Annotated in this window: 203 protein-coding genes, 9 tRNA genes and 6 pseudogenes (2 of these 218 cut by a window edge); 86 read left to right on the forward strand and 132 right to left on the reverse strand. The window is 56.4% G+C overall.

What is annotated here, in order from left to right; genetic code table 11:
• The 5 genes from G0034_RS17625 to nudI form a co-directional block, all read left to right on the forward strand.
• Positions 1–8,688, forward strand: partial view of a BapA/Bap/LapF family large adhesin gene (locus tag G0034_RS17625; protein ID WP_502706668.1) — the 3' portion only. 1,584 nt of this gene lie to the left of the window's left edge; the window shows 8,688 of its 10,272 coding nt (coding positions 1,585–10,272); its start codon lies beyond the left edge, outside the window; the stop codon is at positions 8,686–8,688.
• 77 nt (positions 8,689–8,765) lie between these two features.
• Positions 8,766–10,169 carry a TolC family outer membrane protein gene (locus G0034_RS17630; RefSeq protein WP_023331126.1) on the forward strand — a complete coding sequence of 468 codons (1,404 nt, stop codon included), beginning with the start codon at positions 8,766–8,768 and terminating at the stop codon, positions 10,167–10,169.
• The gene (locus G0034_RS17635) at positions 10,166–12,364 is read left to right on the forward strand and encodes a type I secretion system permease/ATPase (protein WP_014884935.1); all 2,199 of its coding nucleotides are present in this window, start codon (positions 10,166–10,168) and stop codon (positions 12,362–12,364) included. Before G0034_RS17630 ends, G0034_RS17635 begins: the two co-directional genes overlap by 4 nt.
• A gap of 10 nt (positions 12,365–12,374) precedes the next feature.
• Entirely contained in the window at positions 12,375–13,544 is a 1,170-nt protein-coding gene (locus tag G0034_RS17640) for an HlyD family type I secretion periplasmic adaptor subunit (protein ID WP_121528328.1), read from the forward strand.
• A 279-nt stretch (positions 13,545–13,823) separates the two neighbouring features.
• The gene (gene nudI / locus G0034_RS17645) at positions 13,824–14,249 is read left to right on the forward strand and encodes a nucleoside triphosphatase NudI (protein WP_045269196.1); all 426 of its coding nucleotides are present in this window, start codon (positions 13,824–13,826) and stop codon (positions 14,247–14,249) included.
• Here nudI and G0034_RS17650 read toward each other — a convergent pair.
• From G0034_RS17650 to G0034_RS17665, 4 genes are all read right to left on the reverse strand, one after another.
• Positions 14,212–14,418 carry a helix-turn-helix domain-containing protein gene (locus G0034_RS17650; protein ID WP_226856244.1) on the reverse strand — a complete coding sequence of 69 codons (207 nt, stop codon included), beginning with the start codon at positions 14,416–14,418 and terminating at the stop codon, positions 14,212–14,214. The two genes, nudI and G0034_RS17650, sit on opposite strands and share 38 nt — an antisense overlap.
• The gene (locus tag G0034_RS17655; RefSeq protein ID WP_032629446.1) at positions 14,415–14,933 is read right to left on the reverse strand and encodes a DUF6622 family protein; all 519 of its coding nucleotides are present in this window, start codon (positions 14,931–14,933) and stop codon (positions 14,415–14,417) included. The genes G0034_RS17650 and G0034_RS17655 overlap by 4 nt, the downstream gene beginning before the upstream one ends.
• Before the next feature lie 85 nt (positions 14,934–15,018).
• The gene (locus G0034_RS17660; RefSeq protein ID WP_032635745.1) at positions 15,019–16,200 is read right to left on the reverse strand and encodes an aminotransferase-like domain-containing protein; all 1,182 of its coding nucleotides are present in this window, start codon (positions 16,198–16,200) and stop codon (positions 15,019–15,021) included.
• 20 nt (positions 16,201–16,220) lie between these two features.
• Complete coding sequence (locus tag G0034_RS17665) at positions 16,221–17,108, reverse strand: LysR substrate-binding domain-containing protein (RefSeq protein WP_063943649.1); 888 nt, start codon at positions 17,106–17,108, stop codon at positions 16,221–16,223.
• 96 nt (positions 17,109–17,204) lie between these two features.
• Between G0034_RS17665 and G0034_RS17670 the strand changes: the two genes are divergently transcribed.
• Positions 17,205–17,807, forward strand: coding sequence for a short chain dehydrogenase (locus tag G0034_RS17670; RefSeq protein ID WP_117580959.1), 603 nt, complete (start codon positions 17,205–17,207; stop codon positions 17,805–17,807).
• On the opposite strand, the gene G0034_RS17675 is transcribed toward G0034_RS17670, so the two are convergent.
• The 7 genes from G0034_RS17675 to G0034_RS17705 all read right to left on the reverse strand — a co-directional run bounded on the left by G0034_RS17675 (position 17,801) and on the right by G0034_RS17705 (position 26,230).
• Positions 17,801–18,535 (reverse strand): class I SAM-dependent methyltransferase, encoded by a 735-nt coding sequence (locus G0034_RS17675; protein WP_014884944.1) that lies wholly within the window; start codon positions 18,533–18,535, stop codon positions 17,801–17,803. The genes G0034_RS17670 and G0034_RS17675 overlap by 7 nt on opposite strands.
• A gap of 126 nt (positions 18,536–18,661) precedes the next feature.
• Complete coding sequence (locus G0034_RS17680; protein WP_179121145.1) at positions 18,662–20,041, reverse strand: amidohydrolase family protein; 1,380 nt, start codon at positions 20,039–20,041, stop codon at positions 18,662–18,664.
• A gap of 1 nt (position 20,042) precedes the next feature.
• Positions 20,043–20,999, reverse strand: a complete 957-nt coding sequence (locus G0034_RS17685; protein ID WP_023331135.1) for a carbamate kinase family protein — start codon at positions 20,997–20,999, stop codon at positions 20,043–20,045.
• Complete coding sequence (locus tag G0034_RS17690) at positions 20,996–22,549, reverse strand: xanthine permease (RefSeq protein ID WP_179121146.1); 1,554 nt, start codon at positions 22,547–22,549, stop codon at positions 20,996–20,998. Before G0034_RS17690 ends, G0034_RS17685 begins: the two co-directional genes overlap by 4 nt.
• A gap of 11 nt (positions 22,550–22,560) precedes the next feature.
• Positions 22,561–23,976 carry a YlbE family protein gene (locus G0034_RS17695; protein WP_232952296.1) on the reverse strand — a complete coding sequence of 472 codons (1,416 nt, stop codon included), beginning with the start codon at positions 23,974–23,976 and terminating at the stop codon, positions 22,561–22,563.
• The gene (gene fdrA / locus G0034_RS17700) at positions 23,976–25,517 is read right to left on the reverse strand and encodes an acyl-CoA synthetase FdrA (RefSeq protein ID WP_045134070.1); all 1,542 of its coding nucleotides are present in this window, start codon (positions 25,515–25,517) and stop codon (positions 23,976–23,978) included. Before fdrA ends, G0034_RS17695 begins: the two co-directional genes overlap by 1 nt.
• 107 nt (positions 25,518–25,624) lie before the next feature.
• A complete protein-coding gene (locus tag G0034_RS17705) occupies positions 25,625–26,230 on the reverse strand; it encodes an ankyrin repeat domain-containing protein (RefSeq protein WP_014884950.1) in 606 nt (201 codons plus the stop codon).
• A gap of 320 nt (positions 26,231–26,550) precedes the next feature.
• On the opposite strand from G0034_RS17705, the gene G0034_RS17710 reads away from it, so the two are divergent.
• The gene (locus tag G0034_RS17710) at positions 26,551–27,480 is read left to right on the forward strand and encodes a LysR substrate-binding domain-containing protein (protein ID WP_023331139.1); all 930 of its coding nucleotides are present in this window, start codon (positions 26,551–26,553) and stop codon (positions 27,478–27,480) included.
• Here G0034_RS17710 and G0034_RS17715 read toward each other — a convergent pair.
• The gene (locus G0034_RS17715) at positions 27,477–27,635 is read right to left on the reverse strand and encodes a YqaE/Pmp3 family membrane protein (RefSeq protein WP_014884952.1); all 159 of its coding nucleotides are present in this window, start codon (positions 27,633–27,635) and stop codon (positions 27,477–27,479) included. The genes G0034_RS17710 and G0034_RS17715 overlap by 4 nt on opposite strands.
• A gap of 178 nt (positions 27,636–27,813) precedes the next feature.
• Between G0034_RS17715 and G0034_RS17720 the strand changes: the two genes are divergently transcribed.
• From G0034_RS17720 to G0034_RS17730, 3 genes are all read left to right on the forward strand, one after another.
• Entirely contained in the window at positions 27,814–28,113 is a 300-nt protein-coding gene (locus tag G0034_RS17720; protein WP_014884953.1) for an ArsR/SmtB family transcription factor, read from the forward strand.
• 9 nt (positions 28,114–28,122) lie between these two features.
• The gene (locus tag G0034_RS17725; RefSeq protein WP_014884954.1) at positions 28,123–28,644 is read left to right on the forward strand and encodes a rhodanese family protein; all 522 of its coding nucleotides are present in this window, start codon (positions 28,123–28,125) and stop codon (positions 28,642–28,644) included.
• 79 nt (positions 28,645–28,723) lie between these two features.
• On the forward strand, positions 28,724–28,903 hold the full coding sequence (locus tag G0034_RS17730) for a GDFGVC terminal motif YodC-like protein (protein ID WP_014884955.1): 180 nt from the start codon (positions 28,724–28,726) through the stop codon (positions 28,901–28,903).
• A gap of 38 nt (positions 28,904–28,941) precedes the next feature.
• On the opposite strand, the gene stpA is transcribed toward G0034_RS17730, so the two are convergent.
• Positions 28,942–29,346, reverse strand: a complete 405-nt coding sequence (gene stpA / locus G0034_RS17735) for a DNA-binding protein StpA (protein WP_014884956.1) — start codon at positions 29,344–29,346, stop codon at positions 28,942–28,944.
• 495 nt (positions 29,347–29,841) lie between these two features.
• Here stpA and alaE point away from each other — a divergent pair, with 495 nt between their 5' ends.
• On the forward strand, positions 29,842–30,291 hold the full coding sequence (gene alaE, locus G0034_RS17740) for an L-alanine exporter AlaE (protein WP_023331140.1): 450 nt from the start codon (positions 29,842–29,844) through the stop codon (positions 30,289–30,291).
• A 32-nt stretch (positions 30,292–30,323) separates the two neighbouring features.
• Here alaE and G0034_RS17745 read toward each other — a convergent pair whose 3' ends face one another.
• A complete protein-coding gene (locus G0034_RS17745; RefSeq protein WP_006811693.1) occupies positions 30,324–30,668 on the reverse strand; it encodes a DUF2002 family protein in 345 nt (114 codons plus the stop codon).
• A gap of 160 nt (positions 30,669–30,828) precedes the next feature.
• Here G0034_RS17745 and G0034_RS17750 point away from each other — a divergent pair, with 160 nt between their 5' ends.
• From G0034_RS17750 to leuA, 13 genes are all read left to right on the forward strand, one after another.
• Complete coding sequence (locus G0034_RS17750) at positions 30,829–31,155, forward strand: ElaB/YgaM/YqjD family protein (RefSeq protein ID WP_023308924.1); 327 nt, start codon at positions 30,829–30,831, stop codon at positions 31,153–31,155.
• A 244-nt stretch (positions 31,156–31,399) separates the two neighbouring features.
• Positions 31,400–31,639 carry a glutaredoxin-like protein NrdH gene (nrdH, locus tag G0034_RS17755; RefSeq protein ID WP_014884959.1) on the forward strand — a complete coding sequence of 80 codons (240 nt, stop codon included), beginning with the start codon at positions 31,400–31,402 and terminating at the stop codon, positions 31,637–31,639.
• Positions 31,636–32,046 carry a class Ib ribonucleoside-diphosphate reductase assembly flavoprotein NrdI gene (gene nrdI / locus G0034_RS17760; protein WP_179121147.1) on the forward strand — a complete coding sequence of 137 codons (411 nt, stop codon included), beginning with the start codon at positions 31,636–31,638 and terminating at the stop codon, positions 32,044–32,046. Before nrdH ends, nrdI begins: the two co-directional genes overlap by 4 nt.
• Positions 32,019–34,163, forward strand: a complete 2,145-nt coding sequence (nrdE, locus tag G0034_RS17765; protein WP_179121148.1) for a class 1b ribonucleoside-diphosphate reductase subunit alpha — start codon at positions 32,019–32,021, stop codon at positions 34,161–34,163. Before nrdI ends, nrdE begins: the two co-directional genes overlap by 28 nt.
• A 9-nt stretch (positions 34,164–34,172) precedes the next feature.
• Positions 34,173–35,132: a class 1b ribonucleoside-diphosphate reductase subunit beta gene (gene nrdF, locus G0034_RS17770; RefSeq protein WP_014884962.1), complete on the forward strand. Its 960-nt coding sequence runs from the start codon at positions 34,173–34,175 to the stop codon at positions 35,130–35,132.
• Positions 35,133–35,465: 333 nt separating this feature from the next.
• A complete protein-coding gene (gene proV, locus G0034_RS17775) occupies positions 35,466–36,677 on the forward strand; it encodes a glycine betaine/L-proline ABC transporter ATP-binding protein ProV (protein WP_045134074.1) in 1,212 nt (403 codons plus the stop codon).
• Complete coding sequence (gene proW / locus G0034_RS17780; RefSeq protein ID WP_047625798.1) at positions 36,661–37,731, forward strand: glycine betaine/L-proline ABC transporter permease ProW; 1,071 nt, start codon at positions 36,661–36,663, stop codon at positions 37,729–37,731. The genes proV and proW overlap by 17 nt, the downstream gene beginning before the upstream one ends.
• 9 nt (positions 37,732–37,740) lie before the next feature.
• Complete coding sequence (gene proX, locus G0034_RS17785) at positions 37,741–38,736, forward strand: glycine betaine/L-proline ABC transporter substrate-binding protein ProX (protein WP_023331143.1); 996 nt, start codon at positions 37,741–37,743, stop codon at positions 38,734–38,736.
• Between the two features lie 187 nt (positions 38,737–38,923).
• Positions 38,924–40,108, forward strand: a complete 1,185-nt coding sequence (locus G0034_RS17790) for an MFS transporter (protein ID WP_014884966.1) — start codon at positions 38,924–38,926, stop codon at positions 40,106–40,108.
• A 314-nt stretch (positions 40,109–40,422) separates the two neighbouring features.
• On the forward strand, positions 40,423–40,953 hold the full coding sequence (gene mprA / locus G0034_RS17795) for a transcriptional repressor MprA (protein WP_014884967.1): 531 nt from the start codon (positions 40,423–40,425) through the stop codon (positions 40,951–40,953).
• A 126-nt stretch (positions 40,954–41,079) separates the two neighbouring features.
• A complete protein-coding gene (gene emrA / locus G0034_RS17800) occupies positions 41,080–42,252 on the forward strand; it encodes a multidrug efflux MFS transporter periplasmic adaptor subunit EmrA (RefSeq protein WP_014884968.1) in 1,173 nt (390 codons plus the stop codon).
• Between the two features lie 16 nt (positions 42,253–42,268).
• Entirely contained in the window at positions 42,269–43,816 is a 1,548-nt protein-coding gene (gene emrB, locus G0034_RS17805) for a multidrug efflux MFS transporter permease subunit EmrB (protein ID WP_014884969.1), read from the forward strand.
• A gap of 166 nt (positions 43,817–43,982) precedes the next feature.
• Positions 43,983–45,638, forward strand: coding sequence for a 2-isopropylmalate synthase (leuA, locus tag G0034_RS17810; protein ID WP_179121149.1), 1,656 nt, complete (start codon positions 43,983–43,985; stop codon positions 45,636–45,638).
• Here the strand turns inward: leuA and G0034_RS17815 are convergent.
• From G0034_RS17815 to mltB, 19 genes are all read right to left on the reverse strand, one after another.
• Positions 45,625–46,389 (reverse strand): AraC family transcriptional regulator, encoded by a 765-nt coding sequence (locus G0034_RS17815; protein ID WP_014884971.1) that lies wholly within the window; start codon positions 46,387–46,389, stop codon positions 45,625–45,627. The two genes, leuA and G0034_RS17815, sit on opposite strands and share 14 nt — an antisense overlap.
• A 53-nt stretch (positions 46,390–46,442) precedes the next feature.
• Positions 46,443–46,958, reverse strand: a complete 516-nt coding sequence (luxS, locus tag G0034_RS17820) for an S-ribosylhomocysteine lyase (RefSeq protein ID WP_014884972.1) — start codon at positions 46,956–46,958, stop codon at positions 46,443–46,445.
• A gap of 152 nt (positions 46,959–47,110) precedes the next feature.
• The gene (gene gshA / locus G0034_RS17825) at positions 47,111–48,655 is read right to left on the reverse strand and encodes a glutamate--cysteine ligase (RefSeq protein ID WP_063666951.1); all 1,545 of its coding nucleotides are present in this window, start codon (positions 48,653–48,655) and stop codon (positions 47,111–47,113) included.
• 83 nt (positions 48,656–48,738) lie between these two features.
• On the reverse strand, positions 48,739–49,167 hold the full coding sequence (locus G0034_RS17830; protein ID WP_014884974.1) for a YqaA family protein: 429 nt from the start codon (positions 49,165–49,167) through the stop codon (positions 48,739–48,741).
• The gene (gene yqaB, locus G0034_RS17835; protein WP_014884975.1) at positions 49,164–49,730 is read right to left on the reverse strand and encodes a fructose-1-phosphate/6-phosphogluconate phosphatase; all 567 of its coding nucleotides are present in this window, start codon (positions 49,728–49,730) and stop codon (positions 49,164–49,166) included. The genes G0034_RS17830 and yqaB overlap by 4 nt, the downstream gene beginning before the upstream one ends.
• A gap of 258 nt (positions 49,731–49,988) precedes the next feature.
• Positions 49,989–50,065, reverse strand: a tRNA-Arg gene (locus G0034_RS17840).
• A 29-nt stretch (positions 50,066–50,094) separates the two neighbouring features.
• Positions 50,095–50,171 (reverse strand) — tRNA-Arg (locus G0034_RS17845).
• 29 nt (positions 50,172–50,200) lie between these two features.
• Positions 50,201–50,277, reverse strand: a tRNA-Arg gene (locus tag G0034_RS17850).
• A gap of 64 nt (positions 50,278–50,341) precedes the next feature.
• A tRNA-Arg gene (locus G0034_RS17855) sits at positions 50,342–50,418 on the reverse strand.
• Positions 50,419–50,422: 4 nt separating this feature from the next.
• Positions 50,423–50,515: transfer RNA gene (locus tag G0034_RS17860), tRNA-Ser, on the reverse strand.
• Between the two features lie 342 nt (positions 50,516–50,857).
• On the reverse strand, positions 50,858–51,043 hold the full coding sequence (csrA, locus tag G0034_RS17865; RefSeq protein ID WP_000906486.1) for a carbon storage regulator CsrA: 186 nt from the start codon (positions 51,041–51,043) through the stop codon (positions 50,858–50,860).
• Positions 51,044–51,284: 241 nt separating this feature from the next.
• Complete coding sequence (alaS, locus tag G0034_RS17870) at positions 51,285–53,912, reverse strand: alanine--tRNA ligase (RefSeq protein WP_179121150.1); 2,628 nt, start codon at positions 53,910–53,912, stop codon at positions 51,285–51,287.
• Positions 53,913–54,043: 131 nt separating this feature from the next.
• Complete coding sequence (gene recX / locus G0034_RS17875) at positions 54,044–54,544, reverse strand: recombination regulator RecX (protein ID WP_014884977.1); 501 nt, start codon at positions 54,542–54,544, stop codon at positions 54,044–54,046.
• Positions 54,545–54,612: 68 nt separating this feature from the next.
• Positions 54,613–55,671 (reverse strand): recombinase RecA, encoded by a 1,059-nt coding sequence (recA, locus tag G0034_RS17880; RefSeq protein ID WP_050862082.1) that lies wholly within the window; start codon positions 55,669–55,671, stop codon positions 54,613–54,615.
• 89 nt (positions 55,672–55,760) lie between these two features.
• Complete coding sequence (pncC, locus tag G0034_RS17885) at positions 55,761–56,258, reverse strand: nicotinamide-nucleotide amidase (protein ID WP_023331148.1); 498 nt, start codon at positions 56,256–56,258, stop codon at positions 55,761–55,763.
• A gap of 130 nt (positions 56,259–56,388) precedes the next feature.
• Positions 56,389–57,267 (reverse strand): metal ABC transporter substrate-binding protein, encoded by an 879-nt coding sequence (locus tag G0034_RS17890; protein ID WP_032635721.1) that lies wholly within the window; start codon positions 57,265–57,267, stop codon positions 56,389–56,391.
• Positions 57,268–57,281: 14 nt separating this feature from the next.
• Entirely contained in the window at positions 57,282–58,142 is an 861-nt protein-coding gene (locus G0034_RS17895; protein WP_179121151.1) for a metal ABC transporter permease, read from the reverse strand.
• Positions 58,139–58,792 carry a metal ABC transporter ATP-binding protein gene (locus tag G0034_RS17900; RefSeq protein WP_023331152.1) on the reverse strand — a complete coding sequence of 218 codons (654 nt, stop codon included), beginning with the start codon at positions 58,790–58,792 and terminating at the stop codon, positions 58,139–58,141. The genes G0034_RS17895 and G0034_RS17900 overlap by 4 nt, the downstream gene beginning before the upstream one ends.
• Before the next feature lie 265 nt (positions 58,793–59,057).
• A complete protein-coding gene (gene mltB, locus G0034_RS17905) occupies positions 59,058–60,158 on the reverse strand; it encodes a lytic murein transglycosylase B (protein WP_023331153.1) in 1,101 nt (366 codons plus the stop codon).
• A 252-nt stretch (positions 60,159–60,410) separates the two neighbouring features.
• Between mltB and srlA the strand changes: the two genes are divergently transcribed.
• From srlA to gutQ, 7 genes are all read left to right on the forward strand, one after another.
• The gene (srlA, locus tag G0034_RS17910) at positions 60,411–60,974 is read left to right on the forward strand and encodes a PTS glucitol/sorbitol transporter subunit IIC (RefSeq protein ID WP_023331154.1); all 564 of its coding nucleotides are present in this window, start codon (positions 60,411–60,413) and stop codon (positions 60,972–60,974) included.
• Positions 60,971–61,930, forward strand: a complete 960-nt coding sequence (srlE, locus tag G0034_RS17915) for a PTS glucitol/sorbitol transporter subunit IIB (RefSeq protein WP_014884986.1) — start codon at positions 60,971–60,973, stop codon at positions 61,928–61,930. Before srlA ends, srlE begins: the two co-directional genes overlap by 4 nt.
• Positions 61,931–61,942: 12 nt before the next feature.
• Complete coding sequence (srlB, locus tag G0034_RS17920; protein ID WP_014884987.1) at positions 61,943–62,305, forward strand: PTS glucitol/sorbitol transporter subunit IIA; 363 nt, start codon at positions 61,943–61,945, stop codon at positions 62,303–62,305.
• 14 nt (positions 62,306–62,319) lie between these two features.
• A complete protein-coding gene (gene srlD / locus G0034_RS17925) occupies positions 62,320–63,099 on the forward strand; it encodes a sorbitol-6-phosphate dehydrogenase (RefSeq protein ID WP_014884988.1) in 780 nt (259 codons plus the stop codon).
• 106 nt (positions 63,100–63,205) lie between these two features.
• Positions 63,206–63,565 (forward strand): transcriptional regulator GutM, encoded by a 360-nt coding sequence (gene gutM, locus G0034_RS17930; protein WP_179121152.1) that lies wholly within the window; start codon positions 63,206–63,208, stop codon positions 63,563–63,565.
• Between the two features lie 63 nt (positions 63,566–63,628).
• Positions 63,629–64,402: a glucitol operon DNA-binding transcriptional repressor SrlR gene (srlR, locus tag G0034_RS17935; RefSeq protein ID WP_014884990.1), complete on the forward strand. Its 774-nt coding sequence runs from the start codon at positions 63,629–63,631 to the stop codon at positions 64,400–64,402.
• Positions 64,395–65,360 carry an arabinose-5-phosphate isomerase GutQ gene (gutQ, locus tag G0034_RS17940; protein WP_014884991.1) on the forward strand — a complete coding sequence of 322 codons (966 nt, stop codon included), beginning with the start codon at positions 64,395–64,397 and terminating at the stop codon, positions 65,358–65,360. Before srlR ends, gutQ begins: the two co-directional genes overlap by 8 nt.
• On the opposite strand, the gene norR is transcribed toward gutQ, so the two are convergent.
• Complete coding sequence (norR, locus tag G0034_RS17945; protein ID WP_045134081.1) at positions 65,357–66,871, reverse strand: nitric oxide reductase transcriptional regulator NorR; 1,515 nt, start codon at positions 66,869–66,871, stop codon at positions 65,357–65,359. The genes gutQ and norR overlap by 4 nt on opposite strands.
• A gap of 186 nt (positions 66,872–67,057) precedes the next feature.
• Here norR and norV point away from each other — a divergent pair, with 186 nt between their 5' ends.
• The gene (gene norV, locus G0034_RS17950) at positions 67,058–68,506 is read left to right on the forward strand and encodes an anaerobic nitric oxide reductase flavorubredoxin (RefSeq protein ID WP_179121154.1); all 1,449 of its coding nucleotides are present in this window, start codon (positions 67,058–67,060) and stop codon (positions 68,504–68,506) included.
• Positions 68,503–69,636: an NADH:flavorubredoxin reductase NorW gene (norW, locus tag G0034_RS17955; RefSeq protein WP_179121155.1), complete on the forward strand. Its 1,134-nt coding sequence runs from the start codon at positions 68,503–68,505 to the stop codon at positions 69,634–69,636. The genes norV and norW overlap by 4 nt, the downstream gene beginning before the upstream one ends.
• Before the next feature lie 71 nt (positions 69,637–69,707).
• Here norW and G0034_RS17960 read toward each other — a convergent pair whose 3' ends face one another.
• The 4 genes from G0034_RS17960 to G0034_RS17975 form a co-directional block, all read right to left on the reverse strand.
• Positions 69,708–70,730, reverse strand: coding sequence for a HoxN/HupN/NixA family nickel/cobalt transporter (locus G0034_RS17960; RefSeq protein ID WP_048997132.1), 1,023 nt, complete (start codon positions 70,728–70,730; stop codon positions 69,708–69,710).
• Position 70,731: 1 nt separating this feature from the next.
• Positions 70,732–72,948, reverse strand: coding sequence for a carbamoyltransferase HypF (gene hypF, locus G0034_RS17965; RefSeq protein ID WP_179121156.1), 2,217 nt, complete (start codon positions 72,946–72,948; stop codon positions 70,732–70,734).
• 6 nt (positions 72,949–72,954) lie between these two features.
• Positions 72,955–73,500 (reverse strand): electron transport protein HydN, encoded by a 546-nt coding sequence (hydN, locus tag G0034_RS17970; RefSeq protein ID WP_008499565.1) that lies wholly within the window; start codon positions 73,498–73,500, stop codon positions 72,955–72,957.
• 134 nt (positions 73,501–73,634) lie between these two features.
• Entirely contained in the window at positions 73,635–74,648 is a 1,014-nt protein-coding gene (locus tag G0034_RS17975; RefSeq protein ID WP_179121157.1) for a LacI family DNA-binding transcriptional regulator, read from the reverse strand.
• A 214-nt stretch (positions 74,649–74,862) separates the two neighbouring features.
• Here G0034_RS17975 and ascF point away from each other — a divergent pair, with 214 nt between their 5' ends.
• Both ascF and G0034_RS17985 read left to right on the forward strand, forming a co-directional pair.
• Positions 74,863–76,314: a PTS cellobiose/arbutin/salicin transporter subunit IIBC gene (ascF, locus tag G0034_RS17980; protein WP_014884997.1), complete on the forward strand. Its 1,452-nt coding sequence runs from the start codon at positions 74,863–74,865 to the stop codon at positions 76,312–76,314.
• Between the two features lie 18 nt (positions 76,315–76,332).
• The gene (locus tag G0034_RS17985; protein WP_023331164.1) at positions 76,333–77,757 is read left to right on the forward strand and encodes a 6-phospho-beta-glucosidase; all 1,425 of its coding nucleotides are present in this window, start codon (positions 76,333–76,335) and stop codon (positions 77,755–77,757) included.
• A gap of 87 nt (positions 77,758–77,844) precedes the next feature.
• On the opposite strand, the gene hycI is transcribed toward G0034_RS17985, so the two are convergent.
• From hycI to hycA, 9 genes are all read right to left on the reverse strand, one after another.
• Entirely contained in the window at positions 77,845–78,300 is a 456-nt protein-coding gene (gene hycI / locus G0034_RS17990) for a hydrogenase maturation peptidase HycI (RefSeq protein ID WP_014884999.1), read from the reverse strand.
• Positions 78,293–78,703, reverse strand: a complete 411-nt coding sequence (locus tag G0034_RS17995) for a formate hydrogenlyase maturation HycH family protein (RefSeq protein ID WP_014885000.1) — start codon at positions 78,701–78,703, stop codon at positions 78,293–78,295. The genes hycI and G0034_RS17995 overlap by 8 nt, the downstream gene beginning before the upstream one ends.
• Positions 78,700–79,467, reverse strand: a complete 768-nt coding sequence (locus G0034_RS18000; RefSeq protein ID WP_014885001.1) for an NADH-quinone oxidoreductase subunit B family protein — start codon at positions 79,465–79,467, stop codon at positions 78,700–78,702. Before G0034_RS18000 ends, G0034_RS17995 begins: the two co-directional genes overlap by 4 nt.
• Complete coding sequence (locus tag G0034_RS18005) at positions 79,467–80,009, reverse strand: formate hydrogenlyase complex iron-sulfur subunit (RefSeq protein ID WP_179121158.1); 543 nt, start codon at positions 80,007–80,009, stop codon at positions 79,467–79,469. The genes G0034_RS18000 and G0034_RS18005 overlap by 1 nt, the downstream gene beginning before the upstream one ends.
• A gap of 9 nt (positions 80,010–80,018) precedes the next feature.
• Positions 80,019–81,728, reverse strand: coding sequence for a formate hydrogenlyase subunit HycE (hycE, locus tag G0034_RS18010; protein WP_014885003.1), 1,710 nt, complete (start codon positions 81,726–81,728; stop codon positions 80,019–80,021).
• A 15-nt stretch (positions 81,729–81,743) separates the two neighbouring features.
• Positions 81,744–82,667, reverse strand: coding sequence for a respiratory chain complex I subunit 1 family protein (locus tag G0034_RS18015; protein ID WP_023331167.1), 924 nt, complete (start codon positions 82,665–82,667; stop codon positions 81,744–81,746).
• A gap of 1 nt (position 82,668) precedes the next feature.
• On the reverse strand, positions 82,669–84,483 hold the full coding sequence (hycC, locus tag G0034_RS18020) for a formate hydrogenlyase subunit 3 (RefSeq protein ID WP_179121159.1): 1,815 nt from the start codon (positions 84,481–84,483) through the stop codon (positions 82,669–82,671).
• Positions 84,480–85,088, reverse strand: a complete 609-nt coding sequence (locus G0034_RS18025; RefSeq protein WP_023331169.1) for a 4Fe-4S dicluster domain-containing protein — start codon at positions 85,086–85,088, stop codon at positions 84,480–84,482. Before G0034_RS18025 ends, hycC begins: the two co-directional genes overlap by 4 nt.
• A gap of 73 nt (positions 85,089–85,161) precedes the next feature.
• Positions 85,162–85,626 (reverse strand): formate hydrogenlyase regulator HycA, encoded by a 465-nt coding sequence (hycA, locus tag G0034_RS18030; protein ID WP_179121160.1) that lies wholly within the window; start codon positions 85,624–85,626, stop codon positions 85,162–85,164.
• Positions 85,627–85,836: 210 nt separating this feature from the next.
• Here hycA and hypA point away from each other — a divergent pair, with 210 nt between their 5' ends.
• The 10 genes from hypA (at position 85,837) to G0034_RS18080 (ending at position 95,774) form a co-directional block, all read left to right on the forward strand.
• Positions 85,837–86,187 carry a hydrogenase maturation nickel metallochaperone HypA gene (hypA, locus tag G0034_RS18035; RefSeq protein WP_179121161.1) on the forward strand — a complete coding sequence of 117 codons (351 nt, stop codon included), beginning with the start codon at positions 85,837–85,839 and terminating at the stop codon, positions 86,185–86,187.
• A 3-nt stretch (positions 86,188–86,190) separates the two neighbouring features.
• A complete protein-coding gene (hypB, locus tag G0034_RS18040; protein WP_023331171.1) occupies positions 86,191–87,054 on the forward strand; it encodes a hydrogenase nickel incorporation protein HypB in 864 nt (287 codons plus the stop codon).
• Positions 87,045–87,317, forward strand: a complete 273-nt coding sequence (locus G0034_RS18045; RefSeq protein ID WP_014885010.1) for a HypC/HybG/HupF family hydrogenase formation chaperone — start codon at positions 87,045–87,047, stop codon at positions 87,315–87,317. The genes hypB and G0034_RS18045 overlap by 10 nt, the downstream gene beginning before the upstream one ends.
• Before the next feature lie 3 nt (positions 87,318–87,320).
• Entirely contained in the window at positions 87,321–88,442 is a 1,122-nt protein-coding gene (hypD, locus tag G0034_RS18050; protein WP_179121162.1) for a hydrogenase formation protein HypD, read from the forward strand.
• Positions 88,439–89,449, forward strand: a complete 1,011-nt coding sequence (gene hypE, locus G0034_RS18055) for a hydrogenase expression/formation protein HypE (RefSeq protein ID WP_179121163.1) — start codon at positions 88,439–88,441, stop codon at positions 89,447–89,449. The genes hypD and hypE overlap by 4 nt, the downstream gene beginning before the upstream one ends.
• Positions 89,450–89,513: 64 nt before the next feature.
• Complete coding sequence (gene flhA / locus G0034_RS18060) at positions 89,514–91,586, forward strand: formate hydrogenlyase transcriptional activator FlhA (protein ID WP_179121164.1); 2,073 nt, start codon at positions 89,514–89,516, stop codon at positions 91,584–91,586.
• A gap of 154 nt (positions 91,587–91,740) precedes the next feature.
• The gene (gene eitA / locus G0034_RS18065) at positions 91,741–92,739 is read left to right on the forward strand and encodes a siderophore ABC transporter substrate-binding protein EitA (RefSeq protein ID WP_023331175.1); all 999 of its coding nucleotides are present in this window, start codon (positions 91,741–91,743) and stop codon (positions 92,737–92,739) included.
• Positions 92,739–93,776: a FecCD family ABC transporter permease gene (locus tag G0034_RS18070; RefSeq protein ID WP_045282199.1), complete on the forward strand. Its 1,038-nt coding sequence runs from the start codon at positions 92,739–92,741 to the stop codon at positions 93,774–93,776. The genes eitA and G0034_RS18070 overlap by 1 nt, the downstream gene beginning before the upstream one ends.
• Entirely contained in the window at positions 93,776–94,537 is a 762-nt protein-coding gene (gene eitC, locus G0034_RS18075; protein WP_014885015.1) for a siderophore ABC transporter ATP-binding protein EitC, read from the forward strand. Before G0034_RS18070 ends, eitC begins: the two co-directional genes overlap by 1 nt.
• Before the next feature lie 16 nt (positions 94,538–94,553).
• Positions 94,554–95,774: an MDR family MFS transporter gene (locus tag G0034_RS18080; protein WP_179121165.1), complete on the forward strand. Its 1,221-nt coding sequence runs from the start codon at positions 94,554–94,556 to the stop codon at positions 95,772–95,774.
• A 5-nt stretch (positions 95,775–95,779) separates the two neighbouring features.
• Here the strand turns inward: G0034_RS18080 and G0034_RS18085 are convergent, their stop codons facing one another.
• Positions 95,780–96,124 (reverse strand): nitrous oxide-stimulated promoter family protein, encoded by a 345-nt coding sequence (locus G0034_RS18085; RefSeq protein WP_014885017.1) that lies wholly within the window; start codon positions 96,122–96,124, stop codon positions 95,780–95,782.
• A 175-nt stretch (positions 96,125–96,299) separates the two neighbouring features.
• Between G0034_RS18085 and G0034_RS18090 the strand changes: the two genes are divergently transcribed.
• Both G0034_RS18090 and mutS read left to right on the forward strand, forming a co-directional pair.
• Complete coding sequence (locus G0034_RS18090; protein WP_014885018.1) at positions 96,300–96,530, forward strand: SymE family type I addiction module toxin; 231 nt, start codon at positions 96,300–96,302, stop codon at positions 96,528–96,530.
• A gap of 113 nt (positions 96,531–96,643) precedes the next feature.
• Positions 96,644–99,205: a DNA mismatch repair protein MutS gene (gene mutS, locus G0034_RS18095; RefSeq protein WP_179121166.1), complete on the forward strand. Its 2,562-nt coding sequence runs from the start codon at positions 96,644–96,646 to the stop codon at positions 99,203–99,205.
• 92 nt (positions 99,206–99,297) lie between these two features.
• Here mutS and G0034_RS18100 read toward each other — a convergent pair whose 3' ends face one another.
• The 3 genes from G0034_RS18100 to G0034_RS18110 are packed head-to-tail and all read right to left on the reverse strand — an operon-like array spanning position 99,298 to position 101,549.
• Positions 99,298–99,519, reverse strand: a complete 222-nt coding sequence (locus G0034_RS18100) for a non-oxidative hydroxyarylic acid decarboxylases subunit D (protein ID WP_003862116.1) — start codon at positions 99,517–99,519, stop codon at positions 99,298–99,300.
• Positions 99,520–99,529: 10 nt separating this feature from the next.
• Positions 99,530–100,957 (reverse strand): non-oxidative hydroxyarylic acid decarboxylases subunit C, encoded by a 1,428-nt coding sequence (locus tag G0034_RS18105; protein WP_032635686.1) that lies wholly within the window; start codon positions 100,955–100,957, stop codon positions 99,530–99,532.
• Positions 100,947–101,549, reverse strand: a complete 603-nt coding sequence (locus G0034_RS18110; RefSeq protein ID WP_014885021.1) for a non-oxidative hydroxyarylic acid decarboxylases subunit B — start codon at positions 101,547–101,549, stop codon at positions 100,947–100,949. Before G0034_RS18110 ends, G0034_RS18105 begins: the two co-directional genes overlap by 11 nt.
• A gap of 172 nt (positions 101,550–101,721) precedes the next feature.
• Between G0034_RS18110 and G0034_RS18115 the strand changes: the two genes are divergently transcribed.
• On the forward strand, positions 101,722–102,129 hold the full coding sequence (locus tag G0034_RS18115; RefSeq protein ID WP_179121167.1) for a MarR family winged helix-turn-helix transcriptional regulator: 408 nt from the start codon (positions 101,722–101,724) through the stop codon (positions 102,127–102,129).
• On the opposite strand, the pseudogene G0034_RS18120 reads toward G0034_RS18115, so the two are convergent.
• A pseudogene (locus G0034_RS18120) lies at positions 102,126–103,012 on the reverse strand (LysR family transcriptional regulator). The gene G0034_RS18115 and the pseudogene G0034_RS18120 overlap by 4 nt on opposite strands.
• A gap of 108 nt (positions 103,013–103,120) precedes the next feature.
• On the opposite strand from G0034_RS18120, the gene G0034_RS18125 reads away from it, so the two are divergent.
• Positions 103,121–104,329 (forward strand): MFS transporter, encoded by a 1,209-nt coding sequence (locus G0034_RS18125; protein ID WP_179121168.1) that lies wholly within the window; start codon positions 103,121–103,123, stop codon positions 104,327–104,329.
• A complete protein-coding gene (locus G0034_RS18130) occupies positions 104,326–104,703 on the forward strand; it encodes a DUF4440 domain-containing protein (RefSeq protein ID WP_023338753.1) in 378 nt (125 codons plus the stop codon). The genes G0034_RS18125 and G0034_RS18130 overlap by 4 nt, the downstream gene beginning before the upstream one ends.
• A 52-nt stretch (positions 104,704–104,755) precedes the next feature.
• Here G0034_RS18130 and rpoS read toward each other — a convergent pair whose 3' ends face one another.
• From rpoS to cysG, 13 genes are all read right to left on the reverse strand, one after another.
• Positions 104,756–105,748: an RNA polymerase sigma factor RpoS gene (rpoS, locus tag G0034_RS18135; RefSeq protein WP_008499600.1), complete on the reverse strand. Its 993-nt coding sequence runs from the start codon at positions 105,746–105,748 to the stop codon at positions 104,756–104,758.
• Positions 105,749–105,807: 59 nt separating this feature from the next.
• Positions 105,808–106,932: a murein hydrolase activator NlpD gene (gene nlpD / locus G0034_RS18140; protein ID WP_023338754.1), complete on the reverse strand. Its 1,125-nt coding sequence runs from the start codon at positions 106,930–106,932 to the stop codon at positions 105,808–105,810.
• 116 nt (positions 106,933–107,048) lie between these two features.
• Positions 107,049–107,675 (reverse strand): protein-L-isoaspartate(D-aspartate) O-methyltransferase, encoded by a 627-nt coding sequence (locus tag G0034_RS18145; protein WP_014885027.1) that lies wholly within the window; start codon positions 107,673–107,675, stop codon positions 107,049–107,051.
• Positions 107,669–108,430, reverse strand: coding sequence for a 5'/3'-nucleotidase SurE (gene surE, locus G0034_RS18150; RefSeq protein WP_048997122.1), 762 nt, complete (start codon positions 108,428–108,430; stop codon positions 107,669–107,671). The genes G0034_RS18145 and surE overlap by 7 nt, the downstream gene beginning before the upstream one ends.
• Positions 108,411–109,460, reverse strand: coding sequence for a tRNA pseudouridine(13) synthase TruD (truD, locus tag G0034_RS18155; RefSeq protein ID WP_023331186.1), 1,050 nt, complete (start codon positions 109,458–109,460; stop codon positions 108,411–108,413). The genes surE and truD overlap by 20 nt, the downstream gene beginning before the upstream one ends.
• Positions 109,457–109,936 carry a 2-C-methyl-D-erythritol 2,4-cyclodiphosphate synthase gene (gene ispF, locus G0034_RS18160; protein ID WP_006811766.1) on the reverse strand — a complete coding sequence of 160 codons (480 nt, stop codon included), beginning with the start codon at positions 109,934–109,936 and terminating at the stop codon, positions 109,457–109,459. The genes truD and ispF overlap by 4 nt, the downstream gene beginning before the upstream one ends.
• Positions 109,936–110,646, reverse strand: coding sequence for a 2-C-methyl-D-erythritol 4-phosphate cytidylyltransferase (gene ispD / locus G0034_RS18165; protein ID WP_023338756.1), 711 nt, complete (start codon positions 110,644–110,646; stop codon positions 109,936–109,938). The genes ispF and ispD overlap by 1 nt, the downstream gene beginning before the upstream one ends.
• 19 nt (positions 110,647–110,665) lie before the next feature.
• Complete coding sequence (gene ftsB / locus G0034_RS18170; protein WP_008499609.1) at positions 110,666–110,977, reverse strand: cell division protein FtsB; 312 nt, start codon at positions 110,975–110,977, stop codon at positions 110,666–110,668.
• A gap of 79 nt (positions 110,978–111,056) precedes the next feature.
• On the reverse strand, positions 111,057–111,383 hold the full coding sequence (locus tag G0034_RS18175; RefSeq protein WP_014885031.1) for a DUF3561 family protein: 327 nt from the start codon (positions 111,381–111,383) through the stop codon (positions 111,057–111,059).
• A gap of 58 nt (positions 111,384–111,441) precedes the next feature.
• A complete protein-coding gene (gene cysC / locus G0034_RS18180) occupies positions 111,442–112,047 on the reverse strand; it encodes an adenylyl-sulfate kinase (protein ID WP_088127238.1) in 606 nt (201 codons plus the stop codon).
• Positions 112,047–113,471 (reverse strand): sulfate adenylyltransferase subunit CysN, encoded by a 1,425-nt coding sequence (gene cysN / locus G0034_RS18185; protein ID WP_014885033.1) that lies wholly within the window; start codon positions 113,469–113,471, stop codon positions 112,047–112,049. The genes cysC and cysN overlap by 1 nt, the downstream gene beginning before the upstream one ends.
• Positions 113,472–113,480: 9 nt before the next feature.
• Entirely contained in the window at positions 113,481–114,389 is a 909-nt protein-coding gene (gene cysD, locus G0034_RS18190) for a sulfate adenylyltransferase subunit CysD (protein WP_008499613.1), read from the reverse strand.
• A 9-nt stretch (positions 114,390–114,398) separates the two neighbouring features.
• Complete coding sequence (gene cysG / locus G0034_RS18195) at positions 114,399–115,757, reverse strand: siroheme synthase CysG (RefSeq protein ID WP_372585063.1); 1,359 nt, start codon at positions 115,755–115,757, stop codon at positions 114,399–114,401.
• A gap of 237 nt (positions 115,758–115,994) precedes the next feature.
• Between cysG and G0034_RS18200 the strand changes: the two genes are divergently transcribed.
• The gene (locus G0034_RS18200; protein WP_014885035.1) at positions 115,995–117,038 is read left to right on the forward strand and encodes an aminopeptidase; all 1,044 of its coding nucleotides are present in this window, start codon (positions 115,995–115,997) and stop codon (positions 117,036–117,038) included.
• 71 nt (positions 117,039–117,109) lie between these two features.
• Here G0034_RS18200 and cysH read toward each other — a convergent pair whose 3' ends face one another.
• From cysH to cysJ, 3 genes are read right to left on the reverse strand one after another with little or no spacing between them, the layout of a single operon-like run.
• Positions 117,110–117,844 carry a phosphoadenosine phosphosulfate reductase gene (gene cysH, locus G0034_RS18205; protein ID WP_023337698.1) on the reverse strand — a complete coding sequence of 245 codons (735 nt, stop codon included), beginning with the start codon at positions 117,842–117,844 and terminating at the stop codon, positions 117,110–117,112.
• A gap of 15 nt (positions 117,845–117,859) precedes the next feature.
• The gene (gene cysI, locus G0034_RS18210; RefSeq protein ID WP_014885037.1) at positions 117,860–119,572 is read right to left on the reverse strand and encodes an assimilatory sulfite reductase (NADPH) hemoprotein subunit; all 1,713 of its coding nucleotides are present in this window, start codon (positions 119,570–119,572) and stop codon (positions 117,860–117,862) included.
• Positions 119,572–121,377 (reverse strand): NADPH-dependent assimilatory sulfite reductase flavoprotein subunit, encoded by a 1,806-nt coding sequence (cysJ, locus tag G0034_RS18215; protein WP_179121169.1) that lies wholly within the window; start codon positions 121,375–121,377, stop codon positions 119,572–119,574. The genes cysI and cysJ overlap by 1 nt, the downstream gene beginning before the upstream one ends.
• 307 nt (positions 121,378–121,684) lie before the next feature.
• Between cysJ and queD the strand changes: the two genes are divergently transcribed.
• Positions 121,685–122,047, forward strand: a complete 363-nt coding sequence (gene queD / locus G0034_RS18220; RefSeq protein WP_014885039.1) for a 6-carboxytetrahydropterin synthase QueD — start codon at positions 121,685–121,687, stop codon at positions 122,045–122,047.
• Positions 122,048–122,077: 30 nt separating this feature from the next.
• On the opposite strand, the gene queE is transcribed toward queD, so the two are convergent.
• Genes queE through G0034_RS18235 form a run of 3 tightly spaced genes read right to left on the reverse strand, consistent with a single transcriptional unit; the run spans position 122,078 to position 125,070 of the window.
• Positions 122,078–122,749 (reverse strand): 7-carboxy-7-deazaguanine synthase QueE, encoded by a 672-nt coding sequence (gene queE / locus G0034_RS18225; RefSeq protein ID WP_014885040.1) that lies wholly within the window; start codon positions 122,747–122,749, stop codon positions 122,078–122,080.
• Between the two features lie 54 nt (positions 122,750–122,803).
• Entirely contained in the window at positions 122,804–123,511 is a 708-nt protein-coding gene (locus G0034_RS18230; RefSeq protein ID WP_023331196.1) for an N-acetylmannosamine-6-phosphate 2-epimerase, read from the reverse strand.
• A complete protein-coding gene (locus G0034_RS18235; RefSeq protein WP_179121170.1) occupies positions 123,511–125,070 on the reverse strand; it encodes a maltose/glucose-specific PTS transporter subunit IIC in 1,560 nt (519 codons plus the stop codon). The genes G0034_RS18230 and G0034_RS18235 overlap by 1 nt, the downstream gene beginning before the upstream one ends.
• A 164-nt stretch (positions 125,071–125,234) precedes the next feature.
• Here G0034_RS18235 and G0034_RS18240 point away from each other — a divergent pair, with 164 nt between their 5' ends.
• Both G0034_RS18240 and G0034_RS18245 read left to right on the forward strand, forming a co-directional pair.
• Positions 125,235–126,059: a MurR/RpiR family transcriptional regulator gene (locus tag G0034_RS18240; RefSeq protein ID WP_014885043.1), complete on the forward strand. Its 825-nt coding sequence runs from the start codon at positions 125,235–125,237 to the stop codon at positions 126,057–126,059.
• Positions 126,060–126,417: 358 nt separating this feature from the next.
• Positions 126,418–127,527 (forward strand): SDR family oxidoreductase, encoded by a 1,110-nt coding sequence (locus G0034_RS18245; RefSeq protein ID WP_179121171.1) that lies wholly within the window; start codon positions 126,418–126,420, stop codon positions 127,525–127,527.
• A 51-nt stretch (positions 127,528–127,578) separates the two neighbouring features.
• Here G0034_RS18245 and eno read toward each other — a convergent pair whose 3' ends face one another.
• The 5 genes from eno to rlmD all read right to left on the reverse strand — a co-directional run bounded on the left by eno (position 127,579) and on the right by rlmD (position 135,260).
• On the reverse strand, positions 127,579–128,877 hold the full coding sequence (gene eno / locus G0034_RS18250) for a phosphopyruvate hydratase (protein ID WP_014885045.1): 1,299 nt from the start codon (positions 128,875–128,877) through the stop codon (positions 127,579–127,581).
• 82 nt (positions 128,878–128,959) lie between these two features.
• Positions 128,960–130,597 carry a glutamine hydrolyzing CTP synthase gene (gene pyrG / locus G0034_RS18255; RefSeq protein ID WP_014885046.1) on the reverse strand — a complete coding sequence of 546 codons (1,638 nt, stop codon included), beginning with the start codon at positions 130,595–130,597 and terminating at the stop codon, positions 128,960–128,962.
• Between the two features lie 223 nt (positions 130,598–130,820).
• Complete coding sequence (gene mazG / locus G0034_RS18260; protein ID WP_014885047.1) at positions 130,821–131,612, reverse strand: nucleoside triphosphate pyrophosphohydrolase; 792 nt, start codon at positions 131,610–131,612, stop codon at positions 130,821–130,823.
• A gap of 66 nt (positions 131,613–131,678) precedes the next feature.
• On the reverse strand, positions 131,679–133,910 hold the full coding sequence (relA, locus tag G0034_RS18265) for a GTP diphosphokinase (protein ID WP_014885048.1): 2,232 nt from the start codon (positions 133,908–133,910) through the stop codon (positions 131,679–131,681).
• 51 nt (positions 133,911–133,961) lie between these two features.
• Positions 133,962–135,260, reverse strand: a complete 1,299-nt coding sequence (rlmD, locus tag G0034_RS18270; RefSeq protein WP_179121172.1) for a 23S rRNA (uracil(1939)-C(5))-methyltransferase RlmD — start codon at positions 135,258–135,260, stop codon at positions 133,962–133,964.
• A gap of 57 nt (positions 135,261–135,317) precedes the next feature.
• Here rlmD and barA point away from each other — a divergent pair, with 57 nt between their 5' ends.
• Positions 135,318–138,077, forward strand: a complete 2,760-nt coding sequence (gene barA / locus G0034_RS18275) for a two-component sensor histidine kinase BarA (protein ID WP_179121173.1) — start codon at positions 135,318–135,320, stop codon at positions 138,075–138,077.
• 97 nt (positions 138,078–138,174) lie between these two features.
• On the opposite strand, the gene G0034_RS18280 is transcribed toward barA, so the two are convergent.
• The 8 genes from G0034_RS18280 to syd form a co-directional block, all read right to left on the reverse strand.
• On the reverse strand, positions 138,175–139,314 hold the full coding sequence (locus G0034_RS18280) for a glycerate kinase (protein WP_014885051.1): 1,140 nt from the start codon (positions 139,312–139,314) through the stop codon (positions 138,175–138,177).
• 77 nt (positions 139,315–139,391) lie between these two features.
• On the reverse strand, positions 139,392–140,729 hold the full coding sequence (gene gudD / locus G0034_RS18285; RefSeq protein ID WP_179121174.1) for a glucarate dehydratase: 1,338 nt from the start codon (positions 140,727–140,729) through the stop codon (positions 139,392–139,394).
• Positions 140,730–140,744: 15 nt separating this feature from the next.
• A complete protein-coding gene (locus G0034_RS18290) occupies positions 140,745–142,085 on the reverse strand; it encodes an enolase C-terminal domain-like protein (RefSeq protein ID WP_179121175.1) in 1,341 nt (446 codons plus the stop codon).
• Positions 142,085–143,440 carry an MFS transporter gene (locus G0034_RS18295; RefSeq protein ID WP_014885054.1) on the reverse strand — a complete coding sequence of 452 codons (1,356 nt, stop codon included), beginning with the start codon at positions 143,438–143,440 and terminating at the stop codon, positions 142,085–142,087. The genes G0034_RS18290 and G0034_RS18295 overlap by 1 nt, the downstream gene beginning before the upstream one ends.
• 294 nt (positions 143,441–143,734) lie before the next feature.
• Positions 143,735–144,184 carry a flavodoxin gene (locus G0034_RS18300; protein ID WP_023337703.1) on the reverse strand — a complete coding sequence of 150 codons (450 nt, stop codon included), beginning with the start codon at positions 144,182–144,184 and terminating at the stop codon, positions 143,735–143,737.
• A gap of 23 nt (positions 144,185–144,207) precedes the next feature.
• Positions 144,208–144,984 (reverse strand): tRNA pseudouridine(65) synthase TruC, encoded by a 777-nt coding sequence (gene truC, locus G0034_RS18305; RefSeq protein WP_023331205.1) that lies wholly within the window; start codon positions 144,982–144,984, stop codon positions 144,208–144,210.
• Positions 144,981–145,310 (reverse strand): YqcC family protein, encoded by a 330-nt coding sequence (locus G0034_RS18310; RefSeq protein WP_023337705.1) that lies wholly within the window; start codon positions 145,308–145,310, stop codon positions 144,981–144,983. The genes truC and G0034_RS18310 overlap by 4 nt, the downstream gene beginning before the upstream one ends.
• A 631-nt stretch (positions 145,311–145,941) precedes the next feature.
• Entirely contained in the window at positions 145,942–146,487 is a 546-nt protein-coding gene (gene syd, locus G0034_RS18315) for a SecY-interacting protein (RefSeq protein ID WP_047343432.1), read from the reverse strand.
• A gap of 69 nt (positions 146,488–146,556) precedes the next feature.
• Here syd and queF point away from each other — a divergent pair, with 69 nt between their 5' ends.
• The 5 genes from queF (at position 146,557) to xni (ending at position 152,990) form a co-directional block, all read left to right on the forward strand.
• Positions 146,557–147,399: an NADPH-dependent 7-cyano-7-deazaguanine reductase QueF gene (queF, locus tag G0034_RS18320; protein ID WP_014885059.1), complete on the forward strand. Its 843-nt coding sequence runs from the start codon at positions 146,557–146,559 to the stop codon at positions 147,397–147,399.
• 115 nt (positions 147,400–147,514) lie between these two features.
• On the forward strand, positions 147,515–148,879 hold the full coding sequence (ppnN, locus tag G0034_RS18325) for a nucleotide 5'-monophosphate nucleosidase PpnN (RefSeq protein WP_014885060.1): 1,365 nt from the start codon (positions 147,515–147,517) through the stop codon (positions 148,877–148,879).
• Positions 148,880–149,393: 514 nt separating this feature from the next.
• Positions 149,394–150,689, forward strand: coding sequence for an HAAAP family serine/threonine permease (locus G0034_RS18330; protein WP_014885061.1), 1,296 nt, complete (start codon positions 149,394–149,396; stop codon positions 150,687–150,689).
• A 65-nt stretch (positions 150,690–150,754) separates the two neighbouring features.
• Positions 150,755–152,122: an L-serine ammonia-lyase II gene (sdaB, locus tag G0034_RS18335; RefSeq protein WP_014885062.1), complete on the forward strand. Its 1,368-nt coding sequence runs from the start codon at positions 150,755–150,757 to the stop codon at positions 152,120–152,122.
• A 112-nt stretch (positions 152,123–152,234) separates the two neighbouring features.
• Positions 152,235–152,990 (forward strand): flap endonuclease Xni, encoded by a 756-nt coding sequence (xni, locus tag G0034_RS18340; protein ID WP_179121176.1) that lies wholly within the window; start codon positions 152,235–152,237, stop codon positions 152,988–152,990.
• A 60-nt stretch (positions 152,991–153,050) separates the two neighbouring features.
• On the opposite strand, the gene rlmM is transcribed toward xni, so the two are convergent.
• From rlmM to G0034_RS18360, 4 genes are all read right to left on the reverse strand, one after another.
• On the reverse strand, positions 153,051–154,151 hold the full coding sequence (gene rlmM / locus G0034_RS18345; protein WP_014885064.1) for a 23S rRNA (cytidine(2498)-2'-O)-methyltransferase RlmM: 1,101 nt from the start codon (positions 154,149–154,151) through the stop codon (positions 153,051–153,053).
• Entirely contained in the window at positions 154,144–154,539 is a 396-nt protein-coding gene (locus tag G0034_RS18350; RefSeq protein ID WP_014885065.1) for a DUF423 domain-containing protein, read from the reverse strand. The genes rlmM and G0034_RS18350 overlap by 8 nt, the downstream gene beginning before the upstream one ends.
• 39 nt (positions 154,540–154,578) lie before the next feature.
• Positions 154,579–155,496 carry a glycine cleavage system transcriptional regulator GcvA gene (gene gcvA, locus G0034_RS18355; RefSeq protein WP_014885066.1) on the reverse strand — a complete coding sequence of 306 codons (918 nt, stop codon included), beginning with the start codon at positions 155,494–155,496 and terminating at the stop codon, positions 154,579–154,581.
• A gap of 349 nt (positions 155,497–155,845) precedes the next feature.
• Positions 155,846–156,073 (reverse strand): YgdI/YgdR family lipoprotein, encoded by a 228-nt coding sequence (locus tag G0034_RS18360; RefSeq protein WP_008499648.1) that lies wholly within the window; start codon positions 156,071–156,073, stop codon positions 155,846–155,848.
• 192 nt (positions 156,074–156,265) lie between these two features.
• Between G0034_RS18360 and csdA the strand changes: the two genes are divergently transcribed.
• Both csdA and csdE read left to right on the forward strand, forming a co-directional pair.
• A complete protein-coding gene (gene csdA / locus G0034_RS18365; RefSeq protein WP_045134125.1) occupies positions 156,266–157,471 on the forward strand; it encodes a cysteine desulfurase CsdA in 1,206 nt (401 codons plus the stop codon).
• On the forward strand, positions 157,471–157,917 hold the full coding sequence (csdE, locus tag G0034_RS18370) for a cysteine desulfurase sulfur acceptor subunit CsdE (protein ID WP_014885068.1): 447 nt from the start codon (positions 157,471–157,473) through the stop codon (positions 157,915–157,917). The genes csdA and csdE overlap by 1 nt, the downstream gene beginning before the upstream one ends.
• Here the strand turns inward: csdE and tcdA are convergent.
• Both tcdA and mltA read right to left on the reverse strand, forming a co-directional pair.
• Positions 157,908–158,714: a tRNA cyclic N6-threonylcarbamoyladenosine(37) synthase TcdA gene (gene tcdA, locus G0034_RS18375; RefSeq protein WP_006811804.1), complete on the reverse strand. Its 807-nt coding sequence runs from the start codon at positions 158,712–158,714 to the stop codon at positions 157,908–157,910. The two genes, csdE and tcdA, sit on opposite strands and share 10 nt — an antisense overlap.
• Before the next feature lie 77 nt (positions 158,715–158,791).
• Positions 158,792–159,889 carry a murein transglycosylase A gene (mltA, locus tag G0034_RS18380; RefSeq protein WP_014885070.1) on the reverse strand — a complete coding sequence of 366 codons (1,098 nt, stop codon included), beginning with the start codon at positions 159,887–159,889 and terminating at the stop codon, positions 158,792–158,794.
• Positions 159,890–160,097: 208 nt separating this feature from the next.
• Here mltA and G0034_RS18385 point away from each other — a divergent pair.
• The 3 genes from G0034_RS18385 to G0034_RS18395 all read left to right on the forward strand — a co-directional run bounded on the left by G0034_RS18385 (position 160,098) and on the right by G0034_RS18395 (position 160,416).
• Positions 160,098–160,174, forward strand: a tRNA-Met gene (locus G0034_RS18385).
• Positions 160,175–160,218: 44 nt separating this feature from the next.
• Positions 160,219–160,295: transfer RNA gene (locus G0034_RS18390), tRNA-Met, on the forward strand.
• A 44-nt stretch (positions 160,296–160,339) separates the two neighbouring features.
• Positions 160,340–160,416, forward strand: a tRNA-Met gene (locus tag G0034_RS18395).
• 89 nt (positions 160,417–160,505) lie between these two features.
• Here the strand turns inward: G0034_RS18395 and amiC are convergent.
• On the reverse strand, positions 160,506–161,759 hold the full coding sequence (amiC, locus tag G0034_RS18400) for an N-acetylmuramoyl-L-alanine amidase AmiC (RefSeq protein WP_014885071.1): 1,254 nt from the start codon (positions 161,757–161,759) through the stop codon (positions 160,506–160,508).
• A 226-nt stretch (positions 161,760–161,985) separates the two neighbouring features.
• Between amiC and argA the strand changes: the two genes are divergently transcribed.
• On the forward strand, positions 161,986–163,317 hold the full coding sequence (argA, locus tag G0034_RS18405; protein WP_014885072.1) for an amino-acid N-acetyltransferase: 1,332 nt from the start codon (positions 161,986–161,988) through the stop codon (positions 163,315–163,317).
• Positions 163,318–163,371: 54 nt separating this feature from the next.
• Here argA and recD read toward each other — a convergent pair whose 3' ends face one another.
• The 12 genes and pseudogenes from recD to rppH form a co-directional block, all read right to left on the reverse strand.
• Positions 163,372–165,192, reverse strand: a complete 1,821-nt coding sequence (gene recD, locus G0034_RS18410; protein ID WP_014885073.1) for an exodeoxyribonuclease V subunit alpha — start codon at positions 165,190–165,192, stop codon at positions 163,372–163,374.
• The gene (recB, locus tag G0034_RS18415) at positions 165,189–168,731 is read right to left on the reverse strand and encodes an exodeoxyribonuclease V subunit beta (protein ID WP_014885074.1); all 3,543 of its coding nucleotides are present in this window, start codon (positions 168,729–168,731) and stop codon (positions 165,189–165,191) included. The genes recD and recB overlap by 4 nt, the downstream gene beginning before the upstream one ends.
• Positions 168,728–171,610, reverse strand: a complete 2,883-nt coding sequence (ptrA, locus tag G0034_RS18420) for a pitrilysin (RefSeq protein WP_088127248.1) — start codon at positions 171,608–171,610, stop codon at positions 168,728–168,730. Before ptrA ends, recB begins: the two co-directional genes overlap by 4 nt.
• 265 nt (positions 171,611–171,875) lie before the next feature.
• Positions 171,876–175,250: an exodeoxyribonuclease V subunit gamma gene (gene recC, locus G0034_RS18425; protein ID WP_179121177.1), complete on the reverse strand. Its 3,375-nt coding sequence runs from the start codon at positions 175,248–175,250 to the stop codon at positions 171,876–171,878.
• A gap of 12 nt (positions 175,251–175,262) precedes the next feature.
• Positions 175,263–175,586 (reverse strand): prepilin-type N-terminal cleavage/methylation domain-containing protein, encoded by a 324-nt coding sequence (locus G0034_RS18430; RefSeq protein ID WP_023331216.1) that lies wholly within the window; start codon positions 175,584–175,586, stop codon positions 175,263–175,265.
• The gene (locus G0034_RS18435) at positions 175,571–175,972 is read right to left on the reverse strand and encodes a DUF2509 family protein (protein WP_179121178.1); all 402 of its coding nucleotides are present in this window, start codon (positions 175,970–175,972) and stop codon (positions 175,571–175,573) included. Before G0034_RS18435 ends, G0034_RS18430 begins: the two co-directional genes overlap by 16 nt.
• A complete protein-coding gene (locus tag G0034_RS18440; RefSeq protein ID WP_050862145.1) occupies positions 175,969–176,529 on the reverse strand; it encodes a prepilin peptidase-dependent protein in 561 nt (186 codons plus the stop codon). The genes G0034_RS18435 and G0034_RS18440 overlap by 4 nt, the downstream gene beginning before the upstream one ends.
• Positions 176,523–176,984, reverse strand: coding sequence for a prepilin peptidase-dependent protein (locus G0034_RS18445; RefSeq protein WP_179121179.1), 462 nt, complete (start codon positions 176,982–176,984; stop codon positions 176,523–176,525). Before G0034_RS18445 ends, G0034_RS18440 begins: the two co-directional genes overlap by 7 nt.
• A 185-nt stretch (positions 176,985–177,169) precedes the next feature.
• Positions 177,170–177,966: pseudogene (gene thyA / locus G0034_RS18450) on the reverse strand (thymidylate synthase).
• A gap of 120 nt (positions 177,967–178,086) precedes the next feature.
• Positions 178,087–178,765, reverse strand: a pseudogene (gene lgt / locus G0034_RS18455) (prolipoprotein diacylglyceryl transferase).
• A 278-nt stretch (positions 178,766–179,043) separates the two neighbouring features.
• Positions 179,044–181,291 (reverse strand): annotated as a pseudogene (gene ptsP / locus G0034_RS18460) (phosphoenolpyruvate--protein phosphotransferase).
• Between the two features lie 12 nt (positions 181,292–181,303).
• Positions 181,304–181,833: pseudogene (gene rppH, locus G0034_RS18465) on the reverse strand (RNA pyrophosphohydrolase).
• 463 nt (positions 181,834–182,296) lie between these two features.
• Between rppH and G0034_RS23470 the strand changes: the two are divergent.
• From G0034_RS23470 to G0034_RS18480, 4 genes and pseudogenes are all read left to right on the forward strand, one after another.
• Positions 182,297–182,362: pseudogene (locus G0034_RS23470) on the forward strand (hypothetical protein); the annotation flags it as partial.
• 155 nt (positions 182,363–182,517) lie between these two features.
• On the forward strand, positions 182,518–183,210 hold the full coding sequence (gene mutH / locus G0034_RS18470) for a DNA mismatch repair endonuclease MutH (RefSeq protein ID WP_014885084.1): 693 nt from the start codon (positions 182,518–182,520) through the stop codon (positions 183,208–183,210).
• 128 nt (positions 183,211–183,338) lie between these two features.
• Positions 183,339–183,557 (forward strand): YgdI/YgdR family lipoprotein, encoded by a 219-nt coding sequence (locus G0034_RS18475; RefSeq protein ID WP_014885085.1) that lies wholly within the window; start codon positions 183,339–183,341, stop codon positions 183,555–183,557.
• A gap of 131 nt (positions 183,558–183,688) precedes the next feature.
• Entirely contained in the window at positions 183,689–184,729 is a 1,041-nt protein-coding gene (locus tag G0034_RS18480) for an NADP(H)-dependent aldo-keto reductase (protein ID WP_014885086.1), read from the forward strand.
• A 92-nt stretch (positions 184,730–184,821) separates the two neighbouring features.
• Here G0034_RS18480 and lplT read toward each other — a convergent pair whose 3' ends face one another.
• Positions 184,822–186,015, reverse strand: coding sequence for a lysophospholipid transporter LplT (gene lplT, locus G0034_RS18485; RefSeq protein WP_087530229.1), 1,194 nt, complete (start codon positions 186,013–186,015; stop codon positions 184,822–184,824).
• Complete coding sequence (gene aas, locus G0034_RS18490; RefSeq protein ID WP_179121180.1) at positions 186,008–188,167, reverse strand: bifunctional acyl-ACP--phospholipid O-acyltransferase/long-chain-fatty-acid--ACP ligase; 2,160 nt, start codon at positions 188,165–188,167, stop codon at positions 186,008–186,010. Before aas ends, lplT begins: the two co-directional genes overlap by 8 nt.
• A gap of 624 nt (positions 188,168–188,791) precedes the next feature.
• Between aas and galR the strand changes: the two genes are divergently transcribed.
• Positions 188,792–189,808, forward strand: coding sequence for an HTH-type transcriptional regulator GalR (gene galR, locus G0034_RS18495; RefSeq protein WP_014885089.1), 1,017 nt, complete (start codon positions 188,792–188,794; stop codon positions 189,806–189,808).
• Here galR and G0034_RS18500 read toward each other — a convergent pair.
• Positions 189,769–190,254, reverse strand: coding sequence for a GNAT family N-acetyltransferase (locus tag G0034_RS18500; protein ID WP_014885090.1), 486 nt, complete (start codon positions 190,252–190,254; stop codon positions 189,769–189,771). The genes galR and G0034_RS18500 overlap by 40 nt on opposite strands.
• Positions 190,255–190,475: 221 nt before the next feature.
• Between G0034_RS18500 and G0034_RS18505 the strand changes: the two genes are divergently transcribed.
• Positions 190,476–191,513, forward strand: coding sequence for a LacI family DNA-binding transcriptional regulator (locus tag G0034_RS18505; RefSeq protein WP_014885091.1), 1,038 nt, complete (start codon positions 190,476–190,478; stop codon positions 191,511–191,513).
• On the opposite strand, the gene lysA is transcribed toward G0034_RS18505, so the two are convergent.
• Positions 191,483–192,745, reverse strand: a complete 1,263-nt coding sequence (gene lysA / locus G0034_RS18510; RefSeq protein WP_179121181.1) for a diaminopimelate decarboxylase — start codon at positions 192,743–192,745, stop codon at positions 191,483–191,485. The two genes, G0034_RS18505 and lysA, sit on opposite strands and share 31 nt — an antisense overlap.
• A gap of 122 nt (positions 192,746–192,867) precedes the next feature.
• On the opposite strand from lysA, the gene G0034_RS18515 reads away from it, so the two are divergent.
• Positions 192,868–193,794: a LysR family transcriptional regulator gene (locus G0034_RS18515; protein ID WP_179121182.1), complete on the forward strand. Its 927-nt coding sequence runs from the start codon at positions 192,868–192,870 to the stop codon at positions 193,792–193,794.
• Here the strand turns inward: G0034_RS18515 and G0034_RS18520 are convergent.
• From G0034_RS18520 to G0034_RS18550, 7 genes are all read right to left on the reverse strand, one after another.
• Complete coding sequence (locus G0034_RS18520; RefSeq protein WP_014885094.1) at positions 193,789–194,481, reverse strand: aspartate/glutamate racemase; 693 nt, start codon at positions 194,479–194,481, stop codon at positions 193,789–193,791. The genes G0034_RS18515 and G0034_RS18520 overlap by 6 nt on opposite strands.
• Before the next feature lie 88 nt (positions 194,482–194,569).
• Positions 194,570–195,694: an LPS O-antigen length regulator Wzz(fepE) gene (gene wzz(fepE) / locus G0034_RS18525; RefSeq protein WP_023331226.1), complete on the reverse strand. Its 1,125-nt coding sequence runs from the start codon at positions 195,692–195,694 to the stop codon at positions 194,570–194,572.
• A 249-nt stretch (positions 195,695–195,943) separates the two neighbouring features.
• Positions 195,944–197,359, reverse strand: coding sequence for an arabinose-proton symporter AraE (gene araE, locus G0034_RS18530; protein WP_045134117.1), 1,416 nt, complete (start codon positions 197,357–197,359; stop codon positions 195,944–195,946).
• A 314-nt stretch (positions 197,360–197,673) separates the two neighbouring features.
• Positions 197,674–198,435 (reverse strand): 2-dehydro-3-deoxy-D-gluconate 5-dehydrogenase KduD, encoded by a 762-nt coding sequence (kduD, locus tag G0034_RS18535; protein ID WP_088127254.1) that lies wholly within the window; start codon positions 198,433–198,435, stop codon positions 197,674–197,676.
• Between the two features lie 62 nt (positions 198,436–198,497).
• Positions 198,498–199,334 carry a 5-dehydro-4-deoxy-D-glucuronate isomerase gene (gene kduI / locus G0034_RS18540; protein WP_014885098.1) on the reverse strand — a complete coding sequence of 279 codons (837 nt, stop codon included), beginning with the start codon at positions 199,332–199,334 and terminating at the stop codon, positions 198,498–198,500.
• Positions 199,335–199,569: 235 nt separating this feature from the next.
• Positions 199,570–200,748, reverse strand: a complete 1,179-nt coding sequence (locus tag G0034_RS18545; protein ID WP_088127255.1) for an acetyl-CoA C-acetyltransferase — start codon at positions 200,746–200,748, stop codon at positions 199,570–199,572.
• A 93-nt stretch (positions 200,749–200,841) separates the two neighbouring features.
• Entirely contained in the window at positions 200,842–201,708 is an 867-nt protein-coding gene (locus G0034_RS18550; protein WP_023331228.1) for a LysR family transcriptional regulator, read from the reverse strand.
• Positions 201,709–201,811: 103 nt separating this feature from the next.
• Here G0034_RS18550 and G0034_RS18555 point away from each other — a divergent pair, with 103 nt between their 5' ends.
• A complete protein-coding gene (locus G0034_RS18555; RefSeq protein ID WP_023331229.1) occupies positions 201,812–202,273 on the forward strand; it encodes a multidrug/biocide efflux PACE transporter in 462 nt (153 codons plus the stop codon).
• 119 nt (positions 202,274–202,392) lie between these two features.
• On the forward strand, positions 202,393–203,622 hold the full coding sequence (locus G0034_RS18560; protein WP_032635639.1) for an amino acid permease: 1,230 nt from the start codon (positions 202,393–202,395) through the stop codon (positions 203,620–203,622).
• Positions 203,623–203,685: 63 nt separating this feature from the next.
• Here G0034_RS18560 and G0034_RS18565 read toward each other — a convergent pair whose 3' ends face one another.
• Together G0034_RS18565 and yjdI are read right to left on the reverse strand one after the other, a co-directional pair.
• Positions 203,686–203,958, reverse strand: coding sequence for a GNAT family N-acetyltransferase (locus G0034_RS18565; protein ID WP_088127257.1), 273 nt, complete (start codon positions 203,956–203,958; stop codon positions 203,686–203,688).
• 10 nt (positions 203,959–203,968) lie between these two features.
• A complete protein-coding gene (yjdI, locus tag G0034_RS18570; RefSeq protein WP_008499689.1) occupies positions 203,969–204,199 on the reverse strand; it encodes a 4Fe-4S mono-cluster protein YjdI in 231 nt (76 codons plus the stop codon).
• 177 nt (positions 204,200–204,376) lie between these two features.
• Between yjdI and G0034_RS18575 the strand changes: the two genes are divergently transcribed.
• The 5 genes from G0034_RS18575 (at position 204,377) to G0034_RS18595 (ending at position 210,872) form a co-directional block, all read left to right on the forward strand.
• Positions 204,377–206,017, forward strand: coding sequence for an ATP-binding protein (locus G0034_RS18575; protein ID WP_014885103.1), 1,641 nt, complete (start codon positions 204,377–204,379; stop codon positions 206,015–206,017).
• A complete protein-coding gene (locus G0034_RS18580) occupies positions 206,001–206,696 on the forward strand; it encodes a response regulator (protein WP_179121183.1) in 696 nt (231 codons plus the stop codon). Before G0034_RS18575 ends, G0034_RS18580 begins: the two co-directional genes overlap by 17 nt.
• A 168-nt stretch (positions 206,697–206,864) precedes the next feature.
• Complete coding sequence (locus tag G0034_RS18585; protein WP_045134116.1) at positions 206,865–207,953, forward strand: ABC transporter substrate-binding protein; 1,089 nt, start codon at positions 206,865–206,867, stop codon at positions 207,951–207,953.
• A gap of 86 nt (positions 207,954–208,039) precedes the next feature.
• Entirely contained in the window at positions 208,040–209,809 is a 1,770-nt protein-coding gene (locus G0034_RS18590; RefSeq protein ID WP_023331232.1) for an ABC transporter permease, read from the forward strand.
• Positions 209,802–210,872 (forward strand): ABC transporter ATP-binding protein, encoded by a 1,071-nt coding sequence (locus G0034_RS18595; protein WP_045134115.1) that lies wholly within the window; start codon positions 209,802–209,804, stop codon positions 210,870–210,872. The genes G0034_RS18590 and G0034_RS18595 overlap by 8 nt, the downstream gene beginning before the upstream one ends.
• A gap of 75 nt (positions 210,873–210,947) precedes the next feature.
• On the opposite strand, the gene arsC is transcribed toward G0034_RS18595, so the two are convergent.
• From arsC to arsR, 5 genes are read right to left on the reverse strand one after another with little or no spacing between them, the layout of a single operon-like run.
• Positions 210,948–211,373, reverse strand: coding sequence for a glutaredoxin-dependent arsenate reductase (gene arsC, locus G0034_RS18600; RefSeq protein WP_014885108.1), 426 nt, complete (start codon positions 211,371–211,373; stop codon positions 210,948–210,950).
• A 12-nt stretch (positions 211,374–211,385) separates the two neighbouring features.
• Positions 211,386–212,675, reverse strand: coding sequence for an arsenite efflux transporter membrane subunit ArsB (gene arsB / locus G0034_RS18605; protein WP_048996807.1), 1,290 nt, complete (start codon positions 212,673–212,675; stop codon positions 211,386–211,388).
• 47 nt (positions 212,676–212,722) lie between these two features.
• A complete protein-coding gene (arsA, locus tag G0034_RS18610; RefSeq protein ID WP_179121184.1) occupies positions 212,723–214,474 on the reverse strand; it encodes an arsenite efflux transporter ATPase subunit ArsA in 1,752 nt (583 codons plus the stop codon).
• A 17-nt stretch (positions 214,475–214,491) separates the two neighbouring features.
• A complete protein-coding gene (gene arsD, locus G0034_RS18615; protein ID WP_014885111.1) occupies positions 214,492–214,854 on the reverse strand; it encodes an arsenite efflux transporter metallochaperone ArsD in 363 nt (120 codons plus the stop codon).
• A 49-nt stretch (positions 214,855–214,903) separates the two neighbouring features.
• Positions 214,904–215,254, reverse strand: coding sequence for an As(III)-sensing metalloregulatory transcriptional repressor ArsR (gene arsR / locus G0034_RS18620; protein WP_014885112.1), 351 nt, complete (start codon positions 215,252–215,254; stop codon positions 214,904–214,906).
• 828 nt (positions 215,255–216,082) lie between these two features.
• On the opposite strand from arsR, the gene yecR reads away from it, so the two are divergent.
• Positions 216,083–216,403, forward strand: coding sequence for a YecR family lipoprotein (gene yecR / locus G0034_RS18625; RefSeq protein ID WP_228037291.1), 321 nt, complete (start codon positions 216,083–216,085; stop codon positions 216,401–216,403).
• Between the two features lie 563 nt (positions 216,404–216,966).
• On the opposite strand, the gene G0034_RS18630 is transcribed toward yecR, so the two are convergent.
• Together G0034_RS18630 and actS are read right to left on the reverse strand one after the other, a co-directional pair.
• Positions 216,967–217,040: transfer RNA gene (locus G0034_RS18630), tRNA-Gly, on the reverse strand.
• Between the two features lie 80 nt (positions 217,041–217,120).
• Positions 217,121–217,864, reverse strand: a complete 744-nt coding sequence (gene actS, locus G0034_RS18635; protein ID WP_023338764.1) for an amidase activator ActS — start codon at positions 217,862–217,864, stop codon at positions 217,121–217,123.
• Positions 217,865–218,028: 164 nt separating this feature from the next.
• Between actS and idi the strand changes: the two genes are divergently transcribed.
• Entirely contained in the window at positions 218,029–218,571 is a 543-nt protein-coding gene (gene idi / locus G0034_RS18640) for an isopentenyl-diphosphate Delta-isomerase (protein WP_014885129.1), read from the forward strand.
• A 38-nt stretch (positions 218,572–218,609) separates the two neighbouring features.
• Here the strand turns inward: idi and lysS are convergent, their stop codons facing one another.
• The 5 genes from lysS to xerD form a co-directional block, all read right to left on the reverse strand.
• Entirely contained in the window at positions 218,610–220,127 is a 1,518-nt protein-coding gene (gene lysS, locus G0034_RS18645) for a lysine--tRNA ligase (protein WP_014885130.1), read from the reverse strand.
• Between the two features lie 9 nt (positions 220,128–220,136).
• A protein-coding gene (gene prfB, locus G0034_RS18650) for a peptide chain release factor 2 (RefSeq protein ID WP_096059326.1) occupies positions 220,137–221,235 on the reverse strand; the annotation gives its coding sequence in 2 pieces (ribosomal slippage) (positions 220,137–221,159 and positions 221,161–221,235; 1,098 coding nt in all).
• 90 nt (positions 221,236–221,325) lie between these two features.
• Positions 221,326–223,059, reverse strand: coding sequence for a single-stranded-DNA-specific exonuclease RecJ (gene recJ / locus G0034_RS18655; RefSeq protein ID WP_032635612.1), 1,734 nt, complete (start codon positions 223,057–223,059; stop codon positions 221,326–221,328).
• A 5-nt stretch (positions 223,060–223,064) separates the two neighbouring features.
• Entirely contained in the window at positions 223,065–223,778 is a 714-nt protein-coding gene (gene dsbC, locus G0034_RS18660) for a bifunctional protein-disulfide isomerase/oxidoreductase DsbC (RefSeq protein ID WP_014885133.1), read from the reverse strand.
• Positions 223,779–223,806: 28 nt separating this feature from the next.
• Positions 223,807–224,703 (reverse strand): site-specific tyrosine recombinase XerD, encoded by an 897-nt coding sequence (gene xerD / locus G0034_RS18665; protein ID WP_014885134.1) that lies wholly within the window; start codon positions 224,701–224,703, stop codon positions 223,807–223,809.
• A gap of 101 nt (positions 224,704–224,804) precedes the next feature.
• On the opposite strand from xerD, the gene fldB reads away from it, so the two are divergent.
• The gene (gene fldB / locus G0034_RS18670) at positions 224,805–225,326 is read left to right on the forward strand and encodes a flavodoxin FldB (RefSeq protein ID WP_071922917.1); all 522 of its coding nucleotides are present in this window, start codon (positions 224,805–224,807) and stop codon (positions 225,324–225,326) included.
• Positions 225,327–225,331: 5 nt separating this feature from the next.
• Here the strand turns inward: fldB and G0034_RS18675 are convergent, their stop codons facing one another.
• Positions 225,332–225,742, reverse strand: a complete 411-nt coding sequence (locus G0034_RS18675) for a protein YgfX (RefSeq protein WP_014885136.1) — start codon at positions 225,740–225,742, stop codon at positions 225,332–225,334.
• Positions 225,723–225,989: an FAD assembly factor SdhE gene (gene sdhE / locus G0034_RS18680; RefSeq protein WP_010435322.1), complete on the reverse strand. Its 267-nt coding sequence runs from the start codon at positions 225,987–225,989 to the stop codon at positions 225,723–225,725. The genes G0034_RS18675 and sdhE overlap by 20 nt, the downstream gene beginning before the upstream one ends.
• Positions 225,990–226,283: 294 nt before the next feature.
• On the opposite strand from sdhE, the gene ygfZ reads away from it, so the two are divergent.
• Positions 226,284–227,264 (forward strand): tRNA-modifying protein YgfZ, encoded by a 981-nt coding sequence (gene ygfZ, locus G0034_RS18685; protein ID WP_014885137.1) that lies wholly within the window; start codon positions 226,284–226,286, stop codon positions 227,262–227,264.
• A gap of 84 nt (positions 227,265–227,348) precedes the next feature.
• Here ygfZ and trhA read toward each other — a convergent pair whose 3' ends face one another.
• The gene (trhA, locus tag G0034_RS18690; protein ID WP_023331242.1) at positions 227,349–228,008 is read right to left on the reverse strand and encodes a PAQR family membrane homeostasis protein TrhA; all 660 of its coding nucleotides are present in this window, start codon (positions 228,006–228,008) and stop codon (positions 227,349–227,351) included.
• A 265-nt stretch (positions 228,009–228,273) separates the two neighbouring features.
• Here trhA and G0034_RS18695 point away from each other — a divergent pair, with 265 nt between their 5' ends.
• Both G0034_RS18695 and bglA read left to right on the forward strand, forming a co-directional pair.
• A complete protein-coding gene (locus G0034_RS18695; protein ID WP_179121345.1) occupies positions 228,274–229,005 on the forward strand; it encodes a MurR/RpiR family transcriptional regulator in 732 nt (243 codons plus the stop codon).
• A 116-nt stretch (positions 229,006–229,121) separates the two neighbouring features.
• Positions 229,122–230,555: a 6-phospho-beta-glucosidase BglA gene (gene bglA / locus G0034_RS18700; protein ID WP_014885140.1), complete on the forward strand. Its 1,434-nt coding sequence runs from the start codon at positions 229,122–229,124 to the stop codon at positions 230,553–230,555.
• A gap of 88 nt (positions 230,556–230,643) precedes the next feature.
• Here the strand turns inward: bglA and G0034_RS18705 are convergent, their stop codons facing one another.
• Positions 230,644–230,686 carry the 3' end of an SDR family oxidoreductase gene (locus tag G0034_RS18705; RefSeq protein WP_179121185.1) on the reverse strand. Its footprint extends 701 nt past the window's final position, so 43 of the gene's 744 nt are visible here — the last part of the coding sequence; its start codon lies beyond the right edge, outside the window; its stop codon occupies positions 230,644–230,646.

Here is a 230,686-nt window from a genome sequence, read left to right on the forward strand (position 1 = left end):
ATCCTCTCTGTGGTGGATGATCAACCCGGCGTCACAGGCCCCATCAGCCAGAATGGGATTACCAATGACCGCACCCCTACCCTGAACGGCACGGCGGAGCCAGGCTCGACCATCACCATCCATAGCGGCGGCGACGTCCTCGGCACGGTTGTTGTTCCATCATCTGGCCAGTGGACCTTTACGCCATCCACCCCGCTGGCCGAAGGTGCCCATGTACTGACGGCGACATCAAGCAACGGTAACGTTTCAAACGCCTGGACCATTACCATTGACGGAACGGCGCCTGATGCGCCCGCCATCACCCAGCTTGTCGATAATGTCCCTGGGGGCACCGGCCCGGTGGGTGTCAACGACACCACCAATGACGCAACGCCGACGCTCAACGGTACCGGTGAACCCGGCTCAACGATCACCATCCGTCTGGATGGCGTCGATATTGGCACCGCGGTGGTCGGTAGCAGCGGCGCGTGGACCTTTACGCCCACCACGCCGGTTGGCGACGGCACGCATACCCTGACCGCGATCGCCACCGACGTCGCCGGTAACACCAGCCCGGTATCCGGTGGATTTACCTTTACCGTTGATACCACCCCACCGCCGGTCGCGACGCTGGCAACCGTCACCGACGACGTCGGAGACGTTAAAGGCCCGCTCAGCAGCGGCGATACCACGGATGACACCCAGCCATTACTTCAGGGGAGCGCCCCGGATGGCACGGTCATCACCGTGTATGACGGCACCACGCTGCTCGGTACCGCAACGCTCGACGGCAGCGGCGGCTGGAGCTTTACCCCTACCACGCCGCTCACCGACGGCCCGCATTCGCTGACGATCCATGCCACAGATGCCGCCGGGAATACCTCGATTTCGGATCCGTTCGAGCTGGTGATTGATACCGTCGCACCGGCCACACCGGACACGCCAGCCATCACCGTAAACCCGGATGGCTCAGCACCCACGTCGCTGAACCCGGGGGAAACCACCCGTGATACCACGCCGACGCTGAGCGGTACCGGTAATCCGGGCGATACGGTGACGATTTACAACGGCACCGACAAAATCGGTGACGCCGTGGTGGGCGGCGACGGCAACTGGAGCTGGACGCCATCCACCGACCTGCCCAACGGCACCTATGACATTACCCTGACCGTCACCAACAAGGACGGCGCGGGCAACGAAAGCGCCCCGTCCCAGCCGGTGACTATCACCATCGACACCGACGCGCCGGCTGCGCCCGCGGTCCCGGTCATTACCGACAGCGTCAGCCAGATAACCGGCCCGGTTGCCGATGGCGAAACCATCAACGATCCGCGTCCGGTACTGAGTGGGACCGGCACGCCGAATGACGTGATTACCATTTACGACAGCGTTGATGGCGGCACGCCAACCGCCGTGGGTAATGTCACGGTAGACGGCAACGGCAACTGGAGCTGGCGTCCTGAAAGCGCCATTGACGAGGGCAGCCACGAATTTACCGCTACCGCCACCGACGAGGCGGGTAACGTCTCTGACCCTTCTACGGGGATCACCATCACCGTCGATACCATCGCACCGGATACCCCGGTGATTAGCGCCGTCGCCGGTGAGCCGAATGGCGGTTTTACTACAGATACCACACCAACCGTCGGCGGAACCGGTGTGACGGGTGAAACGGTGATCGTCTATAACAACGGCGTCGAGCTTGGAAGCGTGGTTGTGGTTAACGGCGAATGGTCTTTGACCCTGCCCACACAGACGGATGGCCCGCTGAACATCACCGTTGCGGCAGTTGACGCAGCGGGTAACCTCAGCACACTCAGCCCGGTCTATACCGTCACCGTCGATACCACTGATCCTGAGATCCCGCTGATTAACAGCGTTGAAGACAGCCAGCTCACCAACGGGACGCTCTACACCCGCGACGGTACACCAACCCTCAACGGCACCGGCGAGCCGGGTTCCACCGTGATTGTCAGCGTGGACGGTACGCCATCCACAGTACAGGTCACCGTCCAGTCGGATGGTACCTGGAGCTGGGCCGCCGACACCACGCTGGCGGAAGGCCCACACAGCTTCACCGTCTCGTCGGTCGACCCGGCAGGTAACGCTTCCGGAGACTCTGCGCCGCTTGCCGTCACGGTGGATACCGTGCTTCCGGCAGCGCCGGACAATATCAGCGTGGCCGCACAGGGGACGCCGCTGACCGGTACCGGCGAAGAGGGCGCCACCATTATCGTCAAAGACGCCAGCGGTAACATGATCGGTACCGGGGTGGTCTCCGGCGGCAACTTCTCCGTGGCGCTCAGCCCGGCCCAGCAGGACGGCGCGGCGCTGACCATCACCGCCACGGATGCCGCAGGGAATCTCAGCCCTGAAGCCTCCTATACCGTCACCGGTACGCAGCCGAACCTCCCGGACGTGCCCGTCATTACGGTCATCAACGACGATACGACCCCGGTCACGGGCGATGTGAAAGACAAAACTACCAACGACACGACGCCGACCCTTGTCGGGACGGCAGAGCCAGGCAGCATAATCACTGTCTATCAGGATGGCGTGCAGGTTCTGCTGCCAACCGTGACCGCCGATGCAAACGGCAACTGGAGCTATACGCCAGCTCTGCCGCTGGGTGAAGGAGCGCACACCTTTGAGGTCACCGCCACGCTGAATGGCGAAACCAGCGGACGTTCGCCGGTGGCGACCGTCACTGTTGATCTCACCGCCCCTGACGCGCCTGCCATTGGCGCAGTTATTGATGATGTCGGCCCGGGCACCGGCCCACTCACGGACGGGCAGACCACCAATGACAACCGCCCAACCCTGACCGGTAGCGGCACGGCGGGCGATACTATCTCCATTTACAGCAACGGCACCCTGCTGGGCACCACCGTGGTCGGCCAGACGGGTAACTGGAGCTTCACGCCGTCCGCGCTGGCGGAGGGCAATAACGTCCTGACCATCCGTGAAACCGATCCGGCGGGCAACCAGAGTGCACCATCGGCAGGCTTCACCATCGTGGTTGACACCAGCTCCACCACCCCGGAGATTGTTAACGTCACCGATGATGTCGGCAATACCGCCACGACCGTGGTCAGCGGCAATACTACCAACGACGCAACGCCTACCCTCTCCGGTACGGCGGAAGCGAACAGCGTGGTGACGATCTTTGATGGCAATACGCAGCTTGGCATCGTCACGGCGGACGGTACCGGCGCGTGGAGCTTTACGCCTGAGACCGCCCTCGTTGAAGGGCCACACAGCTTCACCGTCAAGGCCACCGATCCGCAGGGTAACGTCAGCCTGTCGTCAAACGCCTGGAGCGTGGTGGTTGACCTGACGGCGCCAACGGTCCCCGTGCTGGAAACCGTCAGCGACAACGTGGCGGGCGGGATTGTCGGTAATCTCACCACCGGCCAGGTCACCAATGACACCACGCCAACGCTCAGCGGGACAGGCGCTGTCGGCAGTACCATCCACATCCTGAACAATGGCGTGGAAATCGGTACCGCACCGGTAGACAGTAACGGCAACTGGAGCTTTACCCCTAATCCGGCGCTGGGAGATGGCAGCTATAACATTCGCATCAACGCCAGCGATGCCGCCGGTAACGTCTCAGCCAACTCGCCGGTCTTCGTCTTCACGGTTGATACCGCAGGTCCTTCCGCGCCGGTGGTCACCAGCGTGATTGACGATGTCGGTCCGGTCACCGGGACGCTCACCAGCGGCAACAGCACCAACGACACAAAACCCACCTTCAACGGCACGGGCGAAGTCGGTTCCACGGTGCACATCATTGTGGATGGCAGCGAGATTGGTACCGCGGTCGTCAACGCTCAAGGGAACTGGACCTTCACCCCGGGTACCGCGCTCACGGAAGGGCCACATGCCATCACCTTCAACGCCACCGATACTGCAGGCAATACCGGCAGCACGTCGGCACCAATTAACCTGACGGTGGATACCTCCGCACCGACAGCGCCGTCCATTTTGACCGCGAGCGATAACGTGGGCAGCGTTCAGACACCGCTCTCCTCCGGGCAGAGTACGGACGACACCACCCCAACCCTTAGCGGCACAGCCGCGGCCAACGCGACCATCACTGTCTATCAGGACGGGCAGCAGGTCGGCACCGCCCAGGCTGACGGCAGCGGCGCGTGGAGCTTTACCCCGTCCACAGCGCTGGCGAATGGTAGCCACACCTGGTCCGTCACGGCCACCGATGCGGCGGGCAACGTCAGCCCCGCATCGCCTGACTTTACGCTGGTGGTGGATACCACTGCGCCTAACGCGCCGGTTATCAGCCAGGCGGTTGATGACGTGGGCACGATCATCGGCCCTGTCAGCTCTGGACAAAGCACCGACGACACCCTTCCGCGTCTCGTTGGTACCAGCGAGCCGTTTGCCACGGTGAACATTTATGAAGGAACGACGCTGGTGGGCACCGATACCGCGGATGCCAGCGGAAACTGGAGCATTCTGCTGACCACCTCGCTGGCAACCGGTCTACATAGCTTTACGGCTCAAGCGACGGATGCGGCAGGTAACACCAGCGCGCCGTCAGCGACCTTCAACCTGACCATCGACACCACGCCGCCTGCGCAGCCGGTGCTGAGCAGCATTGTGGATGACGTCGGGAATGCCGCCACGCCTGTCGCCAATGGCGGATTGACCAACGACGCGCAGCCAACCCTCACCGGGACGGCGGAAGCGGGCGCGACGGTGAAAATCTTCGATAACGGCGTGCAGATTGGCAGCGTTGTCGCCGCCGGCGGTAACTGGAGCTTTACTCCATCCCCAGCGCTCAGCGATGGTCAACACAGCCTGACGTTTACCGCCACCGATGCGGCGGGCAACGCCAGCGCACCCACCACCGGGTATGTGATCAACGTGGATGCCACCGCGCCAGCCGCACCGGTCATCAGCGCGATTGTAGACGACGTGGGCAGCGTTACCGGGCCGGTGACGGGCAATAACCCGACCAACGACACCCGACCAGCGTTGAGCGGTACCGCCGAAGCCAATGCGACGGTGCGTATCTACGACGGTAGCACGCTGGTTGGCACGATCACCGCCGATGCCAACGGCAACTGGACGCTGGCGCAAACCACCACCACGCTGACGGAAGGTTCGCACAGCTTCACCGCCACCGCCACCGATGCCGCGGGCAATACCAGCGCGCCATCAACCGTGACTACAATCCTGGTTGACCTGACGGCACCGGGCGCGCCAACCAGCCTGCAGGTGATCGCTAACGGAACCCAGGTCACCGGTACCGCGGAAGCGGGCAGCACCGTCACTATCACCAGCGGTACCGGAACGGTGCTCGGTACCGCGACGGCGGACGGTAACGGCAACTTTAGCGCTACCCTCACCACGGCGCAGACCAACGGTGAAGCGCTGCTGGTCTACGCGACCGATAAGGCAGGTAACGCCAGCGTCAGCGCCTCGGTGGTTGCGCCATCAACCAACATTCCGAACGCGCCGGTTATCGCCAACATTGACGATAACGTCGGTAGCGTTACCGGAGGGCTGACCAACGGTAAAACCACCGATGACACCACGCCAACCCTGAGCGGCACCGTACAGCCGAACGCCACCGTCACGCTGTATAACAACGGCGTGTCGATGGGTACGGTAGTGGCGGATGCCAGCGGTAACTGGAGTTTTACGACCCCGGCATTAAGCGAGGGATCGCACGCTTTTACTGCCACGGCAACCAACTCAGCCGGCACCAGCCCGATCTCGCTCTCGACAACCGTTATCGTCGACGTGACCGCCCCAACGGCCCCTACCGGGACCTTCAACGCCGACGGTAGCGTGCTGACCGGGAATGCGGAAGCCGGCAGCACCGTCAGTATCCGCCTTGCGGACGGCTCAACGGTAACCGCCATTGCGGGCACCAACGGTACCTACAGCTACACCTTTACCAACAAACAGACCGAAGGCCAGACGCTGCAGATCACCGCCACCGACGCGGCGGGCAACACCTCGCTGCCCGGCTCGGCGCTCGCGCCGGTGGTGCCGCTCTCCGCCAGCAATAACGTCGAAGAGTTGGATCTCAGTACCACGGCCACCGTCACCAACAGCCAGTACAGCGACTACGGCTTCCTGCTGGTCGGCGCCGTGGGCAACGTCCTGACGCTGCTCGGGAACGACACCGCGCAGGTGAACTTCACGGTGGGCAACGGCGGGAGCGCGGATATCGTGGTGAACGCCAACGCCACGGGGGCTGTGCTCTCTCTGCTTAACACCCTTGAGCTGGTGGTGCAGCACTACGTCAACGGCGCCTGGACCACCGTGGTGGATACCGGACAGCCGCAGTTTGCTGATCTGCTGACTCTGGGCGCAACCGGCGTATCGCTGAACCTGACCGGGCTGGCTGACGGCAACTACCGTGTGCTCAGCTATAACACCAACCTGCTGGCGACCGGCTCCTACACCAGCCTCGACGTGGCGGTGAAAGAGACCGGTCCGGGTACGGTCACGGGCGATACCAGCCTCAACGGGAACGTGATTCTGGATACAGACCCGACCGCTGGCAGCGACAACGCCCCGGCCGGAACCACGATCTCCGCCGTCACTAACGCGCAGGGTGTCACCACCAGCGTCAATGCAGACGGCACGGTGATCCAGGGTCAATACGGTACGCTGACCATTAACCGCGACGGCAGCTACACCTACACCCTGACCGACACCAGCGCGGCGGTCATTGGCCGGACAGAGAGCTTCACCTACACCATCACCCATAACGGCGTCAGCGCGTCAGCAAACCTAGTGCTGTCTCTGGGAGCCGGAACGGTCAACGGAATTGTGGCGGCGGACGATACCGCCTCGCTGACCTTTGACACCACCGTGAGTGAAATCAATAACGGCACCTCGTCTCAGGGCGGCTTTACCCTGGTGGGTATCAATCTCGGCAACACGCTGGGGCTTAACCTGCTGGACGATATGACCAACCCCATTATCTATAACGTGGAGGAAGGCACCACTCGCACCATGACCATCCAGGCCTCCGTGGGCGGCGTGGCGCTGGCGTCGGTGTTTGATTTGTACGTCTATAAATTTAACAACGCCACCCAGACTTTCGAGCAGGTACGCGTCGAGTCGGGCTGGCTGCGTGCCCCGCTGCTGGGCGGCACGTCACCGCAGCTAACGCTGCAATTGCCTGCCGGGGAGTACCTGTTCCTGCTGAATACCGCGTCCGGGATCACCGCCCTGACGGCCTACACGCTGAGCGTTCTGCAGGATCATGTCTACAGCGTATCGAGTATCAGCGAGACGACCACGGGCGACGTGCTGGCGAATGACCCGGTTCCAGCAGGCACGCTGGTTACCGAAGTGAACGGCGTGGCGGTCAACGGCACTGGCACCACCACCATTCAGGGGGAATACGGCACGCTGACCATTAATTCATCCGGTCAGTACACCTATACCCTGAGGAGTGGTGTCGGTGTGGACCATATCAGCACGCCGGATACCTTCGTCTATACCGTCACCGCGCCAGACGGCACGAAAGACACGGCATCGCTCAACATCACTCCAACCGCCCAGCCGATGAATGCGGTGAACGATGTTAGCGCCGTGATGGATGTAACGTCAGTACACCATACGTCAGCGTACTCCGATACCACCGTGGGTACGGCAAGCTGGACGACGGCCTTGCTCTCGTCAACCCAGGGTAGCGGCAGCGGAACTTTTGTGGTGGATCCAAACACCGCGCTGCATAACGCCTCGCTGCACTTTAACGTGGCCTCGCTGCTGTCGCTGGGCGGACTGACGGTGAACTGGACAATCAGCGACGGCTCGGGCGTGATCCGCAGCGGCTCCTTCGGCGGCATTTCGTTACTGAACGGCAGTATTGACGTTCCGCTGACCGGGCTGGATCTCAACGCCGGGACCTACACGCTGAGCTATACCGGTAGCGTACCGGGGCTGAGCGTCGGGAACATTACCATTACCCCAAGCGTCAACGGCACCACTTACTCGCTGACTGATTTTGACGCCACGGGCACTCACACCGTCAACGGCAATATCTTTGACGGCACCGACTCGGGCGGCGTGCTGGATCAGCTCCACTCGGTGGATACACGCGTCAGTATTACCGGCTACAACGGCGTGACCACCACGCTGGATCCGTACACCGGCAGCTCAACCGTCAATATCACCGGCCATTACGGCACCCTGGCGATTGCCGCTGACGGGCATTACACCTATACCCTTAACAGCGGGGTATCGCTCTCATCCATGACCTCGAAGGAGACCTTCAACTACACCCTGACCGATGCCACCGGGAAGACGGACAGCGCCTCGCTGACCATCAACATGGCGCCGCAGTTCATCAGCTCTGAACACAACGACGTCATTACCGGCACCGCCTACGGCGACACGCTGATTTACCAGGTGCTGAACAATACGGTAGGGAATGCCACGGGGGGGAACGTCAGCAGCACCGCGGGCGACCACTGGACCGGCTTCTCGCTGGCGCAGGGGGATAAAATCGACATTAGCGACCTGCTGGTGGGCTGGAACGGTAGCGCCTCCACGCTCGGGAACTACCTCCATGTCACTAATAGTAATGGTAATACCGTGATCTCCATCGACCGTGACGGTGCAGGGAGCACCTACACTAATACCACGCTCGTGACGCTTGATGGCGTTCAAACCACCTACGACGAGCTCGTTAACCAGCAACACATCATTACCACATAACAGCTGTAGTACTAACCCGGGCGCACAGCGCCCGGGGATTAATAATAAAGCTGCACTTATTTTATTAGGGACATGACATGGGAATGAAGATGCCTTACTGGTGGCTCTCGTGCTGCCTGATATCTGTGCCCGCTCTGTGCGCGAATCCGGCGGCGACCATCAATACCGGACAACTGCGCGAAACGCAGGAACTCCCCTCACTGAATGGCCGTGTCGCCCCTGCGGCTGGCAACGCCGCGCCCGGCTCATTACAGCTTGGCGAGGCCGTCAACCGTGCCGTTACCTGGCATCCGGCGATCGGTGAAGCCGTGGGCAAACTCTACGAACAGAGCGAAGAAGTCGACGTCGCCAAATCGAAATACTATCCGCAAATTAACGCGGGCATGGACAACGGGTACTCCCACGACGGCGATCAGAACGGCTTTACGCCGTCGCTGGTGCTCTCTCTTTCACAAATGCTCTACGACTTCGGCAAAGTGGCCAGCCAGGTACGGGCCGAAAATGCCGGGGTTGCCCAGCAGCAGGCCAACGTGCTGGTGAGCATCGACACCATTGCCCATGATACCGCCGTCGCCATGGTGCAGGTGCAAACCTGGCAGCAGATGGTCGACACCGCCAAAGAGCAGCTCGATGCCCTCTCCTCAATAGGCACACTGACCCGTCAGCGTAACGACGAAGGGGCGACCTCGCTTTCTGACGTGGTGCAGACCGACGCACGTATTGAAGGGGCGCGCGCGCAGCTGATGCAGTATCAGGCCAGCCTCGACAGCGCCCGTGCCACGCTGATGAGCTTTCTCGGCTGGAACAGCCTGAACGCGATCAGCAATGATTTTCCGCAAAAGCTGGCCCGCAGCTGTGACATCGCCGAGCCGGACGATCGTCTGGTTCCGTCTGTCCTTGCCGCCTGGGCCCAGGCCAACGTCGCCCAGGCCAACCTCGACTACGCCGACGCGCAAATGACGCCAACCGTCTCGCTGGAGCCGGAGGTCCGTCACTATCTGAACGATCGCTACGCGGGCAGCGAAACGCGGGATCGCACGCAATATTCCGCCTGGGTGAAGGTGCAAATGCCGCTCTATCAGGGCGGCGGCCTCACCGCCCGGCGTAACGCCGCCGGACACGCGGTGGAAGCGGCGCAGTCGACCATTCAGCGTACCCGTCTTGATGTCCGCCAGAAACTGCTGGAGGCCCGCAGCCAGGTGATGAGCCTGCAAAGCACGCTGCAAATTCAGGGCCGCCAGGAGGCGCTCAGCGCCCGTACCCGCGAGCTTTACCAGCAGCAGTATCTCGATCTCGGCTCGCGCCCGCTGCTGGACGTACTCAACGCCGAGCAGGAGGTCTATCAGGCACGCTTCACCCAGCAACAGACCCTCGGTCAGTTGCACCAGTTACAGCTCAACTGCCTCTATAACACCGGACAATTGCGTCATGCGTTCGATCTTGATAACCGCACCATCCAGACCGTGGAGATCCAGCCATGAAGCAACGCGAAATTCCGCAAGAAGAAACAATGACGGATGAGGCGCTGGCGCAGTGGGCGCAGGCGTTTGGCTTTGTTGCCACGCGCTACCGCGTCGCCTGCTCGCCCGGAGCGCTGATTGCGGGCGCCCCCTGGCTGAAAGGCAAACCGATGGTACCTGCCCTGACGCAGCTTGCCCGGGAAGCCGGGTTGACGTTCCAGCTGCTCACGGCCGATCGGCAGTCGATCAACAGCTGGCGCCTGCCGGTGGTGGTGGCGCTGAACGACGGAAAAATTGGCGTGGTCGACAGCTTCGACGGGGAAGACACGCTGGACGTCAGCTTTTTCGACGACAAGATGCATACCAACCGTCTGTCGATGAGCGCGCTGCTGCCCACCATCCGCCACGTTATTGCCCTGCGCCCGCTGGCCGCGCTGAAGGACAGCCGCGTGGATGCCTACATCTCGAAATACCGCCCGGACTGGCTCTACCGGCTGGTGATGCGCGATCTGCGCCCGTACAGCTGGGTGATGCTGGCAGCCTTGTTCATCAACCTGCTCTCCCTCTCCGGCATTGTCTTTTCCATGCAGGTGTATGACCGGGTGATCCCTGCCCAGTCCTACCCGACGCTTTACGTCCTGACCATCGGCGTGCTGATCGCCACCCTGTTTGGTTTTGTGCTGCGCGTGGCGCGCGGACACATTATGGATCTGCTGGGCAAACGCTCGGATCTGCGGGTCTCAGACCGCGTGTTCGGTCACGCCCTGCGGCTGCGCCACAGCGCCATTCCGCGCTCCACCGGCAGCTTTATCTCCCAGCTGCGCGAGCTGGAGCAGATCCGCGAGATGGTGACCTCTTCCACCATCTCGACCATTGTCGACCTGCCCTTTTTCTTCCTGTTTGTGGTGGTGCTGGCGATCATCGCGCCGCAGCTGGCGTGGATCGCCCCGGTCGCGGCGGTGATCATGGTCCTGCCCGGCCTGCTGCTGCAGAAGAAGCTGGCGGAGCTGGCGAAGCAGTCGGCGCATGAATCAACCCTGCGCAACGCGGTGCTGGTGGAGAGCGTGCAGGGGCTGGAGGACATCAAGCTAATGCAGGCGGAAAACCGCTTTTTGCAACAGTGGAACAGCTATATCCAGATCACCGCCGAATCCGGCCTGCGCACCCGCGAACTGACGCAGAACCTGATCAGCTGGGGGATGACCATCCAGAGCCTGGTCTACGCCGCGGTGATTGTGGTCGGCGCGCCGATGGTGATCGACGGCACCCTGACCACCGGTTCGGTGGTTGCCGCGTCGATGCTGGCCTCCCGGATGATCGCGCCGATGGCGACGCTGTGCGGCGTGCTGGCCCGCTGGCAGCAGGTGAAGGCCGCCAAAGAGGGGCTGGACAGCATTATGCAGCTGCCGACCGAGAACCAGCGCGAAGAGACGCCGATCCGCCAGGACGTCCTGCGCGGACACTATCTCTTCGAGCAGGCGCAGTTCCGCTATCAACCGGACGATCCGCGCATGGCGCTACGCATTAACCGTCTGGAGATCAAGCCGGGCGAGAAAGTGGCGATCCTCGGACGTAACGGCGCGGGCAAATCGACACTGCTCCAGGCCATGGCGGGCGGGATGGATCTGGCGGCAGGCGAATTGCGGCTTGATAACCTCAGCCTGCCCCATCTCGACGTGGCGGACGTGCGGCGCAACGTCGGCTTTATGACCCAGAACGCGCGGCTGTTTTACGGTACCCTGCGCGAGAACATCACCCTTGGCATGCCACGCGCCACCGACGAAGAAATTTTCGCCGCGCTGGAGTTGACCGGCGCAGCGGGCTTTGTGCAGAAACTGCCCAAAGGGCTGGACTACCCGATCATGGAAAACGGCGTGGGGCTTTCCGGCGGGCAGCGGCAGTCCATTCTGCTGGCAAGGATGCTGCTGCGCGATCCGAATATCGTGCTGATGGATGAACCTACCGCGTCGCTGGATGAGCACACTGAACGGGAGTTTATCCAGCGTCTGGGCGACTGGCTCGGCAACCGTACTTTGATTGTCGCCACCCACCGCGTGCCGGTGCTGGAGCTGGTGGAGCGCGTGGTCGTACTGAAAGAAGGGATGCTGGTGATGGACGCGCCAAAAGCGCAGGCGCTTAACAACAGCCGCATTCAGCAACAGCAGCAGCAGGCAGCAACCGGACGGGAGTGGAAAAATGAAAATCAGTCAGCGTGACGTTGCCGCAATGGACGATCTGGATAACGCGCTTGAATCCGAAAGTGGCTACACCGGCGCGCGTCGAATCGTCATCTTCTCGTTGCTGATGTTTGTGGCTCTGGGCGTCTGGGCATGGTTTGGCGTGCTCGATGAGGTCTCAACCGGCTCGGGGAAAGTGATCCCCAGCTCGCGCGAACAGGTATTACAGTCGCTCGACGGCGGGATCCTCACCGAGCTGAACGTTCATGAGGGCGATCAGGTGCAGGCAGGACAGGTGCTGGCGCGGCTTGATCCGACGCGTTCCGAATCGAACGTCGGTGAAAGTGCAGCGCGCTACCGCGCGTCACTGGCTTCCAGCGCACGTCTGAATGCCGAGGTGAACGATCTCCCGCTAACGTTCCCGCCTTCGCTGGCAAAATGGCCGGATCTGATTGCCGCCGAAACGCGACTCTACAACTCCCGCCGTGCGCAGCTGGATGATACCCAACGGGAGCTGCGCGCCGCGTTAGATCTCGCCAATAAAGAGCTGGCGATCACCCAAAGGCTGGTTAAAACCGGGGCCGCCAGCCATGTGGAGGTGCTGCGCCTGCAGCGACAGAAAAGTGACCTGGAGTTGAAGCTCACCGACGTACGCTCGCAGTATTACGTTCAGGCGCGCGAAGCGTTATCCAAGGCTAACGCTGAAGTGGATATGGTTTCCGCGGTCCTTAAAGGCCGTGAGGATTCCGTCACCCGCCTGACGGTAAAATCCCCGGTGCGCGGGATCGTGAAAAACATCAAAGTCACCACCATCGGCGGCGTGATCCCGCCCAACGGTGAGCTGATGGAGATTGTGCCGGTGGACGATCACCTGCTGATTGAAACCCGCCTCTCGCCGCGCGATATCGCCTTTATCCACCCGAACCAGGAGGCGCTGGTCAAAATCACCGCCTACGATTACGCCATCTACGGCGGTCTGCATGGGGTGGTAGAGACCATTTCACCGGACACCATCCAGGACGAAGCCAAGCCGGAAGTGTTCTATTACAGGGTGTTTATCCGCACCAGCCAGGATTACCTGGTCAATAAAGCGGGCAGGCACTTCTCGATTGTACCGGGCATGATTGCGACAGTGGACATCAAGACCGGCGAGAAAACGGTGCTGGATTATCTGATTAAGCCGTTTAACCGGGCGAAAGAGGCGCTGCGGGAGCGGTAGTCAATCGCCTTACCAGTCCTACACACTAAAGCTAAGGGGAATGCGGTTTTCTCCCTCTCCCTGTGGGAGAGGGTTGGGGTGAGGGCGTCAGACCGCAACACAGAAAAAATTCACCGCCGATAGGGCGTTAAAACGGGCGAAAGCATTCGATATCAGCGCTGAATTCTGGCTGAATCTGCAACAAAATGTGGAAAACCGAGGGATGAGAATCCCCCCCTAACATAACCTCCCCCGCCTTATCTGCTAAAGTAGCCCAAATTCATTTTTCAGGAAGAAATCATGCGCCAACGAACCATTGTCTGCCCCATCATCCAGAACGACGGTGCCTATCTGCTGTGTAAAATGGCCGACGATCGCGGCGTGTTTCCCGGTCAATGGGCCCTCTCCGGCGGCGGAATGGAACCGGGCGAAACCATGGAACAGGCGTTGCGCCGTGAGATCCGCGAAGAGCTGGGCGAAGCGCTGGAGATCGTCTCGGTCACGCCATGGGCTTTTCGCGATGACATCAGGGTAAAAACCTACGCCGATGGCACCACCGAGGAGATTTATATGATCTATCTGATCTTCGACTGCATGAGCGCCAACCGGGACGTCACGTTTAATGAGGAGTTTCAGGAGATCGCCTGGGTTAATCCGGAATCGTTAAAAGATCTGGATCTCAACGAAGCTACCCGCATGACCTTCGCGCAAAAGGGTCTTCTTTAATCGCCCACTGCCCCGGCGTTTTACCGGTCCATGTTCTGAAAACCTCAATGAATGCGCTGACGCTGCTGTAGCCGCAGGACAGCGCAATCCACCCTACCGGCTTCCCCGCCGCCAGCCACTCCATTGCCCGCATGACGCGAGTCAGCTGCCGCCAGTTAACGAAGTTCATTCCGCCCGGCGAAGTGCGGTACGATTATACACCCCAACATACCGCGCAAATTTCCCAATAAATACGCCGGCAAACACGCCCCCGGAGACGATCGCCAGCGCGCTCATGGCAGGTTGTTGCATCGTCTGAGGCGAAACCGCGCTCATCACCCCCAGCACATACTTCACGCCAAACGCCAACATCATAAACGGCAGCGCGGTGTAGTCTGCCTGGCGGTAAAGCGTACGCGGCGCATCTGCCCGGGTGATAACCGCCCGCTTAATCAGGAGATACCCCAGCGCGGCACCGGCGAAGATCCCCGCCGTCCACAATGCGACAGTCGCAGGGGTCAACGTGCGATAGACCACCAGATCGTAAATATCCCACACAAGAAAGATCGCCGGGATAATGGCAAGCCTCTCCAGCGTAACGGTGGCGGGCCTGCGGGCTTTGATACCACGGGAGATGAGGAAGATAAACAACACCCACACCCAGGCGGGCGTGTGCGTAACAACACCGATCAGAAATTCAAACATGGAACTCACCATGAACGATCGCGGCCCGTGCCGCCCTGAACGCGTATTGCGCATAACGGCAGGAATGCCATTATGCGCAGGTCTTTTAAAGCGATTTCTTCAGGCGCTGCACCGCCTCTTTCAGCTGCTCATCTGTTGGTGTCACAAACGACATGCGCAGCGTGGTCTGGTCCGGTTCATTGCAGTAGAAAAACTCGCCCGGGACAAATACCACGCCGTTGCTTAACGTCTTTTCCAGCCAGCGGGTGGTATTCATACCGTTGTTCATTTTCGCCCACAGGAACATGCCGCCTTTAGGCTTGTGGAACGACATCACATCACCCAGCTCCGCTTCCAGTTCGGTGGCGAAGGTCTGGTATTTCTGGCGATAAGCTTCGCGGATCATCTTAATCTGCCCGGCCAGGCGACCGGTTTTCAGGTACTCATACGTCATTAACTGCGACAGCGTGCTGGTGTGCAGATCGGTGGTTTGCTTAAGGTTCACCACCGCACGCTTCAGCCACTCCGGCACCAGCACCCAGCCTACGCGGGTGCCCGGCGCGAGTATTTTAGAGAAGGTTGAGGTGTAGACCACGTTCTCTTCGTTACCGATATCTTTGGCATGGGCAATTAACGGGCGGAAGACCTCATCGGTGTAGTTAATTTCGCTGTACGGGTCGTCTTCAATAATGACGAAATCATAGCGTTTCGATAATTCCACCAGATGTTTACGACGCGCTTCAGAGAGCGTCACGCCGCCCGGGTTACCAAAGGTCGGGACGATATAAACCGCTTTGATGGTTTTCTTTGCCACCAGCGCCTCAAGTTCGTCGACCTTCATGCCGTCGCCGTCGGTGCCGACGGATTCAAAATTCGCCTGCGCCAGGCCGAAAACCTGCAGCGCGGCAAGATAGGTTGGACGCTCGACGACGACGGTATCGCCTGGGTTGATTAATGCACGCGCCAGCACGTCGAGAGACTGCTGCGAACCGGACGTCACCACCACGTCATCGGCTTTACAGGCAATGCCTCGTCCTTCACAGATGCGTTGGATCTCTTCCCGCAGTCCTGGAAAACCTTCGGTCAGACCATACTGAAACGCCTCGCCAAAATGTTGCGATAAGACGGCATCCGCGGCTATTTTAAGCCCTTCGTGATCGAACAAATCGGGGTTCGGAATCCCTCCGCCCAGCGAAATCACGCCAGCCATTTTGCTATGTTTTAATAATTCACGGATGGCAGATGATTGCAGGCCCTGCGCGCTGCTGGCGAGTTTGTTTGCAGACATTCTTTGATTACCTTCTTTTTTTATATTGTGCCCAATCTTAGCAGAATATGGGCGATAAATTCCGTTAGCTTCGGAAGAGGACGTAAATCCTGGCGCCACAATAAATGCACCGGCCTCGGCACGGGGGTGAACGGCTCCAGTACCCGAATCAGCCTGCCGCTTGCCAGCTCTTCCGCCACCAGCACTTCCGGTTGTAGCAACAGCCCCGCCCCTGCGCATGCCGCCATACGCAGGCCATAGCCGTCGTTACATCTTAAGATGGCATCACGCTTCCAGCGTACTTCCCCTTCCACGCCCGGTAGCCGCCACTCGTTACGCGCGGTCCATACCGTGTGCGAAAGACACAGATGATCCACCAGATCGGCAGGCGTTTGCGGCGTACCGTGTCGCGCTAAATAGTCCGGTGCGGCGCAGATCACCATGTTGTAGGGGCACAAATATTTCGCCACCAGATCGTCATTGCGAATATCACCAATGCGAATGGCCAAATCGACCCCCTCCTCCACCAGATCGACCATTCGGTTAGTCAGATCCAGTTCGATGCGCACCTGCGGGTAACGTTGTAAAAAGGTGGCGGTGAGCGGGGCGATCACGCAGCCGCCAAACGACGTAGGCGCCGTGACGCGCAGGGTTCCGGCCGGTGTGGCACGCAGGCGTTCAACCGCGTTTTCGGCGATTGAGACCTGCTCCAGCACCCGTCTGGCTTCTTCAAAATAGACGCGGCCCGCATCCGTCAGGCTCTGACGACGCGTGTTACGCTCAAGCAGGCGGGTGCCAAGCTGGGACTCCAGCAACGCAATATACTTTCCCACCATGACCGCCGACATCTCAAGGCGGGAGGCCGCGCCGGTAAAGCTGCCGCTTTCTACCACCGCGATAAACGTCTCCATGCCGCGAAGCTTATCCATATTCCGAACCTCTGGTTAGCAATCTTCTAACTTTAGCCCAGTTTATCTGACTTTTTATTTATTAAAGAATGAAGGCTCACACATAAGGAGTCTGCTATGAAAATCGTGATTATTGGTGCCAGTGGTACGGTCGGTCAGGCAGTAACAGAAGCGCTAAGCCGCCGTCACGAGGTGATCCGCGTGGGTCGTACCCAGGGCGACTATCAGGTGGATATCACCTCGCAGGAGAGCGTGCAGGCGCTGTTCGAGAAAATTGGCCGGGTGGATGCCATTGTCTCCGCCAGCGGTGGCCTCTACTTTGGCCCGCTTGCGACCATGAAAGACAGCGACTTTAATCAGGGCCTGCAGGATAAACTTCTGGGGCAGGTGCGCCTTGCGCTAATCGGCCAGCACTATCTGAACGAAGGTGGCTCTATCACCCTGATTAGCGGCATTGTGGCGCACGAGCCGATTGCCCAGGGAGTAAACGCCACCACCGTGAATGCCGCACTGGAAGGGTTTGTTCGCGCCGCAGCCTGTGAGCTGCCGCGCGGGATCCGCATTAACCTGATTAGCCCGACGGTCCTGACGGAATCCGCTGAAGCGTACGACGGTTTCTTCCCCGGCTTTGAGAGCGTCCCCGCTGCAACCGTGGCGCAGGCCTATCGCCGCAGCGTGGAAGGGGTACAGAGCGGTCGGGTGTATAAGGTTGGTTACTGAGCCTTACGGGCGGCGATCAGCACCAGCATCGGGCGCTCTGCCTCTTCGGCCAGCGCGGGCCAGGCCGCAATTTGCCCCTGCGTTGGCCCCCATTCGTTGACTTCGCTTATTGTTAATCCGGCCTTGATCAGCGCGTTGAGCGTGGTGCCCAGCGTACGGTGATACTTGATGACCCCGTCCGCCAGCCAGTTGCTGACGCGCTGGCTCTCGTCCTGATAATGATTCACGCCCCAGAACCGCTCGCCGTTGTCGTCGGTCAGCCAGCCCTGGCGGGTGGCGCAGGTGTAAATGGGGTGCTCCATCGAGAAGACCAGGCTGCCACCGGGTTTAAGCGCGCGCTGAACGTTGGCGAATAACGTATCCAGTTCCGGCAGGTAGTGCAGTGCCAGCGAGCTGTAGACCAGGTCCAGGCTGTTATCTTTGAGCGCCAGCGACTCCAGATCGCTACGCTGATAATGAATCTGTGGGTCAGCGGTAAGCTCCGCAGCCCGGGCGAGCATCTTTTCTGAGATATCAACACCCGTGATGTCAGATGCACCCAGTTCGCGCGCAGCGCGACAAAACCAGCCGTAGCCGCAGCCGAGATCGATAACCGATTTCCCGGTTAAATCCGGCAGCATGCTTTTCAGCGAAGGCCACTCCGGCGCACCGTCCAGCCCCTGCACCGAGCGCGGAAGCTGAGCGTAGCCTTCGAAAAACGCCGGGTTGTCGTAGATATTTTGTGCCATGGCAGATCCCTCTTTAAGAATGTGACTCCCAGTATAAAACATTGCCGGGTGGCGCTGCGCTTACCCGGCCTACGATTTGAGGGTTTCAGTAGGCCGGGTAAGGCGAAGCCGTCACCCGGCTCGCCTTTAGCCCACAGTACCCCAGACCAGATTTCCCTTATGGAACGTCGCGGTACGCGGTGAAATCCGCGCCACGGCTTCGGCGGAGCACGAGGCATCCACCAGCACAAAGCTGGCGTCGTCCTGCGCTTTCGGCCACACCCGTTCGCCTTTGTCGTTCAGCGGCAGAACGTCACCGGTCGCGATACCGAGCGCCCGGGAGAGCGTCTGCTCGTTCGGGCGAATGTACAGCTGCGCGTAAAGATTGACTTTTTCCAGCATATCTCCCAGGCCGTACGGCGACCAGTGGTCGATCACGCTGTCGGTGCCGGTCATGACAAACACGCCCTTATCACGCAGCTGTTTCAGCGGCATATGGAGGGTACCAATCGGCACGGTAGAGGCGATGGTCACCTGCTGCGCCGCCATACGAGTCGCAATCGCATCCACCTCCTGCTCGTTAAGCGTCGCCAGCGCGAAGGCGTGGCTGATAGTCAGCTTGCCCTTCAGCTCCGGCGTTTTCTCCACCGTTTCCACCATGTAATTCACCGCCGCCACGCCCGCCGGGCTGGTTTCATGCAGGTGAATATCCACCCCTTTGTCGTAATCCAGCGCTATCTGGAACATCAGATCGAGAGATTTCTCCATCGCGCCGTCGACGTTCGTCGGGTCCAGCCCGCCCACGTAGTGCGCACCGGCCTGCATCGCGTCGCGCATCAGTTTTTCAGAATGGGAAAGCAGCAGTCCGTGCTGTGGAAACGCGACAATTTCACAGTCAAAGCCAGGCTGGCGGCGCGATAACACCGCCTGCAGATTTTCCAGGTTTTTCAGGCCGGAAACCGGCTCAATGTTGCAGTGGCTACGGGCGATGGTGGAACCTTTCGACTGAATCAGGTCGATAAGTGCCTCCGCGCGTTCCTGGGTGTAGGGCTGCAGCTCCGGCAGCAGCTTCTGCTCAAGGCGGATCATGTCCTGAATCGTGGTCCCCGCCGGGCGGTTCAGGGAGCGCCACGGACCGCCGTAGAAGGTTTTATCCAGATGGATGTGCATGTCGCGCATCGCCGGGAGCATCAGTTTTTTACCCGCGTCATAGTGAGGCAGAGACGCGTCGGCGTGGCTAATGTTATCGCGCAGGGCGACGATCTTGCCGTCTTTAATCTCCAGCGTTTTCAGCTCGGTGCGGGTGCTCGTCGCCACGCTGCCGTCGAAAGTAAACCCGGCTTCGAGCAGCACGTTGTCCAGATAGTAATGCTTCGCGGTGATGTTCATCGGTTTACCGGTCTCGCAGGCGGGCGCAGCGGTATCCGCAGCATACGCGACGGAGCCGGTGGCACCAAACAGCGCGCAGGCGGTGACCATTTTGCCGCTCTGGCTGATAAATTCGCGGCGGCTTTTATTATCATTCATCTTATTTTCCTTCATTCACAATATGGGTACCGGTTTCCCCGCGCAGTGCCGCGGGCAGACAGTCCGGGGAGGTGATAATCACTCGCCTGCCGCCGTGGTGTAAAAATTCCAGCGAGGCCACGATTTTGGGCAACATGCTCCCTGCCGGGAAATGGCCTTCCTCCATGTAGCGCGTCATCTGCGCCACGTTGACGGTATCCAGCGCCTGCTGGTTCGGCTTGCCGAAGTGAATGCACACCTTCTCCACGCCGGTGGTGATGACCAGCACGTCGGCGCGGATCTCCCGTGCCAGCAGCGCGGTGGAGAGATCTTTATCTATTACCGCGTCGACGCTGCGGTAGTCGCCCTGCTCCGAGCGCACGACGGGAATTCCTCCACCGCCCGCGCCGATCACCACAAAACCTTTTTGCGTCAGCGCCTTGATGGCATCTGCCTCTACGATGCGCAGCGGCTGTGGCGAGGCCACGACGCGGCGGTAGCCGCGGCCTGAATCCTCGACAAAATGCCAGTCCGGGTGCGCCTGCTGCAGATCATTGCGCTGCGCCTCGCTGAAGAAAGCGCCAATCGGTTTCGTCGGGTGCGTAAAGCCGGGATCGTCTTTATCCACTTCGACCTGGGTGACGACCGTGACCGCTTTTTGCTCCCCGCGCCCCGCCAGACGGTTGTTAAGCGCCTGCTGGATCAGGTAGCCGATACCGCCCTGGGTATCCGCGACGCAGTTTGCCAGCGGCGTCAGCGGGAGCCCTTCCCGTTCGTGAGCGATTTCGGCCCGGCGCAGATCCAGCCCCACTTGGGGGCCGTTGCCGTGGGTGAGCACGATGTCATAGTCGGAGGCCAGCATCTCGAGCACGGACTCTGCCACCGCTTTGACCGCCTGCGCCTGATGCTCAACCGACTGGCTGGCGTTGTCTTTGATAATGCTGTTGCCGCCGATGGCGACGACCATAAGCTCTTTCATACGTTTTCCTTCGCAACGGTACCAGTCGCAGCGCTCGCCGCTTCGCGGCTATCCAGCACATGCTTCACCACAAACATGCCGCCCATCATCAGGTAAGCCGTAACGAACATCAGCGAACTGCCTTCGGCAAAGCCCACCACCGGGGCGTGGATCACCCCAAACAGTGCCAGCAGCGCCCCACCCGCGGCCGCAACGGCCCCGCGCAGCGGCTTGTTGATGATGGCGAAGATAGCGATACAGCCCCACAGCATGCTGGCAAGCGGCGCGCCGTTGCCGAGATGCATCAGCCCTTCGTAGTAAATCCCTTTGCTGTGCAGCACGTCGGTGCCGATTTTCGCTGCGCTGGTCCCTGCCGCATTCATCACGCTGTTCATCATGGTGAGCGCCCAGTTGGCGATCCACGGGAACAGGCAGATGAAGATGACGGGCACCTCCACTTTCGGCGTTTCCCGCACCACCTGGTTGGCGGTAACGACGCCGATAAACACCAGAATGGGCACGATGGCAGTCATCGGAATGATGGCGAGCATAAATGCCCCCAGCCCGAACAGCGGCACGATGAACATGGTCACCCCGGAAGCCAGCGTGTAGCCAATGTTGGCCCCCATCGCTTTCCAGCCCGGGTGGCCGACGTAGACCGTGACCGGGAACGGGTTACCCATCAGGCAGCCCAGCATCGACGCCAGACCGTTCGCCAGCATCACCTTACGGGTCGGGTACTCATCCCCCGCCGCGTGGGCGCTTTCGATGTTCTCCAGGTCAAAGATATAGTTCGCCAGCCCCAGCGGCACGGCGGATGCCAGATACGGTAGCGCGTGCGGCAGCCCCTGCATAAAGCTGTCGACGTGCACTTCCGGCGGGTTAAAGCCGAAGGATGACATAGACGCCTTAATGGCTTCCGGGCTTTGCAGCCCCGAGATCCACGCTAATGCCGTACCGGCAATCAGCAACAGCAGACCGGTCGGGATTTTGGCGAAAATCGGCTTTTTGCCGAACCAGTTGATAAAAATCAGCAGCAGTACGATGAATGACACGGTCGGCGCTTCAAACGCCTGGAGCATCGGGTTCATCGCCAGCAGCAGCAGGCCTAAACCGGAGAGACACGACAGCAGCACGGTGCGCGGGATCATCTTGCGGATGGTCTCCCCGAGGAACGAACCGCCCGCGAGGATCATTGCTTCCACAAAGCACCACACCAGACCGATCTGAATCGCGAAATCCGCATCCCCGGTCTGCTGGTAGACTGGCATGAGGACCAGGAAGGTCACGGTAAAAATCGACGGCGCGCTCGGGCCGGACGGCAGCGCCGTCACGTCCGTGCGCCCGGTGGCACGGGCCATCTGCAGGCCAAACCAGGCATAACAGATGCTCGCCACCAGCACCGCCAGCCCGAAGGCTGGCGCGATGCGTCCATAAACAATCTCCTTCGGGATGCCGACGACAAAAATGAGCAGCCCCATCATGGTCAGCAAATTGGTCAGGTTGTTGGTCATCAACCCGAAATAAGCCGCCCAGTCACCTCTTTTCCACTCCAGTTTCATGTTTTTCATGGATACATGCCTTATAAAACGTAGCGATCGCGGAAGGTCAACAGCGCCTTTTCAAAACAGCTGAACGGCGGGTGAACGATGCCCGCCCCAATCATGCCGATACCGGCGTCCTTGTGGGCAATGGCGGTATTAATGACCGGCAAAATGCCGCTGCCTGCCACTTTGGTGATGTCGATGGCAGTCGGGATGCCCATAAAAGAGAGCAGCGGAATGGTGACGTTCGGGTTTTCGCCGAGGGTGATTTCGCGCATCTGCCGGGAGAAGTCGATGGCTTCTTCCACCGTGCCGCCCACCAGCGCCACAATCGCCGGCGCCGTCGCCATGGCAAAACCGCCGATGCCGTAGGTTTCCGTAATTGCGCTGTCGCCGATATCCAGCCCGCAGTCTTCCGGCTTATAGCCCGCAAACATCGGGCCAATGACCTGCTGCGCCGGGCCGGTGAACCATTGCCCCGGCAGGCCGGAGACACGCAGACCGAACTCGTAGCCGTTGCGCGCCATGGTGGTGACAACGGTGCTGTACTCAATGCCGTGGGCGGCGTCCAGCGCGGCTTTGCACATTGCCATCCACGTTGGGCCGGAGAAGTAGTCGCTGCTGGCGACAAACTCGAACACCTCACGCTGCTGCTCAACAGGATAACCCGCCTGGATCAGACCCGGCGTCAGGGCCTGGATCAGCAGCGTGGTGCCCGCGTTGTTGCGGTTGTGGCACTCGTCGCCCATGTGCAGCGCCTGGGCCAGCATCAGACGAAGATCGATTTCACCGACGATCTTCATCGCGTCGCGCAGCATCGGGCCGAGCACGTCGCGCATCCAGTTCAGGCGGTCAATCACGCTCTGGTCGTTGGCGCCCATGCGCAGGATCTTCGCCATCTGCTCGCTGAGGTTGGTGAACGCGCGGTTGCCGTAGGTTTTGTTCTCAACGATGTGCATAAACATCGACGCGGAGGTGACGCCCGCCATCGAGCCCACGCAGTCGTGCTCGTGGCACGGCGAGAAGGTGATTTCCCCTGAAGCGGCGAGCCTTGCAGCCTCCTCCAGATCCGCCGCCAGCCCCTCGAACACCAGCGCGCCGGTGACCGCCCCTTTCATCGCCCCGCACATGTTTTCCCACGAGACAGGCGGACCGGCGTGCAGGATGGTGGTGCGGGTCATGCGCGGCACGACGTTAATCGCCTGGTCATAGCCCACCAGCACCGGGTGGGACTGAATAATGCGCTCAAGCGCGATGTGGTTAGCGGCGGCAATTTTCTCCGCCAGCGATTTTTCGGCCAGTTGATCGAGCGCCTCAACGATCTGCATGTTGCCCTGCCCTGGCGGCGTCCAGTCGAGCTGGGTCACGGGAACGTGCTGTTTTTTGAGGTCGTCGCTGAACATCGCGATACCGACGTTAATCACGTTCAGCGGCTGGTTAAATAAGGTGGTCATTATGCGTTCTCCCCTTTGCAGACAAATTCGCGAGCCAGTAATCCGGTATTGGTGCTGCTGCTGGCCCAGATGACGCCCGCATCGGTCAGGAGCTGGCACTGCTGAGCAAGCTTCTGCGGATCCTGGTCGGTACCAAGCACATAACCTAAGATCGCCAGCGGACGGCTGTCGGCCTTCGCGATCGCCTGCGCCTCTTTGATCGCGTCGAGCATCACGCCAACCGGATCCTCATGCGCGCCAAACCCGAGCACAAAATCCATCACGATGACCCCCACCTGCGGATCGCGCGCCTCCTGCAGCAGGCGGCTGATGCGGTTGGTCGGGTCGATCATCGGGTGCGGTTTGCCGTTGGTGAAATCATCATCGCCAAAGTCGAGGAAGGTATGGGCCTGGCTGACGTTGATGTCGCTCAGACGCTTCGCCGGATCCGGCTGGATGTTGCTGTAGACGTCGTCGTACTTCTCCAGCGCCGCAAACATCGCTTCGTCGCACAGGGTCCCACCGCAGAAGAGCCCACGAATGTATTTTTGCTGCGGGGTCAGGCGGGCGCGCACCTCTTCAATCAGCGGCCAGTTGAGCGGGTGCAAATCCAGAGACGCTTTGTCGATGCCGGTAAGGAGTACCGCTTTCAGGGCTGCCTCTTTGGTGGCTCGGGCAAACTGCAGACCGTCTTCATCAGCGGGCGGTACGTTGCGGCCGAGGAAACACACGACGACGGGCTTGAGGCAGGCGCGGGCGCGGGCGAGGACTTTTTCAGCCACCGCGGGTGCGGGTGGCTTGGAGATGAGGGCAATCACCTGGGTGCCTTCATCGGCCTCCAGCATGTCGATGGCGTCGAGCATCATCAGGCCGCCGATTTTCTCGCTGAGATCGCGCCCGCCGGTGCCAATCAGCTGCGACACACCGCCGCCGAATTCATGAATGCGCACGCTGAGTTCCTGGCTGCCGGTCCCGGAAGCGCCGACAATCCCAATCGTCCCGCGACGTACCGCGTTAGCGAAGCACAGCCCCGCGCCGTTGATAATGGCGGTGCCGCAGTCCGGCCCCATCATCAGCAGCCCTTTCTGGTGGGCCAGCTGCTTCAGCGCCAGCTCGTCATCGAGCGACACGTTATCGGAAAAGAGCATGACGTTAAGATCGTTTTCCAGCGCCTGACGTGCTTCGCGGGCGGCGAAGGTGCCGTTGACGGAGATCACCGCAAGGTTGCTGTCCGGGCGATGGGTTTTGGCGCTGGCAATCGTGGCGTAGCGCGCTTCGTGGGAGCCTGCACGCTCTTTGCGCGTAAATAACGCTTCGATGGCCGCCAGCGTTTCATCATTCGCCGCATCGCCTTTAATAACGATCATCAGATCGCCGTTTTTCGCGTTTTCTAATTCCGGCGTCAGCAGTCCAAGGTTTTTTAATACGCCTTTATTCATCTCCGTCGCCATCGCCACAAAGGCCTGTTCAACCCCCGGCAATTTATTGGCTTTAGTGGAAACGGACATTAATGAGACGGAGTCAAAATAAGTGTTCTTTTTAATCACGATTTTCGTTGGCATTATTTGCACCTGTTTTCGGATAAAAGGGGGCCGCCGTCGTGCAAAATGCACGTCGGTAAAAATGCTTTTTTATTAAGCGGCCAGCCGGAACAGGCTGACCGTCGTTTTTAAGCGCCGGCCGCCAGCAGCAGGTCGGCGATCGCGTGGTAGCCTTTTTCCCGCGCCAGCTCGAGCGGGGTTTTACCGTATTTATCGGTCATGTGCGGGTTCGCGCCGTTATCCAGTAACAGCTTCACAATTTCCTGCTGTTTCTCGCCGCCGTCATTCAACACGATGGCCTCCAGCAGCGGCGTCCAGCCGACAAAGTTGGTGTGGTTGACGTTAATATCGGTTTTTGCCAACAGCTCGCGCACAATTTCAACGTGGCCTTTCTCACTGGCCGGGGTAATCCCCACGCCACCGAAGCGCGTCAGGCGATCCAGGTCCGGATTTGCCGGAAGAACGATGCGCAGTAACGTTAAATCATTGGTCAGGCAGCTAATCAGGAAGGGGTTAAAACAGGTCTGGTCCTGTTTATCAATATCCGCACCGGCTGCAATTAAAAATTCCACACAGGCATAATGCTTTTTCAGGCTGGCAATAATAATGGCGGTTCTTTTCTGGCGGTTGGTGGCGTTAATATCCACGCCTTTCTCCAGACAGGCTTTTAGCGCGTCGACGTTCCCCTCTTCTGCCGCCAGCAGAAATTCCGTCACCAGTGCAGTTGCAGACATATTCAGACTCCCTATGTTTCATTTCTGATGACCTGAGAATAGCAACAGCCTGGTGATAAAAGAATCCGCTTAAAATTCATTCATCGACAGGCAATTCATTGTTGAGTTAAATTCAACGGTTCAGCTAAAACGTGCGTCTGTGCAACCTTTTTCTTATGTTTTACCGCTTTTTAGCGCCTCAGGCTGCATTATCCTTATGGCTGAAAAAGCCTTGTACCGCGCGGCCCTGAGCAAATAGTCAGAACTGTGACCGGCTTCAAATGTGATGTAACAGCGCTGTTAAAATATGTTCAAAACTGATGGCAACCAGGAGCCGTAATATGAATTCCATCTTTACCGAAGAGAACCTGCTGGCCTTCACCACTGCGGCACGTTTTAGCAGTTTCAGCAAAGCCGCCGCCGAGCTGGGCGTGACCACCTCGGCCATCAGTTACACCATTAAACGCATGGAGACCGGGCTGGACGTGGTGCTGTTTGTGCGTAACACGCGCAGCATTGAGCTGACCGAATCTGGCTTTTACTTTTACCGCAAGGCAACCGACCTGCTGAACGACTTTCACGCCATCAAGCGCGGAATTGATACCATTTCGCAGGGCATTGAGGCGCGGGTGCGTATCTGTATCAATCAGCTTTTGTATACTCCACGCCATACTGCACGCCTGCTGCAGGTGCTGAAAAAGCAGTTTCCCACCTGCCAGATCACAGTGACCACCGAGGTGTATAACGGCGTATGGGATTCCATCATCAACAACCAGGCCAATATCGCGATTGGTGCGCCGGACACCCTGCTCGACGGCGGCGGCATTGATTACACCGAGATTGGCGCCATCCGCTGGGTATTTGCTATCGCACCGGAACATCCGCTGGCCTTTGTCCCCGAGCCGATTGCGGAGAGCCAGCTGCGGCTATATCCCAACATCATGGTGGAAGATACCGCGCACACCATTAATAAGAAGGTCGGCTGGCTGCTGCACGGGCAGGAGGCGATTCTGGTGCCGGATTTCAACACTAAGTGCCAGTGTCAGATTCTGGGAGAAGGGATTGGCTTTTTGCCGGAATACATGGCCCGCGAGGCGGTAGAAGACGGGCTACTGGTCACCCGACGCATCAACAATCCGCGTCAGGATTCCCGCATGCTGCTTGCCACACAACATGCGGCGACCGGCCAGGTCACTCGCTGGATCAAACAACAGTTTGGTCCAGCGGGCGTGCTGACGAACATCTATAGCGATTTACTCTGGCGGGCTTAGCTTTTGGTTTGAACCCAAAACGCGTGGATAAGACCGGGAATGTAACCCAGCAAGGTCAAAAGAATATTCAGGATAAACGCCCAGCCAAACCCCTTACCGAGCAGCACGCCCAGCGGAGGAAGAATAATCGTAAAGACAATACGCCAAAAACCCATAAGCACTCCGTACAAGCTAACCAGTTGAAAATAAATAAGAGTATGACTCTAAGCGTAGCCAGTTTATCGGCTTCTGCCATCCAGACCCGTCCCATTTACCCTCTTTTACGCTTTTGGCAGTGGTGTAACGCACCGGAATAGTTTAGTATTTACTTAATTAAGGAAACACTAAACTAATATGACTGAACTTGAACAACTCCAGGCCAGCGCTGAGCAGGCCGCCGCCCTGTTGAAAGCGATGAGTAATCCACGTCGGCTGCTGATCCTCTGCACATTATGCGGAGCTCCCGGCACCCGTGCGGGCGACCTGGCGCGTGCCACCGGGCTGAGTCCTTCCGCCACGTCGCAGCATCTGGCGCGTATGCGTGAGGAAGGGCTTATCGACAGCACCCGTGAGGCGCAGCGCATTCTTTATTTCATTAAAAACGATGCGGTGCTTCAGCTCATCAGCACCCTGAAAACCCTTTATTGTCCGTAAGGAGTCGCCATGTCACTTCCGCTGATTACACCGCAACAGGCCAAAGCCCGCGTAGCCGAGGGCGCCAGACTCATAGATATTCGTGATACCGACGAATATGCCCGCGAGCATATTTCCGGGGCAGAGTCAGTACCGCTAGCCACCTTACCCGGCGGACTTAACGCTCGGGCGGGTGAAATAGTGCTTTTTCACTGTCAGTCCGGTGCCAGGACGTCCGGGAATGCTGACCGCCTGGCCCAGGCGGCGTCACCCGCTCAGGCATTTGTGGTCGAGGGGGGCATTCAGGGCTGGAAGCAGGCCGGGCTGCTGACCGTTGAAGATAAATCCCAGCCTCTCCCGCTGATGCGTCAGGTGCAAATCGCGGCCGGGCTGTTGATTCTCTGCGGCGTGGTGCTGGGCTATAGCGTCTCCAGCGGCTTTTTCCTGCTCAGCGGTTTTGTGGGCGCCGGGCTGCTGTTCGCTGGTGTAACGGGATTTTGCGGTATGGCGAGACTGCTCAAGGTGATGCCATGGAACCGGCGTACCTCATAAGCAGTAATCTGTGAAAGTCACTGTACCCGGCGTCATACGTGGGCTAAGGTGAAGATCGCTTAAACGATGAGGAGGTAATATGTTTTCTGTCGGTGATTATGTGCAACCGCGTAAAGGCGGCCCGAAGCTGAAAGTGCTCGAAGTGAATGGTGAAAGCGTTGTGGCGGTTCAGGCCAGTAATGAACAAGGCGAAAAATATACCCTGAAAGCGGCCGATCTGGCGCCGTATAGTGAAGAAGGTGATTTTGGCGTCTGCTGAACAGACAACCGGGCGGCGATTACCGCCCGGCTCACGCATTAGATCAGAAAATCATCCAGCGATTTACCCTCTGCCAGCGCGCTGGCAATAGGCTTCGGCGTGCGGCCCTGGCCGGTCCACGTTTTCTCTTCACCGTTCTGATCAATAAAGCGATATTTCGCTTCACGCGGTTTACGCTTTTTAGTCGGTTTACCCGTCTGCGCCAGCTCGGAACCCAGCAGATCGGTCGGTGAAATACCATCGGCTTTCATCAGCTCCAGCAGGGCATTAATTTTCTCCTGCTGCTCAGCACGCTGCTGCTCTAATTCCGCCAGCTCACTGCGTTTCTCTTCAGTAACGACCCTGACCTTTTCCAGCATTTCCTCAAGAACGTCCAGGGATAATTCACGCGCCATCGCACGCAGGGTTCGGATATTATTAAGATTCTGTAACGTCAAAGACATATTATTTGAAAACCTTTTCTTTGGGGTAAATAGATAAATCACCCACAGAATAATTCATTTTGGCCAGAATATCTACCCAAGGGTCCGCAGGGGCATCAGTGTAAATATATTTAAATATTAACGTTAATAATAATGCAGGATGCCGGCGAGCCTGGTGCGAATCTAATCACCACATCAATATAAACGGTCAACTTTAATTCAAATTACAGCATACTGCGCCGCCATCCAGACAAGGATGACTCACCCTGGCCACCTAGAAAATCAAGTCTTTGTTTTTTATGAAAAAGCACCTTAGCAAGACAGATTATAACGAGCAGAACAAAAAACACTCAATTTTAGAGAATTTTGTGGACAAAAGGCGATTAAATAAAAATTAATCACTAGTTGTTAGTTCAAACACAGAGAGATACGCTATACACGCCAAACAAAGCAACCTAAAGCACTAATCGCCGAAGGGAAATCGTTTCCACTGTGTTTTTCTCAAGGAGTTCAGACATGTTCTCGCCGCAATCTCGCCTGCGCCATGCTGTGGCGGATACTTTTGCGATGGTTGTTTACTGTTCCGTCGTGAACATGCTGATTGAAATATTCCTCTCAGGAATGACCTTTGAGCAGTCACTTTCTTCGCGTCTGGTGGCTATCCCGGTCAACATTATTATCGCATGGCCATACGGGTTATACCGCGATGCGGTCATGCGTTTCGCTCGTCGTATCAGCCCCGCAGGCTGGGTAAAAAACCTGGCGGACGTGCTGGCTTATGTGACGTTCCAGTCTCCGGTATATGTGGCTATTCTGTTAACCGTGGGCGCAGACTGGCACCAGATCGTCGCGGCGGTCAGTTCGAATATCGTTATTTCGATGTTGATGGGCGCCGTATACGGCTATTTCCTCGACTACTGCCGCCGTCTGTTCAAAGTCAGTCAGTACAGCCAGGCGAAAGCGTGATGTGAAGCGACTGGCGAATGCCAGTCGCCAGTTTACTGTACGTCGCCAAACAGTCCCTTCAGAAACCGCTCCAGCGCCATGCGCGAACTGAAGCCATGCGGAATACCATAATGCTCATGCGTTTCTCCGCCTAAATAGAGCGGGAATTGCTGATAATGATCGCAGGTTTTAATATCCGAGGCAGGCTCAGCAAATGACAGACTTCTGTCTTTCAGCGTCGGGTGAATAATGAGAGCAGTACGTCCCATTCTGGCTTCACGATTAACATACACATAATTCTCACCGCGGCGATATCCATACGCTTTTGACGTCACCTCATCCATGGTGAATCCCTCTTTTTCAAGAACGCGTGCCACCTCGTCAGGTCGTAAATACATATCTTTTCCTCGTTATCTTTTCCTGCCCGGCAACCTTACAGTATTCAGCATTAGCAGGGCTTTCAGAATAGTCCATAAACTGCCGGATAACGCGTGACGCGCTTCAGATATTAAATTTCTGAACTAAACTGATCGGGAACGCAAATTTACGGAGGATCGTATGTTTAACAGACCGAACCGAAACGATATTAACGACGACGCGCAGGATATTCGTAATGATGTCAGCCAATTAGCAGACACGCTGGAAGAGGTGCTGAAGTCCTGGGGATCAGACGCGAAGGACGAAGCGGATGCCGCAAAACGTAAGGCTCAGTCTCTGCTCCGTGAAACCCGCGCCAGAATGAACGGACGTTCACGCGCCACGCAGGCTGCCTGCGACATGGCAAGCTGTGCAACGACCTTCGTACGTGAAAAGCCACTGTGTACGCTGGGAACGGTCGCAGCGGTCGGCATCTTTGTCGGCGCCCTGCTCAGCCTGCGAAAATAAGTGCGGCTTCTCATCAGCCCCGGTGGCCTCAGGCGCCGGGGCTTTTCTTTGCCTTATCCTTTGAAAAACCCGTGCAGCCCGCCCTGCCCCGCTGAGCTCATCACCAAGGCAACATCAATCTGAATTTCCCATATCTTGTATGGTTGAAAGTTAAGATAACTACATCTAGTATTTCCTTTAGCAAGACACACAACCTGACGCGATGATTCGCGCCGCTCTCTCATTTTAAATGGAAATACGAATCATGAGCATTATTATTTACACTCGTAACAATTGTGTTCAGTGCCACGCCACCAAACGGGCGATGGAAAGCCGTGGAATGGTTTTTGAGATGGTGAATATCGACCAGCAGCCTGAGGCCGCTGAGACCCTGCGGGCGCAGGGATTCCGTCAGCTCCCGGTGGTCATTGCCGGTGAAACCCGGTGGTCCGGCTTTCGCCCGGACATGATTAACCGTCTAAGCGCCCAGGCCGCCAGCGCATGAGTGGGCTGGTCTACTTCTCCAGCAGCTCGGAAAACACGCTTCGCTTTATCGAGCACGTCGGGCTGCCTGCGGTGCGTATTCCGCTTAATGAGCGGGAACGTATTCAGGTAGACGAACCTTACATTCTGGTGGTGCCCAGCTATGGCGGTGGCGGTAAGGCAGGCGCCGTGCCTCGCCAGGTGATCCGCTTTCTTAACGATCCGCATAACCGCAGGCTTATCCGTGGCGTGATCGCGGCAGGCAATCGCAATTTCGGCGATGCCTTTGGCCGCGCCGGGGATGTCATCTCTCAAAAATGCGGCGTGCCGTATCTCTATCGCTTCGAACTGATGGGGACACAGCAGGACGTAGAAAATGTGCGAAAAGGAGTGAACGAATTTTGGCAACGACAACCGCAGAACGGATAATCCAGGCAACACCTGATTACCACGCATTAAACGCAATGCTTAACCTCTATGATCGGGAGGGGCGCATTCAGTTTGGCAAAGATCATGAGGCGGTGGAGGCCTTTTTCGCCGCCCACGTCCGTCCAAACAGCGTCGTTTTTGGCAGCCAGCAGGAACGCCTCGACTTTCTGGTTAAAGAGGGCTATTACGAGGAGCGCGTGTTGACCCGCTACGACCGCGCCTTCGTGGTGAAGCTTTTCGAGCGCGCGCATGCGAGCGGTTTTCGTTTCCAGACCTTCCTCGGCGCGTGGAAGTATTACACCAGCTACACCCTGAAAACCTTCGACGGTAAACGCTACCTGGAGCATTTTGAAGATCGCGTCGTGATGGTGGCGCTGACCCTTGCCCAGGGCGATGAAGCGTTGGCTGAACGGCTGATGGAGGAGATCCTCGCCGGGCGCTTCCAGCCCGCCACGCCAACGTTTCTCAACTGCGGTAAGGCCCAGCGCGGCGAGCTGGTCTCCTGCTTCCTGCTGCGCATCGAAGACAATATGGAGTCGATTGGCCGTGCGGTAAACTCGGCGCTTCAGCTTTCCAAACGCGGCGGCGGCGTGGCGTTTCTGCTCTCGAACCTGCGTGAAGCGGGCGCGCCGATCAAGCGCATTGAAAACCAGTCTTCCGGCGTGATCCCGGTGATGAAGATGCTGGAAGATGCATTTTCCTACGCCAACCAGCTTGGCGCACGCCAGGGCGCCGGGGCGGTTTACCTGCACGCGCATCATCCCGATATTCTGCGTTTTCTGGATACCAAACGCGAAAATGCCGACGAAAAAATCCGTATCAAAACCCTGTCGCTGGGGGTGGTGATCCCGGATATCACCTTTAAACTGGCCAAAGAGAATGCCGAGATGGCGCTCTTTTCGCCGTATGACGTTGAGCGTATTTACGGCAAACCCTTTGGCGACGTAGCCATCAGCGAGCGCTACGAGGAGCTGGTAGCCGACGTACGCATCCGCAAAAAAACCATCAACGCCCGCGATTTCTTCCAGACGCTGGCAGAAATCCAGTTTGAGTCTGGCTATCCGTACATCATGTACGAGGATACGGTAAACCGCGCGAACCCGATTGCCGGGCGCATCAACATGAGCAACCTGTGCTCGGAGATTTTGCAGGTCAACAGCGCGTCAGCCTACGACGAGAACCTGGACTACGCTGACATCGGCAAGGATATCTCCTGCAACCTCGGGTCGCTGAATATCGCCCACACCATGGATTCCCCTGACCTCGGCCGCACGGTGGAGACGGCCATTCGCGGACTGACGGCGGTATCGGACATGAGCCACATCCGCAGCGTGCCCTCCATCGAAGCGGGTAACGCCGCATCGCACGCTATCGGCCTGGGGCAGATGAACCTTCACGGCTACCTGGCACGCGAAGGCATCGCCTACGGCAGTCCGGAAGGGCTGGATTTTACTAACCTCTATTTCTATACCATCACCTGGCATGCGCTGCACACCTCAATGATGCTGGCGCGCGAGCGCAACCAGCGGTTCGCGGGATTTGAACAGTCGCGCTACGCCAGCGGGGAATATTTTAGCCAGTATCTTGAAGGTGAGTGGCAGCCGAAAACCGCAAAAGTGCGCGATCTCTTTGCCCGCGCGGGGATAACCCTGCCGACGCGCGAGATGTGGCAGCAGCTGCGTGATGACGTGATGCGCCACGGTATCTATAACCAGAACCTCCAGGCCGTGCCGCCAACCGGGTCTATCTCGTATATCAACCATGCCACGTCGAGCATTCATCCGATTGTGTCGAAAATTGAAATTCGCAAGGAAGGCAAGACCGGACGCGTTTACTACCCTGCCCCGTTTATGACCAACGACAACCTGGCGCTGTATCAGGATGCGTATGAAATCGGCCCGGAAAAAATCATCGATACCTACGCCGAAGCGACAAAACACGTGGATCAGGGGCTGTCGCTGACGCTCTTCTTCCCGGATACCGCCACCACGCGGGATATCAACAAAGCGCAGATCTACGCCTGGAAGAAAGGCATCAAAACGCTTTACTACATTCGCCTGCGCCAGCTTGCGCTGGAAGGCACCGAAATCGAAGGCTGCGTGTCCTGCGCGCTGTAAGGAGAAAGGATGAAACTGTCACGCGTGAATGCCGTTAACTGGAACAAAATCCAGGACGATAAAGATCTGGAGGTATGGAACCGCCTGACCAGCAACTTCTGGCTGCCGGAAAAAGTCCCGCTCTCCAATGATATTCCGGCCTGGCAAACCCTGAGCCACGCCGAGCAACAATTGACGATCCGCGTCTTTACCGGGCTGACGCTCCTGGACACCATCCAGAACACCGTTGGTGCCCCGGCGTTGATGGCTGACGCGCTGACACCGCATGAAGAGGCGGTGATGTCGAACATCAGCTTTATGGAGGCGGTGCACGCCCGCTCTTACAGCTCGATTTTTTCCACGCTGTGCCAGACCAAAGACGTGGATGCGGCTTACGCCTGGAGTGAAGAGAGCGCGTCATTGCAGCGCAAGGCTGCGCTGGTGCTTGAGTATTATCGGGCCGACGAGCCGCTGAAAAAGAAGGTCGCCAGCGTGTTTCTGGAATCCTTCCTCTTCTACTCCGGCTTCTGGCTGCCAATGTACTGGTCGAGCCGGGGCAAGCTCACCAACACCGCCGACCTGATTCGGCTCATCATTCGGGATGAAGCGGTGCACGGGTATTACATCGGCTATAAATACCAGAAAGGTCTGGAGAAAATCAGTACGGAAAAACGCGATGAACTAAAAGGGTTTGCGCTCGATTTGCTGATGGATCTGTACGATAACGAGCTGAGCTATACCGAAGAGCTGTACGCCGGAACGGGCTGGGAAGAAGACGTCAAAGCGTTCCTCTGCTACAACGCCAACAAGGCGCTGATGAACCTTGGTTACGAGGCGCTGTTTCCGCCGGAGATGGCGGAAGTGAATCCGGCAATTCTGGCGGCGCTGTCGCCTAATGCCGACGAAAACCACGATTTCTTCTCCGGGTCCGGTTCATCGTATGTGATGGGCAAAGCGGTGGAGACGAAAGACGAAGACTGGGATTTTTAATGAGTGAATTAACGTTCATTAATTAAATATAAATCCCTTTATTTCTACCAGAATATTTCCTTGGGAACTACACTGTAATTCCTCCGTCATATTCGCCTGAATCACACCGATTCAGGCGAAATTCCCCGATGCAGCAGCAAAAATTTAAGAAAAACTCAAATGACGCTCAGCCCTTTACTCATGGGAAATTCAGCCGTTTCGCTTACCTGAAAATCCCCACCATAAGCAAACGCAGGGTTGTCTCAGATTCTCAGTATGTTAGGGTTATGCCCGTTAACAATTTACCATGGTAATCATATTGGCATAAACAAATAACAGGACACTCTCTATTGCATGGCAATTAAATTAGAAGTGAAAAATCTTTATAAAGTATTTGGCGAGCATCCACAGCGCGCATTCAAATATATTGAAAAAGGCCTTACGAAAGAGCAAATTCTGGAAAAAACCGGGCTATCGCTTGGCGTTAAAGACGCCAGTCTGGCCATTGAAGAAGGCGAGATTTTTGTCATCATGGGGTTATCCGGTTCGGGTAAATCCACTATGGTTCGCCTTCTCAATCGCCTGATTGAACCCACCCGCGGACAGGTGCTGATTGACGGCGTGGATATCGCCAGAATATCAGACGCAGAGCTCCGCGAGGTGCGCAGAAAGAAGATTGCAATGGTGTTCCAGTCATTCGCGCTAATGCCGCATATGACGGTGCTGGATAATGCAGCTTTCGGTATGGAATTAGCGGGCGTTGCTGCGCAAGAACGTCAGGAAAAAGCGCTTGATGCGCTGCGTCAGGTTGGGCTCGAAAATTATGCTCACGCCTGGCCGGATGAACTTTCCGGCGGGATGCGCCAGCGTGTGGGTTTAGCCCGCGCATTAGCCATTAATCCAGACATATTATTAATGGATGAAGCCTTCTCCGCGCTCGACCCGTTAATTCGCACCGAGATGCAGGATGAGCTGGTAAAATTACAGGCAAAACATCAGCGAACCATTGTCTTTATTTCCCATGATTTAGATGAAGCCATGCGTATTGGCGACCGCATTGCGATTATGCAAAATGGTGAGGTGGTGCAGGTCGGCACGCCGGATGAAATACTGAATAATCCGGCAAATGATTACGTGCGTACCTTCTTCCGCGGCGTGGATATTAGCCATGTGTTTAGCGCGAAAGATATTGCCCGTCGAACGCCAAACGGCATTATCCGTAAAACGCCAGGTTTCGGCCCACGCTCCGCGCTTAAGCTTCTGCAGGACGAAGACCGTGAATACGGTTATCTGGTTGAACGCGGCAATAAATTTGTCGGCATTGTCTCCATCGACTCCCTGAAAACCGCCCTTAGCGAAAATCAGGGAATCGATGCGGCGTTAATTGACGCTCCCCTTGCCGTGGACGCCGAAACGCCGCTCAGCGAGTTGCTCTCCCACGTCGGCCAGGCACCGTGTGCCGTTCCGGTCGTCGGGGAAGAACAACAGTACGTCGGCATCATCTCAAAACGCATGTTGCTGCAGGCTTTAGATCGCGAGGGAGCAAACAATGACCGATCAATCTAACCCGTGGGGCACCACTGAAGCAGCGGACAGCGCTGCGCAATCTGCCGATGCGTGGGGCTCCACGCCAGCACCTGCCGATGGCGGTGGCGCGGCGGACTGGCTCAACAGCGCACCTGCGCCTGCGACAGAACACTTCAACATTATGGATCCGTTCCATAAAACGCTGATCCCACTCGATAGCTGGGTCACGGAGGGGATCGACTGGGTAGTAACGCATTTTCGTCCGCTCTTTCAGGGGATCCGCGTCCCGGTGGATTACATCCTCAACGGCTTCCAGCAGCTGATGCTCGGTATGCCAGCGCCGGTCGCGATCGTTTTGTTCTCGCTGATCGCCTGGCAGTTCGGTAGCGCAGGAATGGGGATCGCCACGCTGATTTCGCTGATTGCCATTGGCGCCATTGGCGCCTGGTCGCAGGCGATGATCACCCTGGCACTGGTGCTGACCGCCCTGCTCTTCTGTATTGTCATCGGCCTGCCGATGGGGATCTGGCTGGCACGTAGCCCGCGGGCGGCGAAGATCATTCGTCCGCTGCTGGATGCGATGCAGACCACACCGGCATTCGTCTATCTGGTGCCTATCGTAATGCTGTTCGGTATCGGTAACGTGCCGGGCGTGGTGGTAACCATTATCTTCGCCCTGCCGCCGATTATTCGTCTGACCATTCTGGGCATTAACCAGGTGCCGGCCGATCTGATCGAAGCGTCACGCTCGTTTGGTGCCAGCCCGCGTCAGATGCTGTTTAAGGTCCAGCTCCCGCTGGCGATGCCGACCATCATGGCAGGCGTTAACCAGACGCTGATGCTGGCGCTGTCGATGGTGGTCATTGCCTCAATGATCGCCGTGGGCGGTCTGGGCCAGATGGTGCTGCGCGGTATTGGCCGTCTCGACATGGGGCTGGCTACCGTCGGCGGCGTGGGCATTGTGATCCTCGCCATTATTCTTGACCGCCTGACACAGGCTGTCGGTCGTGATTCACGCAGTCGCGGCAACCGTCGCTGGTATACCACCGGCCCTGTCGGGTTATTCACCCGCCCTTTCACGAAATCAAAATAAGGAACAACGATGCGACATAACGTACTTTTTGCCACAGCGTTTGCCACCCTTGTCTCCACCAGCACGTTTGCAGCTGACCTGCCGGGTAAAGGCATCACCGTGCAGCCGGTGCAGAGCACCATTTCGGAAGAGAGCTTCCAGACGCTCATCGTCAGCCGAGCCCTGGAAAAACTGGGCTACACGGTCAACACGCCGAGCGAAGTGGATTACAACGTGGGCTATACCTCGATTGCCTCCGGTGATGCCACCTTTACCGCGGTGAACTGGCAGCCGCTGCACGACGATATGTATGCCGCCGCCGGTGGCGACAAGAAATTCTATCGTGAAGGCACCTTCGTAACCGGTGCAGCGCAGGGCTATCTGATCGACAAGAAAACCGCCGATAAGTACCACATCACCAATATTGAACAGCTGAAAGATCCGAAGATCGCCAAACTGTTCGACACCAACGGTGACGGTAAAGCAGACATGATGGGTTGCTCTCCGGGCTGGGGCTGTGAAGCGGTGATTAATCACCAGAACAAAGCCTATGACCTGGCGAAGACGGTTGATGTCAGCCACGGCAACTATTCGGCGATGATGGCCGACACCATTGCCCGCTTCAAAGAGGGTAAACCGGTGATCTACTACACCTGGACGCCGTACTGGGTGAGCGACGTGCTGAAGCCGGGTAAAGACGTGGTGTGGCTGCAGGTGCCATTCTCCTCCCTGCCGGGCGAGCAGAAGGATATCGACACCAAACTGCCGAACGGCATGAACTATGGCTTCCCGGTGAATACCATGCACATTGTGGCGAACAAAGCGTGGGCCGAGAAAAACCCGGCGGCAGCAAAATTGTTCTCGGTAATGAAACTGCCACTGGCGGATATCAATGCTCAGAACGCCATGATGCATGCGGGCAAATCGTCTGAAGCGGATGTCAAAGGTCACGTCGACGGCTGGATCAAAGCCCACCAGCAGCAGTTTGACGGCTGGGTGAAAGAGGCGCTTGCGGCGCAGAAGTAAAGCACAAAGCCTTACCCCTCACCCTAACCCTCTCCCCTTTAGGGAGTGGGCCGGGGTGAGGGGGCACCAGACCGCACGATCCCCCTAAACCGCACAATCCATCACCCAACAATCCCCCCACCTTAACAATCATTCGCTATTATGGTTTCCGGAAAAATAATCACTTAACGAACGATTCCTGAAACTCATGACAAAAACAACTCCAGGGCTTAGCCCCGCACTTATCCTTTTAATGTCCGTGGCAACGGGTCTGGCCGTCGCCAGCAACTATTACGCGCAACCCCTTCTCGACACCATCGCCCGCGCGTTCAACCTTTCTGCCAGTTCCGCTGGCTTCATCGTGACGGCGGCACAGCTCGGCTACGCCGCCGGGTTGCTGTTCCTGGTGCCGCTTGGCGATATGTTTGAACGCCGGATGCTGATTGTTTCGATGACGCTGCTGGCGGCAGGTGGCATGCTGATCACCGCCAGCAGCCAGTCGCTGACGATGATGATCGTCGGTACCGCGCTGACCGGGCTGTTCTCCGTCGTCGCGCAAATCCTGGTACCCCTCGCCGCGACGCTGGCCTCACCGGACAAACGTGGCAAGGTAGTGGGCACCATCATGAGCGGCCTGCTGCTGGGGATTTTGCTGGCGCGTACCGTGGCAGGACTACTGGCAAGCCTCGGCGGCTGGCGCACCGTTTATTGGGTGGCGAGCGTGTTAATGGTGGTGATGGCGCTGGCGCTGTGGCGCGGCCTGCCGAAGGTGAAGCAAGAGAACCATCTTAACTATCCGCAGCTTCTGGCCTCCGTGTTCAGCCTGTTCACTCAGGATAAACTCCTGCGCACCCGCGCCCTGCTGGGATGTTTGACCTTCGCCAACTTCAGTATTCTCTGGACCTCAATGGCGTTTCTGCTCGCGGCACCGCCGTTTAACTATTCTGAAGGCGTCATTGGTCTGTTCGGCCTGGCCGGTGCTGCGGGCGCGCTGGGCGCGCGTCCGGCGGGTGGGCTGGCCGACAAAGGCAAATCACATTTGACCACCACCGCCGGGCTGGTTTTGCTCCTGCTCTCCTGGGCGGCGATCTGGTATGGACACGTCTCGGTGCTGGCGCTGATCGTCGGTATTCTGGTACTCGACCTCACCGTACAGGGTGTCCACATTACTAATCAGACCGTGATTTATCGCGTGAAACCCGAAGCGCGTAATCGCCTCACCGCCGGATACATGACCAGCTACTTCATTGGTGGTGCTGCCGGTTCATTAATTTCAGCGTCGGCGTGGCAGCATGCCGGCTGGTCGGGCGTGTGTGGGATTGGGGCCATCGTTGCCGCGCTCAACCTTCTTGTATGGTGGCGCGGCTACCATCGCCAGGAGGCGATTCACTAAGTTTTACATTGCTTTGGGCCTCTTAGGGTATAAAGGGGCCCTGCAGTCTGTTAATGTAAACGTAATCATTTATCCCAGAAATTTTAATGTGGGTGACATATCTACAATTGGCATGAATAGTTCAGACCCCCGTCCTCACATCCTCTCTTCTACGGGTTCACACCCTACTCTTTCTGTGCTCACCGGGTCACGGACTTACCCGGCGCTTTCTGACGGTGACATTCATTTGGCGGATATAACCGCACAAATAATTCATTTACATTATTTGTCACTGTCGTTACTATATCGGCTGTAATTAATGAGGTTATGCCCAAATGGATAGTTCGTTTACGCCCATTGAACAAATGCTTAAATTCCGCGCCAGTCGCCATGAGGACTTCCCGTATCAGGAAATCCTGCTGACTCGCCTGTGCATGCACATGCAGGGTAAGCTTCTGGAAAACCGTAATAAGATGCTGAAAGCTCAAGGGATTAACGAGACGTTGTTTATGGCGTTGATTACGCTGGAGTCTCAGGAAAACCACAGTATTCAGCCTTCTGAGCTGAGCTGCGCGCTGGGCTCTTCCCGTACCAACGCAACCCGTATTGCCGATGAGCTGGAAAAGCGCGGCTGGATTGAACGCCGTGAAAGCGACAATGATCGTCGTTGCCTGCATCTGCAACTGACCGACAAAGGTCACGAATTCCTGCGTGAGGTACTGCCACCTCAGCACAATTGCCTGCACAAACTCTGGTCTGCCCTCAGCACCGCCGAGCGCGACCAGCTTGAGCACATCACGCGCAAGCTGCTCACCCGTCTGGATCAGATGGATGAAGATGGCGCCATTCTTGAGGCGCTGCGCTAACGCGACGACACGCTCAACAATCCAGATTCATAAGAAAACCGACAGGCCAGCACGTCACACTGCTGGCCTTTCTGACAACAGGTCGGCTCAGCCGATGTGAAAATAAGAAGATCGTGGAGAACAACAATGAGCGCAAATGCGGAGAGCACTAACCCGCAGCAACCGGCCAACAAGAAAGGCAAACGTAAAAGTGCCCTTCTTCTGTTGACCTTGCTCTTTATTATTATTGCCGTGGCATATGGGATCTATTGGTTTTTAGTATTGCGTCATGCTGAAGAGACAGACGACGCCTACGTGGCAGGGAACCAGGTACAGATTATGGCGCAGGTGTCGGGCAGCGTGACGAAAGTCTGGGCTGACAATACCGACTTTGTGCAAAAAGGCGATGTGTTGGTTACCCTCGATCCGACTGACGCGCAGCAGGCATTTGAGAAAGCCCAGACCGCGCTGGCCTCCAGCGTTCGTCAGACCCGCCAGCTGATGATCAACAGCAAACAGCTGCAGGCCAATATCGACGTGCAGAAAACTGCACTCGCACAGGCGCAGAGCGATCTCAACCGCCGCGTACCGCTCGGTACCGCCAACCTGATTGGCCGTGAAGAGCTGCAACACGCCCGCGATGCCGTTGCCAGCGCTCAGGCGCAGCTGGATGTGGCGATTCAACAGTACAATGCCAACCAGGCAATGGTGCTGGGCACCAGCCTTGAAAACCAGCCCGCCGTGCAGCAGGCGGCGACTGAAGTGCGTAACGCATGGCTAGCCCTGCAGCGTACCAAAATCGTCAGCCCGATGACCGGCTATGTCTCCCGCCGTTCCGTTCAGCCGGGGGCGCAGATCAGCCCGACCACGCCGCTGATGGCGGTCGTTCCGGCAGACAATCTGTGGGTAGACGCTAACTTTAAAGAGACGCAACTTGCCCATATGCGTATCGGCCAGACCGCGACGGTTGTCAGCGACATCTACGGCGATGACGTGAAGTACACCGGGAAAGTGGTTGGCCTGGACATGGGTACCGGCAGCGCCTTCTCCCTGCTGCCTGCACAGAACGCCACCGGTAACTGGATCAAAGTGGTTCAACGTCTGCCTGTGCGTATTGAACTTGATGCAAAACAGCTGGCGGATCACCCGCTGCGTATCGGCCTCTCAACGCTAGTGACGGTTGACACCGCGAACCGCGACGGTCAGATCCTGGCAAGCCAGGTGCGTAGCAGCCCGGCTTATGAAAGTAACGCCCGTGAAATTAGCCTCGATCCGGTCAACAAGCTGATCGATGACATCGTGAAGGCAAACGCCGGTTAATCCGAAGGTGAGCGTTATGCAACAGCAAAAGCCGCAAAAACCGCTGGAAGGCGCGCAGCTGGTCATTATGACCATTGCGCTGTCGCTGGCGACATTCATGCAGGTGCTGGACTCCACCATCGCAAACGTGGCGATCCCGACCATCGCCGGTAACCTTGGCTCGTCGCTGAGCCAGGGGACCTGGGTCATTACCTCATTCGGGGTGGCAAACGCCATCTCCATTCCGATCACCGGCTGGCTGGCAAAGCGCGTCGGTGAGGTGAAGCTGTTCCTGTGGTCTACGGTGGCGTTTGTGCTGGCCTCCTGGGCATGCGGCATGTCAAACAGCCTGACGATGTTGATTTTCTTCCGCGTCATTCAGGGGATTGTCGCCGGGCCGCTGATCCCGCTTTCCCAGAGTTTGCTACTGAGCAACTATCCCCCTGCGAAACGCTCCGTCGCGCTGGCGCTCTGGTCAATGACCGTGATCGTCGCGCCTATCTGCGGACCCATTCTCGGCGGATACATCAGCGATAACTATCACTGGGGCTGGATCTTCTTCATCAACGTACCGATTGGCGCCGTCGTGGTATTAATGACGCTGCAATCGCTGCGGGGACGAGAGACGCGCACCGAACAGCGGCGTATTGACAGCATCGGGCTGGCGCTGCTGATCCTGGGTATCGGTAGCCTGCAGATCATGCTCGACCGGGGTAAAGAGCTCGACTGGTTCAACTCGCAGGAGATCGTCATCCTGACCATTGTCGCGGTGGTGTCGCTCAGCTTCCTGATTGTCTGGGAGCTGACGGACGACAACCCGATAGTCGATCTCTCGCTGTTTAAGTCGCGAAACTTCACCATCGGCTGTCTGTGTATCAGCCTCGCCTATATGCTCTACTTCGGCGCGATTGTTCTGCTGCCACAGCTATTGCAGGAGGTGTATGGCTATACCGCAACCTGGGCGGGGCTGGCGTCTGCACCTGTTGGAGTGATCCCGGTTCTGCTGTCGCCGATCATTGGCCGCTTCGCCCATAAGCTCGACATGCGTCGTCTGGTGACGTTCAGCTTCATCATGTACGCGGTGTGCTTCTACTGGCGTGCGTATACCTTCGAGCCAGGAATGGACTTTGGCGCCTCGGCGTGGCCGCAGTTTATTCAGGGCTTCGCGGTCGCGTGCTTCTTTATGCCGCTAACCACCATCACGCTCTCCGGCTTACCCCCCGAGCGTCTGGCGGCGGCGTCGAGCCTGTCGAACTTCACCCGAACGCTGGCGGGCTCCATCGGGACGTCGATCACCACCACCCTGTGGACGAACCGTGAATCGATGCACCATGCCCAGCTGACCGAAGCGGTGAATCCGTACAACCCGAATGCCCAGCAGATGTACAGCCAGCTGCAGGGCATGGGGATGACGGAGCAGCAGGCATCCGGCTGGATTGCCCAGCAGATCACCAGCCAGGGACTGATTATCTCGGCCAACGAGATTTTCTGGATTTCGGCAGGGATCTTCATCGTCCTGCTGGGGCTGGTGTGGTTTGCCAGACCACCGTTTGGTGCCGGTGGCGGGGGCGGTGGCGCGCACTAGTACTCTGCGGCGGTTGCCGGGTGGCGGCTACGCCTTACCCGGCCTACGATAACCGGGCCGCCATCCGCAGGCCCGGTTGTCCAAAACGCGATAGCAATTGTCATTTCCGATAAAGCAGCGCGCCTGAAATCTCGTCACGATAGTGAAAAGACAACAGGAGCGCACCATGCTGAACACACCCGCAGACAAATACACGCCTTACCCTACTCTCTCTCTGCCCGATCGCCGCTGGCCGGAGCAGCGCATCACCCGCGCGCCGCGCTGGCTCTCAACCGACTTACGCGACGGCAACCAGGCGCTGGCCGAGCCGATGGACAGCGCCCGCAAGCTCCAGTTTTGGAGACTTCTGCTGAGCTGCGGCTTTAAGGAGATTGAGGTCGCCTTTCCTTCCGCCTCACAGACGGACTTCAACTTTGTTCGCCAGCTGATTGAAGAGAACCGCATCCCGGATGACGTCACCATTCAGGTGCTCACGCAGGCGCGGGAAGATCTGATCGTCCGCACCTTTGAGTCCCTGCGTGGCGCAAAGCAGGCCACGGTACATCTTTATAACGCTACCGCCCCGCTGTTCCGTCGTCTGGTGTTTGGCATGGAGAAGGCGCAAATCGTCGAGCTGGCTACGCGCTCCACCCGCCTTATTCGTCAGCTGTGTGAAGAGAACCCGGATACCCACTGGCAGTATGAATATTCACCGGAAACCTTCTGTTTTACCGAGCCGGAGTTTGCGCTGGAAATTTGTGAGGCCGTGGCAGAGATCTGGCAGCCGTGCGATGCGCGTCCGATGATCATCAACTTACCGGCCACCGTTGAAGTCAGTACGCCAAACGTCTATGCCGATCAGATTGAATATTTCTGCCGTCACTTCAGCCGCCGCGCCGACGTCTGCATCAGCGTGCATCCGCATAACGACCGCGGCACCGGCGTCGCCAGCGCGGAGCTGGCCGTCATGGCCGGGGCTGACCGCGTCGAGGGCTGTCTGTTTGGTAACGGCGAGCGGACGGGCAACGTCTGCCTGGTGACGCTGGCGATGAACCTCTACAGCCAGGGCGTTAGCCCCGGCCTGGACTTTAGCGATATGAACCGGGTGGTGGAAGTGGTGGAAACCTGCAACCAGCTGCCGGTACACCCGCGCCATCCGTGGGCAGGACGGCTGGCCTACACCGCCTTCTCCGGTTCGCACCAGGACGCGATCAAAAAAGGCTTTGATGCCCGCAAGCCTGGCGAGCGCTGGGAGATGCCCTACCTGCCTGTTGACCCTCAGGATATCGGCTGCACCTATGAAGCGGTGATCCGCGTGAACAGCCAGTCAGGGAAAAGCGGTAGCGCGTGGCTTATCGAGCAAAATCATGGGCTGAAACTGCCCCGCGCCCTGCAGCAGGATTTCAGCCAGCACGTGCAGCAGGAAACCGACCGCCACGGAAAAGAGATGACGCAAAATGCACTGTGGCAGCTGTTCCGCACCCGCTACGGTCTGGTGGAAACACCGCAGTTTGCGCTGCAATCGTACCGCAGCGACAGTCAGCAGGATGGCCAGTTGCGTTTAACGGCAAGCGTCGCAACGCAGGGGGGGACGCGTCAGCTTGAGGGACACGGGAATGGCTTGCTGTCCGCTGCCGCTCATGGCCTGAGCCGCTGGATCAACGCGCCGTTTGTAATTAAGGATTATCACGAACACACGCTGGGTGAACGCAGCGACAGCCGCTCGGTGGCATACATTCGCTGTCTGTTCCAGGACGGTACCAGCCGCTGGGGCGTAGGCATTGATAGCGACGTTGCACGCGCATCGCTTCAGGCGCTCTTTAATGCGGTCAGTCGTTCTTAAAATAATCGCTGGGTGAGATACCCATCACCCGGCGGAACATGGCCGTAAAGGCGCTGTGGCTGCCGTAACCCAGATCCAGCGCCACACCTAATACCGGCTGGCCCTGCGCCAGCCGCACTAAGGCTTCCAGCAGCCGCGCCCTTCTCACCCACTCGCTGTAGCGTAATCCCGTCTGCTGCTGAAAATGACGATTCAGCGTGCGCTCGCTCATGCCAAGCGCGCTCGCGCTCTGTTGACTGTTCCAGCTCTCTCCTGGCGACTGACGGATCTGTCGGCACAGCTGTCGTAACGGTTCACTTTCCGGCTCCGGCAGATGAAACGGCAGCACCGGCATGATGCGAAGTTCATCCAGAATGAGTTCATACACGCGCTCGTCACGGCTTCCCGGTGAGTACGATTCAGGCAGTGAGAGGGCGGAGAGGATCAGCTCGCGCAACAGCGGCGAGATCTGCACGATCTGGCACGTGGCCGGGAGATCGGCTCGCGCCAGTGGATCAATAAACAGCGTTCGCGCCGCTACGCTACCGGTGATGCGCAGGGCGTGTTGTGTCCCCGCAGGAAGCCAGACGCCGCGACCGGGGGGCACCACCCAACAGCCAGATGCCGTTTCGACCCGCACGACGCCCGTCAGGCTGTGCAGCAGCTGCGCGCAATCGTGCTGGTGCCATGGCTCACTGTCGCCATGAACGTAATCATGGGCAAACGGAACAAGGGGACGATGGGTAAAGGAGAACGTTGAGGTTGTGGTCATGGGCTAAACAACCCTCACCCTACCCTCTCCCGGTGGGAGAGGGAAAAGGTGCACTAGATGTGCAGTTCCTGCAGTTTTTCTTTCGGCAGGGCCAGCTCTTCGTTGCTGTTCACGCGAACATCACGCTCGATGATGTGACGAGCGATGTCCTGCGCTTCTTCCAGAGAGTGCATCTGGTAAGTCCCGCACTGGTAAACGTTCAGCTCTGGGATCTGGTTCTGCTCTTTCACCTTCAGCACGTCTTCCATGGCTGCTTTCCACGCGTCTGCAACGCGTTTCTCTTCCGGCTGACCGATCAGGCTCATGTAGAAACCGGTACGGCAGCCCATCGGAGAGATATCGATAATCTCAACGCCGTTACCGTTCAGGTGGTCGCGCATAAATCCGGCGAACAGGTGCTCCAGCGTGTGAATGCCTTTCTCTGGCATCACTTCTTTGTTCGGCACGCAGAAGCGCAGATCGAAGACGGTGATTGTGTCGCCGTGCGGGGTGTGCATGGTCTTTGCCACGCGGACTGCAGGTGCTTCCATACGGGTATGGTCGACAGTAAAGCTATCTAATAACGGCATACGTCACCTCCGATAGTGATTTTTTTTAAAATAAACTGAACTCTTCTACACAATACGCGTCTGAGTATATGAAAGACGCGCATTTGTTATCATCATCCCTGAATTCAGAGATGTATATTTTGGCCACAGCGATGTGGCCTTTTTCTTTTGGTTCAAGCCTGTTTCGCCAGAAACGCTTCAAACGACTCTATATCCGCCGCTTCAACTTCTTTCTGACGCACCACGGACGCATCGCGTTCTGCTTCAAAATCCGCTTCGCGCAGGATCTCTAATGGCTCCTGCATCAGCATCTCACGGTACTCCGCGGAGAGTGCACGCCCGGTACCACCAATGCCCTGATCAATCATAGAACGCAGAATGCGTGCTGAGAATGTCAGTTCCGGGTTATCGAAGCACTCTACCAACTGGTCGCAGATCTGTTGGTAGGCGTCGCCGCCGTCAATGCTGTCCAGAGTCCGGGCAACACGCTTCAGGTCACGGAACAGATCTTTACCCACTTTGGTCAGCGGGAACTGTGCCGTTTCGCAGCCAATACCCAGCGTCAGACCAGGCTTACGCCCTTCCAGAATCACGCGATTCCAGTTTGTACGGGTGCAAAGCAGTTCGTCTGCACTCATTTCCGGCGCATCCGCCAGCGCACACCAGACCATAAACAGATCCAGGAAGCGAACCTGCTGCTCATCAACGCCAATCGGTGAGAACGGGTTGATATCCAGCGAACGTACTTCAATGTATTCAATGCCGCCGCGCTGTAGCGCATCCGACGGGGTTTCACCGCTGCGCGTCACGCGCTTAGGACGAATCGGCGCATACAGTTCATTTTCAATCTGCAACACGTTGCTGTTGATTTGCAGGCGTTTGCCGTCTTTTTCGAGGCCGATTTTCGCGTACTCTTCCGACGGGGTTTTGATCGCCCGCTTCAATCCTGCCACATATTCGTGCAATTCGTTAAACGTAATACCGAGATTGCTTTGCGATTTATTGGTATAGCCCAGATCGCTCATGCGAAGAGACGTCGCGTACGGGAGATAGTACATACCGCACTCGGTCTTTTCGAACGGCAGCGTGGTGGGTTTCCCCTGCAGGAACGAAGAGCAAATGGCAGGTGACGCGCCAAAGAGATACGGGATCACCCAGCCGAAACGGTAGTAGTTGCGGATCAGACGGAAATACCCGGCTGAGATCGCTTCTTTGTCCGTTTCTCCCCCTTTCGCCTGCCAGAACGCCATCGGCAGCGAGAAATTGTAGTGCACGCCAGAGATGGTCTGCATCAATGCGCCGTAGCGATTTTTCAGACCTTCGCGATAGAGCGTTTTCAGCCGACCGATATTTGACGTGCCGTACTGCGCCAGCTCAATCTCCTGGCCCTGTTCGATATAGCACGGCATGCTGAGCGGCCACATACGCTCGTCACCAAGATTGCGCGCCGTATAGCGATGAATATCGCGCAGGATTGTCAGCATGTGATCAATATCGCCGTCCACCGGCGTGATGAACTCCAGCAGCGCTTCAGCGAAATCGGTTGTGATCCATTTATGTGTCAGCGCCGAGCCTAACGCCTTCGGGTGACCCGTCGTCGCTAAGCTACCGTCCGCGTTAACGCGCAGCGTTTCACGCTCAAGACCACGCTGAATACCCTTCAGAGCCTGAGGGTGGTTTTCCAGCCAGGCCAGCGCCTGAGATACGTCCGGGATCAAATTGACCTCCCGCCTGTCAAAGTAATGTTACTCAGCATAATTGTAATGGTTGACGATTGAAGGTCGCGTATTCATTCCACCAATTAGTGCCACCACGTCATACCCTGTAGTGTTGCCCACGCCACGAGAACATAGCGCAACGCCTTGCCAAGGCACAAAAAAAAGAGCACCGGTCCCCAGGAGATGCGCATCCATCCCGCCAGCAGACACAGTAAATCGCCTATTACAGGCATCCAGCTTAATAACAGCGTGGCAGCGCCATAGCGTTTTAGCCAGCCAACTGCCTTTTCCTGCCAGCGCGACGTTTTGCGCAGCGGAAAGAAACGCCCAAGAATAACGTTAGTCAGCCCTCCAAGGCTATTACCCATTGTTGCTATTAATACAAGTAGCCAGGGCTGACTGACGCCGGACAACAACATCGCCACCAGCACCACTTCCGAATTTCCCGGTAACAGCGTGGCGCTTAAAAAACTGCTGGCGAATAATGAGGCAAGTGACAATGCGTCACTCACAGTAAGCGCACATCCACCGCATCCATTCCGGCATCACGTGCGGCCTGGATACCAAAATCGGCATCCTCAAACACGACGCATTTTGCCGCCGGTACGCCCATTAATTCTGCGCAGAGCAGGAAGGTGTCCGGTGCTGGCTTGTGACGCTTAACATGATCGGCAGCGACGACAGCTGAAAAATAGTGGCGCAGGCCAAGATGGTTGAGCAAGGCTTCTGCAATCGCGCTCTCGCTGCCCGTGCCGACAGACATAGGGCGACGTCCGTGCCACGCTTTAACCACGTCGATAAGGGGTAAAGGTTGTACGGTGTCTAACAGTATGGCTTTAACCGCATCGGTTTTTTCGCGCGCGAGCAGGTAGGGGTCGAGATCGGCCTGATTCAGTTCAATCACGGCCTGCGCAATACGCCAGGTTGGGGATCCGTTGAGGGCTATCATCGCCTGCAGGTCGAAACGCATACCGTAGCGGCCCAGGACCTCGGTCCAGGCTTGACGATGCGTGGGTTCGGTATCCAGCAGGGTGCCATCCATATCGAAGATCAAACCGTCATACTGTGCGTACATCGTGCTCTCGCTAAACGATTAACAAAGCATTACTTTATCGTAAATGGTGGTTTTTGTCGCTGATTGCGAAGTGATAACAATGAGAGTGATTAAGAACTAAACATCGAAGGGGACGATAAGAAGAGATGGTGCATCCGGGAGGATTACTCGGCTACGCCTCGCCCTACGGGCCGTTGCTGAAGCAACGTTATCCTCCCTGGTGCTTGCGTTTAACTCGCAGACCTTGAAACAACAGTATGGCTGTTATCTCGGAGAATATGGTGCATCCGGGAGGATTCGAACCTCCGACCGCTCGGTTCGTAGCCGAGTACTCTATCCAGCTGAGCTACGGATGCATCAGGGAAATGCTTTTAGAAACAGTAAATGGTGCATCCGGGAGGATTCGAACCTCCGACCGCTCGGTTCGTAGCCGAGTACTCTATCCAGCTGAGCTACGGATGCATCAGGGAACTGCTTTCAGAAATAGTAAATGGTGCATCCGGGAGGATTCGAACCTCCGACCGCTCGGTTCGTAGCCGAGTACTCTATCCAGCTGAGCTACGGATGCATCGGGATTTACTACTGTACTGCTCGATATTCATATCACTTCGAAAGCAATATGAAGTAATAGATGGTGCATCCGGGAGGATTCGAACCTCCGACCGCTCGGTTCGTAGCCGAGTACTCTATCCAGCTGAGCTACGGATGCAAAATGGCGGTGAGGCGGGGATTCGAACCCCGGATGCAGCTTTTGACCGCATACTCCCTTAGCAGGGGAGCGCCTTCAGCCTCTCGGCCACCTCACCACACAACGCCTCTTTCGAGTGCTTCGAGTAACTCGTTAAGAGCTTCTCGTCGCTGCGTGGCGCATATATTACTTTCTGGGACTTATAAGTCAAACAATTTTCCAAAAGCTTTTATCGTTTGCACAAATCACACGCAATTCGCATGTAAAACCCGCAAAGAGGGTGTTTTATAAGCGGATTTTGCATCGAACTTCTCAAAAAACGTTTGTAGAAAGGCTGGGGTTGGGGCGCGTTAAGAATAGTAGAGTGGTTAAAAAGAGAGCGGTTGAAATGAAACGGTAACGTTGAGCAGGAAAAATGACAGGAGGGTTGCGTCTCGCCCGACAGCGAGACGCGACAATATCAGTAACTGGACTGCTGGGATTTTTCAGCCTGGATACGCTGGTAGATCTCTTCACGGTGGACAGATACTTCTTTAGGAGCGTTAACACCAATACGTACCTGGTTACCCTTTACCCCTAAAACTGTCACGGTGACCTCATCCCCAATCATGAGGGTCTCACCAACTCGACGAGTCAGAATCAGCATTCTTTGCTCCTTGAAAGATTAAAAGAGTCGGGTCTCTTGTATCCCGGCATTATCCATCATATAACGCCAAAAAGTAAGCGATGACAAACACGTAAAGTGTAAGCAGTCACGGCATCACATTCTGTTAAACGTAAGTTTAGCCGATATACACAAACTCAACCTGACTTTATCGTTATCGATAGCACAGTGAACAAGACGCCATAACGTTGCCGCTATGGCGTCTGATTGTGCTTTGTAGTTATTACAGTTTCGCGCTCACCCAGCTTTCTACGCTGGCCAAAGCTTGCGGAAGTGCCGCCGCATCCGTACCACCGGCTTGCGCCATGTCCGGACGACCGCCTCCCTTGCCACCCACCTGCTGGGCGACCATACCAATCAGTTCCCCTGCTTTTACGCGGTCGGTCACATCCTTAGAGACGCCCGCAATCAGAGAAACCTTACCTTCTGCCACTGTCGCCAGCACGATAACGGTAGAACCAAGCTGGTTCTTGAGATCGTCGACCATAGTACGCAGCATCTTAGGCTCAACGCCCGCCAGATCGCTGACCAGCAGTTTGACGCCCTTAATGTCTATCGCTTTGCTGGAGAGGTTTGCACTCTCCTGCGCCGCAGCCTGTTCTTTCAGCTGCTGGAGCTCTTTTTCCAGCTGACGGGTTCGCTCCAGCGCAACACGCACTTTCTCGCCCAGATTCTGGCTATCGCCTTTCAGCAGATGCGCGATGTCGTGCAGCTGATCGCTCTGCGCATGCAGGCTGGCAATTGCGCCTTCACCGGTTACCGCTTCAATACGACGCACGCCAGCCGCCGTACCCGACTCGGAAACGATGCGGAACAGGCCGATGTCACCGGTGCGCGATGCGTGAGTACCACCGCACAGTTCGGTCGAGAAGTCGCCCATGCTCAGTACGCGAACACGTTCGTCATACTTCTCACCAAACAGCGCCATCGCACCTTTTTTCTTCGCGTCCTCGAGGTCCATGATATGGGTCTCGATCGGCAGGTTACGACGGATCTGAGCGTTCACCAGATCCTCCACCGCACGGATTTCCGACGGTTTCATCGCTTCAAAGTGCGAGAAGTCGAAACGCAGCACTTTGTCATTAACCAGAGAACCTTTCTGTGCAACATGGGTGCCCAGCACGTCGCGCAGGGCAGCGTGCATCAGGTGGGTTGCAGAGTGGTTCAGACGAATACGCGCACGGCGTGCTTCATCAACATTCGCCTGCACGCCCTCGCCCACTTTCAGCGAACCGGAAACCAGTTTGCCCTGGTGACCAATCGCCTGACCAAATTTCTGGGTGTCGCTTACGCTGAAGCTGAAACCATTGCCTTTCAGTTCGCCCTTATCGCCAACCTGGCCGCCGGACTCAGCGTAGAACGGCGTTTTGTCCAGAATGACAACCGCATCCTGACCTGCACTGATGCTGTCTACGGCTTTACCGTCAACAAACAGGGCGGTCACTTTACCGGTCAGCTCCAGTGCGTCGTAGCCTTTGAATTCAGACGCGCTATCAACGCGGATCATCGCGTTGTAGTCTGCGCCGAAACCGCTGGATTCACGCGCACGACGACGCTGTTCTTCCATCGCGGCTTCGAAGCCCGCTTCGTCAACTTTGATGTTACGCTCACGGCAAACGTCCGCCGTCAGGTCAACCGGGAAGCCGTAGGTGTCGTACAGGCGGAAAGCGGTTTCGCCATCCAGCGTGTCGCCCTTCAGTTTTGCCAGTTCTTCATCCAGCAGCGCCAGACCGCGCTCCAGCGTACGAGCAAACTGCTCTTCTTCGGTTTTCAGAACCTGCTCGACCTGCGCCTGCTGGCGTTTCAGCTCGTCACCGGCTGCACCCATCACGCCAATCAGTGGCCCAACGAGTTTGTAGAAGAAGGTGTCCTTCGCGCCCAGCATGTTGCCATGACGGATCGCACGACGAATGATACGACGCAGCACATAGCCACGGTTTTCATTCGACGGGATTACGCCGTCGGCAATCAGGAACGCACAGGAACGAATGTGGTCTGCAATCACGCGCAGCGATTTGTTGTTCAGATCGGTCGCACCGGTCACTTCCGCAACGGCTTTGATCAGGGTGCTGAACAGGTCAATTTCGTAGTTGGAGTTAACGTGTTGCAGCACGGCGGCAATACGCTCCAGGCCCATACCGGTATCAACGGACGGTTTCGGCAGCGGCTCCATGGTACCGTCTGCCTGACGGTTGAACTGCATGAAGACGATGTTCCAGATCTCAATATAGCGATCGCCGTCTTCTTCCGGGCTGCCAGGAGGTCCACCCCAGATGTGGTCGCCGTGATCGTAGAAGATCTCGGTGCACGGACCGCAAGGACCGGTATCACCCATCTGCCAGAAGTTGTCAGACGCGTATGGCGCGCCTTTGTTATCACCGATGCGAATAATGCGCTCGCGCGGGATACCGACCTCTTTTTCCCAGATTTCGTAGGCTTCGTCATCGGTTTCATAGACGGTAACCCACAGACGCTCTTTCGGCAGGTTGAACCAGTTTTCACCGGTCAGCAGTTCCCACGCATATTGAATGGCATCGTGTTTGAAATAGTCGCCGAAGCTGAAGTTACCCAGCATTTCGAAGAACGTGTGGTGACGCGCGGTGTAACCGACGTTTTCCAGGTCGTTGTGTTTACCGCCCGCACGCACGCAACGCTGTGAGGTTGTGGCGCGGGAATAATTACGCTTGTCGAGACCAAGGAACACATCCTTGAACTGGTTCATCCCGGCGTTGGTAAACAGTAAAGTCGGGTCGTTGTTCGGTACCAGGGAGCTGCTGGCAACAACCTGGTGTCCCTTACTATGGAAAAAATCGAGAAACGCCTGACGGATCTCAGCGGTGCTCTTGCTCATAATTATCCTGAAATCAAGCTAACGAAATGTCGCAGCCAGCCTGTATCGATAAACCGTTGGACAGACCAGCTACTGGAAAAAGTGGGAATAAGATAAGTTTTCTTTGGTGGGAAGTAAAATCCCGCATGCGTTCAATCCACAAAATTGCGCCAGATATCCTGAATATCTTCCATCAGAAAGCCGCGGTAGAGCAAAAAGCGCTGGATTTTGACTTTATCTGAAAAATCACGCGGCAGCGGTTCGCCGTACTTTCGAATCGCCTGCTCTTTCGCCAGTTCACACCAGTCTGTGTCGCATTCACGCATCGCTTTTTCAATCGATTCCCGGGCTACCCCTTTCTGATTCAGTTCCTGACGGATGCGTGCAGGACCGTAGCCTTTACGTCCGCGGCTGGCGAGAAAGCGAGCGGCAAAGCGTTCGTCATCGAGGTAATGATGTTCATAGCACCAGGCAACCACGCGGTCATAATCTTCGGCAGTGGCATCAATCTCTTCCGGCCCGTTTTTGCTCATGACAGGCGCTGACAGTTTTCGTCTTAGCTCCTGTTCGCTGTGGTCACGCACGGCAAGTATACGTACGGCACGGTCCAGCAAGCGCGAGTAGGCGGGTCGGCGTGTGGTCGGTTCACTCATATAAAACCTGCAGATTCAGAAATGCAAAAAGGGCCGCATCAGCAGCCCTTCATCTTTACACGAGAGACTTAAAAGTCTTCGTTGGTTTCTTCAGCATCCGCAGCATCCACCACGAAATCAGGTTTAGAGTCCTGGTTGCTCAGCAGAAGCTCACGCACCTTCTTCTCAATCTCTTTCGCCGCAGCCGGGTTCTCTTTCAGCCAGGAAATCGCATTCGCTTTACCCTGACCAATTTTGTCACCGTTATAGCTATACCAGGCGCCCGCTTTTTCAATCAGCTTCTCTTTCACGCCCAGGTCAACCAGCTCACCGTAGAAGTTAATCCCTTCGCCGTAGAGGATCTGGAATTCAGCCTGTTTGAACGGTGCGGCGATTTTGTTCTTCACAACCTTCACGCGCGTTTCGCTACCAACGACGTTTTCACCCTCTTTCACCGCGCCGATACGGCGGATATCCAGACGGACAGAGGCGTAGAATTTCAGTGCGTTACCACCGGTTGTGGTTTCCGGGTTACCGAACATCACACCAATTTTCATACGGATCTGGTTGATGAAGATCAGCAGCGTGTTGGACTGCTTCAGGTTACCTGCCAGCTTACGCATCGCCTGGCTCATCATACGTGCCGCGAGGCCCATGTGAGAGTCGCCGATTTCACCTTCGATTTCCGCTTTTGGCGTCAGTGCAGCAACGGAGTCGACCACGATAACGTCAACAGCACCAGAGCGCGCCAGCGCGTCACAAATTTCCAGCGCCTGCTCACCGGTGTCCGGCTGAGAACACAGCAGGTTGTCGATGTCCACGCCCAGTTTACGCGCATAAACAGGATCCAGCGCGTGCTCGGCATCGATAAACGCACAGGTTTTACCTTCGCGCTGTGCCGCAGCAATCACCTGCAGCGTCAGGGTGGTTTTACCGGAGGACTCTGGCCCGTAGATCTCTACGATACGGCCCATTGGCAGACCGCCCGCGCCCAGCGCGATGTCCAGAGAAAGCGAACCGGTGGAGATCGTTTCAACATCCATGGTACGGTCTTCACCCAGGCGCATGATGGAGCCTTTACCGAATTGCTTTTCGATCTGGCCCAGTGCTGCCGCCAACGCTTTCTGTTTGTTTTCGTCGATAGCCATTATTACTCCTGTCATGCCGGGAGAAGCGACTGTGCTTCACCGTGGATTTCTGTTCTGTTGGTGCAATTATACTGTATAGTCATACAGTATCAAGTGTTTTGTAGAAATTGTTGCCAGAGCGTTTTTAACGCATATTCCGTTGCCTGACGACGCACGCTTTCACGGTCGCCGCTAAAGCACTCCCGTCGAGTGATCCCTTCACCTTTTGAGGTCGCAAAACCAAACCAGACGGTGCCTACGGGCTTCACGTCACTGCCGCCGTCCGGGCCCGCGATGCCGCTGATTGAAATCGCGTAATCTGCCCGCGCTTCTTTTAGCGCGCCAATGGCCATCTCGATCACCACCGGCTCGCTGACCGCGCCGTGCTGTTCCAGCGTGGATTCACGCACGCCAATCATCTGTGCTTTAGCTTCGTTACTGTAGGTCACAAACCCGCGTTCAAACCAGGCGGAACTGCCGGCAATATCGGTAATCGCTTTCGCCACCCAGCCGCCGGTGCAGGATTCCGCGGTGGTAAGGGTCGCCCCGCGTTGCTTAAGCGCCAGTCCGACTATCTCGCTAAGCTGCATCAATTCATGGTCAGTCATTCTCGCTCCAGGCTTCAGAAAAACGTGCAGCACAAGATAGCACTTTCTCGTCAAATATGGGGATGCGCTTCGGGTTTTACGAGGGTGCTTCAGAAAAAAGCCGATGCGGGCGCACCGGCTATGGGGGAGGTTATTTCATACTGTCAGCGAGGGTGTTCACGTTGTGGCGAAATGCCTTAACGTAGGTATCAGCAACCCCACCTTTTGCCGACAGGGCTTCCGGGTAAAGTTCGCCTCCCGGCTGCGCGCCTGTCGCCGTCGCAATTTGCTTCACCAGACGCGGATCGAGCTGGTTTTCCATAAACCAGGTTTTCACGCCATCGGCTTTGATCTGATTGATAATCTCAGCGACCTGCGCTGCGCTGGCCTCGCTCTCTGAAGAGAGCCCTTGCGGTGCCATGAAGGTGACGCCATACGCGCGGCTAAAATAGCCGAATGCGTCATGGCTGGTCAGCACGTTACGTTTTTCCTGTGGGATCTGGCTAAAGCGGGTTTTGGCCCAGCCGTCCAGTTGCGTCAGTTGCGCGATATACGGCTGGCCTGAAGCCTCCAGTGCCGCTTTATCCTCTGGATCTGCTTTCACCAGCCCGTTCAGAATATTTTGTGCATACAGCGCACCGTTCGCCGCACTATTCCAGGCATGCGGGTCGGTCACGGTCTTTCCATCTTCCTCGAGCGTGTGCGTTTTTACCCCGGTTGAGGCCACAACCAGCTGCCCTTTGAAACCGGAGGCTTTCACCAGACGGTCGAGCCACCCTTCCAGCCCCAGGCCGTTGACCACCACCACGTCAGCCTTGCTCAGCGCCGCGCTGTCTTTAGGTGACGGTTCGAAGGTATGCGGATCGCCGTCCGGCCCGACCAGCGTCGTCACGTTCACATGGTCGCCGCCCACTTCCTGCGTAATATCTCCCAGTATCGAAAAGCTGGTCACCACATTCAGCGTTTTCGCCATCACGCCGTTCGACAGCATACCCAGCGCAAGCGCCATCACTAATCCTGTAAGTTTCATCGTTTCCCCTTGCCTTAAAAAAGCGCGCGCAGACTGCCAGCCAGCCTGCTTCGCGTGCCAAATAAAACAGAAATAAAGAACAACGCGCTGGCGGTCAGCACAATGGACGGTCCGGCGGGCAGACTGATTGCCCAGGACAAACTTAAGCCCAGCCACGCGCAGAAAATTCCGCTGATGCCGGCCATCAAAAGCAAACCTGGCAATGTGCGCACCCAGCAGCGTGCCGCCACCGCCGGGAGCATCATCAGCCCGACGGCCATCAGCGTGCCGAGCACCTGAAAACCGGCCACCAGGTTAAGCACCAGCAGCGCCAGAAACAGTCCGTGGAGCAGGCCGGGCAACCCGCGGCCATTGACCTGCAACCAGGCGGTATCAAAGGCTTCGGTCACCAGCCCACGATAGAAAATCGCCAGCGTTATCAGGGTGAACATGCAAACGCCCGTGACAAACAGCGCCGCATCGTTGTCCACCGCAAGAATGGAACCAAACAGCAGATGCAGCAGATCGACATTCGACCCGCGCAGCGACACCAGCGTGACGCCCAGTGCCAGTGAGCCAAGGTAAAATCCGGCAAAGCTGGCATCCTCTTTAAGCGGCGTGCGTCGGCTGACCAGGCCGGCCACCAGCGCCACGGTAATGCCGGCAATAAAACCACCGATACTCATCGCCAGCAGCGACATGCCGCTGAGCAAATACCCTACGGCGACACCGGGTAAAATGGCGTGAGAAAGGGCATCACCCATCAGGCTCATCCGGCGCAGCTGGAGGAATACGCCGAGTGCGGTGGTACTGACAGAAAGGGCCAGGCAGACCACCAGCGCACGACGCATAAAGCCGTACTCAATAAACGGCAGGAAAAAGAGATGCCAAATCATGCCACCCTCACCCGCTCGGTTTTCCAGTGAGGAATGTCAGCATCCAGCATTAATGTCTGCGGGAAGTGGCGTGCCACACGCTCGCTGTCATGCAATACCGCAAGCAGAGTCTGGCCCTGCATATACATCTCCAGCATCAGATCCATCAGCACGTTGCAGGTCGCTTCGTCGACGCCGGTGAAAGGCTCATCGAGCATCACAAGCGGTGCCTGCTGCACTAAAACGCGGGCAAATAACATGCGCTGAAACTGGCCACCGGAGAGTTCATCAATAGTGGAAAGCGCCATCGACGCCAGCCCTACCCGCTCCAGCGCGCTGGCAATGCGTAACCGCGTTTCCCGACGAAACCCGGATAAGAGCGATATGCCCGGCCAGCAGCCCATACTCACCACGTCCTGAACGGTGAGCGGAAATTGCGCCTCGAGTGCGTGGCGCTGTGCCAGCCAGCCAATCACCGGGCGCTTACCCTGCCAGCGAAAGCTGCCGCCCACGGGAGGAATAAACCCGGCGAGCGTCTTCAGCAGCGTGGATTTTCCGCAGCCATTGGCGCCGACGATAGCCGTCATACTGCCGCGCTCAATCGTGCCTGAGAGGGGCCGCGTTACAGGCTGGCGGTCATAGCCCGCGACCAGTTCGTTCATCAGGATCATGGCAGCGCCACCGCCCAGCGCACGGCCAGCCCGATAAGAACAATAAGCACCAGCGCCAGTAAAAGCCGAACCGGAGCAGACAGAGAGAAAAGGGACGTTGACATCTCGACACCACGTTAAATGTTATAACATAACAATAATGAAAGGTGATTGAGATGTAAATGGCGGGTTTGAAAAGGGAGTGTGGCGAAATGTTTCTGTAAAACGTCCCTCTCCCGTGGGAGAGGGTCAGGGTGAGGGCATCAGGCCTACCCGTCAGAGCGACTTACTGACTAAACGGTGACGCCGCCGGCACGCGGGCCTGCGAGACCGCCAGCCCCAGCTGCCACACGGCCATGGCATAATGAGTGCTGTGGTTATAGCGGGTGATGGTGTAGAAGTTTGGCATGCCGTACCAGTACTGATAACCGGTTCCCACGTCCAGACGCAGCAGGCTTACCTGGTCAACATTGCCCAGCGGCTGCGTTGGCGTTAAGCCTGCCGCCGTCAGCTGCGCGACGCTGTATTTGGTTTTAAAGCCGTTTTCCAGACCAAATGCCTCGCCGTTCGCCTGCACGGCTACCTGTCCACCTGGCGTCCAGCCGTGCGCTTTGAAGTAGTTTGCCACGCTGCCGATGGCATCCACCGGATCCCACAGGTTGATATGACCATCGCCATTGAAGTCGACGGCATATTGTTTATAGGAGGATGGCATAAACTGGCCGTAGCCCATCGCACCGGCAAACGAACCTTTCAGATCGAGCGGGTCGTCCTGCTCGTTGCGCGCCATCAGCAGGAAGGTTTCCAGCTCGGAAGAGAAATACTCCGCGCGGCGCGGGTAGTTAAAGGAGAGCGTCGCCAGCGCATCGAGGATGCGGGTTTTGCCCATTACGCGGCCCCAGCGGGTTTCCACGCCGATAATCCCGACGATGATCTCCGGCGGCACGCCGTATACCTGCCACGCGCGATTAAGGGCATCTTCATACTGATTCCAGAACACCACGCCGTTTTGCACGTTGTCCGGGGTAATAAACTGTTTGCGATAGCGCAACCATGCGCCGTTTGGCCCGGTAGGGACCTGTGCCGTCGGTGCCTGTCTGTCCATCAGGCGCAGCACGTAGTCCAGACGCTTTGCCTGGGACAAAATTTCGTGCAGCTGCTGGCGGTCAAAGCCGTGTTTGCTCACCATTTTATCAATGAACTGCTCGGCCGCCGGGTTATTCGCGAAGTCGCCACCCATCTGCATCATATTGTGCTGCGGCTCCAGCAGGAACCCTCCAGAAGGGGCGCCAGCCGTTTGCTGAACAGCTTCGGTCTTAGGTTTGCTACTGCAGGCAGACAGCAGAATAAGCGCTGGCAACAGCGCTGCATAACGACGCTTGAACATGAGACATCCATTTAACGGGTTCGATAAGAACCCAGTATGGTAAAGCATCCGTAACACCTCAAGGAAGCGGTACGCACCTCCCCAACGCAAATCCGTGCTTTTTTCCACCGGAAATCATTCATCACATCAATTAACTTTCAAAATAATCCATTTTTCTTTCATTGTGAGATCTAACTAACACTTTAAAACCTTTCAAAGTGATTATTATTAGCCCCAGTAATACAAAACAAAAAAGCCCCACAGGAGAGAACAATGATAGAAACCATCACCCACGGCGCCGAGTGGTTCATCGGGCTGTTTCAGAAAGGCGGAGAAGTGTTCACCGGCATGGTGACCGGGATCCTGCCCCTGCTGATCAGCCTGCTGGTGATCATGAACGCGCTGATTAACTTTATCGGCCAGCATCGCATTGAACGCTTCGCTCAGCGCTGCGCCGGGAACCCGCTGTCCCGCTACCTGATTTTGCCGTTCATCGGCACCTTCGTGTTCTGCAACCCGATGACCTTAAGCCTCGGCCGCTTTATGCCAGAAAAGTACAAGCCGAGTTATTACGCCGCCGCCTCTTACAGCTGCCATTCGATGAACGGCCTGTTCCCGCACATCAACCCCGGAGAGCTGTTTGTTTACCTCGGTATCGCCAGCGGCCTTACCACCCTTGGTCTGCCGCTCGGCCCGCTGGCGGTCAGTTACCTGCTGGTTGGCCTGGTGACCAACTTCTTCCGCGGCTGGGTCACAGACCTCACCACCGCCATTTTCGAGAAAAAAATGGGTATCCAGCTTGAACAAAAAGTCCATCTTTCAGGAGCCACAGCATGAACCGGATCCGCATTGAGAAAGGCACGGGTGGCTGGGGCGGCCCGCTGGAGTTCGACGCCACCGAAGGCAAAAAGATCGTTTACATCACCGCAGGCACGCGCCCGGCGATCGTCGATAAGCTGCGTGAGCTGACCGGCTGGGAAGCCGTCGATGGCTTTAAAGAGGGTGAGCCGCCGGAAGCGGAAATCGGCGTGGCGGTGATCGACTGCGGCGGCACGCTGCGCTGCGGCATCTATCCGAAGCGGCGTATTCCGACGGTGAATATCCACTCCACCGGCAAATCCGGCCCGCTGGCACAGTACATCCTTGAAGACATCTATGTGTCGGGCGTGAAAGAGGACAACATCACTCTGGTGAATGGCAGTCCCGCGCCGCAAAAAGTGGCCCCGCGAGATTACGATACCAGCAAGAAAATCACCGAGCAGAGCGACGGCCTGCTGGCGAAGGTCGGGATGGGGATGGGCTCCGCCGTGGCGGTGCTGTTCCAGTCCGGGCGCGACACCATCGACACGGTACTGAAAACCATTCTGCCGTTTATGGCGTTCGTCTCGGCGCTGATCGGCATCATCATGGCGTCCGGCCTGGGCGACTGGATTGCCCACGGCCTCGCCCCGCTCGCCAGCCACCCGCTAGGGCTGGTGACGCTGGCACTGATCTGCTCCTTCCCGCTGCTGTCGCCGTTCCTCGGCCCGGGCGCGGTGATCGCTCAGGTCATCGGCGTACTGATTGGCGTGCAGATTGGCCTCGGCAATATTCCGCCACACCTCGCCCTGCCCGCCCTGTTTGCCATTAACGCCCAGGCCGCGTGCGACTTCATCCCCGTCGGACTGTCACTGGCCGAAGCGCGCCAGGACACCGTGCGCGTAGGCGTGCCGTCCGTACTGGTCAGCCGCTTCCTGACGGGCGCGCCGACGGTGCTGATTGCCTGGTTTGTCTCCGGCTTTATCTATCAATAAGAGGTTCCTGCGATGACCGTGATTTATCAGACCACCATTACCCGCATCGGCCAGAGCGCAGCGGATGCGCTCAGCGACCAGATGCTGATTACTTTCCGCGAAGGTGCCCCGGCGGATATCGAAGAGTTTTGCTTTATTCACTGCCACGGCGAGCTTAACGGCGAGCTGAAAGCAGGAAGCCAGCTGGAGCTGGGCGAGACGCGCTATGCGGTAACCGCCGTCGGCGATGTCGCCGAGCAAAACCTGCGCGAACTGGGCCATATCACCCTGCGTTTTGACGGACAGCCGCAGGCGGAGTATCCCGGTACGGTTCACGTAGCGGGCCCGGTTCCGCAGGCTGTCACCCCAGGCTGCACGTTAAAATTTGTTGCGTAATTAAGGAGAAACACATGAGTCAGGTTGCCGTTGTCATTGGTGGAGGACAAACCTTAGGTGAGTTCCTTTGCCGTGGGCTTGCCGCAGAAGGCTACCGCGTGGCGGTCGTGGATATTCAGAGTGAAAAAGCCGCCCGCGTGGCGGACACCATTAACACCGAATTTGGTGAAGGGATGGCGTACGGGTTTGGTGCCGACGCCACCAGCGAGCAAAGCGTAATGGCGCTCGCCCGCGGCGTGGACGAGATTTTTGGACGTACCGACCTGCTGGTCTACAGCGCGGGAATTGCGAAAGCGGCGTTTATCAGCGATTTCGAACTGGGGGATTTTGACCGCTCGCTGCAGGTCAATCTGGTGGGTTATTTCCTCTGCGCCCGCGAGTTTTCCCGCCTGATGATCCGCGACGGTATTCAGGGGCGCATTATTCAGATCAACTCGAAATCCGGGAAAGTGGGCAGCAAGCACAACTCCGGCTACAGCGCGGCGAAGTTTGGCGGCGTGGGGCTGACGCAGTCTCTGGCGCTGGATCTGGCTGAATACGGCATTACCGTTCACTCGCTGATGCTGGGCAACCTGCTGAAATCGCCAATGTTCCAGTCCCTGCTGCCGCAGTACGCCACCAAGCTCGGCATCAAGGCTGAGGACGTGGAGCAGTACTACATCGACAAAGTGCCGCTGAAGCGCGGGTGCGATTATCAGGACGTGCTGAACATGCTGCTGTTTTACGCCAGCCCGAAAGCGTCGTACTGCACCGGGCAGTCGATTAACGTCACCGGCGGGCAGGTGATGTTCTGATCGAGCGGTTTTGCCCGGTGGCGCTAACGCTTACCGGGCCTACAAAATCCTTCAAACCGTAGGCCGGGTAAGGCGCAGCCGCCACCCGGCAATTAAAGGAGTCAATATGGTCACCGCACTCATCACCGTCGCCGCCCTCGCCTGGATCTGCCAGATGGCGTTTGGCGGCTGGCAGATCCATCAGTTCAACCACGCGTTTGATGCCCTGTGTCAGAAAGGTCGCGTGGGCGTCGGACGTTCCGGCGGACGCTTTAAACCGCGCGTGGTGGTCGCCGTTGTATTGGATGAACACGATCGCGTATGCGATTCCCTGATCATGCGTGGCATGACGGTGTTTGCTCGTCCGACTAAAATCCAGGCAATCAACGGCATTTCACTGCAGGAATTACGGCCTGATGTGATCTTTCCCCATGATTCAGGCTGTCAGAATGCACTATCATTAGCGCTTAATCTGAAACATGGATAATTTCGTTGTGAAAGCTATAGACTTGCGAAATTATCATTTCGCAACCTAAGGAACGAAGCGCCTATGAAACCACGTCAGCGGCAGGCGGCCATTCTCGAGTATCTGCAAAAGCAGGGGAAATGCTCGGTGGAGGATCTGGCCCACTACTTTGACACCACCGGCACGACAATACGCAAGGACCTGGTATTGCTCGAAAACTCTGGCGCCGTCATCCGAACTTACGGCGGGGTGATGCTGAATAAGGACGAAGCTGACCCGCCTATCGATCACAAAACGCTGATCAATACCCACCAGAAAGCGCTTATTGCCGAGGCTGCCGTTAAATTTATTCACGATGGTGATTCCATCATCCTCGACGCAGGCAGCACCGTCCTGCAAATGATCCCCCTGCTCAGCCGCTTTAACAACATCACGGTGATGACCAACAGCCTGCATATCGTCAACGCCCTGTCGGAATTTGACAGCGAGCAGACTATCCTAATGCCCGGCGGCACCTTTCGCAAAAAATCGGCGTCGTTTCACGGTCAGCTGGCCGAGAACGCTTTCGACCACTTCAGCTTCGATAAGCTGTTTATGGGCACCGACGGCATCGATCTGAACGCAGGCGTCACGACCTTCAATGAGGTATTCAGCGTCAGTAAAGCGATGTGCAACGCCGCACGGGAAGTGATTTTGATGGCAGACTCGTCGAAGTTTGGCCGCAAAAGCCCCAACATTGTCTGTAGCCTTGAAAGCGTTGATAAGCTGATTACCGACGCGGGGATTGATCCGGCGTTCAAAAAGGCGCTGGAAGAGAAAGGTATCGACGTGATCGTAACCGGAGAGAGAGATGAGTGATTTTCTGTTAGAAACGGGCCGCCAGACGCTGATGCTGGAGCTGCAGGAAGCCAGCCGCCTGCCAGAACGTCTGGGCGAGGATTTTGTCCGCGCCGCCAACACGATTATCCACTGCGAAGGCAAAGTGATCGTGGCGGGCATCGGTAAATCCGGCCATATCGGCAAAAAAATTGCCGCGACGCTGGCGAGCACCGGCACCCCGGCCTTCTTCGTGCATCCCGCCGAGGCGCTGCATGGCGATCTGGGGATGATTGAAAGCCGCGATGTGATGCTGTTTATCTCCTACTCCGGTTCGGCCAAAGAGCTGGATCTTATTATTCCGCGCCTGCAGGAGAAATCGGTCGCTCTGCTGGCGATGACCGGCAAATCCCGCTCGCCGCTGGCGCTGGCCGCTAAAGCGACGCTGGATATTTCCGTTGAGCGTGAAGCCTGCCCGATGCACCTTGCCCCGACCTCCAGCACCGTCAACACCCTCATGATGGGTGACGCGCTGGCGATGGCGGTGATGCAGGCGCGCGGATTTAACGAAGAAGATTTTGCCCGTTCGCATCCGGCGGGCGCGCTCGGCGCGCGGCTGCTCAATAAGGTTCATCATCTGATGCGCACTGACGATGCCATTCCCCAGGTCAAGCTCGATACCAGCGTGATGGACGCGATGCTGGAACTGAGCCGCACCGGGCTGGGGCTGGTCGCGGTGTGTGACGACAACGGTAGCGTCCAGGGCGTATTCACTGACGGCGACCTGCGGCGCTGGCTGGTGGGGGGTGGCAAACTGGAAACGAAAGTGTCTGACGCGATGACCAAAGGCGGGCTGACGCTGAATGCCGACAGCCGCGCCATTGAGGCCAAAGAGGTGCTGATGAAGCGCAAAATCACCGCCGCACCGGTGGTGGATGACGCCGGCAAGCTCTGCGGTGCCATCAACCTGCAGGATTTCTACCAGGCGGGGATTATTTAACCCTTCAGCCCAAGACGCTTCGCCAGCCGGTGCAGGTTGGCGACGTCCATCTCCAGCGCCCGCGCGCACGCCGCCCAGCTGCGGTTGTTCTGCTCCAGCGCGCGGGTAATCATCTGACGCTGGAACGCTTCCGTCGCCTCGCGCAGGTTTTCATTTGCATTCTCCGGCACACGCTGAGCCACCGCCTGCACGGCGTCATCGTGCAACGCAAAATGACGCGCGTGGATCACAACCTCATCACCCGCACGCGTCGCACGCGCCAGCACCACCGCACGGTGAATCGCATGCTCGAGCTCCCGCACGTTGCCCGGCCAGCCGTAGCTCAACAGATGCGCCCTTGCCCCCGGGCTGAGTACCACGCGGGAAAGCCCCATTCTGAGACGGCATTGCTCGCAGAAATAGCCCGCCAGCAGAACCACATCTTCTCCGCGCTCGCGCAGCGGCGGCACGGTAAGCGGGAACACGCTCAGACGGTGGAAAAGATCCGCGCGGAAATGCCCGGCCAGCACCGCTTCTCGCAGGTCGCGGTTGGTCGCCGCCAGCACGCGCACGTCCACCCGTAAGCTGCGGTCATCCCCCACGCGCTGGATGTCACCGTACTGCAATACGCGCAGCAGTTTGGCCTGGAGCGAAAGCGAAAGCTCTCCAATCTCATCGAGAAACAGCGTCCCGTTATCGGCCATCTCAAACTTACCGCTGCGGTTACTGATGGCCCCGGTAAATGCCCCTTTGACGTGACCAAACAGCTCGCTTTCCGCCACGCTCTCCGGCAATGCGGCACAGTTAAGGTATACGAGCGGGTTGGCCGCGCGTGGTGAGGCTTCATGAATTGACTTCGCCACCAGCTCTTTACCGGTGCCGGTTTCACCGAAGATCAGCACGTTCAGGTCGGACGCGGCGACAATCTCAATCTCTTTTTTAAGCTGCGCTATGCCCGGCGACAGGCCGATCATCTCCGTGTGCGCCACCGGCTCAAACGCCGACGGGCTGCCGGGAAGAATATTCTGGCTTTCCAGCTGTTCTATCAGCAACGCGTTATTGAGCGCCCCGGAGGCCAGCGCGGCAATCAGCCTTAACTCTTCATCACTGAAGGTGTCGAACTGGTCCGGCGACATGCCGTCGAGGGTTAATGCGCCAATCAGGTGTTGTCCGGCAAACAGCGGCAGACCGATACAGGCGTGCACCTTCAGGCTCTCCTGCCCCGGGATCAGACCGTCGTAGGGATCCGGCAAGTCGCTGTCCGCCGGGAAACGTACCACGTCACCCGCACGGGCAATGGTTTCCAGCCGCGGATGCCCTTCAAGAGTAAACCGCCGCCCGAGAACATCTTTCGCGAGCCCGTCGATAGCCAGCGGAATAAATTGTCTCCCCTCGTAGCGCAACAGCGCCGAGGCATCGCACGCCAGCACGTGACGCAGCGTGGAGATAAGCCGCTGAAAACGGTCCTGATGACCGATACCGGTTTGCAGTTCAATGGCGATCTTCGCCAGCACATCTACGGAAAAACTCATGACTGCCTCGCTGTCATTTTGACAATAAATAGTGTCATATTGACCGTCATCAGGATAGTCATAATGACTACTCATCACGAGGTATAGAAAAAATAATCCATTAAAATCAATAAAATAAAAGTTGGCACGCTATGTGATATAGGCAAATCATCTTATTCAAAAACGCTGTATTACGTTGAGGTTGCTATGTCTATTCTGGTTAAAAATAACATTCATTGGGTGGGTCAACGTGACTGGGAGGTGCGTAATTTCCACGGGACGGAATACAAAACGCTGCGCGGCAGCAGCTACAACAGCTATCTTATCCGTGAAGGCAAAAACGTACTGATCGATACCGTCGATCATAAATTCAGCCGCGAGTTCGTGCAGAACCTGCGCAGCGAAATCGATCTCGACGCAATCGACTACATCATCATCAACCACGCTGAAGAGGATCACGCCGGTGCGTTGACCGAGCTGATGTCGTACATTCCGAATACACCGATCTACTGCACCACCAACGCCATCGACTCGATCAACGGTCATCACCATCATCCGGAATGGAATTTCCACACCGTGAAAACCGGCGACTCGCTGGATATCGGCAACGGCAAACAGCTGATCTTCGTTGAAACCCCGATGCTGCACTGGCCGGACAGCATGATGACCTACATGACCGGCGACGCGGTATTGTTCAGCAACGACGCCTTTGGCCAGCACTACTGTGACGAACGCCTGTTCAATGATGAAGTGGATCAGACCGAACTGTTTGAGCAGTGCCAGCGCTACTACGCCAACATTCTGACCCCGTTCAGCCGTCTGGTGACGCCAAAAATCACCGAGATCCTCGGCTTTAACCTGCCGGTGGACATGATTGCCACCTCCCACGGCGTGGTGTGGCGTGAAAACCCCACCCAGATCGTTGAGCTGTACCTGAAATGGGCGGCGGATTATCAGGAAGACCGCATCACGATTTTCTACGACACCATGTCCAATAACACCCGCATGATGGCGGACGCCATTGCCCAGGGCATCAACGAAGTGGATCCGAACGTGGCGGTGAAAATCTTCAACGTGGCGCGCAGCGATAAAAATGAGATCCTCACCAATGTCTTCCGCTCAAAAGGCGTGCTGGTGGGCACCTCCACGATGAACAACGTGATGATGCCGAAAATTGCTGGCCTGGTGGAAGAGATGACCGGCATGCGTTTTCGCAACAAACGCGCCAGCGCGTTTGGCTCTCACGGCTGGAGCGGCGGCGCGGTAGATCGCCTCTCTACCCGTCTGCAGGATGCAGGTTTTGAGATGTCCCTGAGTCTGAAAGCGAAATGGCGCCCGGATATCGACGCGCTGGAAATTTGCCGTCAGCATGGCCGCGACATTGCCCGTCAGTGGGCGCTCGCACCGCTTCCTGAGGCGTCTGCAAAACCTACCGAACAGCAGGAAGCCTGTGCCTGTGCAGCTGCCGCTGCTGCACACCTCGGCCCACGCATGCAGTGCAGCGTTTGCCAGTGGATATATGACCCGGAACGGGGCGAACCCCTTCAGGACGTTGCCCCGGGCACACCGTGGTGCGACGTGCCGGACACCTTCCTCTGCCCGGAATGTTCCCTCGGTAAAGACGTCTTTGACGAACTGGGTACGGAGGCAAAATGAATCACGGAATCGTCATCATCGGTTCGGGCTTCGCCGCCCGCCAGCTGGTGAAAAATATCCGCAAACAGGACGCTAACGTGCCGGTGACGGTGATCGCCGCCGACAGCATGGATGAGTACAACAAGCCTGATTTAAGCCATGTCATCAGCCAGAATCAGCGCGCCGAAGAACTCACCCGCCAGACGGCGGGGGAGTTCGCGGAACAGTTTAACCTGCGCCTGTTTCCCTACACCTGGGTTACCGATATCGACGCCGCCGCGCACGTCGTGAAGGCGAAAGACAAAATCTGGCAGTACGACAAGCTGGTGCTGGCCACGGGGGCCTCTGCCTTTGTGCCGCCCGTTGAAGGGCGAGAGCTGATGATCACCCTAAACAGCCAGCAGGAGTATCAGGCAAGCGAAACGGGGCTTCGCGATGCGCAACGCGTGATGATCGTCGGCGGTGGGCTGATTGGTACCGAGCTGGCGATGGATTTCTGCCGCGCGGGTAAAACCGTTACCCTGGTTGACCACGCGGCGAGCATTCTGTCGGCGCTGATGCCCGCAGAAGTAAGCAGCCGCTTACAGCATCGACTGACCGACATGGGCGTCCATCTGCTGCTCAAATCGCAGTTACAGAGTCTGAGCAAAACCGCAGGCGGCATTCGTGGGGCGCTCGACCGCAACCGCAGCGTTGAGGTGGATGCGGTGGTTGCCGCGACGGGTCTGCGCCCGGAAACCGCGCTGGCACATCGCGCAGGCGCCGAAACAGACCGCGGCGTAAAGGTCGACAGCTACCTGCAAACCTCACAGCCGGACATTTATGCCCTGGGCGACTGCGCGGAAATTAATGGCCGGGTGCTGCCGTTTCTGCAACCGATCCAGTTGAGCGCCATGGTCCTGGCGAAAAACCTGATCGGCGTCAGCGCGCCGCTAAAGCTTCCGCCGATGCTGGTGAAGGTGAAAACGCCGGACCTGCCGCTGCACCTTGCGGGAGAAACGCAGCGACAGGATCTGAACTGGCAAATCGCCATTGAATCACAGGGGATAGTGGCGCGCGGCATCGACGCAGATGACCAACTGCGCGCCTTTGTGGTGAGCGAAGAGAGAATGAAGGAGGCGTTCGCGCTGCTGAAATCGCTACCTGCTTAACCGTCGTATTGCCGGGTGGCGCTGCGCTTACCCGGCCTACAAAACAACAAAAAGAGAGTTGAGGCAAAAATTCAGGAGCGCACCACCAGCGCATCGTAGCCGCGCCAGCGGTAGTTGGCCATGGAGATCAGCCAGCAGGCGACAAACAGCCCGACCACCACAAATCCGGCGTTGCCGAGGTTATCGTTCACCGCGCCCACCACATCCCAGACGCCGCCGCTAAGGGCAAATTTATCCATCAGCAGACCCAGCGCTTCCAGCCCACCAATGAACAGCGCCACCACCACGGAGGTACCCGTAATGGTCATGTTGTAGTAGAGCTTGCGCTGCGGTTTGTTAAACGCCCAGCCGTAGGCACCGACCATCAGCAAATTGTCGAGGGTATCCACCAGCGCCATACCGCTGGCGAAGAGCGCCGGGAAGATCATGATTGACCACACCGACATCCCGCTGGAGGCGCTGGCGGCAGAAATCCCCAGCACGCCAATTTCAGTGGCGGTATCAAACCCGAGACCAAACAGGAAGCCCACCAGGTACATCTGCCAGCTTTTATTGACGAGGCGGAAGGTTTTGCCAAACAGCCAGCTCATCACCCCACCCTGGGCGGGAAGCTCCACGTCGCTGCGGGCCGCATGCCCCTTTTTCAGCGCCTGGAAACTGCACCATACGCCGCGCAAAATCACCATATTCACCAGCGCCATCGCCAGCAGGAAGGTGGCGGAAACGGCGGTGCCAATCAGGCTCCCGGTCTCGTGGAACCATGCCATATTTTTCTGAAACGCCGTGGCGGTGGCGGCGATAGCGATGGAAGCCAGAACCACGATGGTGGAGTGCCCCAGCGAGAACCACGCCCCCACGCCGGACGGGCGTTTGCCCTGCTGCATCATCTTACGCGTCACGGTATCAATGGCAGCAATGTGGTCGGCATCCACCGCATGACGCAGCCCGTAACACCAGGCCAGCAGGCTTGCCGCCATCAGAGCCGTACTGCCGCTGAAGGTGTGCCATGCCCAGCCCCAGGCCAGCAGGTTTGCCATTACCAGTGCCAGCAGCAGAAGCGCGGCGCGAGGTTCATTGCGTAACAGTCGTAACATTTTAAATCCTTTGTGAACATGACCGGGCAGCGGCGACCACCGCCTGCCCGAAGGAGATCGCTCCGTCACCTGCAGGCAGGCGCGAAGGAAAAAGAAGCGTAAAGTCAGAAAGATAATGCCGCAGGCGCGCGCGCAGCAGGCGGTTATGTAACACACCGCCACTGAGGCAGATTGTTGAAAGCGATAAGCGTCGGGCATGGGATGCGGCATGCTCCGACAGCCCTCTGGCCAGCGCATCGTGAAACGCCCACGCGCGCTCGCAGGGCTCCGCCTGCCAGGCAAGCCACTGTTGCCAGAAAAGTGCAAGGTCGTCCACCGACAGCGTAACCGGGTGTTTCACACCGTTGCACCGTGCCGCCAGCGCCTCCAGCCTGCAGGCCGCTTCGCCTTCGTAGCGCTGCGTATCGATGCCCAGCGCACAGGCAACCGCATCAAACAGGCGTCCACAGGACGAGGCCCGCGGCGCGTTGATGCCACGCTGGATCGCCGTCGCCAGTAGCGGCCAGTTCTGGCCCTGCACTGCCCGCGTTTCCGGGAACTGCTGCCAGTCAGGCACAAAGGCCAGGCAGTGGGCGAGCAAATTGCGCCACGGCTGTTTCGCTGCCAGATCGCCCCCCGGCAGCGCAACGGCAGGCAGGCCACCCAAATGTTCGCAGTCGACATAGTTCACCCGCAGGCACTCTCCGCCCCACAGCGCGCCGTTCTCGCCCATGCCGATCCCGTCCAGCGTCAGGGCGATAACGTCCCCACCGCCGAGCGGCCAGCCATTTTCAGCCAGACACGCCGCCGCATGGGCATGATGATGCAGCACGGTTTCAACGGGCAGCGCCTGCTCCAGCGCCCACTGACGGGCGTGATACGCCGGATGGGCATCGCACACGACACGCGCGGGCTTAAAGGCATAAACCTGTTGCATCATTGCCAGCGCCGAACGCCACTGTGCGTCGACCCCCTCGTCACTGAGATCGCCAAAATGCGGGCTCAACACAGCCTGATTTCCGCGCACCAGGCAGAAGGTATTTTTCATCTCTGCCCCGGTTGACAATATGGCAGGGATATCGTCAAACCCGGCGGGTAACGTGATGGCATCCGGCACAAAACCGCGCGCGCGACGCAGCATCGCGCCATCCCGATCCACCACCGAATCATCCATCCGTTGCAGAATATCGCGGTTGTGCAGCAGGAAGCCGTCAGCCATGTCGCGGAGCGCATCCAGCGCTTCCTGATTCGTCATCGCAGGCGGGTGGCCGCTGAGGTTACCGGAGGTCATCACCAGCGGACGCTGGCAGTCCATCATCAGTAAATGCTGAATCGGATTCGCAGGCAGCATCACGCCGACACAATCTAGCCCCGGCGCAATGGCCTCAGGCAGCGCGGGAAGCGAGGCTTTGGGCGTCAACACAATGGGCGCAGCAGGAGAGCGTAGCAGGGTCTGCATCGCCTCCGGCAGGTCATCCGCATCGGGGATCATCACCGCCAGCGGCTTCGTCGGGCGCTGTTTGCGTGCCCGTAGCGTCGCCACCGCCTGCGGGTTAAGCGCGTCGCAGGCAAGGTGAAAGCCTCCCAGCCCCTTGATGGCGACAATACCGCCGCTTTTTAGCTTCTCCACTGCGGCGCGTAATGCCGGTTCGCGCGTGGCGACGCTGTCCCCGGCTCGCCACATCAGCGCTGGACCGCAGTCCGGGCAGGCCACCGGCTGAGCGTGGAAACGCCGATCGGCCGGGTTGCGATACTCGGTTTCACACGGTGCGCACAGCGGGAAGTCGGCCATTGACGTGGCCGGGCGATCGTAGGGCATGGCGCGGATGATGGTGAAGCGCGGGCCGCAATGGGTACAGTTGATAAACGGGTAACGATAACGGCGCTCGCGGGGATCGCGCATCTCCGCCAGGCACGCCGGACAGGTGGCGGCATCCGGCACGATTTGCGTGTCCATCGCCCCGCTCTCGCTCTGGCGGATGGTAAAATCCGTCGGCAGAGCGGACCAGCTAAAGGGCTGCGTGTCTACGTCGTCAATCCGCGCCAGCGGTGGGCAGTCCTGGCGCAGCCTCGCGGTAAAGTCCCCCCCATTACCCGCGAGACGCACCAGGACACCCTCTCCGTCGTTACAGACGTCGCCCGTCAGCATCATCTGGTGTGCCAGCTGCCAGACAAAGGGACGAAACCCTACGCCCTGCACTTTGCCACGCACCCGAAGCTGTACGCCGTTAACGCGCATTGCGACTTAAAACAGCAGCGATGACGAGGTGTCAAACGCTGCGCGACGGCGTTTTTCTGCGCTCATCTGCTCGAGCTTGTCGCGATCCACGCAGACCAGCGCGTGGGTCGGGCAGGCTTCCATACAGGCCGGGCCAGCTTCGCGGTGGTAGCAAAGGTCGCATTTGTTGGCCTCGGCTTTCTCCGCCCGCACGCTCAGGCCCATACCGCTATTGCGTACTACCGGACGGACAACCACTTCCATCGCGCCATACGGGCAGGCGACCACGCAGGTTTTACAGCCAATGCAGCGCTCCTGCATCACATGCACAAAGCCCTTCTCGCGTTTAATCGCCCCGTTCGGGCAGACGTTCGCGCACGGTGCGTCTTCGCACTGGCGACAAATAGCGGCGGTGGAAATATTCACGCCTTTAATGACGTGGATGCGTGGCAAAAACGTGTCGGGGGTAAGTGATGCGCAATCCTGCTCCGCCTGATGGGAAACCACGCACGCCACTTCACAGGTACGGCAACCAATGCACTTACTGGCATCGGCCATAATAAAACGGTTCATCTGCTTCTCCAGCATTACAGTTATGCGCGGAGCTATTCATAAACCGTGCCAATTATTAACCAATTGATTTTAAATGACTTTAAAAATCACAGTCGCGCTGTCATCGTCACTTATGACGATGACAGCTGTCGACATCAGCAGTGGGGGCCGTCAGTCACGGAGTCGCGCAGGATAAGCTCGCCGGAGAACGTTTGCTGATATTTGAATTCACCGCCGTCGAGCATGAAAATCAGACGACTGATGGTTTCCTGGATCATCTCCGTGACCGGAATACCCACGCTGGAGAGCGAAGGCACAATGTACGGCGCTATCGCCACGTCGTCGAAGCCGATGACTGACACCGCGTCCGGCGTGGCAACGCCGCTCTCGTGCAGCTGTTTAATGGCGCCAATCGCCATGTCGTCATTGCTCGCCACCAGCGCCGTAAAGCGTTCGCCGCGTGCGAGCAGTTCGGATACCGCCGCCGCGCCGCTGGCCGGGTTCCACTTCCCTTCGGCGATAAGCTCGTCGCGCAAGGCAATACCGTGCTGCGTCAGCGCATCTTTGTAACCGGACAGTCGCTCAACGCCGGTCGGGGAATCCAGCGAACCGGTGATAAACGCAATCTCCCGGTGCCCTTTTGCAATCAGCTGCGACACCGCGTCCTGACAGGAAGCTTTATGATCGGACCAGACGCTGTGGCTGCTGTTTTTCCGCAGGCGGCGGTTGAGCACCATAATCGGCTGCTCACACTTCTCGACGATCGCATCCAGTTCATCCACGTTCAAAAAGCGCGGGTAGATGATCACCGCGTCGCAGCGCATATCGAGCAGATACTGGATCGCCTCGCGCTCTTCATCCGCGCTGTGCTTGCCGTCCGCGAGGATCAACTGCCGCCCTTTCTCTTCCGTCATTCGTGCGGCATGAAACAGCAGTTCGCTAAAGTAGACGCCGTGATAAAGGGTATTCGTCACCACCAGCCCCAGGGTCTGGGTACGTTTGGTCGCCAGGTTTCGCGCCAGTAAATTCGGGCGATAACCGCTCTCTTCAATGGCCTGAAAAACCCGGTCTTTGGTCTCCTGGCTGACATAGCCATTTCCCGACAGCACGCGGGATACCGTCGCTTTCGAAACGCCTGCCCGCTTCGCCACTTCAAGCATCGTGGTCATGTTGTTATTCCATCTGAATCTGATGAAGCGCAGTGTACTGCACTGCAGAAAAATTGTCGCAGCGGCGAAATCACGCTTTCGCTACCGACCAGTGATCATCATCACGAATTGAAAAAATGACCAAAAAGCGATCTTGTTTCACTCAAAGAAACTCATGATGATTATGTGGAACCGGTTTCCTACATTTCACACAACGATAACAGGATCACATCCGATGGCCAAAAATTACGCTGCGCTGGCGAACGACGTTATCAGCGCGCTGGGCGGCAAAGAGAACATCGTCGCCGTCACCCACTGCATGACGCGACTGCGTTTCGTTCTGAAAGACGAAACCCTCACCGACGCCGCGCGCCTGAAAAGCATCAGCGGCGTGCTTGGCGTAGTGCGTAACGACAACCAGTGCCAGGTGATCATTGGCAACACGGTTTCTCAGGCCTACCGCGAAGTGGTAAGCCTGCTGCCCGTTGACCTGCAGCCCGCGGTGCCGGAAGGCCCGCAGAAGCTGACGTTACGCCGCATTGGTGCCGGGATCCTCGACGCGCTGATCGGCACCATGTCGCCGCTGATCCCCGCGATCATCGGCGGTTCGATGGTCAAGCTGCTGGCGATGATCCTTGAGATGACCGGCGTGCTGCCAAAGGGCGCGCCAACGCTTACCATTCTGACGGTGATTGGCGACGGGGCATTCTTCTTCCTGCCGCTGATGGTGGCCGCCTCGGCGGCAGTGAAATTCAAAACCAATATGTCGCTGGCGATCGCCATTGCGGGCGTGCTGGTGCACCCGAGCTTTATCGAGCTGATGGCGAAAGCCGCGCAGGGCGAGCATGTTGAGTTCGCCTTTATCCCGGTGACGGCGGTGAAATACACCTACACCGTTATCCCCGCGCTGGTGATGACCTGGTGCCTGTCTTACATCGAACGCTGGGTCGATCGCATTACCCCGGCGGTGACAAAAAACTTCCTCAAGCCGATGCTGATCGTCCTGATTGCCGCCCCGCTCGCCATCGTGCTGATTGGGCCGCTCGGGATCTGGATCGGGAGCGCTATCTCCGCACTGGTTTACACCATTCACGGCTATCTGGGCTGGCTCTCCGTCGCCATCATGGGCGCACTCTGGCCGCTGCTGGTCATGACGGGGATGCACCGCGTCTTTACGCCAACCATCATTCAGACCATTGCCGAAACGGGTAAAGAAGGGATGGTCATGCCGTCAGAAATCGGCGCCAACCTGTCGCTCGGCGGTTCGTCTTTAGCGGTGGCATGGAAAACCAAAAACCCGGAACTGCGCCAGACGGCGCTGGCTGCGGCGGCTTCTGCCATCATGGCGGGGATCTCTGAACCGGCACTGTACGGTGTGGCGGTACGTCTCAAGCGTCCGCTGATTGCAAGCCTGATCAGCGGCTTTATCTGCGGCGCGGTGGCCGGCATCGCGGGTCTTGCCAGCCACTCCATGGCGGCGCCGGGGCTGTTTACCAGCGTGCAATTCTTCGACCCGGCCAACCCGATGACCATCGTCTGGGTATTCGGCGTGATGGCGCTGGCAGTTGTGCTGTCGTTTGTTCTGACCCTGCTGTTAGGGTTTGAGGATATCCCGGTCGAAGACGAGGCCGAAAAAGCGCGCGCTCTGCAGACCGCGCCGGTACAGAACAACGCAGCAAAAGCATAAATTGAAAGCGAGGTAAGAATGTCTGTTTTTCCACAAGGATTTTTATGGGGCGGCGCGCTTGCCGCTAACCAGAGTGAAGGTGCTTACCGTGAAGGCGGCAAAGGACTGACGACGGTCGATATGATCCCCCACGGCGCCAATCGTCTGGCGGTGAAGCTCGGCAAGGAAAAGCGTTTTTCGCTGCGTGACGACGAGTTTTACCCGAGCCACGAGGCGATTGATTTTTACCATCGCTATAAAGAAGACATCGCCCTGATGGCGGAAATGGGCTTTACGGTATTCCGCACCTCGATTGCCTGGAGCCGCCTCTACCCGAACGGTGACGAACCGCTGCCGAACAAAGAGGGCATAGCCTTTTACCGAGCGGTATTTGAGGAGTGCAAAAAGTACAACATCGAGCCGCTGGTGACGCTCTGCCACTTCGACGTGCCGATGCACCTTGTGACGGAATACGGCTCCTGGCGCAACCGCAAGATGGTCGACTTCTTCGCCCGCTACGCCCGCACCTGCTTTGAGGCGTTTAACGGGCTGGTAAAATACTGGCTGACTTTCAACGAAATCAACATCATGCTGCACAGCCCGTTCTCCGGTGCCGGGCTGGTGTTTGAGGAAGGTGAAAACGAAGATCAGGTAAAATATCAGGCCGCGCACCACGAGCTGGTGGCGAGCGCGCTGGCAACCAAAATCGCCCACGAGGTGAACCCGGAAAATCAGGTGGGCTGCATGCTGGCGGGCGGTAACTTCTATCCGTACTCCTGCAAACCGGAAGACGTGTGGATGGCGCTGGAGAAAGACCGCGAGAACCTGTTCTTTATCGACGTGCAGGCACGCGGCCGCTATCCGGCCTACTCCGCTCGCGTGTTCCGTGAGAAAGGCGTGGTCATTGTCAAAGACCCCGGCGATGACGAGCTGCTGAAAAACACCGTCGATTTTGTCTCGTTCAGCTATTACGCCTCGCGCTGCGCGTCGGCGGATATGAACGCGGGCAACACCAGCGCGGCAAACATCGTGAAGTCCTTGCGTAACCCGCACATTCAGGTGAGCGAATGGGGCTGGGGCATTGACCCGCTTGGCCTGCGCATTACCATGAACATGATGTACGACCGCTACCAAAAGCCGCTGTTCCTGGTGGAAAACGGCCTGGGTGCGAAAGATGTCATTGATGAAAACGGCGAGATTAACGACGACTACCGCATCAGCTATCTGCGCGAGCATATCCGTGCGATGGGTGATGCGATTGAGGACGGCGTGCCGCTGATGGGCTACACCACCTGGGGCTGTATCGACCTGGTTTCAGCGTCTACCGGCGAAATGAGCAAACGCTACGGGTTCGTGTACGTTGACCGCGACGATGCGGGGAACGGCACGCTGGACCGAAAGCGCAAGAAATCGTTCTGGTGGTATAAGAAGGTGATTGCGAGTAACGGGGGCGATCTCGAGTAGCCTGTTGCCCTCACCCCGGCCCTCTTCCACAGGGAGAGGGAACGGGTTTGGTAGGCCGGGTAAGGCGAAGCCGCCACCCGGCACTGCTCAGAGCGGAGAAAACCCCCCGTCCCCAACCCACCCTTCAAGCCGTGAATAAACCACTTCCACCGCCTCTTTTACCGGCGGCGTCATCGGGTAATAAAACCCAACAATGTCCGGCTGAATCCCCAGGAACAGCACCTCGCCCACGTCGTCCTTGATCTGATCCACGAGGTAATTCAGCGGCATATTGTGGGTCGTCATCATAAACATCCCGGCAATGTCGTCCGGGTCAATGAGTCGGATCTCACCGGGGTTGAGCCCCATATCGGTAGCATCGACAATCAGCAGCCTCTCCGGGCGCAGCTCGCGGATGGCGACCACGTCATTTTCTGGCGCGCTACCGCCGTCAATCACCACCCAGTTGCCCTGCGGGTTCGCGGCGCACATCTCTGCCAGCAGCGGGCCCGCGCCGTCGTCGCCCATCATGCTGTTGCCGACACACAGTAAAACGTCAGTCACGTAATCTCCTCACCATCAGGTAGATGGCACTCTCCTGATGAATATCATGCAGCATGCCGAGCAACGTTTTGCTCCACGCCTGCTGTTCGGCGGATTGCCTGCTCAGCGCCGCATCAAAGGCGTTGGCGAGCATCGCAATGTGGTTGGCATCGATGACGATCTCACCGTACTTTGGCACGCCTTCCATTTTACGCCGCGCCGTGCTGCCCTCCTCCAGCGTGGCGATCCACGCCAGGTACTCAGGCCAGGGGCAGCTCAGCGCGGCCTCCAGACAGTCAATCACCCCGAGGTGATGCCCAATCGCCAGGCTGTAATAGACCACCTGCTGCGCCGCATCCGGCGTGGCATCGTTCTCATCAATAAACTTACGGCTCAGTTGACTGAACACCACCGTTTCACTCATCGGATACGCGCCTCGTCCACAATGCTGTTCAGGTTCGCCACAATCTCATTCAGACGCGGATCGTTTTCCGCCTCCAGCCAGCGGGCTACCTGCTGCTCGCCCTGACTCAGCAAACGCAGATAATCGTCGGCAATCTGACGACCATAACGGTAGCCCGCCAGCCTGCGCGCCGTGCGGTCGACCTTCACCCGCAGCGGCTGCACCATATCCGGATGGAGGAGCATCGCGGGCTGGTTGTCGAGCTCGCCCGGTTCACGGGCGTGGATTTTCTGCTCCAGCAGGCCAAGCGCCATCGCAAAACCGTACAGCGTGGCGGCAGGCGTCGGCGGGCAGCCCGGAATGTAAACATCCACCGGTACGATTTTGTCGGTGCCGCCCCAGACGCAGTAGAGATCGTGGAAAATGCCGCCGCTGTTGCCGCAGGCACCGTAGGAGATGCAGATTTTCGGGTCTGGCGCAGACTGCCAGGCACGCAGCGCGGGCGAACGCATGGCACGGGTGACCGCCCCGGTAAACAGCAGAATATCCGCATGGCGCGGAGACGGCACCACTTTGATACCGAAGCGTTCAGCGTCAAACAGCGGCGACAGCGTAGCGAAGATCTCGATCTCGCAGCCGTTACAGCCGCCGCAGTCCACGCGGTAGACGTAGGCAGAACGTTTGATTTTTTTCAGCAGCGACGCCTTCATGCTGGCAATGGATTCCTCCACCGTCATTGGCACCGGCATGCCATTGTCGTCGCGCGGGCCGAGTAAGTGTTCCATCAGCTGGTCTCTCTCATATGGCGGGTGATATCAATCCGGTCGGACGGCAGCAGGCATTTCTGACGCTTACACTCCGGGCAGGTTTCAAAACTTTCACGGTGATGCTCCGCCCGGACGTCACCGTTGTGCTGCAGCAGCGCGATGGCATAGTCGATCTCTTTTTGCACGGCGAACGGACGCTTGCAGACGCGGCAGTGACACAGCGCGAAACGCGACTGCTGGAGGAAATCGGCTTTCTTCCACACTGCCAGCTCGTACTCCTGCGACAGGCGAATGGCGACCGTCGGGCAAACTTCCTCGCAGCGGCCGCAGAAAATGCAGCGTCCGAGGTTAAACTGCCAGGCCAGTTCGCCGGTTTTGAGATCCGTTTCCACCGTCAGGGCATTCGACGGGCAGGCATTGACGCAGGCCGCGCAGCCTATGCACTGCTGCGGATTGTGCTCCGGCTTGCCGCGAAAGTTTTTATCGACCGGCATCGGCTCCAGCGGATAACGGCTGGTCTGCGTGCCGGTTGTGATCACTTTTTTGATAAAGGTAAACATGACGAGTCCTTATTTCAGCGGCGAGTTCTTACGCTCGATGCTGTAGCGCTCAAGCTCTTTGTACGGCACCACCTGACTTTTCTTCTTGCGCACGTCCACCACGGTCATGCGGTCGGTGCAGGAGTAGCACGGGTCGAGGCTACCGATGATCAGCGGCGCATCGGAGACCGTATTGCCGCGCAGCATGTAGCGCAGCGTTGGCCAGTTGGCGTAGGTCGCCGCACGGCAGCGCCAGCGGTAGAGCTTCTGGTTGTCGCCAGTCATGCTCCAGTGGATATCGTCCCCGCGCGGCGCTTCTGCAAAGCCGAGCGCGAAGCGGTTCGGGATGTAGGTAAAGCCCTCCACCATCAGCGGACCGCCCGGCAGGTTATCGAGGCCGAAGTCGATCATGTTCAGGGCAGTGAACACCTCGTTAATGCGGACTTTCAGACGTGAGATGACGTCGCAGCCCTGCTCGCTGTGCACGGTCATGGGCAGCAGGCCGTAGCCGACGAACGGGTGATCGGCGCGGGTGTCGCGGGCGTGGCCGCTGGCGCGCACCATCGGGCCGACGTTGCTGAAGTCGCGGGCAATTTCCGGATCAAGACGGCCAATCCCTACGGTGCGCTGCTCGATGTTTGGCGTGCTGAGCAGCATATCCACCAGCTCCTGCACGTCCCGGCGCATCTGCTGCGCCAGCTGACGGGTCTGGATCATGTCATCTTTCAGCAGGTCGCGGCGGATCCCGCCGATCAGGTTCAGCCCGTAGGTTTTACGCGCCCCGGTGAGGATCTCCGCCATCTTCATCGACGCCTCACGCACGCGGAAGAACTGCATAAACCCGGAGTCAAAACCGACGAAGTGGCAGGCCAGGCCAAGGTTTAGCAGGTGCGAGTGCAGACGTTCCACCTCCAGCAGAATGGCGCGGATCATCTGCGCACGTTCCGGCACCACGATCCCCATGCCGTTCTCTACCGACGTGGTGTAAGCGGTGCTGTGGGCAAAGCCGCAGATGCCGCACACGCGGTCAGAAAGGAACGTCACTTCGTTGTAGCCCATGCGGGTTTCCGCCAGCTTTTCCATGCCGCGATGGACGTAGAACAGGCGGTAGTCGGCGTCGATAATGTTTTCGCCGTCGACGAACAGGCGAAAGTGGCCCGGTTCGTCGGAGGTGACGTGCAGCGGGCCAATCGGCACCACGTTGTTCTTTTTACTGCCCAGCTCGTTAATGAACTCGTAGGTTTCGCTGTCGGTGGTCGGCGCCGGGCGCTGGCGGTAGTCCATGCTGTCTTTACGCAGCGGATAGAGTTCATCCGGCCAGTCGTCCGGCAGTACCAGGCGGCGCTCGTCCGGCAGGCCGACCGGCACCAGGCCGTACATGTCGCGCACTTCGCGTTCGCCCCAGACGGCAGCAGGCACCCGCGGCGTAACGGACGGATATTCCGGCTTATTCGGATCGACTTCAACGCGCACGGTCAGCCAGCACTTCTCGCCCTGCTCCATCGACATCACGTAGTATACGGCGTAATTGCCGCACAGCTGGCGCTCGTCGTTACCGAACAGCACCGACAGCCAGCCGCCCTGCTGGTAGTAAAGAAACTCCACCACCTCCGGCAGGTAGTTCACCTTTATGGTGACGGTGATCTGGTCTTTGGTTTGCCAGGACTCTTCCAGCACCACGCCGGGGAAAGCCTGGTGCAACGCGGCGAGATACTGCTGACCTTTCTTTTCTTCAGACATAAACACTCTCTTTAATCACGCCACCAGCAAGGAGACGAACGCTAAAAATGCAAAGCCAAAACCGGCCCAGGTGATGCGCGAGGTCGCCACAAAACGCAGACGCGCCATGCTGTTCTCGAACAGCGCAATCACCAGCACGCCGATAAGCAGCTTGATTGCAGCAACCACGACGGCCAGCACCAGGCCGCCCGCGGAAAAGTGCGTCATCTGCCCCCACGGGAAGAAGACGCCGACAAACATCTGCAACACCACCAGCTGCTTGAGGCTGATCCCCCACTTCAGTACCGCAAAGCCGTAGCCGCTGTATTCGGTGAGTGGCCCCTCCTGTAATTCCTGCTCGGCTTCCGCGAGATCGAACGGCAGTTTGCCCATTTCAATAAACGTGGCGAACGCGCAGGCGCAGAGTGCCAGGACCAGCGGAATGGAGCGGCTTACCGGCCAGTGATAAACGGTATGGGTGATAAAGCTGATATGGGTGGAGCCTGCGACCTGCGCGGCGACCCACAGCCCCAGCAGCAGGATCGGCTCAACCAGCACACCCAGCATCGCCTCGCGGCTGGCACCGAGGCCGGTAAACGGACTCCCGGTGTCCAGACCCGCAATCGCAAAGAAGAAACGGGCGATGGCGAAGAGGTAGATAAGCGTGATCAGATCGCCGAGCGCAGGCAGCGGTGAGCCCACCGTGACGACGGGCAGCGCGGTGGCGATGGTGAGCATCACGCCAACCATCACAAACGGCGTCAGGCGAAAGACCCAGCCTGCGGCATCGGGCGCCACGCTCTGGCGAGAGAGCAGCTTGAAGAGATCGCGGTACTCCTGGAGCACGCCAGGCCCGCGACGGTTGTGCATCCGGGCGCGCGCCACGCGCGTGATGCCCGAGAGCAGCGGCGCAACGGCAAACAGCACCAGCGCCTGAAGAATTGCCAGTAACAGACTCATGTCAGGCTCCTCGTGAAATCACAATGACCACCAGCACCGACAGCTCAATCAGCGCCAGACGGCGGAACAGTGCGGGCGCGGCAGCACTCTGCCAGCCCGGAACCCAACCCTGCGGGTTGAGCCAGTGGCGCAGCTTCAGCACGGCGGCGAAGTTCTCTTTTACCGGCATGGCGAAACCGTGGGCGGTGATGACCATTGACCGCTCGTGTTCGTAGCCGCAGGCCCAGGCTGCGCCGCGCGCACGGGAGGCGAGTCGATCGCGTTTAAAGAACAGCATCAGCACGAACGGCAGTAGCGGAGAGGCAATCAGCAGCAGGGCTATCATCGGTTGGGAAACGGTGGTTTGTGCCGTCTCAAGCGGCAACGGAATAGCGTTTCCTAGCAGCGGCAGCAGCCACGGCGCGGCAACCCCACCCGCGATGCAGCACAGCGCCAGCGCAACCACGCTGGTGGCCATCAATACCGGTGCACAGCAGGCATTTTCAGCCTCACGCGTGCGCGGTGCGCTAAGGAAGGTAACGCCGTAGACTTTCGCCATACACATCACCGCCAGCGCCCCGGTAATCGCCAGGCCGACCGCCAACAGCGGCCCCAGCAAACGGCCGATAAACGCATCGCTCTGACCGAGCGCGAAGAAAGACTGGTAGATCACCCACTCGCCGGCAAAACCGTTCAGTGGCGGCAGCGCGGCCATCGCCATCAGCCCCACCAGCATCGCCAGGGAAATCACCGGCATCTTTTTGCCAATGCCGCCGAGCTTTTCGATATCCCGATGACCGGTGCGGAACCAGACGCTGCCCGCGCCGAGGAACAGGGTGCTTTTAAACAGGCTGTGGTTGACGAGGTGATACAGACCACCGATAAATCCGGCGGCAATCAAGGCGGGCTGATTCAGCGCCAGACCGGTGACGCCCGCGCCAAGACCGAGCAGGATAATGCCGATATTTTCGAGCGTGTGGTACGCCAGCAAACGCTGGATGTTGTGCTCCATCAGCGCGTACAGGCCACCCACGAACGCGGTGATCATCCCGGCCAGCAGCAGCACGACACCCCACCACAGCGGCGGTTGCCCGCTGGTCAGCGTGAGTACCAAAATCCCGAATAAACCCACTTTCATCACCACCACAGAGAACAGCGCGGCGGCGGGCGCGGAGGCATTGGCATGCGCCTGCGGCACCCAGCCGTGCAGCGGGATGATCCCGGCGAGCAGGCCAAAGCCCACAACGCCCAGCAGCCAGACGTCATTCCCCAGCGGATGGCCGTTGAGCGCAGAGAAATCCAGCGTGCCAAAGCGTTGCCACACCAGCCAGCTGGCCAGCGCCAGCAGCAGCGTGCCGAGGCGACCGAGGGCAAACCATAGCTTGCCGGAGGCGCTACAGCCCGTCAGGAACACGCCGCACAGGGCCATAATTTCGGCCATCACCACCAGCGCGCCAAGATTGCTGGCGATAACGGTGCAGACCGCCGTCGCCATGAGCAGGTTTACCAGCAGACCATTAGCTCTGGTGTGCTGGTGGCGGTGCCAGTCGATATTGAACAGGCTGACAAACAGCCCGCACACACCGAACGTCACCAGCCAGATGGCATTCAGCGGCGTAATCTCAACGCTGTGACGAATCAGCGGCATCACGGCCTCTGGGGATTGCCCCCCCAGCAAAACGACACCGCCTGCCGCGAGCGTCATCAGGCTGCCGAGCGCCCCGCCGATACCGGCTATCCAGCCGCTCAGGATTTTATGGAAAGAGAAGAGCAGCGCCAGCACGGCGGCGGCCGCAAAGTACGCTACGGCGCTGTTAATCATGTCTATCGCGTTCATTTCGCCCCCTCGTTAAGCGCCTGCAGAAGCGAAAGATCGCCGACGTCGGTATTAATGGTCAGCTCGCGCTTGCGTTTGCTGGTACGGGCGATATCGCGGATGTTAACCAGAATGAGCGCCTTGGTCGGACAGGTCCGCACGCAGGCCGGTCCCTGTTCATCAAAGCTGCACAGGTCACACTTCACCGCCACGGCGCGGATGCCGGGAACCCAGTCCAGTAGCGTACTTACGCGTGCCGGAGCCGGTGGCGCGGGCGGCGCTTTCGGGGAGTTGGCATTGGCCGGAATGTGCAGCGGACGGCTGCCGGAAAATTCAATGGCGCCGAACGGGCAGGCAATGCCGCACAGCTTGCAGCTGACGCACAGGCTTTCGTTCAGCTGGACCGCGCCATCAACGCGGGTGATGGCATTCACCGGACAAACACCCGCGCAGGGGGCATCTTCACAGTGGTGGCAGAGCTGCGGAGCAGACTCTTTTTCATTACGCATGACGCGAAGGCGCGGCATGGACTGCAGCCCGTGCAGGCGGTGGGTTTCCGAACACGCCGCCTCACAGGTTCGACAGCCAATACAGACCGTCGAGTCAGCAATTACAAAACGGTTCACCGGGCAATCCTCAGGTGATGGTCATTTTTGACGACGAAAAGCTGTCTTCTCGACACTTTTCGACACTCGGTTCTCAGGCAACGTTTGCGGAAGGGTTTCCGGCGATCAGCTGTTTCAGGTCGACCGGTAAGTCGTGTTCAACCGCGTGATAAAGCCCTTTGTAAACCGGCGCGATTTTCTCCAGATAGTGTTCAAGCACCTGCTGGCGATCGCGGTTGCTGACGTAGCCATCGACCATGCCGTCAGCCATCAGTTGCGCTTGCGCAATACACTGTTTTTCACCCTCTTTGTTCTCGACGTAGTACTCAATGGTGTGGCTGTTAAAGCTGTCTGCCAGGGTGACAAAGACCGTGAAGTGGCCGAAGAGGACAAAGCGCATATCGCCTTGCGCCGCACAACTCATCGCATGATGCAGACGCGCTTTTGACAGGGTGATCCCCTGAACCAGAGAGTTGCAGTAGAGGTGCCACTGCTCCTGTAGCTGCTGGTGGCGCTGCGCGATGTAATCCGCTTTTTCGCTGATTTCCCAAATAGTCATAAAAGGTATCCGGTTAATGGAGATAGCGGCTGTTAAGCAGATTCCGTGCCAGTTTTTAATTTACTGATTTTATTGATCTTTAATTTCAAAACTGCTGTCAACGCGGCGGTGTCGACGTGTCATTTCGACAGCATTGACATCGTCACGCCCTGACAAAATCCAGGCTGGCACTGTTATTGCATTACCGGGGCAATTCATTGAGGAGGCGTCATGCACGAAATCACCCTCTGCCAGCGAGCGCTTGAACTTATCGAACAGCAGGCAGTGCAAAACCACGCGAAACGCGTCACCGGCGTCTGGCTGAAGATCGGGGCATTTTCCTGCGTCGAGACCAGCGCCCTGACCTTCTGTTTTGAGCTGGTATGCCGCGGCACGCTGGCGGAAGGCTGCGAGCTGCATATCGACGAGCAGCAGGCGGAGTGCTGGTGCGAGCAGTGTCAGCAGTACGTCACGCTGCTCTCCTCAAAGGTTCAGCGCTGTCCGCAGTGCCAGCGTACCGGGCTGCGGATCGTGGCGGATGACGGTATACAGATCCAACGCCTCGAAATCGAGAAGGAGTAATGTATGTGTAGTACCTGCGGTTGCGCCGAAGGCAACCTGTATATAGAAGGGGACGAACACCGCCCCCACTCCGCGTTTCGCTCCGCGCCCTTTTCCCCTGCCCCGCGTCCTGCGGCAGTTCTGACCGGCATTACCTTTGCGCCGCAACGCTCTGACGCGGGCGACCTGCACTACGGCCACGGCGAAGCGGGCACTCATGCGCCGGGCATGAGCCAGCGGCAGATGCTGGACGTCGAGATCAACGTGCTGGACAAAAATAACCAGCTCGCGGCCCGCAATCGCGCGCGCTTTGCCGCCCGCAAACAGCTGGTGCTGAACCTGGTCTCCAGCCCGGGTTCAGGCAAAACCACGCTGTTAACAGAAACACTCAAGCGCCTGAACAAACGCGTCTCTTGCGCGGTGATCGAGGGCGATCAGCAGACGGTAAACGATGCCGCGCGCATTCGTGAAACCGGCACCCCGGCGATTCAGGTCAACACGGGCAAAGGCTGCCATCTGGATGCGCAGATGATTGCCGATGCCGCACCGCGTTTGCCGCTTGAAGAGAGCGGCATCCTGTTTATTGAAAACGTCGGTAACCTCGTGTGCCCGGCGAGCTTTGACCTCGGCGAGCGCCACAAAGTCGCGGTGCTCTCCGTCACCGAAGGGGAAGACAAGCCGCTGAAGTACCCACATATGTTTGCCGCCGCCTCCCTCATGTTGCTGAACAAAGTCGACCTGCTGCCGTACCTGAATTTCGACGTGGAGAAATGTCTGGCGTATGCCCGCGAAGTGAATCCTGAGATTGCGATCGTGCTGGTCTCCGCCACGCGCGGCGACGGCATGGACGCATGGCTAAACTGGCTGGAGAGCGAACGATGTGCATAGGCGTACCCGGACAAATTCAGGCAATCGACGGTAACCAGGCCAGGGTGGAGGTCTGCGGTATATTGCGCGATGTGGATCTGACGCTGGTGGGCAGTACCGATGAAACCGGCGCGTCACGTCTCGGCCAGTGGGTGCTGGTCCATGTGGGCTTTGCAATGAGCGTGATTAACGAAGCGGAAGCCCGCGACACGCTGGATGCGCTGCAAAACATGTTTGACGTGGAGCCTGACGTGGGCGCCCTGCTGTACGGCGAGGAGCGGTAGCACATGCGTTACGTTGATGAATACCGCGCGCCAGAACAGGTACTGCAGCTTATCGGGCACCTGAAAACACGGGCGGCGCTGCTGAACAACACGAAAGAAAGGCCGCTGCGGATCATGGAGGTGTGCGGCGGACACACGCACGCCATCTTCAAATTTGGCCTCGACCAGCTACTGCCAGATAACATCGAGTTTATCCACGGCCCCGGCTGCCCGGTCTGCGTGTTGCCAATGGGCCGCATCGACAGCTGTATTGAAATTGCCAGCCAGCCTGACGTCATTTTCTGTACCTTTGGCGATGCGATGCGCGTGCCGGGGAAAAATGGCTCGCTGCTGCAGGCGAAAGCGCGCGGTGCGGACGTGCGGATCGTCTACTCGCCAATGGATGCCCTGACGCTGGCGAGGGATAACCCTGAGCGCAACGTCGTCTTTTTTGGGCTGGGTTTTGAAACCACTATGCCCGCGACGGCCATTACGCTGCAGCAGGCCAAAGCCCGCAACGTCACTAATTTTTTCTTTTTCTGTCAGCACATCACGCTCATTCCCACGCTGCGCAGCCTGCTGGAGGAGCCGGATAACGGTATCGACGCCTTTCTGGCCCCGGGACACGTCAGCATGGTGATTGGCACAGACGCCTACGGTTTCATCTCTGAACAGTACAATCGTCCGTTAGTGGTCGCTGGTTTCGAGCCACTTGATCTACTACAAGGTGTGACCATGCTGGTTGAGCAGAAAATAGCGGCCCTGAGTGCGGTCGAAAACCAGTACCGCCGCGTGGTGCCCGATGCGGGAAATGAACGGGCCCAGCAGGCCATTGCCGACGTGTTTAGCGTTGAAGGCGACAGCGAGTGGCGCGGTCTGGGGCTGATTGCCGAATCCGGCGTGCGCCTCACGCCAGCCTATCGCGCGTTTGATGCAGAAACACATTTCCGCCCGCAGCCGCAGCAGGTGTGCGACGATCCCTGTTCTCGCTGTGGCGACGTGCTCACCGGTAAGTGTAAACCTCATCAATGCCCGTTATTTGGCAACACCTGTAACCCGCAAACCGCGTTTGGCGCGCTGATGGTCTCCTCCGAAGGGGCATGCGCCGCGTGGTATCAATATCGCAACCAGGAGTGTGAAGCATGAACACGGTGGAAATGGCGCACGGAAGCGGTGGGCAGGCGATGCAGCAGTTGATTAACCGGCTGTTTATGGAGGCTTTTAACAACCCCTGGCTCGCCGAGCAGGAAGACCAGGCGCGCATCGCGCTCTCGACACTCACTGCCCAGGGCGACAGGCTGGCGTTCTCCACCGACAGCTACGTCATTGACCCGCTGTTTTTCCCGGGCGGTGATATCGGCAAGCTCGCCATCTGCGGCACGGCCAACGATGTTGCCGTCAGCGGCGCCATTCCACGCTACCTCTCCTGCGGGTTTATCCTTGAAGAGGGGCTGCCGATGGAGACGCTCACGGCGGTGGTCAACAGCATGGCACAGACGGCGCGCGAGGCGGGGATCGCTGTCGTCACCGGCGATACCAAAGTGGTTCAGCGCGGCGCCGCCGACAAACTGTTTATCAACACCGCCGGGATGGGCGCGATCCCCGCCGACATCCACTGGGGCGCACAGCAACTTAGCGTGGGCGACGTTCTGCTGGTGAGCGGCACGCTGGGATGCCATGGCGCGACGATTCTTAATCTGCGCGAAGGGTTAGGGCTGGACGGCGAACTGCGTAGCGACTGTGCGGTGCTTACCCCGCTGATTCAGGCGCTGCGCGCCATTCCTGGTGTGAAAGCCCTGCGCGACGCCACCCGTGGCGGCGTGAATGCCGTCGTCCACGAGTTCGCCGTAAGCTGCGGGTGCGGGATTGAACTGACCGAGCGTGGTCTGCCTGTCAAACCCGCCGTACGCGGGCTGTGCGAGCTGCTAGGGCTTGATCCCCTCAACTTTGCGAACGAAGGCAAGCTGGTGATCGGCGTTGAACGCGCAGCGGCGGAATCTGTCCTGGCCGGGCTGCGGTCGCATCCATTAGGGAAAGATGCCGCCATCATTGGGGAAGTGGTTGAGCGCAAAGGGGTGCGCCTGACCGGGCTTTACGGCGTGAAGCGCACACTGGATCTGCCGCACGCTGAACCGTTACCCCGAATTTGCTAGAACCGCGCCATAAGCGGTCAGCACTGAATGTCTCTTTTCTGCCAGTTTCAATTGGAAAGCAATAATGCCGTATACACCGATGAGCGATCTTGGACAGCAGGGCCTGTTTGATATCACGCGCACACTTTTACAGCAGCCCGATCTCAGCGCGCTAAGCGATGCTTTGACGCGACTGGTCAGGCAATCAGCCCTGGCAGACAGCGCCGCAATTGTGCTCTGGCATAGCGGAACGCAACGCGCGAGCTACTACTCAACGCGTGATAATGGCAAAACGTTTGAATACGAAGATGAAACGTATCTGGCGCATGGTCTGGTGCGCCGCATTCTCTCCCGTCCGGAAGCCCTGCACTGCAATTTTGAGGAGTTCAGGATGGCGTGGCCGCGGCTTGCCGGGAGCAACCTCTATCAGCCTTTTGGCCACTACAGCATGCTGCCGCTGGCGGCGGAGGGCCATATCTTTGGCGGCTGCGAGTTCATCCGCACGACCGACCGGCCCTGGAGCGAAGCGGAGTACGAGCGTCTGCACACCTTTACCCAGATTGTGGCCGTGGTGGCAGAGCAGATCCAAAGTCGCGTCACCAATAACGTGGATTACGACCTGCTGAGCCGCGAGCGCGATAACTTCCGCATCCTGGTGGCAATCACTAACGCCGTGCTGTCACGTCTCGATATGGATGAGTTGGTCAGCGAAGTCTCAAAAGAGATCCACCACTATTTCAAAATCGACGCTATCAGTATTGCGCTGCGGGGGCATCGCAAGGGCAAGCTGAATATCTATTCCACGCACTATCTCGATGAAGCCAACCCGGCGCATGAGCAAAGTGAAGTGGATGAAGCGGGCACCCTTTCTGAACGGGTATTCAAAAGCAAAGAGATCCTCCTGCTTAACCTGAGCGAACAGGATCCGGTGGCGCCGTATGAGCGAATGCTGTTTAACACCTGGGGCAATAAGATCCAGACCCTGTGCCTGCTACCGCTTATGTCCGGCAACACCATGCTTGGGGTGCTGAAACTGGCGCAGTGTGATGAAGCCGTGTTTACCACCGCCAACCTGAAGCTGCTGCGCCAGATTGCCGAGCGTATCTCCATCGCGCTGGATAACGCCCTCGCCTATCAGGAGATCCATCGCCTGAAAGAGCGGCTGGTGGACGAGAACCTGGCCCTGACCGAGCAGCTTAATAATGTGGACAGCGAGTTTGGCGAAATCATCGGGCGCAGCGATGCGATGTACAGCGTCCTCAAGCAGGTGGAAATGGTGGCGCAGAGCGACAGCACGGTGCTGATTTTGGGTGAAACCGGCACGGGTAAAGAGCTGATTGCCAGAGCCATCCACAACCTGAGCAATCGCAACAGCCGCCGGATGGTGAAGATGAACTGCGCGGCGATGCCTGCGGGCCTGCTGGAAAGTGACCTCTTCGGCCACGAGCGCGGCGCATTTACCGGGGCCAGCAGCCAGCGCCTGGGGCGTTTTGAACTGGCCGATAAAAGCTCGCTGTTCCTCGACGAAGTGGGCGATATGCCGCTGGAGTTACAGCCTAAACTGCTGCGCGTCTTGCAGGAGCAGGAGTTTGAGCGCCTTGGCAGCAACAAGCTTATCCAGACTGACGTGCGGCTGATTGCCGCCACCAACCGCGACCTGAAAAAAATGGTCGCCGACCGCGAATTCAGAAGCGATCTCTACTATCGCCTGAACGTCTTCCCGATCTGCCTGCCCCCACTGCGCGAACGTCCGGAAGATATCCCCCTGCTGGTAAAAGCCTTTACCGCGAAGATCGCCCGCCGAATGGGGCGAAATATTGACAGTATTCCTGCCGAAACGCTACGCACCCTCTCGTCGATGGAGTGGCCGGGTAACGTCCGCGAACTGGAAAACGTCATTGAGCGTGCGGTGCTGCTCACGCGTGGCAATGTGCTGCAACTTTCCCTGCCGGAGGTTTCTCTGCCTGAAACGACCGTGACCGCAGCCGAGATCGCAAAAGAGGGAGAAGATGAATATCAGCTCATTATGCGCGTGCTGAAAGAGACGAACGGCGTGGTCGCCGGCCCGAAAGGGGCAGCCCAGCGTTTAGGCTTAAAACGCACGACCCTGCTGTCGCGCATGAAGCGCCTCGGGATTGATAAAGAGAACCTGCTGTAAGTCCGCATGCTGGCGGTGTTATTCTGGCACCGCCTTTTGTCACCCTGCGCAATTGTCCCTCATTGACACAAAATCGTTTCCTCTGTATAAAATTCCGCCTTAATAATGAGTTTCATTTGCATCAAAAAATAATTTTAATGAAGGGTAGCATTTAATGAAAAAGGTCATCTGCGCGTTGGGCCTGGCGATTGCATCGGTCAGTTCTGCTCTGGCAACCACATATCCTCTGACAATTGAAAACTGTGGTTATAAAGAGACCTTCACCAAAGCGCCGGAACGCGTCGTGGCCCTGGGTCAGAATACCGTCGAAATTTTGCTCCTGCTCGGCCTGCAGGATAAGGTGAAGGCCAGCGCCTTCTGGCCGACCAAAGTGCTGCCGCAGCTGGCTGAACAGAACGCAAAAATCAAAACCCTGACGGTAGAAATCCCTACGCTTGAATCTATCCTTGCGCAAAATCCTGATTTTGTACCTGCCCAGCTTCCTCTGTTACTTGGGCCTGAGAGTAAGGTCGCAAAACGTGAAGATTTGGCGACCGTCGGTGTGAATAGCTACGTCTCACCGGGCATGTGCGCGACCAAAAAAGCCACAGGAGATATGTACGGCAGCCGCCAGAAGCTGTGGGACATGACCTATCTCTATAAGGAGATTGAGGATTTTGCCAAAATCTTTAACGTGGAAGATCGCGGCCAGGCCGTCATTGCCGATTTCAAAAAACGTGAGGCTGACCTGCGCCAGGAGTTTGGTAAAAACAAAAAGGACCTCTCCTTTGTTTTCTGGTTCTCAAGCTCCTCTCCTTCGGCTGATGCTTACGTCGGCGGTAAAAACAGCGCCTCCGGATTTATTGCCAACGTGCTGGGCGGGCACAACGCCATTACATCTGAAACCGAATGGCCAACCGTGGGCTGGGAAAGCATTATTGCCGCTAATCCGGATGTGATTGTGGTCTCCAGTCTGGACCGTAACCGCTGGGCGCTGGATAACGCGGAAGAAAAAATCAAATTCCTGAAAAACGATCCTGCCGTCAGCCAGCTTGATGCCGTCAAAAAAGGCCATATCGTGGTGATGGACGGCCAGGCGATGAACCCAACGATTCGTACAATTTACGGTGCTGAACAGGTGGGTGAACAGCTCAGAAAACTGGGGCTGAACTGATGACAGCCGCTGTACTTCAGGCCCGCCAGGGCCTGTTCCTGACCACGTCTGCTCTGCTTGCCATTGTACTGTTGTTTCTGGTCATCGCCCTTGGCGTCAGCGTCGGTGAACTGTCCATCCCGCTGGATAACGTGTTTTATGCTATCAGCAATAAAATGGGGCTCACCGAGGTTCCGCTCAACCGCATCTATGAGAGCGTTATCTGGGACTTTCGCCTGAGCCGTGCGCTGGTTGCTGCCTGCTGTGGCGCCGGGCTAGCCATCTGCGGTGCCGTCCTGCAAAGTCTGTTGAAGAACGCGCTGGCGGAACCCTATGTTCTCGGCGTGTCTGCGGGGGCCTCAACCGGGGCGGTTTCCGTCGTGGTGCTGGGTGTGGGAACGGGAGCCGTTTCGCTGTCTGCGGGGGCCTTCGCGGGTGCCTTCGCCGCCTTTGCATTTGTCGCTTTTCTGACGAACGGCGCGCGCGGCGGCAATGAACGCACTATTCTGGCAGGCGTTGCGGCTTCGCAGTTGTTCAATGCCATTACCGCCTACACCATCAGCACGTCAGCCAGCGCACAGCAGGCGCGAGATGTCATGTTCTGGCTGCTGGGCAGCTTCAGCGGCGTACGCTGGCCGGAATTCCAGCTGGTACTGGTGGTGGTCCTGCTGGGGTTAGCCGTTTGCCTCTTCTATTCCCGGGCGCTGGATGCCTTTACGTTCGGTGACGACGCTGCCGCATCGCTGGGGATTGCCGTTCCCTGGGTACGCCTGGCGTTATTTATCACGACCGCACTGATTACCGCGACCATCGTCAGTATGGCAGGCTCCATCGGCTTTGTGGGGCTGGTGGTTCCGCACGTCATGCGTTTCCTGTTCGGACCTTTGCATCGCACGCTGCTCATTGCCAGCGCGCTGGCCGGGGCGATCCTGATGGTGCTGGCAGACATTGCCTCACGCATGCTGATTGCGCCGCAAAGCCTGCCCGTCGGCGTAGTGACCGCACTGGTGGGCGTTCCCTTCTTTGCCGTGATTATTTACCGTTCAAGGAATAAGTGATGAGTATCTGCGCTGAAAATATTACCTGGAAGGTCGGCAAAAAGGCGATCGTCAATGACGTCTCGCTGAAGGTCTCCCGGGGGGAAACCGTCGGCCTGCTGGGCCCAAACGGCTGCGGAAAATCGTCTCTTTTGCGTATCCTCGCGGGACTGCGTCGCCCGGATGCGGGCCGCGTGACGCTGGACGGGCAGGACATCTCCCGCATCGCCAAAAAGCAGCTTGCCCGCCGGGTAGCGTTCGTTGAGCAGCACGGGATGACCGACGCCAACATGCGCGTTCGCGACGTGGTGAAACTTGGACGAATTCCGCACCACTCCGCTTTTTCCAACTGGAGCACGCACGATGACGAGACCGTCACGGCGGCACTGCAACGCGTGGATATGCTGGATAAAAGCGACCAGGGCTGGCTGAGCCTCTCCGGCGGAGAGCGCCAGCGGGTGCACATTGCCCGCGCGCTGGCCCAGACCCCAACGGAAATCCTGCTGGACGAACCGACCAACCACCTGGACATTCATCATCAGATGCAGCTGATGCAGTTGATCAGCGAATTACCGGTCACCAGCATTGTCGCTATCCACGATCTCAACCACGCCTCGATGTTCTGCGACTCGCTGATTGTGATGCAGAAGGGGCAAATTGTGGCGACGGGGACACCTCAGGACATCTTATCCGAGTCGTTGCTGTGGGATGTTTTCCGGGTCAAAACCAAAATTGAGATCTCGCCGTTCCATGGCAAAAAGCACATCCACTTTATCGTTTAGGGGCGCGTAAATCACAATGCTCCTTCGCCCAGCCGCCACGCTCTGGCCGCCCGTCTTACTGGGTAGCCAGTTTGTTTTCAACATTGGCTTTTACGCCGTCGTTCCTTTCCTGGCGATATTCCTGCGCGACGACATGCTGCTCTCCGGCGGACTGATCGGGCTGATTCTGGGCCTGCGCACCTTCTCCCAGCAGGGGATGTTTATCGTTGGCGGTGCCCTCTCGGACCGGTTTGGCGCGAAAGTGGTTATCCTCAGCGGCTGTATTGTTCGTGTTTCAGGTTATCTGCTGCTGGCCTTCGGGGAAACGCTCTCGCCGATTATTGTGGGCGCATGTCTGACGGGCATCGGCGGCGCATTATTTTCCCCTTCGATTGAGGCATTGCTGGCCAAAGCGGGCACGCACAGTGAGGCGAAAGGGACACGAAGCCGGGCGGAGTGGTTTGCACTGTTTGCAGTCTGCGGGGAACTCGGCGCGGTACTGGGCCCGGTTGCTGGCGCCCTGTTAACGGGACTTGGCTTCCGCCAGGTGGCGCTGGCGGGTGCAGGGGTCTTTATTATTGCGTTAGTGGTGCTCTACTTCTGCCTTCCTGCTTCTGGCCGCCGTTCGCAAACGCTGAAAATACAGCCCTGGTGGACAACCTTCCGCCAGCCTCGCTTCGTCGCCTTCATCATTGCCTATAGCTCATGGCTGTTAAGCTACAACCAGCTTTATCTGGCGCTGCCGGTGGAGATCCAGCGATCTGGCGGTAACGAGAAAGATCTCGGTCCGCTTTTTATGCTCGCCTCCGTGCTGATCATTACCTTACAGCTGCCGCTGGCACGCTTTGCCCGCCGCGTGGGCGCGGTGAGGATCCTGCCGGTGGGCTTTTTGCTGCTTTCTACGGCCTTTGCGAGCGTAGCGATGTTTGCAGCGACTGAACCGCCGGAGGGCTGGTTGCGGTTGCTGCCGTCGGTCTTATTTGTCACGTTACTGACGCTGGGACAAATGCTGCTGGTCCCCTCGGCAAAAGATCTCATTCCGCGGTTCGCCGAGGAATCAACGTTGGGGGCGCATTATGGTGCTCTCGCCACCGCCGGAGGGATTGCGGTACTGGCGGGAAATTTGTTGTTTGGCAGTCTGCTGGATCGCGCGCTGGTGCCTTCGGCTCAGGCAATATACCCCTGGCTGCTGCTGGCCCTCTTCCCGTTATGCAGCGCCCTGGCCCTGCAGGTAATTTGCCGCCCGCTGCGAAGCTGAACGGCTCACTTTTTCGGGCGATACTTTTCCGGTAATTCCGGTACCGGACGACGATCGTCAATCAGATGACGAACGGTCAGGACAGGATGACGCCATAACATGCGTGGCCCCGCCCAGCGCATAATCTGCTTCATTTCTTCCCGCTTTGCGGGCTGGTAGCAGTGTACCGGACACTGTTTACAGGCAGGCTTTTCTTCACCAAAAACACACTTATCCAGGCGCTTATCGGCATACGCGTTCAGCGCCTGATAATGCCCCTCTTCCCGAGACGCCTGCGGGCACTGCTTTTCAAACAACGCGATCATTTTCGCGATAGTCTCTTTTTCTCGTGATATGCGTTTACCGGACATAGCGACTTACCGATTAATAAGATGCATCAATAATACTCTTTTAAACCCTGAATTTCAGTTGTTGCATTCCGTTTTCTGAAGCCTGATTCCAGCATTAATGCTACACCGCCTGAAAATCACGGGTATTTTATACAGGCATCAGGAGTGACCGTTGTCCGTATTGTCTGGAGGTTCTATGCAAGAGATCGCGACTGGCAAACCCTACCGCCATTTAAAAGTGGGATATTTCAGAAAACGTCACGAGGATCGAAAAACTAAGATACCTAAGCGTTACAGCGTACATGCGGCGTTGAGCTTAAAAGGGGACTGGCTTGAAAAGGCGGGCTTTACTACCAACGCCCAGGTCAGGGTGGGCGTGGAACATGGCAAAATTGTCATCGAGTTGATGCCGGAAGGCACGTCGTAAAGCCGCGACATTTTTCTGCGACATCGCTTTTTTTCATGCGACAATAGCAGGAACTAACGGCCACTGAGCCGCTCAAAACGGTTTCTTTTCAAAGAAATGGACATCATAACTCCATGAGCACAATCGACAATTTCGACGCACATACGCCGATGATGCAGCAGTATCTGAAGCTGAAAGCACAGCATCCGGAAATCCTGCTGTTTTACCGTATGGGCGATTTTTACGAGCTGTTTTATGACGATGCCAAACGTGCATCGCAGTTGCTCGACATTTCGCTGACCAAACGTGGCGCATCGGCAGGTGAGCCCATCCCGATGGCAGGCATCCCGCACCATGCGGTAGAGAACTACCTGGCCAAACTGGTCAATCAGGGAGAATCCGTCGCCATTTGCGAACAGATTGGCGATCCGGCGACGTCGAAGGGGCCGGTTGAACGCAAAGTCGTGCGCATCGTCACGCCAGGTACCATCAGTGATGAAGCCCTGCTTCAGGAGCGCCAGGATAACCTGCTGGCGGCGCTGTGGCAGGACGGCAAAGGGTTTGGTTATGCCACACTGGACATCAGCTCCGGGCGTTTTCGTCTGAGTGAACCCGCTGACCGTGAAACGATGGCTGCCGAATTGCAGCGCACCAACCCGGCCGAGCTGCTCTATGCCGAAGATTTCGCCGAGATGGCGCTGATTGAAGGTCGCCGAGGTTTACGCCGTCGCCCGCTGTGGGAATTCGAAATAGATACCGCGCGCCAGCAGCTGAATCTGCAGTTTGGCACCCGCGACTTGATCGGTTTTGGCGTTGAAAATGCGCCGCGCGGGTTGTGTGCAGCAGGTTGTCTGCTGCAATACGTGAAAGACACCCAACGCACCGCCCTGCCGCATATCCGTTCTATCACCATGGAGCGCCAGCAGGACAGCATCATCATGGATGCCGCCACGCGCCGCAACCTGGAGATCACGCAGAACCTGGCGGGTGGCATAGAAAATACCCTCGCGTCGGTCCTCGACAGCACGGTGACGCCGATGGGGAGCCGTATGCTGAAACGCTGGCTGCATATGCCCATTCGCGATACGAATACGCTTGTCTGCCGTCAACAGACGATTGCCGCATTGCAGGATCGTTACACCGAGCTGCAGCCCGTTCTGCGCCAGGTGGGCGATCTCGAGCGTATCCTTGCCCGTCTGGCATTGCGCACCGCGCGCCCACGCGATCTCGCACGTATGCGTCATGCTTTCCAGCAGTTACCGGAACTGCGTGCTCAGTTGAGCGACGTTGACAGCGCTCCGGTTCAGAAACTCCGTGAAACGATGGGCGAGTTTACCGAGCTTCGCGAACTGCTGGAACGCGCCATTATCGATGCGCCTCCGGTTCTGGTGCGTGACGGCGGCGTCATTGCCCCTGGCTACAACGAGGAGCTGGACGAATGGCGGGCGCTGGCAGACGGTGCAACGGATTATCTTGATAAACTGGAAATCCGCGAGCGCGAGCGTCTTGGGCTCGACACCCTGAAAGTGGGGTATAACGCGGTACACGGTTACTATATTCAGATCAGCCGCGGGCAGAGCCATCTGGCACCAATTCACTACGTCCGTCGTCAGACGTTGAAAAACGCCGAGCGCTACATTATTCCCGAGCTGAAAGAGTACGAAGACAAAGTGCTCACCTCGAAAGGTAAAGCACTGGCGCTGGAAAAACAGCTGTATGAAGAGCTGTTTGACATGCTGATGCCACACCTGGCCGATCTGCAGCTTAGCGCCAGCGCGCTGGCGGAACTGGATGTGCTGGTGAACCTGGCTGAACGCGCGGAAACGCTGAACTATACCTGTCCGACCTTTACCGACAAGCCCGGTATCCGCATCGCTGAAGGCCGTCACCCGGTGGTCGAGCAGGTACTGAATGAGCCGTTCATCGCCAACCCGCTGAACCTCTCGCCGCAGCGAAGAATGCTGATCATTACCGGGCCAAACATGGGCGGTAAAAGTACCTATATGCGCCAGACCGCTTTGATTGCGCTGCTCGCCTATATCGGCAGCTACGTCCCGGCGCAACACGTTGAGATTGGCCCTATCGACCGTATCTTTACCCGCGTCGGGGCGGCAGACGATCTGGCGAGCGGTCGCTCAACCTTTATGGTGGAGATGACCGAAACGGCTAACATTCTGCACAACGCGACGGAACACAGTCTGGTGCTGATGGACGAAGTCGGACGCGGAACATCAACCTACGATGGCCTGTCGCTGGCATGGGCCTGCGCTGAAAGCCTCGCGAACAAAATCAAAGCCATGACGCTGTTCGCCACCCATTACTTCGAGCTGACGCAGCTACCGGAGAAGATGGAAGGGGTGGCTAACGTCCACCTTGATGCGCTGGAACACGGCGATACCATCGCCTTCATGCACACGGTGCAGGACGGTGCGGCGAGCAAGAGCTATGGCCTGGCCGTCGCGGCGCTGGCTGGCGTACCGAAAGAGGTAATTAAGCGCGCGCGTCAGAAACTGCGTGAGCTGGAAAGCCTGTCACCGAATGCGGCGGCGACGCAGATTGATGGCACGCAGATGTCGCTGCTTGTGCCTGCGGAAGAGACGTCGCCTGCGGTGGAAGCACTTGAGAATCTCGACCCGGATTCACTGACGCCGCGTCAGGCGCTGGAGTGGATTTATCGGTTGAAGAGTCTGGTGTAGTTCTCTGCGATCTTTATTGCCCGGTGGCGCTGCGCTTACCGGGCCTACGGGTTTTGTAGGCCGGGTATAGCGAAGCCGCCACCCGGCTTTTTTTACAGCAGCGGTGGGATCGTCGGCACCTGCGGTGCCTCGTCAATATCCTTCTGCGTCATACGAAACGCTTCCGGATAATGTTCACGGCTGGTGCGGCGCAGCGGCTCGGTATCGCGCCAGGTATAGAGACAATGCTGGCACTGATAAACCGTCCAGACCCCCTTCACGGGTGATGTCGCCATCACTTCAATATGTTCATCGGCACAACGTGGACAAATCATCTTTTCCTCCTTATTGACGTGCTGCCAGCATCGCGGTCAGTTTTTCAGCCCAGGCTTTGGTCTCAGGCAGATCCTGTACCGGCTGGCTATAGTGGCCTCGGGTATCCGGGGCGACAGGCGTCGTCGCATCAATAATCAGTTTGTCGGTAATGCCCGCCGGGCTGGAGCCTGGGTCGAGTTCAAGCACCGACATGTTCGGCAGTTGCACCAGATCGCCTGCCGGGTTGACCTTCGATGACAGCGCCCACATCACCTGCGGGAGGTTGAACGGGTCAACATCTTCATCCACCATAATCACCATCTTCACGTAGCCCAGGCCATGCGGCGTAGTCATGGCACGCAAACCGACCGCGCGGGCAAAACCGCCGTAACGCTTTTTGGTGGAGATAATCGCCAGCAAACCGTGGGTGTACATCGCGTTCACCGCCTGCACTTCCGGGAATTCGGCTTTCAGCTGCTGGTATAACGGCACGCAGGTGGCTGGGCCCATCAGATAGTCAATTTCGGTCCACGGCATACCGAGGTACAGGGATTCGAAAATCGGTTTCGTGCGATAAGAAACTTTATCAATACGTACCACCGTCATATTACGGCCACCGGAATAGTGCCCGGTAAACTCTCCAAACGGCCCTTCGATTTCACGTTTACGACCTTCAATCACCCCTTCCAGGATCACTTCAGAGCCCCACGGTACATCGAAACCGGTCAACGGTGCGGTGGCAATCGGGTATGGGCTTTCGCGCAGGGCACCCGCCATCTCATATTCTGACTGATCGTATTTCAGCGGCGTCGCGCCCATCAGGGTGATGATCGGATCGTTGCCGAGAGTAATTGCAATCGGCAGATCTTCCCCACGCTCTTCCGCTTTATGCAGATGCAGGGCGATATCGTGCATCGGCACCGGCTGCAGGCCGAGCTTGCGCTTACCTTTCACCTCCATGCGATAAATGCCGACGTTCTGCTTGCCAAAGTTATCCGGGTCAAGCGGATCGCGCGAAACAACGCACGCTTTGTCGAGATAAAAACCACCGTCTCCGTCATTCAGGCGAAACAGCGGCAGGATGTCGAACAGGTTGATGTCTTCACCGTCCACCGTATTCTCAGCCCAGGCCGGGTTGGCGCGGCGCTCCGGTGCGATGGGGAATTTATCCCAGCGGCGGATAAACTCGTCGATCTGTTTTTTTACCGGGGTATTCGCAGGCAGCCCCATCGAAATGGCGTGGTTCTGCCAGGAGCCGATGGTGTTCATCACCACGCGGGCATCGGTAAACCCGCGAATATTGTCAAACCACAGAGCGGGCGCACCGTCGCCAATGCGACCGGTGGCGTTGGCTGCCGCCGCCAGATCCGGCTCCGCATTCACCTCTTCCTCAATTTTCAGCAGTTGCCCTTGCTCATCGAGTGCCTGCAGAAAGCTTCTCAAATCATCAAATGCCATTTTTATTCTCCTGTGAAAAATCTTTCGCCTCCCGCAGCCCATTCCAGCGACGTGCCTTTTTATGCTCCAGACCAAACTGGTCGAGCACGCGGGTCACGATATGCTGGGTGATGTCATCGGCGGTCTGCGGATGGTTGTAATACGCAGGCATGGGCGGCACCATCGCCACGCCCATTCGGGAAAGCGCCAGCATGTTCTCCAGATGGATGGTGCTGAGCGGCGTTTCGCGGGGAACCAGCACCAGCTTGCGCCCCTCTTTCAACACCACATCCGCCGCACGGCCCACCAGCCCTTCGGCGTAGCCTGCGCGGATCCCCGCCAGCGTTTTCATGCTGCAGGGAATAACGATCATGCCGTCGGTACGAAACGACCCGGAGGAGATAGTGGCGGCCTGGTCAGCCGGGCTGTGGACAACGTCAGCCAGCGCAGCAACGTCCTGCGCGGTGTAAGGCGTTTCCAGCTCGATGGTGGTTTTAGCCCACTTCGACATCACCAGATGCGTTTCCACCTCAGGCATCTCCCGCAGCGCCTGCAGCAGCGCCACGCCCAGCGGAGCCCCCGTCGCCCCCGTCATTCCCACGATCAATCTCATTCATCACCTCAATTAACTTGTTCGTGTACGAACATTATAGGTAAACTACTCCCGGATCGTTTTTCTGACAAGATCGTTCGCATACGATCACACTAATTGCTAAAAAATGCCGCGTTATCATCCCGGGCTTTAGCGGCTATCATAGGGGGAGATTTTTTCCGTCGGAGTGTTCATGGAACTAAGACAAGAGGCGTTCCACCTGTTACGTCAGCTTTTTCAACAGCATACCGCGCAGTGGCAACATGCCTTACCGGAGCTGACCAAGCCGCAGTATGCGGTTATGCGCTCTGTTGCCGAGCATCCGGGCATTGAACAGGTGGCATTGACCGAAGTGGCAGTCAGTACGAAAGCGACCCTGGCGGAAATGCTGAGCCGCATGGAGGCGCGCGGGCTGGTCAAACGCGAGCATGACCCCGCCGATAAGCGCCGCCGGTTTGTCTTCCTGACACCAGAAGGCGAAGCCCTGCTTGAAGGCTGCAAGCCGGTAAGCAATAAGGTAGATGAGGCATTTTTAGGGCGCCTGAGTCAGGCCGAGCGGGAGCAGTTCTCCACGCTTATCAAGAAAATGATGCACGATTAATTCACGCTGGCACGCATAAAATCAATAAAGGTGCGTACTTTCGCCGGCACGTGCCGGGCATCCGGATAAACCGCGTAAATGCCCTGCCGCGCGAAGGTATATTCCGGTAAAACCGGCACCAGTTTTCCCGTATCCAGCGCATCGCGCACCAGCCATTCCGGCAGTAATGCCACTCCACCTCCGGCGAGTGCAAAGGCCATAAGAGCCTGCGCACTGTCGGCAAACAGGCGCGGCGCTTTTTTTATCTCCAGCGTGTCGGGCAAACCACCGGCATTTTTCACCTGCCAGCGCAGCGGCGAGGTTAAGCGCTCGTGGATAATCCAGTCCGCATGGGCAAGCTGCGCCAGCGATGCGATCGGATGAGTACCGAGCCACTCGGGTGTCGCAACGGGCAGGATCGAAAAGTGTGCGATCAATGCAGCGTGATAGCGTGAATCGGTAAGCGTTCCCAATCGGATAGCCACATCAAAGCGCTCTGAGATAAGGTCGGCATGCAGTGACGACGAAACATGACGCACGCGAAGATCCGGGTGCTGCTGGCTGAACCTTGCCAGCATCGGCACCACGACCTGTGAGCCATACTCAGGCGTGGTCGTGATCCGCAACTCCCCGGTGAGCCCGGCATGATTCGCGCGGACATCATCCTGCAACTGTTCTGCATCCTTCAGAAGCGCGACGCTGCGTTGATGAAAAAGAGTACCCGCGTCGGTTAACGTCAGGCGGCGGGTGGATCGCAGCAACAGGGTAACGCCAGTTCGGCTTCGAGCTGACGAATATTGAAGCTGACCACGGCTTTTGTCAGCCCCATCGCCTCAGCTGCCGCAGTGAAACTGCCGGTGTCTGCCACCGCAACAAACATCTGCGTCCGCTGTAAGTTAATCATCATCACGCCTTTTACCGTCAAAATATTTTTGACAGTATATCGCGCTTTGTCTGGTTTATCCGTGCCTGGCGCGTCGATACGATACGCCTCCTCACGGGAGGAACCACCATGACCTATCGCAGCAAAGTCGCCGTTGTCTATCTGCTGGGCTTTTTTCTTGATTTGATTAACATGTTTATTGCCAGCGTTGCTTTTCCGGCAATGGCTCACGCCTTTCACGCCACGCCTTCAGCACTTGCCTGGGTCAGTAACGGGTACATTGCTGGTCTGACGCTGGTGATCCCGTTTAGCAGCGTGCTCACGCGCCGAATCGGACCGAAGCGCGTCATCCTGCTCTCGCTTTTTCTGTTCAGCGCTGCCTCTGCTGCGGCAGGCTTGTCTGCCACGCTGGAAAGCCTGATTGCCTGGCGAGTGTTACAGGGGGTGGGAGGAGGCTTATTGATTCCCGTTGGACAGGCGTTGACCTGGCAACAGTTTAAGCCTCACGAGCGAGCCAGACTCTCCTCAGCGGTTATGCTGGTCGCACTGCTTGCCCCCGCCTGCTCCCCTGCTATGGGAGGCGTGCTGGTGCAAACGCTAAGCTGGCGATGGATATTTTTCGCCACGCTCCCGGTTGCCATCGTGACCTTTGTTCTGGGCTGTTTGTGGCTTAAACACGAACAGCCCGCGATGAAAGCAAGCCGGCTGCTAAACCTGCCTTTACTTGCGGACCCGCTTTTGCGTTTTTCCATGCTGGTCTATGTCTGTGTACCAGGCATATTTATTGGTGTGAACGTCACGGGTATGTATTACCTTCAGAGCGAGGCCAATATGACACCCGGCGCAACGGGAATGCTGATGCTGCCGTGGTCTGTGGCATCGTTTGTCGCTATCACGGCAACGGGACGCTATTTTAACCGTATTGGTCCTCGTCCCCTTGTCGTCACAGGCTGTCTGCTCCAGGCGCTGGGCGTTCTGCTTTTACTGAGCGTCGGTCCGGCCAGCACAGCGCTGTTACCCACCCTTGCCTTTGTGTTGATGGGTGCAGGGGCAAGTCTTTGCAGCAGCACGGCTCAAAGCAGCGCTTTTCTGACAACGCGCCGGGAAGATATGCCAGATGCCAGTGCGCTGTGGAATCTTAATCGTCAGTTGAGCTTTTTTGTGGGTACCCTGCTGCTGGCGCAGGTCCTGAACCTTGCGCAGGCCTGGCTACCCCCGCTCGCCGCGTGGCACGGGATGTTTATTTTTGCCGCAGGCATGACCTTACTGCCTGTACTGTACGTTTTTCGTCTTAACAATACGCAGGTGCTCACCCAGCTGCGACAGGAGAATTCATGACGCCTTTCGAACACGAGATTATCGAGCTCCACATTGCACTTGAAAACTGGCTAGGCAAAGGCGAAGGCGATTCCGACGCCCTGCTCGCCCGTTTTCGGTCTGATTTTCTGATGATCCCACCCGGTGGGGTCCATATAGACTACAACGGGCTTGTTCGTTTTCTGGATAACCAGCGCGGAAGTCGTCCTGGGCTTAAGATCGTCATTGACGAATTATCGACGCGACAGAGCTGGGATGATGGCGCGGTGCTTCACTATCGGGAGACGCAAACCCGCCCGGATCACCCTATCAACGTGCGCTGGTCAACCGCAGTGCTGAATCAGGAAGATGGCAGGATCACATGGCGTCTGCTGCACGAAACGGCGCAGCCATAGCACAAAAGAAAAAGGCCCGTCTCACGACGGGCCTTTTTTGACGAAAGGTTGCTTATTCGCGGAACAGCGCTTCGATATTCAGACCTTGCCCCTGCAGGATTTCACGCAGGCGGCGCAGACCTTCAACCTGAATCTGACGAACACGTTCACGAGTCAGACCAATTTCGCGGCCAACATCTTCCAGTGTCGCAGCTTCATACCCCAGTAAACCGAAACGACGTGCCAGCACTTCACGCTGTTTGGCGTTCAGTTCGAACAGCCATTTGACGATGCTCTGTTTCATGTCATCGTCCTGCGTGGTGTCTTCCGGACCGTTGTCTTTTTCATCGGCCAGGATGTCCAGCAGCGCTTTTTCGGAGTCGCCACCCAACGGGGTGTCAACGGAGGTAATGCGCTCGTTGAGACGCAGCATACGGCTTACGTCATCAACCGGTTTATCGAGTTGTTCAGCAATTTCTTCTGCGCTTGGCTCGTGGTCCAGTTTATGGGACAACTCGCGCGCGGTACGCAGATACACGTTCAACTCTTTGACGATGTGGATCGGCAGGCGGATCGTACGGGTCTGGTTCATAATAGCCCGTTCGATGGTCTGACGAATCCACCAGGTCGCGTAGGTTGAGAAGCGGAACCCGCGTTCCGGGTCAAACTTCTCAACTGCGCGGATGAGACCTAAGTTGCCCTCTTCAATCAGATCCAGCAGAGCCAGACCACGATTGCCGTAACGGCGGGCAATTTTCACGACCAGTCGCAGGTTACTTTCGATCATGCGACGACGCGAGGCAACATCACCACGCAAAGCACGACGTGCGAAATAGACTTCTTCTTCGGCCGTTAGCAGTGGGGAGTAACCAATCTCCCCAAGGTAAAGCTGAGTCGCGTCCAGTACACGCTGTGTGGCGCCCTGCGATAACAGCTCTTCTTCAGCCAAATCGTTATCACTGGGTTCCTCTTCTACTAAGGCTTTTTCGTCAAAAGCCTCTACTCCGTTCTCATCAAATTCCGCATCTTCATTTAAATCATGAACTTTCAGCGTATTCTGACTCATAAGGTGGCTCCTACCCGTGATCCCTGAACGAGACACCCTGGCTGGCATGCCCCGTCAAATTATCGCTGCGGCAAATACTGCAGCGGGTTTACGGATTTCCCCTTGTAACGAATTTCAAAATGCAAGCGTGTAGAACTGGTTCCGGTGCTACCCATGGTAGCGATTTTTTGCCCCGCCTTAACTTCTTGTTGTTCCCGGACCAGCATTGTGTCGTTATGGGCGTAGGCACTCAGGTAATCATCATTGTGTTTGATGATGATAAGATTACCGTAACCGCGCAGAGCATTACCGGCATACACAACGCGTCCGTCTGCGGTCGCGATGATAGCCTGTCCTTTACTGCCTGCGATATCGATCCCTTTGTTCCCACCCTCAGAAGTGGCGAAGTTTTCGATAATCTTGCCGTCAGTTGGCCAGCGCCAGGTAGTGATTGACGAACTGGCATTCTGACTGCTTGCAGTCGGTTCAGTAGAGCTAACCACAGGTGCCGTAACCGGTGCTGTGACAGTAGTCGCAGTCCCTTTATTATTCGGCAACATTTTGTTAGCAGTCTGATCACCTGAATCCTCAGAATACGTAATTACAGGTTGTGAAGCAACCACCGTGGTGGATTTTTGTGCAGGCTTAACGCTGTTATTTTGTGCGGTCACATCGGCCGCTGAAACCGTGTTGCCAGGCGTCAGTGGCGTACCCGTTGCGTTGCCCACCTGGAGCGTTTGCCCAACCTCCAGACCATACGGGGCCTGGACGTTGTTACGCTGTGCGAGGTCACGGAAATCGTTCCCGGTGATCCAGGCAATATAGAACAGCGTATCGCCGCGCTTCACGGTATAGGTGCTGCCGCCGGTATAGCTGCCTTTCGGAATGTTCCCATACTGACGGTTATACACGATGCGGCCATTTTGGGTCTGAACAGGCTGTTCAACTGGCTGAATCTGTGTTGGCTGCGTCATTGGGCGCTGAACTGGCTGGATTGACGGATTTTGTTGCGCCGTGGCAGTTCCCATTTTAGGCGGAGGCGTGATCAACATTCCGCTGGACGTGTTACCCGAGCCGCTGTTTCCGCCGACGGAACTGACGGGCGCAGGCGCATTGTTAGAACTTGTACAGCCAGCCAGCCAGAGCGAAACCAGTGATAATGCCGCAACACGGCTGATGGTGAATTTAGGGCTTCCCGCGCTCATTTATCCCCCAGGAATGTGTTAACTACCAGTGACTTAAAATTTACCGTGATGGCACGAATCTTTCGCGCCACACCATACGCTGAATTTGCCTTAATAACCCTGGATAAATCCGAGTCTCAGGCCAACTCCCCCTTTACCAGAGGCACAAAGCGCACGGCTTCCACGGTGTCGATAATAAACTCGCCGCCACGTCGACGAACGCGCTTCAGGAGCTGCTGCTCATCGCCGACGGGCAGAACAAGAATGCCCCCCTCATCCAGCTGCGACAACAGGGCTGCAGGAATTTCAGGCGGGGCTGCCGTCACGATGATGGCGTCGAACGGGGCGCGAGCCTGCCAACCCTGCCATCCATCACCGTGTCGTGTCGAAACATTGTGTAAATCAAGTTGTTTCAGGCGACGACGCGCCTGCCACTGTAAACCTTTAATCCGCTCAACGGAGCAGACATGGTGCACCAGATGCGCCAGGATCGCGGTCTGATAACCCGAGCCGGTGCCAATCTCCAGCACGCGCGAATTGGGCGTGAGCTCAAGCAGCTCCGTCATGCGCGCCACCATGTAAGGCTGCGAAATCGTCTGGCCTTGCCCAATAGGCAGCGCCACGTTTTCCCACGCTTTGTGTTCAAACGCCTCGTCTACAAATTTCTCTCGCGGAACCTGGGCAAGCGCTTCAAGCACATGCTCGTCGCGGATCCCCTGTGCGCGAAGTTGTTCCAGAAGAGTTTGTACACGTTTGCTTACCATTGCGCGTTCACTCCTGCGCGATCCAGCCAGCCCGACACCACATCTTGCGCACTATACGCCGTTAAATCTACGTGCAGTGGCGTAACAGAAACATAGCCTTCATCCACGGCGGCAAAGTCGGTATCCGGACCCGCATCGCACTTATCGCCAGGAGGGCCAATCCAGTAAAGCGTGTTGCCGCGAGGATCCTGCTGCGGGATAACCTGATCGGCCGGATGACGGCTGCCGCACCGTGTGACGCGAATGCCTTTAATTTCCTCCAGCGGGAGATCCGGCACGTTGATGTTCAGAATACGCCCGGTGCGCAGCGGCTCGCGGCCGAGCGCCCGCAGGATCGAGCAGGTCACCGCGGCGGCGGTGTCGTAGTGCGTGTGGCCGTTTAACGAAACCGCCAGCGCCGGGAAACCCAGATGACGACCTTCCATTGCGGCCGCCACGGTACCGGAGTAAATCACGTCGTCGCCGAGGTTCGGCCCGGCATTAATACCGGAGACAACAATATCCGGACGCGGTCGCATCAGGGCATTCACGCCCAGAAAGACGCAGTCGGTCGGTGTGCCCATCTGTACGGCAATATCGCCATTTTCAAAGGTAAAGGTGCGAAGCGACGACTCCAGGGTCAGTGAGTTAGACGCTCCACTGCGGTTACGATCGGGCGCCACAACCTGCACATCCGCAAATTCACGGAGGTGCTTCGCCAGGGTCTGAATGCCTGGCGCGTGGATCCCGTCATCGTTACTCAGCAATATTCGCATAATCACCCGAGGTGTTGATAAGTTCCCTGACAACGCTGGTGGCAAAGCTACCGGCCGGCAGCCAGAAGCGTAACTCGACGGTGACGTCATCCCACCAGTTCCAGCTTAGCTGCTGCGGGTAGAGCAGCATCGCGCGGCGTGCTGCTTCGACTTTTTCCCGCACCAGCAATGATTGTAATGCCTGCGCATCGGCGACAGCCGCCTGCTCAGCGCTCAGCGCGTCGCCCTGCGTCCCCCACTCACCGGAGCCGGGCAACGCGGCGGTAATCATCAGCGATTTCGCGTCCACGCGCGACTGCACATCGGCCATTTCGTCGGCCGTTGCCACAAACCAGCTTCCGCGTCCCGCTAATTGTAGCGCATCGCCAACAACAACTTGATTCGCGTCCGGTTTTTTCAGCCTTTCGCTCACAATCTGATTAAACAACGCACTGCGGGCCGCCGACAACCAAAAACTGCGCTTATTCCTGTCGCGCACCGGCGCATCGCTTTGTGCCCAGCGCAGCGCGCCCTGCAGGTTACTGCCGCCAATGCCAAAGCGCTGGGCGCCAAAGTAGTTCGGTACGCCGCGTTCATTGATGGCGTTGAGGCGTTTTTCAACGTCTGAACGGTCGGACACTTCACGCAATACCAGCGTAAACGCATTGCCTTTCAACGCCCCCAGGCGCAGTTTGCGCTTGTGACGAGCGTATTCCAGCACTTTACAGCCTTCCAGCTCAAACTGGCTTAAATCAGGCATCGTATTGCCGGGAACGCGCGCGCACAGCCACTGTTCGGTGACGGCATGTTTATCTTTCTGTCCGGCGAAGCTCACCTCGCGGGCATGAATTTTGAGGAATTTTGCCAGCGCATCGGCCACAAACCGGGTATTGCAGCCGTTTTTAAGAATTCGTACCAGGATATGTTCGCCTTCACCGTCCGGCTCAAACCCCAAATCCTCAACCACCACGAAATCTTCAGGACTGGCCTTCAGCATGCCAGAACCCAGCGGTTTACCGTGCAGGTAAGTCAGGTTATCGAAGTCCGTCATTTGGCAGCCTTCACCAGCAGCGCCACCGCTTCACAGGCAATGCCCTCGCCGCGGCCGGTAAAGCCCAGCTTCTCGGTGGTGGTGGCTTTGACGTTCACGTCGTCCATGTGACAGCCCAGATCCTCAGCAATAAACACGCGCATCTGCGGTATATGCGGCAGCATTTTCGGCGCCTGAGCGATGATCGTCACGTCGACGTTGCCCAGCGTATAGCCTTTGGCCTGAATGCGGCGCCAGGCTTCGCGCAGCAGTTCGCGGCTGTCTGCCCCCTTAAACGCCGGATCGGTGTCCGGGAACAGCTTGCCGATATCCCCCAGCGCAGCAGCGCCCAGCAGGGCGTCGGTCAGCGCATGCAACGCCACGTCGCCATCAGAATGCGCCAGCAGACCTTTTTCGTAAGGAATACGTACGCCGCCAATGATAATTGGGCCTTCTCCGCCAAAGGCGTGTACATCAAAACCGTGTCCAATTCGCATTATGCCTTCTCCTGATGGGTCGAACGGGTAAGATAAAATTCCGCGAGCTGTAAATCTTCCGGGCGCGTCACTTTTATATTATCAGCGCGTCCTTCAACCAGTTCGGGGTGAAAACCGCAATACTCCAGCGCGGAGGCTTCATCCGTGATGGTCGCCCCTTCTTTAAGCGCACGCGTTAAGCAGTCGTGGAGTAATTCGCGGGGGAAAAATTGTGGCGTCAGCGCGTGCCAGAGATCGACGCGCTCAACGGTGTGGGCGATAGCCTGCTTGCCTGGCTCGGCGCGCTTCATGGTGTCACGCACCGGAGCGGCCAGGATGCCCCCCACTTTACTGGTTTCACTCAGCGCCAGCAGGCGCGCCAGATCGTCCTGATGCAGACACGGACGTGCGGCGTCGTGCACCAGCACCCACGGCGCGTCTCCGGCAGCCTGAATGCCCGCCAGCACGGAATCGGCGCGCTCGGCGCCGCCGTCAACAACGGTAATCTGTGGATGGTTTGCCAGCGGTAGCTGCGCAAAACGCGCATCGCCGGGGCTGATGACAATGATCGCTCGCGTCACCCGAGGGTGCGCCAGCAGCGCCGCCACGGCGTGCTCGAGGATCGTTTTATCACCAATTGAAAGGTACTGCTTGGGACACTCTGTCTGCATGCGCCGGCCAAAACCTGCGGCCGGCACCACGGCACAGACGTCCGAAAAAGTTGCTGCCATGTCGTAATCCTGGGCCTGATTATCGATTATTTTGTGCTGAGCCCTGATTGCGTTTAGACGCATCCGGAACCAGACGATAAAAGGTTTCGCCCGGCTTAGTCATACTGAGTTCATTGCGTGCGCGTTCCTCAATCGCCTCCTGCCCGCCATTGAGGTCATCAATTTCAGCAAAGAGTTGATCGTTACGCGCCTTAAGTTTGGCGTTTGTTGCCTGCTGAGCCGCGACGTCATCGCTCACCCGGCTGTAGTCGTGCAGTCCGTTCTTACCGAACCACAACGAGTATTGCAGCCAAATCAGCAAAGCCAGCAACAGCAGCGTTAGTTTACCCATCCTGCCCCCTGAAAAAACGGCTTCATCATCCCATAACTTTCCGCTGGACTCTACTCTGGGGTTTTAATTATGCCGCAAGTTAACCCATCAGCCATAAAAATAGCAGCCCAAATATGATGACTACGGCGGCGATAGTGAACACGGCACTATACAGGAGCCTGCCATTGAACAGGGAGTGCAACGCAATGCCGACGACAACCGCGACGGGCATCAGCGCCAGGAAGAAAGGCCAGGTGTAGAGGAAGAAGAACAGCGTATTGCCGCCATACATAAGAAACGGGATGCCAAGCGCCAGCAACCAGGAGACGAAGCCAATAATGGCCCCGGGAAATGACCAGGTCGTTTCGTCGTCGGTCGCGAGCGGCTCCGACCCGGTGGTGATAATGTAGTTTTCACTGTTGCGCATAGCTAATCCTGTGACCGTGACTCATCGTTCGGAAAGACAGCTCCCGAACGATACCGCCTCAGGATCTGATAATATCGTCCCGTCTGAGCAGGTCTAATAATTGGCTTACTAAATTTGTTACCAATTGTTGACCTTCCAGGTGAATCTCAGGCGATTCAGGCGCTTCGTAAACCGCATCAATTCCGGTGAAGTTGCGCAGTTCGCCGGCACGCGCTTTTTTGTACAGCCCTTTCGGGTCGCGAGCTTCGCAGACCGCCAGTGGCGTATCGACAAACACTTCGATAAAGCGATCCTGCCCCACGCGCTCACGCACCATCTGGCGCTCAGCACGATGCGGCGAGATAAACGCCGTTAACACCACCAGCCCGGCATCCGCCATCAGGCTGGCGACTTCTCCCACCCGGCGAATATTCTCTTTGCGGTCGTTGTCGCTGAAGCCTAAATCACTGCACAGACCATGACGGACATTATCCCCGTCCAGCAGGTAGGTGCTCACCCCCCTCTGATGCAGCGCCTCTTCCAGCGCGCCCGCTACCGTGGATTTACCGGAGCCAGACAGCCCGGTAAACCACAGCACAACCCCACGATGTCCGTGGAGTTGCTCACGCTGCGCGACGGTGACCGGATGAGGATGCCAGACGACGTTCTCATCATGTGCGGCCATTATTTGCCTCCCAGCAGATCGCGGGCGCCCCAGTGCGGGAAGTGCTTACGCACCAGCGCGTTCAGCTCCAGTTCGAAGGCGCTGAATTCAGAGGCGACGGTCGCCTGCTCGTTTGGCTCACGAACCATCCCCGCACCGACGGTGACGTTAGTCAGACGGTCGATAAAGATCAGGCCGCCCGTTACCGGGTTCTGCTGATACGGATCCAGCACCAGCGGCTCATCGAAAGTCAGATCCACCAGGCCAATGCCGTTCAGCGGCAGCTCGCTCACGTCACGCTGGGTGAGATTGTTGATGTCCACCTGGAACTGAATGCCGTCCACGCGGGCGCGAGTTTTCTTGCCCGCAATTTTGATGTCGTAGCTCTGGCCTGCGGTCAGCGGCTGTTCCGCCATCCAGACCACATCCACAGACGCGCCCTGCACTGCTGCCAGCGTTTCCTGCGCGTCGACCAGCAGGTCGCCCCGGCTGATATCAATCTCGTCTTTCAGCACCAGGGTGACCGCCTCCCCTGCCCCGGCTTCCTGGAGGTCGCCGTCGAACGTCACGATGCGCGCGATTGCCGATTCTACGCCGGAGGGCAGCACTTTGACACGCTGTCCCACCTTCACGGAGCCGGAGGCAATCGTGCCGGAGAAGCCGCGGAAATCGAGATTTGGACGGTTAACGTACTGCACCGGGAAGCGCATCGGCTGGGTATCAACCACGCGCTGAATTTCAACGGTCTCCAGCACTTCCAGCAGCGTCGGGCCGCTGTACCACGGCATATTCGCACTCTGGGAGGCGACGTTATCGCCTTCCAGCGCGGAAAGCGGCACGAAGCGGATATCCAGATTACCCGGCAGCTGTTCGGCAAAGGTAAGGTAACTCTGGCGGATCTCCTCAAATTTCTCTTCGCTGAAGTTCACCAGATCCATCTTGTTGACCGCCACGACCAGGTGTTTGATCCCCAGCAGCGTGGAGATAAAGCTGTGACGACGGGTTTGATCCAGCACGCCTTTACGGGCGTCGATCAGCAGGATCGCCAGGTCGCAGGTCGACGCGCCGGTCGCCATATTACGGGTATACTGCTCGTGCCCCGGGGTGTCGGCGATAATAAATTTGCGCTTCTCCGTTGAGAAATAGCGATAGGCCACGTCAATGGTGATGCCCTGCTCGCGCTCCGCCTGCAAACCATCCACCAGCAGCGCCAGGTCGAGTTTTTCACCCTGGGTACCATGACGTTTGCTGTCGTTGTGCAGAGAAGAGAGCTGATCTTCGTAAATCTGGCGTGTATCGTGCAACAGGCGACCAATCAGGGTACTTTTCCCGTCATCCACGCTGCCGCAGGTCAGAAAACGCAGCAGACTTTTGTGTTGTTGCGCGTGCAGATACGCTTCCACGCCGCCTTCGTTGGCAATTTGTTGAGCAATAGTGGTGTTCATGGCGGCTCCTTAGAAATAACCCTGACGTTTCTTCAGCTCCATGGAGCCTGCCTGGTCGCGGTCAATCACGCGCCCCTGTCGCTCACTGGTGGTCGACACCAGCATCTCTTCAATGATCTCCGGCAGCGTCTGCGCGTTGGATTCCACCGCGCCGGTCAGCGGCCAGCAGCCGAGGGTACGGAAACGCACCATCTGTTTTTTGATGACTTCGCCCGGCTGCAGGTCGATGCGATCGTCGTCGATCATCATCAGCATGCCGTCGCGCTCGAGCACCGGACGCTCAGCCGCCAGATACAGCGGAACGATCTCGATATTTTCCAGATAGATGTACTGCCAGATATCCAGCTCGGTCCAGTTGGAGAGCGGGAAAACGCGGATGCTTTCGCCTTTGTTGATCTGGCCGTTGTAGTTGTGCCACAGCTCCGGGCGCTGGTTTTTCGGATCCCAGCGGTGGAAACGATCGCGGAAAGAGTAGATACGCTCTTTAGCACGAGACTTCTCTTCGTCACGGCGCGCGCCGCCGAAGGCGGCATCAAAGCCGTATTTGTTCAGCGCCTGCTTCAGCCCTTCGGTTTTCATGATATCCGTGTGTTTGGCGCTGCCGTGCACGAAGGGGTTAATGCCCATCGCCACCCCTTCCGGGTTTTTATGCACCAGCAGCTCGCAGCCGTAAGCTTTTGCGGTACGGTCGCGGAATTCGTACATTTCGCGGAATTTCCAGCCGGTATCGACGTGCAGCAGCGGGAACGGCAGCGTACCCGGATAAAACGCTTTACGCGCCAGATGCAGCATGACGCTGGAATCTTTACCGATGGAGTACATCATCACCGGGTTAGAAAATTCGGCTGCCACTTCGCGGATAATATGGATACTTTCCGCTTCGAGCTGCCGCAGGTGAGTAAGTCGTTTTTGGTCCATAACCGTTCCTTAAGCCAGATTCACAACAGAGGAACCAAACCCCTCTGAGTCTGTAGTATGTTGAAACCAGGCGAGCGTACTGTGCAGCTGTACCACTTCCCCCACCACGATCAGGGCGGGCATCGGGGCATCTTTCGCCAGGTCTGCAAGTTCTTGTAATGTGCCGATAGCAACATGCTGATCGACGCGGGTGCCGCGAGAAATCACGGCAACGGGCGTCGCTGCCTCGCGACCGTGCTGAATCAGCTGTTCGCTGATGTCTGCGGCTTTCATCGTGCCCATGTATATCGCCAGCGTTTGCCGGCTCTGGGCGAGATGCGACCAGTCAAACGGCGTGCTGTCTGCCTTGTAGTGCCCGGTCACAAACGTGACGCTCTGCGCATAATCGCGATGGGTCAGCGGAATACCGGCATAGGCCGTTACTGCTGATGCCGCCGTAATGCCAGGCACCACCTGGAACGGCACGCCCGCTTCGGCTGCCGCCTGCAACTCTTCTCCGCCGCGTCCGAAGATAAACGGATCGCCCCCTTTCAGACGCACCACGGTTTTGCCCGCTTTGGCGGCAGCAATCAGCATCTGATTGGTGTCGTGCTGCGGCACAGAGTGCTCGCCTGCCCGTTTGCCGACGCAAATTTGCTCCGCGTCGCGACGAATCAGCTCGCGTACGCCGTCGGTGACCAGATGGTCGTAGAACACCACGTCCGCGTCCTGCAGCACCTGAAGGCCACGCAGCGTCAGAAGCCCGGCATCGCCCGGCCCCGCGCCCACCAGAATGATCTCCCCGTTCGTACTGCCAGGGTTGTCCAGTTCGTCTTCGAGAATTTTCTGCGCCGCCGTCTCATTGCCGGCCTGCATCAGGCTGGCAAAGCGGCCGCGAAACACCCGCTCCCAGAAGCGACGACGTTCCGCCACGCTGGTCAACCGGGTCTTCAGATGGTTACGCCAGTAGCTGGCTGTCTCCGCCATGCGCCCGAGGCTTGTCGGCAGCAGTGCTTCGATTTTTTCCCGCAGCACGCGCGCCAGCACCGGAGCGGTCCCGCCGGAGGATATCGCCACCAGAAGCGGCGAACGGTCAACGATCGACGGGAAGATAAACGAGCATAACGGCTGGTCGTCCACGACATTCACCAGACGGTAACGAGCCTGAGCGGCGTCGGAAACACGACGGTTCAGGTCGCGATCTTCGGTCGCCGCTATTACCAGCACTACGCTGTCGATTTGTGATTCGTCAAAATCCGCTTCTGCCACTACCCGCACCTGCGCCCCTGCGCGCTGCAAAAACGCGATTTTGCGATCGGCAATTTCACCCGTGCCAACAACCAGCACCGGTTTCTCTTTAATCGCGGCAAATAAGGGCAGATAGTCCACAGGCAACAACTCACTAACAACGAGGAATAGAGGGACTATAGGGGGCGGCTTAGACCGAATGAAATTACGAATTGGAATGAGTAGTTACTCAATGGAATAACGATGTGAAAAAGTTAATATCAAAAAGTGCTTAACACGCGAATTTTCGGGCATTTAAGAGCAATTCAAATTGTGTATGGACGATCACAGTTTCATACTAGGCCAGTTAAAATTTTGCTCTGTTTTTAAGGACTCACTATGTTTTCCGCAACGCGCCACTGTGTTGCTGCCCTGGCGCTAGGCGTTTGCTTTATTCTTCCGGCTCAGGCAAAAAATCAACCCTATGGTGAAATCGCCACTCAGCAGGCGCGGCATATTGCCACCGTTTTCCCTGGCCGCATGACCGGTTCACCTGCGGAAATGCTCTCTGCTGACTATATTCGCCAGCAATTTGCTGATATGGGTTACCAGAGCGATATCCGGTCGTTTCACAGCCGCTATATCTATACCTCGCGCAATAAAACACAAAACTGGCACAACGTGACCGGCAGTACGGTTATTGCGGCTCACGAAGGTCGCGCGGCGGAACAGATTATCATCATGGCGCATCTCGATACTTACGCACCGCTCAGCGATGCCGACACCGATAACAACCTCGGCGGACTGACGCTGCAGGGCATGGACGATAACGCAGCGGGTCTTGGCGTGATGCTCGAACTGGCCGAGCGAATGAAGAACATTCCGACGCAATATGGCATTCGTTTCGTTGCCACCAGCGGTGAAGAGGAGGGTAAGCTCGGCGCTGAGAATCTCCTTAAACGCATGAGCGCTGAAGAGAAGAAAAATACGCTGCTGGTAATTAACCTCGATAACCTGATTGTCGGCGATAAACTGTATTTCAACAGCGGGCAGAGTACACCGGGTAGCGTGCGTAAACTGACGCGTGACCGGGCGCTCGCCATTGCCCGCAGCCACGGGGTGTATGCCGCCAGCAACCCGGGCGGCAATCCAAATTATCCGCGAGGAACGGGCTGCTGCAACGACGGCGAAGTGTTCGATAAAGCGGGCATTCCGGTCCTGTACGTGGAAGCAACCAACTGGGCGCTGGGGAAAAAAGATGGCTACCAGCAACGGGGAAAATCGAAAGCCTTCCCGGACGGGACAAGCTGGCATAACGTGATGCTGGATAATCAGCAGCATATTGATAGCGCCCTGCCGCAGCGCATTGAACACCGCAGCCGGGACGTGGTGAAAGTGATGCTGCCGCTGGTGAAGGAGCTGGCGAAGGCGGGGAAAGGTTGAAGTTTTTAAGTATAGCGCGGCCTGATGCCCTCACCCCAACCCTCTCCCACAGGGAGAGGGCGGTTAAGGAATTACCCTTCGTGCAACCCGCACTCGCGCTTCAGCCCAAAGAATCGCGTCTCTTCTTCCGCCATTCCCGGTTCCCATTTGCGCGTGGTGTGGGTGTCTCCAACTGACAGGTAGCCCTGGTCCCACAGCGGATGGTACTTCAGCCCGTGTTTTTGCAGGTACTGGTACACCGTCCTGTTATCCCAGTCGATAATCGGCAGCACCTTAAAGACTCCGCGCTGGACTGCCAGCACCGGCAGCGTGGCACGGCTGCCGGATTGCTCACGGCGCAACCCTGCAAACCACGTCTGCGCGTTAAGCTCTTTCAGTGCCCGGTTCATCGGCTCGACTTTGTTGATCTCATTGTATTTCTCAATGCCCTCAACGCCCTGCTCCCACAGCTTGCCGTAGCGTGCTTCCTGCCAGGCCGCGCTTTCCGTCGCGCGGTAGATTTTCAGGTTCAGCCTGAGCTTGTCCGTCAGCTCGTCAATAAACTGGTAGGTTTCCGGGAACAGGTAGCCGGTGTCGGTGAGGATCACCGGAATGTCCGGACGGATCTGATTCACCAGATGCAAACTCACCGCCGCCTGAATACCAAAGCTCGACGAAAGCACATAGTCTCCCGGCAGGTTTTCCAGCGCCCAGGCCACGCGCCCTTCGGCGTCGAGCTTTTCCAGTTGGGCGTTGGTTTCTGCCAGTGCCAGAATGCGTTCGACTTTTGGCAGTTCGTTAAGGGCGTTTAGATCGAGTACGGACATAATTACCTCTCGTGGTTACTCCCAGAAATCCCTTGCGGGATCGAGCACCGGGCGAATGATGCCCGCACGCACCGTAAAGTCGCCGAAGCCTTCACCCGCTTCGCGCTCTTTCGCCCAGCGCCCGACAAGCTCATCGATGGAATCAAGGATTTCCGGCTCGGTGATGTTCTCGCGGAACATACGCGGAATACGTGTGCCGATACGGTTACCGCCCAGATGCAGGTTATAGCGACCCGGCGCTTTCCCCACCAGCCCCAGCTCGGCCAGCATCGCGCGGCCGCAGCCGTTCGGGCAGCCGGTCACTCGCATAACAATATGCTCGTCCGGAATGCCGTGTTTTTCCAGAATCGCTTCCACTTTGTCAGTAAATGACGGCAGGAAACGTTCCGCTTCGGCCATCGCCAGCGGACAGGTCGGGAACGACACGCAGGCCATGGAGTTTTCACGCTGCGGTTTGACCGCATCCATCAATCCATGATCGCGCGCCAGCGTCTCGATCTTCGCCTTCTGGCTCTCCGGCACGCCGGCAATGATCAGGTTCTGGTTAGCGGTAATGCGGAACTCGCCTTTGTGGATCTTCGCAATTTCCAGCAGACCGGTTTTCAGCGGACGGCCCGGATAATCCAGAATTCGACCATTTTCGATAAACAGCGTCAGATGCCATTTATTGTCGATACCTTTCACCCAGCCAATACGATCGCCGCGACCGGTGAATTCGTAAGGACGGACTGGCTCAAATTTGATCCCCGCGCGACGCTCCACTTCCGCTTTGAACGTCTCCACCCCCACGCGCTCGAGGGTATATTTGGTCTTCGCGTTTTTACGGTCGGTACGGTTACCCCAGTCGCGCTGGGTCGTGACCACGGCTTCCGCCACCGCCAGCGTGTGCTCCAGCGGCAGGAAACCAAACTCGCTCGCGGTGCGGGCGTAGGTTTTCTTGTTACCGTGCTCAATGGACAGGCCCCCGCCCACCAGCAGGTTAAAGCCGACCAGCTTGCCGTTTTCGGCAATCGCCACGAAGTTCATGTCGTTGGCGTGCAGGTCAATATCGTTCTGCGGCGGGATCACGACCGTGGTTTTGAACTTACGCGGCAGATAGGTCTGGCCGAGAATCGGTTCTTCATCGGTGGTCGCGACTTTCTCCTGATCGAGCCAAATCTCTGCATAGGCGCGGGTGCGCGGCAGCAGATGCTCAGAGATCTTCTTCGCCCACTCATACGCTTCGGCATGCAGCTCAGACTCGTACGGGTTCGACGTGCAAAGCACGTTACGGTTCATGTCGTTGGCGGTAGCCAGTGCGTCCAGCCCAACGGAGTGCAGCATCTGGTGCACCGGCTTCACGTTCTTCTTCAGAATACCGTGGAACTGGAAGGTCTGACGGTTGGTCAGGCGGATGCTGCCGTAGATCGTGTTTTCGCCAGCGAATTTATCAATCGCCTGCCACTGTTTGGTGGTGATGACCCCACCCGGCAGACGGCAGCGCAGCAGCATCGCATGACGCGGCTCCAGCTTCTGTTCGGCACGCTCAGCGCGAATATCGCGGTCGTCCTGCTGGTACATACCGTGGAAACGGATCAGCAGGAAGTTGTCACCTTTAAAACCGCCGGTGAGACCGTCATTCAAATCTTCAGCAATGGTGCCGCGCAGGTAGTTGCTTTCCAGCTTCATGCGCTCGGCGTCTGTCAGTTTACCTTCGACCACCAGTGGCCCTGGATGTTTTTCGCTCATTAGTAGACATCTCGCTGATAACGGCGCTCAACGCGCAGCTCACTTAAAAATTCATCCGCCGTTTCGGCATCCATACCGCCGAATTCGGCAATCACTTCCAGCAGTGCCTGCTCAACGTCTTTCGCCATGCGATTGGCGTCGCCGCAGACATAAATGTGGGCACCGTCATTGATCCAGCGCCACAGCTCTGCGCCCTGTTCGCGCAGTTTGTCTTGTACGTAGACTTTTTCTTTCTGGTCGCGGGACCAGGCCAGATCGATGCGGGTCAGCACGCCCTCTTTGACGTAACGCTGCCACTCAACCTGGTAGAGGAAATCTTCGGTAAAGTGCGGGTTGCCGAAGAACAGCCAGTTTTTGCCTGGCGCGTCGTCCGCCGCACGTTGTTGCATAAAGGCGCGGAACGGCGCAATACCGGTGCCAGGACCAATCATGATCACCGGGGTTTCCGGGTTTGCCGGCAGACGGAAGTTGTCGTTGTGCTCGATAAAGACGCGCACTTCACCCTCTTCTTCCACGCGGTCCGCCAGGAAACTTGATGCCCCACCCGCACGGGCGCGGCCTTCGATGTCATAACGCACCACGCCCACGGTGATATGCACTTCGCTCTCCACCTCTGCCTGAGAAGAGGCGATGGAGTAGAGGCGCGGGGTCAATGGACGCAGCAGCCCGACTACTGCATCGGCATCCAGCTGCGCCGGAGAGAAACGCACCATATCGACAATCGGCGTCGTCGCGGCGTAATGCTGCAGTTTCGCTTTGTCGCCCACCAGCGGCAGCAGCGATTCACTGCGCGTTAAGGTGGCGTAATTTTCGACGATGTTCGGAGTGTTGACCGTCAGTTCGAAATGCCACTTCAGCGCATCAGAAAGCGACTGGGTTTTGCCGTCAACGGTGACAGGCTCATCGCCTTTCAGCCACAGCAGCTCAACCAGCTCTTTCACCAGCGCCGGATCGTTCTGATACCAGACGCCCAGCGCATCGCCAGGCTGATAACGCAGGCCAGAGTCACCGAGATCGATTTCGATATGACGCACGTCTTTTTCCGAGTCGCGGCCAGTGATTTTCTGGTTCACCGACAGGCTTGCCGCCAGCGGTGCTTCTTTCGTGTAAGGGCTGGTATGGATATCGTTGACGACGCCCGCTGAGGTCAATGCGGCCTGCGCCGGCGTCTCTTTCGGCACGCGCGCTTTCAGCACCTCAACGATGCGCGCGCGCCATTCGGCGGCGGCAGTCTGGTATTCCACATCCGCGTCGACGCGGTCCAGCAGGCGCTCTGCGCCGAGCTCCGCCAGCTTACTGTCGAAGTCTTTACCGGACTGACAGAAGAATTCATAGGAGGTATCGCCCAGACCAAACACGGCAAACGCCGTGCCATCCAGTTTTGGGGCTTTTTTCGAGAACAGAAACTTATGCAGCGCTACCGCTTCTTCAGCGGGTTCACCTTCGCCCTGGGTAGAGGCGACCACCACCAGCAGCTTTTCTGACGCGATTTGCTTAAATTTATAATCGCCGGCGTTGACCAGGTTCACGTTCAGTTTGGCGGCCAGCAGGTCGTCACGAAGCCGCTCGGCCACGCGGCGGGCATTGCCCGTCTGCGAGGCGGAAATCAGCGTAATAGCGGGAATTTCCACAGCCGTTGCCGGTGCGCCCGCGACAGCGCCAGGCTGCTGATTGAGCATTCCCCAGAAATAACCGGAGACCCAGGCAAGCTGAGTGGGAGAAAAATCAGAGGTGGCAGCCTGAAGGCGCGCCAGTTGCTCCGGGTTCAGGGGAAGCAAATTTGATGGTGGGGCCTGTGTTGTCATGCGTCGTTATGTTCCAGTAGCCAAGCGGACTTTAAGCGAATAAATCCAAACTGAAGATAAGGTTAACGGCGAGGATAATAACAATTAAAGAAGGGATGGAAATAATAAATAACCAAATGGACTAACCTGTTTTAGTTATCGTTCTTAGCGATAAAACAGGTTAGCTAAATCATTGAAAATAAATAGCAAAAAACCAAAAAAAGCACCTTACCGCCATGGCTGCGCCTTCAGAGCCGTTTTAGTTAATGCTAAAAATTGTGCTTTCCGGTACTATGCGGCGGTTTTTTCCGCATTACTGAGAGCGATCATGTCCACCACACTGTTTAAAGATTTCACCTTCGAAGCCGCCCACCACCTTCCGCATGTTCCTGAAGGGCATAAATGTGGCCGTCTGCACGGGCATTCGTTTATGGTGCGTCTTGAGATCACCGGTGAAGTTGATCCGCATACCGGTTGGATCATGGATTTTGCCGAACTGAAGGCCGCGTTTAAACCGACCTACGACCGTCTGGATCACTACTATCTGAATGAGATCCCGGGCCTTGAAAACCCGACCAGCGAAGTGCTGGCAAAATGGATTTGGGATCAGATGAAGCCGCTGGTACCACTGCTGAGCGCAGTGATGATCAAAGAGACCTGCACGGCAGGCTGCGTGTATCGCGGAGAGTAAAAAAATAGCCCGGCAAAACCGGGCTTTTTTTTAGGCTATATTCAGGTACTTGTGCGTCTGCATCGACAGGCGCCAGTTACGCGCGATGCAGGTTTCAATACACAGACGCGTCGCATCTTCTTTCTGGCTGATAGGCTGCAGGGCAATCACCCGCTGCTTTTCATCCGTCAGCGTCGCCAGCAGTTCGTCCAGCGCTTCGATATCGCGCACGCGCCCTACCGGGTGCTTAATCTCATCCGCGCGTTCCAGCGCCTGAGAGAGCACGTCATACCCGCCGCGCATATTCACTTTTGGCGAAACCGTCACCCAGGTAGAGTGAGAGCAGCGCACTTCGTGGGTGCCGCTGGTTTCAATCTGGCAGCTGTAGCCGTTCTTTTCGAGCAGCTCGGTCAGCGGGGTCAGATCGTGGATACAGGGTTCACCGCCGGTGATCACCACATGGCGCGCCGTCCAGCCCTGACGACCAATAATCGCCAGCAGATCTTCTGAACTGCCCGCGCCCCACTTATCGCTCTCTTTGGTTTTCGCCAGAATGCTAAACAGCGACACTTCCCGATCTGCGAGCTTATCCCACGTATGTTTGGTATCACACCAGGCACAGCCAACCGGGCATCCCTGTAAACGAATAAAGATAGCGGGAACACCGGTAAAGTAACCCTCGCCTTGCAGGGTCTGGAACATCTCGTTAATCGGGTACTGCATAGTCATCTCAGTTAAGGGGATAAACGATAAGTATCGCAGATCCCCGCCGGATGGTCATGCTCCATCGGTGCTTTGCGCGCTAATCGCCGCCATAAACCGTTCGGTAATTTGCTGTGGACGGGTGATCGCGCCGCCGACGACGACCGTGTGCGCACCCAGCGCCAGGCACCGGGCCGCGCGCTCAGGCGTATCCACGTTCCCTTCGGCAACCACGGGAACCGTCACGGCCGCCAGCACGGCCTTCAGGAACGCGCAGTCGTTCTCCGGAAGCGAATGGCCTGCCGTTTCCGCCGTATAGCCGTAAAGCGTCGTGCCGACGCAGTCAAAGCCCAGCGCCTGCGCCGTCACGGCTTCGTCCACGGTGGAAATATCCGCCATCAGCAGTACCGAGGGGTAGCGCGAGCGGATGCGCATGACCAGCGTTTCCAGGGATTCCCCACCGGGACGCTCCCTGGCCGTGGCATCAAGGGCTATGATTTCCGGAGAGACGGCCATGAGCTCATCCACCTCTTTCATCGTGGCGGTGATAAACACTTCGCTTTCCGGGTAATCCCGTTTGATGATGCCGATGACAGGCAAAGAGACCTGCTGCTTAATGGCCTCGATATCCACCACGCTGTTGGCACGAATGGCAGCGGCCCCGCCCTGCGCCGCCGCCAGCGCCATCCGCGACATAATAAACGGGCTATGCAGCGGTTCATTCTCCAGCGCCTGACAGGAGACGACCAGTTTTCCCTTCAGGTTATCCAGTACAGTTTTCATTACGATAAAATCTCTTCCACTTCGTTTTTGATAATGGTGACGTGCGGGCCATAAATGACCTGAACCCCGTTACCGCGCACGATAACGCCGCGCGCGCCGGTCGCTTTCAGCGCCGCGTCATCCACCTTGCTGCCGTCTTTGACCGTGACGCGAAGGCGCGTGGCGCAGCAGTCCACCTCGTCCAGATTGTCTTTTCCACCTAATCCGGCGATCACCGCCGCAGCACGCTCGCTTTGCGGCAGACTCACTTCATCAACCATCGCCGTCTTTTCACGGCCCGGCGTGGCGAAATCAAAACGGTTAATCAGGTAGCGGAAGGTGAAGTAGTAAAGGAAGAACCACGGCACGCCGACCAGCGGAACGAACATCCAGTTGGTTTTGGCCTCCCCCTGCAAAATACCGAACAGCACGAAGTCGATAAAACCGCCTGAGAAGGTTTGCCCGATGGTGATATGCAGCATGTGTGCAAGCATGAACGCCAGCCCGTCAAACAGCGCATGGATGACGTAAAGCACCGGCGCAATAAACAGGAAGGAGAACTCGATGGGCTCGGTAATGCCCGTCAGGAAAGAGGTTAACGCCGCAGAGAGCAGAAGCCCGGCAACGCGCTTTTTGTTCTCGGGTTTTGCCGTGTGGTACATCGCCAGACACGCGCCGAGCAGGCCAAACATCATCGTAATAAAGCGCCCGGACATGAAGCGCGACGTGCCTTCATAAAACTGACGCGTCGTCGGGTCAGCCAACTGGGCAAAGAAGATACGCTGCGTACCCTCCACCAGATGACCATTGACGATCTCGCTGCCGCCAAGGGCCGTGGTCCAGAACGGAAGATAGAAGATGTGGTGCAACCCGAACGGGCCCAGCATGCGTAAAATGAAGCCGTACAGCAGGGTGCCCAAATAACCTGTGGCGTCTACCAGCCCGCCCAGACCAAAGATCAGTTTCTGGAAATGCGGCCAGACCACGGTCATCAGCGCGCCGACGAGTATCGCCGCCAGCGAGCTGATAATCGGGACAAAGCGCGAGCCGCCAAAGAAGCCCAGGAACTGCGGAAGGGCAATTTTATTAAACCGGTGATGCAACGCGCAGGTCACGAGACCAATCACTACGCCGCCAAATACACCCGTTTCCAGCGTCTGAATCCCCAGCGTCATCCCCTGCCCCACGGCCCCCGGGTTATCCTGCGCCAGTTTGCCGGTGAGGATCAGCAGCGCGTTGATGGTGGCGTTCATCACCAGAAACGCCAGTAACGCCGCCAGCCCTGCCGTGCCTTTATCACTTTTTGCCAGCCCAACGGCCACCCCAACCGCAAACAGCACCGAGAGGTTCGCAAATACGATGGAACCTGCACTGCTCATGATGGTGAAAACCGCCTGCAGCCAGCCCACATCTAAAAACGGATAGGCCGTCAGCGTATTGGGATTCGACAACGCGCCGCCTATCCCAAGCAGCAGACCCGCCGCAGGCAACACGGCGATGGGCAACATAAACGATTTGCCGAAGCGCTGCGCTTTTTCAAACCATCCCCCCGAAGAGGCTCCACTGAACATTTGCATCATTTTTTCATCCCTCATTTATTGATGAAAATTTTTACCATATAAATATTTAATAGTGAAAATTATCATCAAAAACCAGGAGACCGATCATACTTTTTCAAAATGACTGGCATCTTTCCCCCGCTTTCCGTCACACTAGTCACAGAGAAACGCATTAAGGACCTGGCATGTCGGACCATGAAAATCTGCTGCTGAAGCTCCGCCAGGAGGCTTCCGGGTACAGCCCAACACAACAAAAACTCGGCGAGTTTGTCCTCAGCGATCCCGCCCGAGTGCTCTACCTGACGATCACGGAACTGGCGCGCGAGAGTCACACCAGCGAGGCCAGCGTGACGCGTCTTTGCCGGACGCTGGGCTGCAAGGGCTATAACGAATTCAAAATGGCGCTGGCGCTGGATATTCAGCAGGGTCAGCCCGCGCGAGAGGCCGGGGATGAAATTGATAACGTGGTGGATGAGTCAATCCTGGCTCTGCAGGATACCGCCAGGCTCCTGGACCGGGCGCTGCTTGAAAAAGCCGCACTGGCACTGCATCAGGCGCACTCCGTGCAGATCTATGGCGTCGCGGCCAGCGCAATCCTCGGTGAGTATCTGCATTACAAGTTATTAAGGCTGGGTAAACCCGCACAGTTATTTAGCGACATGCACCGCGCAGCCATGAATGCGGCAACGCTCTCGGCTGAAACGCTGGTCGTGGCTATCTCCAGTTCCGGTTCTACGCGGGATTTACTTCATGTGGTGAAACTGGCCCGCAAGCGCGGCGTAAAGGTTCTGGCGCTCAGCAACACGCCACGTAGCCCGCTGGCTTCCCTGAGTGATATGCAACTGGTAGCCGCCAAGCCAGAAGGCCCGCTTAGCGCTGGCGCGCTCAATGCAAAGGTGGGTGTCATGCTGCTGGTCGAATTGCTGACCACCTCTCTTATTGCGCTGGACAACCATTACGCGGATGTTAGCCAGCAAACAGCCAGCGCTACGCTTCCTTTGCTGCTCTGAAAATATTACGCAGGCTACATAAACTAGCCTGCTTTTTACGTTACTCAATTTCCCTTAAGCAAAATTTAATTTATTTTCCAGATAAATGTTTGGTGTAACAAAATATTTTATTTATTACATTTTCAATGCTGTAACCACCCTAATCCTGAATCATAAAAATACATACAAATCATAAAGTTGAAATATAATTATTTATAAATTGAATTTTTCACCTTTCCGCAATGTCCAATATCTCCACCTGATTTCCTTTCCTTAAAATAAGCTTAAGACGCTGCCTGTTTCGGCGATTTATTATTTAAATGCCGTTTACTTTTGCGCGCCTACAATCCGCCTCATCAATCATAATGAGACGGTATTAATGAAGATGTTATTGATTACAGGCGTGACCGGTTTCCTGGGCGGTGCAGTACTTGAAAAAATCCTGACGAGCGATCAATCCGTGAAACTCCTTTTGCTTGCCCGCGCCGGCGATCCGCAAAGCGGGCTGGAGCGCGTGCAGGAGAACATGCGTAAGTTCAACGTTTCTGAGGAGAAACTGGCTTCCCTGAGCGTGGAGAATATTATCATTGGCGACCTCAGTCAGCCGGAGGCCTTTCTGAACGATCCGCGACTGAACCAGGTCACGCATGTGGTTAACTGCGCGGCTGTCGCCTCATTTGGAAACAACCCGCTTATCTGGAAGGTAAACGTCGACGGTACCCTTGCGCTGGCACGCCGCATGGAACAGGTCACTGGACTGCAGCGTTTCCTGCACGTAGGCACCGCAATGTCATGCACCCCGGAGCAGGATTCACTGGTCGCGGAAAGTGCTGAATTTAGAGAAAATGCTGAACATCTGGTGGAATACACTTATTCGAAGTCAACCATTGAAAAGCTGATGCGTCAGGCGTGCCCGGACCTGCCGCTGCTTATCGCCCGCCCCTCCATCGTCGTCGGCCATACCCGTCACGGCTGCACGCCGTCGAGCAGCATCTTCTGGGTCTTTAGTATGGGCCTGATGCTGCAAAAGTTTATGTGTTCAATGGAAGACCGGATCGACGTAGTGCCGGTGGATTATTGCGCCGACGCGATGTTAATGCTGCTCGGCAGCAACGCGCGTCCGGGTGAGGTGGTGCATATTTCTGCCGGGGAAGAAAACAGCGTTCGCTTTGCAGACATCGATCAGGCGATGGCGCAGGCGCTGGAGAAAGCGCCCGTCGGTGATAAGTATGCGCAGGTCAGCTACGAAACGCTGGTCAGAATGCGCCGCGAGCTGAAAACGATTTTTGGTCCATGCAACGAACGCCTGATGCTGAGAGCGATGCGCTTATACGGCGCCTTTGCCACGCTGAACGTGCGCTTCAGCAACGATAAGCTGCTCAGCATGGGAATGCCGAAACCCCCGCGTTTTACGGATTATATCGCCCGCTGCGTCCAGACCACCCGGGGATTGACCATCCCGGAGCAAATGGCGGTCGATTTTAAATAGCCAAAAAAATGCCAGTCTTTCGACTGGCATTTTCATTTAAGGCTTAAGCAATTATGCCTGGCCTTTGATCTCTTTACGACCGTTGTATGGTGCTTTTTCGCCCAGTGCTTCTTCGATACGAATCAGCTGGTTGTATTTAGCAACACGGTCAGAACGGCTCATAGAACCGGTTTTGATCTGGCCTGCAGCGGTACCCACTGCCAGGTCAGCAATGGTTGCATCTTCAGTTTCACCAGAACGGTGAGAGATGACAGCGGTGTAGCCAGCGTCTTTCGCCATTTTGATCGCGGCCAGGGTTTCGGTCAGAGAACCGATCTGGTTGAATTTGATCAGGATGGAGTTAACGATGCCTTTCTCGATGCCTTCTTTCAGGATCTTGGTGTTGGTTACGAACAGATCGTCACCAACCAGCTGGATTTTGTCGCCCAGTACTTTGGTCTGGTATGCGAAACCATCCCAGTCAGACTCGTCCAGACCGTCTTCGATAGAGACGATTGGGTACTGTTTGGTCAGGTCTTCCAGGAAGTGAGTGAACTCTTCGGAGGTGAACGCTTTGTTGCCTTCGCCAGCCAGAACGTATTTACCGTCTTTGTAGAATTCAGATGCCGCACAGTCCATCGCCAGGGTGATGTCTTTGCCCAGCTCGTAGCCAGCAGCTTTTACTGCTTCTGCGATAACAGCCAGAGCTTCTGCGTTAGAACCCAGGTTTGGCGCATAGCCACCTTCGTCACCTACAGCCGTGTTCATACCTTTAGCTTTCAGAACTTTAGCCAGGTTGTGGAACACTTCAGAACCCATACGTACCGCTTCTTTCAGGGATTTCGCGCCAACTGGCTGAATCATGAATTCCTGAATATCAACGTTGTTGTCTGCGTGCTCACCACCGTTGATGATGTTCATCATTGGTACAGGCATGGAGTATTTGCCTGGGGTGCCGTTCAGTTCAGCGATGTGCTCGAACAGTGGCATACCTTTAGCAGCCGCTGCTGCTTTGGCGTTCGCCAGGGAAACCGCCAGGATTGCGTTCGCACCGAAGTTAGATTTGTTTTCAGTACCGTCCAGATCGATCATGATCTTGTCGATGCCAGCCTGGTCTTTAGCGTCTTTGCCAATGATGGCCTGAGCAATAGGACCGTTTACAGCGCCAACCGCTTTCAGTACGCCTTTGCCCATGAAACGGGATTTGTCGCCATCGCGCAGTTCCAGCGCTTCGCGGGAACCCGTAGAAGCACCTGATGGAGCAGCTGCCATACCGACGAAACCACCTTCCAGATGAACTTCAGCTTCAACGGTCGGGTTACCACGGGAGTCGATGATTTCACGACCGATGACTTTAACGATTTTGGACATTAGATTTTCCTCAGTACAAGTTAAACTAAAACTCCAGACAAACAACGCGTACCAAAGGTACGCGTTGCCGTTCTAACTTTTTTTACTTCGCCTGACGCTTCTGGTACTCGCTGGCGGCTTTCACGAAGCCTGCAAACAGCGGATGCCCGTCACGCGGCGTTGAAGTAAATTCCGGGTGGAACTGGCAGGCAACAAACCATGGATGGTTTGGCACTTCAATGATCTCGACTAACTGATCATCCCCGGAGCGGCCCGCAACGCGCAGGCCCGCAGCTTCAATTTGTTTCAACAGCATGTTGTTGACTTCATAGCGGTGACGATGGCGCTCGGTGATGACCGATTCGCCATACAGCTTGCGAACCACGCTATCGTCGGACAGCTGGCAGGCCTGTGCGCCAAGACGCATTGTGCCACCCAGATCGCTCTTCTCGGTACGGACTTCGACGTTACCGTCTTCGTCGCGCCATTCCGTAATCAGCGCCACTACAGGGTACTTACAGTCTGGCACAAATTCCGTAGAGTTCGCGTTTTCCATTCCCGCTACGTTGCGCGCAAATTCGATCAGCGCAACCTGCATACCCAGGCAGATGCCGAGGTAAGGAATATTGTTTTCACGCGCGTAGCGTGCAGTGGCGATCTTGCCTTCAACACCGCGGTAGCCAAAGCCGCCAGGGATGAGAATCGCATCCAGATCTTTCAGAATTTCCACGCCACGCGTTTCAACATCCTGCGAATCAATCAGCTTGATGTTCACGGAGACGCGGTTCTTCAGACCACCGTGTTTCAGCGCTTCGATAACTGACTTATAGGCATCCGGCAGTTCAATGTACTTGCCGACCATACCGATAGTCACTTCGCCCGCCGGATTGGCTTCTTCATAGATAACCTGTTCCCATTCAGACAGGTTAGCTTCCGGACAGTTCAAGCTGAATCGTTTACAAATATAATCGTCCAGGCCCTGCGATTTCAACAGGCCCGGGATTTTATAAATGGAATCGACATCTTTCATTGAAATAACGGCTTTTTCAGGCACGTTACAGAACAATGCAATTTTCGCACGTTCGTTCGCCGGGATAGCGCGATCGGAACGGCAAACCAGGATGTCAGGCTGAATACCGATGGAGAGCAGCTCTTTAACAGAGTGCTGAGTCGGTTTGGTTTTCACTTCACCTGCAGCCGCCATGTAAGGCACCAGCGTCAGGTGCATGAACAGCGCATGCTCACGACCAATATCTACCGCCAGCTGACGAATCGCTTCGAGGAACGGCAGGGATTCGATATCCCCTACGGTACCGCCGATTTCAACCAGCACTACGTCATGCCCTTCGCCACCGGCAAGGACACGCTCTTTGATGGCGTTAGTGATGTGTGGGATAACCTGAACGGTCGCGCCCAGGTAGTCACCGCGGCGCTCTTTACGCAGAACGTCGGAGTAGATGCGGCCAGTCGTAAAGTTGTTACGACGGGTCATTTTGGTACGAATGAAACGCTCGTAGTGGCCAAGATCCAGATCGGTTTCAGCGCCGTCTTCAGTAACGAACACTTCCCCGTGTTGGGTTGGGCTCATGGTGCCAGGATCGACGTTGATGTACGGATCCAGTTTCATCATGGTCACATTGAGGCCACGGGCTTCAAGAATGGCTGCGAGGGAGGCTGCGGCAATGCCTTTACCCAGAGAGGATACGACCCCGCCGGTCACAAAAATATAGTTCGTTGTCATGCTGAACCTGAGAAGTTAGGGTGAAACGATGGAATAACCAGGACGGGAAAGTAGTATACCCGAACACGGCGAGCGCCACAAACTTTCATTCTCCATCTCCATTCCAGGCCATGACAAACATAAGGAGTGAGAAAATAGCCCCTTTTGGGTAAATGTTTTTGACGCAAATCAAGCGCTTGTCATTTAAAAAATCACACAAATTGCGCTTGATCGCAAAATTCCGTTAGAGATCAGATTCCTGGCGTTTTACTTCCTGCCAGACTTCTTCCATCGCCTGGAGGTCAATTCCGGTCATTTCCAGGCCGCGCGAGGCGACAATCCGCTCCACTTCACGAAAACGACGTTCGAATTTCAGATTGGCTTTTTGCAATGCGGTTTCCGCTTTTACACCTAAATGGCGCGAAAGGTTGACGGTCGCAAACAACAGATCGCCCATCTCTTCCTCAAGCTTTGCTTCATCCACCACCGCCTGCTGCGCTTCGTGCATAACCTCGTCGATCTCTTCATGCACTTTATCCAGCACCGGCCCCAGAGAGTCCCAGTCAAAACCGACGGCGGAACAACGCTTTTGAATTTTATGCGCGCGCATCAGCGCAGGCAGACTCAGAGGAATATCGTCCAGCGCCGAATGCTGGGATTTTTCAGCACGCTCGGCGCTTTTTATCTGCTCCCAGCGGGCCAGTACTTCCGCGCTGTTGCCTGCGGTGGCATCGCCAAAGATATGCGGGTGACGGCGCTCAAGCTTGTCACTGATAGCGGCGCAGATATCATCAAAGTTAAAGCGCCCTTCTTCCTGCGCCATCTGGGCGTAGAACACCACCTGGAATAGCAGGTCGCCGAGTTCACCACGCAGGTCGTCAAAATCCTCGCGAGAAATGGCGTCCAGCACCTCGTAGGTCTCTTCAAGCGTGTACGGGGCGATGGTGGAGAAAGTCTGCTCTTTGTCCCACGGGCAGCCGTTTTCCGGATCGCGCAGGCGTTTCATGATGCCGAGCAGGCGGTCGATTTGAGTCATAGTGTTTTCCATTAAAAAACAAGCCGGGTGGCGGCAAAGCCTTACCCGGCCTACAGAAGAGTGTATTTACCCGCCGTGCAGACGACGCGCGTCAATCACATCCGGCACCTGGTTCAGTTTGCCGAGCACGCGACCCAGCACCTGCAGGTTGTAGATTTCGATGGTCATATCGATGGTGGCAAGCTGCTCGCGGGTATCGCTGCGGCTGGCAACACCCAGCACGTTGACCTTCTCGTTGGCGAGAATGGTGGTGATATCGCGCAGCAAGCCGCTGCGGTCATTGGCGGTAACACGCACCACCAGCGAGTAGCCGGCGGAGTAGCTCTCCCCCCAGACCGCTTCCACGATGCGCTCCGGCGCATGGGACTGCAGCTCGGCAAGCTGGTCACAGTCGGAACGGTGGATCGAGATCCCGCGCCCCTGGGTGATAAAGCCGACGATGTCGTCGCCCGGAATTGGCTGACAGCAGCGGGCAATGTGGTGCATCAGATTGCCCACTCCCTCGACCACTACCCGGCCATTGTCTTTACTGCGCTGCTGCGGGGCGTAGGTTTTCTGCTGCAGCTGCTTCAGCGCCGCCGCGTCCTGCTCTTCCGCGCTTGGCTTATTGAACTGCGCCTGCAGGAAGTTAACCATCTGATTGAGACGAATATCGCCGCCGCCAATTGCCGCTAACAGCTCGTCAAGCTCGTTGAAGTTGTAGCGCGGCAGCAGGAATTTCTCGGCCTCTTTCAGGCTGATCCCGATATGTTCCAGTTCGTCGTCAAGGATCTGACGACCGGCAAGGATATTTTTGTCACGATCCTGCTTGCGGAACCAGGCGTGAATTTTCGAGCGCCCGCGGCTGGTGGTGACGTACCCCAGGTTCGGATTAAGCCAGTCCCGGCTCGGGTTAGGCTGCTTCTGGGTGATGATTTCAATCTGATCGCCCATCTGCAACTGGTAAGTGAACGGGACGATGCGCCCGCCGATTTTCGCCCCGATACAGCGGTGCCCCACGTCACTGTGGATGTGGTAGGCAAAATCAAGCGGCGTTGAACCGGCTGGCAGGTCGACCACATCCCCTTTCGGGGTAAAGACGTAGACCCGGTCGTCAAAGACCTGGCTGCGGACTTCGTCGAGCATTTCGCCCGAGTCGGCCATCTCTTCCTGCCACGCAATCAGCTTGCGCAGCCAGGCGATGCGATCCTCGTGACCAGAACGCGCTCCGCCCGACGTTCCCTCTTTGTATTTCCAGTGCGCGGCAACGCCCAGCTCGGCATCTTCGTGCATCTGTTTGGTGCGGATCTGAATTTCGACCGTTTTGCCGCCAGGGCCAAGCACCACGGTGTGAATGGACTGATAACCGTTAGGTTTAGGGTTAGCCACATAGTCATCAAACTCATCCGGCAGATGGCGGAAGTGAGTGTGTACGATCCCCAGCGCGGCGTAGCAGTCCTGCAGACGTTCCGCCACGATACGCACGGCACGCACGTCAAACAGCTCGTCAAAGGCGAGGTGTTTTTTCTGCATTTTGCGCCAGATGCTGTAGATGTGCTTAGGTCGCCCGTAGACTTCGGCGCGCACGTTCTCTTCTTTCATCGCCTGGCGCAAGCCGCCGACGAACTCCTCGATATAGTGCTCGCGGTCAATGCGTCGTTCATGCAGAAGTTTGGCAATGCGCTTATATTCCGCCGGGTGCAGATAACGGAAGCAGTAATCTTCCAGCTCCCATTTGAGCTGACCGATACCTAGCCGGTTCGCCAGCGGCGCATAGATGTTTGTACACTCTTTGGCGGCCAGCACGCGCTCGTCTTCCGGCGCATCCTTCACCTCACGCAGGTGGGCAATACGCTCGGCCAGTTTGATGACCACACAGCGGAAATCATCCACCATGGCCAGCAGCATCCGGCGGACGTTATCGACCTGCTCAGAGGAGACGGAATCGGTGTGCGCGGCTTTAAGCTGGCGGATAGCCGCCATATCGCGCACGCCGTGGATCAGCGCGACGACGGATTTTCCGACGCTCTCACGCAGCACGTCTTCCGTCACGACGTTCGCATCGGCGAGAGGAAACAGCAACGCGGCCTGCAGCGTTTCAATATCCATGTTCAGCATGGATAAGATTTCAACCATCTCCACGCCGCGCCACAAAAGGAGATCGGCATCCGGATGACCCTGTGTGGTGCGAAGACAGTAGGCCCAGGTTTCGGTTAAGCGTTCACACGACTGCTGGCTGGAAATTCCCAGACTTGCGATCCATTTTTGTGGGTCAAACTCCCCAGCTTTATTGAGATGTGCACTTCTTACCGCAACCATTGTCCTCTCCTTTAGGGACCAGGGCCTGTCGAAGTCGACAAGCCAAACAAATTAGATGTGCTCGAACAACACCATCGATTCCAGATGCCCAGTGTGCGGGAACATGTCCAGCATTGCCAGACGCTGAATTTGGTAACCCGCGCTGATTAATGCCTCACTGTCACGGGCAAGCGTTGCCGGGTTACAGGAAACATAGACCACACGCTTCGGGGCAAGTTTAATCACATGCGCCATGACGCCCGGGGCACCGGCGCGCGCCGGGTCGAGCAGGATTTTGTCAAATCCCTGCTGTGCCCACGGCTGTTGCGTCACATCTTCCTCAAGATTTTGATGAAAGAATGTCACATTTTGCAAGCCGTTCTGTTGTGCGTTCTCCTGCCCTTTAGCCACCAGCGCTTCAACGCCTTCCACACCGACGACGCTTGCTGCTTTTCGCGCCAGCGGCAGCGTGAAGTTGCCCATGCCGCAGAACAGATCGAGCACCCGGTCGGTGGGCTGTATATCAAGCCACGCCAGCGCTTTCTCAACCATCTGCTGGTTTACGCCATCATTTACCTGAATGAAATCCCGCGGGCTAAACGTTAAGCGTAGCCCGTTTGACGCATACCAGGGCGCATCACCGGTAACCTGTTCAAGTATCTCGCTTTGTGGAGCAAGGAAAAGCGCCAGGTCGTGGGAATGCGAAAAGCGTTCCAGTTTTTCGCGATCTTTTTTCGATAATGGCGCGGTATGGCGCAACACCATCAGCGGGCCATTATTGGCCATGACCAGTTCGACATGCCCAAGATGGCCAACGCCGTCCAGTCCTGAGAGGCAAGTGCGCACGTGCGGAAGCAATGCTTCAAGATGGGGCACTAAAACAGGGCACTGCTTCACATCAACAATATCGCTGGAGGCCGCTTTGCGAAAACCCATCTCCAGCCGCGCCGTTTTGGGCTGATAACTCAGACTCAGACGCGCGCGGCGACGGTAGCCCCAGGGCTCATCGGCAATAACTTCGTTCACGTCGTGCTTCAGCAGACGCGCCAGGGCGCGGCTTTTGCTTTTTTGCTGTAATTCTGTGCTCGCATGCTGTTGCTGGCAGCCTCCGCAAACGCCAAAATGCGGACAGCGTGGCGCAACGCGCGCCGGGCTATCGTTGAGGCGACGCTTCACCTGTCCGCGCGCGTACTGGCGTTTGTCTTCCGTCAGCGTAATTTCTGCTCGTTCTGTTGGCAGCAAACCTGTTATAAACAGAGTCTTACCATTGTGATGTGCCACCCCCTGACCAAACGGGTCAAGGTCTGTGGCTTCAACAGTAATGATTTGACGCGTCGTCACGCGTCGTTTTGCAGAGTAGAATTGCGCCATCGCCGAGATTTTTCTCACATAAACATAATTATCTTAATTGTCCCATAACGGAACGCCATGACCAACTACAGCCTGCGCGCGCGCATGATGATTTTGATCCTCGCCCCCACCGTTCTCATCGGTTTGCTGCTGAGTATCTTCTTTGTGGTGCACCGCTATAACGATTTGCAGCGACAGCTGGAGGATGCAGGCGCCAGCATCATCGAACCGCTCGCCGTCTCAAGCGAGTACGGGATGAACCTGCAAAACCGCGAATCCATTGGGCAGTTAATCAGCGTGCTTCACCGACGCCACTCGGACATCGTACGCGCCATTTCCGTTTACGACGAACATAACCGCCTGTTTGTCACCTCGAATTTTCATCTCGATCCGGCGGCCCTGAAAATCCCGGACGGTACACCTTTCCCGCGCCATCTCACCGTACTGCGGCGCGGCGATATCATGATCCTGCGCACGCCGATCGTGTCGGAAAGTTATTCCCCCGACGAGTCTGCGCAATCTGACGCCAAATCCAGCGATAACATGCTGGGCTATGTGGCGCTGGAGCTGGATCTCAAGTCAGTCCGGCTACAGCAGTACAAAGAGATTTTTATCTCTGGCGTGATGATGCTGTTCTGTATTGGTATTGCACTGATCTTCGGCTGGCGCCTGATGCGCGACGTAACGGGCCCCATCCGCAATATGGTCAATACTGTTGACCGCATCCGCCGGGGACAGCTCGACAGCCGCGTAGAAGGTTTTATGCTGGGCGAGCTGGATATGCTGAAAAACGGCATCAACTCGATGGCCATGTCGCTGGCGGCCTATCACGAAGAGATGCAGCATAACGTTGACCAGGCGACGTCTGACCTGCGCGAAACGCTGGAGCAGATGGAGATCCAGAACGTTGAGCTGGATCTGGCGAAAAAGCGCGCCCAGGAAGCGGCGCGGATTAAATCTGAATTCCTTGCCAATATGTCGCACGAGCTGCGTACACCGCTCAATGGGGTGATCGGCTTTACCCGCCTGACGCTGAAAAGCGAGCTTAACCCGACGCAGCGCGATCATCTGCACACCATTGAACGTTCGGCCAACAACCTGCTGGCGATCATTAACGACGTGCTGGACTTCTCCAAGCTGGAGGCGGGCAAGCTTATTCTGGAGAGCATACCGTTCCCGCTGCGCGGTACGCTCGATGAAGTGGTCACGCTGCTCGCCCACTCGTCACACGACAAAGGCCTTGAACTGACGCTTAACATCAAAAACGACGTGCCGGATAACGTCATCGGCGATCCTCTGCGCCTTCAGCAGGTCATTACCAATCTTGTTGGCAACGCCATTAAATTCACCGAAAGCGGCAACATCGACATTCTGGTAGAAAAACGCGCGCTCAGTAATAACAAGGTACAGATTGAGGTTCAGATCCGCGATACCGGGATTGGTATTCCCGAGCGCGATCAGTCGCGTCTGTTCCAGGCGTTCCGCCAGGCCGATGCCAGTATCTCCCGCCGTCATGGCGGTACCGGTCTGGGGCTGGTGATTACGCAGAGGCTGGTAAACGAGATGGGCGGCGATATCTCTTTCCACAGCCAGCCAAACCGCGGTTCAACCTTCTGGTTCCACATTAACCTGGATCTCAATCCGAACGCGTTGACCGACGGTCCGGTGACAAGCTGCCTGAACGGTAAGCGTCTGGCCTACGTCGAGCCTAACGCGGCGGCCGCGCAGTGCACGCTGGATATTTTAAGCACTACACCTCTGGAGGTAGTCTACAGCCCTACCTTCTCGGCGCTTGCCGTTGAGCACTACGACATTCTGCTGATGGGCATTCCGGTGACGTTCACCGGCGAACTGACCATGCAGCAGGAGCGGCTGGCGAAAGCCGCGTCGATGACTGACTATCTGCTGCTGGCGCTGCCCTGCCACGCTCAGATAAACGCGGAAGAGTTGAAAAACGACGGGGCAGCCGCGTGTCTGCTTAAACCCCTCACCGCCACCCGCCTGCTGCCCGCCCTCACGGAGTATTGCCGTCTTAGCCAGCATGCCCTTCCGCTGATTAACGATGAGCAAAAACTGCCGATGAGCGTGATGGCAGTTGATGACAACCCGGCAAACCTGAAGCTCATTGGCGTGTTGCTGGAAGATCAGGTTCAGCATGTGGAGCTGTGCACCAGCGGCACGCAGGCCGTTGAACAAGCCAAACAGATGCAGTTCGATTTAATTCTGATGGATATTCAGATGCCGGGCATGGATGGCATTCGGGCCTGTGAGTTGATCCACCAGCTGCCACATCAGCAGCAAACACCGGTGATTGCGGTCACCGCGCATGCGATGGCCGGTCAGAAAGAGAAGTTACTGAGCGCCGGGATGAATGATTATCTGGCGAAACCTATCGACGAAGAGAAGCTTCATAACCTGCTGTTACGCTATAAGCCGGGACATATTGGCGGAAGCTACACGGTTTCCAGCGAGCCGGTTGAGGTCGCCGTCAATCAAAACGCAACCTTTGACTGGCAGCTTGCGCTGCGTCAGGCGGCAGGTAAACCCGATTTAGCCCGCGAGATGCTGCAAATGCTGGTCGCGTTTCTGCCGGAGATTCGTAATAAAGTTGAAGAACAGCTTGTGGGGGAACACCCGGATGAACTGCTGGAAGCCATCCACAAGCTTCACGGCAGCTGCGGCTATAGCGGCGTACCGCGGCTTAAAAATCTCTGCCAGCTGCTGGAGCAGCAACTGCGCGCAGGTACGCCAGAATCGGAGCTGGAACCTGAGTTTCTGGAGCTGCTGGATGAAATGGATAACGTGACGCGTGAAGCGATGAAGGTATTGGGGAGCTGAGATAAAAGCCCGGTGGCGGCTTCGCCTTACCGGGCCTACGATTGCGGGTGCGGCCTGATGCCCTCACCCCAACCCTCTCCCACGGGGAGCGGGAGAACTACATTCCCTGCCCCACTTTCAGCACCGCCGCGATATTTCTGGCGGTCATCTGTACATTCGCGCTGGCATTTTCCAGCGCATCTTCCAGCGAGCAGATGGTGTAAATCACGCTAAACACCGCATCAATGCCGTGATCGTGAACCACGCCAACATCCGCCGTCAGACTGCCCGCAATCCCGATAACGGGTTTGTTAAAGCGTTTCGCGACCTTCGCTACCCCCACCGGGACTTTGCCGTGGATCGTCTGGCTGTCGATGCGGCCTTCGCCGGTGATAACCAAATCTGCATCGGCCACCTGGTCGGCCAGGTGCAGCGCATCGGTTACAATCTCAATGCCCTGGCGCAACTGTGCGCCGCAAAAAGCGTACAGCGCCGCGCCCATGCCCCCCGCCGCACCACCGCCAGCAAGGTTTAGCACATCCATATCCAGATCCCGGGCAATAATCCGCGCATAATGAGCAAGCGCATTGTCCAGGGTAATGATCATCTCAGGCGTGGCTCCCTTTTGCGGGCCAAATACGGCTGACGCGCCATCCTTTCCAACCAGAGGATTGGTCACGTCGCAGGCGACCTCAATCCGGCACTCGGCCAGACGCGTGTCCAGGCCGCTCAGGTCGATACGCGCGAGTTTTCCCAGCTCGCCTCCGCCCTGCCCCAGCGGCTGTTCACTGGCGTCGAGCAGCTTCGCCCCCAGCGCCTGCATCATCCCGGCCCCGCCGTCATTGGTGGCGCTGCCGCCGATACCGATGATGATATGCTTAACGCCCGCATCCAGCGCGTGACGGATAAGTTCACCAGTGCCCCAGGAGGTCGTTTTCAGGGGATCGCGCTGCGAAGGCGCAACCAGTTCCAGACCGCTTGCCGCCGCCATTTCAATAAAGGCGCTCTGTTCGTCACCCGAAATCCCGTAAAATCCTTCCACCCGCTCGCCGAGGGGACCGGTCACCGGGACATGTACCCTTCGCCCCTGCGTTGCCGCGATCATCGCCTCAACGGTGCCTTCTCCTCCATCCGCGACCGGCAGTTTGACGTAAACCGCCTCGGGAAAGATCTCGCGAAAACCGCGCTCTATCGCTGTCGCAACCTCAAGCGCACTCAAACTTTCCTTATACGAGTCCGGTGCGATAACAATTTTCATAAGCCATCCTTACGCATAGTCGTTACGTTAAGCATACACTACGTAAAGAACCGCCAATGGGAGCGGTCCCAGTGCGTTTATCGTACCATGCACGGACGTTTATTGTCGAATGTCCAGTCGGGGATCAGATACTGCATCGCCATCGCGTCGTCCCGCGCGCCCAGACCGTGTTTCTGATAAAGCTCGTGCGCTTTCATCACCTGGTCCATATCGAGCTCAATGCCCAATCCCGGCGTTGAAGGCACCTGCACCATGCCACCTTTTATCTCAAACGGCGCTTTGGTCAGGCGCTGATTCCCCTCCTGCCAGATCCAGTGGGTGTCGATAGCGGTAATGGTGCCCGGTGCGGCGGCGGCAACGTGGGTGAACATTGCCAGCGACACGTCGAAGTGGTTATTAGAATGCGATCCCCAGGTCAGGCCAAACTCATGGCACATCTGCGCCACGCGGACCGAGCCCTGCATCGTCCAGAAGTGCGGGTCAGCCAGCGGAATATCGACGGATTGTAATGACAGGGTATGCCCCATCTGACGCCAGTCGGTGGCAATCATATTGGTCGCGGTCGGCAGCCCAGTGGCGCGACGGAATTCCGCCATCACTTCGCGGCCCGAGAAACCTTGCTCGGCCCCGCAGGGATCCTCGGCATACGCCAGCACACCTTTGAGCTGTTTACCTATTTTGATCGCTTCATCAAGCGACCATGCACCGTTTGGATCAAGCGTCACGCGCGCCTGTGGGAAACGTTTTGCCAGCGCGGAAATGGCCTCTGCCTCTTCTTCACCCGCCAGCACGCCGCCTTTCAGTTTGAAATCATTGAAGCCATATTTTTCGTATGCCGCTTCCGCCAGCCTCACCACCGCATCCGGGGTCATCGCCTCTTCATGGCGCAGCCGGTACCAGTCGCATGCTTCCTTCGTCTGGCTTTGGTACGGCAGCGGCGTCAGTGTGCGATTGCCGACAAAGAACAGATAGCCAAGCATTTCTACTTCTGAACGCTGCTGCCCCTCACCCAGCAGCGAGGCAACGTTAACGCCCAGGTGCTGGCCCAGCAAATCCAGCATTGCGGCTTCAATCCCGGTCACCACGTGGATGGTGGTTCGCAGATCGAAGGTTTGCAGCCCCCTGCCACCCGCATCGCGGTCGGCAAAGGTGTTGCGCACGGTGTTGAGGACATTTTTGTACTCACCCAGCGTTTTGCCCACCACCAGCGGAATGGCATCCTCCAGCGTTTTACGGATCTTCTCCCCGCCCGGAGTTTCACCCACACCGGTATGGCCGGCATTGTCTTTGATAATGACAATATTGCGGGTAAAGAACGGTGCATGTGCCCCGCTCAGGTTCATCAGCATGCTGTCATGACCCGCGACCGGAATGATTTGCATGGAAGTGACGACAGGGGTCGTAAAAGTACTCATCGTGTAATCCTTTTATCAGTGACGTCCAAAAACAGGGCGCTTACGGTCAAATGTCCAGCCGGGAATAAGGTATTGCATCGGGCCTGCGTCATTACGCGCACCGCCCGGTAGTTTTTTATACGCCTCGTGGGCTTTATGAAGCTGATCCCAGTCAAGCTCCACGCCCAGGCCCGGCGCATTGGGTACAGCAATCTTGCCATTTTTGATTTCCAGCGGATTTTTCGTCAGGCGGGCTTCGCCTTCCTGCCAAATCCAGTGGGTGTCGATAGCGGTCGGATTTCCCGGTGCCGCGGCGCCAACGTGGGTGAACATCGCCAGCGAAATGTCGAAGTGATTGTTGGAGTGGCAGCCCCAGGTCAGTCCCCAGTCATCGCACAGCTGCGCCACACGCACCGCGCCGGAGAGCGTCCAGAAGTGCGGGTCCGCCAGCGGAATATCGACAGCGTCCAGCATCACCGCATGCCCCATTTCGCGCCAGTTAGTGGCAATCATATTGGTGGCGACCGGTAAGCCGGTGGCACGGCGGAATTCGGCCATGACTTCACGGCCAGAGAAGCCCTGCTCCGCGCCACACGGGTCTTCTGCGTAGGTCAGCACGTCTCCCAGACCTTTGCACAGGCTGATGGCTTCCTCCAGCAGCCAGGCGCCGTTAGGGTCAACGGTGATACGCGCCTCCGGGAAACGTTTTTTCAACGCCCGGGCGGTTTCAATCTCCTGCTCACCGGGCAGCACGCCACCCTTGAGCTTGAAATCTTTGAAGCCGTAGCGATCCTGAGCCGCCTCGGCCAGGCGGACCACCGCGTCGCGGGTAAGGGCTTGCTGGTGGCGCAGCTGATACCAGTCGTGGTTACCCGGTGATTGCGCCAGATAGGGGAGATCGGTTTTCGTGCGATCGCCCACGTAGAACAGATAGCCAAGCACGGTGACGGCATCACGCTGTTTGCCCGGCCCCAGCAGCTCGCAGACCGGGACATTCAGCGCCTTACCCAGTAAATCAAGCAGGGCGGCCTCCAGCGCGGCCACCGCGTTTACGCGCAGCTCAAACGTCCAGGCTCCTTTACCGAAGGTATCAAAATCTGCCGACTGATTGCCCTTATGCACCCGTTGAACCACCTTGTTCAGGCGGGCAACCTCCTGGCCCACCACCTGCGGAATTGCATCGACCAGGGTCTGGTAGATCACCTCCCCGCCAGGCGCCTCACCCACGCCAGTATTTCCTGCGCTATCAGTCAACACCACGATATTGCGGGTAAACCACGCATTGTGCGCGCCGCCAATATTGAGCAGCATGCTGTCCTGCCCGGCCACGGGAATAACGTTCATTTCAGTCACGATGGGGCTTGATTGCGTTGTCATCAGCCACGCTCCACTACGGGTTTGAGTTCAATACGTTTGATATCCCCCACCAGCACCAGGTAACTCAGGACTGCCACCAGCGCATGCACGCCGACGTAGATCAGTGCACCGTTGAATGAGCCCGTCGTACCAACGATGTAGCCAATCGCGATTGGCGTAACAATCCCGGAAATGTTGCCAAACATGTTGAAAAGACCGCCGCTCAGGCCGCTGATCTCTTTTGGCGCGGTATCCGCCATCACCGCCCAGCCCAGCGCGCCAATGCCTTTGCCGAAGAAGGCCATCGCCATAAAGCCGATAACCATCCACTCGGCGCTGACGTAGTTGCAGAACACCATAGTCATGGAGAGCAGCATGCCGAGCACAATCGGCGTTTTACGCGCGATGTTCAGCGATCCGGTGCGGCGCATCAGCCAGTCGGATATCACCCCGCCGAGCACGCCACCGATAAAGCCGCAGATCGCCGGGATCGAAGCAACAAATCCCGCTTTCAGGATCGACATCCCTCGCGCCTGCACCAGGTACACCGGGAACCAGGTGATGAAAAAGTAGGTTAGAGCGTTGATACAGTACTGGCCCAGATAGATGCCGATCATCATCCGCGTACCGACAAGCTGTTTGATCTGCGCCCATTTCTGGCTGAACGGGACTTTTACTTTCCCGGACTTCTGATCCATGTTGATCAGCGCACCACCTTCCGCAATGTACTCCAGCTCTTTCTTGTTTACGCCAGGATGCTGATTCGGTTCGTGGATCACTTTCAGCCAGACGAAGCTAATGATGATCCCTAGCCCGCCCATAAAGAAGAAGACGTGCGACCAGCCCACTTCGTGCGTCAGCCAGCCCATAATGGGTGCGAAGATCACCGTGGCGAAATATTGGGCGGAGTTAAAAATCGCCACCGCCGTTCCCCTCTCCTGCGCCGGGAACCAGGCCGCGACAATACGACTGTTGCCCGGGAAGGAAGGCGCTTCTGCCAGACCTACCAGGAAGCGCAGCGTAAAGAGCGCGACGATAATGCCAAAACCGTTGAAAACATCGACAAAGCCCTGCAAAAGGGTAAATGCAGACCAGATAAAGATGGACCAGAAATAGACACGTTTAGAGCCAAAACGGTCCAGAAGCCAGCCGCCTGGAATTTGCCCGATGACGTAGGCCCATGAGAATGCGGAGAAAACGTAACCCATGCCCACCGGATCAAGGCCGATATCTTTTGCCATTTCAGAGCCGGCAATCGACAGCGTGGCGCGGTCACCATAGTTAAAGGATGTGACGATAAACAGCATCACCACTATCCAGTAGCGGGCATTCGTGCGCTTCTCAGCGCTGCTCGCTGCGTGGCTTAATGTACTCATTGTTGCACTCCTGAAACATAGCTTTCGCCTGGTTCATTCTGTACAGCACCGGTAGGGTAATCAGAATGAGATGTGTTTTGTCGTTTTGGTACGGCCTGAAGCCGTTTTATAAGTGACCGGAAAAGTATATGAAGGAGTAACACGTTCTCTCACCGTGCAAAAACACAGTATTAAAGGGTGTGCGAGCGGTTGTTTATGGCATAAGCCCAGGCAAGTGGAAGGTGGTTCACGGAATTGAGGTTTGGTGCGGGGTGTATTGCCGGGTGGCGGCTTCGCCTGACCCGGCCTGGAAAACTATTTCAGGAGCGTAGCCCACTGCTCGACCCACGGGTTCGATTCGCTTTCCGGTTCAGGATGCTCACCGGCATCAATCAGCAGCATCTCGCCGACGCGCTGGGCGCTCTGTTCCTGCAGGAGCGCATCAAACTGCTTGCCGCCGCCGCAGAAGTTTGCGTAAGAGCTATCGCCCAGGGCAATGATGCCGTAGTGAACGTCCGGCTGATAGCCAAGCTGGTCTTTAATGCCCTGGAAAAGTGGCACGATGCTGTCCGGCAGATCGCCCTGCCCGGTAGTGGACGTCACCACCAGAATGTATTTATCTTTGTACTTTTCCCAGTCTGCCAGTTCCGGGTCTTCATAGACCGTGGCTTTATGGCCCTGGCTTGCCAGAATCGCCTCAGCCTCTTCCGCTACCAGCAGTGAGTTGCCGTACATAGTGCCGACAAAAATGCCTACTTCAGCCATGATATTTTTCCCTATGAATGCGTTTACTGTTCATCCTGAACGTTGCCAGATACAAACTCAACCCTTTCATTTTCGGGGAGTTGCCCCAGCCAGCCAAACTGTGACAGCGCCTGCATCCAGACATCGTCCAGCCCTGCACGGATATTCAGCGGTTCGCCGGTAAACGGGTGGGTCAGGCTAAGCTCGCTGGCGTGTAACATCAGTCGGTTACAGCCAAAATGCTCGGCCGCGCTGCGATTCTGGCGCAGATCGCCGTGCTTGCTGTCGCCAATAATCGGGTGGCGCAGGTGCGCAAGATGGCGTCGCAGCTGGTGTTTACGCCCGGTTTTGGGCAAAAGCTCAACCAGGCTGTAGCGCGTAGTGGGGAATTTGCTGGTTGCCACCGGCATTTCCGTGGTCGCCATGCCGCGATAATCCGTCACGGCAGGCTGCGGGCCTTTGTCATCGCGGGCAAATTTATCGGCGATTTTATCCAGCTCCTCTACCAGCGGATAGTCGAGCGTGGCGGCGTCCGTCAGCCAGCCGCGCACGATCGCGTGGTAGCGTTTCTGGATCTGGTGCTGTTCGAACTGCTGAGACAGCAGACGTCCCGCCTCGCTGGAAAGCCCCATCAGCAGCACGCCGGAGGTCGGTCTGTCGAGACGATGGGCGGTAAAAACATGCTGACCAATCTGGTCGCGTACGGTCTGCATCACGACCACTTTCTCGTCGCGATCCAGCCAGCTGCGGTGCACCAGCCAGCCAGACGGTTTATTCACCGCCACCAGCCACTCGTCCTGATAGAGGATCTCAAGCGTCATGCATCTTCACCGGCAAACAGGGCATCCAGTTTTTCCAGCTCAACCAGCATGACCGCGCGCGCAGGGTGCGTCGCCTCAATGGCCATTTCATAATAGGGAGAGACCGCAAACGCCTGCGGCAGCGGATGACCGCCTTCCAGCAGCGCGTGCATGCGCGGAATTAACACCCACTGGAGCCACTCGAACGGGGCCAGGGTATCCAGACAAAATGGCTGGGTGCTGGCGAACGCTTCCGGCTGCGGCGCGGTCTCTTGCCACAGCTGATGTTGGCGCAAAAGGGCTTCGATGGCGTGCAACTGAGCACGAATGCTATCGTGTTGCGTCATGGTAACCTCAACTGAAAAAGTGAACGGCGCGCAGCATAGCATTGCGGGAGGCAGAAATAAAAAAAGGGAGCACTGTAAAAACAGTGCTCCCGGTTCGTTCCGCAGCATTCCAGCTACAATTCGTGCTCCCTGCTCATCCGTGACAACTTTTCCTGATGCCCGAAGGGCTGGTCATCCGTCTACCTTTCGCATCCTGCACACATCTTCCTGACGTGCTTGTTTCATCCTGAAACGTCCTGGCCTTCCTGACCCACCGACCGTCCTGTTCGGCTCTCGTTCTCCTTCCTGGAGGTGTCCCTTACGCGTCCTGCGTTATCCCTTTGCTTCATCCTGAAGCCTTCCTGCAGCGTCATCCTGACGTGTCCTGAGTAAGAAACGCCATCATCCTGATGTTCGTTTCTCGTGTCGGCGTCCTGTCGACAGAGATAGAATCCGCTATTCCGCTTCGTCTTACAACCCACCAGGGGAGCGTTGTAAGACGTAAGAAAGCCCTATAAAAGCTGCGATAAACAGCTAATCCATTGAAAAACAGCGTGATATTAATCTTAATTAAATGAGGTAATACTGAATGTTCCAGCGATCTCTCACAAACCTTGTAAGAGATCTCTCACACGCGCTGTAGCATTATGGATTACAGAAGAGGCTCAAGTCGGGTAAGGAAATCCGCAAGTGAAGGGGCGAGGGTCTCGCGATTGCGGGTGCCGATGGTCTCTTTAATCACTTCGCCAGACAGGTTACAGACGGAAATCACATCCAGGTCACTGTCGAGTGTAGCAATAAAGAGCGTCGGAGAAAGCTTAAGGCGTTTTTGCGTGACCAGATGACCAATCAGGTTTTCCTGAACACGCTGCAGATCGTCTTCGCTCCAGGTCTGCAACAGCGTCAGCGTCAAATCACCCAAGCGAGCGGGCATATCCCCTGCAAATTGCGTGACGTAAAACGCGTGAACCGCTGGTTGTACCACAATGTCCATAGCCCGTTCAACCGCATTTACATTTTGCCCGGCGGTACTCGGCTTCGGCTGCCAGATAACATAATCATCCTGAGAAGAGATAATGCACGGTGACGGTACGCCATATAATTCAGCACTTTGCGGCCACGTTCCATGCTTTTCATGCCACGCATCGCAATAGCGGGTCGTGAAGGTAGTAAGGGCATTTGCAGTTTCGATGTCCACCGATTTCTCTCTTCTTGTAAGACAGGATAAACTCAGCCCATAAGTGTACCTGTAAAGTGGCTATGAAACATGTCTTACGAAAATCATCAGGCGTTAACCGGCTTAACGCTGGGTAAATCGACCGATTACCGCGATACCTACGATGCAAGCCTGCTGCAGGGTGTTCCGCGCAGCCTGAACCGCGATCCTCTGGGATTGCACGCGGACGCGCTGCCGTTCGTGGGCGGCGATATCTGGACGCTGTATGAAATCTCCTGGCTCAACGCGCGCGGCCTGCCGCAAGTGGCGGTCGGACACGTTGAGCTGGATTACGCCAGCCAGAATCTGGTGGAATCCAAGAGCTTTAAGCTCTATCTCAACAGTTTCAACCAGACCAAATTTAATCACTGGGATGAGGTTCAGCAGACGCTGGAACGCGATTTAACCGCCTGTGCTCAGGGTCAGGTCAGCGTTTCGCTGTACCGCCTGCACGAACTGGAAGGGCAGCCGATCGCCCACTTCAACGGAACCTGCATCGACGATCAGGATATCGAGGTGGAGAATTATGAATTCAGCGCCGATTACCTCGAAAACGCGGCGAGCGGCAAAGTGGTTGAAGAGACGCTGGTCAGCCATCTGCTGAAATCCAACTGTCTGATTACCCACCAGCCGGACTGGGGTTCGGTACAGATCCAGTATCGCGGCCCGAAAATCGATCGCGAAAAGCTGCTGCGCTATCTGGTGTCGTTCCGCCATCACAACGAATTCCACGAGCAGTGCGTGGAGCGTATTTTTAGTGATATCCAGCGTTTCTGCCAGCCAGAGAAGTTGAGCGTTTACGCGCGCTATACCCGACGTGGTGGGCTGGACATTAACCCGTGGCGCACCAACACTGATTTTGTGCCAGCGACGGGTCGCCTGGTACGTCAATAATATAAATTTTTTCACAATATGCGGGCGGTATTCCGCCCGAAGTGTTGTGAAACCTCACACGCCAGGGCTATTGTAATCAAAGGGAATGACGATAATCGTCCCATAAGGAGCTCACTTGATTACACATATTAGCCCGCTTGGCTCAATGGATATGTTGTCGCAGCTGGAAGTGGACATGCTTAAACGCACGGCCAGCAGCGATTTGTATCAATTGTTTCGTAACTGTTCACTTGCCGTACTGAACTCCGGAAGCCTGACAGATAACAGTAAAGAACTGCTGTCCCGCTTCGAAAGCTTTGATATCAACGTGCTGCGCCGCGAGCGCGGCGTGAAACTGGAAGTGATCAACCCGCCAGAAGAGGCCTTTGTTGACGGGCGTATCATTCGTTCCCTTCAGGCCAACCTGTTTGCCGTACTGCGTGACATCCTGTTTGTTAACGGGCAGATCCACAACGCAGGCCGTTTCCAGCATCTCGATCTGGAAAGCTCGGTCCATATTACCAACCTGGTATTCTCTATTCTGCGCAACGCACGTGCCCTGCACGTTGGCGAAGCCCCGAACATGGTGGTCTGCTGGGGCGGTCACTCGATTAACGAAACCGAATATCTCTATGCCCGCCGGGTAGGAACGCAGCTTGGCCTGCGTGAGCTGAATATCTGTACCGGCTGTGGTCCAGGGGCAATGGAAGCGCCAATGAAAGGTGCCGCGGTGGGTCATGCGCAGCAGCGTTACAAAGAGGGTCGGTTTATCGGCATGACCGAGCCGTCAATCATTGCCGCTGAGCCGCCTAACCCACTGGTGAACGAGCTGATTATCATGCCGGATATCGAGAAACGCCTGGAGGCGTTTGTCCGTATCGCGCACGGTATTATCATCTTCCCGGGCGGCGTGGGCACGGCGGAAGAGCTGCTCTATCTGCTGGGTATTCTGATGAACCCGGCCAACAAAGATCAGGTTCTGCCGCTGATCCTGACCGGGCCAAAAGAGAGCGCAGACTACTTCCGCGTGCTGGACGAGTTTATCGTGCATACGCTGGGAGAAACCGCGCGTCGTCACTACCGCATCATCATCGATGACGCGGCGGAAGTGGCGCGTCAGATGAAAAAAGCGATGCCGCTGGTGAAAGAGAATCGTCGTGATACCGGCGATGCTTACAGCTTCAACTGGTCAATTCGTATTGCGCCCGATCTGCAGATCCCGTTTGAGCCTACCCATGAAAATATGGCGAACCTCAAACTTTACCCGGACCAGCCGGTGGAAGTGCTGGCTGCCGATCTGCGTCGCGCCTTCTCCGGGATTGTCGCGGGGAACGTGAAAGAGATGGGCATTCGCGCGATTGAGCAGTATGGTCCGTACAAGATCCACGGTGACCGGGAGATGATGCGTCGCATGGATGACATGCTTCAGGGCTTTGTGGCCCAACACCGTATGAAGTTGCCGGGCTCAGCCTATATTCCGTGCTACGAAATCTGCACGTAACGGTTGGTCTGTTGTCGTTAAAGCCGGGACGCCCTGTTGTGCGTCCCGGCTTTTTTATTACCGAATCAATTCATAGATATCACTTATGTCTTTAACAAACTCGCCGCAAACGCAAACGATTACCTCGCATTAGCAACCGCAAATTATCAGCCTTAATCTAAATTACCCGCCAGAAAATCCTAAAAAGCCATTTCTTTACAGCAAAAGACACCTATCTCGCAGGCCGCCCTTTTAGCTTACATGTCGTTGGTGATAGCCTGCGCGCGCGTAAATTCTCTTTGATGTTTTTTTAACAGATAAATGGTCTAAAGATGCCCACTTCATAAGTGGATTATTGCATTTGGGATCAGGATCACTGATAGATTCATAACGAGAATGTATCTTTCCGCCCGCCAATAGTTACGGGCGAAAATTATTAAAAAACCGTCACTGAACGAATTTCATATTACCGTCAGGCACTTTTTCATCGGATTTGACTAGAAACCTGACAATTTGCTTCCTCCAGGAGATATAGATGGAAACCACTCAAACCAGCACCGTTGCTTCGATTGAATCCCGAAGTGGTTGGCGCAAAACGGATACCATGTGGATGCTTGGCCTTTACGGCACAGCAATCGGCGCTGGTGTACTGTTTCTTCCTATCAACGCAGGCGTCGGCGGTCTGATTCCGCTGATCATCATGGCCATCATCGCCTTCCCGATGACCTACTTCGCACACCGCGGTCTGACCCGCTTCGTGCTGTCCGGTAAAAACCCGGGCGAAGACATCACCGAAGTTGTTGAAGAACACTTCGGCGTGGGTGCAGGTAAACTGATTACCCTGCTCTACTTCTTCGCGATTTATCCCATCCTGCTGGTTTACAGCGTGGCCATCACCAACACCGTTGAAAGCTTCATGTTGCACCAGCTGCACATGACGCCACCACCGCGTGCCATCCTGTCTCTGATCCTGATTGTCGGCATGATGACCATCGTGCGCTTCGGTGAGCAGATGATTGTGAAAGCCATGAGCGTGCTGGTATTCCCGTTTGTCGCAGCACTGATGCTGCTGGCCTGCTACCTGATCCCACAGTGGAACGGTGCCGCACTGGAAACGCTGTCCCTGAGCAGCGCGTCTGCAACCGGTAACGGCCTGCTGATGACCCTGTGGCTGGCAATCCCGGTCATGGTCTTCTCCTTCAACCACTCCCCGATCATCTCCTCTTTCGCGGTGGCGAAACGTGAAGAGTACGGTAATGGCGCTGAGAAGAAGTGCTCCAGCATCCTGGCTCGCGCTCACATCATGATGGTGCTGACCGTGATGTTCTTCGTCTTCAGCTGCGTACTGAGCCTCTCCCCGGCAGACCTGGCGGCAGCGAAAGATCAGAACATCTCTATTCTGTCTTACCTGGCGAACCACTTTAACGCACCGCTGATTGCGTGGATGGCACCGATCATCGCGATGATCGCCATCACCAAATCCTTCCTGGGCCACTACCTGGGCGCACGCGAAGGCTTCAACGGTATGGTGATTAAATCTCTGCGTGGTAAAGGCAAGAGCATTGAAATCAGCAAGCTGAATAAAATCACAGCGCTGTTCATGCTGCTCACCACCTGGGCGGTAGCGACCCTGAACCCAAGCATCCTGGGTATGATTGAAACGCTGGGTGGCCCGGTCATCGCGATGATTCTGTTCCTGATGCCGATGTATGCGATTCAGAAAGTGCCAGCCATGCGTAAGTACAGCGGCCATGTGAGTAATGTCTTCGTGGTTATCATGGGTCTTATCGCTATCTCTGCGATCTTCTACTCCCTGTACACCATGTTCTGATTGTCACCCGCGCCGTCTTCGGACGGCGCACTCCTCCCTCTCTGACTGAAAGCAATGGACGCATCATGATTAGCGTATTCGATATCTTCAAAATCGGTATTGGTCCTTCCAGCTCTCACACCGTCGGACCAATGAAAGCCGGTAAGCAGTTCACGGACGACTTGATTGCACGCGGCATCTTGCATGACGTTACCCGCGTGGTTGTCGATGTTTACGGTTCCCTTTCTCTGACCGGGAAAGGCCACCATACCGATATCGCCATTATCATGGGCCTGGCGGGGAACCTGCCGGATACCGTTGATATTGATGCGATCCCTGGCTTCATCCAGGATGTGAACACCCACGGTCGTTTGCTGCTGGCGAACGGTGAGCATGAGGTTGAATTCCCGGTTGACCATTGCATGAATTTCCATGCGGACAACCTGTCGCTGCACGAAAACGGCATGCGCATTACCGCGCTGGCCGGCGACAAAGCGGTTTACAGCCAGACGTATTACTCTATCGGCGGCGGTTTTATCGTCGACGAAGACCACTTTGGTCAAACCAGTACCTCTTCTGTTGAAGTGCCGTATCCGTACAAAACGGCGGCGGATCTTCAGCGTCACTGCCAGGAGACGGGGCTTTCCCTCTCTGGTCTGATGATGAAAAACGAGCTGGCCCTTCACAGCAAAGAGGAACTTGAACAGCACTTCACCAGCGTCTGGGAAGTGATGCGCGGCGGTATTGAGCGCGGGATCACTACCGAAGGCGTTCTGCCTGGCAAGCTTCGCGTACCGCGTCGTGCGGCGGCGCTGCGCCGTATGCTGGTGAGCACCGACAAAACGACTACCGACCCCATGGCCGTCGTGGACTGGATTAACATGTTTGCCCTGGCGGTGAATGAAGAGAACGCCGCAGGGGGCCGCGTGGTCACCGCGCCGACCAACGGCGCATGCGGTATCGTTCCGGCCGTGCTGGCGTACTACGACAAGTTTATCCGTGAGGTCAACGCCAACTCTCTGGCGCGCTACCTGCTGGTCGCCAGCGCGATTGGTTCTCTGTATAAGATGAACGCGTCGATTTCCGGTGCGGAAGTGGGCTGCCAGGGTGAAGTCGGCGTGGCCTGCTCCATGGCGGCGGCGGGTCTGGCTGAACTGCTGGGCGCGAGCCCGGCTCAGGTGTGCATTGCGGCGGAAATCGGCATGGAGCATAACCTGGGTCTGACCTGTGACCCGGTTGCCGGGCAGGTACAGGTACCGTGCATCGAGCGTAACGCGATCGCCTCCGTGAAGGCGGTGAACGCGGCACGTATGGCCCTGCGCCGCACCAGCGAACCGCGCGTCTGCCTCGATAAAGTTATCGAAACCATGTACGAAACAGGCAAAGATATGAACGCCAAATACCGCGAAACCTCTCGCGGCGGCCTGGCGATGAAGATCGTGACCTGCGATTAAGCCTCTCAGGAAGCCTCGTTTTGCGAGGCTTCTTCCTGTTTTCCCTCACGCTATTCGTTTCAACCCGCTGACAGTGATACCCTTTACCCATTAGCTTTAAGGGAGATTATCTGTGGCTATTCATTTACTTATCGTCGACGCGCTCAACCTGATTCGCCGTATCCATGCGGTACAGGGCACGCCCTGTAAGGACACTTGCCTGCACGCGCTGGAGCAGCTTATTCGCCATAGCGAACCTACCCATGCAGTGGCGGTGTTTGATGACGAAGCGCGGAACAGCGGCTGGCGACACCAGCGTCTCCCTGACTACAAGGCCGGACGCGCGCCGATGCCGGACGACCTGCATGCCGAAATGCCCGTTATTCGCGCGGCCTTTGAACAACGCGGCGTTCCCTGCTGGGGCGCACACGGCAACGAAGCGGACGATCTGGCCGCGACGCTTGCGGTCAAGGTAGCGAGTGCCGGACATCAGGCCACTATCGTTTCAACGGACAAAGGCTACTGCCAGCTTCTCTCTCCCACCATCCGTATCCGCGATTACTTCCAGAAACGCTGGCTGGACGCGCCATTTATTGCCAGCGAGTTTGGCGTCTCACCAGATCAACTGCCTGACTACTGGGGACTGGCGGGGATTAGCAGCTCGAAGGTACCGGGGGTCGCGGGTATCGGGCCGAAGAGCGCCGCCCAGCTGCTGACAGATTTTCAGAGTCTGGAGGGGATATACGCCAGGCTGGATGACGTGCCGGAAAAATGGCGCAAAAAGCTGGAGGCGCACAAAGAGATGGCGTTTATATGTCGGGATGTGGCGACGTTACAGACGGATTTACAGCTGGACGGGAATTTGCAGCAGTTGCGGTTAGAGCGTTAAACGGTTCACGGTTTTGTTGGCCCGGCAAGCACAGCGCCACCGGGCAAAACAAAGCGCGCGCTATCGCTCGTCGCGACGCCCGCCTACGGCCGCCCACCAGCGACGAATATGTACCGTCACCTCTTCGCGATCGTGATACAGCTGACGCGCCTGGATCTCCACGTTAATACCGTGCTCATCCAGTTGCGCCTGGATGTAGGCCAGGTTCTGAGAGACCTCCTCGTAGCGCTTTTTCATCGGCAGCTTGAGGTTGAAAATGGTCTCGCGGCACCAGCCGTTCACCAGCCAGGAGGCCATCAGCGCGGCCACTTTTGCTGGCTTCTCAACCATGTCGCACACCATCCAGGAGATGTTGTTACGGGTCGGACGATAGCGGAAACCGTCTTCACGCAGCCAGGTTACCTGCCCGGTGTCCATCAGGCTTTGCGCCATTGGACCGTTATCGACAGACGATACCCACATATTGCGTTTCACCAGCTGATAGGTCCAGCCGCCCGGGCACGCGCCAAGATCGACGGCATACATACCGTTAGCCAGACGCTCGTCCCACTCATCGGCCGGGATAAAGACGTGGAAGGCCTCTTCCAGCTTCAGGGTTGAGCGGCTCGGTGCATCCGACGGGAACTTCAGACGCGGGATCCCCATATAGAATGGCGAATTATTGTTGGTATACGAATAGCCGGCATAACAGCAGCCCGGAGCGATAAAGAAGATGTGTACTACCGGACGCTTCGGCGTTTCGTAGTTCGTCAGCACCCCCGCATCACGCAGCGCCGCGCGCAGCGGCACGGTAAATTTGCGGCAGAACTTCATCAGCTCTTTACTTTCGTTAGTATCCGCCACTTCCACGCGCAGATCGCCGCCCTTCTCCACTACGCCCTGCAGCATGCCGACAATTGGCGTGATGCGGTCTTCCGGGGGAAGGTCTTTCAACAGCTCACCCGCCACAAACATCTGACGAGCGAAAATCAACGAGCTAAACGGCAGTTCGCGCGCCAGCTTATCCGCATCTTCGGGCTGATAGCATTCAAAGACCACATAGCCCGCATTCTCTTTCACGCGGGCAAAGCCGAAGACGTCGCGCTTCGCCGCTTTATCGGTAATTTCCGCGGCGCACTCTTTCTCAAACCCCGGGCGACAATATAAAACAACTTTATTCATGAACAACGCCCTTGCGTTTCAGACGGATAGCTCCGATAAACATTAATACCCACCCCACCAGGAAGCTGACGCCGCCGACGGGTGTAACAAACGCCCACAGGCGCAGATGTGAAAGTGCCAGACAGTAGAGGCTGCCGCTGAACAGCACTGTACCCAGCGCCAGAAAAACGCTGCTCCAGTAAAACCAGATGCTGATCCGACGCTGCATCGCCACCGCCAGTCCGAAAATAGCCAGCGTATGGAACGCCTGGTATTCAAGGCCGGTCTGGATCCAGCCCATCTCGACAGCACCCAACGACTTACTCAATACATGTGCGCCAAAGGCGCCCAGTGCAACAAAAATAAAGCCACTCACCGCGGCAAAAATAAGCATGAATCGGCTGGTCATGTTTAAGTCCTGAATTAATGCGTGCCCGGCACACAAACGTTATTGTTCATACCTGAAGCGGAATTTCTCTTGCTCGCTTGCCGCCTTTGCCAGTATCCACTGCCGGAAGGCGGCTATTTTACCCAGTTCTGCCTGACTGTCATGACAAACCAGATAAAATGCATTTTTGCTGACCAGTACGTCATTAAACGGGCAAACCAGACGGCCTGCCTCAATTTCGGACTGCGCCATCACGTTGTTAGCCAACGCCACTCCCTGCCCGTGAATGGCAGCCTGTAGCACCATCGCACTGTGGCTAAAAATGGGCCCCTGCTGCACGTTTATATGACTTAGACCTAATTGACGGGTATACGTTTGCCAGTCGCGGCGAGAGGCATCATGTAAAAGCGTATGCTGCGCCAGGTCAGCGGGGGTCTTCAGCGCTTTATCGCCCGTTAACAGCAGAGGCGAGCAGACCGGCAGCAGATATTCTGCGTATAATTTCTCGACACGCAAGCCCGGCCAGTTACCTCGACCGTAAAAAATGGCGACATCCACATCATCGGCCAGCTTGTCTTCCTGACGATCCACCGCCTGGATTCGAACGTCGATCCCCGGATAAGCTGAGTTAAAGCTTGAGAGTCTTGGCACCAGCCACTGAATGGCAAAACTGGGCAATAAACTGACAGTCAGGGCACCTTTTGCACTGCGGGCCTGCAGCTTGCGCGTGGCTTCCGTGAGCTGGGAAAAAATCTCTTTAATATCCTGAAAATAGCTCTGCCCCTCTTCAGTCAACAGCAATGAACGATTGCGTCGACGAAATAGCTTAAGGCCCAGGAAATCCTCCAGAGACTTGATTTGGTGACTTACTGCGGCCTGTGTCACAAAAAGCTCATCTGCCGCACGGGTGAAGCTGAGGTGACGTGCTGCTGCATCAAAAACGCGTAATGCATTAAGGGGTGGCAATCGCTTTGACATGGTTATCTGGCTTAGATGTTAACTGAATTTAACAAATAGGAAACAACGTTTAACCTATTAGTTTTTTTTATCTGAGCCATTATAATTTGTCCGTTGAGGAACTACCAGCAAATACCTATAGTGGCGGCACTTCCTGAGCCGGAACGAAGAGCTTTTTTCGGAATGCGTGTTCTGAAGGGCTTTTGGCTTACGGTTGTGATGTTGTGTTGTTGTGTTTGCAATTGGTCTGCGATTCAGACCACGGTAGCAACGCTACCAATTTTTCACTTCCTGTACATTTACCCTGTCTGTCCATAGTGATTAATGTAGCACCGCCAACTTGCGGTGCTTTTTTTTCGCCTGCGATCGGTTAATGCTCGATCTCTTTCATCTCTTTCACGTCCGTGCGGTTGATCTGCTGCTTGTTCCCGTTCGCATCTTTATACGAAATCATCCCGGTATCGTTATCGGTTGTCGGTTTCCCTTCCGAAACGATGGAACGACCATCGTTGGTATGCATCACGTAGTTGTTACCAGAACAGGCGCTCAGGGCAAAAGTAAACGCACAGGCAGAAATGATTGCAGCTGTCTTATTCATGATTATTCTCCTTTAGCAATTAATGCTATTCAAACCTCGATTTATAACAGGCTAAAACATCCGCCTAACACTATTTAGCATAACCTGCTTTTACGAGGTCGCCAGGATAAGCAGACGAATCTGATAGATATCAACCTCCTTGCCCTGCCGCTGAAATTGCGCGACGATCGCGTTATTGATATGAGGAGTCCCATGAACGCTTTCAGTCCTGCGCAGTTTCGCGCACAGTTCCCGGCGCTGGCCGATGCCGGTGTTTACCTTGATAGCGCCGCCACCGCTTTGAAGCCCCAGGCGGTGATTGACGCGACGCAGCAGTTCTACAGCCTGAGCGCCGGGAACGTGCATCGCAGTCAGTTTGCCGAAGCGCAGCGCTTAACCGCGCGCTACGAAGCCGCACGCGATCAGGTTGCACGCCTGATCAATGCTGAAAGCGGAAAAAGTATCGTCTGGACGCGCGGCACGACCGAAGCCATTAACATGGTGGCTCAGTGCTATGCCCGCCCACGGCTGCAGGCAGGAGATGAAATCATCGTCAGCGAGGCGGAACACCACGCTAACCTGGTGCCGTGGCTGATGGTGGCCGAGCAAACGGGGGCGCAGATTGTCAAACTTCCGTTGGGTGCAGACTTCCTGCCTGATGTGGCACGTTTGCCCGAGCTGATTACCCCACGCAGCCGCATCCTGGCGTTGGGGCAGATGTCCAACGTCACCGGTGGCTGCCCGGATCTGGCCCGCGCTATTGAGATTGCCCATGCCAGCGGTATGGTGGTGATGGTCGACGGGGCGCAGGGGGTAGTGCATTTCCCGGCTGATGTGCAGGCGCTTGATATCGACTTCTATGCCTTCTCCGGACATAAGCTCTACGGGCCAACCGGCATTGGCGCACTCTACGGCAAGCCGGAACGGCTGGCGCAAATGACGCCGTGGCTCGGGGGCGGCAAAATGATTACCGAGGTGACATTCGACGGCTTCAAAACGCAGGATGTACCTTATCGTCTGGAAGCCGGTACGCCAAACGTGGCGGGCGTGATTGGCTTAAGCGCTGCGCTGGAGTGGCTGACTGAAACAGACATTGTTCAGGCGGAGAGCTGGAGCCGCGGCCTGGCGACGCTGGCAGAAGAAGAACTTAAAAAACGCCCCGGTTTCCGCTCGTTCCGCGTACAAGACTCGAGCCTGCTCGCCTTTGATTTCGCAGGCGTTCATCATAGCGACATGGTGACGCTGCTGGCCGGGTACGGCATTGCCCTGCGGGCAGGACAGCACTGCGCCCAGCCGCTTCTGGCAGCGCTCGGCGTGAGCGGCACCCTGCGCGCCTCGTTTGCGCCGTATAATACTCAAAGCGATGTCGAGGCACTGATTAGCGCCGTTGACCGCGCCCTTGAAATACTGGTGGATTAATGACTCAAGCAGCGTTAGCCGGACATCCGTTCGGCACGGTCATCACAGAAGAGACCTTAAAACAGACCTTCGCTCCCCTCACGCAGTGGGAGGACAAATATCGTCAGCTGATCCTGCTGGGCAAGCAGCTCCCCACGCTTTCAGACGATCTTAAAGCGCAGGCGAAAGAGATCGCTGGCTGCGAGAACCGCGTCTGGCTCGGGTTTAGCGTATCCGGGGAGAAGCTTCACTTCTTCGGCGACAGCGAAGGCCGTATCGTGCGCGGGCTGCTGGCGGTTCTGTTAACCGCAGTGGAAGGGAAAAGCGCGGCAGAATTGTTAGCACATTCGCCGCTAATGTTCTTCGATGAGCTCGGGCTGCGCGCGCAGCTCAGCGCCTCACGCGGTCAGGGTCTGATCGCGCTCAGCGACGCGGTACTGGACGCAGCACGTCAGGCTCAGGCCTGACGTTCCGCCTTCGCCATCATCTTTTTCAGGGCGTGAGAAACCGCCACAAAGCCAAAGGAAGCGGTTACCATGGTGGCCGCCCCAAACCCTGAGGCGCAATCCATACGTTTGGGTCCTTCCGCCGTACTTTTCATTGCGCAGACCGACCCGTCCGCCTGGGGATAGACCAGCGCTTCGGTCGAGAACACGCAGTCAACGCCCAGCTTGCCTTTGCTGTTCTTCACCACGTTAAAGTCGCTTTTCAGGCGTTCACGCAGCTTTGCCGCCAGCGGATCCTGAATGGTTTTCGCCAGGTCGGCGACCTGGATTTGCGTCGGATCGATTTGCCCGCCCGCGCCGCCCGTCGTGACCAGTGGCACCTTGTAGCGACGGCAGTAGGCGATCAGCGCCGCTTTGGGACGCACGCTGTCGATAGCGTCAATCACATAGCTATAGCCTTTGCTCATGTACTCCGCGACGTTATCTGCCGTGACAAAGTCGTCGATCACCGTCACGCGACATTCCGGATTAATGAGACGAATGCGTTCCGCCATCACTTCAGACTTTGCCAGGCCGACGTTATCACGAAGGGCATGGATTTGACGGTTGGTATTGGTGACGCAAACGTCATCCATATCAATCAGCGTGATTGCGCCAATACCGGTTCTCGCCAGCGCCTCTGCCGCCCACGACCCCACACCACCAATGCCCACGACGCAGACATGCGCATCCGCAAACAGCTGCAGGGCTTTTTCACCATAGAGACGTGCCGTGCCGCCAAAACGCTGACGCCAGGCATCGCTGATTACCACAGACATAAAACCTCAGATGTAAAAAGGGTGAGGTTCTTCCTCACCCTGAACAAGTAATCCGTATTGCGCTCAGAATACCACAATCAACCGCTGAATACGTTTCCGGTACCCGGTGCGGCCTTCAGCACCCACACGCGTCCGTAGTGGTTATACCAGCCCGCACGGTGGCCAGCATCCGGGCCAATGCCCTGATAAATATCGAAGTGCTGGCCTTTAATCGCCCCGCCCACATCCAGCGCCACCATCAGACGCAGCTCATACTGACCGTTGAATTTACCGTTGTTGTCCAGCAGCGGGACTTCCGCCAGCAGCGTGGTACCCGCAGGAATAATAGAACGATCCGATGCCACCGACGCGCGGCCAATCAGCGGAACGGCACTCGCCCCCTTCACCGGTGCGAAGTTTTGCGGTTTAAAGAAGACGAACGACGGGTTCTGCTCCAGCAGTTCACGCACCTCGGCTTCACTGTGCTTTTCGCCCCACTCGCGGATCGCCTGCATCGACATATCTTCCTTCTTCACTTCACCGCGGTCGATCAGCACCTTACCAATACTGCGATAGGCGTGGCCGTTTTTACCGGAATAGCTGAAGAAGTTAAGCGGCGAACCGTCGCCAAAATCGATGTAGCCACTGCCCTGAACGTCCATGATGAAGTTATCCATCAGGGAGTTGCTGTAAGCCAGAACGTAGTTTTCGCTCAGCGCACCCGCGTAGATCTCTGCACGAGAAGGCAGACGACCGCGTTTTGGCGGCATACGGTAGATAGGATACTGGAACTCACCCTGGCGCGTGTGTCGCGCCTGAATCACGGGCGTGTAATACCCTGTGAACTGGACGTTGCCGTAGTTATCCGCCCCTTCCATCTGCCAGGCGTCAATACCAAACTGGCGCATGTTACGTGTATCACCGCCTGCTTTCAGCCAGTCCTGGACCGCGTTGTACACGCTACTCTGAGTGCCATACAGACGCGGCGACGCATTGCGGATCTGGTAAACCTGCTCGGAGAAATCGCCGGCGTTGATCGGAGCACCGACAGCATCAGGCTGATTAACTAAAGAGAAAGGCTGGGATAACTTCCCGTCTTTATACTGTTGACCGCGATCGGTCGGTTTGGAAGAGCAGGCCGCAAGAATCGCTACCATTGCGCCTGCCATCAGATACTTCGCCCAACGTCCTTTCATTATATCTCGTCTTTAAGTTGCCCATTTCCGCGTGATGAAGATAACAAACCGCCAGGGCTAATGAAATGCGTTCGCATGCCCTTTGGCAAATTTTGCGCAAAAAATAGTCCATACAGCGCCATGTCGTTCAATTTGCATACAAAATCATGATTTATGTAAAAAAGGGGTTGCATCACAAACCTATCCGAGTATAGTGCGCATCCACGGACGCGGGGTGGAGCAGCCTGGTAGCTCGTCGGGCTCATAACCCGAAGGTCGTCGGTTCAAATCCGGCCCCCGCAACCAATTAAAATTTGATGAAGTATCTTCTACGACAGTAGAAAGACGGACGCGGGGTGGAGCAGCCTGGTAGCTCGTCGGGCTCATAACCCGAAGGTCGTCGGTTCAAATCCGGCCCCCGCAACCAATCAAATTTGAAGAAGTAAGTTTCTACAAGAGTAGAAAGACGGACGCGGGGTGGAGCAGCCTGGTAGCTCGTCGGGCTCATAACCCGAAGGTCGTCGGTTCAAATCCGGCCCCCGCAACCAACACTTCTAAAAACAATAAACACCCTGAAGGGTGTTTTTTTGTATCTGTCGTTTGTGAATGTGCCGGGCGTTTCACCCGGCTGAATGCGCTATCCGCGTCGCGCCAGCGTCGCCCCGTCTGAGAAATACGCCCGAATCCCCGCCAGAATCGACTCCGCCACCTCCTGCTGGAATTTTGCCGTCTTGAGCTTACGCTCCTCTTCAACGTTACTGATAAACGCCGTTTCGACCAGTATGGAGGGAATATCCGGCGCTTTAAGCACCGCAAACCCGGCCTGCTCAACGCTGTTTTTATGCAGCTTATTGATGTTACCCAGCTTGCCCAGCACTGCTTTACCAAACTTCAGGCTGTCGTTAATGGTCAGGGACTGCACCATATCGAACATCGTGTGGTCGACGTAGCGGTCACCGCTTTTGCTCACGCCACCGATCAGATCCGAGGCGTTCTGAGTGTCGGCCAGGTAACGCGCCGCGGTACTGGTCGCGCCTTTGGTTGAGAGCGCAAACACTGACGATCCACTCGGCTGACGGCTGGTAAAGGCATCTGCGTGGATCGAGACGAAGAGATCGGCGCGCTGCTTCTGCGCTTTTGCCACGCGAACTTTCAGCGGGATAAAGACATCTTCATTGCGCGTCATGTAGGCGCGCATATTGCCCTCTTTATCAATCAACGCCTTCAGACGACGGGCAATTTGCAGCACCACGTCTTTCTCCCGCGTATGATATTTCCCCACCGCACCGGAGTCTTCGCCGCCGTGGCCAGGATCGAGCATGATCACAATCGGGCGATCGCGCCCCGCTTTGCCCGGCTGCGGACCACTTTGCGCAGGCGGAACCTGACGTTGCAGATCGCCTTTGTTGTAATCCTCCAGCAGGGCCAGAAGCGGATCCTGAATATCCGTTGCATTGGCTGGGTAGAGATCCATTACCAGACGCTCTTTAAACGTCGCCACAGGGGCGAGAGCGAACAGCTGCGGCTTCACGTTCTGTTTGAGCTCAAACACCATACGCACGGTTTGCGGATCAAACTGCCCGACGCGCGCCGATTTAATAAACGGATCGTCACCGCGGATCTGCGCCGCCATCCCCTTCAGCACGGAGTTAAGGTTCACGCCTTCGAGATCCACTACCACACGTTCAGGATTGCTGAGGGCAAATTGCTTATATTTCAGCACACGATTGGATTCGACCGTCACGCGCGTGTACGTCGACGACGGCCAGACGCGCACCGCCACCACCTGACTCGTGGCGGCAAGGCCGACCTGGCTGACGCTAAGCAACCACATTGCCCCGGCCCCTTTTAACAAACGGCGGCGGCTTATTGCTGAATTGGATCCCGACATGCTTCTCCCGAGCAAGAAAACGAACTGATATACAAAAGTCCAGATTGACCGAAAACTTTAACGAATGACGCATAAACTGTCATCTATAAAAGGGTAAACAATTCGATGCTAACGCACGGATTACTTATTCATTTCTGTGGGTCGCAGAAAATTTACACTTGCACACGCGGCCACAATCGAATAAAAATACAGAAATTACGAATAAACATTCATTAAGGGTTGTGCCATGGTGAAGGAACGTAGAACCGAACTGGTCCAGGGATTCCGCCATTCTGTTCCCTATATCAACGCCCACCGGGGAAAAACGTTTGTCATCATGCTTGGTGGCGAAGCCATTGAACATGAAAACTTTTCAAGCATCGTCAATGACATAGGCCTGCTGCACAGTCTCGGGATCCGCCTGGTGGTGGTCTACGGCGCGCGCCCGCAGATCGATGCCAACCTGGCCGCTCACCACCACGAGCCGATTTATCACAAACATACCCGCGTCACAGATGCGAAAACCCTGGAACTGGTGAAACAGGCGGCGGGGCTGCTGCAGCTGGATATTACGGCTCGCCTGTCGATGAGTCTGAACAACACGCCGCTGCAGGGGGCGCATATCAACGTCGTGAGCGGCAACTTTATCATCGCCCAGCCCCTCGGCGTGGACGATGGCGTGGATTACTGCCACAGCGGTCGCATTCGTCGTATTGATGAAGAGGCCATTCACCGTCAGCTGGACAGCGGTGCCATCGTGCTCATGGGCCCGGTGGCGGTATCCGTGACCGGCGAAAGCTTCAACCTCACGTCAGAAGAGATTGCCACCCAGCTGGCTATCAAGCTGAAGGCGGAAAAAATGATTGGGTTTTGCTCCTCACAGGGCGTCGTTAACGATGAAGGGGTGATTGTGCCGGAACTCTTCCCGAATGAAGCCCAGGCGCGCGTGGAAGCGCTGGAGGCCGAAGGAGATTACCACTCCGGCACCGTGCGTTTTCTGCGTGGTGCGGTGAAGGCCTGCCGTAGCGGCGTGCGCCGTAGCCACCTGATCAGCTATCAGGAAGACGGGGCCTTACTGCAGGAGCTCTTCTCCCGGGATGGCATCGGCACCCAGATTGTCATGGAGAGTGCGGAGCAGATACGCCGCGCGACCATCAACGATATCGGAGGTATTCTGGAACTGATCCGCCCGCTGGAACAGCAGGGTATTCTGGTGCGTCGTTCCCGTGAACAGCTGGAGATGGAGATCGACAAATTCACCATTATTCAGCGCGATAACCTGACCATTGCCTGCGCCGCGCTCTATCCGTTCCCGGAAGAGAAGATCGGTGAAATGGCCTGTGTGGCTGTGCATCCTGACTACCGGAGCTCTTCTCGCGGAGAAATGCTGCTAGAGCGCGTGGCGGCGCAGGCGCGCCAGATGGGATTGAGCAAGCTGTTCGTCCTGACCACGCGCAGCATTCACTGGTTCCAGGAACGCGGGTTCACGCCGGTGGATATCGATTCCCTGCCGGAAACGAAGAAAGAGATGTACAACTATCAGCGCCGTTCAAAAGTGCTGATGGCCGACCTGGGATAATACGCCACTTGCCGGGAAGCGCTGCGCTTACCCGGCCTGCATTTCGTCCCTCATTCAGAGAGACTCAAAGATTGCGCCCAGCCCGCTTCGGCGTTCCGTGCGGGTGGCGATGGCCTGCATCAGCACGCGTTCATCGGTATACAGCGACAGGCGCTGACGCGCACGCGTGATGGCGGTATAGATCAGCTCGCGGGTAACGACAGGTGAAAGCTGCGTCGGCAGGATCAACGCCGCATGGTTAAACTCAGAGCCCTGCGATTTATGCACCGTCATCGCCCACGCAGTTTCATGCTCGGGCAAACGGCTGGGCTGGAAGGACTTCACGCTACCATCCGGCATCTGGAACCAGACGCGCAACCCCTGCCCACGATCGAGTGCAATGCCGATATCGCCGTTAAACAACCCCAGCGCACTGTCGTTGCGGGAAATCATCACCGGGCGCCCTTCATACCAGCGCGAGTGCAGGGTACGGTTGATTTTACGTTTCTGCGCCAGCAGCTGTTCCAGCCTGTCATTCAGGCCGCTGACGCCAAACGGCCCCTCCCTCAACGCGCAGAGCAACTGATATTCGCCAAACGCGGCAATCACCTGCTCCGGCGGACGTTGCTGTTGTACGCCGGTGAGAAAATGTTGATACCCCAGCAAGGCATCATCCAGCATCGCCTGATACTCTTCCCCACTTTGCAGCGATTTTTTCTCAATGTCGGTAAAGGTACCGTCAAACACCGCACAGGTCGTGTGCCGGTCTCCCCGGTTCACCGCCGACGCAAGCTGCCCGATGCCGGAGTCGCTGCCGAAACGGTAGCTTTTTTGCAGCAGGCACAAGCTGTCGCGCAGCGCGCCCGCGACCGAGTGCTGTTCCGCCGCAAGGGAACACCCTGTCAGGCGGGCCAACTCCTCCGCGCGTTCCGCGGTATAACCCAGACTGGCATAGGTGCAGATATCACCCAGCACGGCCCCAGCTTCCACGGACGCTAGCTGGTCACGGTCGCCGAGGAAAATGACCCGCGCATGAGGCGGCAAAGCATCGATCAGCCGCGACATCATCGTCAGGTCAATCATCGACGCTTCATCCACCACCAGCACATCCAGGTGTAGCGGGTTACCGGCATGGTAGCGCAGACGCTGGCTACCCGGCTGCGCGCCAAGTAACCGATGCAACGTGCTGGCTTCATTGGGAAAAAGCGCAAGCTGTTCCCCTGTGAGCGGCAATTTTTGCAGGGCACCGCCTAATGACTCCGTCAGACGTGCCGCGGCTTTACCGGTGGGAGCCGCCAGACGAATACGACACTTTTGCTCACCGGATAACTGAATCAGCGCGGCAAGCAGTTTTGCCACCGTCGTTGTTTTCCCGGTGCCCGGGCCGCCCGAAATCACCGAGATCCGCCGCGTTAACGCCACGGCGGCCGCCACTTTCTGCCAGTCAGTCGCGTCGTCAGAGGTAAACAGCGTATCCAGCACTTGCCGGAGCTGCGCTTCATCGCAGGGAAGCGGGGCGTTGGTCTCGCTGAAGAAGCGCGCCACCGTCAGTTCGTTACGCCAGAGTCGGTTCAGATACAAACGCTCGCCGGTCAAAATCAGTGGCGTCCCGGTATCGGTCGCGCTGACGGCAGGCGAGCGGAGTAATATCGCCTGCCAGTCCACTGCCTCACCGAGCAGCGCGAAACACGACTGCAGCGCCGGAGGCATTTTCTCATCCACAGCCAGACGCGACAGCGGAAGGCACACATGCCCCTCGCCTGCGTCCTTACTCAGAATGGCGGCAGCGAGCATAACGGCTGGCTCCTCGCCCGCCACCATCATGGCAAACTGCACGTCCAGGTGGCGCAATAATCGTTGTTCTACCGCCTCCAGTAATAGCGCCTGCATCGTCATGCCATCTCCTCTGTGCGTGCAGCAAACAGGTTATCCATTTTTTCAATCAGCTCCACGGCCGGACGGGTGCTGAAAACGCCCGACTGCGGGTCGTTAGCATCCACGCCGCGCAGGAACAGGTAAATAACGCCGCCAAAATGGTCTTCGTAACGGTAATCGGCCATGCGATGGCGCAGGTACCGGTGCAACGCCAGGGTATAGAGCTGATACTGCAGGTCGTAGCGATGCATTTGCATCGCTGAGGCCATCGCCTGTTGGGTATAGGCTTCGCTGTTCTCACCCAGCCAGTTCGATTTGTAATCCAGCAGGTAGTAGCGCCCTTCGTGGCGGAAAACCAGGTCGATGAACCCTTTTAACATCCCCTGAACCTGGCGGAAGTTGAGCGGTGGGCACCCGGCGGATAACGGATCGTACTCACGGATCAATGCGTCAAGCGCGTCGGCCCTGAGCGGGCTGGCGATGGGGAGATAAAACTCCATTTCGACCTGTTTATCTTTGGCGGTCAGCTGGCTGAGGGAAATCCCCTGTGTCGTGAGCGGCGCGTGCAAAACAGCGCGGAGCCAGTCGGTGAGAACCGGCTGCCATTGGGCGTCGTAGCCGCCGCTCTGGAGCATCTTCAGCACCCATTCTTCAGAGACCGGCTGGGTAAAATCCAGCTCTTCAAACAGGCTGTGTAAAAACGTGCCCGGCGAGGCCCCACGCGGGAACTGATGCGGTGTGAGCACCGGTTCAGCGGGCACGCTTCCTGCGCCTGCGGCATCTACGTCCAGTTTAGGCATCAAATCCTGAGCAACGCTTTGCCCGTGCTGCTGTAAACCGGAGTAACTGGTAACGCGCCAGTCGTCGGCAATCGTGCGGGCAACCTGGCGGGCATGCAGCTCTGACGTTCTCTGTTCCGGCGTCTGCCAGCGGCTGTTGTCGGGCTGAGACGGAATATGCAGGGCAACATGCTCTGAGCAAAGAGATTCGATGCACTGGCGCAGACCGGCAGCATCTTTGGGTTCGCCTCGCTGGATAAGCCTTCCCAGCGCACTCAGATGAAAATCACTCTCGCCGCTCTTATCGCCCCGGCGACGAAACAGCGGCGCAACGCCCAGGCTGCAGTGCCAGACCGAGCGGGTCAGCGCCACATAAAGCAGACGCAGATCTTCTGCCAGACGCTCGGCTTCGGCCAGCTCAACGCTTGACTCTGCGTTGCTGAGATCGAGTACCGCTTCAAACGACTCGCGATCGTGGTAAAAAGCCTGATCCTGAACGCGGTAATTGGCGATAAAGGGCAGCCAGACCAGCGGATATTCCAGGCCTTTCGATTTGTGAATGGTGACGATTTGCACCAGGTGTTTATCACTCTCAAGGCGCATCTGCTGGCTGGACGAATTACTGTTCGGGTCGGCAATCTGCTGCGCCAGCCAGCGCACCAGGGCATGCTCGCTCTCCAGCTGTGTCCCCGCTTCCTGCAGCAGTTCGCTGATATGCAGAATATCGGTCAGACGGCGCTCACCGCCCGCGGTTGCGAGCATGTTCTCCGCAATGTGTCGCTCTGCCATGAGCTCACGCACCATCGCCATCACGCCGCGCTTTTGCCATTTTTCGCGGTAGCGAACAAACTCTTCTACCACGGCATCCCACGCGGCTTCGTCATTGTTGAGCACATCAATATCACGCGCATTCAGCCCGAGCATCGCACTCGCCAGTGCACTGCGCAGCGTACTTTCACGCTCTGGCGCCAGCACGGCCTGCAGCAGCCAAAGCATCTCCTGGGCTTCCAGCGTTTCAAAAACGCTGTCGCGGTTTGAAAGATAGACGGACGGAATATTCAGTAGCGTCAGGGCGTCGCGAATAAGCGCGGCCTCCTGGCGGCTTCGCACCAGCACCGTGATATCGGATGCTTTTACCGGCGCGGGTTTATCGCCCTTCCACAGCAGCGCATCTCCCCGCGCGCCTGCGCTGAGCCAGTCCCTAATCTGCGCCGCACAGTACTGGGCCATGGCATTTTGATAGTCGGCGACGCCACAGCCTTCGCCGTCCAGCAGCCAGAAGTGCATGGCGGGCTGCGTCTCACCGTTGAATTCGAAGCGCAACGAATCGTTTTTCGGGGCAAATTTGACCGGCAGAAACGGGATTTCCCGGAACATAAACGCCATATCCATGCGACTGAACAGCGCGTTAACGCTTTCCACCATGCCGGGAGAGGATCGCCAGTTGGTATCGAGCGTATAGTGCGCATCAACCTCACTGCGGGCTTTCATGTAGGTGAAAATATCCGCACCGCGGAAAGCGTAAATGGCCTGCTTCGGATCGCCGATTAACAGCAGTGCGGTGCCGGGCTGATGGCGCCAGATACGGCGGAAAATACGGTACTGCTGAGGGTCGGTATCCTGAAACTCGTCAATCATTGCGACCGGGAAGCGAGTACGAATCGCCTCTGCAAGCGCTTCGCCATTTTCGCTGCACAACGCCGCATCAAGGCGACTCAGCATGTCATCAAACCCCAGCTCGCCCCGCCGGCGCTTTTCGCGCGCCACGGCATCGCGAATTTCCGTCATCGCACGGGTGATCATCAGATCGTTAAGCGTCAGGGGCTCCGCCAGCAGAGTTTCAATTGCCACAAACAGGGGATGTTCAGGCACAATGCCGTCGGCTTTGGTCCGCTCAACCAGGAAACGCTGTGAGAATTTCTCCAGCGCGTCCGGAAGCTGATAACCGCGCGTCTCTTCCTTCGCCCATGCGCTGATCTTCTCGATCCATTTTCCCTGGTTGCCACGGTTGAACTTGCGTCTGTCAATCCCGGAACTCTCGATGATCGCCTCAATCTCGCCGACTGATTCATTCCATTTTTGCTTGATGTCTGCGATTCGCGCGATGATTTTTTCATGGCGTGAGGCCAGGGTTTCATCCGCTGGCGGCGGCGATTTGATGACCGGCGCTTCCCCCTGAAGATAACGATCGATGGCGCGCAGCAGTGCCTCTGGCCCTTTCCACAAGGCATGTACCGCTTCGGCGATATCGCGCGGTAACGGGTAGCAGTGGCGACGCCAGAAATCCGCACAGGCCTGATAGCGCAGCACGGATTCATCTTCAATGAGTTGTTGTTCAAACAGCATGCCGGATTCGAACGCATTCAGGCTCAGCATGCGCTGGCAAAACCCGTGAATGGTGAAGACGGACGCTTCGTCCATCTGTCGTTCCGCAAGGAGCAGCCACTGGGCGGCCTGCTGCTTATCAGCAATTTCTTCCAGAAGGCTCGCGTAGAGAGGGTTATCCGTACTCTGGCGCAGGCAGGCGATGCGCAGTTCGTGAATATTGGTACGAATACGGCCGCGCAACTCAGCGGTGGCGGCCTCGGTAAAGGTCACGACCAACAGCTCTTCAACGCTCAAAGGGCGCGGAAAAGCAGCGTTACCGCCAAGCCCTAACAGCAGGCGCAGATAGAGCGCGGCAATTGTGAACGTTTTTCCCGTTCCCGCTGAGGCTTCAATCAATCGTTCACCCTGTAGAGGTAAACGTAAGGGATCAAGGGACTCAGCGGTATCGGTCATTCTTTCTTACTCCAGGGCATTGATTGCTGCAGCGCGCTGACGCTCTTCCAGACTTTCCAGCCTTGTGGATTCACGTACTCCGTTTTCCCGTTCTGGCTACCGGAAACCTGAGACAGAATGGTGATGCCCTGCGGCTTAATCACGGCCTGATGGAAGAAGTCCGCAACCTTCTGCGGCGTCAGCTGTTTTATCTCGGCCACTACTTTATCACGCGAATCAAATTTCATATTACCGCGATCAAAATCTTTGCTCAGCTGCGACGCCTCTTCGCCCAGCGTCTGCGGCGGCTGCATCACCTGCGCAATGACGGCCTGCTGGATCTGGGAAAATTCTTCCGGCTTCATGGCCCGCAGCTTTGCTTCCACCTGCGGGAAGAACGCCTGATAGCGCTGCCAGAGATAGGCCGGTTGTTTATCGCTGCTTTGCAGCAGGAAGCCCAGCCCCCACTGACGGCCAACGTTCATCGAGAAAGCAAATACCGCGTAGCCAAGCTGCTCTTCCGTACGCAGTTGGTTATAGAACCACGGCTGAATAATCTGCCCCAGCACCGCGCTCTGTGCGGACCCGGAGAATTCGTCATAGCCCGTGGGCACAAACACTGCAGCCAGCGCGGAATCGGTACTGCTCCCCGCTTTTTCAAAAATCACATTCTGTTTTTTCTCAACCAGCACGTCCTGGTTACGGCACCACTCGTCGCCTTTCGAACCCAGCTGAGTGCGGACATTCTCTGCCAGCGTTTTAGCCTGATCCTCGCTCATGTTACCGACGATAAGGAACTCAGGACGCGTGTTAGTTTTCAGCGCATCACGGTAATCCAGCACCTCTTTTAATGAGATAGATGGCAGCAATGCCCGGCGTTCTTCACGCTGGAAATACGGGATTTGCGACAGCATTTGCGCTGGCATCAGCGCCTGATCGTAGGCTTTGCCCTTTTCCGCAGAATCCATCATCTGCGCATACCAGGACTTGGCCTGCTCAAGCTGCTCTTCCGTCGGCGTATAGCTAAAATAGCCCTCCAGCAGTGCCTGGAACAGCTGAGGCAAACGCTGGGTATAGCCATTTGCATTCAGCATCAAACCATTGTTGGCATTGGTGGAGAAGCTGATCCCGCCAACGGCTGCCTGGTTGCTAAGCTGATCGAGCGCGATACCCGCGAGATAGTCATTCAGCGCGAACATCACCTGATTTTTGGCACTATTCATCGCTTTCGGATTACGCAGCACCACGCTGACATCCACCTTTGGCTCGCTCGCGAAATAACGGCTTGGGGTATACACCACGCGCAGCGTCGGCTCATCGACAATGAGCTGGGGGTGCGGATAATCCTTAGTGGTTTTGATAAGCGTAAAATCATCCGGAATGTAAGGGTTCAGTTCCGGCAACGTCAACGCAATCTCTCCAGCCTTCTTTTGCCAGGCAGCGAAGGTCTGGTCGCCGATCTTGTCTACCTGATAAGGTGCATCGACAAAGTAGGCCGTTTTGTTATGCGGTTCGTTCGGGCTGATGTACCAGATACGGGCATTCTGCGGGGTCATCATCGCCAGGCGCGCTTTTAACGCCGCCGCATCATAGCGATCGGCAATATTGACCGCATCGAGGGTGTGTTCCACTGGCACGCGGATCATGGTATCCGCCAGCCACTCCACATAATCCATGTCGCGGGTGATGGACGGGTAACGGAAATCGAGATCCAGCACATGAGCGAGTTCATCAAAATAGCGCTTATCGACGCCTTTCTCACGCAGCAAAGAGAGGTAGCTGAAGATAGCGGCAACCACTTCATCACGGTTGGCCTGCCCTTTGTCGGTCAGGGTGGCGGAAATTGCCAGCACGCCGCTGTTGCCGTTTACAACAGGATCGGAATCGGCGCGAATCCCTTCCACCAGCCCCTGTTTCTGCAGCCAGTCGGATAATGTTCCCGGACTGCGGTTACCAATCAGGTAGGTCACCAGCTCGTCGGTTTTGCTGCGAAACTGTGCGGTGTTGTTATCAATGCGGAACTCAACGCGCAGCACCTTGCGGGGCATGGCAGGAACGTAGTGGATGACGATCCCTTTTTGCGCGTCCGTGACAACCGGCACGTCAATCTTTGGCAGGTCGATATTTTTATTTGGCACCCGGCCAAACGTTTTTGCCGCCAAACCAGCCAGTTCAGGCAGCGGTTTGTTGCTGTAAATAACCGCCTTCATCAGGTTGGCTGAGTAGTATTTGTCGCGAAACGCATGCAGAGCATCAATGACCGGGCTGCCGGGTTTATCGCTGAGCGTCTCCAGATTGCCGCCCGAGAAGCGTGCACCTGGGTGCGCAGGGTTGATCGTCTCAGCGCTGACCTGCGCCATACGCATACCGTCTCGGGTACGGGCCATCGTCAGTTCGGCATTCACCGCATTGCGTTCACGATCGGCGTATTTTTTATCCAGCAGCGGCGCGGCGATAGCATCCGCAAGACGATCAACCGCCCCGTCCAGCGCGTCATTTTCGACTTCGAGATAAAAGGCCGTGCGGTAAGGTGCCGTGCTGGCATTGTGGCTGCCGCCATGCATTTTTAGAAATTCGGACAGGCTATCCGGCTGCGGATACTTCTTTGACCCCATTAACGTCATGTGTTCGAGGTAATGCGCCAGCCCCGGGTGAGCCTCAGGATCTTCCAGCGATCCAATCGGCACGACCAATGCCGAGAGGGATTTCACCGCCTGCGGATCGGAAACCAGCAGCACGGTCATGCCGTTATCAAGCCGGATCGCCTGATACTGCCGGGTGTCTTTTTCGCTCTTACGGATAGTGTCCTGAACGGGTTGCCAACCGGAGTCTGCCTGAGTGAAGGGAGCCCAAAGGGCGATAAACAAAACAAACGCTTTGAACACGGTGCTGCCTGGCATTACGACCTCTTTATCACGGCTATCCCCGTCATACTTCAAGTTGCATGTGCGTTGGCTGCGTGCGTTCACCCCAGTCACTTACTTATGTAAGCTCCAGGGGATTCACACTCTTGCCGCCTTCCTGCAACTCGAATTATTTAGGGTAAACATCATTAACACACTGCGTGCTGGACACGCCAACATCTCTTTATTGGGGGTACATCAGTCCGTGATAAGAAGTGCATCATAAATGAACACCCCTGACTGCGCAATTTTTATACAGCGCTCAGGACTGATTAAATTTAAACAACGGTAACAGGTAGCGCTTTGCCTCTTCCGTGATAGCCTCAAAGTACTCTGGTTCGAGCGTGCGCCATAAGCGCTGATACCAGACATCTTCCCCCTCGCCGCGCACCATCATGTTCCCTTCATAGGCCTGCATAAATTTACTGCGCGCTTTCTGCAGAGAAGCCTCATCCGTTAACATCGCATCATTCTGTGCGTCGTAACAGGCTTTTATCCACGCACCACCACTTTCAGGCAATAACAGCAGGGGTTTGTTCATTCCCTGGAGATAGCCTTCAATGTACAAAGAGAGGTAGCGAAACGCCTGCTCTGCCTCCATTGGCGGAAAGCGCCACTCGCCCTCTTTGCGCACTAAGATCCGGCTTTCGCCTTTATGGCCTAACGCACTGTAGACAAGATGTTCCAGCCAGAGTTGCAATCCCTGTGAAACGCTGAGCAGTGAAGGCCGCCAGCGCAGCAGTCCATCAGGCTGAACCTGAGTGAGCCAGCCGGTGAGCTGGATGCCATTGCAGCTGAGATCGATTTCGAGACTTTGTCCGGGCTGACGGTGCTCCCTTACGCGCTCCGCCAGAGCGTTCATTTCCTGGCATTGCGCCTCCCAGACGATCTCCCCAAACGCGCCATAAGGCAGTTGTCCTGCCGCACGATAGCGGCGATAAAGCTTGTCAGCATCTTCCTCGTCAACCAGTGCATTCAGCAGTTGCAGATTTAACTGATAGCGCTCCAGCCCTTCCAGCGTAAAAGGCTCTGCATCCGGAATTTCGCTCTCTTCAGAACGGAAGTTGACCTGCAATCGCTGCTGGAAGAAGGCGCGAACAGGATGCGCCCAAAAGCGTTGAAGCTGTTCAAAAGTCAGGGTGTTAATGGGCAGCGGGTCAAGTGTCTGAATGAAATCCGTATGTGCTCTCCCCTCCTTTTTCGCGGCCGGTAGCCACTCGCGGGCATAGCTCTGCTGTTCGCTAACAACGTAGTTCATCGGGTCAAACGGCATACGGCTGTGGACACAGGTGATATGCGCCTTGACCCGCTGTTCGCTTTCATCACAGTTAAGGGCTTCATCACCCGCCAGATAGTGGCTCTGGCCGATATAATCCACTAACTCCTGCACCAGAACGGAGGGGAAGCGCTCGCTGTTATCCTGAATGGAGCGGCCGATATAGCTGATATAGAGCTTACTCTGGGCAGAGATGAGCGCTTCGAGGAAAAGATAGCGGTCATCATCACGACGACTACGGTCACCCCGCTTTGGATTTGCGCTCATTAAATCGAACCCCAGCGGCGCCAGGGCGCGAGGATAAACGCCGTCATTCATGCCGAGCAAACAGACCACCTTAAAGGGGATTGAACGCATTGGCATCAGCGTGCAGATATTGATTGGGCCCGCCAGGAAACGCTGACTGATTCGCTCCTGGTCAAGACGCTGCGTCAATTCGTCCCTCAGCAGCGACAATGGAATCGCCTCGTGATAGTGGGAATTCACGCCCTCGTCGACGATAGCCTGCCACTGCGTTTCAATGAGCGCCATCGCCGCTTCGGTGTCACTGTCTGGCAGGAAGAAATCATTGAGCAACGCCCTGCAAACCGGAAGCCACTCTTCAAGCGGACGCGGCTGCATTAACTCACGACGCCAGCGGTTAAGCTGCATCAGCAGAGACGCTAAATGCCCCACCAGTTCAGCAATCAAACCGCTGGACTCATCGTATGGCAGCACCTCATTCCACTCGCCCTGGCTGCTTTCCATGGCGTAGCCCAGCAGCATACGCGTCAGGCCAAACCGCCAGGTATGTTGCCCGGTCGGAGGAAGCTCGAACTCCTGGACGTTGTCGTCATCAATCCCCCAGCGCACGCCAGATTCATTCACCCACTGGCGAAGGTAGCGCAGCCCTTCCTCATTGATGTTGAAGCGTGCGGCCAGCACGGGAACATCCAGTAACGCCAGGACATCTTCCGAGATGAAGCGGCTATCCGGCAGTGAAAGCAGGGTAACAAAGGCCTGCAAGGCGGGATGCGACTGACGAGCGCGACGGTCAGAGATAGCGTAAGGCAAGTATCGCTCCCCTGTCGCACTGCCGAAAACAGCCTGAATAAAGGGGCTGTAGCTATCGATGTCTGCCACCATCACCACGATGTCACGCGGCGTGAGTTCGGGATCGTCCTGCAGCATCGCCAGCAACTGGTCGTGAAGCACTTCGACCTCACGCTGCGGGCTATGGCACACATGGATCGTGATACTACGATCGTCAGCATCCAGATTCCGCTTGCTGTCGCTGCGTTCAAACTCTTTCGCCGTCACGCCCATAACGGCACGGTTTTCCAGATCAAGAATATCGAGCTGAATGTTATGCAGCAGGTTATCCGGGGCGATCTCGACAAAAGCATCCACATCGCCTTCACCCGATGAAGTGATATCAGAGAGCATGTGAATGTAATCACGTCCCAGCTTCCCCCATGAGGCAAGCAGCGGATTGGGCAGGTTCTGAATACCGTCTTCATCGAAAAGCTGCGCGGCGGTGGAGCCGTCTTTAAACAAAGGGACGGATCGCTCTTCAAAAAGGCGCTTTCTTTGGCGGGTTACCAGCCGCGAAAGCCAGCGTTCATCGAGGATATCCCCCCAATAGTGCCGGCAGGGGTTGGTAAACAAAATATGAATATCAATATGTTTACCCAGCGCATTCAGCGCCTTCATATAGACAGGGGGTAATGCGGATATCCCACAGATAAAGACGCGTGACGGCAGACGGGCCGGGCGCTCCGACGCATTTTCGAGTATCGAGATAAACCGATCGTACAAATTGGCACGGTGCCACTTAGGCTGGCCCAGTTTCTCCGTATGCTCAACCAGCGCTTTCCATAGCGGCGCCTGCCAGATTTGCGCCTCCGGTAGCCCTTCAACCCGCTCACCCGCTTCCCAGCGAATTAACCAGTCAGCACGGTAAACCAGATATTGGTCGTAGAGATCGGCGGTACGGGACGCTAGCTGGAACAGCTTGCGCTTATCGGTATCGTCATTGAGATAGTGGCGTAGCATGGCGAATTCATCGTGCTGCAGCATTTCCGGCAGCAGCGCCATCAGCTTCCAGCTCATGCTCTGCTTGTTGAAGGCGCTCTGCTCGGGAATGTCTGGCAATACGCGAACAAACATTTCCCAGATAAAGCTCGCCGGCAGCGGAAAATCAATGTTCGCGGCAATGCCAAATTTACGGGAAAGCGACATTTGCAGCCACTGCGCCATACCGGTGCTTTGCACCAGCACCATTTCAGGCTCAAAAGGGTCGTCCAGCCGCTCGCGCTCAACGATAAATTCCATCAGCGCTTCCAGCACATCCAGACGATTTGAGTGGTAGACCCTTAACATAGATGCTCCCGACTACTGGCTAACAGGGCAATGCAGACGCGTTATCTCACCGCGCCGCCCCAGAGGCGAAAAAAGTGTAACCGTGATGCTGACACATCCTGAGTGCGTTGTCTGCACCCGACTCACCTGCCAGCCTGCGGGCAGCGCAGTCGTTGAGAGCTGAGCCTGGTTCCAGGCATAATGCCAGAGCTGGCGGTACTGGTTAAACAGGGTAAACCGCGCCGCCAGTGCCCTGTGATAACCGGCCAGTGCGGTTACGATCATCACCAGCAGCATCATCGCCAGCAGAACCTCAACCATGCTAAATCCTTTCTCTTTGTTTACGGTAGCTGGCATAACGCGCGCTCCTTAAGGGGACAAAAATCACTCCAGCCGTGGGGTGAAAAGTGAATTTTACCGTCGATTATCTCTCCTGAGCGCCAGAGCAGCAGGTCATTGCCTCCGGCAATCAGCAGCACACTCGTCTCACTCAGCCGCCGTAAACACACTCGCCACGCTGATGCCTGTTTGCACTGCGCCAGAGGCTCCGATGACCAACGCTGAACGCGTCCCCACTCAAGCGCAGATTGCACCGCGGCCTGCTGCTGAAATGAACGGCTTTCTCCGCCAACGAGCGCACTAAACGTAGTGAGTTGCTGGTTGAGACCGGTGAGGATCAGGGTACCAAGCACCAGTAAAAGCAGAACCAGCGCCAGGGAAGACATTCCACGTTGACAGTTCACAAGTTGTACCCCGTGACCGTATACACCGCCTGATAAGGCTTCCCCTGCTCGCCCTTGCGGATAGCGACCAGTTCGATAGTGAACTCAGGCGCAAACCTGGCGTGTTCAACTTTTCTCACCATAAAGTGCGTGATCACCAGCCTGTCCGGATCCGTGAGCTTTTCCCATCCTTTGCCTTCACACGAGGTTGCACCACGCAGGGTTTCCAGTGCACCCGACTCCAGACGAAAACCGGTGCTGTCGTTTTCTGATGCACTGTTATCCCAGCTGCCGTTACTGTTGGCATCCCATCGCACAATGACACAGCTACCTTGCCTGCCCGTTAACAACCCTTGTCCCGGGCAGTTACCCGCACAGTAGCCTGCCCGCTGGAGCTGTTTGCCGAGGGAAAACAGTCTCTGCCAGACCTCCTCTTCCTGTTCTCGCTGGCCGGATTGCAGTAACACCGCTCGCTGCAAACCGGGTAAAAAGCGCGATGCGCCGATCAATAACAGGCTGCTGATGGCCGTCGCAATCAGAACTTCAGTAAGGGAAAATCCCTGCTGACGCTTCAACATTGTCCCCCCTGCGAGACCTGACACATCCTGATGCGCCCTCCATCTGAGACAATAATCAGCCACGCTCCTGCACGGCTTTGCACTCTTATCCGACCTGCCCATGCCGTATCCCTCAATCCATAGAACCCGAGTGACGGCGTTACCTCGCTGACCGCGACTTCTGGCCAGAGTGGAATCAGTGCAAAGGGGCTGCCCTGCTCACAGCCTTTTACGGCAGAACTCACCAGGCATGCCCTTTCCCCCACCTGCTTCAAGGTAATGCGGTGCTCGCGGTTGTACCGGTTGGCATGGTTGCGCAGAAACACCAGGTAGTCGCGCACCTGGCTGGCGGTTTGCCACAGCCGCTGCTGCCCCTGCCAACTGCTCCAGCCGTACAGGCCTGAGGCACTGAGAATGACGACCAGCGACACAGCCACCAGCGTTTCGATAAGCGTAAAACCGTTCTCTTTTTTCATACGGGGAGTGTGGCGATGCGCCGATAAAGTGGCGAGCAGCGAATTAACGTTTTACGAGGCGTTATCCAGGGGGATTAAGCGAGTTGCAGCGCGTTGCACGCTTTCTGGATAACGCCTCGGGAAACGGGATAAAGACGAAAAAAAACCGGCGCTAAATAGCACCGGTTGTGTCACGCTTTACCGCATCAGATAGCGACGGGCGCTTTGATGCCAGGGTGCGGGTCGTAGCCCTCAATCTCAAAATCATCGAAGCGGTAGTCAAAGATTGACGCCGGTTTGCGCTTGATGATGAGCTTCGGCAGCGCGCGCGGTTCGCGGGTCAGCTGGAGATGGGTCTGCTCCATATGGTTGCTGTAGAGATGGGTGTCCCCACCGGTCCAGACAAAATCCCCCACTTCCAGGTCACACTGCTGCGCCATCATATGGACTAACAGCGCATAGCTGGCAATGTTAAACGGCAGGCCGAGGAACACGTCACAGGAACGCTGGTAGAGCTGGCAGGAGAGCTTTCCGTCAGCGACGTAGAACTGGAAGAACGCGTGGCACGGTGCCAGCGCCATTTTGTCCAGCTCGCCCACGTTCCAGGCGGAAACAATGATTCGGCGCGAGTCCGGATCGTTTTTCAGCTGGTTCATCACGGTGGTGATCTGGTCAATATGGCGGCCATCAGGCGTTGGCCATGCGCGCCACTGCTTGCCGTAAACCGGGCCCAGGTTGCCGTTTTCATCTGCCCATTCGTCCCAGATGGAGACGTTGTTTTCGTGCAGATACGCAACGTTTGGTATCGCCTTGCAAGAACCAGAGCAGTTCATGAATGATCGAGCGCAGATGGCAGCGCTTGGTCGTCACCAGAGGGAAGCCTTCCTGTAAATTGAAGCGCATCTGGTGGCCAAAAATGGAGAGCGTACCGGTGCCGGTACGGTCGTTTTTTCGGCGTGCCCTCATCGAGCACTTTTTTCATCAATTCAAGATACTGTTTCATGGTTCCTCAGGAAAGTTGTTGCTGTGGACGACGACGATACGCCCAAATCATCATAATGGCACCCGCGACCAATCATCGGAAATGGAGAGGATCTGCCCCATGCTGATGTACTGTACCCATTCACCGGTGAACTGTGCATCCGGCTGGCGGAAAGAACTCAACAATGATGCGGAACGCGCCGTAGCCAATCAGGAACAGGCCGGAGACAGACCCCATCGGGCGCGGTTTGCGAATAAACAGGTTCAGGATGATGAACAGCACGACGCCTTCCAGCGCCAGCTCATAAAGCTGGGACATATGACGCGGCAGCACGCCGTAGGTATCGAAAATGGATTGCCACTCTGGATGCGACGGCAGCAACGCCATGTCTTCTGCACGCGAGCCGGGGAAACAGCATGGTGAAAGAGACGCTCGGGTCAACACGCCCCCACAGCTCACCGTTGATAAAGTTGCCCAGACGGCCAGCCCCAGCCCAAATGGGATCAGTGGTGCGATAAAATCTGATACCTGGAAGAAGTTGCGTTTGGTGCGTTTGGCAAAAATCACCATCACCAGGATCACCCCAATCAGGCCGCCGTGGAAGGACATGCCGCCGTCCCAGACGCGGAACAGGTAGAGGGATCGTTCAGGAATACCGGGAGGTTATAGAACAGCACATACCCAATACGGCCACCGAGGAACACGCCGAGGAAGCCCGCGTACAGCAGGTTTTCCACTTCGTTTTTGGTCCAGCCGCTGCCAGGACGGCTGGCGCGACGACCAGCAAGCACATGGCAAAAATGAAGCCCACCAAGTACATCAAACCGTACCAGTGAAGCGAAACAGGTCCTAATGAGAAAATGACCGGATCAAATTCCGGAAATGCAGATAACCACTGTTCATCTGTCACCACAAGATGTTGTTATTCCGCTGAAAGTGGACAGCGGTAGAAATGCGATTCTGCCTTAAGCAGAGGCTCCAAAGTTGCGAATCATAGCATAAGGCGGGCGTGGAGGATGCGCCAGAGATGTAAAAGATGTGTATAGGGTTTTTATCCGCACTGGTGCCCTCTCACCACAGGGAGAGGGAGTAAGAGGATTAGCGGCCGCCGCGAATCAGGCCACCCATACCGCGTCGTTCCATAAACGCCGCCACCTGGTGCCGTACCTCCGCGGACAGCTGCGCTTCAAGACTGCGCTCAGCCAGCTCGCGAGCATCACTGATGTCGATATGTCGCAACAAATACTTCACGCGTGCGACGGCACGGCCGTTCATCGACAGGTGGCGATAGCCCAGACCAATCAGGATCGCGACGCACATTGAATCCCCGGCCATTTCGCCGCACAGGCGTAAATCAATGCCGTACTGCTCCGCCTCACGGGCAATCATCGCTAACGCGCGAATGATCGCCGGATGCAGACTGTCGTAGATACTGGCGACGCGGGTGTTGTTACGATCGACGGCCAGAATATATTGCGTCAGGTCGTTCGTACCGACAGAGATAAAATCAACGCGGTTAGCCAGCTGCGGCAACATAAAGACCATCGACGGCACTTCGAGCATGACACCGATCCGTGGTTTAGGGATCGCATAGCCAATCATCTCTTCCACTTCCCGGCCAGCACGTTCAATCAGGCGCCGCGCTTCGTCGATCTCATCAATACTGGTCACCATCGGCAGTAAGATGCTGAGATTCCCCGTCGCCGCGTTGGCGCGCAGCATGGCGCGCACCTGAATCAGAAAGATCTCCGGCTGATCGAGCGTAATACGGATCCCGCGCCAGCCCAGGCATGGGTTCTCTTCGCTGATCGGCATATACGGCAGCTGTTTATCCGCCCCGACGTCCAGGGTACGCAGGGTGACGGGCTTATCGTTAAACATCTGCAACATGCCCTGATACTGCGCCACCTGCTCCTCTTCGGAGGGGAAACCACTTTGCAACATGAACGGGATTTCAGTGCGGTATAAACCGATGCCGTCGATGCGGCTGCCAAGCTTCTCCTCGTGCTCCGGGCTTAAGCCCGCGTTGAGCATGACTTTGATCCGCTCGCCGCTTTTGAGTTGCGCAGGCAGGTTAACGTCATCTTCCGCCAGCTTGCTTAATTCATTCTCTTCGCTGATGAGACGCTGATATTCCTGAAGCAGAACCGGCTCAGGATCGACCAGCAGTTCACCGCGGTAACCATCAACCACCAGCGTGCGTCGGTGCAGTACCGACGGCTGGATATCCGCCCCCATAACGGTAGGAATACCCAGCGCACGTACCATAATGGCGGCATGTGAGTTGGCGGCACCATCGCGCACCACGACGCCGGCCAGCCGGTCCTGAGGCAGTTCAGCCAGCGTGGTTGCCGAGAGTTCATCGGCAACCAGGACAAACCGTTTTGGCCAGGCATTTGGCCCTTGAATGGTGTCATCCAGATGGAACAGCAGACGTTGGCCCAGCGCGCGTAAATTCTCCGGCGCGCTCCTTCAGATAACCGTCAGTTAATACTGCAAACTGTTCAGCAAACTTTTCGATAACCTTTTTAACGGCCCATTCTGCTACCGAACCTTTATCCACCTCGGCAAAAAGCTCACGACGCAAACGCGCGTCTGAGAGCAGGTGCGAATAGAGGTCAAAGATAGCCGCCGTCTCTTTTTGCGCACCCGCCGCAAAGCGTTTGCTGTAGCGACGAAATTCATTCGCCGCCTCTTCCAGGGCTGCGGTAAGACGCTCGCGCTCCAGCGCTTCATCAAGCGTGGAGGCTTCGTACACCTGCTCCATTAACGGCAGCGTGGCGTCCATCCAGCCTTCAGCAATCGCCACGCCTGGCGAGGCCGGAAGAGCACGGATACGCGTATGACGATACTGACCAAAAAGCGCAGCAAGCTGAGACTGTGAGAGGATCGCCGCCATCTGTGTGGCAAGCGTAACGAGGAATGACTCTTCGCTTTCATCGTACTGACGCAACTCACGCTGCTGGACGACCAGAACGCCGAGCAGCTGACGACGCTGGATAATTGGCACACCAAGGAAAGCGCGGAAGCGCTCTTCTTTTACGGAAGGAATGTATTTAAAACTGGGGTGTTTTTGCGCATCGGCAAGGTTGATGGGTTCCGCCAGCCGTCCAACCAGACCGACAATCCCTTCATCGAATGCGAGCGTTACGGTTCGTCCCCGTGGTTTTTTCAAACCACGGGTCGCCATCAGGTAATAGCAGCGCCGATCGTGGTCGGCCAGATACACCGAACAGACCTCGGTCTCCATCGCAAGACAGATGTCAGTAACCAGAATATTCAACGCCTCGTTCAGACGCGGAGCACTGGCCACCTTCTCGACTATTTCTCGCAAGCGGGTGAGCATGATTTGCGTAGCTTAACCTCTTTTACGTCGCCAGGCAGGTGCGCTTTGCGGCTTAGGCGGGATCTCCTGAAGCTGCATAACCACACTTGCAAACTCTTTCATCACCCTACGGTAAACATCGCGTTTAAATGACACGACCTGACGAACAGGATACCAATAGCTTACCCAGCGCCAGCCATCGAACTCCGGCGTACTGCTGGTTTGCATATTGATGTCTGAATCGTTGCCCACCAACTGCAGAAGAAACCACTTCTGTTTCTGGCCGATACAAACCGGCTTTGTGTCCAACGCACCAAACGTTTCGGTAACTTGTAACGCAACCAGTTGCGGGTCGACGCCAGGATGCGAACATCTTTACGGCTTAAACCGACCTCTTCAAAAAGCTCCCGGTACATCGCTTGTTCTGGGGACTCTCCCGGATTGATCCCACCTTGCGGGAACTGCCAGGAGTGCTGACCATATCGCCTTGCCCACATGACCTGGCCCTGACGATTACAAATTACTATTCCTACGTTCGGGCGGTAGCCATCGTCATCAATCACCGGACTACCCCAATCTAAACCTTATATATGAATGATTGTTTCACACTACAGGGAGGCGGTAAACCACTCTCTTACAGGCCTGCAACCTAATAACATTTGAATAACTCACAAATAAGGGCAGAGTTATAAACAGAAGTGCAGCTGCGAAGGGAATTTTATTCACCTTTTCTGTGGATATAGTTGTGAAGAAGTGTCTGATTACCCATGAACAACCTGAATCACCGTCAGGCTCCCTCTTTTAATGAAATTATATAAAATTATTATTTTCATGCAGTTAAGTACGAAACCATCAACAAAAAAGAGAATAGCGTGACGATCATCACACCTGGGATCATCGTGCTGATGAAAGATCGAACAGCGTCGGTTTTATCCACAGATTGTGCCAATAAGTTAAACACAATTTGTCTGAAATTTGGATTTTCGTCGCACGTCAAGGCTGTAAATTGAAACAGTAGTCAGGGTTATGCCCAGTTATCCCACTTTTCTGTGGATAACATGGTGTAAGATCCTGTTTATTGTCAGTGACCAGATTTGAACAACCCATTTTACGTTTCAGATCTGGTGCTAAATTTTCGATAAAAAAAACCTATAAATCATAGACATGGAATATTGGTACAGAAAAAGTTAAACTCTATCCACAAGGGACAATTTCTTCGTTTATTTTTTAATCAAAAGGTTACCTTCATGCATCCGCTTACCCCCTTGCTCACACCGCCGTCAAGCGAGCGTCAGTTGCTGCAGCAGGCTCAGCGTCTGGCGGGTTTCTCGCTGGGCGAACTGGCGGCGATGGCAGGGCTTCCGATCCCGAAGGATCTGAAACGAGATAAAGGCTGGATCGGCATGCTGCTGGAACTGTGGCTGGGTGCCAGCGCCGGGAGCAAACCAGAGCAAGATTTTGCCGCCCTTGGCGTAGAGTTAAAAACCATTCCCATCGACAGCCAGGGCAAGCCTCTGGAGACGACGTTTGTCTGCGTTGCGCCTTTGACCGGTAACACCGGCGTGACGTGGGAGACCAGCCACGTGCGCCATAAGCTGAAGCGCGTGCTGTGGGTTCCGGTTGAAGGTGAACGTCAGATCCCACTGGCTGAGCGTCGCGTTGGCGCGCCGCTGCTCTGGAGCCCGGATGAAGAGGAAGAGCATCAGCTGCGTCTGGACTGGGAAGAGCTGATGGACATGATCGTGCTCGGGCAGGTGGAGCGCATCACCGCCCGACACGGAGAAGTGTTACAGCTGCGCCCAAAGGCGGCTAACAGCAAAGCGCTGACCGAGGCGATCGGCGCAATGGGCGAGCCGATACTGACGTTGCCGCGCGGTTTTTATCTCAAAAAGAATTTCACCGGCGCACTGCTTGCTCGTCATTTCTTACTAAAAACATAGTTTTTTACTTATTTTGCGAGCTAACAAACATAATCGCCTGGTTTTTAAGATTTTACTGCTTCTCCCTGTTTTCATAACGGGTTAATACTACACTATGATTTGATACGAGCCAGATGAGGACGATAACGATGAAAAAATGGGCGGTGTTAATTTCAGCAGTCGGGTTGGCGTTTGCTGTATCGGGCTGTAGCAGCGATTACGTTATGGCGACAAAAGATGGCCGGATGATCCTGACCGACGGCAAACCCGAAGTCGACGACGATACCGGTCTGGTCAGCTACCACGACCAGGCAGGCAATAAAATGCAGATCAATCGCGACGAAGTTTCGCAAATTATTGAGCGATAACAGTCAGAGGTCAGTAGCGTACTGGCCTATTTGATTTTTTTCTTCCCCTTTTGCTTCCCCTCTGCCATGTTTATATTCCTTTGTCGGGAGGTTCCTGACGCGGTCTACATGTCTATTGAAGGAAGCCGGCTATGCATTATCACCGTATCCCCCACAGCGCTCTGGAGATAAGTCAACTGGGGTTGGGCACGATGACATTTGGTGAACAAAACAGCGAAGCCGATGCCCATGCACAACTCGATTATGCCGTCAGCCAGGGCATTAACCTGATTGATGTCGCAGAGATGTACCCTGTGCCGCCACGCCCTGAAACCCAGGGACTTACCGAAACCTACGTCGGTAACTGGCTGGCAAAACGCGGCAACCGTGAAAAGCTGGTTATCGCCTCGAAAGTCAGCGGCCCCTCGCGCAATAACGATGCCGGGATCCGCCCAAACCAAATCCTCGATCGCAAAAATATCCGCGCCGCGCTGGATGCCAGCCTGAAGCGCCTGCAAACCGACTATCTTGATCTGTACCAGGTCCACTGGCCACAGCGTCCAACCAATTGTTTCGGTAAGCTCGGCTACAGCTGGAATGAGAGTGCTCCCGCCGTTACGCTGCTAGAAACGCTGGAAGCGCTGACCGAATGCCAGCGCGCGGGGAAAATCCGCTATATTGGCGTGTCTAACGAAACGGCCTTTGGCGTGATGCGCTATCTGCACCTGGCGGATAAACACGATCTGCCGCGCATCGTCACCATTCAAAACCCCTACAGCCTGCTTAACCGCAGCTACGAAGTTGGCCTGGCGGAAGTGACACAATATGAAGAGGTGGAACTGCTCGCCTATTCCTGCCTCGGTTTTGGCACGCTGACGGGGAAATACCTGAACGGCGCAAAACCGGCCGGGGCGCGTAATACCCTCTTTAGCCGCTTTACCCGCTACAGCGGCGAGCAGACACAGAAAGCCGTTGCGGCCTATGTGGATATCGCAAAGCGTCACGGTCTTGACCCCGCACAGATGGCGCTGGCCTTCGTGCGCCGTCAGCCGTTTGTGGCCAGTACTCTGCTGGGGGCTACCACTCTGGAACAGCTGAAAACCAATATTGAGAGTTTCCATCTGGACCTGAGTGAAGAGGTGTTAGCGGAGATTGAAGCGGTGCATCAGGTTTATACGTATCCTGCACCGTAATAAATGCAAAACGGCAACGCACGTTGCCGTTTTTAGTGTTCGCCCCCTCTCCCGTGGGAGAGGGCCGGGGTGAGGGCATCAGACCGCATAAATCAACGGCGACGTTGCCAAAGCCATAATGCGGCAATCGCCAGCGCAAACAGCGCACCAAACCCGACGCCAATTCCCACCACTGGCACGCCGACTTTCACCGCCAGCGAGTAGAGCCCGAGCATTAACAGCATCGCCAGGTTTTCACCCAGATTTTGCACCGCAATGGCATTTCCCGCCCCAACAGTCTGCTTGCCGCGCTCCTGCAGTAACGCGTTGAGCGGTACCACGAAGAAACCACCCAGAATACCAATCAGGATCAGCAGAACATAAGCAGGCAATAACGCATGCTGTAGCGAGAAAAGGAGCACCACGACGCCAATCAGGATCCCCGCAGGCATGCAGCGTGCCACCGTTTCGAGCGTCACCAGCTTCGCCGCCGCGCCCGCACCAACAACAATACCAATCGCCACCATCGCGTTAAGATAGGTCGGCGTCGCATTGTCGGTAATGCCCAGCGCCACCGGCACCCACAGCACCAGCAGGAAGCGCAGCGTGACGCCTGCACCCCAGAACATACTGGTGCCCATCAGAGAGAAACGTGTTTCACCGTTACGCCACAGCACGCGGCAGGCATTAAAGAAACTGCCGGTCATCGGTTTGAAGCGCCAGGATTGTCCCGGACGGGCTACCGGCAGCTTCGGAATGAACAGGTTAGCCACGACCGCACCGCCATACACCACCGCACAAACGCCCAGCGCCGCCAGGACATGCCAGTCGGCCAGTACACCGCCCGCGACGGAGCCGAGCAGGATAGCGGCGATAGTAGACGACTCCATCAGGCCGTTGGCTTTCACCAGCTTATCACCCGTGGTCAGCTCTCCGAGGATGCCATATTTCGCCGGTGAGTAGGCGGCAGCACCAATGCCCACCAGCGTGTAGCCAATAAACGGATTGAAACCAAAGCAAATGCTGGCGGCCCCCATCAGCTTCAGACCGTTAGCAAACATCATCACCCGGCCTTTCGGGAAACTGTCCGCCACCTGCCCCACAAACGGCGCGAAGATAATGTAAGCGCCCACAAACACCATCTGCAGGATCGGCTGGCTCCAGTCAGGGTAAAACTCGGCCTTCAGCAGCGCCAGGGTGGCAAACAACAGCGCGTTATCGCCGAACGCAGAGAGAAACTGCGCGGCAATCACTGCCATCATGCCTTTTGACCTAAGCGATGTGTTAGTGTGCACTGACTCACGCATTTTGCTGTTCCGCCTCTTCAACCATGCCTTTCAGGGTCACAAAGTCAGGCTTACCGCTACCCAGTACCGGAAGGTGTTTCAGGTAACGAATATCGCGCGGTACCGCCAGCTCGGGAATGCCATGCTCACGCGCATGGCTAAGTAACCTGTCGCGCTTCAGCTCACTGTCGGTGGTAAACAGGACCAGCGCCTCGCCTTTGCTGGCATCACTCTTCACCACGGTCGCGTGCATCTTATCCGCGGACACCGCCGTCGCCAGCTGTTCAACCATCTCCAGAGAGACCATTTCACCGGCGATTTTGGCGAAGCGTTTTGCACGCCCCTGAATCTGCACAAAGCCCTGCTCGTCGAAGCGAACGATATCACTGGTGTCGTACCAGCCGGTTTCGACCTCACCGTTCACGTTTTCCGCCGTTGGCGCTTCCAGCACGCCCGGGTTTTCCACGCGCAGGTAACCGTTCATCACGTTTGGTCCTTTCAGCTGCAGGCGGCCACCGTCCTCAATGCCCGGTACCGCCAGCAGACGCGCATCCATTCCCGGCAGAATTCGGCCAACCGTACCCGGCTTCGCCGCCATCGGCACGTTGATGGAGACGACGGGTGCGCACTCCGTAACGCCATAGCCTTCAAGAATGCGCAGGCCAAACTTGTCCTGCCAGATCTGACGCGTGCTCTCCTGCAGTTTTTCCGCCCCCGCCACCACATAACGCACACGATAGAAATCATATGGATTAGCGAAACGCGCATAGTTACCCAGGAAGGTTGAGGTCCCAAACAGGACGGTGCAGTTACGGTCATACACCAGCTCCGGCACAATGCGGTAATGCAGCGGGCTGGGATAGAGGAACACTTCTGCGCCGGTCAGCAGCGGCGTAAACAGGCCCACCGTCAGACCAAAGGAGTGGAACAGCGGCAGCGCAGACATAAAACGGTCACTGGCGGTAAAGTCAGCAATGCTTTTGATCTGTTCAACGTTCGCGAGAATACTCTTGTGGCTGTGGACGACGCCTTTCGGGTTGCCTTCCGAACCGGAGGTAAAGAGGATAATCGCGTCATCTTCCGGCTGCTGTTTAACCTGTGCCAGATGGGGCATCAGCAGGTGAGCGAAAATCCACAGCTTGTCGCCCGTCGTCACGTCCGCCTTCAGATCTTCCAGGAAGACCCAGCGAACCTGAGTCAGTTGCTCCGGCAGATGCCACAGCTTGCCTTTATCCAGGAACTGGCGAGAGGTAAAAACGGTGTTGATTTGGGCCGCAGTGATGGCACTGGTCAGCCCTTTTACACCCGCCGTGTAGTTCATCATTGCCGGAATACGGCCGCGGGACACCGCACCAAAAATCACCGCTGCGCTGATGCCCGCGTTAGGCAGCATCAGGCCAATCTTTTCACCCTTCTTACTGTATTTTTCAAGAATGCGGCCCACAAACAGGGTCTTGGTCAGCAGTTTGCGATATGTGTCAGGCGTGAAATTGATGTCTTCAATACAGTTTTTCCTGGCACCATAGCGATACTGTGCCGAAAGCAGAGATTCATACAGCGTTTCGCGCGGACGAACGGCCATTCGCGCTTCCATCATAATCTGGTGCAGCATTTCTCCGGCAATTTTACGGCGATCGCGGGCACGCGGTGCATCGGGCATCGGTAACGACGTTGGCGGCAGAATATGCAGGGTAATTTTTGGGAACAGACGCTGCTTCACCAGCCCTTTCAGGCGGCTGAAGTGGCTCAGCTCTGCGCCTTCGATACGCAGTGGCACCACGGTCGCTTTTGACTTCGCCGCGACAAATCCCGCGCCGTCATAGATTTTCATTAGCGAGCCGGTCACGGAAATGCGCCCTTCCGGGAAAATGACCACCGGACGCCCCTGCTCAACCAGACGTACCAGATGTTTAATCATCATCGGTTTGGTGGGGTCGAGCGGCACGAAGTCAATCAGCGGCGTGAGCCAGCGCATATACCACTGCTGGCTGATGGAGGTATACACCGCAAACACCGGACGCACGGGCAAAAACAGCGCCAGCAGGATGCCATCGATAAAGGAAACATGATTTGGTGTGATGAGAACGCGTTCGCCGCGAAGCGCCTGGGCATCGCCAGTGACGCGGATGCGAAAAAGAATACGGAAAAGTGTACGGAAGAACCCAAATAGCATCTCAACTCCCTTTGCCAGACAGTGTGGAGGGTTGACAGTAAATGGTGGCAGATTACACGAGAAGTGGTATGGGAGCGACAGCAAAAGTGGAGGCAAAAAAAAACCTGCGCATCCGCGCAGGTTGGTGCAAGAGATGAGTACGAAAACGTACTAAGAATTCTCACCAATCAATACCTCTGGGATCTTGATTGTGGCCGTTGCCCCTGCGCTTCGCCAGCAGGAAAACGCAAGGGAATGAGCCGAAGTGCAACCAGGTGTGAATATTCTCTTTTGCTGTTACAGGTTGAACTATCAGGCAAAAAAAAACCTGCGTAAAAACGCAGGCTGGTGTAAGTCGTGTTAATCAACCGGAGTTGATTCCACCTATCAATACCTCTGGGATCTCGACTCTATCAACCTCTTTAACGTCATCGCCACCGGACAATCGCAACAGCCTGAGGCAAAGTGTAACCAAAGGTTCAGATTCACCGTCTTCTGACATGACTGCGCGTGTAACGATTACACGATCAGGGGTGTTCTGCGTCACGTTTGTAGTGAGGGGAAATCGGTGCCCCTTGAATGCACGCCACTTTTCCGCAACACTATTTGGTGTGTAAACGCTTACCCCTAATAAGAAGGTTATAAATGGCGACAATAAAGGATGTGGCTCGTCTGGCCGGTGTTTCGGTTGCCACCGTCTCCCGCGTGATTAATGATTCCCCTAAAGCCAGCGACGCATCACGCCAGGCGGTACAAAGCGCCATGGAAACCCTGAACTACCACCCCAACGCCAATGCTCGCGCGCTCGCCCAGCAGTCCACTGAAACCATTGGTCTGGTGGTGGGTGATGTCTCCGACCCCTTTTTCGGCGCCATGGTGAAGGCGGTTGAACAGGTCTCTTATCAGACGGGTAACTTTTTACTGATCGGCAATGGCTATCATAATGAGCAAAAAGAGCGCCAGGCGATCGAACAGCTGATCCGCCACCGCTGCGCAGCGCTGGTGGTTCACGCCAAAATGATCCCGGATGCCGAACTGATCCACCTGATGAAGCAGATGCCCGGCATGGTCATCATCAACCGCATTATTCCTGGATTTGAAAAACGCTGCGTGGCTCTCGACGACCGCTACGGCGCCTGGCTTGCGACCCGTCATCTGATTCAACAGGGACATACGCGGATTGGCTATCTTTGTTCCAACCACCCTATTTCTGACGCAGAAGATCGTCTTCAGGGCTACTACGATGCCCTGCGCGAAAACGGTCTGCCCTGTAATGACCGTCTGGTGGCCTATGGTGAACCGGATGAGAGCGGTGGCGAACAGGCTATGACGGAACTGCTGGGCCGCGGACGGAACTTCACGGCAGTGGCCAGCTATAACGACTCGATGGCCGCTGGCGCAATGGGGGTATTGAATGATAACGGAATTGAGGTCCCGGCAGAAATCTCGCTGATTGGCTTTGATGATGTGCTGGTCTCTCGCTATGTGCGCCCGCGCCTGACCACCGTGCGTTACCCTATCATCACGATGGCCACACAGGCTGCCGAGCTGGCGTTAGCACTGGCCGAGCAACGCCAGCCACCGGAAATTACCCATCTCTTCAGCCCAACCTTAGTGCGCCGTCACTCCGTTGCGTCGCCTGCTGAAGCGCAAAGCGAATAACGGTACAGATGTACCGTTTTATCGGGATACTCCAGCCCATCGCCAATGTACTGCCAGCCGTAACGTTCATAGAAGTCACGGCAGGCAGACCAGAGATGGAGTTCGTCGTATCCGGCCTGTGCGGCAAAGGCGATAACGTGTTGCTGTAACTTACCTGCCAGTCCCTTACCGCGCGCCGCCTCATCAACGTAGAGCGCCGCCAGCCACGGACAGAGATCCTGTCGGGTAATCAAATCGCAGCGCCAGAGGCCCACCGTGCCGAGAAGCTGTTGGTCTTCTAAAGCGATAAACGTCAACGGCAGTGCCCCCGGCGCCTGGCTGTGCTCAACGATGCTGTGGAAAAATGCCCGTGGGAGCCCCTCGCCAAACGCCTGCCATATCCAGTCGGTAACCTGCTCCGCATACTGCGGGGCTTCATAAAGCGGGAGGATGACACTCTTTTTCACGTTTCACCTGGGTGTTCTTATTAATGGGCTAGCCTGACGCCTCCAGCCCGGTCTGTCGATTATTTTACCAGAGTCAGACTATTACGTTTTACTTCTGAGGGGCCAGGCGAATCGTTACCAAAAAGCGTGATCGTGGCAGAAGTTTTGCCCTTCCCGCATCGCTTATACGCCGTCAGGTCTGTGTTAAACTGCAGGGCATTACGTGGAAGCAGGAATGTAGAATGGCAACAATGCTGGATGTCTCACTGCGTGCGGGCGTGTCGAAGGCTACCGTCTCGCGCGTGCTGAACGGCACGGGTCAGGTTAAAGAGAGTACGCGTCAGCAGGTCTTTGCTGCGATGGAAGAGCTGGGCTACCGCCCCAACTTTCTCGCGCGCTCACTGGCTAACCAGACCAGCAACAGCATTGGTCTGGTCGTCTCCACCTTCGACGGCTTTTATTTTGGGCGCCTTCTGCAGCAGGCGTCGCGGCAGACCGAAACCCACGGCAAACAGCTGATCGTCACCGACGGTCACGACGCGCCGGAACAGGAAGAACAGGCAGTGCAAATGCTGGCCGATCGTCAGTGTGATGCCATCGTGCTTTACACGCGCTATATGAGCGAAAAGGCGATCATCAAACTGATGAATACCGTGCAAACGCCGCTGGTGGTCATCAACCGTGAAGTCAGTCAGGCTCCGGATCGCTGCGTGTTCTTCGAACAGCAGGATGCCGCATTTAAGGCGGTGGATTACCTGATCAATCAGGGCCATCGGGAGATCGCCTGTATTACCGTCCCGATCCACACGCCCACGGGTAAAGCGCGGCTGATGGGCTATCGCAAAGCGCTGGAAAAGCACGGTATTCGCCTGGACGAGCGTCGAATTAAGTACGGTGATGCCGGAATGACGAGAGGCTATGAGCTGTGCAAGGAGCTGATTGCCGACGGCGTGCCGTTTAGCGCCCTGTTTGCCTGTAACGATGATATGGCACTGGGTGCGTCCAAAGCATTGCACCAGGCAGGACTCAAGATCCCGCAGGATATCTCCCTGTTCGGTTTTGACGATGCCCCAAGCGCGAAGTGGCTGGAGCCTGCGCTTTCATCGGTTTATCTGCCAATAGATAACATGATTATTACGGCCATCGATCAGGCGATCCGGCTGGCAAAAAACCAGCCGGTCGATGCGATCCCACCGTTTACCGGCACGCTGGTATTACGCGATTCGGTCACCACCGGGCCGTACTTTACTCAGATGAGTTCTAAAGCCAGCAGTTCCTGAATGGTCTGACGACGACGGATCAACTGCGCTTTGCCGTTATCAAACAGTACTTCCGGCAGCAGCGGGCGGCTGTTGTAGTTCGAGGACATCGACGCCCCGTACGCCCCGGTGTCGTGCAGCACCAGGTAATCGCCCGGCTTCACCTCTGGCAGCGCGCGGGTTTCCACTTTTCCACCTTCCTGCTGAGTGAATACGTCCCCCGATTCACACAGCGGGCCTGCGACAACCGTCTCGCGGCGCGGCGCATGCGTTAAATCGCGGCCATCAGCGGCCAGCGCGGTAATGTGATGATAGCTGCCGTACATCGATGGACGCATCAGGTCGTTAAAGCCCGCGTCAATCAATACGAAGTGGCGGGAACCCATCTCTTTGACGCTGCGGACCTGCGCCACCAGCACACCGGCTTCGGCCACCAGGAAACGACCCGGCTCAATTTCCAGCTTCACGGCATGACCGAGATGGGCGGCGATTTGGTCACGCGCGGCGCTCCACAGGCCGTAATAGTGATCGGTGTCGATCGCCTCCTCTCCTTCGCGGTAAGGAATGGAAAGCCCGCCCCCGGCGGAGATCGCCTCAAGATCCTGGCCCAAATCGACAACCTGGCGCACCATCGCTCCGCAAACCTGCTCCAGATGGCCGTAATCCACGCCAGAGCCAATGTGCATGTGAATACCCACCAGCTTCAGGTTGTAACGCTGCAACACGTCAAGCGCGGCTGGCATGTCGGCATACCAGATGCCGTGCTTGCTGTTTTCGCCGCCGGTGTTCGTTTTTTGGCTATGACCGTGACCGAAACCCGGATTCACACGCAGCCAGACGCGATGACCTGGTGAAACCTGACCCAGCTGCTCCAGCATATCCACCGAACCGGCATTCACCGGCACCTGTAGTTCATGCACGCGCGCCAGCGTGGCGTCGTCAATCAGATCCGCAGTAAATACAATCGCGTCTGGATCGGTTTTCGGATCAAATCCGGCCGCCAGCGCACGTTCGATTTCACCCAGCGAGACAGAGTCAACCTTGACCCCCTGCTCACGCATCAGGCGCAGGATGTGAATATTGGAGCAGGCCTTCTGGGCAAAACGCACCACGTCAAACTGATGCAGGGCCGCGATCTTCTCGCGAACGATCTGCGCGTCGTAGACCCATACCGGGCAACCAAACTCGGCGGGCAGGCGCAGCAGATTTTCGGCATTTAAATCGGTATCAGTTTGATTGAGCGGGCGTGGCATGGTCTTCTCCGGATAAATTCATTTTTCATGATTACGCCACAGCGGAAGGAGAATAAAAAATATCGTTTTATCGTGAGTCTATGCAAAAATGATATGGACAGTTCTCTGCTTTCAGGTGCCCTATGCCCGCTGTGAATTTACGCCATATAGAGATTTTTCACGCTGTGATGACCACCGGCAATCTCACCGAAGCCGCGCAGATGCTGCATACGTCGCAGCCGACGGTCAGCCGCGAGCTGGCGCGCTTCGAAAAGGTACTGGAACTGAAACTGTTCGAGCGCACCCGGGGCAGACTTCACCCAACGGTGCAGGGGTTGCGCCTGTTTGAGGAAGTCCAGCGCTCCTGGTACGGGCTGGACAAAATTGTCAGTGCGGCGGAAAGTCTGCGCGAGTTTCGTCAGGGCGAGCTGTCGATTGTCTGTCTTCCGGTTTTCTCTCAGTCTTTTTTACCGACCCTGCTTCAGCCTTTTCTGGCCCGCTATCCGGAGGTCAATCTCACCATCGTGCCGCAGGAGTCCCCCCTGCTTGAAGAGTGGCTTTCAGCACAGCGTCATGATTTGGGCCTGACCGAAACGCTCTCCACGCCTGCGGGAACGGCACGCACGGAGTTACTTTCTTTAGATGAAGTGTGCGTTTTGCCCGCCGGGCACCGGCTCGCCGGTAAGACAGTGATTGCACCAGAGGATTTCCACGGGGAGAACTATATTAGCCTGTCGCAAACCGACAGCTACCGGCAGCTGCTGGATACGCTTTTTGCTGAGCATCAGGTGAAACGGCGGATGGTAGTGGAAACGCACAGCGCGGCGTCAATATGTGCAATGGTGCGGGCTGGCGTCGGCGTCGCGGTCGTTAACCCGCTCACGGCGCTGGATTATGCCGGGAGCGATATCGTGATTCGCCCGTTTAGCCTATCCGTTCCGTTCACCGTGAGCCTGATCCGCCCGCTACACCGTCCGGCCTCCGCGCTGGTGGACACATTCACCGAACACTTAATGGAGCACGCCCGCCAGGTGGCGCTTCGCTTACCTGAACGGCAAAACCCATTATGAGAGCATAAACTCCACGGCATCGGCGGCGTGAATGGCGGCGGTATCAAAGACCGGGACCGGGCTTCGCTCTGCAGGCACCAGCAGGCCGATCTCCGTGCAGCCGAAGATCACCCCTTCAGCCCCCTGCTGCGCCAGCTTTTCAATCACGCTGACGTAATACGCCCGGGAAGGCTCGCTGAAGGTACCCAGGCACAGTTCTTCGAAGATAATCTGATTGAGGCGCGCCCGGTCTTTCTCATCCGGTATCAGGCTTTCGATGCCGAATTCGCTGTGCAAACGCCCGCGATAGAAATCCTGCTCCATGGTGTAGCGCGTGCCAAGCAATGCCACGCGCGACATCCCCGACGAGCGAATCGCACGTCCTGTGGCATCGGCGATGTGCAGGAATGGCAGCGAACAGCGTGCTTCAATGTGCGATGCAACTTTGTGCATCGTATTGGTACACAGCAGAATGCCCTGCGCCCCCGCACGCTCCAGCCCCAGCGCGGCATCCGCCAGTATTTCACCGGCTTTATCCCACTCTCCGCTCGACTGACAGGCTTCAATTTCATGGAAATCAACGCTGTGCAGCAGCAGACTCGCAGAATGCAGTCCGCCCAGACGCTGCTTTACCCCTTCGTTAATCAGGCGGTAATAAGGGATTGTCGATTCCCAGCTCATCCCACCTATCAGGCCGATCGTTTTCATTATCTCTCCTTATCTCTGGTATCTCTTTTAACACAACCGACGCCCATAAAAAAAGGCGCTGTATTCAGCGCCTTTTTAAACCCTGCGTTTATTGTGTCAACGGCTCTGACAGCGGATGACGGGAGAGCATCGCTTCACGCAGCAACACGCTACCGCAGGCAAAGAGCCCGCCCAGGAGTGCCGCCAGAATTACAATCAGAGGTTTGCCTGGACCGTCTTTTTTCACCGGCAAAGACGGAGAAAGCTGATACCTGAAGGGTTCAAGCTTAACGTCTGCAAAGGAGAGATTTTTCAGCTGCGCCAGATAGTATTCCCGGTTCTGGAAGTCCGCGTTCAGCTCCGTCACATCTTTGAGATTTTTTTCAATCTGCAGCTTTTGCGCGATTCCGTCAGCACCGAGCGCAACGGAGTAATCCGGGTCATCTTTTACCGCCTGCCCGCTGCTGTAGACTGGCTTCTTAATGCCCGCAGCATTTGCCACTTCCAGCGAATAATTCAGCCGCTGCAGGTTAGTATTGTGAATATTGGTCAGACGCACACGGTCGAGCTTAAGCTGCTGCTCTACCTCATTCGTCCTGAGGGCGATCTGGTTACGGATATTTTGCACCGTCTCTTTTTCAACAACCGCCGCGATATAATTGATATACCCCTCCAGTACGGTTTGCGCATCACTGGCTTTCGGTGCCGTGAAGCTCAGAGTCCAGGAGACATAAGGCACTTTATCCGCATCTTTTACCTGTGCGTCATTCACCGCTTTCATTCTTTCCGCAATATTGACGACCGCACGGTGCAGTTCAAGCGCGTCAACCTCAACCTCTTCAAGCTGTGACATGACGTAAGGGGAAGAGGTCAAATACTCTTTGAGCAATGACTGCGACTGGAATTTTTTGATAAACAGGTCAAAGATTTCCGAACGTGTCACCTGCGCCTTCACGTCAAGAACCTGCAGCGCAACCATCATCTGGCGCAGCGGGTTCCACTGCGTCTGCTCTGCCGGGGTGATCACCGCTTTACTGGTCCATTTTTGCGGCAACAGAAACGCAATAGCCAGGCCTGCCAGCGCAAAGATAAAGACGATGGTGACGATGCGTTTTTTCGCGGCCAGCAGAACATCTAACAGACCCAGAAGGTCGATCTCTTTTGGAGAGATTGCGGGGGTAGCATATGAAGGAAAATCGAGATCCGTATTTTTTTTGAAATCCATTGCTGACATAGCCGTTCTTCTATTGCGATTGCAGTAAAGTTCTGCCTGGTGAGTTCAGTTTTCAGATAATACTAGGAAATGAGAATAATCTGAACGCAAGAATCGGCTATGTGTGCGCTTGCTATCAAAGTTGGTAGTTATTTACAACATGGCTCTTGTTAAACATCGATCTAGAAAAAAGCCGGGTGGCACTAGCGCTTACCCGGCGTACATTTTGCCCACGCAGGCCCAGTAAACGTAGGGCCCCCGGTATTCACATTACACGCCGATATTACGCAGTTTTTCCCCGGCCATCAGTTTGCGTTCAATATGTTCCAGCGTCACACCTTTGGTTTCCGGAATCAGCCAGAAGGTCACGCCAATAAACGCCACGTTCAGCACCGTGTAGAGCCAGAAGGTTCCCGCAGCGCCAATGGCATCCAGCAGCGTCAGGAAGGTCGCACCAATGATCATGTTCGACACCCAGTTGGTGGTGGTGGAACAGGTGATCCCAAAGTCACGGCATTTGAGCGGCTGAATTTCGGAGCACAGGATCCACACCACTGGTGCGGCGCTCATCGCGTAACCGGCAATACACATCATGGTCATCCCGACAGAAAGCCAGGAAAGACCGCTTGAGGCCGTGCCGTTATCAAACTGCATCAGGCAGTAGCCGAGGATCAGCGTACCGAGAGCCATCACGCTAAAGCCAATTTTCAGCGCCGGTTTACGCCCGGCTTTATCGACGGTGAATACCGCAATAAAGGTGGCGAACATAAAGGTGAGCCCCACCACCAGCGTGGCAATCATCTGCTGCTCAGTGGTGGTAAAACCGGCCATTTTGAAGATGCGTGGCGCGTAGTACATGATGATGTTCATCCCGGTGAACTGCTGCATCGCCTGCAGCAACATGCCGAGGAACACCGCGCGGCGCACGTTGCGGTTGATCTTAAACAGCGCCCAGCCCCCCTGTTTCAGCTTCAGGCTTTCGCGGATTTCGTTCAGCTCTTCACGCGCTTTTTCAGAAGTATCGCGCAGCATCCGCAGCACCTCTTCCGCCTCGACGTGACGCCCTTTTTGCGCCAGCCAGCGCGGGCTATTGGGCAGGAAGATCACTAATACAATCAGCACCACCGCAGGCAACGCCAGCACGCCGAGCATGGCGCGCCAGTTGCCGCTGTAGCTGAAGTACGTATCGGACAGGAACGCCAGCACGATGCCCAGCGTCACCATCAGCTGATACATACTGATCATCTTGCCGCGCACATTCTCACTTGCCATCTCAGAGAGATAAAGCGGTGCCGTGTAGGAGGCGATCCCCACTGCCACGCCGAGCAGCACGCGGGAAAGCAGCAGCACCTCTACGTTGGTCGCAAATGCAGAGCCAATTGACCCCGCAACAAACAGGACGGCGCCGACCATCAGGCTGTATTTGCGCCCGAGGCGGAACGAAAGCCAGCCGTTAAACAGCGCACCGATAGCCGCACCAAGCATCATGCTGCTCACCACCCACTCCTGCAGGCGATTACTCAACGTAAAATGATCGGTAATAAACGGCAGCGCCCCGGCGATGACGCCGATATCCAGGCCGAACAGCAAACCCGCTACAGCTGCCGCAATGGAGACAAACTGGTTCATGCGTCGGGTATCGCGCAGCGCAGCGGGCATCAGGGTAGAGTCATTGATAGATGTCATATTTTTCCTGCCTCAACAGCAAAATTTGTTAAGTGAAATTACGAGAAAGCGCGGAAAAGTGTCAGGCTGGAATTCGCGAAGATATGGATGATTTCGCTATGGCATAGCGATCTGTGATGGACATTACAATTTCAACTAATCCTGAATAATCACATTATTTTACTAATCCATTAATTTTTCAGGAATAAAAGTGTGATTGCGGTCATTTATCATTTTTCAGTATGGATTTTTCGTGTTTATCGATATGGATTTTGACAATTTTTATGCAAAAAAAACCTCCGCTGAAGCGCAGAGGTTTTGTGCCATAGGCAGGGTTATCGTGCCAGCCAGCCGCCATCCACCGCAATGGTATAACCATTGATGTAGTCCGAGGCTGGGGAGGCCAGAAACACAACCGGCCCCATCAGGTCACTCGGCAGACCCCAGCGCCCAGCCGGGATACGCTCCAGAATGGCCGCACTGCGTTCTTCGTCCGCACGCAGCTGCTGGGTGTTATTGGTGGCCATGTAGCCCGGGGCAATCGCGTTGACGTTGATATTGTGCTGCGCCCACTCGTTCGCCAGCAGACGGGTCACGCCCATCACCGCGCTTTTTGACGCCGTATAAGACGGCACGCGGATGCCGCCCTGGAAGGAGAGCATCGAGGCGATGTTAATGATCTTGCCGCCTTTTCCCTGCACGATGAAGTGCTTTGCCGCCGCCTGAGACATAAAGAATACGCTCTTAATATTCAGGTTCATGACGTCGTCCCAGTCAGTCTCGCTGAAATTAATCGCGTCTTCACGACGGATCAGACCCGCGTTGTTGACCAGAATATCAATATGGCCCCATTCCGCCACCGCGCGCTCAAGCAGTTGCGGAATGCCGTCAATTTTACGCAGGTCGGCGGTCAGGCTGAGAAAACGACGCCCCAGCGCAGTCACGCGCTCAATCGTTTCTGTGGGTTCAACGATATTAATCCCGACGATGTCACAACCCGCTTCCGCCAGACCTAACGCCATCCCCTGACCCAGGCCGGTGTCGCAACCGGAAACCACCGCCACTTTGCCCTGCAGAGAAAATGCATCCAGAATCATGTTAGTTCCTTACTCTTCAGCGCCTGTCACCAACAGGCAGATTGATACTTAACTGCCCGCGACTAGCGCAGATCCTTAACAGCAACGTGGTCCATGTCATCGAAGACCTGGTTTTCGCCGACCATACCCCAGATGAAGGTATAGGCTTTGGTCCCTACGCCAGAGTGAATAGACCAGCTTGGTGAAATCACCGCCTGCTCGTTATGCATGACGATATGGCGCGTCTCCTGCGGCTGCCCCATCATGTGGAACACGCAGGCATCGTCGTCCATGTTGAAGTAGAAGTAGACTTCCATGCGGCGTTCATGGGTATGGCACGGCATGGTATTCCACAGGTTGCCCGGAGCCAGTTCAGTCAGCCCCATGCTGAGCTGGCAGGTTTCCAGCACATCCGGAACGAAATATTTATTGATGGTGCGACGGTTACTGGTGAGGTTATCGCCCAGCGTTACGGGCGCTGCGTCCTCAGGCGTCACTTTTTTGGTCGGGTATGAGGTATGCGCAGGGGCGCAGTTGTAGTAAAACTTCGCGGGCTTACCGCCGTCGATGCTGGCAAAGACCACCTCTTTCGCCCCTTTACCGACGTACAGCGCATCGCGGTGACCAATCTCGAAGCACTGGCCGTCTACGGTAATCGTGCCCGGCCCGCCGATATTAATCACCCCCAGCTCACGACGCTCCAGAAAATAGCTCACGCCCAGCTGTTTACCCACTTCCCCGCCCACGGAGACGGTTTTTGCCACCGGCATAATGCCGCCGACAATAATGCGGTCGATATGGCTGTAGACCATGGTGTACTTGTCGGCCTCGAACACCTGCTCAACTAAAAACTCACTGCGCAGCCCCTGCGTATCCAGCGTTTTGGCGTGCGCACTGTGAATGCTTTGTCTGACGTCCACGGTAACCTCCAGATGTGGTCATGCCCAAAAGAAAAAAATAAACGAAACAACGTTCCGTTTTCATGATGAACACATACTATCGGCATAAAATAGGCTTTTCAATTAAATTCAAAACAACGTTTCATTTTTTATTTTGTTTATAACGAAAATGACACCCGGATCACGGTTAAGAGGTATGGGAATGAAGGGAGGATAAAAAAAACCTCCCGGAGGAGGTTTCATTAATCAGGAAAGATTAGCGTTCGATGGCCAGCGCCACCCCTTGCCCGCCGCCTATACAGAGGGTTGCTATCCCTTTGCGGGCATTGCGTTTTTTCATTTCGTGGACCAGCGAAACCAGGATCCGGCAACCGGACGCCCCGATGGGGTGCCCCAGCGCAATGGCCCCACCGTTTACGTTGACCCGCAACGGATCCCACTCCAGCATTTTGCCGACCGAGATCGCCTGCGCGGCAAACGCTTCGTTCACTTCAATCAGATCCACATCGGAGAGTTGCCACCCTGCGCGATCCAGACAGCGACGGGTAGCGTAGACGGGTGCGATCCCCATCAGTGCCGGATCAACCCCCACGCTGGCAAACGCCTTGATGCGGGCCAGGACAGGGAGATCCAATTCAAGGGCTTTGCTTTCACTCATCATCATAACGGCTGCGGCGCCGTCGTTAATGGAGGAGGCATTGCCCGCCGTGACCGAGCCTTGCGTTTCAAATGCAGGATTGAGTCTTGCAAGGCCTTCAGCACTGGCGTCAGTGCGCGGCTGTTCGTCAGTATCCACGACAACCATCTCGCCGTTCTGACGCTGCGTGCTGACCGGGACAATCTCGTCGCGAAAACGACCAGAATCAATCGCAGCACGCGCCTTTTGCTGGGAACTGAGCGCGTAAGCATCCTGCAATTCACGGCTGATACCGTACTCGCGCGCCAGGTTTTCCGCCGTCACGCCCATATGATAGTCATTGAACGCATCCCACAGCCCGTCATGCACCAGGCTGTCGAGCAACTGACTGTTACCTAACTGCGCGCCGGTACGACTGTCGGTGAGAACGTGCGGCGCACGGCTCATATTCTCTTGTCCGCCAGCAATAACCACATCCGCTTCACCGCATTGAATGGCTTGCGTAGCGAGATGAAGCGCTTTGAGTCCTGAACCACAGACGTCGTTGATGGTGATGGCGGATACGGTGTTGGGCAGACCGCCTTTCAGGGCCGCCTGGCGCGCAGGGTTTTGCCCGGCTCCGGCAGTGAGAACCTGCCCCAGGATCACCTCATCAATTTCATGTGCGGCGACCCCGCTACGTTCCACCAGCGCTTTGACCACCACGCTGCCCAGGTCAACCGCCGAGTGACGCGCGAGCGCTCCCTGAAAACAGCCGATAGCTGTACGCAACGCACCCACTATGACGACATCTTTCATCACGACCTCTGTGTTAAATGACATGACGATAGTAGAGGATTGTTACTGGCAATTATCTTAATTGTTTAAAAATAGTGAGTTTAATCACAAGGATTAACGGACATCCTGCAGATACTGCCGCAGCCAGCTTCCGGCAACGCCGGGAGGGGATCGTTTATTCCACAGCAGATCGATGCCGATCGCCCTTGGCCAGCCAGGCACATTGAGCTGAACCAGGGATTTCGCGGCGGCAAATTCATCCACCAGCGCGCACGGCAACACGCACCAGCCGAATCCCTGCACTGCCATACTCAAGAGTAACAGGTAATTCGGTGCTGACCAGACGGGCCCTCGCGCAATTTCAGCCTCGCGTTCCAGATAGGTGCTAAGCCGCAGTTCGCGCCAGCCGTGCAGCTCGTCACTCTGCACTTCGGGTTGGCCCGCCAGGGGATGCGTAGTCGCAACATAAATTGCCATACGGGTCTGCATCGGCAGGCGGGTAACGCCAATGTCGGTGGGGTAACTGTCCCGCGCTTCCGTCAGCCCCACCTGCGCTCGCCCCTTTTGCAGCAGATCGATCACATCCTCTTCCTCGCCAATCAGACATTCGAACGCCGTATGGGGAAAGCGTGCGTCAAACTGCTTCATCATCTCTTCCAGCACGTCCGGGTTCAGGGTATCGGAAAGGACAAATGTCAGACGCGCCTCCGTTTGTGCCGTTAGCGACACCGCTAGTTGATCCAGCCGCGTGCTGGCGGCAAGGATGGCCTGCACATAACCCAGCACCTGTTCACCCTGAGCCGTTAACACCGGCTGACGCGCCGAGCGGTCAAACAGCTCAAAACCGAGATCGGCTTCAAGATGGGCAATGGAGGTGCTGATCGTCGACTGACTCTTACGCAACCGGCGTGCGGCAGCAGAGAACGAGCCAGCCGCAACGGCCTCAACAAACGCGGTAAGGGCTTCAGGTGAATAGCGCATGACCTATCTACTTTATCGATGGATACCATCTTTAATATATCAGCTTTAACGATAAAAATAGGCCGCATCACGCCCATACCGGCGAATTAATGAGGTCTACACTATGCAACATCAGGATGCACTCCACCGTAAACTGCCGGAGCGGATCTTCCATGCTGTCTGTTTCGAAGGGATTGCCACGGCGATCCTCGCCCCTACGGCCGCGTGGCTCATGCAGCGCTCCGTAGTGGAAATGGGGGGATTGACCGTTATTCTGGCCACTACCGCCATGCTCTGGAACATTATTTATAACTTCGGTTTCGACCGTTTCTGGCCAGTCCAGCGGGTAACACGCACGGCAAAAGTGCGTGCGCTGCACGCCCTGGGGTTCGAATGTGGGTTTATTGTGATTGGCGTGTCGATTGTCGCTGCCGTGCTGGGCGTCACCTTGCTTCAGGCATTCACACTGGAAATAGGTTTCTTCCTGTTCTTCCTGCCCTACACCATGTTCTATAACTGGGCATACGATAACCTGCGTGAGAAATTCCTTAAGCGTCGCCAGCAACGACGCGCCCTGGCAGGCTAAATGCTCTCTGGCCGGACGCCTGTTCCGGCCAAACGCCAACGAAGCAACTGCGCTCTACGAGCATAACTATGGTAAATTGCACGCCATTCTGATGGTTTGATAGTTGAAACGTTGCTCTAATGTCGAAAATTTGGTCAAAAGATGAGACTCTCTGGAGTTTCGCTCTCTATGGCACGGCCGTGGGCGCAGGAACGCTGTTCTTGCCCATTCAGCTGGGCTCTGCAGGCGCTATTGTTCTGTTTATTACCGCCCTTGTGGCCTACCCGTTAACCTACTGGCCGCATCGCGCGCTGGCGCAATTTATTCTCTCTTCAAAAACAAAAGGCAATGAAGGGATCACCGGCGCCGTCTCGCACTATTACGGCAAGAAGATTGGCAATCTGATCACCACACTCTATTTCATCGCCTTCTTTGTTGTGGTGCAGATTTACGCGGTGGCCATCACCAACTCGTTAACCGAGCAACTGGCAAAGCACCTGACGGTGGATACCGCCGTGCGCGTGCTGGTCAGTTTAGGTGTGGTGCTGGTGCTGAATCTGATCTTCCTGATGGGACGGCATATCACGATAAAGGTGATGGGCTTCCTGGTATTCCCGCTGATTGCCTACTTCCTGTTTGTCTCGATCTACCTGACCGGGAGCTGGCAACCCTCGCTACTTACCAGCCAGATGGCCGTTGATCGCCATACGCTGCATCAGGTATGGATTTCCATTCCGGTGATGGTGTTTGCCTTCAGCCATACCCCGATTATCTCGACATTTGCCGTGGATCGTCGCGAGAAGTTTGCTGACGCCGCCATGGATAAATGCAAGAAGATCATGAAGGTGGCGTACCTGATTATCTGCCTGAGCGTGCTGTTCTTTGTCTTCAGCTGCCTGCTCTCGATTCCGCCGTCCTACATTGTGGCCGCCAAAGAGCAAGGGGTAACCATCCTGTCAGCACTGTCGATGATGCCCTCTTCTCCCGCATGGCTCGGCATTTCCGGGATAATCGTGGCGATTGTTGCGATGTCGAAATCGTTCCTCGGCACCTATTTTGGGGTCATTGAAGGGGCGACGGAGATCGTGAAGTCGTCGCTCAATCAGGTGGGTGTGAAAAAGAGCCGCGCCTTTAACCGCGCGATTTCCATTATGGGTGTGTCGTTAATTACCTTCGCGGTCTGCTGCATAAACCCGAACGCGATTTCGATGATTTACGCCATCAGCGGCCCGCTTATCGCCATGATTTTGTTTATCATGCCGACGCTGTCGACGTACTTGATCCCTTCGCTGAAGCCTTACCGCTCCCCTGGCAGCCTGCTGACGCTGATCGTCGGCGTGCTGTGCGTGTCGGTGATGTTTGTTGGCTAATGTTCCTGCCATACATTGTGCCGGGTAGCGCTGCGCTTACCCGGCCTACATTCCTACAGAGAATCACGCCCGGATATCGTCATAATCCCGCGTATTATCAAACTCATGTTTCGCAAACGGACACAGCGGAATAATTTTACGGTTCTCACCGCGCATCTTCTCGACCACTTTCGCCACCAGCTGTTTGCCAACGCCCTGCCCTTTCAGGCTCGGATCGACATCAGTATGCTCAATAATGCTCAGGTGCTCGCCGGTCGGCACGAAGACAATCTCCGCCACCTGATTTCCGTCTGCATCATTCACGTAAAACTTGTTATGGCCTTCCAGAATATCCATGGTTCCTCGCTTATTTTTGGCGATACTTCAGCGCACCGCTCGGGCAGGTATCAATTACGCGTACAACCGTTTCGACGTCCACTTCATCAGGAATAATCCACGGTTTACGTTTCAGATTAAACAGCTTTGCGCTCCCACGCACGCAGTTACCTGAGTGTTTGCAGATCCCGGTGTTGAAGTACACGTCAATTTTCTCGCCGGTATAGGCCCGGTAACCCGCATCCAGTAGTTCTTTATCCATGACATTGCCTCTGTAATTATTCTCGTGCTGAATGAAGCATAGCCTTACGGGATCCCGATGGCTATCACGCTGAAAACGAAAAGCCAGCTCACAACTCTTTTCTTACCGGATTGCGTCCACTATTTGCACATGTCAGGCTCCATAAATATCCCCTTTTCCAAGGCTAGCGCGGGTTGAATGAAACGCAGACTCTCTTTTCAGGTAAAGCTGTTTTTAGCGCTGGTGTGCTTCTCCTGCCTGCTGTTAGTGCTGCTGGGTACGATCCTGTTTCATTTTATTGACCGGCAGCTCCATCACGATCTCGGCCAGCGCGCCCGGGTTCAGGCCAGTGAGATTGCGCTGATGCCGGGTCTGGCGGAAAAGGTGGCGGCCAGAGATATCCCCGGCATCGCCCGGTTAATTCAGCCGCTGCGTGCCGAAAGTGACGCCAGCTATATTGTGATTGGCGATACCCACGAGCAGCATCTTTATCATTCGGAATCCCCGGAGCGCATTAATTTACCGATGATCGGCGGTGATAATGCCGAAGTACTCAAGGGCAAAACCATTATTTCCGTGCGTCAGGGCGGGATTGGGGTTTCGCTGCGCAGCAAAGCGCCCATCTTCAATGCACAGCATCAGGTGATTGGCATTGTCTCGGTCGGCTATCTAACTTCGTATATTGCCAACATTAACGCCCGCATTCTCTGGCAGGCCGGTTTATACGGGATTGCCCTTCTGCTGCTGCTGTTTATTTTCTCCTGGCTGTTTACCCGCAACCTTAAAAAACAGATGTTCAGACTTGAGCCGAAAGATATTGCCCAGCTGGTTTTGCAGCAAAGGGCGCTGTTAGAAGCCATGTATGAAGGGGTATTTGCCGTCAATGAAGAGAAGCAGCTGATTTTAATTAACCGCGCGGCACGAGAAATGCTGGATATTCATCGGAGTGAAAAAGATCTTATCGGCAAGCCGCTGGACGAGGTTCTGCAAACCTCGCCGGGGTTTTTAACACAGCGCTACGCCTCGGTGAGCAGCGGCCGCCACGACCAGATTGCGGTACTTAACCAGCGCGAGGTCATCGTCAACCGCGTGGCGATTGAGGTCGAGCCCGGCGTTGAAAGCGGCTGGGTATACAGCTTTCGCGACAAAAACGACATTAATACCCTCAGCAGCCAGCTCAGCCAGATCAAACGCTATGCCGACAACCTGCGCATTATGCGCCACGAACAGCTGAACTGGACCGCGACGCTGGTGGGGTTGTTGCAGATGAAACACTATGACGAAGCGATCCGCTATATCCAGGTGCAGTCGGAAGGAGCACAGCGCGTGCTGGACTTCGTGTCAGCCCATTTTGCCTCTCCGGCCTTATGCGGGCTGCTGCTCGGGAAATATGTCAGCGCACGTGAAAAAGGGGTTGAGCTACAGTTTGATCCCGCATGCCAGCTCACCCGCATGCCGTCCCGCCTCAGTGAAACGGAGCTGATGTCCATTATTGGTAATTTGCTGGATAACGCCGTGGATGCGACCCTCACCGCACCGGTCCCCGCGCCGGTAGAACTCTATATTTCCGATCGCAACCAGGAGCTGCTGATTGAGGTGGCCGACCGGGGCTGCGGGGTGGATGATGCGCTGAAGCCGCATATCTTTCGACAGGGATTCAGCAGCAAGCCGGACAGTGAAAACGACATTGTGGGTACCGAGCACGGTATCGGCCTGTTTCTGGTGGCAGGCTATATCAACAAAGCGGGCGGCAGCATTGAGATTGCCGACAATACGCCGCAGGGCACGATTTTCTCTGTATTTATTCCGAATGGGCTAAAGCATGACCCAAGCACTTGATATTGTTATCGTTGAGGATGAGCCGCACCTGGCGGAGCTGCATCGCGAGTATATTGAGCAGAACTTTCATCTGCACGTGGTGGGCATCGCCGCGTCGATTGAGCAGGCATGCAGCCTGATTCGCCAGCATCAGCCGCGGCTTATTCTGCTGGATAACTATCTTCCGGACGGCAAAGGCGTGGAGTTAATCGACACTCCCCTGTTGAAAAGCTATGAGTGCTCGGTGATTTTCATCACCGCCGCCAGCGATATGCAGACCTGCAGCCATGCCATGCGCAGCGGCGCGTTTGATTACCTGATTAAACCGGTCTTTTTCCAGCGCCTGCACGCCTCGCTGGAGCGTTTTATGCGCTTCATCCACACCGTGCAGCAGGTAAAAGTCGTTGACCAGCATGCGCTGGATCGCCTGTTTAACCTGCCTGCTGCGGAATCCCCGCACACGCCGTCGACGAAGGGCATTGAGCCTCAGACCCTGGAACGGATCAAACGGCTGTTCGCCGATCGTCCCGACAGCGCAATGTCGGTGGAGGAGGTCGTGGAAAACGTCGGGGTCAGCAAAACCACGGGGCGTCGCTATCTTGAATACTGCGTGGAGAGTGGGTTAATCAGCGTCGAAATGCTGTACGGCAATATCGGTCATCCGCGAAGGCTATACCGTAAAGCCCCCGATAAAACGTAATCCGCGAACATTAGCCAGCAAACGTTCGCGGATTCTATGGTGTTAATTGCTGAAACGACGGTGACAATCACACTTCGGAATCATCGCCCGCTTCCCCCTATTGTGGGTGGAGGCTGATAGGCTATGTTGACAATTAGTTCCTCAAATGTAACTAAAAGGTTAACTATAATGTCGAACACATTCCGAATTTCTCTGATTACCGCTACCGTCCTGTTCTCCGCTTCTGCGCTGTCTGCCCTGCCGCAGGGCTATCCGGCTGAGTATCAAAAGGTTGTCGATGCCGCCACGAAAGAGGGCAAAGTTGTCATCTACTCCACCACCGACACCAAAGCCGCCGGGCCGCTGATCGAAGGCTTCGAAAAAACGTATCCAGGCATCAAAGTTGAATATAACGACATGAACAGCACGGAACTGTACAACCGTTTTATCAGCGAACAGGCCTCCGGTGGCGGGAGCGGTGATGTGGTCTGGAGCTCGTCCATGGACACCGGACTGAAGCTCGCCGCTGACTACGCTATGGAGTACAAATCGCCGGAGCAGAGCCAGCTGCCGAAATGGGCGGTCTGGAAAGATAAGGCGTACGGCACCACCTATGAGCCGGTGGTCTTTATCTACAACAAACGCCTGATCCCGGCCGGTGACGTGCCGGATTCACACGCCGCGCTGGCGAAGCTGATTGCCAGCCAGACGGATAAATTCAAGAGTAAAGTCACCACCTATGACATTGAGAAATCGGGTCTTGGTTTTATGCTCTCAGTGCAGGATCACAAGGCCGATCCAAATTACTTTAAAACCCTGGCCGACGTTGCCAAAGGTGGCTTAGCGGTGCAGTCGTCTACCGGCACCATGATGGAGAGGGTCTCCTCCGGTGAAAACCTGATCGGCTTCAATATCCTTGGTTCTTACGCTGAAGCGCGTGCGAAGAACGACCCGTCGCTCGGCATAGCCTATCCAAAAGATTACACCCTGGTGCTGTCGCGCGTGTCGTTCATCAGCCAGCAGGCGCAAAACAGCAATGCGGCAAAACTGTGGCTGGACTATGTGCTGTCTGAAAAAGGCCAAAGCATCCTGGCAAATCAGGCGGACATTCCATCCATTCGTAACGATATCGAAGGCAAAAACGATATCGACGGCCTGACCAAAATCCTCGGCAATGCGCTGAAGCCGATCCCGGTTGATGAATCGCTGCTGGAGTATCTGCAGCCGAAGAAACGCCTGGAGTACATCAAAGAGTGGCGTGCAGCCGCCGCCAAATAAGCGTCCTGGCGCGGCGGCGTGCGCCGTCGCGCGTCTGTTCATCTGACTGAGTTCATTTTTCTGGGCTGCAACACCAGGGATACCCCATGAATACATTACGCAGAAAGTGGCAAAGCCTGCCGCGCGGTATTGTCGTGTTGATAACCGCCCTGGTTATCTATACGCCACTGTCGTTTATCGTGATACAGAGCTTCCTGTCCGCTCCGTTCTTTTCCCCGGCAAAAGAGTGGAGCCTTGAATCATTTGGTTTTATCTTCACCGACCCTGATTTCTACAAGGCCCTGAGAAGCGGCTTTCTTCTCGCGTTCGGGCTGGTCATCATTGCCATTCCGCTGGGTGGCGTGCTGGCGTTTCTGATGGTGCGTACCGATCTGCCAGGCCGACGCCTGATCGAACCGCTGATCCTGGTCCCGATTTTCGTTTCACCGATGGTGCTGGGTTTTGGCTATGTGGTGGCTGCCGGTCCGGTGGGCTTTCTGTCCCTGTGGGCACAGGCGCTGATCGGCTTTGTGCCGTGGAACATCTATGACATGTCGAGCATCGTGGTCATTGCCGGCCTGACGCATGTTCCGCATGCCTATCTCTATATTTCCTCCGCGCTGCGTAGCGTGGGCTCCGATGTGGAAGAAGCCGCGCGCACCGCGGGCGCCTCTCCGCTGCAGGTGATGACCTCCGTCAGCCTGCCGATGGTGCGGCCATCCATCCTGTACGCCATCGTGCTGCTGTTCTTCCTCGGGCTGGAAGTGTTTGGTCTGATGCTGGTACTTGGCGATCCGGAAGGCAACATGGTGCTGGCGACCTATCTGTACCAGCTGACGAACAAGCTCGGAACGCCTTCATATCATCTGATGGCGGCGGTCGCCGTGGTGCTGATTTGCATCACTATCCCGCTGGTCATGCTCCAGCGTCGCCTGATGCGCACCGCCAACCGCTTTGTCACCATGAAAGGGAAAGCCTCTCAGGCTCGCGCGTTACCACTGGGTAAATGGCGCTGGGTGGCCGGGGCGGTGGTCGCCTTCTGGCTGACTGTCACCATCGGTGTTCCCCTGCTTGGCGTGGTGCTGCGCGCGTTCATCTCCAACTGGGGGGTGGGCGTTTCACTGTGGGATGAGCTTTCGCTGAGTACCTTTCGCACCATCTGGGCGCAGCCTAACCTGCTGCGCGCCATCGTCAACTCGATGTCGATTGGCGTGATTGGCGGCGCACTGGCCGTCGCGTGCTACCTGTTTGTTGGTATTGCCATGCACCGTAAACCGGACAACACCACGCGGTTCCTGGATTACAGCGTGCTGGTGCCGCGCGCCGTGCCGGGATTGCTGGCGGGTCTGGCCTTTTTGTGGGTGTTTCTGTTCCTGCCGATGTGGCTGGATAACGCCCTGAAATCCGGCTGGCTTTCCGGATTCGTCTGGACCGACTGGATGCGCGAAAACGTCATCGTCTGGCTGCGCTCGCTGCGCAGCACCATTTTCAGCGTCTGGCTGGCTTATACCGTGGTGTGGATGGCTTACGGGCTGAGGCTCATCTCTTCCACGCTGTTGCAGGTGGGGCCGGAGCTTGAAGAGGCGGCACGCAGCACCGGCGCGACGCGCGGCCAGATCACCCGCCATGTCACCATTCCGCTCTCCCGCTACGGGCTTATCGGCTCATGGCTGCTGATGTTCCTGATCTTTGAGCGCGAATATTCAACCGGTGTGTACCTGCTCTCCCCCGGCACGGAAACCATCGGCTCGATGCTGGTTTCCCTGTGGGCCGCGGGTGCAATTGATATCGTGGCGGCGCTCTCTTTCATTAATATCCTGCTGGTCGTGGTAGGTCTGGGCATTGCCCTTCGTTTCGGAGTGAAATTACATGATTGAATTAGCGGTTGACGATCTGCACTTAACCTACGGCGACAATCCTGTTTTAAAAGGGGTCTCCATGAACCTGAAACGCGGCGAAGTGGTCTCCCTGCTGGGCCCTTCCGGAAGCGGCAAAACCACCCTGCTGCGCGCCGTCGCGGGTCTGGAAAAACCGACTCAGGGGTCGATTGTTATTGGTCAAAATAAAGTTTATGACGGTACGCCGCGCAGCGAGGTACCGGCGGAGGAGCGTAACCTGGGGCTGGTGTTCCAGTCCTACGCCTTGTGGCCGCACAAAACCGTGTTTGAAAACGTGGCCTATCCGCTCAAGTTGCGTAAAGTCCCGGCTAAAGAGATCCAGCAGCGCGTACAGGATGTACTGGACCAGCTGGGTCTCGGCCATCTTGGTAAACGTCACCCGCACCAGCTCTCCGGCGGGCAGCAGCAGCGCGTGGCGATTGGCCGGGCGCTGGTCTATAACCCGCCGGTGATTTTGCTGGACGAGCCGCTGTCCAACCTCGATGCCAAACTGCGCGAAGAGGCCCGCGTATTTCTGCGCGAGCTGATCATTAAGCTCGGGTTATCTGCGCTGATGGTAACGCACGACCAGAACGAAGCGATGTCGATTTCCGACCGCATCCTGCTGCTCAACAACGGTAAAATTGAGCAACAGGGTACACCGCAGGAGATGTACGGTTCGCCGAAAACGCTGTTTACGGCCGAGTTTATGGGCAGTAATAACCGCCTGCATGGCAAAATCACCGAAGTACGCGACGGCAAAGCACGCATTGAAGGAAAAGACTGGGTGCTCTGGGGCCAGGCGGGTGAAGGGGTGCAGAGCGGTAATGAGGCTACGGCGGTGATCCGCGTCGAGCGCGTGGCGGTGGTCGAGGGGCCGGGGGAAAATCAGCTTGCGCTGCCGCTCCTCACCAGCATGTATCTTGGCGACCGCTGGGAGTACCTGTTCCGCACGGCGGGGGATGATTATGTGATCCGCGCTTACGGGAATGAGCTTCGCGACCCGCAGCATTGTCATCTATCGCTGCCAGAGAAGCATGTCTGGATATTCCCGAAAAACTAGAGAAATCGGCCTGCCATTCAGTGGCTAAACGGGATGGCAGGCCGACATTCAAAGCGCGAATGCGCTCCTCCATACTTATTTCAATCGTTTACCTGTTTCATCAACGACCTTCTCGCCGTCTTCCTTCGCGAAAGCCGCTTTCTGCGCATCAGGAAGAATATCCAGAACCACTTCTGAAGGACGGCACAGTTTGGTTCCCAGCGGCGTCACGACAATAGGCCGGTTAATCAGGATCGGATGCTGCAGCATAAAGTCGATTAACCGATCGTCCGTAAACTTATCTTCCGCCAGCCCCAGTTCTTCATAAGGCTCGACATTTTTACGCAGCAGTGCCCGTACCGTGATCCCCATATCTGCAATGAGTTTGACCAGTTCATCGCGAGACGGCGGATTCTCCAGGTAATGAATGACGGTCGGCTCATTTCCGCTGTTGCGGATCATCTCCAGCGTATTACGGGACGTACCGCAGGCCGGGTTGTGATAAATAGTGATGTTGCTCATAACAGTATCTCATTACAAAGTGAAAGAGAGACGTAGCGCCAGCGCGGCCAGCGTTACAAATAGCACAGGCAGAGTCATAACGATCCCGGTGCGGAAATAGTAGCCCCAGGTAATCGTCATGTTCTTCTGTGAAAGGACATGCAGCCAGAGCAGCGTTGCCAGGCTCCCAATAGGGGTGATTTTTGGCCCCAGGTCGCAGCCAATCACGTTGGCGTAGATCATCGCCTCTTTGATAACACCGGTTGCGGTGCTGCCATCAATAGAGAGCGCACCAACCAGCACGGTCGGCATGTTATTCATGATGGAGGACAGGAATGCCGTCAGGAAGCCGGTACCCAGCGTCGCGGCCCAGAGTCCTTTATCCGCCAGCACGTTCAGCACACCTGAAAGGTATTCGGTAAGCCCGGCGTTGCGCAGACCGTAGACCACCAGGTACATCCCCAGCGAGAAGATGACGATCTGCCAGGGTGCGCCACGCAGCACTTTGCCCGTGTTAATGGCATGGCCGCGTTTCGCCACAGCAAACAGGATGACGGCCCCCACCGCCGCAATCGCGCTCACCGGAATACCGAGCGGCTCAAGGACGAAAAAACCTACCAGCAACAGAATTAAAACGACCCAGCCGGTACGAAACGTCGCCGGATCTTTAATCGCTTTTGCCGGTGTCTTAAGAAGAGACAGCTCGTAAGTCGGCGGGATATCTTTGCGAAAGAACAGATGCAGCATCACCAGCGTGGCGACAATGGCTGCAATATCGACCGGAACCATCACCGACGCGTATTCGGTGAACCTCAGACCGAAGAAGTCTGCCGAAACAATATTCACCAGGTTCGACACGATAAGCGGCAGGCTGGCGGTATCGGCAATAAACCCGGCGGCCATCACGAATGCCAGCGTGGTGCCTTTGCTGAACCCTAATGCCAGCAGCATGGCAATCACGATCGGTGTCAGAATAAGAGCAGCACCGTCGTTGGCAAACAGTGCAGCCACCGCTGCGCCGAGCAGAACGATATAGGTAAAGAGCAAACGGCCCCGACCGTTTCCCCAACGCGATACATGCAGCGCTGCCCATTCGAAAAAGCCGGATTCATCAAGCAGCAGGCTAATAATAATGACGGCAATAAACGTTGCCGTCGCGTTCCAGACGATATTCCACACCACCGGAATATCGCCTAAATGCACAACGCCTGAAATTAAAGCCAGGGCTGCGCCCAGCGTCGCGCTCCAGCCAATTCCCACCCCCTTCGGCTGCCAGATAACCAAAACAAGGGTCAGGACAAAAATAGCGCCTGCCAGTAACATAAAACCTCCTGACAGGGCGGGTCTGCCGCCCTGTATTAACCAATAAATTAGCGCATCAACGCTCTGAGCTTTTCGATACCGGCAGGCTCTGACGCCAGTAGCGGAACAAGCGCTATACGGTCAGCATGCTGATGCTTAACCGCCTCAATCTGCGGCAATTCCTGCCGGGCGCGCTGGCAAAGCAATGGAGAATGCGTATCCGCAATAGAAAGGCTGTTATTGATAATCCAGCCCCACGGATGAATCCCCGCGCGTTCAAGATCGGCCTGCAAATTCGCTGCCTCCAGCACTGGAGTGGTTTCCGGAAGCGTAACCAGCAGCACTTTGGTTCGCTCCGGGTCCTGAAGCTGCATCATCGGGGTAGTAAAATGGCCTTTGTCGCCCATTTTTTTGGCAATTTCGCGGTGATAAGCCCCGGTTGCATCCAGCAGCAACAGCGTATGCCCCGTGGGAGCCGTATCCATCACCACAAACCGCTTACCTGCTTCGCGGATCACGCGAGAAAATGCCTGGAAGACGGCGATCTCTTCAGTACAGGGGGAACGTAAATCTTCTTCCAGTAGCCGTTTCCCTGCTTCGTCCAGATCTTTTCCCTTCGTCTCAAGGACATGCCGGCGATAGCGTTCGGTTTCCTCGTGTGGGTTGATCCGGCTGACCTGCAGGTTATTCAGGCTGCCATTTAGCGTTGTGCTGAGATGTGCGGCGGGATCGGAGGTGGTGAGATGGACATCAAACCCCATGTCTGCCAGCCTGACGGCGACGGCAGCCGCCATCGTGGTTTTACCCACGCCACCTTTGCCCATCAGCATAATCAGGCCGTGTTCGTTACGGGCGATATCCTCGACCAGGCCAGAGAGCGATGCGTTTTCAGGCGTATCCAGGGCGTTCGTTGCAGGGAGCGGTAATGCCTCAGAACGGCTGTCCAGCAGGCCCTTTAATGCCGACACGCCAACCATGTTGACGGGTTGCAGTAATAAGGTATCTGTCGGCAGCCCGGATAAACCGGCAGGAAGATTTGCCAGGGCCTCTTGCTCCCGTTGCCATATCGCAGCAGCCAGTGCGTCATGTTCCGCTTCGGCTGCAGGCAAAATGCCATTAATCACCAGATACTGGTTTTTCAGGCCAATCGCAGCCAGTTCTTCATGGGTGCGGGCGACTTCCTGCAAAGTGGATTTCTGCAGTCGTGCAACCAGAACCAGACGGGTACGCGCAGGGTCGGATAACGCCTCTACCGCGTGTGCGTACTGCTCACGCTGTTTTTCCAGCCCGGCCATCGGGCCGAGACAGGAAGCACCGTCCGGGTTACTTTCAATGAAGCTACTCCATGCACCGGGAAGCTGGAGCAGGCGGATCGTGTGGCCCGTCGGCGCTGTATCAAAAATGATGTGATCGAAGCGGGTCAGCAGGGAAGCGTCTGTCAATAAACCGGTGAACTCATCGAACGCCGCAATCTCAGTCGTACAGGCGCCGGAAAGCTGCTCGCTGATGCTGTTAACGACGTCATCAGGCAAAAGCCCCTTAACAGGATCAACGATTCTGGCGCGATACTGCTGGGCAGCTTCCTGTGGGTCAATCTCCAGAGCGGAAAGCCCGGGAACGGCATTAACAGAGTGGATCGTGTTACCGATAGTTTGATCAAAGACCTGGCCGACATTGGAAGCGGGATCGGTACTCACCAGCAATACCCGCTTACCCCGTCCCGCCAGGCGGATAGCCGTCGCGCAGGAAATGGAGGTTTTGCCCACACCGCCCTTTCCGGTAAAAAACAGGTAAGGCGGGATATTCTGTAAGAATTTCATATGTCCTCCCGACATACTTAGCAACAGGAAGTCTTCCCACCACAGCAGCCGGTGGGCGCCAGGCCCACTTTTTCCAGCGGGATCCCAAACCAGCGAGCCAGCTCAGCGCGTTTTGGATATCGCCCGGCCATTACCGTTTCACCGTCCAGCAACAGCAGCGGAAGCCCTTCTGCTCCCGAGGCTTCAAGGAAGGCTTTCGCTTTTTCGTTCTGAACGAAGCTCATGGGCTGCTGCGCCAGGTTGTAACGTTCCACCTGTACGCCGCGTCCTTTCAACCACTGCACATCCGCAGAAAAATCAACCAGAACCTGATCGACATCTGAACCACATACGCCGGTACTGCAGCACAATGCCGGGTCAAACACCGTTAACGTTTTCATTCTGAACACCTCACATTTGAAAAATCATATATGTTCAGGCAAATTTTTTTTAGAGACAAATAGCCTTACCGCTACCAGAGCAATTTGCCGTTGCCAGCTTACGGGCGATGGCCTGTACGTCGTCCTGCTGGCTTAACCAGGCTTGCTCAATCACCTGAGCAGCCCATGACGGAATATGCGGGGAAAGACGATAGTGAACCCACTTGCCCTGCTTACGATCCTGCAATAGCCCACTTTCCCGTAGCATTGCCAGATGACGGGAGATCTTGGGCTGCGACTGATCCAGTGCCGTGCAGAGATCGCATACGCACAACTCTCCCATCTCTCTGAGCAGCAGTACGATGCCCAGACGGGTTTCATCGGAGAGGTATTTGAAGAGTTGTAAGGATGTTAGTGACATCAAACCTCCTGAGTATTTACCAACAGGATACCCGGCATGAACGAAAACTCAATACACATTCGGAAAAACACATATGTTTTTAATAATGGGTTTGAATCACGACGGATGCTTTACGTCTTATAAGGGGGAGGAAATTATTAGAATCACTAATACCCGATTAAAATTAGTTACTTGCCCCATCCGATCTCACCAGTAATAATACCGCCCAGAAACGTTACCAGGATAATAATCACTCACCAAAACAAAATGAAAATCTTTTTAGAAATAGTGGCGCTGTCAGTGCTATGGCTCGTCATCGGCTGGATCTTCTGTCGAGCATGGATGCGAGGCTGCAACGGGGAAGATAAATGATCAGATTGTCGCTTGAGGAAGTATTAGAAGGACTTGAACGTCATAGCTTTATCTTTGAAGACGAACAACAGCATTCTCTGATCGTATTTATACTCTCCAGCATTTACGCCCAGGCATCACAAAACACCGGAGGTCAGCCTACCTAATGAAATGGCTAATCGGTAGCGGTGTTGTGTTAATAATCCTGTGGTTGGTTTTAGTGACACTGCTACTGCGTAGAACCAAACACGACAGTATGAAAACCATCCTTAGCTACGTGAAAGACGATGACCAACTCCCGTAAAGCCACAGCCTGGACAATGACCACAACAGATTACCCGCGTTACCAATCATGATATTACAGGGATTAATTTTCCTTAAAGAGAAAAATAAGACGCACGGAGAAAAGTCATAATAAGAAAACACAAATAGCACACAAACAATTCAATATAAAAATATCATTCAAACATATATAAAAATAATTTCATAGGATCAACTATGCGTAATAATATATTGGTGTTATTGGTTTCTACATTGGTTTTGTCTGGTTGTGCCACCCAAAAACAAATGGTGCCGATGGGAGGTTCAAAAGCTGATGGTACTGTGAGGATGGGCTTTGATTATGGTTTGTTTGAAAAGCCTGTGCTCGATAAGAATCAGGCAATCGCAGCAGCGGAACAACGATGTAAAGCATGGGGTTACTCTGGGACTGAACCTTTCGGGGGTACAACTCAAACCTGTAATCAACCCTCTTCCAGCGGGTGCATGGGTTGGCATGTTGAAACTGAATTCCAGTGTATCGGTGAAATCAAGAAGTAAAAACCAATCATGTATATGCTCAAGGCCAGTAAATCTGGCCTTTTTCATTGGTTACATTATATCCTAAACTTTCATTCTCTGATTTTAAACAATAGCAGTCGTTTAGCGCCGTCCAACATAAAGCGCCGTAGGCGTATCAGCAGTTTGTCAATTAACCGTTTTCTTATCGAGTACCGAATATTTATGGCTCGGTGAACACCACGGCAGAGCCTGACCCTTTCCCGGTCTGGTTAGGCTTCCCAACATTCGCTCGTTTATCCGTGGCGTATCATCACGACAGGCCGTAACGGGACACCGCGCTATGTGTGGAACGGTTAAAAGTTTATGAGAAAGTGCGATCCGTCGCTGCCTGGTATAGGCTTTGCGTTCATTGTTGGGCTATCGAGGTAAGAACTTGAAACCACCGCCGACGACTGGCTTCACTCTCATTTCACCGAGTAACCATTCATGACAAGTCTCAAAGTAGTGAACTATGGTAGAACGCCTAAGCATGATAGTAAGCACTACTGCATAACATGCTGAAAGAACAGGATATTTTCGAACGGTTCAGTATGGGGAAATTCTGGAGCGGGCGAAGGGAATCGAACCCTCGTATAGAGCTTGGGAAGCTCTCGTTCTACCATTGAACTACGCCCGCTTTGAGGTGCGTAAGGCATTATAGACCTTACGCCTCTTCATACAAGCCTCTTCACCACTAAGTGGCGATAAAATAATCACTTAGCACTTCGGTTTGCTGCCGGGTGCCGGAAGATAACGCTGCGGATCGATGGCCGTCGCCTTATAACGAATCTGGAAGTGCAGCTTCACCGAATCCGTTCCCGTGCTGCCCATGGTGGCAATCTTCTGCCCTGCTTTGACGTTTTGCCCGTTATTGACCAGCATCGTGTCGTTGTGCGCATAGGCCGTGATGTAGTCTTCGCCATGCTTAATCATGATCAGGTTGCCGTAGCCGCGTAGCTGGTTACCGACATAAACCACCTTACCTGCGCCTGAGGCATAAACCGGCGTACCGCGTGCAGCGGCGATATCAATGCCTTTGTTCCCCCCTTCAGACAGGGAGTACGGCAGCACCACTTTACCGCTGGCTGGCCAAATCCAGCAGCGTTGACCGACCGGTGGCCAGGAGGACTGCGGCACCGCATAGGATGGCGTCACTTTAGCGGTTTTGCCTTTTGCAGAGGATTTTTTACCCGAGGTCGAACTGCCGTTAATCTTCAGCTTCTGCCCCACTTCGATGGTATACGGTGGAGAGATGTTATTCAGACGCGCCAGATCCTTCACGCTGGTCCCCGTCGCGCGCGAAATCCGATACAGCGTGTCACCGCGCTTAACGGTGTAGACCGAACCGGAATAGCTGCCCATATCCGAAGATTTACTCCCCGAACAGCCGGCCAGTAATAATGTCAGCGTCAGGCAAAAAATGGCGATGATGGGGTTTCTCGTCAGGCTTCCTGCAAACAAAACAGATCCTCGGTCAGCGTGAATGGCGCCCTATGATACCAGCCCTGGCAGAAATGGGTCAGCCCTTTTCCGCTCTGTGGGTCAAACCGTTCGTATAAGAATGCCGTATAATACTGCTCTGCTGATGGTGCAGAACCATCCGCATCGTTGGCACTGGAGCACGAATGAGTATTCAAGAACACGTTATTTTGGTAAACGACCAGGGAATGGTGATTGGCACTCAGGAAAAGTACGCCGCACACACCACCCAAACCCCTCTGCATCTGGCCTTCTCCTCCTGGCTGTTTAACGCCGAAGGGGAGTGTCTGGTCACCCGACGCGCGCTAAGCAAAAAAGCCTGGCCGGGTGTCTGGACGAATTCCGTCTGCGGGCACCCTCAAACCGGTGAAAAGACGGAAGAGGCGATTATCCGCCGCTGCCGCTATGAGGTTGGCGCTGAAATCACGGCGATTACCCCCGTGGCCGCCGAGTTTCGCTACCGCGAAACCGATCCTTCCGGGATTGTGGAAAATGAGATTTGCCCGGTATTCGCGGCACGCATTACCAGCGAACTGCGTATTAATCACGAAGAAGTGATGGAATTTGAATGGGTTAAGCTGGAATCGTTGTTCCACGCCCTAAACGCCGCGCCCTGGGGTTTCAGCCCGTGGATGGTGCTGGAAGCAACGGTCGCACGAGACGCTTTGAGAGCGTTTGCCGCGCAATAAAAAAGCCCCTTTCGGGGCTTTTTTTACATCTTAACGCCTTATTTCACCGGACGCATCGCCGGGAACAGGATCACGTCACGGATGGTGTGGCTGTTGGTGAACAGCATGACCATACGGTCGATACCAATACCCAGACCCGCCGTTGGTGGCAGGCCGTGCTCCAGCGCGGTCACGTAGTCTTCGTCGAAGAACATCGCTTCGTCATCGCCCGCTGCTTTCGCATCAACCTGATCCTGGAAGCGCTGCGCCTGATCTTCCGCATCGTTCAGCTCGCTAAAGCCGTTGCCGATTTCACGGCCGCCGATGAAGAATTCGAAACGGTCAGTGATTTCCGGGTTCTCGTCATTACGACGCGCCAGCGGAGACACTTCAGCAGGGTATTCGGTGATGAAGGTCGGCTGAATCAGGTGCGCTTCGGCCACTTCTTCGAAGATCTCGGTCACGATACGGCCCAGACCCCAGCTCTTCTCTACCTTGATACCGATGCTTTCCGCGATCGCTTTCGCAGAGTCGAAGTTATCCAGATCCGCCATGTTGGTTTCAGGACGGTATTTCTTGATTGCTTCGCGCATGGTCAGTTTTTCGAACGGCTTGCCGAAGTCGAACACTTCTTCACCGTAAGGGACCTGGGTGGTGCCCAGAATGTCCTGCGCCAGGGTACGGAACAGGGATTCGGTCAGCTCGATCAGATCTTTATAATCTGCATACGCCATATAGAGTTCCATCATGGTGAACTCTGGGTTATGACGAACGGAGATACCTTCGTTACGGAAGTTACGGTTGATCTCGAATACGCGATCAAAGCCACCTACCACCAGACGCTTCAGGTACAGTTCCGGCGCGATACGCAGGTACATGTCCAGGTCCAGGGCGTTATGATGGGTGATGAATGGACGGGCAGACGCACCGCCTGGAATCACCTGCATCATCGGGGTTTCCACTTCCATAAAGTCGCGGTTCACCATGAACTGGCGAATACCGGCCATGATCTGGGAGCGAATTTTGAAGGTCTTGCGGGATTCATCGTTAGAGATGAGATCCAGATAACGCTGACGATAGCGCGCTTCCTGATCCTGCAGGCCGTGGAATTTGTCCGGCAGCGGACGCAGCGCTTTGGTCAGCAGACGCAGCTCGGTACAGTGGATAGACAGTTCACCGGTTTTGGTTTTGAACAGTTTACCTTTCGCGCCAAGGATATCGCCCAGATCCCACTTCTTGAACTGCTCGTTGTAGATGCCTTCCGGCAGATCGTCACGGGAAACATACAGCTGAATACGGCCACCCACGTCCTGCAAAGTCACGAAGGAGGCTTTACCCATAATACGACGGGTCATCATACGGCCAGCAACGGCCACTTCGATGTTCAGCGCTTCCAGCTCTTCGTTCTCTTTACCGTCGAAGTCAGCGTGCAGTTGGTCTGAGGTGTGGTCACGACGAAAATCGTTCGGGAACGGCACGCCCTGCTCACGCAGCGCTGCCAGCTTCTCGCGGCGGGTTTTCAGTTCGTTGTTAAGATCGACTACCGCGTCAGCGCCCTGTGCTTGTTGTTCAGACATGTTGGTTCCTCATAACCCTGCTTTCAAACTTGCTTCGATAAATTGGTCCAGGCTGCCGTCCAGCACCGCCTGCGTGTTACGGGTTTCAACCCCGGTACGCAGGTCTTTGATGCGGGAGTCATCAAGGACGTAAGAACGGATCTGGCTGCCCCAACCGATGTCGGACTTGTTATCTTCCATCGCCTGTTTCTCAGCATTTTTCTTCTGCATCTCCAGCTCATAAAGCTTCGCTTTCATCTGCTTCATGGCCTGGTCTTTGTTCTTATGCTGGGAACGGTCGTTCTGGCATTGTGTTACCAGCCCGGTTGGAATGTGGGTAATACGCACCGCCGATTCCGTACGGTTAACGTGCTGACCACCCGCACCGGAGGCGCGATAAACGTCAATACGCAGGTCCGCCGGGTTAATTTCGATATCAATATCTTCGTCAACTTCCGGGTAAACAAACGCCGAGCTGAAGGAGGTATGGCGACGGCCACCGGAGTCGAACGGGCTCTTACGCACCAGACGGTGAACGCCGGTCTCGGTACGCAGCCAGCCGTAGGCGTAGTCGCCAATGATCTTGATGGTGACGGATTTAATACCGGCCACTTCACCTTCAGACTCTTCGATGATTTCTGTTTTGAAGCCGCGCGCTTCTGCCCAACGCAGGTACATACGCGTCAGCATGCTGGCCCAGTCCTGCGCTTCGGTACCGCCAGAACCTGCCTGAATATCGAGGTAACAGTCAGCGCTGTCGTATTCGCCGGAGAACATACGACGGAATTCCAGCTGCGCCAGCTTCTCTTCCAGCACGTCGAGTTCTGCCACGGCTTCGTTAAAGGTTTCTTCGTCGTCGGCTTCGACGGCCAGCTCGAGCAAACCGGAAACATCTTCCAGCCCCTGAGCCATTTGATCCAGCGTATCTACGATAGCTTCGAGAGAGGAACGCTCTTTACCCAACGCCTGTGCGCGTTCAGGTTCGTTCCAGACGTCCGGCTGTTCCAGCTCGGCGTTTACTTCTTCAAGACGCTCTTTCTTGGCATCGTAGTCAAAGATACCCCCTAAGAACGTCAGAGCGCTCCGTGAGGTCCTGAATACGGTTTTTTACCGGATTAATTTCAAACATGGTCTGTTTTCTTTTATGGACTTGTCAAAATGCGGTGATAAGAGCGGGATTGTACCGAATCCACGCCCTTTTTTATAGAGATTACTGCCGCTAAATTGGCCAGATATTGTCGATGATGATCTGAAGGGTGCGGTTTCCGCGAAACTCGTTGATATCCAGTTTGTATGCCAGTTCGACCTCGCGCACGCCGTTGTCCGGCCAGATGGCCGTATCGACGTTGAAGGCGATGCCGTCCAGCAGCGGTCCGCCGCCAACGGGCTCAACCATGACTTTCAGATGACGCTCGCCGACGATACGTTGCTGAAGCAGGCGGAAACGGCCGTCGAACAGCGGTTCAGGGAACATCTGTCCCCACGGACCGGCATCGCGCAGCATCTGCGCCACGTCCATTGTCATCTCATGCGGTGAGAGCTCGCCGTCGGACACCACTTCTCCCTGCAACAAGGCAGGGTCAATCCAGTCGGTGACCAGTTCACCAAATAGCCGCTGAAATTCGTCAAATTTCGCCTCTTCCAGCGACAGACCCGCCGCCATCGCATGGCCGCCAAATTTGATCATCAGGCCCGGGTACAGCGTATCCAGACGCTCCAGTGCATCACGCATGTGAAGACCCTGAATCGAACGGCCAGAGCCTTTCAGCGTGCCGTCACCAGCCGGGGCAAACGCGATCACCGGGCGGTGGAAGCGCTCTTTAATGCGCGAGGCCAGAATGCCAACCACACCCTGATGCCACTCAGGATGATACATCGCCAGCCCGCCCGGCAGCGTTTCACCGCTGCGTTCGAGTTTTTCGCAAAGGGTCAGCGCTTCGGCCTGCATTCCCTGCTCTATCTCTTTACGGGTCTGGTTCAACGCGTCGAGCTCATTGGCCAGGACGCGCGCTTCGCCGATGTTATCGCACAGCAGCAGCGCCACACCGACGGACATATCGTCCAGCCTTCCGGCAGCGTTCAGACGCGGCCCGAGGGCAAAACCCAGATCACTTGCTGCCAGCTTGAGCGGATCGCGGTTGGCAATTTCCAGCAGCGCCTTAATCCCCGGACGGCACTTGCCCGCGCGAATGCGGCTTAAGCCCTGCCAGGTCAAAATACGGTTATTGGTATCGAGCGGCACGACATCCGCGACGGTACCCAGCGCCACCAGGTCGAGATATTCGGCCAGGTTTGGTATGGCGATACCGCGTGATTCGAACCAGCCCTTATCACGAAGCAGGGTCCGCAGCGCCAGCATCAGATAAAACGCTACCCCCACACCGGCGAGAGATTTTGACGGGAAATCGCAGTCGCGCAGGTTGGGATTGATGATCGCTTCAGCGTCCGGCAATGTTTCACCCGGCAAGTGGTGATCGGTGACCAACACCGGGATCCCCAGCGCGTGCGCATGATCGACACCTGCATGGGAAGAGATCCCGTTATCAACGGTCATGATCATCTGTGCCCCGCGGGCGTGAGCCTGATCGACCACTTCCGGGCTGAGGCCGTAACCGTCTTCAAAGCGGTTCGGCACAAGGTAAGTGACGTTATCGCAGCCCAGCGCGCGCAGACTCAATACGCTCAAGGCCGTGCTGGTTGCGCCATCTGCATCGAAATCCCCTACCACCACAATACGCGTTCCCTCACGGAGCGCGTTGTAGAGCATTTCGATGGCTTTTTCGATGCCGTTGAGCTGCTGCCAGGGCAGCATCCCTTTGACGCTGCGTTCAAGATCCTCAGCACTGCGCACGCCGCGGCTGGCGTAGAGACGCTTCAGCAGGGGTGGGAGATCGTCTGGCAAATCAACCGGTTCAACCGCCTCGCGGCGGCGCAATTTTATCGGGGCTTTCACGCGGATTATTTACCACCAAACTGTTTCTGGTGCGCGTCGAGGAACTCTTTCATCTCTTTTGGTCCCTGGTAACCCGGCACAACATAGCCATTGCTCAGGACAATCGCTGGCGTACCGCTTACGCCAAACTGCACGCCCAGCGCGTAGTGGTTAGCAATATCGATATCGCAGGACGCAGGCTTAACCTCTTTACCGCTCATCGCATCGTCAAACGCTTTGTTGCGATCTTTCGCACACCAAATCGCTTTCATGTCTTGCTCTGGCTGGCTCTGCACGCCTGCACGCGGGAAGGCCAGGTAACGCACGGTAATGCCCAGCGCGTTATAGTCTTTCATCTGCTCATGGAGCTTGTGGCAGTAGCCACAGGTGATGTCGGTGAAGACGGTAATCACATGTTTTTCCTGCGCCGCTTTATAGACGATCATCTCTTTTTCGAGCGCATTCAGGTTTTTCATCAGCAGCTGGTTGGTGACATTGACCGGCTGCGCGCCGCTCACGTCATACATTGGCCCCTGAATAATATGTTTGCCGTCTTCGGTGACATACAGCACGCCGCTGTTAGTCAGTACCGTTTTCATCCCGGCAACCGGTGCAGACTGGATGTCGCTGCTGGTAACGCCCAGTTTAGCCAGTGACTGTTTAATAGCGGCGTCATCCGCATGGGCGAACCCGGTAAAAGAGGCTGCCAGCAGAGTGAACAGCGCGAAAGACTTTTTCATAGTTGATCCCGTTACAATTTGTCGGCACTCACGCACGAGGGTGGTGCTGTTGGTGTAGCTGCCGCAGGCGTTCCGTCGCGACATGGGTGTAAATTTGCGTCGTAGAAAGATCGCTGTGTCCCAGTAGCATCTGCACCACGCGTAAATCTGCGCCGTGGTTTAACAGATGCGTCGCGAAAGCGTGACGCAATACGTGCGGCGAAAGCTTTTCACTGTCGATACCCGCCAGTGTGGCGTAATGCTTGATGCGATGCCAGAACGTTTGTCGTGTCATCTGCTGTGCGCGCTGGCTCGGAAACAAGACGTCGATAGACACGCCATTGAGCAACCATGGACGGCCATGCTCAAGATACGTTTCCAGCCAGTAAACCGCTTCTTCTCCCAGCGGCACCAGCCTTTCCTTATTTCCTTTACCGATGACGCGCACCACGCCCTGACGCAGGCTGATGTCGCTCATCGTCAGGCCAACCAGTTCAGAGACACGCAAACCGGTAGCATACAATAGCTCAAGCATGGCTTTATCGCGTAACTCCAGCGGCAGGTCAACAGCAGGTGACTGTAATAATCTCTCAACTTGTGCTTCGCTGAGATCTTTCGGCAGCCGCTGCGGGAGCTTAGGGGACGCCAGCAGCGCACTCGGATCGTCTTCCCGAATCTTCTCACGGTAGAGATGCTGGAACAGCCGACGCATCGCGCTGAGCAAGCGTGCAGAACTGGTGGCCTTATAGCCCCCTTCAACCCGTTCCGCGAGCAGCGCCTGAAGGTCGTCGCTTTGCGCACTCGCCAACGATAATTCGCGACGCGCCAGCCACTCCACCAGCATGGTGAGATCGCGCCGATAGGCACTGAGCGTGTTCTCGGCCAGATTTTTTTCCAGCCACAGCGCATCGAGAAACTGTTCAACGAGTGCGAGATCCTTTTCCACATCGGCCCCTTTGATTCTGCAGTCAGGCCATTATGCCTGATTGCGACTGGTTTCTGGTACACTACGCACAAAGTCAAAGCATGAATTGAGATAGTTACGCGATGAATATTGGTCTTTTCTATGGTTCCAGCACCTGCTACACCGAAATGGCGGCAGAGAAAATTCGCGACATCATTGGCCCCGAACTGGTGACGTTGCATAACCTGAAAGATGACGCGGTCGCGCTGATGGAACAGTACGATGTACTGATCCTCGGCATCCCAACCTGGGATTTTGGTGAGATACAGGAAGACTGGGAAGCCATCTGGGATCAGCTCGATTCAGTCAATCTCGACGGCAAAATCATTGCGATGTACGGCATGGGCGATCAGTTGGGCTACGGCGAATGGTTTCTTGATGCACTTGGCATGCTGCATGACAAACTGGTACCGAAAGGGGCGACGTTTATCGGCTACTGGCCAACCGAAGGATACGAGTTCACCAGTCAAAAACCGATCATTGCCAACGGCCAGCTGTTTGTCGGACTCGCGCTGGATGAAACCAATCAGTACGATCTCAGCGACGAGCGCCTGCAGGCCTGGTGCGAACAGATACTTGGCGAAATGGCAGAAAAATTTAGCTAAGTGGGTTACTCCTGCGTCGGCTGTTGCAACAACATCCGGCGCAGATCTCGCCATTCTGAGGCATCCATACTGTCAGCCGCCAGCCACAGGTGCTGGCAACGCCCGCCGTCCACATTGCGTAACCGTAACATCATGCCGGAGTTGAGCATCCATGGCATGCCCAGAATATCCCACTCTTTTCCCTGCCAGCGCAGGCGGGAATCCATCAGTAACTTGATCTCACCCTGACGAGCATTAATGCGACGCTGGCTGCGTACGCTGTCAAAAACGACAAACGAAAGTAACAGCAGCCACAGCGGCGTATAGCTCAGGGGCCATGGCATGAGTAACACGATGGCCGCAACCAGGCCGTGGAGCATTAACGACATCCACTGCGAGCGCCACGAGACGCGAAGATCAGATTGCCACAGGACCACGTTCCCGATTCCGTGTTTGAATTAATTGCACCATCCGTTGCAACTCGGTGTCGGCGGGTTTGCCGTGGTTCATCAGCCAGTTGAATAAATCCGGATCGTCAGACTCAAGCAGGCGAACAAACAGCCGCTTATCATCATCGCTTAAGCTGTCATACTCATATTCGAAGAAAGGCATGATGGAAATATCAAGTTCACGCATGCCGCGACGGCATGCCCAGTGAATACGGGCCTTGTTGTTAATATCCATGTTCAGTTTCCTGCATTACGTTTGGCACAGTCGGGCCCCCGTTCAGTGTTCTTTATTTCTCTACGGGGACACCAGCTAGTGTAACGTGTTTTTGACCGTTTCATTACTGGAATATTGCGATCAACGAGCAGGCTTCCAGAATAAACCCTACAAAGACAGCGGATTACACTATTTTGCGTAGCGCTACGCATAACCGGTTTATGGCACAAATGGTCTGCTGAAAGCGCTTGCATTGCCAGCAGGCTCTTTTACCATTAGGCATTATCAAAGCGTTAAGCAATTCAGGATATCGTTATGGCATTTACACCATTTTCTCCTCGCCAGCCCGCCGCCTCTGCGCGTCTGCCGCTGACGCTTATTTCTCTTGATGACTGGGCGCTGGCGACGCTCGCCGGCGCCGACGCCGAAAAATACCTCCAGGGCCAGGTCACCGCCGACGTCAGCCAGATGACCGAACACCAGCACCTGCTGGCGGCGCATTGTGACCCCAAAGGCAAAATGTGGAGCAATCTGCGTCTTTTCCGCCGTCAGGACGGTTTTGCCTTTATTGAACGCCGCAGCCTGCGAGATGCGCAGCTCAAAGAGCTGAAAAAGTATGCAGTCTTTTCCAAAGTCACTATCGTCCCGGACGACGAACATGTTCTGCTGGGCGTGGCGGGCTTCCAGGCACGTGCCGCGCTGAAAAATCTGTTTGCTGAGCTGCCGGATGCAGAAAAACAGGTCGTCAGCGAGGGGGCCACCTCCATCCTGTGGTTTGAACATCCGGCGGAGCGCTTCCTGCTTGTCACGGATGCCGCAACCGCCGAACGCGTCACCGAAGCACTGCGCGGCGAAGCGCAGCTCAACAACAGCCAGCAGTGGCTGGCGCTGAATATTGAAGCCGGTCTGCCGATCATTGACGCCGCCAACAGCGCGCAGTTTATTCCACAGGCCACTAACCTGCAGGCGCTGGGCGGCATCAGCTTTAAAAAAGGCTGTTACACCGGCCAGGAGATGGTGGCGCGTGCAAAATTCCGTGGGGCAAATAAACGTGCGCTGTGGACACTGGCAGGTCATGCCAGCCGCGTACCGGAAGCGGGTGAAGATTTAGAGCTGAAAATGGGCGATAACTGGCGCCGTACCGGCACCGTGTTAGCCGCCGTACAGCTGGATGATGGTCGTCTTTTAGTCCAGGCCGTCATGAACAACGACATGGAAGCCGACAGCGTGTTCCGCGTGCGTGATGATGCGAATACGTTGAGTATTGAGCCGTTACCGTATTCGCTGGAAGAGTGATGCTGTATCGCCCGGTGGCGCTGCGCTTACCGGGCCTACCGATCCCGTAGGTCGGGTAAGGCGAAGCCGCCACCCGACAACAAACTACACCTGCCCCACATACAAATAAATTGCCAAAAAATGGCACACGCTGCCGCCCAGTACAAAACCATGCCAGATGGCATGATTGTATGGAATGCGCTTGCAGACGTAGAAAATGACGCCCAGCGAGTACACTACGCCTCCTACTGCCAGCAACGTAACCCCGCCAACCGCCAGCTTAATCGCCAGTTGATACACCACAATCAGCGACAGCCAACCCATGGTCAGATAGGTTACCAGTGACAATACTTTAAACCGGTGCGCAATGGTTAGCTTGAAGAGGATCCCCAGCAGCGCCAGGCTCCAGATGACAATCATCAGTCCGCGCGACAGCGGCGAGTTGAGCCCCACCAGCAGAAAAGGCGTATAGGTTCCTGCAATAAGCAGATAGATAGCACAGTGGTCAAATTTCTTGAGCCATATCTTGGCCCGTTGATGCGGAATCGCGTGATAGAGCGTCGACGCCAGGAATAACAGGATCATGCTTCCGCCATACAGGCTATAGCTGGTAATCGCCATCGCGCTGGCATTGGTATCAACCGCCTGTACCAGCAATAACACTAAACCGACTATCCCAAACACCAGGCCAATGCCATGGCTGATGCTGTTGGCTACTTCCTCCGCCAGTGAATATCCCTGTGCGATTAATGGTCTGCTCGCCATACAAAACTCCGGGAAACTAAAGATGATTATTCATCGCATGACTATGCTAACTGAGAATGATTCCAGTGAACACCTGTTAGCTAAAATATTTTCCATGTAATTTTTTTACAATAAAAATCAAAAGCATAGATATATTTTTCACCTGACATTTGTTCACATTAAAATTTATGCGTTATGAATCAATAGCATAAAATTAGATCCTGCCGTCTGGCTGCATGTTATGATGGTTAAACGAGGTCTGAATGAGAGTTTTGCCACTGTGAGTATGTTCACCCACTCCGCCATTGCCAGTCTCAATAACCTGGAGATGATGGTCTACAACTATGTCATTAAAAACCGTGACAAAGTGATGTACATGACCATCCGCGAACTGGCGGATGCGGCGGGCGTCTCAACCACCACCATCCTGCGCTTTTGCCGTAAGCTCAACTGTGAAGGGTATTCTGAGTTTCGCGTGCGCTTTAAGCTCTATCTTGAACAGAACGAACCTCAGCAGGCGAATTTCGGCGCCAGCGAAATTATCAGTTTCTTTAAAAGCGTGAATAATGAAGAGTTCGACGCTTTACTGGATGACGCGGTAAATATCATTCTCTCTTCGGAGCGAATTATATTTGTCGGCGCAGGGACATCAGGATCGCTGGCAAAATACGGTGCCCGTTTCTTTTCGAATATCGGAAAATTCAGCAACCATATTGATGACCCTTATTTCCCGGTCACCAATGATATGGCGAAAAATGCACTGGCAATTGTGCTCTCTGTGTCGGGCGAGACCGAGGAGATCCTGCGCTTCGCCAGCCAGTTCAGCCTGCATCACTGCAAGGTTCTCACCATTACCAGCCATGAACACTCGCGCCTGGCAAAACTGGCGGACTTTAATCTCTCCTGGCACGTTCCCCAGACGCGTATTGCAGGCGTCTACGACATCACCACACAAATCCCCGTTATCTATATTCTGGAATCTCTCGGACGCAAACTGGCGAAGAAACTGGCGGAATAAAACATCCTGTTTTTTTGATGTGACAAATCACAATTTCCGCGAATTGTTATATCGTGACATTCAATTTCGCTTTGCTAGACTCAAAACCAATACGTCATTTATTGAGAATAGCAGCGATGAAAAAATTGACCTTACCGAAAGATTTTCTATGGGGCGGTGCCGTTGCGGCGCATCAGGTTGAAGGCGGCTGGGATAAAGGCGGCAAAGGGCCGAGCATCTGCGACGTACTGACCGGCGGGGCGCACGGCGTGCCGCGCGAAATCACGCAGGACGTAGTGCCGGGTAAATACTACCCAAATCACGAGGCCATCGATTTCCACGGCCACTACAAAGAAGATATCAAGCTGTTTGCCGAGATGGGCTTCAAATGTTTCCGCACCTCGATTGCCTGGACGCGCATCTTCCCGAAAGGTGACGAAACGCAGCCAAACGAGGAAGGGCTGAAGTTCTATGACGACATGTTCGATGAGCTGCTGAAATACAACATCGAGCCGGTGATCACCCTCTCCCACTTCGAAATGCCGCTGCACCTGGTGCAGGAGTACGGCAGCTGGACCAACCGTAAAGTGGTCGATTTCTTTGTACGCTTCGCGGAAGTGGTTTTTGAGCGCTACAAGCACAAGGTCAAATACTGGATGACCTTCAATGAAATCAACAACCAGCGTAACTGGCGTGCGCCGCTCTTTGGTTATTGCTGCTCAGGCGTGGTCTATACCGAACATGAAAATCCGGAAGAGACCATGTACCAGGTGCTGCACCACCAGTTTGTGGCGAGTGCCCTGGCGGTGAAAGCCGCGCGCCGTATCAATCCGGAGATGAAAGTCGGCTGCATGCTGGCCATGGTGGCGCTCTATCCGTTCTCCTGCAAACCGGAAGACGTGATGTTCGCCCAGGAATCCATGCGCGAGCGCTATGTCTTTACCGATGTTCAGCTGCGTGGCTACTATCCGTCTTACGTACTGAATGAATGGGAGCGCCGCGGTTTCTCCATCAAAATGGACGCAGGCGATGAGCAGATCCTCCGCGAAGGTACCTGCGACTACCTGGGCTTCAGCTACTACATGACCAATGCGGTGAAAGCGGAAGGTGGCACCGGTGACGCGATTTCTGGCTTCGAGGGCAGCGTACCTAATCCGCACGTCAAGGCGTCCGACTGGGGCTGGCAGATTGACCCGGTGGGCCTGCGTTATTCCCTGTGCGAACTGTACGAACGCTATCAGAAGCCGCTGTTTATCGTGGAAAACGGCTTCGGTGCCTACGATAAGGTGGAAGAGGATGGCAGCATCAACGATGACTATCGTATCGACTACCTGCGCGCCCACGTTGAAGAGATGATCAAAGCCGTCACCCACGATGGCGTGGATCTGATGGGTTATACGCCATGGGGCTGCATTGACTGCGTGTCATTCACTACCGGCCAGTACAGCAAGCGCTACGGTTTTATCTACGTCAATAAACACGACGACGGCACCGGCGACATGTCGCGTTCCCGTAAGAAAAGCTTCGAATGGTATAAAGGCGTGATTGCCAGCAACGGCGAGCAACTTTAACGCCGTAACGCCGGGCGGCGCTACGCTTGCACCGGCCTACAAAACCTGCGAATCGTAGGCCGGGTAAGGCGAAGCCGCCACCCGGCGTTTATTTCCCGCCCGCCAGTTCAATAAAACTGCCCGTCACGTAT

Origin of the sequence: Enterobacter sp. T2 (assembly GCF_010692925.1) — a bacterium.
Lineage (GTDB): Bacteria > Pseudomonadota > Gammaproteobacteria > Enterobacterales > Enterobacteriaceae > Enterobacter > Enterobacter kobei.

Bases quoted from the DNA above. Each gene is read 5' to 3' on its own strand.
- G0034_RS18280 (WP_014885051.1), bottom strand. From the start codon at position 139,314: ATGAAAATTGTTATCGCACCGGACTCGTATAAGGAAAGTTTGAGTGCG.
- nrdI (WP_179121147.1), top strand. From the start codon at position 31,636: ATGAGTGGGCTGGTCTACTTCTCCAGCAGCTCGGAAAACACGCTTCGC.
- G0034_RS17900 (WP_023331152.1), bottom strand. From the start codon at position 58,792: ATGATCCTGATGAACGAACTGGTCGCGGGCTATGACCGCCAGCCTGTA.
- amiC (WP_014885071.1), bottom strand. From the start codon at position 161,759: ATGTCGGGATCCAATTCAGCAATAAGCCGCCGCCGTTTGTTAAAAGGG.
- ispF (WP_006811766.1), bottom strand. From the start codon at position 109,936: ATGCGAATTGGACACGGTTTTGATGTACACGCCTTTGGCGGAGAAGGC.
- G0034_RS17715 (WP_014884952.1), bottom strand. From the start codon at position 27,635: ATGGGTTTTTGGCGTATTGTCTTTACGATTATTCTTCCTCCGCTGGGC.
- rlmD (WP_179121172.1), bottom strand. From the start codon at position 135,260: ATGGCGCAATTCTACTCTGCAAAACGACGCGTGACGACGCGTCAAATC.
- mltA (WP_014885070.1), bottom strand. From the start codon at position 159,889: ATGAAAGGACGTTGGGCGAAGTATCTGATGGCAGGCGCAATGGTAGCG.
- ispD (WP_023338756.1), bottom strand. From the start codon at position 110,646: ATGGCAGCAACTTTTTCGGACGTCTGTGCCGTGGTGCCGGCCGCAGGT.
- recA (WP_050862082.1), bottom strand. From the start codon at position 55,671: ATGGCTATCGACGAAAACAAACAGAAAGCGTTGGCGGCAGCACTGGGC.
- hycC (WP_179121159.1), bottom strand. From the start codon at position 84,483: ATGAACGCGATAGACATGATTAACAGCGCCGTAGCGTACTTTGCGGCC.
- G0034_RS17815 (WP_014884971.1), bottom strand. From the start codon at position 46,389: ATGACCACAACCTCAACGTTCTCCTTTACCCATCGTCCCCTTGTTCCG.
- G0034_RS17660 (WP_032635745.1), bottom strand. From the start codon at position 16,200: ATGTCTGCAAACAAACTCGCCAGCAGCGCGCAGGGCCTGCAATCATCT.
- srlR (WP_014884990.1), top strand. From the start codon at position 63,629: ATGAAACCACGTCAGCGGCAGGCGGCCATTCTCGAGTATCTGCAAAAG.
- G0034_RS17895 (WP_179121151.1), bottom strand. From the start codon at position 58,142: ATGATTTGGCATCTCTTTTTCCTGCCGTTTATTGAGTACGGCTTTATG.
- mprA (WP_014884967.1), top strand. From the start codon at position 40,423: ATGGATAGTTCGTTTACGCCCATTGAACAAATGCTTAAATTCCGCGCC.
- G0034_RS18100 (WP_003862116.1), bottom strand. From the start codon at position 99,519: ATGATTTGTCCACGTTGTGCCGATGAACATATTGAAGTGATGGCGACA.
- G0034_RS17695 (WP_232952296.1), bottom strand. From the start codon at position 23,976: ATGACCACCTTATTTAACCAGCCGCTGAACGTGATTAACGTCGGTATC.
- yqaB (WP_014884975.1), bottom strand. From the start codon at position 49,730: ATGTACGCACAGTATGACGGTTTGATCTTCGATATGGATGGCACCCTG.
- arsC (WP_014885108.1), bottom strand. From the start codon at position 211,373: ATGAGCAACATCACTATTTATCACAACCCGGCCTGCGGTACGTCCCGT.
- srlD (WP_014884988.1), top strand. From the start codon at position 62,320: ATGAGTCAGGTTGCCGTTGTCATTGGTGGAGGACAAACCTTAGGTGAG.
- tcdA (WP_006811804.1), bottom strand. From the start codon at position 158,714: ATGTCTGTGGTAATCAGCGATGCCTGGCGTCAGCGTTTTGGCGGCACG.
- hycA (WP_179121160.1), bottom strand. From the start codon at position 85,626: ATGACTATTTGGGAAATCAGCGAAAAAGCGGATTACATCGCGCAGCGC.
- recD (WP_014885073.1), bottom strand. From the start codon at position 165,192: ATGACGATGCAGGCGCTATTACTGGAGGCGGTAGAACAACGATTATTG.
- G0034_RS18310 (WP_023337705.1), bottom strand. From the start codon at position 145,310: ATGACGCAACACGATAGCATTCGTGCTCAGTTGCACGCCATCGAAGCC.
- cysI (WP_014885037.1), bottom strand. From the start codon at position 119,572: ATGAGCGAAAAACATCCAGGGCCACTGGTGGTCGAAGGTAAACTGACA.
- nudI (WP_045269196.1), top strand. From the start codon at position 13,824: ATGCGCCAACGAACCATTGTCTGCCCCATCATCCAGAACGACGGTGCC.
- relA (WP_014885048.1), bottom strand. From the start codon at position 133,910: ATGGTTGCGGTAAGAAGTGCACATCTCAATAAAGCTGGGGAGTTTGAC.
- G0034_RS18505 (WP_014885091.1), top strand. From the start codon at position 190,476: ATGGCAACAATGCTGGATGTCTCACTGCGTGCGGGCGTGTCGAAGGCT.
- G0034_RS18145 (WP_014885027.1), bottom strand. From the start codon at position 107,675: ATGGTAAGCAAACGTGTACAAACTCTTCTGGAACAACTTCGCGCACAG.
- G0034_RS18350 (WP_014885065.1), bottom strand. From the start codon at position 154,539: ATGACCAGCCGATTCATGCTTATTTTTGCCGCGGTGAGTGGCTTTATT.
- mltB (WP_023331153.1), bottom strand. From the start codon at position 60,158: ATGTTCAAGCGTCGTTATGCAGCGCTGTTGCCAGCGCTTATTCTGCTG.
- trhA (WP_023331242.1), bottom strand. From the start codon at position 228,008: ATGGCGAGCAGACCATTAATCGCACAGGGATATTCACTGGCGGAGGAA.
- ftsB (WP_008499609.1), bottom strand. From the start codon at position 110,977: ATGGGTAAACTAACGCTGCTGTTGCTGGCTTTGCTGATTTGGCTGCAA.
- queF (WP_014885059.1), top strand. From the start codon at position 146,557: ATGTCTTACGAAAATCATCAGGCGTTAACCGGCTTAACGCTGGGTAAA.
- mutS (WP_179121166.1), top strand. From the start codon at position 96,644: ATGAGCACAATCGACAATTTCGACGCACATACGCCGATGATGCAGCAG.
- G0034_RS18245 (WP_179121171.1), top strand. From the start codon at position 126,418: ATGAAGATGTTATTGATTACAGGCGTGACCGGTTTCCTGGGCGGTGCA.
- G0034_RS18110 (WP_014885021.1), bottom strand. From the start codon at position 101,549: ATGAGATTGATCGTGGGAATGACGGGGGCGACGGGGGCTCCGCTGGGC.
- surE (WP_048997122.1), bottom strand. From the start codon at position 108,430: ATGCGAATATTGCTGAGTAACGATGACGGGATCCACGCGCCAGGCATT.
- srlA (WP_023331154.1), top strand. From the start codon at position 60,411: ATGATAGAAACCATCACCCACGGCGCCGAGTGGTTCATCGGGCTGTTT.
- hypF (WP_179121156.1), bottom strand. From the start codon at position 72,948: ATGCGCGTTAACGGCGTACAGCTTCGGGTGCGTGGCAAAGTGCAGGGC.
- G0034_RS17960 (WP_048997132.1), bottom strand. From the start codon at position 70,730: ATGTTACGACTGTTACGCAATGAACCTCGCGCCGCGCTTCTGCTGCTG.
- G0034_RS17680 (WP_179121145.1), bottom strand. From the start codon at position 20,041: ATGAATGATAATAAAAGCCGCCGCGAATTTATCAGCCAGAGCGGCAAA.
- aas (WP_179121180.1), bottom strand. From the start codon at position 188,167: ATGCTATTTGGGTTCTTCCGTACACTTTTCCGTATTCTTTTTCGCATC.
- hycE (WP_014885003.1), bottom strand. From the start codon at position 81,728: ATGTCTGAAGAAAAGAAAGGTCAGCAGTATCTCGCCGCGTTGCACCAG.
- yjdI (WP_008499689.1), bottom strand. From the start codon at position 204,199: ATGGATAAAGAACTACTGGATGCGGGTTACCGGGCCTATACCGGCGAG.
- nrdH (WP_014884959.1), top strand. From the start codon at position 31,400: ATGAGCATTATTATTTACACTCGTAACAATTGTGTTCAGTGCCACGCC.
- G0034_RS17985 (WP_023331164.1), top strand. From the start codon at position 76,333: ATGTCTGTTTTTCCACAAGGATTTTTATGGGGCGGCGCGCTTGCCGCT.
- proW (WP_047625798.1), top strand. From the start codon at position 36,661: ATGACCGATCAATCTAACCCGTGGGGCACCACTGAAGCAGCGGACAGC.
- G0034_RS17725 (WP_014884954.1), top strand. From the start codon at position 28,123: ATGTCACTTCCGCTGATTACACCGCAACAGGCCAAAGCCCGCGTAGCC.
- hypA (WP_179121161.1), top strand. From the start codon at position 85,837: ATGCACGAAATCACCCTCTGCCAGCGAGCGCTTGAACTTATCGAACAG.
- norV (WP_179121154.1), top strand. From the start codon at position 67,058: ATGTCTATTCTGGTTAAAAATAACATTCATTGGGTGGGTCAACGTGAC.
- truD (WP_023331186.1), bottom strand. From the start codon at position 109,460: ATGACGGACTTCGATAACCTGACTTACCTGCACGGTAAACCGCTGGGT.
- srlB (WP_014884987.1), top strand. From the start codon at position 61,943: ATGACCGTGATTTATCAGACCACCATTACCCGCATCGGCCAGAGCGCA.
- norW (WP_179121155.1), top strand. From the start codon at position 68,503: ATGAATCACGGAATCGTCATCATCGGTTCGGGCTTCGCCGCCCGCCAG.
- sdaB (WP_014885062.1), top strand. From the start codon at position 150,755: ATGATTAGCGTATTCGATATCTTCAAAATCGGTATTGGTCCTTCCAGC.
- G0034_RS17675 (WP_014884944.1), bottom strand. From the start codon at position 18,535: ATGGCACAAAATATCTACGACAACCCGGCGTTTTTCGAAGGCTACGCT.
- galR (WP_014885089.1), top strand. From the start codon at position 188,792: ATGGCGACAATAAAGGATGTGGCTCGTCTGGCCGGTGTTTCGGTTGCC.
- norR (WP_045134081.1), bottom strand. From the start codon at position 66,871: ATGAGTTTTTCCGTAGATGTGCTGGCGAAGATCGCCATTGAACTGCAA.
- nlpD (WP_023338754.1), bottom strand. From the start codon at position 106,932: ATGAGCGCGGGAAGCCCTAAATTCACCATCAGCCGTGTTGCGGCATTA.
- alaE (WP_023331140.1), top strand. From the start codon at position 29,842: ATGTTCTCGCCGCAATCTCGCCTGCGCCATGCTGTGGCGGATACTTTT.
- G0034_RS18580 (WP_179121183.1), top strand. From the start codon at position 206,001: ATGACCCAAGCACTTGATATTGTTATCGTTGAGGATGAGCCGCACCTG.
- G0034_RS17655 (WP_032629446.1), bottom strand. From the start codon at position 14,933: ATGTTTGAATTTCTGATCGGTGTTGTTACGCACACGCCCGCCTGGGTG.
- hypE (WP_179121163.1), top strand. From the start codon at position 88,439: ATGAACACGGTGGAAATGGCGCACGGAAGCGGTGGGCAGGCGATGCAG.
- G0034_RS18360 (WP_008499648.1), bottom strand. From the start codon at position 156,073: ATGAATAAGACAGCTGCAATCATTTCTGCCTGTGCGTTTACTTTTGCC.
- yecR (WP_228037291.1), top strand. From the start codon at position 216,083: ATGCGTAATAATATATTGGTGTTATTGGTTTCTACATTGGTTTTGTCT.
- cysH (WP_023337698.1), bottom strand. From the start codon at position 117,844: ATGTCCGTACTCGATCTAAACGCCCTTAACGAACTGCCAAAAGTCGAA.
- G0034_RS18585 (WP_045134116.1), top strand. From the start codon at position 206,865: ATGTCGAACACATTCCGAATTTCTCTGATTACCGCTACCGTCCTGTTC.
- G0034_RS17750 (WP_023308924.1), top strand. From the start codon at position 30,829: ATGTTTAACAGACCGAACCGAAACGATATTAACGACGACGCGCAGGAT.
- G0034_RS18445 (WP_179121179.1), bottom strand. From the start codon at position 176,984: ATGAAAAAAGAGAACGGTTTTACGCTTATCGAAACGCTGGTGGCTGTG.
- G0034_RS18440 (WP_050862145.1), bottom strand. From the start codon at position 176,529: ATGTTGAAGCGTCAGCAGGGATTTTCCCTTACTGAAGTTCTGATTGCG.
- flhA (WP_179121164.1), top strand. From the start codon at position 89,514: ATGCCGTATACACCGATGAGCGATCTTGGACAGCAGGGCCTGTTTGAT.
- rpoS (WP_008499600.1), bottom strand. From the start codon at position 105,748: ATGAGTCAGAATACGCTGAAAGTTCATGATTTAAATGAAGATGCGGAA.
- emrA (WP_014884968.1), top strand. From the start codon at position 41,080: ATGAGCGCAAATGCGGAGAGCACTAACCCGCAGCAACCGGCCAACAAG.
- kduD (WP_088127254.1), bottom strand. From the start codon at position 198,435: ATGATTCTGGATGCATTTTCTCTGCAGGGCAAAGTGGCGGTGGTTTCC.
- gcvA (WP_014885066.1), bottom strand. From the start codon at position 155,496: ATGTCAAAGCGATTGCCACCCCTTAATGCATTACGCGTTTTTGATGCA.
- lysS (WP_014885130.1), bottom strand. From the start codon at position 220,127: ATGTCTGAACAACAAGCACAGGGCGCTGACGCGGTAGTCGATCTTAAC.
- G0034_RS18565 (WP_088127257.1), bottom strand. From the start codon at position 203,958: ATGGATATTCTGGAAGGCCATAACAAGTTTTACGTGAATGATGCAGAC.
- emrB (WP_014884969.1), top strand. From the start codon at position 42,269: ATGCAACAGCAAAAGCCGCAAAAACCGCTGGAAGGCGCGCAGCTGGTC.
- proX (WP_023331143.1), top strand. From the start codon at position 37,741: ATGCGACATAACGTACTTTTTGCCACAGCGTTTGCCACCCTTGTCTCC.
- cysJ (WP_179121169.1), bottom strand. From the start codon at position 121,377: ATGACAACACAGGCCCCACCATCAAATTTGCTTCCCCTGAACCCGGAG.
- G0034_RS18045 (WP_014885010.1), top strand. From the start codon at position 87,045: ATGTGCATAGGCGTACCCGGACAAATTCAGGCAATCGACGGTAACCAG.
- G0034_RS17650 (WP_226856244.1), bottom strand. From the start codon at position 14,418: ATGAACTTCGTTAACTGGCGGCAGCTGACTCGCGTCATGCGGGCAATG.
- G0034_RS18230 (WP_023331196.1), bottom strand. From the start codon at position 123,511: ATGAAAACTGTACTGGATAACCTGAAGGGAAAACTGGTCGTCTCCTGT.
- eitA (WP_023331175.1), top strand. From the start codon at position 91,741: ATGAAAAAGGTCATCTGCGCGTTGGGCCTGGCGATTGCATCGGTCAGT.
- srlE (WP_014884986.1), top strand. From the start codon at position 60,971: ATGAACCGGATCCGCATTGAGAAAGGCACGGGTGGCTGGGGCGGCCCG.
- G0034_RS17730 (WP_014884955.1), top strand. From the start codon at position 28,724: ATGTTTTCTGTCGGTGATTATGTGCAACCGCGTAAAGGCGGCCCGAAG.
- luxS (WP_014884972.1), bottom strand. From the start codon at position 46,958: ATGCCGTTATTAGATAGCTTTACTGTCGACCATACCCGTATGGAAGCA.
- G0034_RS18590 (WP_023331232.1), top strand. From the start codon at position 208,040: ATGAATACATTACGCAGAAAGTGGCAAAGCCTGCCGCGCGGTATTGTC.
- G0034_RS18555 (WP_023331229.1), top strand. From the start codon at position 201,812: ATGCAACATCAGGATGCACTCCACCGTAAACTGCCGGAGCGGATCTTC.
- queD (WP_014885039.1), top strand. From the start codon at position 121,685: ATGTCCACCACACTGTTTAAAGATTTCACCTTCGAAGCCGCCCACCAC.
- ascF (WP_014884997.1), top strand. From the start codon at position 74,863: ATGGCCAAAAATTACGCTGCGCTGGCGAACGACGTTATCAGCGCGCTG.
- recB (WP_014885074.1), bottom strand. From the start codon at position 168,731: ATGACCGATACCGCTGAGTCCCTTGATCCCTTACGTTTACCTCTACAG.
- G0034_RS17975 (WP_179121157.1), bottom strand. From the start codon at position 74,648: ATGACCACGATGCTTGAAGTGGCGAAGCGGGCAGGCGTTTCGAAAGCG.
- G0034_RS18330 (WP_014885061.1), top strand. From the start codon at position 149,394: ATGGAAACCACTCAAACCAGCACCGTTGCTTCGATTGAATCCCGAAGT.
- G0034_RS18070 (WP_045282199.1), top strand. From the start codon at position 92,739: ATGACAGCCGCTGTACTTCAGGCCCGCCAGGGCCTGTTCCTGACCACG.
- gudD (WP_179121174.1), bottom strand. From the start codon at position 140,729: ATGAGTACTTTTACGACCCCTGTCGTCACTTCCATGCAAATCATTCCG.
- G0034_RS17720 (WP_014884953.1), top strand. From the start codon at position 27,814: ATGACTGAACTTGAACAACTCCAGGCCAGCGCTGAGCAGGCCGCCGCC.
- G0034_RS17665 (WP_063943649.1), bottom strand. From the start codon at position 17,108: ATGGATAAGCTTCGCGGCATGGAGACGTTTATCGCGGTGGTAGAAAGC.
- G0034_RS18085 (WP_014885017.1), bottom strand. From the start codon at position 96,124: ATGTCCGGTAAACGCATATCACGAGAAAAAGAGACTATCGCGAAAATG.
- csrA (WP_000906486.1), bottom strand. From the start codon at position 51,043: ATGCTGATTCTGACTCGTCGAGTTGGTGAGACCCTCATGATTGGGGAT.
- eno (WP_014885045.1), bottom strand. From the start codon at position 128,877: ATGTCCAAAATCGTTAAAGTCATCGGTCGTGAAATCATCGACTCCCGT.
- G0034_RS18080 (WP_179121165.1), top strand. From the start codon at position 94,554: ATGCTCCTTCGCCCAGCCGCCACGCTCTGGCCGCCCGTCTTACTGGGT.
- pncC (WP_023331148.1), bottom strand. From the start codon at position 56,258: ATGACTGACCATGAATTGATGCAGCTTAGCGAGATAGTCGGACTGGCG.
- G0034_RS18520 (WP_014885094.1), bottom strand. From the start codon at position 194,481: ATGAAAACGATCGGCCTGATAGGTGGGATGAGCTGGGAATCGACAATC.
- arsA (WP_179121184.1), bottom strand. From the start codon at position 214,474: ATGAAATTCTTACAGAATATCCCGCCTTACCTGTTTTTTACCGGAAAG.
- G0034_RS18515 (WP_179121182.1), top strand. From the start codon at position 192,868: ATGCCCGCTGTGAATTTACGCCATATAGAGATTTTTCACGCTGTGATG.
- leuA (WP_179121149.1), top strand. From the start codon at position 43,983: ATGCTGAACACACCCGCAGACAAATACACGCCTTACCCTACTCTCTCT.
- csdE (WP_014885068.1), top strand. From the start codon at position 157,471: ATGACTCAAGCAGCGTTAGCCGGACATCCGTTCGGCACGGTCATCACA.
- G0034_RS17710 (WP_023331139.1), top strand. From the start codon at position 26,551: ATGAATTCCATCTTTACCGAAGAGAACCTGCTGGCCTTCACCACTGCG.
- truC (WP_023331205.1), bottom strand. From the start codon at position 144,984: ATGACGCTTGAGATCCTCTATCAGGACGAGTGGCTGGTGGCGGTGAAT.
- G0034_RS18005 (WP_179121158.1), bottom strand. From the start codon at position 80,009: ATGTTTACCTTTATCAAAAAAGTGATCACAACCGGCACGCAGACCAGC.
- argA (WP_014885072.1), top strand. From the start codon at position 161,986: ATGGTGAAGGAACGTAGAACCGAACTGGTCCAGGGATTCCGCCATTCT.
- arsB (WP_048996807.1), bottom strand. From the start codon at position 212,675: ATGTTACTGGCAGGCGCTATTTTTGTCCTGACCCTTGTTTTGGTTATC.
- G0034_RS18575 (WP_014885103.1), top strand. From the start codon at position 204,377: ATGAAACGCAGACTCTCTTTTCAGGTAAAGCTGTTTTTAGCGCTGGTG.
- arsD (WP_014885111.1), bottom strand. From the start codon at position 214,854: ATGAAAACGTTAACGGTGTTTGACCCGGCATTGTGCTGCAGTACCGGC.
- G0034_RS18550 (WP_023331228.1), bottom strand. From the start codon at position 201,708: ATGCGCTATTCACCTGAAGCCCTTACCGCGTTTGTTGAGGCCGTTGCG.
- hypB (WP_023331171.1), top strand. From the start codon at position 86,191: ATGTGTAGTACCTGCGGTTGCGCCGAAGGCAACCTGTATATAGAAGGG.
- queE (WP_014885040.1), bottom strand. From the start codon at position 122,749: ATGCAGTACCCGATTAACGAGATGTTCCAGACCCTGCAAGGCGAGGGT.
- recX (WP_014884977.1), bottom strand. From the start codon at position 54,544: ATGAGTGAACCGACCACACGCCGACCCGCCTACTCGCGCTTGCTGGAC.
- ptrA (WP_088127248.1), bottom strand. From the start codon at position 171,610: ATGCCAGGCAGCACCGTGTTCAAAGCGTTTGTTTTGTTTATCGCCCTT.
- G0034_RS18235 (WP_179121170.1), bottom strand. From the start codon at position 125,070: ATGATGCAAATGTTCAGTGGAGCCTCTTCGGGGGGATGGTTTGAAAAA.
- G0034_RS18000 (WP_014885001.1), bottom strand. From the start codon at position 79,467: ATGGAACACTTACTCGGCCCGCGCGACGACAATGGCATGCCGGTGCCA.
- G0034_RS18595 (WP_045134115.1), top strand. From the start codon at position 209,802: ATGATTGAATTAGCGGTTGACGATCTGCACTTAACCTACGGCGACAAT.
- fdrA (WP_045134070.1), bottom strand. From the start codon at position 25,517: ATGCCAACGAAAATCGTGATTAAAAAGAACACTTATTTTGACTCCGTC.
- nrdF (WP_014884962.1), top strand. From the start codon at position 34,173: ATGAAACTGTCACGCGTGAATGCCGTTAACTGGAACAAAATCCAGGAC.
- G0034_RS18695 (WP_179121345.1), top strand. From the start codon at position 228,274: ATGTTCACCCACTCCGCCATTGCCAGTCTCAATAACCTGGAGATGATG.
- G0034_RS18125 (WP_179121168.1), top strand. From the start codon at position 103,121: ATGACCTATCGCAGCAAAGTCGCCGTTGTCTATCTGCTGGGCTTTTTT.
- G0034_RS18295 (WP_014885054.1), bottom strand. From the start codon at position 143,440: ATGAGTACATTAAGCCACGCAGCGAGCAGCGCTGAGAAGCGCACGAAT.
- G0034_RS18480 (WP_014885086.1), top strand. From the start codon at position 183,689: ATGCATTATCACCGTATCCCCCACAGCGCTCTGGAGATAAGTCAACTG.
- G0034_RS18290 (WP_179121175.1), bottom strand. From the start codon at position 142,085: ATGACAACGCAATCAAGCCCCATCGTGACTGAAATGAACGTTATTCCC.
- arsR (WP_014885112.1), bottom strand. From the start codon at position 215,254: ATGTCACTAACATCCTTACAACTCTTCAAATACCTCTCCGATGAAACC.
- cysN (WP_014885033.1), bottom strand. From the start codon at position 113,471: ATGAACACCACTATTGCTCAACAAATTGCCAACGAAGGCGGCGTGGAA.
- G0034_RS17705 (WP_014884950.1), bottom strand. From the start codon at position 26,230: ATGTCTGCAACTGCACTGGTGACGGAATTTCTGCTGGCGGCAGAAGAG.
- G0034_RS18240 (WP_014885043.1), top strand. From the start codon at position 125,235: ATGTCGGACCATGAAAATCTGCTGCTGAAGCTCCGCCAGGAGGCTTCC.
- cysD (WP_008499613.1), bottom strand. From the start codon at position 114,389: ATGGACCAAAAACGACTTACTCACCTGCGGCAGCTCGAAGCGGAAAGT.
- G0034_RS17995 (WP_014885000.1), bottom strand. From the start codon at position 78,703: ATGAGTGAAACGGTGGTGTTCAGTCAACTGAGCCGTAAGTTTATTGAT.
- mutH (WP_014885084.1), top strand. From the start codon at position 182,518: ATGCATCCGCTTACCCCCTTGCTCACACCGCCGTCAAGCGAGCGTCAG.
- lysA (WP_179121181.1), bottom strand. From the start codon at position 192,745: ATGCCACGCCCGCTCAATCAAACTGATACCGATTTAAATGCCGAAAAT.
- idi (WP_014885129.1), top strand. From the start codon at position 218,029: ATGAGTATTCAAGAACACGTTATTTTGGTAAACGACCAGGGAATGGTG.
- gutQ (WP_014884991.1), top strand. From the start codon at position 64,395: ATGAGTGATTTTCTGTTAGAAACGGGCCGCCAGACGCTGATGCTGGAG.
- fldB (WP_071922917.1), top strand. From the start codon at position 224,805: ATGAATATTGGTCTTTTCTATGGTTCCAGCACCTGCTACACCGAAATG.
- cysC (WP_088127238.1), bottom strand. From the start codon at position 112,047: ATGGCCGCACATGATGAGAACGTCGTCTGGCATCCTCATCCGGTCACC.
- G0034_RS17790 (WP_014884966.1), top strand. From the start codon at position 38,924: ATGACAAAAACAACTCCAGGGCTTAGCCCCGCACTTATCCTTTTAATG.
- lplT (WP_087530229.1), bottom strand. From the start codon at position 186,015: ATGCGTGAGTCAGTGCACACTAACACATCGCTTAGGTCAAAAGGCATG.
- csdA (WP_045134125.1), top strand. From the start codon at position 156,266: ATGAACGCTTTCAGTCCTGCGCAGTTTCGCGCACAGTTCCCGGCGCTG.
- alaS (WP_179121150.1), bottom strand. From the start codon at position 53,912: ATGAGCAAGAGCACCGCTGAGATCCGTCAGGCGTTTCTCGATTTTTTC.
- sdhE (WP_010435322.1), bottom strand. From the start codon at position 225,989: ATGGATATTAACAACAAGGCCCGTATTCACTGGGCATGCCGTCGCGGC.
- stpA (WP_014884956.1), bottom strand. From the start codon at position 29,346: ATGTCTTTGACGTTACAGAATCTTAATAATATCCGAACCCTGCGTGCG.
- G0034_RS18130 (WP_023338753.1), top strand. From the start codon at position 104,326: ATGACGCCTTTCGAACACGAGATTATCGAGCTCCACATTGCACTTGAA.
- proV (WP_045134074.1), top strand. From the start codon at position 35,466: ATGGCAATTAAATTAGAAGTGAAAAATCTTTATAAAGTATTTGGCGAG.
- G0034_RS17745 (WP_006811693.1), bottom strand. From the start codon at position 30,668: ATGTATTTACGACCTGACGAGGTGGCACGCGTTCTTGAAAAAGAGGGA.
- hypD (WP_179121162.1), top strand. From the start codon at position 87,321: ATGCGTTACGTTGATGAATACCGCGCGCCAGAACAGGTACTGCAGCTT.
- mazG (WP_014885047.1), bottom strand. From the start codon at position 131,612: ATGACTCAAATCGACCGCCTGCTCGGCATCATGAAACGCCTGCGCGAT.
- G0034_RS18560 (WP_032635639.1), top strand. From the start codon at position 202,393: ATGTCGAAAATTTGGTCAAAAGATGAGACTCTCTGGAGTTTCGCTCTC.
- G0034_RS18430 (WP_023331216.1), bottom strand. From the start codon at position 175,586: ATGCCAGCTACCGTAAACAAAGAGAAAGGATTTAGCATGGTTGAGGTT.
- rlmM (WP_014885064.1), bottom strand. From the start codon at position 154,151: ATGAATAAAGTTGTTTTATATTGTCGCCCGGGGTTTGAGAAAGAGTGC.
- hydN (WP_008499565.1), bottom strand. From the start codon at position 73,500: ATGAACCGTTTTATTATGGCCGATGCCAGTAAGTGCATTGGTTGCCGT.
- recC (WP_179121177.1), bottom strand. From the start codon at position 175,250: ATGTTAAGGGTCTACCACTCAAATCGTCTGGATGTGCTGGAAGCGCTG.
- bglA (WP_014885140.1), top strand. From the start codon at position 229,122: ATGAAAAAATTGACCTTACCGAAAGATTTTCTATGGGGCGGTGCCGTT.
- G0034_RS17685 (WP_023331135.1), bottom strand. From the start codon at position 20,999: ATGAAAGAGCTTATGGTCGTCGCCATCGGCGGCAACAGCATTATCAAA.
- G0034_RS17690 (WP_179121146.1), bottom strand. From the start codon at position 22,549: ATGAAAAACATGAAACTGGAGTGGAAAAGAGGTGACTGGGCGGCTTAT.
- ygfZ (WP_014885137.1), top strand. From the start codon at position 226,284: ATGGCATTTACACCATTTTCTCCTCGCCAGCCCGCCGCCTCTGCGCGT.
- G0034_RS17630 (WP_023331126.1), top strand. From the start codon at position 8,766: ATGGGAATGAAGATGCCTTACTGGTGGCTCTCGTGCTGCCTGATATCT.
- G0034_RS18090 (WP_014885018.1), top strand. From the start codon at position 96,300: ATGCAAGAGATCGCGACTGGCAAACCCTACCGCCATTTAAAAGTGGGA.
- G0034_RS17635 (WP_014884935.1), top strand. From the start codon at position 10,166: ATGAAGCAACGCGAAATTCCGCAAGAAGAAACAATGACGGATGAGGCG.
- pyrG (WP_014885046.1), bottom strand. From the start codon at position 130,597: ATGACAACGAACTATATTTTTGTGACCGGCGGGGTCGTATCCTCTCTG.
- dsbC (WP_014885133.1), bottom strand. From the start codon at position 223,778: ATGAAAAAGTCTTTCGCGCTGTTCACTCTGCTGGCAGCCTCTTTTACC.
- G0034_RS18300 (WP_023337703.1), bottom strand. From the start codon at position 144,184: ATGGCTGAAGTAGGCATTTTTGTCGGCACTATGTACGGCAACTCACTG.
- G0034_RS18475 (WP_014885085.1), top strand. From the start codon at position 183,339: ATGAAAAAATGGGCGGTGTTAATTTCAGCAGTCGGGTTGGCGTTTGCT.
- eitC (WP_014885015.1), top strand. From the start codon at position 93,776: ATGAGTATCTGCGCTGAAAATATTACCTGGAAGGTCGGCAAAAAGGCG.
- G0034_RS18015 (WP_023331167.1), bottom strand. From the start codon at position 82,667: ATGAGTCTGTTACTGGCAATTCTTCAGGCGCTGGTGCTGTTTGCCGTT.
- G0034_RS17640 (WP_121528328.1), top strand. From the start codon at position 12,375: ATGGACGATCTGGATAACGCGCTTGAATCCGAAAGTGGCTACACCGGC.
- G0034_RS17890 (WP_032635721.1), bottom strand. From the start codon at position 57,267: ATGAAACTTACAGGATTAGTGATGGCGCTTGCGCTGGGTATGCTGTCG.
- barA (WP_179121173.1), top strand. From the start codon at position 135,318: ATGACCAACTACAGCCTGCGCGCGCGCATGATGATTTTGATCCTCGCC.
- G0034_RS18175 (WP_014885031.1), bottom strand. From the start codon at position 111,383: ATGCGCAACAGTGAAAACTACATTATCACCACCGGGTCGGAGCCGCTC.
- G0034_RS17670 (WP_117580959.1), top strand. From the start codon at position 17,205: ATGAAAATCGTGATTATTGGTGCCAGTGGTACGGTCGGTCAGGCAGTA.
- G0034_RS18545 (WP_088127255.1), bottom strand. From the start codon at position 200,748: ATGAAAGATGTCGTCATAGTGGGTGCGTTGCGTACAGCTATCGGCTGT.
- G0034_RS18105 (WP_032635686.1), bottom strand. From the start codon at position 100,957: ATGGCATTTGATGATTTGAGAAGCTTTCTGCAGGCACTCGATGAGCAA.
- G0034_RS18115 (WP_179121167.1), top strand. From the start codon at position 101,722: ATGGAACTAAGACAAGAGGCGTTCCACCTGTTACGTCAGCTTTTTCAA.
- gutM (WP_179121152.1), top strand. From the start codon at position 63,206: ATGGTCACCGCACTCATCACCGTCGCCGCCCTCGCCTGGATCTGCCAG.
- araE (WP_045134117.1), bottom strand. From the start codon at position 197,359: ATGACATCTATCAATGACTCTACCCTGATGCCCGCTGCGCTGCGCGAT.
- G0034_RS18200 (WP_014885035.1), top strand. From the start codon at position 115,995: ATGTTTTCCGCAACGCGCCACTGTGTTGCTGCCCTGGCGCTAGGCGTT.